The organism is Bhargavaea beijingensis, assembly GCF_900101985.1.
Taxonomy (GTDB): Bacteria; Bacillota; Bacilli; order Bacillales_A; family Planococcaceae; genus Bhargavaea; species Bhargavaea beijingensis.
In genome coordinates this window covers 1-172139 of record NZ_FNAR01000005.1, presented here as the reverse complement: position 1 = coordinate 172139, position 172139 = coordinate 1, and the positions used below count along the sequence as shown (strand labels likewise).

Sequence of the window (172139 nt, the reverse complement as noted above, 5' to 3'; positions counted from 1 at the left end):
CATCCGGTATTAGCCCCGGTTTCCCGGAGTTATCCCGATCTTACAGGCAGGTTGCCCACGTGTTACTCACCCGTCCGCCGCTGAATCAGGGGAGCAAGCTCCCCGTCATCCGCTCGACTTGCATGTATTAGGCACGCCGCCAGCGTTCGTCCTGAGCCAGGATCAAACTCTCCATAAGAGAGTATGAGTAAGCTCATACTTTAAAGCTGGCATATCAAGTGATATGTCCGATATCATTTGTTCCGTTCTCGCCCGACGGGGTCGGGGATCGGGAACTCATTTCATCAGCGTTTTGCTGTTCAGTTTTCAAGGTTCATTTCCGCCGCTCCGAAAGCGACTTCTCTATATTAGCACCGGTTCATTCTGAAGTCAACACTCTTTTTTCAAAAAGTTTGACGCCGTGATTTTGCCGGCCGCCGCTCTCAAGCGACGTTTACTATCATACTCAGTACCCGCCATTCCGTCAAGCTGTTTTCCAAATAAAAATACGGGGGCTCCCCATCACTGTTCCGTGATCGGGGCCACCCGGTAGTTTCGATGCTCAATCCTGCCGTCCTTGGCCTGCTTCCGGACGACTTCTATAAGCCCTCTCTCAATCAAGTATTCAACAAACACTTCCAGGTCCACGGAATAGTTCCGAAGTTCTTCGTGCTCGTGCAGCTCTTGGATGGTCCAGTCCTTTTTGTCTGACATGGCGGAAAGAATATGGCGTGCTCCGTCCGTCACTTTGGAGTTGATGAAAAATTCCCCGGCAAGGAACAAAAGCTCCAACCGCTTTTCAAGCGCCTCGTCGCTCAAAACCAATTCTTCATACAACTTATAGATGGCAGGGTCGATCTTCCTGACCTGCGACCAGACGGTCACTTCGGGAAACAGCCCGCTTTCAAGCACCGCCAGCCGGGCGAGACCATGGAGGGAACGGACAACATGATTATAGGCGTCCAGGTAGTTCTGCTGTTCATAAAACATGCGTCCCTCCATATAGTGACGGATCAGGCGGGCGAATTCGAGTCCGGCTTTGATCTGCCTTCCGTAGAACGGAAAATCTTTAAGTTCCGTTTTCAGGTTTTCAATATATTCGTTTCTATCGAAGAGGATGCGCCCGAAAAAGAGCCAATCCACGATTTTGCGATTCGACCCCAACAGGAGCCATTTTTTAAGTTGCCGCTCCGCGACAACATGCATGGCCGCCTTTTCCAGGCCATCCGTGTAATGTTTTGTGAAGACAGGCCGCTCCGCATCCTGCACGAGGATGAGAAGAATCGCATCGAACGTGTCGGTAACGGGATCCAACTTGCCCCGCTTCTCGACCAGAATGACACCGAGCGTGTTCGGGTCACCTGCACGTTCCTGATAAATCGGCCGCAGTAGATGCTCCATGGGGGATTCCTCCTTTTATCTCTGTGTGCAAATTCGACAAGCAATCCGGGATTCCTTCCCTGCCCCGAAAAAAGGAAAGCCAAATTCGCCCGCCCATCATAAAATCGTCAATCTTGAGTAGTCCTGACGGGAAACGGTACCGGAGAAATGTGGTATAGTAGACGGGAAATGAGGAGGAAAGTCGATACATGAAACCATATAAGAATAAAATCAACCGGATCCGGTCCTTTGCCCTGGCATTGATCTTCATCGGATTTGTTGTAATGTACTTCGGTATCTTCTTTAAGCAGCATCCGATCGTGATGATCATCTTCATGATTCTCGGGCTTCTCTGCATCATCGCGAGCACCGTCGTATACTTCTGGATCGGGATGCTGTCGACCAAAGCCGTACAGGTCGTCTGTCCGAGCTGCGGCAAAGAGACGAAAATGCTCGGCCGGGTCGATATGTGCGGCCACTGCCGGGAACCGCTCACGCTTGACCCGGAACTTGAAGGTAAAGAGTTCGACGAATCCTATAATCGCAAAAAACCTGCACAAACAGGCAAGTGATTGCCGGGCCGCCCTTTTGAAGGCGGCTTTTTTCGTGGAAAACAAAAACTCACGGGGCGTTGGCCACGTGAGTCCGGTCCCTTATTGGACCACTGGGTTGGTTTTGTTTTCTGCGCAGTCCGGGCATTTGCCGTAGACTTCCATCCTGTGGGAGTCGACCTGGAACCCGGTAATGTGGGAAGCCAGATGCTCAACTTCGTCCAATCCCGGATAGTGGAAATCGACGATCTTGCCGCAGTCACTGCAGATGATGTGGTAATGGTCATGAGTTACAAAATCGAACCGGCTCGAAGAATCTCCGTACGGAAGTTCCTTTACCAGGCCGGCCTCCCGAAAAACTCGGAGGTTGTTATAGACGGTAGCGACACTCATATTCGGGAACTTATCCTCCAGCGCACGATAAATTTCATCGGCAGTCGGATGGGACATGGAAGTTACGAGAAATTCAAGAATCGCATGCCGTTGTGGCGTGATTCTCACGCCGCTCGTCTTCAACGTATCCAGCGCTTCCTGAAGCACGGTTTCAGACATGGACATGCCACCTCTTTCCATAGAGATTCCTTTATAATAATTGTTATAAACAGTTTATAGGAAAGAAGGCATTCCTGTCAATGAAATCCCCTTGCTTCTTTACTCTGCGTGAAGAACATCCTCCGAGCGTCCGAGCTTCGCGTTGACATTGCGTGCTGCGACAAACAGGAAGTCCGATAAACGGTTCAGGTAAGCAAGAACATCCGGATTCACATGGTCGCCGGTAAGGAGGGCTGCCCGCTCCGCCCTGCGGACCACAGTTCTTGAGAAGTGAAGCCCCGCCGCTGCCGGGTGTCCGCCCGGCAGGATGAAATTCTTGAGCGGTGCCAGTTCTGCATCGTACCGGTCGATCCATTCCTCGAGCTGTTCGATCTCGGTCTTTTCCAGTTTCCACTTGACCTCTTTCCCCTCCGGCGTCGCCAGCTCCGCTCCGACATGGAACAGCACCGTCTGAATCCGGCGGAAAGCGGCCAGCAGCTCGTCTTTACCGTCAAAGAACTCTTGGTGGAGGTGTGAAAGCGCAAGACCGATTGCGCTGTTGGCCTCATCGCAAGTGCCGTACGCATCGACGAGCGGATCCGTCTTGGATACCCTCTTCCCATAGATGAGGGAAGTCTGTCCCTTATCGCCTGTTCGTGTATAGATCTTCATATTTAATAACCCCTTTCCGGATCGACCCGGTTTATCATTTCCCCGGTCCGGCCATCCAGATAGGCCCGGAGGTTCGGTATGAAGATTTCAAGCGACCGCTCGACGTACTTGCCGGACAACGCCGAGATATGCGGGGAAACCGTCACGTTCTTCATCTTCCAGAAAGGACTGTCTGCGGGAAGAGGCTCGGTTTCGAATACATCCAAAACTGCAGCGGACGGACGGCCTTTCTCCAGCGCTTCGATCAGCACCTGTTCTTCGTAAAGGTCTCCTCTTCCGAAATTGAGGAACAACGCCGTGTCCTTCATCGCCGCAAAATGCTCGCGGCCCAAAAGCCGTTTTGTTTCCTGGGTACTCGGAAGAACCGAGATGATGGTATCCATCTCGGGAAGCGCCTCCAGGAGCCCGTCAAAAGAAACCATCTCATCCATATACTCCGCCTGCCTGCCGGAACGGTTGCAGCCGTAGGTTCGGACACCGAATGCCTGAAGCAGCCTGCCCGTCTCGCCGCCGATTGCCCCTGGCCCCAAAATCAGTGCCTTTGAGCCGAGCAACTCTGTGCCGCGTATTTTCTTGTTCCACTCGCTTCTGGATTGCTGGGCATACACATCCTGCAACTTTTTCCTGTATGCCAGAATATGCGCCAGCATCGTTTCGGCCATCGGCGTCTTATGGATGCCCCGCACATTGGTGACCCTGATGTCCAACTCTGCGGTACGGCCGAGAGGCATGTGCTCCACACCGGCCGAAGCAACCATGATCCATTTCAGGTTTTTGGCGCGATCCAGAACGCTTTCATCGATATCCGTACCGTATGTGACGATGACTTCACTCGATCCGATTGCAGGATCGTCCGTTTTCCGGTCGAACAGGAAACGGATCTCCGGAAACTCACTCCTGAGCATCTCTTCCTGGTGCTCTTTGATTCTGAACAAAAACAAAACATCCATGCCCGACTCCCCCTTAATGATCCGTCAGTTGCCTGATTGTTTCGAGTGCTTCCCCGACATGCCCCTTCACACGCACTTTCCGCCATTCTTTCACGACCGTGCCGGTCGGATCGATCAGGAACGTCGACCGCTCGATCCCCATATACTCTTTTCCGAAGTTCTTTTTCAGCTTCCAGACACCATATTGTTCCGCCACCGTGTGGTCCTCATCCACCAGCAGCCTGAACGGCAGTCCGTGCTTGCCGATGAATTTTGCATGGGACGCTTCGCTGTCCGGGCTTACGCCAAGAATGACCGCATTCAGCTTTTCGAACTCGTCGTGGCTGTCGCGGAAGTCACATGCTTGAGTCGTGCAGCCCGGCGTGTTGTCTTTCGGATAAAAGTAAAGCACGACATACTGCTTTCCTTTGAACTCGGATAGCGAGACCGTATTCCCTTCGCTGTCTTTCAATGAAAAGTCCGGTGCGGACAAGCCTTCCAATGTTTCTGCCATTCCCAATCCCTCCGTGAAGTCGTTTTCTTCATCGTAACGGAGCGCGCATGGCATGACAATTTTTTTGGTGTTCCCGGCACTCTTTGTCTACAATAAGAATCGTAGATTATGAATGGAGGGGTTCCTTTGGAACGGAAACAGTCTGAACAGGTTTACAGCGAAGCGCTGAAACATATTGTAGGTGGGGTCAACAGCCCGTCGCGTGCATACAAGGCGGTCGGCGGCGGTGCACCGACTGTGATGGAGCGCGCGGAAGGTGCTTACTTCTGGGATGTCGACGGCAACAAATACATCGACTACCTCGCGGCGTACGGACCGATCATCACCGGCCATGCGCATCCGCACATTACGGAAGCGATCACGCATGCCGCGCAGACAGGTGTTCTCTATGGGACGCCGACCCGTCACGAAGTGAAGTTCGCGGAGATGCTGAAGGAAGCCATCCACTCGCTAGATAAGGTGCGCTTCACGAACTCCGGAACGGAATCCGTCATGTCCACGATCCGTGTGGCCCGAGCCTACACCGGACGGACGAAGGTGCTGAAGTTCGCCGGATGCTACCATGGACACTCAGACCTTGTCCTTGTTGCGGCGGGTTCCGGCCCTGCGACACTGGGCACGCCGGATTCCGCCGGGGTTCCGAAATCAATCGCGAAAGAAATGATCACCATTCCATTCAACGATGAAGAATCGTACCGGAAAGCGATGGAACAGTGGGGAGACGAACTGGCGTGCATCCTCATCGAGCCGATCGTCGGCAACTTCGGAATCGTCGAGCCGGAAAAGGGCTTCCTTGAACTGGTGCATGAGCTTGCGAAAAAGCATGGCGCACTCACCATCTATGATGAAGTGATTACGGCGTTCCGCTTCCACTACGGCGGCGCACAGGACTTGCTCGGCCTGACGCCGGACCTCACCGCAATGGGCAAGATCATCGGCGGCGGACTGCCGATCGGCGCTTACGGCGGCCGAAAAGAGATCATGGACCATGTCGCACCGCTCGGTCCTGCCTACCAGGCAGGCACGATGGCCGGCAACCCGGCATCGATGCTGTCCGGAATCGCCTGCCTGGAAGTGCTGAAAGAGCCGGGTGTCTACGAAGAATTGGATCGCCTCGGTGCCATCCTCGAAGAGGGCCTGCTCGAAGCTGCCCGGAAGCATGGCATCACGATTACGATCAACCGCCTCAAGGGGGCGCTTGCCGTGTTCTTCACGGACGAAACTGTCAAGAACTACAAGCAGGCCGAAGACAGCGACGGCGAACAGTTCGCGAAATTCTTCCGCCTCATGCTGCAACGCGGCATCAACCTTGCTCCTTCCAAGTACGAGGCTTGGTTCCTCACGACCGCCCATACAGAAGAGGATATCCGTGAAACCATCAAGGCAGCGGATGAATCCTTCGCCGAGATGGCGCGCGGATAAACAGGCTTCGGGGAACGTTTGATTTCTCTTCCGCCGTTGGGGTAAAGTATGGGAACAAACAAACAGCGCGGAAAGGACAATCACTGAATGAAACTCGGTGCACGAATCTTAAAAACCGGTGTCGCGATCGTCCTCGCCCTGTTTCTTGCCCAGACGATCGGACTGCCGACGCCGCTTTTCGCGGGGATTGCGGCGATTTTTGCGATTCAGCCTTCGATTTACCGCTCTTTCCGGACGATCATCCAACAAGTCCAGGGAAATGTCATCGGGGCATTTATCGCGATTATTTTCACCCTGATTTTCGGTGACCACCTGCTCGGCGTCGGGTTCGCGGCCGTCACAATCATTGCCATCATGCTGAAGCTGAAGCTGGGCGATGCGGTGACCCTCGCGCTCGTCATGATGATCGGGATCATGGAATTGCCGGATGAGCACTTCATCATGTATGCCGTTCTCCGGTTTTCCACGATGCTGATCGGGATTTTCTCGGCTTTTCTCGTGAATATGCTTTTCCTTCCGCCGAAGTATGAGCCGCGCCTCTTCCAGTCTTTATATGACGTACAGGATGAAATCATCCGCTGGACGCGGCTGACGGGACGCCAGGCCTCCGAGCATTCCGCAACGAAAAAGGCGATGGGCAAGATTAGCGAACGGTACGACAAAATCGATATGTATTTTTCGCTATTCAAGGAGGAACGAGGCTTCACGAAGGCATTCACTTTCCAGAAAGCGCGCAAGCTCGTCATCTACCGGCAGATGCTTGCCACGTCACGTGACGGCTTTGACATCCTGAAGCAGCTTCATCTTTACGAGAACGAACTGATCGACATGCCGCCGCATTTCAGGATGATGATCCAGGAGCTGCTGGATGAGCTGCTCACCTATCATGAGCAGATCCTCCTGAAATTTGCAGGCAAGCTGAAGGATGACCGGATGAGCCATACCGGGCTGGACGGCAGGATGGACCGCCATGAAGTGATGGACATCTTTGTCAAGGAGATCAACATCGCCAAGCAGGAAGAGGAACAGGACTTCTCCGCCTATCATCTCTTGCACGTGCTTTCCTCGCTTCTTCAATATGAAGAGCAGCTGGAAGACCTCGACCGGATGATCGTCCGGTACGTAAAACGGCATGGAGACGAAATGGATAAACAGCTTCAGGAAGATATTATTTAACGCAAAACCGCGGACAGTTCGACTCTGTCCGCGGTTTTGTGTTTATCGGGATTTGCTGATCCCGCTTATTCGGCTTCAGTCCCGGATTCGCCAAATAACGTTCTATATCGGCTTATTCAAAATAGCCATGGTCAGAAGAAGCTGCTGCTTCATCCCAAGTGAATAGTTGCCGACTTTTTTGTCAAGGCAGGAAATGGTTCCGATTCGCTCGGCCGCTGCCTTCATATCAGCGGTGCGCAGATTCTGGACATTCGCGATGAACTGCAGATGGTCATAGCCTGTCCACCATCCATTCGGTTTTCGCCTCTGCAATGTCAAGTTCCAACCCTTCCAGAGAATCAAAAGTGCCTCCATGATCCTGATAATTTCGTACTCCATGGATGAATGCCTGTTCAAAATTAGGATAATCCTTCCAATTATTATGATAAATCGTATTTCGCCATTCATAGAGAGTCCGGCTGACTTCTGATAAGGCCTCCTGCCTCACTTCCAAATCGGGATGAGTTCCTGATTCCATTTTTTCCTTTAATCTTTTCTCTTCCAGTTGAATGGATGATCGGTATTCATCAGCTTGAGCAAAGGCTTCTTCTTTCCAATTTTCCTGAGCCTCCAGATTTGATAGGTACAAAACGATCTTGGCAGTTAAAAGAAGAGTGATCAACACTACTATTTTTCTGCTTCGCCAAATTTTCTTCAATTCGAATGTCTGCCTCCTCCGCCTTACAGCCGTGCGGAGGCTCGGCCGGTCGGCTTTCTCGCAGGAGTCGCCCGGCGTCCTTGCTTTTTGCCCGTCTCACATTGTTGCTATTCTAACATTCCTAATATAGATCTCTTAAATTATTTTAGTTCTTATTAAATAAGACGGACCATTTTTCACGGTCCGTCTTGCAGGTTTTATTCAGCTCTTCATCTTCGGATCCAGTGCATCCCGCAGCCCGTCGCCCATCAGGTTGAACCCGAGAACGGTGAGCATGATGGCGAGTCCCGGGAAAATCATCGTCCACGGGGCGTCGCGCAGGTAGTTGCGGGCATCTGACAGCATTTTTCCCCATTCCGGAGCGGGTGCCTGGGCACCGAGCCCGAGGAATCCGAGCGCCGCCGCCTCAAGGATCGCCGTGGCGACCGCAAGCGTCCCCTGGACGATGACCGGCGCCATCGAATTCGGCAGGATATGCGAGAATAGGATTCTTGAATCCCTCATGCCGATTCCTTTTGCCGCCGTGATGTATTCATCCTGCTTGATGCTCAGCACCCGGGAGCGGATGAGCCGCCCGAAATTCGGGACGTTGATGACGGCGATCGCAATGAGCGCGTTCTGGAGCGATGGCCCGAGAACGGAGACGATCGCGATGGCGAGCAGGATCGACGGGAACGCAAGCATGATGTCGAACAGGCGGGAAATGATCGTATCCACCCAGCGCCCGTAATAGCCCGCGATGATTCCGAGAAGGCTGCCGACGATTACGGATCCGATTACCGAGAAGAATCCGACCCACAGCGAGATCCTTGCCCCGTGGATGACCCGGGAAAAAATGTCGCGTCCGAAATCATCGGTGCCGAACCAATGCTCGGCGCTTGGTGCCATCAGCCGTTTGGACATGTCCTGTTCGTTGATGCCTTCCGGCGCGATCAACGGGCCGGCAAACGCAAGCAACACAAACATCAGGACAATCGCCGCGCCAAAGAGGGCGGCCTTGCTTTTCCTGAAACCTGTCCAGGCCTCCCTCCAGGGGCCGGCCGCCTTATCCTCCGGCGTCTCGGGCAGCGGCTGTGTGACTGCTTCAGACATGGCGCATCCCCCTTTCCTCAGTCATATTTGATGCGCGGGTCGACCACGCTGTAGAGAATGTCGACGAGCAGGTTGATCATGACAAAGATGAATGCGACGACGAGGATTCCGGACTGGATCACCGGATAGTCCCGGAAGCCGATCGCATCATAGATATAACGGCCGATTCCCGGCCAGCCGAAGATCGTCTCGGTCAGGATCGCCCCGCCGAGCAGGATCCCCATCTGCAGACCGATGACCGTCAGCACCGGTATGATGGCGTTCTTGAGCGCGTGCTTGTACACGACAAGCGACATCCGCTGGCCCTTTGAGCGAGCCGTGCGGACAAAGTCGGAGCGCATGACTTCAAGCATGCTCGATCGCGTCATCCTGGCGATGATCGCCATCGGGATGGTCGCGAGCGCGATCCCCGGTAAAACCAGGTGCTTGAGCACTTCACCGAGCTGGTCAAAGCGCCCCTGAATGATCGTATCGACCACATACAGCCCGGTGATTGCAGCGACGGGGTTCCGCACTTCCTCGCGGCCGGTCGTCGGCAGCATATTCAGCTCGATGCCGAATATCCACTGTTCCATGAGTCCGAGCCAGAAGATCGGCATCGACACCCCGACCAGCGCAATCACCATCGCCGCGTAGTCGAACCACGAGTTCTGGAACCAGGCGGAGATGATGCCCGCATTGACCCCGACGATGACCGCGATGATCATCGCAAATACCGCAAGTTCGATCGTTGCCGCCAAATAGGGCCAGATTTCCTGGGCCACGGGCGCGCGGGTCCTGAGTGACTCGCCAAGGTCACCGGTCAGGATGCCGGCGAGGAATTCAAAATACTGGGTGTACCACGGCTGATCGAGGCCGAGCTTGGCTTCAAGCGAGGCGACCGCCTCGGGCGATGCTTGCTGGCCGAGGATGACCTGAGCCGGATTACCCGGGATTGCCCGGATGATCATAAAGACGATGAATGTCATGCCGAGAAGCACCGGGATCAGCTGCAAAAGCCGCTTTCCGATGTATTGGAGCATGGTTACCACTCCCTGAGTTCAGATTCGATGAATGGGAAAAGGGAAGAGGCATCACGCCCTTCCCCATCCTGCCATCAGTTGAAGTCGACGTTGCTCAAGATGTCCGAACCCGTCGGATGCGCCTTGAAGCCGGTGATATCAGCCGAGCCGGCAAGGAGCGGTGTGGAGTGCGCAAGCGGCACCCACGGCGCATCTTCATGGATGATTTCCTGCGCCTTGGCATACAGCTCGTTCCGCTTGTCTTCATCCACTTCGGTCTGCGCCTCGATCAGGATGTCATGAAGCTCATCGTTGTCGTAGTACGTATAGTTGTTGCTGCCGATGTTGTCCCCGTCGAGAAGAGCATAGATGAAGTTGTCCGCATCCCCGTTGTCCCCTGTCCAGCCGAGAAGGAATGCGTCCGCTTCCCCTTTGCTCGCCTTTTCAAGGTAGGTGGCCCACTCATAGGAGACGATTTCCGCCGTCACGCCGATGTCAGCCAGGTTTTTCTGGATGACTTCCGCCACTTTCGCGCCGTCCGGCATGTACGGGCGTGGAACCGGCATCGCCCACAGCTCCATCTCGAAGCCGTCCGGATAGCCTGCTTCCGCAAGAAGCTCTTTCGCTTTTTCAGGGTCGTACTCATAGCCTTCGATGCTGTCGTTAAACGCTGGGATCGAAGGTGGGATCGGGTTCTTCGCCATCTCGGCCGCTCCCTCGAAGAATGCATCGATGATGGCCTGCTTGTCGATCGCGTGGTTGAATGCCTGGCGGACGAGCTTGTCGCCGAACGGCTCGCGCGTCACGGTCATGCCGAGGTAGCCGATGTTGAGCGACGGGCGCTCGAACAGTTGCAGATTATCATCACCGCTGATGGTCGCCTGGTCGGACGGATTGATGCCGTCCGCGAGGTCGATGTCACCCGTGATGAGCGCATTCAGCCGGGCACCGTTGTCCGGAATGGAACGGAAAACGACGCGGTCCAGTTTCGGAAGACCTTCTTTCCAGTAGTCCTCATTTTTCTCGACCGTGATTGAGTCGTTGCGCTTCCACTCGACGAACTTGAACGGACCAGTGCCGACCGGTTTTTCACCGAAGGCTTCAGCGTCCGCCTCAAATGCTTCAGGGCTGCCGATGCCGAACATCGTCATCGCAAGGTTTTTCAGGAACGGAGCCTGCGGGCGCTTCAGTGTGAAGACGACCGTATGATCACCCTCTGCGGTCACCGACTCGATGACATGACCCTCATCCCCCTTGAATCCGCCGAACATCGACTGGTAATAAGGGAAGGTGTCCGCGTCCCCGTTCGCCCAGCGCTCGAAGTTCTTTACAACCGCTTCCGCGTTGAAGTCGGTGCCGTCATGGAACTTGACGCCTTCCTCCAGCTCGAGCGTATACGTCAGGCCGTCCTCGGATGCTTCCCACTCCTTGGCGAGACCGGGCTGGAGTGTCGTATCCTGCTCCCCGAAATTGATCAGTGTCTCGAAGATATTGGCTGCGACTTTCATCGATTCGCCGTCCGTCACGCGGGATGGATCAAGCGAAACAGAGTCACCGCCGCGTCCGAAGACGAGTGTCTTGCTTTCCCCACCGCTCTCGCCTGCCTTGTCGCCTTCCGTCCCGGCTTCTCCGCCATTGCCTGATTGGCAGGCCGCAAGGACCATGGAGACGATCAGCAGGACAGCAAGCGTCCATAATTTCCCCTTTTTCACAATGACCCCTCCGTCACTAGTGTTTTATTATCATTGCCGCTCGCTTCCTCTTGGTAGAGGTGGCACGCGACAGAATGACCGGTTTCCTGTTCCTTCAATGCCGGAACGACCGACTTGCAGATGTCCATCCTGAACGGGCAGCGGGAATGGAACGGGCAGCCCGGCGGCGGGTCCGCCGGGCTCGGAATATCCCCCTCGAGGACGATCTGGTCCCTGACGAACTCCGGATCCGGCACCGGCACTGCGGAAAGCAGCGCCTGGGTATACGGGTGGAGCGGCATCTCATAGAGCCTGCCGCTTTCCGCAATCTCGACGATGCGTCCGAGATACATGACCGCCACCCGGTCGCTGATGTGCCGGACGACACTGAGATCGTGGGAGATGAAGATGTACGTCAGCCCGAATTCCCGCTGCAAGTCCTGCATGAGGTTCAGGACCTGCGACTGGATGGAGACGTCAAGCGCCGATACCGGCTCGTCCGCGATGATCAGCTTCGGGTTTGTCATAAGCGCCCTCGCAATGCCGATCCGCTGTCGCTGTCCCCCGCTGAACTGATGCGGATACCGGGTGGCATGATAGCCGCTCAGCCCGACAATCCCGAGGAATTCCCGGACTTTCCGTTTCCGTTCATTCGGATCCTTCACCCCATGCACCAACAGCGGTTCTTCCAAGATCTTCCCGATTGTGTGCCGGGGGTTAAGTGACGCGTAAGGGTCCTGGAACACCATCTGGATATCCCTGCGCATCTTCCTCATCTCATCACTGCCGAGCGCGGTCAGATCCCTGCCGGCGAATGAGACTTTCCCTTCGGTCGACTCCAATAGCCTCATGAGCAGACGGCCTGTCGTCGACTTCCCGCACCCCGACTCGCCGACGACCCCGAGCGTTTCGCCGGGCCACACCTCAAAACTGACGCCGTCGACCGCTTTGACGTGTCCCTTCACCCGGCCGAGCGCACCTTTCTTCACGGGGAAATGCTTTTTCAGCCCCTCAACCTTCAGCAAGGGCTCCTTCATGGGCAGCCGCCTCCTTTCGTTCCCTCAGGAAGCAGCGGGCACGGTGGCCGTCTCCCGTATCGTAAAGTCCGGGATCTTCTCCGGTGCACCGTTCGAATGCATACGGACAGCGCGCCGCGAAGCGGCATCCCGTCCGGATCGAACCCGGGCGCGGGACATTGCCCGGGATCGGATCCAGCCGCTTTTGCTTGAACCGCATGTCCGGCACCGATTTCAGCAGCCCCTCCGTGTACGGGTGCTGCGGGTTCTTGAATATGTCCCCGACCGGGCCTTCCTCGACCACCTTTCCGGCATACATGACGATGACCCGGCTGCACGTTTCCGCAACAACACCCAAGTCGTGCGTGATCAGCAACACCGCTGTATCAAGCCGCTCGTTCAGGTCTTTTACGAGCTTCAGAATCTGTGCCTGGATCGTCACGTCGAGCGCCGTGGTCGGCTCATCCGCGATCAGCACGTTCGGCTCGCAGATCAGCGCCATGGCAATCATGACACGCTGGCGCATTCCGCCCGACAACTGGTGCGGGTATTCATCCATGATTTCCTCCGCGCGCGGCAGCCCGACGAGCCGCAGCATGTCGATTGCCTGTTTGCGGGCGGCTTTTTTGCTGATTCTCCGGTGGATGCGGAGCGGTTCAATCATCTGGTCTCCGATCGTGAACAGCGGGTTCAGTGAAGTCATCGGTTCCTGGAAAATCATCGCGATCTCATTTCCGCGGACTTTCCGCATTTTCCGTTCATTGAGCTTCAGGAGATCCGTCCCCCCATACAGAATCTCACCGCCGGTCACTTTGCCGGGCGGATTGGGGACAAGCCCCATGATGGAAAGAGATGTGACACTCTTGCCGCAGCCCGATTCCCCGACAATGCCGAGCACCTCGCCCCGGTACAGGTCAAAGTCCACCCCGTCCACCGCCGGCACGACGCCCCCGTCCGTGAAGAATGACGTTCGCAGCCCGCTCACCCCGAGCACTTTCTGTCGGCTGTCCATACCGTCTCCCCCTTTGTCTCTCTGCAGGTTGATTGCCATGCAAATTGCATACGCTCACACTTTTCTGACGATTCTGCATTCTCTTATTATACAAATCTTTCCGCGAGATTCAAGACTTTCTTTGGAAGTCATACCTCTGACACAGTGAAACAGCCCCGAAACGACAAACATCCCGCTTCTCTTGAGAGAAACGGGATGGCATCTATGAATACACTATCGGGTCGGGATTATTGTTCCGGCACACCAAGCTCCTGGACCTGGAATAGATCGTGGTAGATGCCGCCACGCTCCAGCAGTTCGGCATGGGTGCCGCTTTCCTTCAGTTCGCCGTGGTCGATGACGAAGATCTTGTCCGCATGGGTGATCGTGGACAGGCGGTGGGCCACGATGATCGTCGTCCGGTCATGGGCAAGCCGTTCCAGCGAGTCCTGGATGAGGGCTTCGCTTTCCAGGTCGAGGGCGGACGTGGCTTCATCGAGGATCAGGATCGGCGGGTTTTTCAGGAACACGCGGGCAATCGCAATGCGCTGTTTTTGGCCGCCTGAAAGCTTGACGCCGCGCTCCCCGACTTCCGTATCATAGCCTTCCGGGAGACCCATGATGAAGTCATGGGCGTTCGCGGCTTTTGCGGCTTCGATCACCTCTTCATCCGTGCCATCCGGCTTACCCATCAGGATGTTCGATTTGACTGACGCACTGAACAGCAGGTTGTCCTGCAGGACGATCCCGATGTTTTTCCGCAATGACTTGATCGTAACGTCGCGGATATCATAGCCGTCAATCCGGACGGCGCCGCCGGTCACATCATAGAACCGCGGAATCAGGCTGATGATCGTCGACTTTCCGCCCCCGCTCATGCCGACGAATGCGACTGTTTCACCCGGACGGACGGTGAGGTTGATGTCCTTCAGCACATCCCCGGCCTCTTCCTCATAGTGGAAACGGACATGGTCGAACTCCACTTTGCCCTTGGCTTCCGGCATAATTGATGCCCCGGGTTTGTCCGTGATGTCATAGCCTTCATCCATCAGTTCGAATACCCGGTCCATCGACGCGACTGACTGGGTAAGTGTCGTGGACGAGTTGACGAGCCGCCGCAGCGGGCTGTACAGACGATCGATATAGGCGATAAACGCGACCATCGTCCCAAGCGTGAGATCCCCGCCGATCACATGCCATCCCGCATAGGCGATGACGAGAAGCGGCGCGACATCGGTGATCGTGTTGACGACGGCGAACGCCTTGGCGTTCCACTTCGTATGGTCGATCGCGGCTTCAAGGAATTCGCCATTCGTCTCGTCGAACAGCCCCTTTTCCCTTTTTTCCAGCGCAAAGCTTTTGATGACGCTCATGCCGGACACCCGTTCATGAAGATAGCTCTGCACATTCGCCAGCGCCTGTGAACGAACCCGTGTCAGTTCGCGAAGGCGTCCGAAAAAGTGCTTGACGCTCCACGCGTAGAACGGGAATGCGAGAAGCGTCACGAGCGTCAGCTTCACATCCATTGTCAGCATGATGCCGACCGCGATCAGGATGGTGGCGAGATCGAGCCAGACGTTCATGAGGCCGATCATGACAAAGTTCTTGGTCTGCTCGACGTCGTTGATGACGCGGGAGATCACCTCACCCGCCCGTGTGTTGGAATAATACTTGAGGCTCAGTTTCTGCAGGTGTTCGTAGATCTGGCTCCGGATATCAAAGAGAATCTTATTGGACGTGTACTGGGCATAGTACTGCCGGAAATATTCGACAGGAGGGCGTACGAGGAAAAACAACAGCATGGTGCCGCCGAGCCACCAGAGAAGCTGCTCACGCTTTTCCGCTGCGCTCAGCGTATCCACGACGATAATGTTGTCGATGACGAGCTTGATGAGATATGGAATAAAAAGCGGGATTGCAAACTTCAGTATCCCGATGAGTAGCGTGAAGATAATCATCCACGTGTACGGTTTGACGAACGCCATATACCGTTTCATGCTGCCGATGCTGCATCATCCTTTCATCAAAGACAACGGAACAGCCCGCCCGGGTGCGGGCAGGCTGTCATTTCCGTGTCTGGAACTGTTTCTGGAATTCGTAACGGGACGTCCAGACGTCGATAAAGTCGGGTGCGAACGGTCCGCGCCGCTGTTTGATCCATCCGATCAGTTTATCCACGTTGCGCTTTAGGATCTTATCGATGACGTCGGGGTACTTCATCTTCGCCTTATGGTCTTCGTACTCATCCTCATCCAGAATGTTATACGACATGTCCGGGAATACCTTCACATCCAGGTCATAATCGATATACTTGACCGTATTGTTATCAAAGACGAATGGAGAACTCATGTTGCAGTAGTAATAGACGCCGTCGTCCCTCAGCATGCAGATGATATTGAACCAGTGCTGCGCGTGGAAATAGACGATCGACGGCTCCCTGGTCAGCCATGTGCGGCCGTCCGATTCGATGACCAGCGTCCGCTCGTTTGCCCCGATCACCACATTGCGCGTTCCTTTCAGCACCGTCGTTTCCTGCCAGACCCGATGGATCTTTCCATCATGTTTGTAGCTGTGTATCTGGATCGTTTCCCCTTCTTTCGGGTTTGCCATAATCAACCCACCTTTGTCTGACGGCTGTTCGGAATGATTTTGTATCTACCTATTATAACAATGAACCCATGAAAGCGAAATCAAAAAGAGCCGGCAGGGCATATTGCCCCGCCGGCCGGTGGTTTCCATCCATTCCGTTATTTGTTGAAGCGGTTGTTCGCGCGACCAGAGTTCTGTTGCTTTTTAACTTCAGACTGCTGGTTTTGGCGACGAACCTGCTGCACGTCCGTTTCAGAACCGAACTCTTCGTTGCGGATCTGTTTGCGGACTTGCTGGATGTCCGTCTCCGAGCCAAATTCTTCGCGCTGAGGCTGCTGCTGGTTGTTGCGCTGGTTGCGCTCTTCCTGCTGGTTACGCTGCCTGTTGTTGTTCTTCGTCATGGATTTCTCACCTCCGTGCTCATTAAGATGGCTCGAAGGCAAGCTGAATATTCACTGGATTATTTTTCATTTTTCAAGCGGGCAACAGGCATACACAATGGCCCCATCCAATTCCCAAGTCTTATATTCCGAGCGCCGACCGCACTTTCTTCGTCGGGTTGGGCAACGTAAGCGTATCCAGTTCCTCCGGGCGGAACCAGCCGCTCCGCCCTTCCGGTGTTCCCCCGTCAGGAACAGATGCGGTATAAGCGGTGACTTCCCAGATCCGGTGGGTGAACACGTGCCGGAAACGGACCGCTTCGTCAATAGGGCCGACCGTCAGGCCATGGCGTTCGGAGACAATGCGGACAGCCTCTTCCGGGTCAGCCGTTTCCGCTGTCGGGAACTGCCACATGCCTGCCAGAAGGCCATCTTCGGGCCGTTGCTCCATCAGCCACCGTCCTTCTCCGTCATGCACTGCAATGACGATATGCGGAAATGACTGCTGCTTTTTCTTTTTCGACTTGACCGGCAGCTCTTCTTCCCTGCCTTCGTGGTAAGCGCCGCAAAGCTCCCTTACCGGGCAGAGCAGGCACTTGGGGCGTCTAGGCGTGCAGACGACGGCACCGAGTTCCATCAGTCCCTGATTAAACGAAGACGGATCGTCCTTGTCGATCAGTTCCATGACGGCCTCTTCGAAGATACGTCGGGTTTTGGGCTTTGCAATGTCTTCATCAATCAGCAAAACACGCGACAACACACGCATGACGTTTCCGTCGACTGCAGGAGCCGGGATGCCGTAGGCGATGCTCATGACCGCGCCTTCCGTGTACGGCCCGACACCTTTAAGCTTGCCGAATTTTTCAGGATCTGCCGGTACTTCCCCGTAGGTCTCGTAGGCCTCCCGGACGGCCGACTGCAGGTTGCGGGCCCGTGAATAATAGCCGAGTCCTTCCCACATTTTCATCAGTTCTTCTTCCGGTGCGTAGGCAAGTTCCTTCATATCGGAAAAGCGCTCGGTGAACCGGGCATAGTAAGGAATGACCGTGTCGACCCGAGTCTGCTGGAGCATGACTTCCGAAATCCAGATATGGTACGGGTTCCGGGTACGCCGCCACGGCAGGTCCCGCTTCTCTGCGCGGTACCATCCGGTCAACGCACCCCGAAAATCTTCTTTCCAATTCAACGGCTTCACGTAAAGCCTCCTGTTCGTGGTATGCTACGATTACGGTGAACCATTCAAGGGTATATTATTGTGTAGATTCGGGATGCCGAAAAGGCACCCCGGACAGAAAGGGGGAAGCCGCAGTTGGACACAGGAACCCATATCGTCATGGGACTTGCGCTTTGCGGCCTGGCTCAGGCAGACCCTCTTGTGGCGGAACATGTTCCGACGGCGACTGCCGTCTATGCAGGACTCATGCTCGGCTCCCAAGCTCCGGATGTGGACACGGTCCTGAAGCTCAAAAACAACGCGGTCTACATCCGGAACCACCGTGGATTCACCCATTCGATCCCGATGGTTCTCGCCTGGCCGCTTATCATCTCGCTCCCCCTCGCGCTGATCGTGCCTCAGGCGGATCTGCTCCATCTCTGGCTCTGGACACAGCTTGCGGTCTTTCTGCATGTGTTTGTGGATATTTTCAACTCATACGGGACGCAGGCACTCCGGCCGTTTTCTAATCGGTGGGTGGCGCTTGGTGTCATCAACACCTTTGACCCGGTCATTTTCTTTGCACATATCGTGGCGCTGGCCGCCTGGTTTTTCGGGGCGGACCCCGTATTGACGATGCTGATGATGTATGCTTTGCTGGCGCTGTACTATGTCGTCAGGTTTTCCGTCCAGGCGGCCGTCCGCCGCGCCGTCCGGAGTACGATTCCGGATGCGGGCGATATCATCATCGCCCCGACGATGCGATTTTACCAGTGGCGCATCGCCGCCTGCTCAGATACCCACCACTACGTGGGCCGCGCGTACGGCCGCTCCATTACGATCCTCGACAAATTTCCGCGGCGGCCGATTCCTGACAACGAACTTGTCAGAACCGCTTTCAAAGACTCGAATTTCCGTGCGTTTGTTGCATTTTCCCCGATTTATCGCTGGGAAATCACCGACCTTGGAACGGTCTGCGAAGTGCGGCTGATTGATTTGCGCTACCGCAGCAAGGAGTTTTATCCGTTTGTCGCCGTTGCCCATATCGATGACCGGATGGAGATCCGCAATTCGTTCACAGGCTGGATCTTCAGCGAGGACAAACTAAGGAAAAAGCTGAGTTTCGCACACGAAGAGGGCTGAACATGCAAACCGCCGGGCCGCAATGGCCTGGCGGTTTTATCGTGTTCGGATTCAGTGCAGCGTCCCGTCTTCCCCAAGCAGTTCCCTGATCCTCGGGTTCGACGCGACGAATTCATCAAGCCGGTTCCCGTAGGCATCGATCCATCTCAGGACCAGCTGGGAGACCTGTTCCTCATCCATCATTCCGTAGCCTGCCTTGGCGTAGGAGGATTCGATGTCTGAAGCCATCAGCTCTACCCAGGTTTTCGCCCTGTTGGCGGACAGCTGATCGTTGCCTTCCATCAGGCGGATGGCCAGTTGTTCGGTCAGACCCGGTGACATCCGATCACTTCCCTTTCTTCAGGTTCTGGAGCATCGAGATCGGGAGTGCTTCCGTATGCAGCTCGCCGCCGAGGCGGTGGCCCCAGGCGAAGCGCCCCTTGAGATAGTCAACCCGGAAGAAGTTCCCTTCATCACCAAGTATCCGGTACACTTCCCCCGGCTCAATCTCTTTCGGGTCCATCATGTAAGCCTGCGCCATCAGCGCCTTCCGCTCATATACCGCAAATTCATTGACGATGCCGAGCTGCTCCGCTTTTCGTGCCTTTTCCTTCAGGCGGGCGATTTCCTGCCTGAGTTCGTGCTCGGTCATCTCGCTATAGTTTTTCTCATTCATCTTCCAACTTTTCCTCCTTCGCCTCGATGAACCGGCTGATCCGCTCCGGCGGGATCCCTTTCTGGTACATCGCCTGCTGCACCCGGCGCCGGAGTTCGTTGCCGCTGTGCTTTCTGCTGTATGTGCGCCAGGCCTTTTCGCCCGTCTTTTCCGTCAGCTCGTCCCATTCATCCTCTTCGGGCTCAAGTTCAGATTGGACCCGCTCGATGGCTGTGCTGATCACGTCGTAGGAATAGCCTTTGCGCATAAGCGAGTCCTGGATTTTCTGGCGGATCTGCTGCGGCGTCCTCCCGGAAGAACGTGCGGCGACTTTCCTTGCCAGTTCCTCCGCAAGCTCCAGCTGCTCATCTTCGGGAAAAGCCTCGAGGGCCTCTTCCTGGAGTTCCTTGCTGATCCCTTTTCTGGCCAGTTCCTGTTTGATCGCACCGGGTCCTTTTTTGGCTGTCCGCTTGCGTGTCTCGAGGAGCGCCTTGGAAAATGAGTCGTCATCCAGGAATTTCTGCTCCTTCAGTTTGCTGATCGCCTCAAGCGCGACGGCCTCGCCGAATCCTGCCGCCATCAGCTTCTCCTTGACCTCAAGTTCACTGCGCATGCGGAATCCAAGAAAATGGAGCGCCTTATTGTAAGCTTTTCGGATTTCATCGCCAAAGATAATCTCATCGATTTCCCAGTCGTCGAGCACTTTCCCTTTCATCAGTCCGAACTGGATCAGCACCTGTTCATCGGCGCTGAATGAGTATTTTCCATCAAGAAAAATATTATATCGTTCGGCATTGTTTTTCTGCGTTGATATCTTGGTGATTTCGGGCATTGCCGCACCCCCAATCTTCCTATCCATTATACCTGTTCGGACAGATTCCTTCATGCATGTTCCACTTTGCGGTCCCCGTCGGTCCGGAACACAAAAAACGCTGATCCCCTGAGGGGACCAGCACTCCTGTAAAAACTCCCGCCCGGGGAGCTGAATGTCCAGTCCCCCGCAGGATTAAACTCCTACCAATTCCGGTTCCTGCTGCCTGATTTCCGATGGCCGACTTGCCCCAAGCAGATCACATGGGCGCCCCATCGCATCTATCCGGCCGTCTTTCAACTTAATGATCCAGTCCGCCAAAGCAAAGGCATCATTCTCATCATGGGTAACGAAAATGGACGTGATATTGGCTTTTTTGAGAATATCCCGCAGCTCTTTCCGGATTTTCACTTGCAGCTCCGCGTCCAGATTGCTGAATGGCTCATCCAGCAGGATCAGATGGGGATTCGGGGCAATGGCCCTCGCGATTGCAACGCGTTGTTGTTGTCCCCCGCTGAGCTGATGAGGATAGCGATTTCCATAATCCTCGAGCTCCACCAGCTCCAGGACTTCTTGAATGCGTTTTTTCTTTTCTTCCTTCTTCAAGTGGGATAAGCCGAATTTTATATTATCCTGCACTGTCATATGGGGAAACAGTGCATAGTCTTGGAATACCATGCCGATCCCGCGTTTCTCGGGAGCCAAAAATACCTTGTCATCAAAAACCACGTTTTCCTGGATGCACAGAGAGCCTTTCGACGGTTTTTCAAGTCCGGCAAGCAGCCGCAGGATGGTGCTTTTTCCGCTGCCGCTTTTGCCCAAGATGGAGACGACTTCCCCTTTTCCTATCGTCAGTGAAAAATGATCGACAGCCGCCCGATTCGTATCTGGATAGGAGAAACAAAGATCTTGAATGGAGATATACATATCATTCCGGCTCCTTTTCGAGAAACTTATAAAAAACAACAATGGCAAGAGCGCTAATTCCTACTATGACTAAAGAAGCCTGTGAGGCTTCCATGATCTTCTCGTCACTTGCATATTGGAATGCTTTTGTCGAAAGCGTGTCGAAATTAAACGGCCGCAAAATAAGAGTCAGCGGAATCTCTTTTAAAACATCGATGAAAACTAAAATAAACCCGCTTACAATTGCACCCTTTAACATGGGGACATCAATTCTGAAGAAAGTCTTGGTAAGGCCGACACCCAGCAGTCTTGAAGCATCTCTGAAATCCGTTCCTATTTTGTCGTACCCGGACTCGATCGAATTATAGCCAATCGCAAAGAACCTGATAATGTAAGCTGATATCAGCATTGCCAAGCTTACGCTAAGCACAAGCGTATGGTCAACGCCCAACAACCGATACAGCGGAGCCAAAAAACCATCCAGTCCAATAAAGGCAGTCACGACAGCCACCGCAATTACGGCTCCCGGTATCGAATACCCGAGAATGGTGAGTTTGGGCAGCAATTTCGCGGCTTTGCCATGAACCAGGCGGCTGAAGTTGCCTACGATCAAAGCGAAGATGATGATCACTGTTGCACTGATTCCGGCTACAGTTACCGAATTCTTGACGTATATCAGAAATTCTTCAGTCGGAATCGTCCCGAAGGTCAGAATCGTCCAGTCGATCAACTGGACAACAGGAATCAGGAATCCAAGAGAAAGAATAAGCAGCCCGTAACCTGTAGCCATGAACGCTTTCCAACCCTTTAACCGGATGAGCGGCAAAGGCCGTACTTTGGTGGTCGAATAATTGTATTGCCGCCTGCCGCGCAATAATTTCTCGGCCATGAGGATGAAGATGACAAAGCCCATGAGTGAAGCGGCCAGCTTAATCGAGGTTTCAATATCCCCCAATCCGAACCAGGACTGAAAGATTCCGGTCGTGAATGTCTGGATGCCATAATACTTCACGACACCATAATCATTCAGCACTTCAAGCACAACCAGGCTTGAACCGCCGATGATTGCCACCCGGGAAATCGGGATGACGACTTGGAAAAAAATGTTCACCGGACCTTTGCCAAGCATGCGGGCACTCTCAATCAAAGAAGCGGATTGTTGGGATAAGAAAATCCGGGTGATCGAATACACATAAGGATACAGAAATAGTGTATAAATAAAAACCGCACCAGGAATGTTCATGATGTCGAAGTACGCGGGATTCAGGTCTTTGCCGAATCCATCCCTAAGGGTTGTCTGGATGACACCGGTGTAGTTGAAAATGCCATGATACGTATAGGCACCTATGAAGGGAGGGATGGATAAAGGAAGGACGAGAGCCCATTTCAAGAAATTCCTTAACGGAAATTGATATTGGGCAATCAGCCAGGCCAAGCTCAGACCGATTGCGATGGTCAGGAAACCGGTGGCACCGATGAGAATCAACGACGTTTTGATAAACGATCCCAAGACAAATTCTTTCATATGGGCCCAATTGTCATTGGATGGTGAAAAAATGCCGGACACAATCGTCAAGTTCGGCAAAAACAATAGAGCCATGATGATGACTGCAGATACTGTCCAGGCGTTTACATTAGACAGTTTTCTTTGCACGGTCCAACACCCCAGTTCCTCAACAAGAAATCCCTTGTTACGTTTTACTCGTAACAAGGGGCAATGATTACTTCCAGCCGACTTCGTTAAAAATCAGAATCGCTTTTGCATTATTGTCGCCCAAAACGGACAAAGGAATATCCTGCTCTTTGAACTCACCCCAGGATTTAAGTAATTCAGTTGGTTCAACAGAATCATTTACCGGATACTCATAGTTCGCTTCCGCGAATTGACCTTGAGCTTCAGGAGAAGACAAGAATTCCAGCAATTGAATAGCATTGTCCTTATTTTTCGCTGATTTTACGACACCTGCGCCGCTAACGTTGACATGTGTCCCGGTTGTCTCCTGGTTCGGGAAGAAGATGCCGAGGCTCTCCGCCACTTTAACTTCTTCCGGATCTTCAGAGTTCAGCATCTGGCCCAGATAGTAGGTGTTCATGATGGCAACATCGCCAATACCCGCTGCGATGGCCTTTGCCTGGTCCCGATCGCCGCCTTCCGGGTCCCGTGCAAAGTTGTCTACTAACCCGGCTGCCCAATCTTTGGCTTTTTCTTCACCATTGGTCTCAATGAAAGACGCCAGCAACGATTGATTATAAATGTTTTCCGAGCTTCGTATTAAAACCCGGCCTTTCCATTTGTCATCCGTCAATGCTTCATATGTGGACAACTCTTCGGGTTTGACTGTTTCTTTGTTGTAGACAATGACACGCGCACGCTTTGTTAAACCGTACCACATTTGATCATCATCTTGGAAGTTTTCCGGGACCTGCTCGTCCAACAGATCACTTGTTACAGATTGAAGTAATCCCTCATCTTTTGCGCGGAACAATCTGCCTGCATCTGCCGTCAGGAACACGTCAGCTTGGGAAGCATCGCCCTCACGTTTGATGCGCTCAAGCAACTCGTCAGCTTCGCCTTTGATCACGTTTACTTTAATGCCGGTGTTTTCTTCGAATTTCTTGTAAAGCTGGTCGTCCACATCATAATGACGGGCTGTGTATAGGTTTACTTCTTTACTTTCTTCGGCTTCCTTCGCCTGATTGTTTGGCTCGTCTTTAGTAGCGGTTTCATTCCCGCAGGCAGACAATACTGCCAAGGCGATTGTTAAAACCAATAACAGTGCTTTCTTCACGAAATTCTCTCCCTTGCATTTTTAATTGATAACGAATCTCATTTTCAATTATATGGACGGACCTGAGTGAAGTCAACAATTATTTAGAATCCATCCGGCCGGCTGGCCTGCAGCTTTTTTCAGCGCATCAATGCGGGTATACTGGTTGAAAATGGAGGGATGCTGACATGAGAGTGGCTATCGCCGGAGGAACGGGATTTCTCGGTTCCGTCCTCACAAGACTACTGGAAGAAAACGGACATGAGGCCATCATCCTGACGAGGCGGCCGATGACTTCCGGTGAGTTCCCGACGGTCGGTTACCTCACCGAAGGGGCCAGCCCCGAACAGGAACTCGGGAAAGTCGATGCATTCGTCAACCTGGCCGGCACTTCGATCAATGCCGGCAGATGGACAAAGCGCAGAAAACAGGACATCCTATCAAGCCGGATTGCGGCCACGGATGAAGTCGTCAGGATCATCAGCAAGATGGAAAAGAAACCGGAGGTACTCGTGAATGCAAGCGCCATCGGCCTTTATCCGACGTCCCCAACCGCCATCTACAATGAAGAGGGGCCATCCGGCAACGATTTTCTTGCCGATGTCGTGAAAACATGGGAGCACCATGCGGCAAAAGCCGGTAAAGACGGGATCCGGACCGTGTTCATGCGATTTGGTGTCATTCTCGGCAAAGAAGACGGCGCCCTTCCGCTCATCGCCTTGCCGTACCGGCTATACGCCGGCGGAACGGTCGGTTCCGGCCGCCAGTGGGTCAGCTGGATCCATGTGCTGGACGCCGCTCGCGCCATCCTATTTGCGATTGAAGACCAATCCCTCGCAGGACCCGTCAACGTTGTCGCACCGAATCCGCTCCGCATGAAAGAGTTCGGCAAGACGGTCGGCCGAGTGCTCGGCAGGCCGCATATTTTGCCGGTCCCCGCATTTGCGCTGAAAGCGATTCTCGGCGAGAAAAGCAAGCTAGTCCTGGAGGGCCAGCGGGTCGCTCCTTCAAAACTCGGCAGCCAAGGGTTCCGTTTTCTGTTTCCCGAGGCGGACGAGGCACTCGCGGATCTTTTAATAAGCGAATAATCCGCGGCCCGATGCGCAACCTAACGAAAAATGAAAGGTTGCGTTTTTATGTTCAGAAACCATCTTGCCGGACTCGGGCTGGCGGCGGTGCTGATCGCCGCGGGGCTGGTGATGAGCCCGTTCACGGCGGAGGCGGGCGAGTTTCACTGGGGCTTTAAAAAAGCGACAGACGGAGTCCCTCCTGATGCGGGTGCAGAGATGAATACCCTCCTTGAGAATAATGGTGCCCTCTACAAAGGTTCGCCCGACAAAAAGATCGTCTACCTGACGTTCGACAATGGTTACGAAGCCGGATACACCGAATCGATTCTCGATACATTAAAGAAAGAGGATATCTCCGCGACCTTCTTCTTGACAGGGCACTATCTGGAAAGTGCCGGTGATCTCGTCAATCGGATGGTCAAGGACGGACACACGATCGGTAACCACTCATACGGACATCCGAATATGGCTCAAATGTCCCCGGCTGAGATGGAAGCGGAGTGGAAAAAGTTTGATGACCGCCTGCGGGAAGTCGCCGGCGTCAAACGAACACATTATGCACGGCCTCCTGAAGGGATTTTCAACGAGCAGGTGCTCAAGACCGGCAACAAGCTCGGCTATCGCCACATCTTCTGGTCGGTGGCCTTTGTCGACTGGCACAGGGACCGGAAACTTGGCGGACAGTATGCTTATAATGAGCTGATCAAGCAACTTCATCCCGGCGCTGTCATCCTGATGCACACCGTCTCCCCTGACAACTCGGATGGGTTGCCGGACTTTATCCGCGATGCCAAAAAGCAGGGTTACACATTCGGCACGCTGGATGAACTGGTCGAAGAAGCCTTTCTGCCGGAACTGTAAGACGACGGAAAAACGGCAAGGACGTATGTGTCCTTGCCGTTTCTGATGGAGTTATTTTATGAAAGCCCTTCCCTCGGTTTCGTCTTCCCGAACAGGAAGATGGCGAAAAGCACGGCAACGAAAAGTGAAATGAATGTCAGGTAGTCCGTTCCGGATTCGACGATGACGCCGCCAAGTATCGGACCTGTCAGGCTCCCGATGCTGAAGAAGATTCCGCATAAGAGGTTGCCCATCGGAAGGAGCGGCTTCGGTGTGAGATCGGTCATGTACGCAATGCCGAGGGTGAACGTAGAGCCGATGAGCATGCCTGCCGTCATGACGGCAGCCAGCACGCCCCATTCACTGCTACCTGCAAGGCCGCCCCCGAAAAACGCGACCGTTCCGCCGATCAGCGCAAGAAGCAGCACATTGCGCCGGCCGATCCGGTCACTCAGCATGCCGAGCGGGATCTGGGACAGGATCGCCCCGACCGAGAAGGATGCGAGGATGATCGAGACCATACCGACAGCAGTATCCGTCCGAAGGGCATACACCGGGTAGATCGCGTTCAGCGATGACTCCAGGAAACCGTAGCCGAATGGGGGGATGAACGCGACCCACGCATACTTCATCGTCTCAAGCGCCCGTTTGTGGAACGCCATCACGGCTTCCTTTTCCTGAACCGTTTCCGGACGGTCATTGTCGAGGAAAAAGACGAGCGACCAGGCCGCCATGCAAAGCACACCGGACACGATGAATGGCAGGCCTTCGAAAATACCGATCAGCGGCACGAAAAGCGGGCCGACTGCAAACCCCGCGCTGAACATCAGCCCGTAGACGGCGATGTTGCGTCCGAGCCTTGCCTGGGGAGAAGTGCTCGTGATCCACGTCTGGGTGGCGAAATGGAGGGCATTGTCCCCCATGCCGATCACAAGCCGGAGGACAAACCAGAAGGTCACGCTTTTATAAAGGGGAAACAGGAAAAGCGCAAGGAACACGGCAAGCCCGCCCGCGATAATAACCGGCTTGTAGCCGAACCGCCGGAGCGGAGCTTCCATAAACGGGGAGATCAGCAATGTCCCGATGTAGAGGCCCGTTGCATTGAGGCCGTTGAGCGTGGAGGAAACGCCGTCCTGCTCGAAAATGACGGAAATCAGCGGCAGGAGCATGCCCTGCGAGAATCCGGATATGGATACGATGATGACGAGACTCCAGAATCTCGCCCTTTCCGATCTTTCTGCAGCCAATGGCAAACCTCCCGCGCCAGCATTCCATTCGAATCCGGCAGTTAAATCCTGTACAATTCTATCATAACGAGGAGGGATACCGATGAAGTTTTCCATGACTGAACACGGCTTTGAAACCGCTACCCAATACGGCACGCTGTCCATTTCATCCAATGACGAACACGGCTTCCGCCCCTACCAGCTGCTCGTCTCGGCGGTGGCGGTCTGCAGCGGCGGCGTCATGAAGAAAGTGCTCCAAAAAATGCGCATGCCTGCTGAAGACATCCAGATCGACGTGAAGGAAGTACATCGCAACCCCGACGTCGCAGACCGTGTCGAGCGCATCCATCTTCACTTCACGATCAAGGGAGCCGGGATCGATGAAGCCAAGATGCCCCGCATTATGGAGCTCACTGCAAAAAACTGCTCAATGGTCCAGTCCGTCAAAGACTCCATCGACATCCGGGAAACTTACGAAGTCATCCGCTGAAATCCCATGAATGCACACTAAGAAAGCCCAGTCCCTCCGGCGTTCCGGACGGCTGGGCTTCAGCTTCTATTGCACCTATTTAAATTGTCCATTTTTATCGTATCCAAGGGATGCGTGCTCCCGTGAAATGTCCGAATCCCCTCCTTCGCTTTCGTTCAGGATTTCAATTCCGACTTTTTCACCTTGGCCTCCCCTCTGCGTTTAAGTTAAGTTCATGTTATCACGTTATTAAACTTTTGTAAATATTCAATCTTGATTTTTTCCTTTTTTTTTGCGGGCATCCCCATTGAATCAGCGGGTAAAGGAAAGCGACACGCACATGTCCCCCGGGCATTGATTCCCGGAAGGATTCCATTTAAAATCAACAATAGGAATTGAGGTGTACTGATGAAACCGCATGAACACAAACAACAGGTGGACCTGCTCAAGGAGCGGCTCAATGATTTTCTTGAGACGCTTGATCATCTGGAGCCGGAAACGGCCGACTTGGAGGAAATCGACCGGCTGATCCTGATGATTGACGAGATTGATGCCAAAGTGGCACAGCTCAGGAACAGCGAAAACTGAACCCGGGCAAAAAACGTGCCGTCCCCATAATATGGTGGTAAAGTAAAGATATCAAATTCAGCATTGGCACGAGGCATAGAGTGAAAGCTGGTTTCCCGACCCGGGAAGCCGGCTTTTGTGCTATATGCGGAACTCTGATAACTACTCTCATTCTCAATACTAGGGGGGAATTGCATTGACCGTTGCCGATGGGCTTGCCGTCCAAGGAAAGCCGGAACGTTTTGCATGGCTGAATGGTGAGATGATTGCCGCCCTGGGGGCTGGTGCCCTGATTGTCACCGCTTATCTTGTTGGATCAGCCGGTTTTGGAAATGCGTCCGCCATCATTTACCTTCTCGCTTTTGTAATCGGCGGCTACGCCAAAGCGAAAGAAGGAATCACCGAAACGATCCGCAACAAAACGCTGAACGTGGAGATCCTGATGATCCTTGCCGCAATCGGGTCCGCCGCAATCGGCTATTGGACGGAGGGCGCCATTCTCATCTTCATCTTTGCTGTGAGCGGCGCACTTGAAACGTACTCGATGGAGAAGAGCCGGAAAGAGATTTCCGCCCTGCTCAACCTGAAGCCGGAGGAAGCCTGGCGGCTCAAAGAAGACGGATCGACCGAACGCGTCGCAGTCGCTGACATCCGGATCGGTGACTCAGTACTCGTCCGGCCCGGAGAACGCATTCCGGTCGATGGACAGATTTTGAGCGGCATCAGCTCCATAGACGAATCCGCCATCAGCGGGGAATCTTTGCCTCTTGAAAAAGGCCGGGACCAGGAAGTGTTTGCCGGAACCGTCAATCTTAGCGGTGCGCTGACTGTCCGGGTCAACAAACACAGCTCGGATACGCTTTTCCAGAAAATCATCGATCTGGTGGAAGAGGCACAAAGCCAGCGCTCCCCTTCCCAGCAGTTTATCGAGCGGTTCGAAAGCACCTACGTCTATGTGGTGCTTGGCATCGTCGTGCTGATGCTGTTCCTGCCCCATTACTTATTCGGCTGGGACTGGACGACGACAATCTACAGGGCGATGGTGCTTCTCGTTGTCGCGTCGCCCTGTGCATTGGTCGCTTCGATCATGCCCGCCACTTTGTCTGCGATTTCCAATGGGGCGCGCCATGGGGTTTTGTTTAAGGGCGGAAGTCATCTGGAAAGCTTGTCTTCCATCAAAGCCATTGCGTTTGATAAGACCGGCACCCTGACGGAAGGCCGTCCCGCTGTGACCGATCTGATCGTCAGAGACGGCCTGGACCGCAAGGAAACGCTCTCCTTGCTCGGCACGATTGAATCGCTCTCTTCCCATCCGCTCGCTGTGGCCATACAGGGGTTTGCGGAACAGGAAGGGGCCGGACTGCTGAAGGGGGTTGAAATCCGCGACGTGCCCGGTTCGGGTCTTGAAGCGGATTGGGAAGGGAACACCTACCGTGTCGGCAAGCCCGGATTCGTAGGCAAGGCCGAAGCCGCCGCATTTGCCGATGGTGCGCTGGAACGGCTCGGCAATGAAGGAAAAACAGTCGTCTTCCTGCGTGATGAAGACGGGATTCTGGCCCTGGCCGCACTAAAAGACACGCTGCGCCCGGAAGCTGCCGCAGCCCTGCGATCCCTGCATGCGCTCGGTATCCGCACGGTGATGCTGACAGGAGACAACGAACAGACTGCACAAGCGATTGCCAGAGAAGCAGGAATCGACGAATACACTGCGGAATGCCTGCCGGAAACGAAAGTTTCCAGGTTAAAAGAGCTCGAGAAGGAATACGGACCGGTCGCAATGATCGGCGACGGAATCAATGACGCCCCGGCCCTTGCCACCGCATCAGTCGGAATCGCGATGGGCGACGGCACGGGAGTGGCGCTGGAGACGGCGGACGTGGTCCTCATGAAAAACGATCTGAGGCGTCTGCCCTATGCACGCAGCCTATCCGCCAAGATGAACCGGATCGTCAAACAAAACGTGATTTTTTCGATTTCCGTAATCCTCATCCTCGTGCTGACCAATTTCCTTCAGGTGATTGACTTGCCTCTCGGTGTCCTGGGCCATGAAGGCAGCACCATCCTGGTGATCCTGAACGGTCTCCGGCTGCTGAAAAATGAAAACTGAACAAAAACAAGTCATTTGAAAAGCGGCGTTGCCGGGGTCATGCCCCGACAGCGCCGCTTTTGGCTTTCGCTTCCTTTTCTTCCCGTCTTTCCTGCATGACGGCGTTTACCTGCCCGCCGAGAATCAGAATGATGGCCGAGAAATACATCCAGATCATCAACACAATGATTCCTCCGATACTGCCATACGTGTTCGAGTAGTTCGCAAAGTTCCCGACATAGAACGAGAATGCCAAGGAGGCAAGAATCCACCCGACTGTCGCGAACACCGCCCCCGGAATCGCGTCTTTGATTTTCATCTTCACCGCCGGAATGAGCCAGTAGACCAGAGTGAATACGACAAAGATCAGAAGCGGCGGAATCGTCCAGCGGATGCTGTTCCAGACCGTCAGGAATTCTTCATCCAGACCCATATAAGAAAAGAGAGTCTTGCCGATCTGCTCGCCGAAAACCGGGAGCACAAGGGCCACCGCTACCACACCGATCAGCATGAGGGTAAACACAATCGACAAGACCCTTTTCATGATGAATGAGCGCTTCTCGTGTGAGAAATACGACTGGTTAAGCGCCCGGGTCAGGGCATTCATACCGTTGGAAGCCGACCAGACGGTACCGATGATACCGAGTGACAGCAGGCCGCCGCTCCGGTTGTTCAGCACCTCGCCAATTGTATTCTCAATGATGCTATACACATTCGTCGGGGCATACTCTTTTATAAAGTCGAACAATGCCGACTGGTCGATGTTCAGGTACGGCAATAGCGTCAGCAGGAAAATGAGGAGCGGAAACAGGGAAAGAAGAAAGAAGTAAGCAAGCTGTGAGCCCAAACCGACGACATCCACAAGCTTGATCCGCGTGATGAGTTCTTTGAAGAAGCCCTGGCGTGTCGTCACGTCGAAGCGCTCAAGATCGCCTTCTTTCACGTCCTCTACAAATCCCATCACTCTGTCTTTTAGGCTGTCGTCCCCGTTGCCCGGTTTTTCCGCATTCGTACTCAACTTCTTGCCATCCGTCATCTGTTGTCCGCCCCCTTCCCGTCCTTTAGTTTTTCATGTTATCCCGTGCTTCTCCGGCCACTTGGCCTTCGCGATAAGCCTCATCGGGTACGAATGCGCCTTTTGAATCGCCTCCGCCCATCGAGCCGCCATCGACCTGACCATCGGCATATGCCTCTTCCGGTACGAATGGCTGATCCGTGCCCGGATGGCCGCCTTTGATCGCTTCCGACGCCATCTGCTTGTAGTCGTCTTTCGCTTCCATGACCGCATCCTTCGAGTCGACGAATGCCGTCTTCGTTTCCTCCACCAGTGTCTTGACGGTTGGTGTGAGTTCCTTCAGTTCAGACGCCTTCGATTGAAGGTAGCGCTTGTCCGAATCAAACTGCTCGTAGAGAGCCTTCAGCTTGTCGGACTTGTCCTGGATCTTCCATCGCAGAACGTCCGGGTTCTTCATGTAATACTTTGCATCCTCGCTGAGGCCCTTGGCGCGCCGCGACATTTCCGAGCGGGTCGTTTTATCAAACATGCTGACGACCGCTCCGGTAAGCGCACCGATTAAGACCATTTTGCCAAACTTGCTTCCTGCCATCAAAAATCCCTCCATTACTTTGATTGGACTATTTGCATACTCCATTATACCCTCAGCCCTACAGGCACAAACAAGGAGTCCGGATGCTCATTTTTAAAATTGGGTCTTGACGGGAGGGTGAAACTTTCGGAATATTAGTTCTAAGGTGATATAGAACAGTAGGTGATATTGAGGACACAAAGACTGAGTGAACATCGGGGAAACACCATCTAAGGAAAAAGGGGGAATTAAAATTGGAAGCTGTAGAGAACTTTTTAGGCACCCTCAGTGGTCTTGTCTGGGGCCCATGGCTGCTCGTCCTGCTTGTAGGTACCGGTGTTTTCCTCACCTTCAGGCTCGCATTTATTCAAGTACGGTTACTGCCCTATTCTCTGAAACAGGTATTTTCCCGCAAGCATGATAAAAAAGCTGAAGGTGATATATCACAATTCCAGGCACTGATGACCGCCATGGCTGCGACCGTCGGGGTCGGCAACATCGTCGGTGTGGCAACCGCCGTTGTCCTCGGCGGACCGGGGGCGGTCTTCTGGATGTGGCTCGCCGGATTTTTCGGCATGGCCACCAAGTATGGTGAAGCCATCCTGGCCGTCAAATACCGGACCAAAGATGCCAACGGCCAGATGGCCGGCGGGCCGATGTATTATCTGGAACATGGCCTGAAGGCCCGCTGGCTTGGAGTCAGCTTTGCCTTGTTCGGCACTCTTGCCGCATTCGGCATCGGGAATGGAACCCAGTCCAAGGCAGTTGCCGACGCCATGAACATGAACTTCAATACACCTTATTGGGTTACGGGTCTCGTTCTGATGATTGTTGCGGCTCTCGTCATCATCGGAGGAATCAAGTCGATCGGCCGTGTCGCTGCTTTCTTCGTTCCGATCATGGCCCTCTTCTACTTTATCGCAGGTGCCATTGTCATGATCACGAATTTCGAACTTGTTCCTGCTGCCTTTGCAACCATCTTCTCGCATGCATTCGGCGCTTCGTCCATTGCGGGCGGTGCGGTCGGTGCGGCCATCCGTTTCGGGATTGCACGCGGTCTCTTCTCCAACGAAGCCGGCCTCGGCTCGGCACCTATCGCGGCTGCGGCAGCCCGTACTGACATGCCCGGCCGCCAGGCGCTCATTTCGATGACACAGGTGTTATTCGATACCCTGATCATCTGCTCGATTACAGGCGTCACCATTGTCATGTCCGGTGCGTGGCAAGAAGAAGGAGCCGAAGCGGGCACGCTCACCGCGATGGCGTTCGGCACCTTCTTCGGAGACGCAGGCCAATATATTGTCGGGCTCGGCATCGTGTTCTTCGCCGCCTCCACCATCTTCGGTTGGGCTTATTACGGAGAAAAGTGCTTCCAGTACCTTTTTCCGAACCCGAAACTTCTCAAGTTCTACCGTTTGGTATTCGTCGTTGTCGTCTACTTCGGTGCCACTGCCACGCTTGATGTGGTCTGGCTCTTCTCCGATGTCATGAACGGCCTCATGGCCATCCCGAACCTGATCGGCCTCCTCGGCCTGTCCGGTGTCATCGTGGCCGAGACGAAGCGCTTCCAGAACAAGATCAAGGAAGAAAAAGCTGCGGAATCGGCAGCCGTCCCTGCAGTCAACACTTCCAACGATTGATGTTAGTGCCCAAACAGCCCCGGATCCATCCTTCCGGCGGCTGTTTGACTTTGCATTCTATTAGTGTGAGAATGATGGCAATCCGATGAAAGGCAGGAACACCCACTATGGACCTTACCCATCCCTCCGCGGAAAACGTAGAGCATATGATCAGCGCCATCAAGGATAAACTCCGCATGGTCAATGTCGATGCAATGAAGTCCGAGCACTTCAACACATCCGATTACGAGGATCTGCGCGATATTTACGACATGGTCATGAAGCGCAGCAATTTTAGCCCGAGCGAAATGCAGGCAATCGCAGCCGAACTCGGCAGCCTTCGCAAATAAGCTGCTTTATCCCCCGTTCTGCTTTGGCAGCCGGGGGATTTTCCGTTGCCGGCCATGCCTCGCTATTGGTAGACTATTGTTAGAACAGAAAGGGGATTTGGACAATGGGGACTTTTGAAGAAAGTGTCTCAAAGTACGCGGAATTGGCAGTGAAAGTCGGCGTCAATATCCAGCCGGGACAGCCTCTTTATATCGGCGCTTCGACTGAGTCAGCGGAATTCGTACGGCTTGTGACGAAAAAGGCGTATGAGGCCGGTGCGCGGCATGTCTTCGTTGACTGGCAGGACGATGAAATTTCCCGTCTCCGCTACGAAATGGCACCGGAAGATTCCTTCAGTGACTTCCCGGGATGGATTCCGAAGATGCGTGAAGAACTGGTCGGTATGAATGCCGCATTTATGAATATCGTGTCGCAAAGCCCCGACTTGCTGAAAGGGATCGATCCGATGCGGATTGCAAACTTCCAGAAAGCGGCCGGCCGGGCTCTGGAATCTTACCGGCAGGCCATCCAGTCCGACAAGGTAAGCTGGACGGTCATCGCGGCACCGTCAAAGGCATGGGCCGCAAAGGTGTTTTCCGACCTTCCTGAAGAGGATCAGGTCCCTGCCCTATGGGATGCCATCTTCAAGGCTGTCCGTGCAGACGTTGAAGACCCGGTGGCCGCATGGAAAAAGCACGATGAGACACTCCACGAAAAAGCAGACCACCTGAACAAGAAAAAATACGCGAAGCTTCACTACACGGCTCCGGGAACCGATTTGACCATCGGCCTGCCGGCTGGCCATATCTGGGCCGGCGCCGGCAGCGTCAACGCCCAGGGGGCAACGTTCATGGCCAACATGCCGACGGAGGAAGTGTTCACCGTTCCCCATAAGGACCGGATTGACGGCTATGTCTCAAGCACGAAACCGCTCAGTTATGGCGGAAACATCATCGACCATTTCAAGATCACGTTCAAGGACGGACGAATCACGGAAGTTGAAGCGGAACAGGGCGAAGACGTCCTGAACCATCTCATCGAGACCGATGAAGGGGCCAGGTCCCTGGGCGAAGTGGCGCTCGTCCCCCACTCTTCCCCAATTTCGACGTCCGGCCTGCTTTTCTATAATACGCTGTTTGACGAAAACGCCTCGAACCACCTTGCGATCGGAAGCGCCTATGCGTTCTGTATCGAAGGCGGAAAGGAAATGGACAGCGAAGAGTTGCAGAGGCACGGACTTAACCAAAGCATCACTCATGTCGATTTCATGATCGGCTCCGACAAAATGGACATCGACGGCATCCTTGAAGACGGTACGGCAGAACCTATTCTCCGTGGCGGCGAGTGGGCGTTCTGACTCCGGTTTTCAACCTGCTGCTTTCGACACGCCGGACGCAGCAGGTTCATATTTGTCACATTTCCGCCTGATTCCAGCAATGACCTATTAAAAACAGGCTTATTCTGTAGTATAATGAGCTATAGAGATAGATAGGACTACGCTTTAGAGAGGAGCATTTTGCTATGTGGCTGATGTTTACAACCGTTTTCGGTTTTATGGTGCTCATGCTTTTCGGCATGATGATCATGATGCACTTCCTTAAGAAGACCATGATCGCGGAAGACTCGACGACCATCGACGAAAAACCAGAAACACACTACACCCTCGACTCATAAAAGAATTGCCGGTTAGCGGCAGTTCTTTTTTTATTTCAGATGAAATTTCCCTTACAATCTGATTTCAACGGATGATGATTTCTGTAACATTTTACTCTTATCGTTTTAGCAAAGTTCCACTTTCAGGATGGGAGTGGAACCAAAGACCTAAAAGTCTTTGTCACATTCCAATAACTACTAATTTGCGGACCATCTATTTTCCACTATACTTATCATCAGCAGACAGTACCGTCACCGGGAGGCAATTTAAATGTGGAATTCTACTGATATCGGCATCGATCTTGGCACAGCCAATTTACTCATCTATACAAACTCCAAAGAAATCGTTTTTGATGAACCATCTGTCGTCGCCGTTGATCCGGCAGGACGGCTGATTGCCATCGGCAACGAAGCTAAAGCGATGCTCGGGAAAACACCCGAGCAGATTACCGCTATCCGTCCGCTCCGTGATGGCGTCATTGCGGACTACGACATGACAGCGGAACTGCTTAAATCCGCGATGGCCAAGGCGTCCAAGAAACTTGGGCAAGCCCTCCGAAAGCCCCGCGTAGTCGTATCAATCCCGTGCGGCGCAACATCCGTAGAACAGCGTGCCATCGTGGACGCCGTCAAATCCGGCGGCGCAAAAGAAGTCCACCTGATTGAAGAACCGGTCGCTGCGGCTATCGGGGCGGAACTTCCGGTGAGCGAACCGATTGCAAACGTCATCGTCGATATCGGCGGCGGCACAACCGAAGTGGCCATCATCTCGTTCGGTGGGGTCGTTTCTTCTAACAGCGTGAAATTCGCAGGCGACAAGATGGACGAGGAAATCATCCATCACCTCCGGAAACGCCATAATCTCATCATCGGCGAGCAGACAGCGGAAGCCATCAAGAAAGAAATCGGCTTCGCCCCGATCGCCCACGAAGCGAAAACAATGGACATCCGGGGCCGCGACGTCGTCACCGGCCTGCCGAAGACGATCATGCTCCACTCCCGCGATATCCAGCAATGCCTGAAAGAAGGCATGGAAACGATTCTTGAAGCCATCCGCACGACGCTAGAACAATGTCCGGCTGAACTGTCGGGCGACATCGTCGACCAGGGCATTGTCCTCACAGGGGGCGGCGCCCTCATGAACGGCATGCAGGACTGGCTATCGCAAGTGATCTCCGTACCGGTCCATACCTCCCCTGAACCGATGAAGGCAGTGGTGTTTGGCACCGGAAAAGCACTTGGAACGATTAAAACGATGCGTAAAGTGGCTAACTGACCCGGTACCCTTGCCTGTAAGTCCGATTCGGGGGCGCTAAGTACGGATCGGCGACTGTAAGTACGAACCGCCAGCGCTAAGTCCAAATTCCGCCTGATGGCCCCCTGCCCGCACGAGTGGTTACCCCGTACATACGAGTTGTTACCTGGCGCATCCGGGAGATGCCCCAGCCCCAAGCTCCGGCTTTCCAACAATCGGACCTCCGCTGCAAAAGAACCCTTTCGCACGAAAACAGGACCTTGTTCCGGCTTATGGCCGGAACAAGGTCCTTAGTTTTGCAATGGGTTTCCGCAAAGCGGCCTTACCCTTTCAATGGCTGTCCTCAAGTATCGCGTAGAGGTAGTGATCTTCCCATACCCCGTTGATAAAGAGAAGCTGGCGCAGGAGGCCTTCCCGCTCCATGCCGGCTTTTTCGAGCACGCGGACCGATGCCTGGTTTCTCGGCGACACATAGGCCTCGATCCGGTGCATCCCGGCTCGTTCGAATCCGAACCTCAGCACAAGTTTCAGCGCCTCGGTTGCGATGCCGCGTCCCGCTTCCCCCTGGTCGACCGAGTAACCGACAAAAGCGCTCAGAAACGGCAGGCGCTTCAGCCCGTAAAGGGAAATGTGGCCGATCAGCCGTCCGTCTTCCGCCCGGAAAATGCCGAAGCTGTACTCCCTCTTTTCCCTGAGCTGCTGGAGCGACTCGCGGATTTTCTCCCGCTGGACACCTACTGTGTAATACGAACTGTCGTGCCGCGGCTCATACACCGACCAGTAGTGCTTGTTCCTGGATACAAGGTTTGTCATGGCAAGTGCATCGTCGTCGGTAAGGACGCGCAATACGATCTTCTCGCCTTTCAACGTAATCAAGGCCGATCACCCTTCATCGGATGTCAGGCTGAGAAATTCTTCCACGTCCCGGATGCAGAGCCGGACACCTTTTTCCCAGAATTCCTGCTTCGTGATGTCTTCACCGAGATGTTTCATCGCCAACTCCTCTGTCGTCATGACAGCGGTGTCGCGCAGGAGCGCCATGTACTTTTCTTCAAACGACTTCCCTTCCTCAAGCGCCTTTGCATAAATGCTGAGGGAGAACAGATAGCCGAACGTGTACGGGAAGTTGTAGAACGGAACGTCTGTAATGTAGAAGTGCAGCTTGGATGCCCAGAAGTGCGGGTGCGTCTCTCCGAGTGCACCTGCGTATGCCTCGCGCTGCGCTTCTGCCATCAGCTCGTTCAGGCGGTCAGACGAGACCACTCCCTTTTTCCGCTCTTCATAGAATCGCGTCTCAAACAGGAAGCGCGCATGGATGTTCATGAAGAAGGAAACACTTCGCTGAGCCTTGTCTTCAAGCAGAGCCATCTTTTCTTCCCTGGACTGCGCTTCCTTAACCGCCGCGTCCGCCACGATCATCTCTGCAAAAGTCGAAGCGGTCTCTGCCACATTCATCGCGTATTGCCTGTTCAGCTGGTGGACCGGCCGGAGCGCGTACGAATGGAAAGCGTGGCCGAGCTCATGTGCGAGCGTGGCCACGTTCGACATCGAGCCGCTGTACGTCATGAAAATGCGGGACTCCTCGGACAGCGGCATGCCTGTGCAGAACCCGCCCGGCCGCTTGTTCGGACGGTCTTCCGCCTCGACCCAGCCGTTTTCCAACGCCATGCGTGCAAACGATTCAAGTTCCGGGCCGAACTTTCCGAATTGGTTCAGGATGAATTCCGCGCCTTCCTGGTAATCCAGTTTCGAAGTCGATTCGGAAACCGGTGCGGAAAAGTCATACCAGTCAAGCTGCTCTTTGCCGAGCAGGGCGGCCTTGCGCTTCAGGTATTCGGCAAACGGCTGCTTATTTGAAGAAATGGCGCCCCACATCGCATCAAGCGTCTCCTGCTTCATCCGGTTGTACTCGAGCGGTTCCTGCAGGACTTCGTCCCAGCCCCTCTTCTCATACACCTGAAGCCGGAAGCCTGCCAGAGAGTTGAGTGCCTTCGCGAAAAACTCCTCTTTCTCTGCCCATGCCGCCTCGAGCTTTTCAAATGCTTCTTTTCGGACAGCGGGATCGGGATGTGTGCCAAGGTTGTTCGCCTGACCGACAGAGAGCACCTTTTCTTCTCCATCCACCTTGACTGTCACCTGCATGTCTCCGACAAGCAGGTCGTACAGCTCGCCCCAGCCGTGGTAGCCGTCGACGGACAGCGCCGTAATGATCGCTTCCTGCTCTTCCGGGAGCTTCGCTGCGGCTTTTTTGCGCCATTCATTCAGAATAAACGAAAACTCCTCTAATTCACCGGAGGCCAGCAGCTCTTCCCAGACCTTCTCATCGGTCTCCGACAACTTCTGCTGGAACATCATGAACGCGGTCTGGAACTTTGCGCCCAGTGCGGACGATTCCCCTTGCAGGAGATGCGCCTTTTTGTCTGTCGTGTCCTGGGCCAGGAAACAGCCGATGACGGCGCCCGATTCTCTCATATGGGCAGAGGTGTTTTTTGTTTGTTCAATCAGAGCTGCGACTTTCTCTGCGGCGCCCGCGGCTTCCGGCGTGCGGAAATCCCCGACCGCTTCCGTATAAGCCAGGACTTTTTTCTCGCCTTCCTCAAGATGGGCACGGAGTTCTTCAGATTCGCTGCCGCCCCTGAAAAAGATCTCCAGGTCCCAGGTGACCGGATACGTAGTGGTTGACATCCCAATTCCCCCTGACTATTTGCCAATTTTCCAACAACAATTCCCTTACAATTATAACACGGTTGTTCGGAAGGCGAAACTTGCCAACTGGCAAAAAAGCGTCACACTTTCCGCCGTTAACACCGGAAAACCCATGTATACTATTACGGGTAGGAGGTGAAGAAGATTGATCCGAAAACTGTTGATGGGGATCGCCCTGCTGGCGGCGGTCGGCTTCCATGCCTCGGCGACATTCACGCCGGCATTCGGGCGGCCCGCCGGGGAGATTGCTGCGCGGCTTCCGGTCGTCTTCATGCCGTCGGTTTACGCATCGCTGATTTTGCTTTTCCTCGTCCCGATTCTGGGACTGTATTCCATACGGGGCGGCGGGCCTGCAGAGCGCCCGGCAACCGCCAATCTGCGAACCGCTTTTTTCATCGCCGCCTCCATCTTCCATATCATCGAACTTATCGCTTGGCAGGAGGAACGCTTTTTCCTGTTCGTCGCGTCGGATGTCGCCATGCTGGCCGTACTGGCCGCCCTCTACTTCACTTATCCGAAAACGGAGAATCGCCTTTCCGGACGGATTCCCGTATCCGGGATTTTCTCCTATTTCTTCTTCAGCCTCCTGGTCGGGATTCACTATACGCTTGAAGAAAATGAATGGGGCGGGCTTGGCCTGAGCGATGCGCTCTGGGCAATTATCACATTGACATTCGCCGCAGCCGTTGCGCTTCATTTCCTTTATCATCATAAGGACGATGTGTTTGCGGGTGTCTTTGCCTGGATGTCTCTCATGGTCGCTGTCAGAAACGGGCTGGACGAACCTCTTGTTTCCGCAGCTTCCCTCTTCCTTGCGGGCGCTGTGATTGCCTGGATGATCATCAGCAAAAAACAAAGCAAACATTTACCGCGAACGGCGGAAGATTGATCATTCATTGTATGCAAAACGGACCCGGGATTTTTCCCGGGTCCGTTTTTCACTTTTCGCTGATGTCCGTGATCAGCAGCGGGCCGTCCGCCGTGACGATGACGGTGTGCTCGATCTGGGCAACAAGCGACTTGTCCGGCGTGATGAACGCCCAGCCGTCGCCGCCTTCGATGATGTGCTCCGCTTTTTGGGAGATGAACGGCTCGACTGCGAGGACCATGCCTTCTTTTAGAAGAGTGGTGTCCCAGCGGTCATAGTAGTTCAGCACGTGGCTCGGCTCTTCGTGCAGGGAACGGCCGACACCGTGGCCCGTCAGGTTTTTGATGACATGGAGGCCGTTGTCGCTCGCTTCCCGGCTGACCGCCTTGCCGAGCTGGTTCAGCCGGCCGCCAGGCCTCACTTTTTCCATCGCCTTGTCAAAAGCGGACTTCGCGACGTCGATCAGCTTCTGCTTGTCTTCATCCGGCTCACCGGCAACGATCGAGATGCCGGTATCGGCAAAGTAACCGTTGTACGACCCCGACACATCGATGTTGACCATGTCGCCGTCTTTGATCACATGATTGTCCGGAATGCCGTGAGCCACCACTTCATTGACGCTGATGCATGTGAAGCCGGGGAAATCATACTCGCCCTTGGGACCGGAGATGGCCCCCTTTTCCTCGAACATCCGGCCGGCCATGTCATCCAGCTGTTTGGTCGTGACGCCGGGTTTTGCGGCGTCTTTCAGCGCATCGCGGATTTCCGCACAGATGCGCCCGATTTTCTTGAGATTCTCGAAGTCTTCGGTCGTCTTCGCGATCATTCGATTCAGCACTTCCTTCTGTGGATTCAAGTTCAACTATACCACAGACCGGACCGGCGCCAAACAGTCACGTTCTCAGTGCACGGATCCCCGCCGCCGCGCACCAGACAAACGCCACCCCCTGGAACGCCGCATACAAAAGGGACAGCACGGCCACCGTTCCCGCATGCCCGAAGGACGGCGCCATGCCGGTGAAAGCCGCTTCCCTCACTTCGTTCGCAGCGATGAAAGTGGTGACTAGAAGGGCCGCGAGCGGCATGGCAGGAAGGAGCTGGATGACAAGCGCCCGCTTTGCGTGGCGACGGACAAGCCTGTCCCCCGATGCAAAAAGCAGGACAAGCGGGAACAGGACAGGAGCGAACAGAATGCTGAAATAGTTGAATGACGCAATGAGGCGCGGGTTGTCTATGAGGATGCCCTCCTTCCGGTTTGTGGCACAGCTGTTTCCATCGTATGCAGGGCTTGCTTGAAAACAGCGGGCGGGTAGTCTACACTGGAAGTGCCATTCTGAATAGTTGAACCACAAGGGGAGCCGCGATTGCGGCTGAGAGTGGGCGGTTGGCGCCCAGACCCTTTGAACCTGCAAGGTCATGCTTGCGCAGGGATGTGGATGGAAAACGATGCCCGAAGGCGTCCGGCTCTGTCCCGGATGCTTTTTTTATTGGCCATCCCCATCTTGCGACATTACTAAAATGGGGGAGAATCTTCCGATGCAACGCAACAAACGCCTGCAATTTCTGATTGAAGTCGCGATTTTTTCCGCGATCGGCTTTGTCCTTGACCAGATCTCCATCAAACTTTGGTTCCAGGGCGGTTCCATCAGCCTCACGATGGTGCCGATCGTCCTGATGGCCTTTCGCTGGGGGCTCGGCGGAGGCCTGCTCACCGGCCTGATCCTCGGCATTCTCCAAACATTTGCCGGCGCCTACATCATCCATCCGGTGCAGGGCTTCCTGGATTACATTGCGGCATTTGTCGTGATCGGCGCGGCCGCTTTGCTGCGGCCCATGGTGCTGCGCGGCGCCGACTCCGGCGATAAGGTCCGGATGGTGACCGGGATAGTGATCGGCACAGTGATCGGCGGCCTGCTCCGCTACATCATGCACGTCTTATCGGGCGTCGTATTCTTCGGCGCCGCGGCGCTTGATGCGGGCGACAACGTCTGGTGGTATTCGATTGTCTACAACGCCGGCTACATGATTCCGTCGATCATCCTGACAGCCGCCGCATGCGCCCTTTTGTTCAGCACCGCACCGCGTCTGCTGAAGCGCTAAGACCAGTTTGCCCGCCTGCCGGTTGGAATAAACCGGAATTCAATTGGACAGACGTACCCCCGCCGGGAACGGCGGGGGTTTAGTATTTATGGAGCGCGCTTTTTCTCGTATATCGCGACGTCCCTATATAAAAACCCCTCCGGCATTCGGAGGGGTTAAAGTAGATGGCATGGATGCCCTGAAATTGTTCATCAATGGCCATTCGGAACGGGAGTTCGTCGCCGGCATCTGCACTGCGCCCGTCCGCCTGCTTCATCCGCCGGTTCATTTCCCCGAAAGAGACCGGGTTCGCCGGCGGTACTTCCCATGGCTGGATGGACAGCCGGTACGGCGAGTGTTCAAAGAAGGCGTTCGCCATCCGGCGGTAGCCTTCCAGTGACGGATGAACGTCCGACGGGTTCGGCAGCAACCGGCTGTCTTCCGCGGCAAATGCTTTCTTGACCGGCACGAAGACGGCGCCCGCAGATTCAGCTTCCTGCTTCAGGATGGCATTGAGCCTGCCCAGTTCTTTGCGGAGACCCGGCTTCATCTGTTCACGTGCATGGGGGTACGGGAAATAATAGCCCATGATATAAATTTTTGCCCGGGGCGCCCGCTCCGCCAGCTCATCCAGGATGGCAGACACATTCTTCCTGACTCCGTCCAGCGCATAATCAGCCGGTATCCGGTCGTAGGCGAGCGTGCCGGACCCGGGATCGTAGCGCACGAGGCCGAGCAAGTCATTGGCACCCGCGGAAACGGTGATCAGTGTGGCCCTTTCCAGAACAGGCCGAGCTTCATCAGACCGGACCCGCTCCAGCACCTGGCCGCTCGTGAATCCCGGATAGCTGAGGTCCTTCGAGTAAAAGGCGAGCCCCGCATGGCGGCGCAATTTCATCGCGATCATGTCCGCGTAGCCGAGGTCGATTGCGCGGTCCGGTGTCTGCCCGGCGGCAAGCGAATCGCCGAGCGCGACATAAGCGGCCGGAGCGGCCGCCTGGGCGGGACCAGGCTGCGGGAATAGCAACAACAGCGTGCCGACAAGGAGAACCAGCTGCCTCATCGCCGTTTGCCGCCCTTGTTCCCTTCCTTTCTCTGTCCGCTGCGCCGGACTTTTTCGGCATTGGCAGCGGGCTTTCCGGCACCCGCTGCCTGTACGGTCTTGGATGAGCCTTCCAGTAGGCCCCCCTTATGCCAGACTTTCTGGACCGGTTTGCCCGGCAGCGCCCGTGTCAGCTTCCGGTATGTCTTTTCGTCCGGATAGGATACAAACGACAGTACTTCCCCGTCCGCGCCTGCTCGGCCAGTCCTGCCCGAGCGGTGCGTGTACTGCTCTTCCGTGCGTGGCACGTCAATATGGATCACATGCGTGAGACCGGTGATGTCAAGACCGCGAGCAGCAAGGTCAGTCGCGATGAGGATGCGCACCGTGCCGTCCCGGAATCCGTCAAGCGCCTGCTTGCGTTCCATTTTGTTCATGCCGGAGTGAAGGACCGCAACCGGCGCGTCCTGGAATTTCAGCTTCGACTCCTTCATGAGCAGCTGATCTGTGTTATTGATGAAAGCCAGCCCCCGCAAGCCTTTCACATGGGAAAGCCTGCGGATCAGGTCCGTTTTGTCGCGTTCGTCGACCTTGATAAACGAATGAGTGACTTTGCCCTGCTTCGGAAGCTCTTCGGCAGTCACTTTCAGCTGGAGCGGATCATCCATGAACCGCTCCGCAACAAGTCGGATTTCATCTGTGATCGTAGCCGAGACGACAGCGACCTGGCAGTCGGATGCCGCGGCCGCGACCAGAGATTTGACGTCGGTCCGATGGTCACGTCCGAGAAGCTGGTCACCTTCATCCAGGACGATGTGGCGGATATCGTGCATTTTCAGCTTGCGGTCATTGGCGAGTTCCCATACACGCCCCGGCGTTCCGACGACAATGGTCGGCTTCTTTTTCAGCTTCTCGATCTGGCGCTGTTTGTTGGCGCCACCGATCAGTTGCGTGACCGTGACATCGGTGCCTTCCGTCCATTCGCGGAACACGTCGACGATTTGCATGCAGAGTTCCTGGGAAGGCGCCATCACAAGCGCTTCGGTTTTCTTTGATGTTCCGTCAACGAGCGTCAGCAGCGGGATCACATAGGCAAGTGTCTTGCCCGATCCGGTCGGTGATTCCGCCACGATGTCCCGTCCGTCGATCATCGCAGGAACCATCTTGGACTGGATCGGCATCTCTTCTTCAAATGTCCATTTTTCCCGGAACTGCGGTTCCAGCCGTTCAATCCAACTCATCTTCCATTCCCCGTTTCAATCCTTGATGGCTTTATTTTAGCACAGCCGGTGTGCCCCGTCTTTTTAGGGCTGTTCACTTAAACAGGATGTATAAGGGAAGTGCCTCTGACCTTGGGCCGGACAGCGGAAGCCCGGATGGAATCCTGCAGTCTCTGATCCATACAAAAGGGACTTCACTCCGGAAGCCCCTTTTACAATGATTCTTCACTTTGTTCATTCATTCGGCGGTTTGATCCGTCCCTGTTCACGCTGTTCGAAGGCGTAGGCAAATCCGATCAGGAGCGGTTCTGCGAATGCACGGCCATAGAAGGCGATGCCGAACGGTTCGCCTTCCTCCGTCTTCCCGGCCGGGACCGCGACACCGGGGTAGCCGGCTGCGGCGTTGAAGCTGAGCCCGTGTGACTTCGGGAAGACGATGGCGCTGATGTCATGTTCACGGAATGCCCGTTCCAGTGCCACCTCTGATGACAGATGCCGGTTCCGCTCAAGGGCCTCCAGATAGGCCCGCTCCGTCAATGTCCCCGAAGTCCGGTCCGACTGTTCCAGCATGTTCTGGCCGTACTTCAGCGTTTCCTCAGGATGCCCGCTGTTGAACTCGATCACGTCGGACAGGGTTCGGATCGGGTTGCTTGCGGGTGTTTTGCCGAGGTAGGCGTTCACGGCAGCCTTGAATTCGTGCATGAGCACATCGTAACCCAGGTCATCTTCCATGACACCGAGGTCGATGTCCTCGATGATTTCCGCGCCGCATGCTTTCAATACCTCCAGCTTCTGGTCAAACAAGTCCTGGATCTCACTGTCGGCTTCGTTTTCAAAAATATTGCGGGCGACACCGATCCGTGTGCCCTTTAGCGCCTCGGGATCAAGACAGGCTTCCCAGTCACGTCCCTCCCACACGCTGCTCAGGGAAGTGACGGGGTCTGCCGGATCCTCACCGATCATTTCGCGGAATACAAGCAGCGCGTCTTCCACGGTCCGTGCAAGCGGTCCGGCAATGTCTTGCGTGATGGAAAGGGGAATGAGCCCGTTCCGGCTGACGGCCCCGACAGTCGGCTTGATGCCGACAAGGCTGTTTTGGACGGCCGGCTCGATGATGGACCCGGTCGTTTCGGTTCCGACCGATGCCGCCGCCAGATTTGCCGCGACCGCCACTGCCGAGCCTGAGCTTGAGCCCCCGCAGTCAAACTGGCCGTATGGGTTTTTGACCTGTCCGCCCCTTGAACTGTAGCCGTTCGTCATTTTGTCGGACATGAAGTTGGCCCATTCGGTCATGTTCGTTTTGCCGAGAATGACCGCCCCCGCTTCCCTCAGCTTCTTGACGAGGAAAGCATCTTCCGCGGCATAATGGCCTGCCAGGGCAAGCGACCCGCAGCTGGTGTGCATCTTGTCCCCGGTGTCCATGTTGTCCTTTAGCAGGACCGGGACGCCGTGCAGCGGCGAACGGGCGCCTTTCACATGGCGCTCGTAGTCCAGCTGCTTGGCGATCTGGAGTGCGTCGGGGTTCACTTCGAGGACGGCATTGACATTTTGGCCATATTCCGAGATCCGGGACAGATACATGATTGTCAGTTCCTCGGCCGTGACTTCCCCCTTCTCCATCTTTTCCTGCATCTCCCGGATACTTGCCTCATCCAGCCATTCGTCCCGGATGCGTTCCAGTCGTTCGTTGTGCATCCTCATCCCTCCATAACAAAAGCCGGCCGGCTGATGGCCGTCCGGCAACGATTACTGTTCCTGCAGTTCGGTATATTGTTTCAGCAATGTATAAATCGGCAGCTCATACAGTTGCTTGCCGTCAATCTTGAAAATCCCTTCATCCACCAGCTTATCGATGATGGACTGCTTTTTCTCATCCATCGGACTTTCTTGCAATTCTCTCATGGTGCATTCTTCTCCTTGCTCATGATGTTACCGACTTCATATTTCCCCGATTGGACGAAAATGAAACCGGTTTTGTTCCATCGGTTAAAGGAAGAAGAACCCGATGCCCATGATCAGATAGGCGGCAAGCAGGGTCAGCCCCTCGAACCAGTTTGACTCCCCGTCCAGCGTGATGACGATTGTAAGAAGTGCCGCCGTGATCATTGCGACCAATTCAGCAATCGTGAACACCAGCGGCATCTGCACCGGCATCATCAGGGAAACGAGGACAAGCGCAGGCGCGACAAACATCGCGACCTGAAGGGTCGATCCGATGGCGATTTCGACGGATACATCCATCTTATCCTTGACTGCCAGGATAAGGGCGGAGGCATGCTCCGCGGCGTTTCCGACGATGGCGACGATGATGACCCCGATAAAGAGCTCCGACCAGCCAAAGCGCTCCCCGATGTCCTCGAATGTATGTACAAGGTTTTCGGAGACGAATGCTACCGCAGCCGTTGCCAGCAGCAGAATAAGGATTGCTTTGCCCTTGGACCATTCCGGTTCTTCCTCTTCTTCCGGTTTGCCGTGGCTTCCTTTGTCGGAACCCGTGAAAAAACCGCGGTGGGTGACCAACTTAAAGAACAGACCCGCCAAGTAAAGAAGGATCATGATCACCGAAATCCCGACACTGAGACTGATTGTGCCCCGGTCATCCATCCCCTGCGAGAATATCTCCGGGATGACGAACGCGACAATGATCGCGAAAATCAGGAGCCCTGCATTATAGCGGGCATCCCGCAAACTGAAATTCTGGCGCTTATGCTTAAGCCCGCCAAGGAAAAATGACAGCCCGAGCACAAGAAGCAGGTTCCCGATCACCGAACCGGTGAGGGAAGCCAGCACAATGCCGATCAGCCCCGCCTTAAGCGAAAAGATGGAAATGATCAGCTCGACCGCATTTCCGAATGTTGCATTCAGCAGCCCGCCGATCCTGGGCCCCGATATGATGGCCAGCGATTCAGTCGCCCTCCCCATGATTGCGGACAGGCCGATGATGCTGACACAACAAAGAATGAACATCACCAGGCTTGTCCAGTGCATGAAGGATCCCGCGACAACGAGCGGGACGCCGATAAATGAAATGACCATAAAAATTTTGTTCAACCTGTGCCCCTCCGATCAGAAAAGACTTGTCTTTCAGAGACATACCCTTTTCTGGCGGGCGCTTAACCGGCCCGCAAAGGAAGCGAAGCTGACAGCGGCATTTTCTTAGACTTGCGGCGGATGCTTCCTGAACTTTCTGTAGTAGTTCATCGTGGACGCCCAGAGGACTGCCTTGCGCTTCACATTCGTCTCAAAGTCCGCCTCTAGCGGGTTAAATGCCCTGTCCTCCCGGTAAAGTATTTTCACCTTCGTCCGCAGTTGCACAGACTTGATCTGCTTCAGAAGAAGGCTTTTCGGCACCACATTAAAAAGCGCTTCCTCTTTGTTGACGACCGCACCGAGTTTCAGATTCCTGATCCGGTCGTCCACGTAATAGGTCGCCGGGTTGTGTCCGGCAGCCGTAACGTAATAATTGCTGACACCAAGCCTGCCGTTCAGCTCAAAAAAGACATATCTTCCCGTTCTTTCATCGTACTTCAGGTCAAAGTTCGAGAATCCGGTAAATCCGGTTTCGGCAATTAGTTTCCGGACATCTTCCGTGATGCTGTCTTCCGGCCTTGCAAGAATGGCGAGGTGATTGCCGATGCCGGAAGGGGTATGGTCTTCCAGCAAGATCTGGCCGAAAACGATCAGTTTGACTTCCCGGTCTTCAGGTGAAGTATAGGCGGTCACGACGGCAAGCGACCGGTCGTCCCCTGGGACAAATTCCTGAACCACAATCGGTTCTCGGTATCCTCCTCCCCGCATCAGCCGGAAGATCCGCCGGTATTCGTCCGGGGATTTTGCAAAAAAGACCTTTTCCTTTCCGGCGAAGTGGAGTGACTGATAGGCCGGCGAGTCAGCCGGCTTTACCACAATCGGAAATTCAAAGGGCAACTTCTCCTCGAACTCCGTGATCACCAACGTTTTCGGGTAGGGAACGCCTGCTTTTTCGCATACCGCGTAAAAACTCTCCTTGTTGGTCGCCCGCCCGAACACTTCCTCGGAGACATACGGAACGACCCACTGCTCCGGGAAATGGCGCTGGAGGCGGACGAGCATCTCGGCATAGCGATCATCCGCTCCGATGATGATTTTCTTGATCCCCGGGAAATCCTTCTCAATCATCCCGATCGTCTCGAAAAATCGGTCGGGCTGTTCAATTTCCGGCTGGACGTAGTTTTTCAGAATCCGGGAATTCTCGATCGGCCCGATGATGATCGGGCTGATCACATTCGTCTTTACCTGATAAGCTTCATAGAATGCTCGAGCCAGGCTGTATGCGCCCCGGTTGCCTCCGACGACAACCGGGACAAATTGAATGGTGGATGTGTGATTCATGGACTGCCCCCTCACTCCAGTGTTCCCTTTTATTCCCTTCCGGCACTTGAAATTCCACTCCATCATATGTAAACGATTTCATGCCGTCAATGCTTTCTACAACTTTAGACATGATTCGATAGTCCTGTTGACGAAGCGAAGTCTGAAAGCTAAATTAAATGAAGCGGAATGGAAGAAAAATACTCATCCGCCAATAATCAAAAGGGGAACCAATATGAATCTGAATACCACCACTTCACCGCGCGAGACGGTTTACTTTATCCTGTCGGTCGTCGTCAGCGTGCTGATTTATCTTGTTGCAGCGGTGTCCATCATCGGCATCGGCATCGCGCTGATCGTGTTTGCGTTTGTCCTGTTTACAAATGCCATCATGCTCGGATCGATCAGGGGCAATGGCATCCGCCTGTCAGAACGCCAGTTTCCCGATGTGTATGGCAGGGCGGCGGAATTAGCTGCCGGGATGGGACTCCGGACCGTTCCGGACATTTTCCTCGTACAGTCCGAAGGCGCGCTCAATGCGTTTGCCACACGCTTTTTCGGGAGGAATATGATCGTCCTGTATTCCGAAGTGTTCGAGCTGGCACTTGAGAAAGGCGAAAAAGAACTGGATTTCATCATCGCCCATGAACTGGCCCATATCCGGAGACGCCACATCTGGAAAAACCTTCTTATTATGCCGGCACGCTTTGTTCCTTTCCTTTCGCAGGCATACAGCCGATCCTGCGAATATTCCTGCGACAGGGAAGCCGCATCCATCACCGGCGACGGGGCAGCTGCAAAACGTGCGCTGACATTGCTTGGCGCAGGCAAGGTCGCCTACCGTGAAGTCGATGAAACCGAATGGCTTGAGCAGATCCGATCTGAATCAAACGGTGCCGTTTGGCTCAGTGAAATTCTTTCCTCGCATCCGAACTTGCCGAAGCGCGTACAGGCAGTGGGCCGGTTCATGCAGACGGAAGGAACACCGAACTATCAGCAGAACAACGGCCGGATTGCCCTTTGGGCCACGGGTTTCGGCGCAGTTGCGGCCGCGGTCTACATCGGTACCGTTATTTCATTGGCCGGAGGCGGCCTGGTCTACGGGAATCTGCTGCCGGCTGCATTCAGCGAGCCGGATGATTTCGCAGATATCGAACTGCCGCCCCTCTCTGAAGCTGTTTATCAATACGATGACGACCTGCTCAGAAGACTGATTACCGATGGCGAGGATCTTGAAGAAACCGACAAAGACGGGACGACTGCCCTTCACTTTGCCGCCTACGAGGGAAATGCAACAGCTGCCGCCATCCTTTTGGAAGCAGGAGCCAATCCTGATGCCAGTGATATGTATAGCACTGCTCTCACCACAGCAGTTGATTTCGGTTACTATGACATCGCTCTGCTTCTCTATGAGGCTGGCGCAGATCCCTATGCAAAAAGCGAAGGGGGCATGGATGCCCTTGATTCCCTGGATGTCACGACATTAGAAGAGTTTGAGAAAGAACTGAAAAGCCTTCAATAATTAAACAGACACCCCCGGCGGACACAGTAATTTCGTGTTTCCGGGGGTTTTAGAATGGCTTGACCGCACCGCAAAAATTAAACAGCGAAAACATAGTTAGACCTATTTAATTATTCCGGTATATCGATTCTGATTAAAATAACCCTTCGATTCTTTAATATTTACTGGAATAAATTATTTTTGACAATTGAAAATGCGAGGAGTAGTATAATAAGGTCTACAATTAAGGAGGTAGCACAATATGTCGCGTCTATCGCACCGTGAAATTGTGGAGAGTGTCCCTCAGAAAGGGTTCTTCGGCCATCCGAAAGGACTGTTCACTCTTTTCTTCACGGAATTCTGGGAACGCTTTTCCTACTATGGGATGAGGGCCATCCTCGTATTCTATATGTATTACGAAGTTTCGGAGGGCGGCCTTGGCCTGAGTGAGCCGCTGGCCCTTTCGATCATGTCGATCTACGGATCTCTCGTCTACATGTCCGGGATTATCGGCGGCTGGCTCGCCGACCGGGTCTTCGGTACATCAAAAGCCGTATTCTACGGCGGCGTCCTCATCATGTTCGGTCATATTGCCCTTGCCATTCCGGGAAATATCGCGCTATTCTTCATCTCGATGGTGCTGATCGTCATTGGTACGGGGCTCCTGAAACCGAACGTATCGAGTGTGGTAGGCGAGATTTATCCGAAGGATGATCACCGTCTGGACGCAGGCTTCTCCATCTTCTACATGGGGATCAACCTGGGCGGCTTCATCGCCCCGCTTATCGTCGGCGAGCTGATGAAGACAAGCTTCCACCTCGGATTTGCCGTAGCAGCTGTCGGGATGTTTGTCGGACTTGTCATGTTCGTCATCACAAAAAAGAAAAACCTCGGTCTTGCCGGCACACAGGTGCCGAACCCGCTTTCTCCTAAAGAAAAGAAAAATTGGATCAAATACACGATCATCGGCCTTTTGGTTATCGCGGCTGTCTTGGCAGTGATGATTCCGCAGGGCTGGGTCACCATTGATGGGGTCATCGCCCTTGTAGGGGTGCTTGGCATCCTGATACCGACCATTTACTTTGTCGTCATGTACCGCAGCCCGAAAACCACGCCAACGGAGCAGTCCCGCCTTATCGCCTATATCCCGCTGTTCATCGCTTCAGTGATGTTCTGGGCTATCCAGGAACAGGGCTCTACGATCCTCGCGCGGTATGCCGACAAGCGTACGGACCTCAACGCATTCGGTTTTGAAATTTCGCCGGCCTGGTTCCAGTCGCTGAACCCGCTGTTCATCATTGTTCTGGCACCGGTGTTTGCCTGGATGTGGACACGTCTTGGCGACCGGAACCCATCGATTCCGCGCAAGTTCTCGTTCGGCCTCCTGTTTGCAGGTTTGTCATTCCTCGTGATTCTGGTGCCGGGCATGCTCGGCGGCGGAGACGCGCTTGTCAACCCGATGTGGCTTGTCTTGAGCTACTTCCTTGTGGTCCTTGGTGAGCTTTGCCTGTCGCCTGTCGGCCTTGCCGCCACCACGCGTCTCGCGCCTGCGGCATTCTCCGCACAGACGATGAGCCTCTGGTTCCTGTCAAACGCGGCAGCGCAAGCGATCAACGCACAGATCGTCAAACTGAACACGCCGGAAACGGAAACCCTTTACTTCGGAATCATCGGGGGACTGTCGATCGTCCTCGGGATCATCCTTTTCCTCGTCGCTCCGAAAATTGTCCGATTCATCAAAGACTAATGAAAAGACGTCCGGCCACCGTAGCCGGACGTCTCAGACTGCAGACAAAGTGAGTAGATTACTCCTTTATCTGCAGTTTTTTCTTTTTCATAAAACCCTCCGGATTTCCGCTGCGGGCTTATCGCCGGGTGGAGTGAATTTGTTGCCTTCTTAAATTCTCGTTCTGCAGCCAGTCAGCTTTCAGACAAAAAAAGACCGTCCAATAACGATCTTCGTTCTTCAATAAACACGCCCGATTGCTTTTGTATTAATGACCCATATTCTCGTTGTGGCCGCTAAGTGGCTCTACTACTTCTCCATCTTTATCTATTACCATACTGTCGGTTTCCTTATTAGCCCCGGTCGAGGATCCGTAATAAGTAAAAACACCAAAAGTAATGATAGCTATCAGTGTTAACACTATCGAAATTCTTTTTTTCATCAACTAGTCATTCCCTACACATTAATTTATTTTGTACGAATTTATAATTTCATTCGATTATAAAACAGCGTTTATGTTTAATACAGCTCGAGACGTCCTCCCACCGTGGCCGGACGTCTTTTCATGCTATTTCAGAAGTACGCTGAAGGTGTCGCCGTGATCGAGGTCACCGTATTTAAAGCCACGGTTAAACCATTCCATCCGTTGTGCCGAGGACCCGTGGGTAAAGCTTTCCGGAACCACGTACCCGCGGGCACGGCGCTGTATGGTGTCGTCCCCGATGGCGCTGGCCGCGTTCATCGCTTCCTCGAAATCGCCTTCCTCCAGATATCCTTTTTCCTGGGCATGCTTTGCCCAGACGCCGGCCAGATAATCGGCCTGAAGTTCCATGGCCACCGAGTATCGGTTGTACTCTTCCTCACTCACCCGCTGACGGATCCGGTTCACTTCCTCATTGACGCCGAGAAGAGTCTGGACGTGATGACCGACCTCATGGGCTACCACATATGCCATGGCAAAATCACCCGGCGCATTAAAACGGTTTTTCAATTCGTTATAAAAACTCAAATCGATGTAGAGCTTGTGGTCTCCCGGACAGTAAAACGGGCCCACCGCAGCGCTGTTGAATCCGCAGGCCGACTGGACGCTTCCGGTATACAGGACGAGTGTCGGTTCCTGGTAAGTCATGCCGTTTTCCTCGAAGACCTTGCCCCAGATTTCCTCGGTATCTGCCAGGACGACGGCTACAAAATCGGCAAGCTCCTCTTCCTCTGCGGTTTCCACATAGGCGCTTCCGCCATCCTGAATGCCTGCTCCGGATTGATCGGAACCGCCCACTCCGAACAGGCTGTCCAGGTCGCCGCCGAACAGCAGGAACAAAATGATCCCGACAATCCCGAGGCCGCCGCCTCCGATTGCGACCGGACCACCGAAACCGCCCGCTCCCTCCTGTCCTCTGCGGTCCTCGATATTTGAACTGCGTCTTCTGCCTCTGGTCTTCATGCTGCTTCCTCCCCGTCCGGTCATGTTTCGGCTGTTGTTGATTGTCCTTTACCCAAAAACCTCCCGGGTCATACTTGGGGGAAGCATTTCAATGAATCGGACACATCCGGGGAATGACGGGCCACCGGTTTCCTTCGCTCTCTCTTTTTAAATAGGTGTGTTTTCCAGCGCCTGCTGGAGAGAGCCGTAGGTGGCAATTGAGTTGAAATCGAGCCCAAGATGGATCGACGTCTGTGCGATTTCGGGACGGATTCCTGTGACAGTGGACCGGATACCGAGCAAGCTGAGGATTTGTGTGAATTCGTACATTTGCTGCGCAACCATTGTATCGATGATCGAGACGCCCGACAGGTCGATGAACAGATGGATGATATCCAATTTTGCACAACGCTCCGGAACGGTCATCTTGAGAATCCGGGCCCGGTCAGAGTCAATGTCACCGATCAGCGGAAGAATGCCCCTCTCCCCGTCAATCTTGATGACAGGTGTGCCAAGCTCCCGAATCATCTTCTGCTGGGCAATCATTCGTTCTTCCGTCATTTCGTGATAGGTTCTGGAAAACTCATGGAACAGCTCATCAAAGGCCTGATTCATCTCGCTGCCCCACCTCAGGACATCCGTGCGCTGTACCTCATGGTTATTCGCACGAATAAACCGTTCGATGTATGACCAGTAGACCGTTCGGAACCGCATGACCGCATCGAACACTTCATGGATCGGCGTATTGCTCCGGATGCGGCTTTCCGCCACCAACTCCGCCCATTTCCTTTTCATCGTCTCAAACTGGCCTGTCTGGCCTGATAGACGGGTTGCGATGGAACGGATCGTCAGCCGATTTTGTTTGCGGAGCATCTGGACCGCATCGTCTCCGGCTGCCGACGAATAGACCGATCCCAGTTTGATGATCCTGTACGACAGCCACTCGTCGGTCATATTATCGGCATTCTCCAGCAGATTGTCATAAAGCTTTTCGTTAAGCGTCTTCATCAGAACATTTCCCCCTTCTCCGCTTCTCTCATGTCCCTTGTTTCTTCAGTCTACCATTATCTCCATTTCTTTTCAGATAGGTGGCAACTGCTGTCCTTTTCCTGATTAACGAAACTGGACAGGGGTAGAGACTGATAAACGCAGAAAGAAGGGATCTGATGGAACCGTTTCATGTGAACGGAAAGATGGACGGCAAGAAATTGGCTTCCGCCATCGCCGTGCCTGTTCTCGGCGGGGCGGCGGTGGGCTGGCTGGCCAACCGGGATGCACAAAAGAAATTCCAGCGCCTTGAGAAACCGGGATTCGCCCCACCCCCGGCTGCCTTTCCCATTGCCTGGAATATCCTTTACGCGACGATGGGCTTCGCAAGGTACCGTGCAGGAATGCGCAAGAGGGATAAAGGGATGGAAGATTCCTTTCCTTCGTACGACGTCCAGCTGGGCCTCAACTTCCTCTGGTCTTTCCTGTTCTTCAGGTGGCGGCTGCGCGGCACAGCATTGGTCGAGATGACGATTTTGCTTGGCGCCATCGCCCTGACTGCGGAACGCTTCTACAAGGAAGACAAGGCCGCCGGAATGCTGATGGCCCCTTACATGGGGTGGGTGTTGTATGCGCTCGCGCTGAATGCCTCCATCTGGAAAAAAAACGATTGGAAGTAAGCAAAATCCGGCACGCTGCCTGTATGGAGCGTGCCGGATGATTTATGGTTAACGCAGTGATTGCCGTTCAGCCATCAGGTTGGCAAAGTCGGATTTCAAGGACACTTTCAAATCCTGCACTTTTTTGTCGCGCAGGGCCGTCCGTTTTGCCGTCAGTTCGTCGCGGACGGTTTTTTCCAGCCGGTCCTGAAGATTTCGGGCGTGCTCAATCTCCTCCAGTACTTCCGCAGCGCCGAACCGCTCGGTGACCACTTCATAGCCCCCGAACAACTGATCAAGCGGCTTCTGCTCCAATTCCTGCACAACCGCAACGATGGCGATATGCTCGTCCTTCATCCGCAGCGTCATCGACCAGAAAAGGTTGGCGTCAGGCAGCATGTGAGAAGCATTTTCCTCTGTACCGACAGAACCTCCGACCCCTACGCTGAGCAACGTTCCGACCGGCCCTGCGATAACTCCTGCAATGCCCCCGATGATTCCGCCAATAAAGGATTCATCCGCTTCCGCCCCCGAATCGAAGGACCGGCGCAGGCTGATCATTCCATGGTCTTTCCTGAAGATGCCGACCTGCGCAATCTGCGTCTCCCCGCCCGCAGTCTGCATACTCTCCAGCTTTGCCAAAGCGTCAAGCGCGGCCTGCTCCTCGCTAAAGTAACCTACAATGACATTTTCCAACGTGATAATCTCCTTTCGCCTGTAAAATCCTCTTGTCTTTCTTGGTATTCCCCCTTCACGGCAATTCAAGCCAACGGATTCAGATCGACGGGAAAAATAAGACGGCAGAGAGCAAATGGACTGAATGCGCAATGCCGGCGGGCGCCAGTCAAGATCCCACTTTCTAAATCCGAACGTTTATCCGTTAATATCCGAAAAAGATATGTTTTTTGATTGGAAACCCTTACAAAAACGGTTCAATAAAAAAACTTTACTCCAAAACACGAATAATGGGTTGACATGTGTTTTCAGCGTGTTATGATAGTCACAACTTAAGAAATCGTTCAACAATTTTGAAGGAGACATGCGTTCGGGATCGGGAATCCCAAGAGAGCCGGTGGATGGTGCGAACCGGCGGTTCCCCCCCTGACGTTCCGCTCCTGATATTGGCGGGCTGAACCAAGTAAGCCCGTCCGGCCATGGCCGTTATCCATGTCAACGAAGGCCGCCGGATCCCGGTGGCGAATGAGGGTGGCACCGCGTGGCTAAAAGCCGTTCGCCCCTTGCAGAATGCAGGGGGACGAACGGCTTTTTTCATTGATTTCATCAGACCGAGGAGGAAACAGACATGCTGAAAGACCAACAGTATCTTCGTATTCCAGGACCGACTCCGGTACCGCCGAGCGTGCAGCGCTCGATGGCACAGCCGATGGTCGGACACCGCGCCAGCGAGACGGCCGAACTGATCCGCCGCATCCGTCCGGGACTCAAGAAAGTGTTCGGCACGGATCAGGACGTGATGATCTTCGCGGGAAGCGGGACGTCCGGACTTGAAGCGGCGGTCGTCAATACGGTCGGCGAAGGCGACGAAGTCATTGTTGCCGTAACCGGCGCCTTCGGCAGGCGCTTCGTCAAGATTCTCGATGCTTACGGTGTGACCGTCCACGAGATCGAAACGGAATGGGGACAATCCGTTTCGCCGGAACAGGTCCGGCAAAAGTTGCGGGAAAATCCGGATTCCAAAGCGGTCTTTGCCACATTCTGTGAGACATCGACCGGCGTTTTGAATCCGGTGGAAAAAATCGCGCAAGCTGTCCGGGACGAGTCGGAAGCGCTGTTTATCGTCGACGGCGTTTCGTGCATCGGCGGTGTTGAATCGAAAATGGATCAATGGGGCATCGACATACTCGTCACCGGTTCCCAGAAAGCGATGATGCTCCCGGGCGGCCTCATGTTCGCCGCCTGCAGTGATCGCGCCTGGAAGGTGATCGAGGAAAATCCGCGACGTGGTTTTTATCTCGACTTCACGAAATACCGGGACAACCTGAAAAAGGACTCGACGCCGTTCACTCCGGCCACTTCCCTCCTCTACGGCCTGGAGCAGGCGCTCCAACTGATCGAGGAAGAAGGGTTCGGAAATGTCATTGCCCGGCACGAACTGATGAAAGACATGATGCGCGCCGCGTTCAAGGCACACGGCATCCCGCTTCTGGCAAATGATGAAGACGCCTCCCCGACCGTCACGGCGGTCCGGCCGGATGCCTTTGACGCCGCCAAACTGCGCAACGTCCTCAAGAAAGAATTTAATCTCATTGTCGCAGGGGGCCAGGAACACCTGAAGGATGCCATCTTCCGGATCGGCCACATGGGCTATGCTTCCCCGGGCGATGTACTTCAGACGCTCGCAATGATTGAAATCGGCATCCAAAAAGCAGGCCAGGCTATCGAGCTTGGCAAAGGCGTTGCCGCCGCTCAGAAGATTTATCTAGGGAAAGGGGATCCTCAATGATGAATACAGCGACTGAAAAGGAAACCGCAGTGAAAAACGCCATCATCCTGATCAGCGACCCGCTCAGCGAAGAAGGGCTTCAGCCGCTCCGGGAAGCGGAAGGCGTGGAACTCAAGATCCAGACCGGCATGACACCTGAGGAACTCGTCAAGGCGGTTAAAGAAGCGGATGCTCTTCTTGTCCGCAGCCAGACCCAGGTGACCCGCGAAGTGATCGAAGCGGCCGGCAACCTGAAAGTCATCGGACGTGCCGGTGTCGGCGTCGATAACATCGATCTGGAAGCGGCGACTGAGCGCGGCATCATCGTCGTGAATGCGCCGGACGGCAACACCAATTCCGCAGCTGAGCATACAATCGCCATGATGACCGCCCTCGCCCGCAACATCCCCCAGGCCTTCCTCTCTCTGAAGGAAGGCAAATGGGACCGGAAGAAATTCGTCGGGGTCGAGCTCAAGGAAAAGACGCTCGGCATCGTCGGACTTGGCAGGATCGGCGCGGAAGTCGCCCGCCGCGCCAAGGGGCAGCGCATGTCGGTCATCGCCTATGACCCGTTCCTGACACAAGAGCGCGCCAAGGAAATGGGCATCGCAGTCGGCACGCTGGATGAAGTGGTGGCCGCAGCCGACTTCATCACCGTCCACACACCGCTCATGAAGGAAACCCGGCACCTGATCAATGCGGACCGTTTTGCCAAGATGAAAGACGGTGTGCGCATCATCAACTGTGCACGGGGCGGCATCATCGACGAGGATGCGCTTTATGATGCCATCGAATCGGGTAAAGTCGCAGGCGCGGCGCTCGACGTATTCGAGACTGAACCGTTCACCGGCCACCGGCTGCTCGATCTGCCGCAGGTCATCGCCACGCCTCACCTCGGTGCCAGCACAATCGAGGCCCAGGAAAGCGTCGCGATCGATGTAGGCCGGGACGTCGTCCGTTTCTTCGATGGCCAGCCGGTCCGCAACCCGGTCAATATGCCGTCCGTGTCACGGGAAGTGCTTGCAAAGATCGGACCGTTCTTCGACCTGGCCGAAGACCTTGGGGTGTTCATCTCCCACTTGGCCGACAAGCCGCTGACCGAAGTGAACATCCGCTATGCCGGCGACCTGGCCGAATTCGACGTCCGCCCGCTCACGCGCAATGCGCTGAAAGGAATTCTGAAGCGCAACCTCGGCACCCATGTAAATGATGTGAATGCCAAGTACCTCGCCGATTCGATCGGAATCGGGGTCACCGAGCACAAATCTGCACAGACAAAGGGCTTCCAGCATCTGATCACCGTAGAAGTGAAAACCGGCGATGAGACGCACAGCGTATCCGGCACCCTGCTGAACGGACTCGGCGAACGGATCGTCAAAGTGGATGACTATGTCGTCGATGTGGTCCCTGCAGGTCACCTGCTCCTCATCAAGCACAAGGACCAGCCGGGTGCGATCGGCCGTGTCGGCACCTTGCTTGCGGAAGAAAACATCAACATTGCCACCATGCAGGTGGGCCGTTCGGCTGAAGGCGGAGATGCAATCATGATGATCACCGTCGACAATGAAGTCAAACCCGAAGAAGTCAGCCGGCTCCTCAAAATCGAAGACATCCACGCAGTCCGGACAATCGATCTTTAATAGAGGAAAAAGAATAGGGTCCCGCCGCAAGCGGAAACCCAGACTGCAGACAAAGTGAGTGCATTGCTCTTTTGTCTGCAGTTTTTTCTTTTCCATCAAATCCCCCGGATTTCCGCTGCGGGCCCTTGCTTACCAAAACTGCATTTGGGCGCAGGCACGCTAAATATCTTTGGAAATGACCAAACGGACCCGGAAAGATTTCTTCCGGGTCCGTTTGGTCTGCAGCCTGAGCACTCAATATTATATGGGGGATATTTACATTCTCATTATTTTGTAGGAGCTATGATTTTATAATCGCTCGGTATATGCAAAACGGTTTCGTAATATTGGTCTTTTGTGTATTCATCTGAGATATCTTCCTCAATTATTTTATAAGTGAGATAAGCTTGGTCGATCTGTTCTTTTTGTACAATTACTTGGATAAGCATCTTTTTTTCGGCACTGCCTGGGTCCTTGGATATCTCGACTACGATCGGTTGTGCATCATTGTCCCTATACTTGGATTTAGTTATATTTTCATCATTGTGATTTATAACCTGAGAAAAATCCTGTATGTATTCTTTTTTTTCCGGTAACGCTTCGAGGTAAGGATGCAAATAATTTTCTTCCCATTTCTTTTCATTCATAGAAAATTGATAGTCTTTAATTGTAAAAGATAAATAACCTATTACAGAAAATAAGATCACTAAGGAAAAGAAGCTATAAATTAAACCTTTTAATGAAAGCTTATTTCTTTCTTTGAATAAAAAAACAATAAATGTGATGGCTATGAAAGTCCAGATGGCTCCTGCGATTATGGCAAGTGGTGCATTAGAAAGAGCGGATACTTTTTCATGCACTTTAATTACGTCTTCAATAGTAGGCACAACGAGGTCGCTCCTGAATTTTGTCTTTTAACCTTGAATACACTTTTCTTCGCTTTAATTCGGTAACCGGGCATTTCGATCATGCGGCTACCTCATGTTATGGGGGCCTTTTCTATAAATCTGAAGCGGGACCGGCAGCGGTCTCGCTTTCTTTATCGGCCTGCGTCACAGATCACGTTGTCGAGTTGGCCAAGGTGGTTGATTTCGTAGGCCGGTTTCACATCCGGGTGCGGTTCGTTGCTTTTGCGGTTCAGCCAGACGGAGCGGATGCCGGCTCGGTTTGCGCCGAGGATATCGGTCATCAGGTTGTCACCGACCATGAGCGCCTCATCCGCCCTCGTGTCCGTTTTCTCAAGGACATGATGGAAAATGGAAGCATCCGGTTTTCCGCGGCCGAAGTCGCCCGAGATGACGATCAGGTCGAAGTACTGTGAAATCTCCGGCGTGATGGTCAGTTTCTCGTTTTGCAGGCTCGGCGCGCCGTTTGTGAGAAGGACCAGCCTGTGGTCTTTTTTCAAGGATTCCAGTACCTCGAACGATTCGTCATAAACAAACGGCGCTTTCCGGCGCTCCGAGATAAACTTGGCGACCAGTTCGTTTGCCAGTTCGTAATCTTCCACGCCGACTTTTTTCAGCCCTTTTGTCCATGTGTCTTTTTGATAAGTGCGGATGATGTCGCGCATACGGCGGAAATCATCGCCCGGATCTTCGAATGATCCCCAAAGACCCTCGAACGGATTGATGCCGATCATTTGGGTGAATTCGTATGTATCATACGAGGCATAAAGCTCCCGTGCCGATTCACGCACTTTTTCCTCCAGATCTTTTGGATCCACCTTGGCTTTTTCCGCCGCGAATTCACAGGTGCGGTCGAAAGCCGTCTGGATGCTTTTCTCGTCCCACAGAATCGTATCGTCCAAGTCGAAAATAATCGTCCGGATCATCGGGATCGGCCCCCTCTCTACTGTTATCCATTATACCGGATTTCAGGTAAAGCTGGTGTAAATGTTGGAATGTTCCGCCCGTCTTCTGCCCGCTCATAGGAATGGCAGTAAAGTCACATGCCCCACCCTTTAGTCCATCTGTTTAAGGCAAGCGCCAATTTGCGTCTCCTCCCTCCAGGTCCATTAGCCCCATTTTTACCCTTCTCATCGTTTCCTCATGATTCTCTCAGTAGATTCTTCCCTTCGGCGGCTAAAGTGGCAATCATACGAAAAAGAAACGGGAGGAATCAAAATGGAGATGAACATTGTGATGGTCCCTTCAGGATTTAAAGAGTGCATGCAAGCAGAAGAAGTGGCAGAAGCGATGGCAAGAGGTGCCAAGCGGGCCGGTAGCAGGATCCATGTGGAAATGCTGCCGATGGTCGATGGCGGGGAAGGTTTCGCGAAGGCGATCACAAAGCTGAAAGGCGGAAAGCTGGTCTGCCGAACTGTCACCGGACCTGTGGGGGAACCCGTTCAAAGCCATTTCGGGCTCTTTACTGAACATGGAATCAAGACGGCAGTGATCGAAATGGCTGCGGTCGCCGGGCTTTCCCTCGTCCCGCCTAACAGGAGGAATCCGCTGCTGACCACGACCTATGGTGTCGGTGAGCTGATCCGCTCGGCACTGGACACGGGCGCAGAGCGCATTTTGATCGGATGCGGGGATTCCGGAACATCGGATGGCGGCGCCGGGATGGCCCAGGCACTCGGTGTCCGCTTTCTCGATCATCATGGCCTGCCTGTTTCCATCGGAGGGGGCGGCGATCTCTTCCGGGCAAAACGGATCGACATTTCCGGCATTGATCCCCGCCTGGAGCAGGTCAACATTGATGTGGCCTGCAACTACCGGAATATTTTGTGCGGAGAACGCGGTGTCGCCCATGTATTCGGCCCGCAAAAAGGCGCGACACCCGAGCAGGTCGGACAACTGGCTGCTGCACTTGAGCACTATGCCGCAATGATCATGGATGCACTCGGCAAAGATGTGCGTTTCCAGCCTGGAAGCGGCGCATCGGGCGGGCTTGGCGCGGGGCTCACCGCCTTCACAGGCGCCCGACTGCATTCCCGCTTTGACATCATCCGCGAATACATCAATATGGAGCGTGTCGTTGCGGATGCGGATCTCGTCATCACTGCTGAAGGAAGCCTCGACTTCCAGACGCCTGATGGCAAGATTCCGGCTGAAGTTGCCCGGATCGCCAAGCAGTACAATATCCCGGTTGTCGCCATCGCCGGGACAATCGGCAAAGGGGCAAATCTGAACTACGATGCCGGCATCGATGCGTACATGAGCATCATCCAGAAGCCGACAACACTGGAGAAATCGATCCTGAAAGCCCCGAAATGGATTGAAGACACGACGGAGTGCGTCATCCGGCAGATTGCCATCGGCCTATCAATCGCCGCGAAAAGCAGGGCGGTTTACGGAGGTGCTGCACAATGACCACCCGTGCGGAACTTCACCGCAAGCAGAGGTCATGGCCAAGAAAAACGTTCGAAAAAATACCGGGTCCGGCACTTGTGGTTTCCGGTCTTCACCTGCTGTATGCCGCACTGATCATTCCGGCCGGCAGCCTCGGATATGAGGCCAAAGTAGCCCTTTTTGCGTTTTTGTCTGCCATGACCCTATGGGCCGCCACCCGGATTCCCGCAGGGTATGTGGCCCTCTCCCTCGTCCTCTTCATCATCCTGATGAAAGCGAGTGAACCGGATCTGCTTTATCAGTCGTTGGCCGAGCCTGTTGTCTGGCTGATGATCGGGGCTTTCATCATCGGGGAAGCTTTTACGCGTTCGGGACTTGCGGACCGGCTGACCTATTCGGCACTTCGCCGCTTCGAAAAAAAAGGCAGCCTGCTGAATTCGCTGGCCGCACTGCTTTTCGCAACCTCGTTTTTCATCCCGTCCACGTCCGGGCGGGCAGCGCTTGCCAGACCCATTCTCAACCAGCTCGGCAGCCGCTTTTCTTCCAGGGAACGGCAGGTTCTTTCGGTCCTTGCCCCTTCGGTGATCCTGATGAGCACCTCCGCAACACTTCTGGGAGCGGGTTCACACTTGATCGGGATTGGACTGCTTGAAACGGCTTCCGGACAATCGATCTCTTTTGTCAACTGGCTTGTCTGGGGGGTTCCGTTTGCGGCGGCGGCAACAGCGGTCACTGTCCTGGCCATCAGGCTGACGATGTGGCCGAAAGAAGAAACGGAGGCCCGGGTTCCGGAGGACGGACTGCCCGCACCGGAAAAAATAACCGATCCGGAAAAGCGGACACTCGTTCTGATTACTGTCATGCTGATCGGCTGGATGACGGACGGCCTCCATGGCTACGGAATTGCATTTGTGACGGTGGCAGGAGCCGCTTTGGCGATGGCCCCCTGTTATGGGATTCTGTCATTCAAAGACGGGGTCCGGTCAGTTTCCTGGAATCTGATTCTCTTTGTAGCCGCTGCCACGGCGCTCGGCACCGCCATGATCGAGACAGGCGTCGTCAGTGAGGCCGAAGAAAAGCTTTCCGGACTGCTTCTGGCTGCCGGCCAGGCCCCCGAGTGGTTGCTTGTCCTCATCCTTGCCGCGGTAACGGTATCGAGCCACCTCTATATCACCTCGCACACCACCCGTGCCGTGGTGCTGGTGCCGACGCTGATCCTGACTGCCAGAAGCATCGGCGCCGATCCGGCCGCCGCCGTGTTCCTGGGGCTGATCGGCATGAACTATTGCCTGACGATGCCTATCAGTTCCAAGGCATTGCTCCTGTTTTACGAGGAAGGCGATGGCTCCTTCAGCGCCAGGGATCTGGCAAAGCTCAGCAGCCTTCTCGCGCCAGCCTATATCGCACTCATGGTGCTGTTTTACTTCACCTACTGGAAGTGGACGGGGCTGGGTTTATAATGAAAGGAAGCATGCGCCCGGAATCGGCTGCATGCTTGTTTTTCTTATCGGGCGGAACCCGGATTCCGTAAAACCATCCATAACTTTCATCTTTTCCTGAGTTCCATCCTGATTTGTGCTACGATTAGACACAATCAAAACGATAGATTCTGGAGGGATTCTTCATCAGACAAATGGACCCGGAAACGCAGATCACACTTCTTGAAGCCATGCTCGACGGCAGCCGGGCTGCCGCGCTTTTCACCGATCCTTCACAGGAAGATCACCCCGTCATCTATGCCAACAAAACGTTCGAGAAGCTGACCGGATACTCCCTTGATGAAACCATCGGCCACAACTGCCGGTTCCTTCAGGGCACGGATACCGACCCTGAAGCGGTGCAGAAAATACGTGAAGCGATCCGGCAAGAAACTTCTGTTACCGTCACCCTGAAGAATTATAAAAAAGACGGTACCTCCTTCTGGAACCGCGTCCATATCGAGCCTGTCCATGCCGGCGGCCGCCTTTACTTTATCGGGACACAGACGGATGTCACGGTCGAAATCCGACAGAAAAAGCGGCTGGAAGAAAAGGAACGGGAGATCGAACACCTCTCTCTGCCGGTCCTGGAGATCGATGACGGCATTGCGGCCGTTTCCCTGAACGGCGAGATGAGTGTCGAGCGCTACCGCCGGCTGACAGTCAAACTGAGCGAGTACGTCCAGGAACACCATTCCCATTCGGTGATCATCGATATTTCGGGACTCTATTGGGATGATGATACCCCCATATTTGACCTGCTCCATATCCAAGATGTCCTGAGACTCATGGGCTGCCGGCTGCTCGTGACCGGCATTTCGCCCAAGGCGGCACGGGATATAGCATCGGAGACGGGCCCTGAGCGTCCGCTTACCGCCTTTTCTGCGTTTAAGCAGGCGGTGGAGACCGCCAAGGTCGCCGGCGCCCTTTCCTGACCCCTTCACATGAAAAGCCCCTTCCTGCACACATGGTATGCGGAAAGGGGCTTTTTTGCCGTTGCATGCTTTACGAGGATGCCGCTTAAGCCATGCGCTTTTTGATGACTCCCTGAATCACATGCCCGGTTCCGGTATGTCTTTTGCCTTCGTGACGGACTGCTTCCCCATAGTAAAAATGAAGAATGTCGTGCGGGCCAAGCCATTTAAGGAGATCGGCAGGGTCATAAAGACTTTTGACCTCTTTCGGGCCGCCTGTCCCATATTCCAATTGCCTTTCTGAATAGACTTCAAAAAGAAGATAGCCGCCCGGACGCACCGACTGCATCAGGTTCTCAAATAAAAATGGCTGGCTTTTCTTTGGCACGTGTCCAAATACCATGATTGCCGCATCGGCTGATTCAGCAGGAACCCATTCCTTCGTCAGATCCATCGCCGCAGTTTCGATACGGACATTCAGCCGTTCGGCCAATTGGCATGCTTTCTGGAGGCCGACTTCCGATTGGTCATAAGCAGTGACTTTGTGGCCCAGCCCGGCAAGATAAACTGCATTCCGGCCTTCTCCCTCCGCAAATGCCGAGATTCGGGCGTGTTCCGGAAGGCGCTCCGCCTGTTCACGTATAAAGTCATTTGGCTCTTCCCCGTACACATAGTCCTCTTCCGAGAAACTGTTGTCCCAGTGGTCTTTTGACATTTAGCTCACCCTCCTTTCTGACTTCCACTATCTTCTCCCTTTTTTACGGCATTCACAAAACATCCGAACCGTTCACCCACATCAAATCGATCCGTAAAAACCGGTCGTGATTGCACCGATGAGCAGAACCACATCGAAAATCGTTTCCAAAAGCGTAGCGGTCATCGCTTTCCGATCGTCCACGAACCGGTATTCCATGTAAGCCCTCAGCAGATCAAACACGGCCACAGACACGAAGACCAGCCACCAAATTTCCAGATACCAGGGGGGATCCTCAACAGCACCTGTTGCAAAGAGGATGACAGCGTCAAGAATGAGGATGACCACAAACCCCATCCGGACTCTCCATTCCAACTTCCTATGCCGCTCGTTGATGTAATCATCCGAAAACCACTTCCGCTGTCTGACACCCATCATTCGGCGGATGACCAAGGAAAATAGCAGTATCGCCAATATGATCAGCACTGCCGTCAAAATCAGTCGCAGCATCTCTCTTCACCCCGCTTTTCTTTATATTACCAGATTTAAACAGGTTGGGATTGATGCCTCCAAAAAAAGCCCGCTCCGCAGATGATCGGCAGAGCGGGACTTCAATGTTAAATTATCGGGTGACTGCTTGTTTGTCGCGGACAGTTTTCAGAGCGCCTGCCCAAGCATTCACTTCGTCGAGCATCGCAGTAACGTTCGTGAGGTGCAGTTCAGCCGGCTTGAACTCGGAGAAGTTTTCAAAATCCGTGAAGAGCGAAAGGGTCGGGTGCGTGCGGACGTCTGCCACTTTCAGCTCGCCGAGGATGCCGCGGAGGTGTTCCGCCGCACGCGCGCCGCCGGTGGAACCGTAGCTGACGATTCCCGCCGCTTTGTCGAACCATGCTTCGCGGGCAAAGTCGATTGCATTCTTTAAAGCGCCGGAGATGCTGTGGTTGTATTCCTGGACGACGAAGACAAAGCCGTCGAGACTTGCCAGCTTTTCATTCCATTTCGCAATGCCCGGTTCCGAGCCGTCGGTTGTCCCGAGGAACGGAAGCTGGTAATCTGCGATATCAACGATTTCATAATTTGCATCGCCGCGTCCGTCCGCGATGCCTTTGATCCATTGTCCGACCTGCGGGCTTACGCGGCCTTCACGTGTCGAGCCGAGGATGATTCCGATGTTGAGTTTTTCTGCCATTTTGTTTGGCCTCCTTATTATTGGTTACTTTACGTTACTTACTATACATCGATATAATCTCGAAATCAAGACTTTTATCTTGAATTCATTATTTTCCCTGTTTTAGTTTTGAAGATTCCGCTTATTTTGATAGGATAGATGTATCTTAGTGGATGGAGGCCAAACGATGACAGACGAAGTGATTGCCCGCTTTGCAACCATTCCGACCACAGCGATTTCCGATGCGACGGGCGGAATGAACAATATGGATGCCGCTCTCAAGCCGCTCCGGCAGGATTACCGGATTGCCGGCCGGGCGGTCACGGTGAAGCTTCCCGGCGGCGACAATCCGGCAATGCTGCGCGCGATGCGGACAGCAAACCCGGGTGATGTGCTGGTCGTGGACGCAAAAGGGGATCTGACCAAGGCGGTGGCCGGCGATTTTGTCGTCGGCATGATGAAGACGCTCGGCCTGGCCGGGCTGGTCGTGGACGGAGCCGTCCGGGATGTGCACGATATCCGGGCACTCGGCTTCCCCGTTTTCGTGCGGGGAACGACTGTCGCGGCAAGCAGCAAGACAGGTGAAGGCGAAGTGAATGTCCCGATTTCATGCGGCGGCGCGGCCGTCCGCCCGGGTGACCTGGTCGTCGGTGACGCGGATGGGGTCACCATCATTCCGCGCGAGCAAGAACAGGCGGTTTTGCAGAAAGCACTCGCCAAACTGGAAAAAGACGAGGCACGAGAACGTGAAGTCGCGGGAGACATTGATGCCGTCCGCCGCTACCTGGACATGATGGCCTCCAAGTAAAAAGCTGCACGGCATCTTTGCCGCACAGCTTTTATTTTTCCTCGAACACTTCTCTCTATACACCGCCGCGTCCTCATCGCTACGCGTGCAGCCCGTTTTCGGGCAGCAGAAAACGCCCGTGGAAATCGAGCAGAAGGTGACCAGCCGGATGTACCGGTTCAGAAGATGATGCCGGACAGATAGACCACGATTGTAACAGTCACCGCGCTCAGCACCGTTGTCACGAGTACAATCTGCGCGGCAAGCTCGGGATGGTTGTCGTATTCAAGCGCCAGCTGGGCGCTGTTGCGGGAAGACGGGAAGGCACTTGCGATAAAGAGCGCCTGCGCCACCACACCGTCAAGCCCCATGAGCAGGATGATGCCGAGCGACACGGCCGGACCGATGAGCAGCCGGCCGATGCAGCTTGCGATGATCACCTTATTCAGTTCCCTCAATCTGATAAAGGCGACCTGCGCGCCGAGTGTGAGGAGCGCGACCGCAAGAAAGGCATCCGCCGACCTGCTGATCGGCTCCATGACGAAAAACGGCAAGTCGAGCTTCATGGCCTTCAATACATACCCGAGCACAAGCGCGTACAGTACCGGCATCTTCAGAAACTCGAAGACCGCTTTGGATCCGCTGTGGCGGACGGATATGGAATTGAACAGACCATATGTATAGGTGATGAAATTCTGGATGAGCATGACGAACACTTGGACGGTCACGCCGATCGGCTGGCCCTGGAACACCAGCTGGCTGACCGGGATCCCGAAGTTTCCCGAGTTGATCAGGACAATGCTGTTTTTCAGGTTTGCATCCCTTCCCCGATCCAGTCGCAATGCACGTGACATTCCTGCGGAAACCCCGATCATCACCGCCGCAAAAACAACTTGTGTAATCAGGATCTCGAAAAAAATTTCCCCTGTGATCTGGCTTTCGTACACATTGACAAACGCGACCACCGGGATAAAGAAGTAGGTCAGAAGCTTGGACAGCGTCGCGAGATGAAGGTTGAAAATCCTGTGCAGCACCACGCCCGCTCCCATGAGGACAAATACTGGAGCGATGACATCCAGGAGGATCAAGCCGAACAGGTCCATCCAATCCCTCCTGTTTTTTCAGAATGATCTGCATGAGTCCTATGCTACCCCATCCGGCCGGCCGAAGAAAGCTGTCGACGGTCAAAAACCGCCGGCTTCGCTAAAAGCGGTGCCGGCGGTTCGCAGATGTATTACGTGAAGTCCCGGGGAATTTCAGCTTCCCACGTTTTGTCGAACACTTCCTTGTCTCCTTCATAAGCGGTCAGGCGGTTGGTCAGGTAATAATTGTTCTCGTCCGCGGTCATGACACTTTTCGTGACCAGATGGGTCTGCCAGTCTCCGCGGCCGACATCCAGCGTCCAGTCGCATTCCACTTTGGCACTCAGCGGGTCTCCGCCCCTGATCGTATAGACGTTGCGGTTCGTGCTGCCGTATTCCACGCCGTTGACATGCAGGCGGCGGGCGCCTTCATCGGAGTAGTCGTCCAGCGTCCAGACATCCGTGACCACATCATGCTTGATCTCCCGTGTGCGTTTTGCTTCCCTAAGAATGTCTTTGGACAGGACAGGGGCCGTTTCAGGGTGCGGGAAGGGTTTTAGCTCGGCGTCGATGGCCTTTTCCCAGCGTATTGGAAGAAAGAGGCAAGTGTTCTCGGAAGGGTAGACTGTGAGTGTCGCCTCTTCCGCAGACGGCCATGCATGCGGCCAGTAGTTCGGAGAGATGGCCAGCTGCCACTGATGGCCTTTCGCCAGTGTGTAGCCGATGACATCCATCTTGACGTCGACCACATATTTTTTGCCCGGCTCAAGCTCTTCAGGGAATTCATCGCTGTCACGGTGGGACAGGTTCAGCATCCCCCAGGTCACCCGGGTGGATGATCCGTCCGGCGCAACATCGTTCAGGCGTACGGCAACCAGCGCATGCGGCTTGTCGGAAGACAATTCCACGCGGAACGTCGGGTGGCCGAGGATGGCCGTTTCCTCTTGGACAGGTTCCGATTCAAAGACGACGGCGTAGCCGTTTTCGTTCCGTTGGTCGGCCGGCAGATCCCCCGGTTGCCCGAACGGACAGAAAACGCCCGCATGCATGCCGTGCTGCTGGACACTTCCGACTTTGATGGAAGCACCCTCCGCCGGTTTTTCTGTGAGTTTGTTTTCATTCAGGTATAGCCTTTGGTCTTTGATTGCCGCAGGCGGCCACTGGTTTTCCGCGACCCAGTGGCCCGGCCGGTAGTCATAGCTGGTCTGAGGCGGCACGCTGTCCTGAAGGTAAGCCCGGAGCATCGGCTCTTCCATGATGCCTGTGTCTTCCCCCTTCAGCCACTGGTCCCACCAGCGCAGGCATTCCTGCAGGAAGCCGACCTGCGGGCCGGGCACCGCCATTTCCGGATATTCATGCGCCCACGGCCCGATGAGCCCTTTTCGGGGAACGTCCAGATTCTCCAGCAATCTCGGGATGGCATTCGGATAGCCGTCCGCCCATCCCCCGACCGCGAACACGGGAATTTCGATCGCGCGATAGTCCTGGCGGACGGAACCGTGTTTCCAGTAGGCATCACGGCGCTGATGGCGGACCCACTCTTCGACGTAAGGCGGCGTCTTTTCCATGCGGTCCAGCCACATTTCCCGCCAGGCGTCGCCGACCACTTCCGGATCCGCGGGACGTGCGTTGTAGACGAACATCGTCGAGGCCCACCAGAGCATATCCGATGCAAGCATCGCACCGCCCTTGTAGTGGACATCGTCCGCATACCGGTCGTCGGTCGAGCAGATCGTGATGATCGTCTTGAGCTGCTTGGGACGGCGCGCGGCCACCTGCAGCCCGTTAAAACCGCCCCACGACTTGCCGATCATGCCGACACTTCCGGTCGACCACGGCTGCTGTTCGATCCACTCCAGGATTTCAAGCGCGTCGTCCTGCTCCTGTTTCAGGTATTCATCATACAGGATGCCGTCCGAATCACCGGTTCCGCGGATGTCGACCCGGATGCTTGCATAGCCGTGCCCCGCAAAATACGGGTGACGGAGCGAGTCCCGGAGTGCCGTGAATTCATTTTTCCTGTAAGGCAGATATTCAAGGATCGCCGGAACCGGGTTGTTCTCCGCGTCTTCCGGCAGCCAGATTTTCGCGGACAGCTTCGTCCCGTCCGACATCGGAATCCATAGGTTGTTCAGTTCTTTTATTTTGCGGGGAAATTCATCCCTGATTGAGCGGTTTGTTTCTCGGACGTTAAATACCAACAGCAATTCCTCCTTGGAAGCTCAATGATCAGACCCGCGATTTTGCGGGGAAATCTTTTTTCAGCCACTTGAACAACGAAACGATCAGCAGAAGATAAAACACGTAGATCGGGATCGACACGACGACTGCGGATGTCTGGACCACCCTCAGCCCTCCGACGAGGAGAAGCGAAATTCCCATGACCGCGAGCACGCCGCCCCAGATCATCCGGTGCCAGCGGGCAGGCTCCTGTCCGGGCCGCATCTCTTTTGTCGCGATCGCCGCGAGGACATAGGTGGCCGAGTCCAGCGAAGTGGACAGGAAAATCACGGCCAGGACGATGAAGAACGGCAGGACGATGGCACTCAGCGGCAATGAGCTTAATATCTCGACAACCGCCGCATCGCCCCCCCTTTCCGCCAGAATCCCGGAAAGGTCCAGTTTGCCGGTCAGTTCGGCATTCATCGAGTACCCGCCAAAGACCATGAAGTAGATCCAGGCGCCGACCGACCCCCAAAGAAGCATGTGCATGATCAGCTGACGGATGGTCCGGCCTCTCGAGATCCGCGCAACAAACAGCCCCATGAACGGAGCCGTAGCAGCGAACCATGCCCAGTAAAAGACGGTCCACGCCTGCGGGAATCCGCCCTTCGCAATCGGATCCGTGTAAAAGCTCATCGCGGCGAAGTTCTGGATCATCATGCCGAAGCTGTTCGTGAAGTAAGTCAGGATGAACAGCGTAGGTCCCGCCAAGAGCACGAAAATCGCAAGCGTCAGTGCCAAATAGACGTTCAGGTCACTGAGGCGGCGGATCCCTTTGTGCAAGCCGAGATAGGCGCTTGCCGAGTAGACGACAGTAATGAGGACAACCAGAAAGGCATCCAGCATCAATGACGGCTCCAGGCCGAACACCCGGGCGACGACTTGCGAGACCATCGGCACTCCGAGACCGAGTGTCGTTCCAAGCCCGCCGATCAGGCTCCAGATGACAAGAATATCGATCACCTTGCCAAGCCAGCCGTCCGCGTATTTTCCAAGTGCGCCGCGAAGCGCCACGCTCATCTTCAGGGACGGCTGCTTCCTGATGAAATAAGAATAAGCGATCACGACAGTCGGGAATGCGTACAAGGACCATGCGGATATCCCCCAATGGAACAGCGCATAAGTCAGCGACCATTCTGCCGCCGCCTGGCTCCCGGGTTCAATCCCGAATGGAGGTCCGGAATAATAGTAAAGCGGCTCCACCATGGACCAGTACATGATACTTGTCCCCATTCCCGCAGTGAACAGCATGGTGCCCCAACTGAAGGTCGAGAACTCAGGCTTCCCGTCGCCCAACCGGATTTTCCCGTAACGGCTTAACGCCAGCCAGATCAATAAGACAAAAAGCCCGATCGTCAGAAACTGCCAGGCCCAGTCCATTTTAAATGTGATGCCCGTCCTCAGATTATCCAGCACCGGTTCTGCACTTTCCCGGAACATCACCAGAGACACCGTGGCAAGCAAGACAACGATAATCGCAAACCAAAAGATAAAAGAATCGATTCGTGTTTTCTGCACCCAATCACCTCTCAATTGTTTTTGGCCTATCCAATTGCTTTATAGAAGGTCACACTTGCAATCAGAGAACATTTTAATCATGATATAATTAATAATCATGATTATATTAATGCCATTGATTATCCTAACATACGAGAAAGCGGTTTGCAAAAGCGCTTTCACTTTTTGATGAAAACTGAAAAGACACGGAGGTGCCGATCCAAATTGAAAAATAAGCAGCTGCAGATGAGCCGGATGTGGAAATATTTCGTGGAAGCGACAGTGGAAATCATCCATGAAGAAGGGATCGACAAAGTGACGATCCGCAAAGTTGCGGACCGGGCAGGCTATAATAGCGCCACGCTTTATAACTATTTCAGCGAACTTTCCCATCTGAAATTTTTTGCGGCGATGCGACTGTTGGGCGGTTATATCGAAGAAGTGACGGCTCGGATGGAAGACGGGGAAACACCGCTGGACAAGTATGTGATCGCCTGGGAATGCTTTATCCGCCATTCGTTCAGGTCGCCCAAACTCTTTAATGCGGTGTTTATCATGGATCTTGGGGACCAGCCCGGGAAACTCATGCAGCGCTATTATGAGGTTTATCCTGCGGAACTGGTCAATGTCCCTGACGAACTCCAGCCCACCCTGTTTGAACGCAGTGTCATGAAGCGGGGAAAATCGATGCTGCAGATGGCAGCGGAGGAAGGGCAGATTCCGATGGAGCAGATGAATCCGGTCAATGAAAAAACGAATCTGATCTGGCAGGGCATGATGACGAACATCCTCAACCACCGCCTGGACTATGACCTCGGGCAGGCGGAACGGAATACCATGAATTATATCCGCGAAATCATCGAAGACGCCCGCATGTCATGATGCACCAGAACAAGCCCGACCCGGCTAAATGAACTGCCGGGTCGGGCTTTCACTATCATCTTGCATATCCGGCGGTGTGCCGCAGCAGGTAACAGGCAAGCTGCAGCTGCAAAACGTCGTCCGGATTTTTAAAGGAGACCCCGAGCGTGTCCTCGATTTTCCTTAATCGCTGGTACAGCGTATTGATGTGGATGTGCAAGGCTTCCGCCGCCTGTCCGCTTGCCCGGTTGCAGTCGAAATAAACGACGAGCGTCTGCTCCAGGGTGTTTCCCGAGCGGTCGGCTTCCCGCAGAGGACCGAAAATGTCAGCGAGAAACTTGCGGGATTCTTCCGTGTTCCGGCTTGTGAAAAGCCGGCGAAGGCCGATTTCCTCGTAGCGGACAAGCCGGACCCCCGACTGCTCCGCAATCGGGTTGTCGAGGGCTATTTCCGCTTCGCGGTAGGTTCTTTCGATTTCGTGAAGACCATTCACGGATGAGCCGATTCCGCCGCGCAGAGAAATGGGTCCCGTTCCGCCGCTATCCGTCAGCAGCCGCTCCATCCGGCGCGCGAACAGGCTCCGGTCGGAAGGCTCCTTGAGTGAAGCAAGCAGGATCACCCGGTTCTGCCAGCCGAAAATGGTCTGCAGCCGGTCGGCGGCCGTCTTTTTCAGCTGGGCGATCAGCCGGAAAACCACCGCTTCCATCTCCTGCGGGTCCGGGCAACCGCTGACCTGCAGGATGGCCGCCGTCAGGTTCCGGGTGTCGCCGATGCCGAGTGCATCGGCGTTTTCCTGCAGCACATCCGGGTTTTCGGAGCGGATCAGCGAGTCGAACAGGTCCCGCTGGTTTTTGTAGTAGAAAGCGAGCACATTCTGCTTTTGGACGAGCTCCAGCGCAAGAATCGATGTGCCCTGTTCAATCGCCATTTCCTCAAGACGCCCAAGTTGGCCGTTTTTTCTCGCGATCAGGCACCCGAGCACAACTGAACCTGAACGGACCGGATACAAAGTGGCGCCGCTTTCTGTGCCGATGCTCACCTTTTTCGTTTCCTCCCTGCCGATCCGTTCCAGGAGATTGCCGTACGCCAGGCTGTCAGGCAATCGTTTTCCCGGAGGGATCGTTTCATTGACGATCAGATCCGCGAACAGGAGCGGCTGGCCGGCCATCCTGCTGAGTTCCTCCACGATTTTTTCCGTTCCCATATTCCTCACAGCCAGATCGGTCAGCGATTGGTGGATGGCGTCCCTTCGGATCAATTTCTCGTTCAGCTGCCTGATGTCCGCGAACTGCTTGGCATTCCGGATGGCGATGCCGACTTGGGCGGTGAACACCCGCAACAGCCAGAGGTCGCGCTTGGTCAGGATCCGGTCGGACTGCATCTGCGCCAAGTACATGACACACTCCACTTTACCGTCGACCGTGATCGGATAAGCGATCACGGAGCGGACATTCGTGATATCTTCCACCATCCTGCCCCACCGCTGCTTGTTTTCTCTGGAGATTTTGCTAGCTTTTCGGTAATCGGCATCGGACGGGTCCGTGATCAGCACAGGCTGGTCATCCTGGAAAGCATGGCCGATCGGGCCCTCGCCGGGGCTAAATGCCATTTGCCGGATTTCTTCGAACCGATACCCCTCCGACGCCCTGCAGACGAGCTTTCCGCTTTTTTCATCAAACAGCCAGAGTGTGCCGTAATCCGCATTGCCGATCACTTCAAGCGTATTGGCCAGGATGTTTGAAAACACTTCCTCCAGGTCGAGCGATGAAGTCGTCTCCCCGATGCTCCCGATGATCCGGTCGAGCCGTTTCCGGCCCGCTTCCGTATCATGCTCCGAATAAACGCGGTACAACAGGTCGGACAGCAATTGCACGTCCTCACCGGTCAGTCCGGGATCCTCCCCGAACAACATGACCGCAGTGAAATCCGCCGAATAAGAAACATCCACCGCAATCCGGTCCCCGTCCTTCCTTATTCCGCACCTCCCTTTTCGATAAACGGGAGCGGAAGGCGGACTCATTCCCGCCGGATTCAGGATCGGATCGTAGTCTTCCGCCCCCCCTGAGGCGCTCCAGACTGAAACAGGCCCGCCGTACTGTTTGAGTTCAAGAAAATGCATGATTGATGAAGCCACGAATCTCCCGCCTTTCCTATGTAGAAACTTCCACCTATGCTTTGATAACTATAGGAGAACGGACATTGCGCTGTCAACCGAATCGTCATACTATTTAATAAAGTTAAATAATAATGGCTCACCGGAGGTGTCTTCATGGATATTGACCGAAGTATGATCGGGCTCAGTAGCAAGCCCTATACCGCCGTCGCAGAACAGGAAAAAGCCCGCCGATTCGCCGAAGCGATCGGCGACCCGAACCCCCTGTACGAGGATGAAAGCTATGCAGGCCAAACCGTCTATGGGGAAACGACCGTTCCGCCGACCTTCCTGATTGCACTCGGCAACAACGCAGAGCTGCCGATCCGTTTGGACGTCCGCCGGATGCTGCACGGCGAGCAGGCATTTATCTACCACCGCCCCGTACGCTTCGGGGAAAAACTGGTGTGCACAATGTCTGTCGCGGACATCTACGAAAAGGAAGGCAAAAGCGGCGCGATGCAGTTTCTCGTGCTGGATACGGAGATGACTGATGAAAACGGGCAGCTTGTAGCTGTCTCCAAAAACACGATCGTCTACCGCCCGGCCAAAAAACCGGAAAAGGGAGGCGAGCGCAATTGAAGACAGCCACTGTTCTTGAAGTCAAGCAACTCCGTGAAGGCGCGGAACTCCCCATTCTTGAAAAACCGCCGGTGACCCGGGAGCAGCTTGTCCGCTATGCAAACGCTTCCGGAGACTTGAATCCCCTTCATACGGATGATGAGTTCGCGAAAAGCATCGGCATGGACGGCGTCATCGCCCACGGCATGCTGATCATGGGGTTCCTCGGCCAGTATGTCCAGCAGTTGGCAGGCAAAGAGGCGTTTGTCGCTGACTTCAGTATGAGATTCGCAGCGGTCACCCGTCCCGGAGACGTCATCACTTGCCGGGGGACCGTCGCGCGGCTGTTTGAAGAAAACGGCAAGCAGGCAGCCGAACTGCAGCTGACCGCGGAAAAAGCCCCGGGCAAACCCGTCGGCTCCGGAACGGCAGTTCTTTTGTTCGGCAGGCAGGAAGACAGATAAGGAGGCAAAACCGATGACCACTTACGCCAATCAATGCGCCATCGTCGGAGTCGGAGAAAGTGAACGGTCCCGGAATTCCGGAACCACCCCGCTCCATCTGGCGCTTGACGCCGCCCGCAATGCACTCCGCGACGCAGGACTTGAAGCAAGGGATCTGGACGGCATCATGAACTATTCCACGGGCGGTGACTCGTGCACCTCCCATGAACTGGCCACCTACCTCGGCAGCCGGCCCAAATACGTAAAAGACATCAGCGGCGGCGGCAGCAGCACGGAATTGCTTATCGCCGACGCGGTTGCGCTCATCGAAGCCGGCGAACTCGAGACCGTCCTGATCTACAGGGCGATGAACGGCGCTTCCGGACACCAGGTCGGACGCGGGTACGACCCGGATCTGCTGCAGGGGATGCTGCCAGGCGGCAGTTTTGTCATGCCTTACGGCTCCGCGAGCCCTTCCCAGTGGTTCGGCATGTTCGCCATGCGGCACATGCATGAAACCGGAACGACCAAAGAGCACCTCGGCCATGTGTGCGTCAGCTTCTATGAACATGCCCAGCGGAATCCGAAAGCGTTTCTTCACGGCAAGCCGCTTGATATGGAGACTTACCTTGCCACACCGGACATCAGCACGCCGTTCAATATCCATGACTGTTGCGTGGAACTGGATGAGGCCAACGCGCTGATCGTGACATCGGCCGGCAACGCGAAAAACTGCAAATCCCGGCCGGTTTATATCATGGGGATGGCCCCCCGGCACACTCACTCCCATGCCCATTACTGGACGCAGGTCGATGAGGTCGCCTCCGACCATGCCGCCCCCGCCCTCTACCAATCGGCCGGCGTCAAGCCTGAGGATATTGACGTCGCCGCCATCTACGACTGCTTTAGCTGGGTCGTTCTCAGGCAGCTGGAGGCTTACGGATTCGCCAAGCGGGGCGAGGCCGGTGACTTCGTCAAGGACGGCAACCTGAAGATGGGCGGCCGGCTTCCTTCCAACACGGCCGGCGGCATGCTGTCGGAAGGATATACCCACGGCATGAACAATGTCCTTGAACTCGTCCGCCAGCTGAGGCACGACTACAAAGGCACCGACCGCCAGGTAAAAGATTGCGAGCTCGGCATCTGTACGGGCTGGAGCGGTCCCGACCTTGCCGGCGCCATGATTCTCAGAAACTAAAGGAGGAAGCGGAATGACACAGGCAACCAAATACGAGAAACCAGTCCCCCTCAAGACGCTGGACAATCATCCCTACTGGGACGCGGCGGACCGGCACGAACTGGCCCTCCAGAAATGTTCGGACTGCAAAGGCTACATCCATCCTCCGGGTCCTTCCTGCCCTTCCTGTGGCAGCCCGGCAACCGAATGGGAAAACCTCGGCTCCGATATTTCGGCGACGGTTTATTCCTACATCACTTCCTACCGCCCATTTCTTCCGGGCTTCCAGCATGACCTGCCGACGGTCATCACCGTGGCCGCGCTGGATGTTGCACCGGAAGTGAAAATCATGGCCAATATTATCGGCTGTCCGGCGGAAGAGGTGGAGATCGGCATGCCGCTGAAGATGACGTGGACCGACATCACACCCGATCGGGCCCTTCCCCAATGGACCCCCTCCCGCAGCCAGAACTGACCTTCTGAGAAAGGAAGAATGCAAATGGACTTTACACTGACCAAAAAAGAAGAAGCATTCCGTGACGAGCTGCGCAGCTGGCTCTCCGTCAACCTTCCGGAAGGATGGCTTGAAGGAAAGCGGACACTGCCGGAAAGCAAAGAGGCGTATTCGCGCTTTCTCCGCGACTGGCAGCGCAAGCTGTACGAAGGCGGATGGGCGGCCATCTCCTGGCCCGAGGCGTACGGCGGACGCAATGCGACACTCATGGAGGAAATCATTTATCACCAGGAAATGGTCCGTGTGAAATCCCCTCCTCTCGTCAACTACGTCGGCATCCATATGGTCGCCCCCACGCTGATGCAGATGGGGACCGACCAGCAGAAAGAAGCCTACATCGAAAACATCCTGACAGGCAACCATGTATGGAGCCAGGGATATTCGGAACCGAATGCGGGATCGGACCTGACCGCCATCGAAACGGCCGCCGTGAAAAAAGACGGGCGTTGGATCATCAACGGGCAGAAAGTCTGGACGAGTTTTGCCCATCTTGCGGACCGGTGCTTCCTGCTTGCAAGAACCGGCCAATCGGGGAAAAAGCATGAAGGCATCACCGTGTTTCTTCTGGACATGAACCAGGAAGGCGTCGAAACCCGCCCGATCACCCAGATGGACGGACGCGAAGAGTTCAATGAAGTCTACCTGACGGATGCCATCGCCCATGACGAAGACATTGTCGGCGAGGAAGGCAAGGGCTGGAGCGTACTGATCGCGCTTATGCTGCATGAGCGCTCGGGAATCGCCGCCGAGGTGTTCACGCTGGAACAGCAATTCGAGGAAGTCGCGGAAATGGCCAGGACACTGACCTCAGACGGCAAGCCGATCATCGAGGACCCCTTTATCGAAGATGGACTCGCCGACCTGTATGCCCGCATCAGCGGCGCCCGGCTGAATTACTACCGGAACATCACCCACACGCTGAAAAATGGCAAGCCCGGTCCCGAAAGCTCTCTCGACAAACTGCTTGTCAGCGAATTGGGGAAGGAACTGTTCGACTTCGCCATGACCATCCAGGGCCACGCAGGCGTGCTGGCAGGAGGGGATGCGCCGTTTGACGGGGCCATGCAGCACCAGTACTTGGCTTCATTCGGCGCGACCATCGGCGGCGGAACGAGCGAAGTGCAGCGAAACACGATCGGCGAGCGGATTCTCGGACTGCCGAAAGACCTTGGGAGATAACGGAAAGGAGTGGGAACACATGGATTTTTCCTTGAATGAAGAACAGGAGCTGTTCCGGTCGGCTGTCCGGAAGTACCTGAAAGACCTCGGAGGGACCGGAACGGCCCGCGCAACGATCAGAGGCGATGACGAGCCTGCACGCGCTGCGGCGTCGGGGCTTGCCGAGATGGGCATCAATGCCATTCCTGTACCCGAACAGCAGGACGGGCTTGGACTCGGCGCACTTGATCTTGTTCCCGTCTTTGAAGAAACCGGCCGGGTTCTGCTTCCCGGCCTGCAGCTGGAAACGCTCGCCCTTGCCGTACCGCTGATCACGAACTACGGGACGGAAGAACAAAAAAAACGGTGGCTCCCCCTCGCCGCTTCCGGAGAAAGCGCTTTCTCCGTCGCCTGGTATGAAACAGGCCGCAGCCTGTTTCCCGAAACGTTCGCATGCACGGCGACGCGTATAGACAACCGCTATGAGCTTTCGGGCGTGAAGACTCTCGTTCCGGTCACCGGCAGCCCGGATTTGTTTATCGTGGGCGCCGAGGCTCCCGGAGGGACTTCCCTCTTTCTCGTAGAGGCGTCTGAAGCGGCGTCCGTCCGTCCGCTTTCCTGCCTGGACGAAACCCAGCTTCCGGCCGAACTCTCTTTCCGGAACGCACATGCCGAACTGCTCGGCGAACCGGGCAAAGGACAGGACATGCTCCGGGAAGCACTGCTCCACTTTAACACCGCTCTAGTTTCCGGCATGGTCGGCGGGATGGATGAACTCGTGAAGATCACCGCGGAATATGCAAAGATCCGGGTCCAGTTCAACCAGCCGATCGGACGCTTCCAGGCGATCAAGCACCGGATCGTGGATATGAAGCTGGATCTGGAGACGGCGCGGTCCCTGTCCCACTATGCGGCTTGGGCGGTTGAAACGGGAGCCGATGACCGGATTGCCGCCGTCCACAGTGCGCGCTCCTTTGCTTCCCGCGCCTATATCAAGGCGGCCGGGGATTCGATCCAGATCCACGGCGGCATCGGTTTCACGGAGGAACTGGATTGCCACCTGTATCTGAAGCGGGCCCGCTACTGGGATCATTATTTCGGCTCGGTTCGGGATTCCCGCAAAGCCGCCGCCGGTTCGCTCGGATGGCACGCCCGGCAAACTGCGGACGCAGCCCCCGTATCTTGAGTCGGCCAGTCTGCATTCAAGGAGGAATGATCAAGTGGCGGTCACCACAGAAGTGAAGGATTATCAAAACCTGATTGGCGGTTGCCTGCAGCCGCACGCAAGCGATGAATTCCTGGACAGCATCGACCCTTCTACAGGGCTTGTCTGGGCACGGGTACCGAAAAGCACGGAGGAAGATGCAAACAAGGCGGTTGACGCCGCAAAGCGGGCGTTCGCCGGGTGGAAAACCGCCCTCCCTGCCGAACGGGCGGCCAGGCTGAGGCAGGCCGCGTCCATCATTTCGGCAAACGGTGCCGAACTGGCCGCTCTCGAAACGAAAGGAAACGGCTGGGTGATCCGGGAAACGACTTACGGCATGATTCCCGTGCTCGTAAAGCTTTGGGAAGACGCTGCGTCGGAAGCGACTGTTGGCGGACGGGGACAGACCGTCCCGACCGGCCCGTCAAGCTTCAGTTACACGCTCCGCGAACCTTATGGCGTCATCGCGGGGATCGCCCCGTGGAATGCCCCACTGTTCACCTTTTCCATCAAGGCCGCCTATGCATTGGCTGCCGGCAACACCGTCATCATCAAGCCGTCCGAGATGGCGGCGGCATCCTCGCTCAGACTCGCAGAACTGCTGGCGGATGCTTTCCCGCCGGGCGTGCTGAACGTGATCTGCGGGACGGGCCCGGATATCGGCACGGCACTTGTTTCTCATCCGGATGTCGCCAAAGTCAGCCTGACCGGCTCCGGCGGCACAGCTTCCGCCATTGCGCAGGCAACAGCCGGAAAACCGAAACCGCTGATCCTGGAGCTGGGAGGAAAATCGGCGAACATCGTGTTTGAGGATGCTGACCTTGACCGCGCAACGGAAAGCATGGCGACCGCCTCCATATTCACGGGGAACGCCGGCCAGATCTGTGTCGGCGGGTCCCGTATCCTCGTACAGCGAAAGGTGTTCGACGACGTCGCCGATCGCCTCAGGAAGCGGATGCAGGATCCCGCCCTGCACCGGCTCGGACACACACTCGACCCCCGGACGACAATGGGCCCGATCGCAACGAAAGCCCAGTTCGACAAAGTCCGGTCTTATATCGACCTGGCTCCGACAGAAGGGGCCACCCTGCTGTTCGGCGGCCGCTCGGGAGCGGAATTGTTCCCCGGGTCCCCCGATCTTTCCGGCGGATACTGGGTCGAGCCGACCTTATTCGCCGCAGATTCCAACCGGCTTCGCGTCTGCCAGGAGGAGATTTTCGGGCCGGTCGCCGTCATGATTCCGTTTGATACAGAGGAAGAGGCGGTCCGCCTCGCGAATGATACGGAATTTGGATTGGCTGCCGGCGTCTGGACGTCCTGCCTGAGCCGGGCTCACCGGATGACCGCCTTGCTCGAAGCCGGAAATGTATGGGTCAACACATACGCCCGCGTCGGATCGGACCTTCCGTTTGGCGGGGTGAAAAACAGCGGATTCGGAACCGACTCCATCGGGGAGTATTCCCGTGAGAAGTCCTGTGTGATTAAACTGTGATTTCCCCCTCCCCCTGCTTCCCGGTCATGGATCATCTGATACCACCCGGAAACCGGCAGTCCGGAAGGGGCGCCTCCCGTTGCAAGACACGGCCATCCTCCATTAAGGCGGTGCACAGATGAACGTCAAACTCCAGAACAGGCAAAATTATGACCAGGACCTACCCGAAGTGCTGGAAATCCCGATCGTCCCGGCGGGTTCCATCCTGAAAGGCAGCCTCAGACAGTATAGCGGCAACCAAGCGTATATCTACCGGGACACCCCCATCACCTATGATGAAATCCACGAACAGGCCTGGCGGTTCGCCAACGCGCTGCGTGAGCTCGGCATCGGCAGAGGCATGACCGTGTCCGTCCATATGCCGACCTGCCCCCAATACCTTGCCGCTTACTACGGTATCATCCTGAGCGGGGCCGCCTACTCCCCCGTCAACCCATATTTGCCGGCCGGGGACTTGAAGTTCCAGTTGAATGACTCCGATACGGTCGCGGTCGTCACCCATGAAACGTCCGCCGCGGCACTCGCCGACATCCTCGGCGACACCCGGGTCCGTCATGTGATCATGACCGGCGACTCCGAAATGTACGGCAATGGATCACCGGCCGAAGTACCGGACGGCTGGCACAGCTTTGCCGCTTTAAAGCGCCAAGCATCCGACCGGGAATTCGATGCGGGCATCGATCCGGAAAACGATCTCGTGCATATCGCGTACACCGGCGGCACGACCGGAAGCCCGAAAGGCGTCATGATCACCCACGCCAACCTCGTCAGCAACATCGCCCAGATTGCGGCCTGGACGGCGGGATGCCTGCCGGTGCTCGATGAAGACGGCGCCCTGCGGTTTGTCGCGGCCGAGCAGGATCCGGACAACTACCGGGAAAAGTACCTGATTCCCCTCGGGGAGGAAGTGCGGCTCAGCCCTTCCCCGCTTTTCCACATTACCGGCGGAATCGGCATGATCGTTTCCCCGATGGCACAGGGGGCCACCACCATCCTGCCAGACCGGTTCGTTCCGTCCCAGTTTCTCGGCCTGATTGAGAAGTACGGTGTTTCCTCAATCAACGGGGCACCCGCGATGTGGAACGCGCTTCTCAATACGCCGAATATCCATACTTACGATTTTTCAACCATCCGGAATGTCAGCTCGGGAGCCGCTCCGCTCTCCCAAAAAGAGATGGGTCAGCTGAAAAGCCTGTTCCCGAACGCCCGGGTCGGCGAAGGCTACGGCCTGACGGAAGCCACCGCCTCCGTGGCCGGAAGCGTCTGCCTCGCGGGTGGCATCCACAAGTTGGGCACTGTCGGCCTGCCCACGTTCAACACGGAACTTAAAATTGTCGCAATCGGCGATGAAGAAGGCACGCCCCTCCCGCAGGGAGAAAGCGGTGAAATCTGCATCCGGGGCCCTCAGGTGATGAAAGGCTATTACAAGAAGCCGGAAGAGACGGCCGCCACGCTGCGTGACGGCTGGCTGCACACGGGCGACATCGGCCAGATTGACGAAGACGGCTACCTGTCGATTGTCGGCCGCAAAAAAGAGATGCTGATCTACAACGGCTATAACGTGTATCCGGTGCGCATCGAGGAAGTGCTCGTTTCCCATCCGGCCGTCCAGAACGCGGTCGTCATCGGAAAACCCGATGAAAAGGCCGGAGAAATCCCGAAAGCGTTCGTCATCAAAAAAGAAGGGGCGGGGCTTTCCGAAAAAGAGCTGCTGGCCTATGTAAACGAACGGGTCGTCCACTACTCCAAAGTGAGGGAACTGGAATTCGTCGACCAGTTCCCGATGACCGCAGCCGGGAAGATTTCAAAGGTCCAGCTGAAGAAGATGGAGTTTGGGAACGCCTGAATACACACAGACATACGCCCGATCCGGCAACTATCCGGATCGGGCGTATGGGTCGTTCTTATCAGGTACGGTCCCAAAAACGCTTAACTGCAAGTGCTTTGATGTACTGGTCCGCAAATTTCGGGTTGTTTTCCGCCATGACGACACCGTCCAGGTTGTTGGCTTCCGTGCTGGCCGCATACTGGGCGGCACCTGCTCCGACGGCGATCGGCTTCATGAACATGTAGTGCATCTTGAAGAAATCCATGGCGCCCTGGTCGAACTTGAGCTGGTTCATCTTCGCCTTGCCGCCGACCAGGTACACCGAATCATACAGCGCAGGGTGGATGGTCAGGAACGTGTTGGTCGGCGTGAGTTCCATACCGCCTTTCCCCTTGACCGGCGAAAGCGTCTCGGAAATGAGATCGATCACCGCTCCGACTTCTTTAAGTGCCGCAAGCGCCTGGTCCACTTCTTCCTCGTCGAACCCGTCGCCGATCACCACCGCGACCCTGGACGTCATTGCGGAGTGCGGGGTGTTCATCTGGCTCAGGGACGGATAGCTTTTCTCGCAGTCGACATGCTGGGTCTCAGGCGGCCTGACACCGACGTTTTCCGCAATCATCGTGGCCAGTTCGGTGTCGACGTTCCCGAACATTTCAACCGTCTTCTGACGGATCTCCTTATTCTTCACCCCGCCGACGTGGAAGCTGAACGACTCGACGAGGTCCTGCTTCTCCGGCATCGACAGGCTGTTCCAGAACATGCGGGCCTGCGAGTAGTAATCCTCGAAGGAGTCGCTCGGATGCTCCCGTGTCACATGGCCTTCCACCTCGGCCGGATAGTTTTCATACCCTTCCGGTGCCGGAGTTTCATGAGGGGTGCCGTCTTCCTGCGTGTTGTTGTGGAAATGGACGTTGTCCTGTTCGATCGGGTATTTCAGGTAGCTGTCGCGCAAGTTGTGGTTCACATCGGACACCGGGCGGTTGATCGGCAGTTCCTCGTAGTTCGCCGAGTGGTGGCGGTGAAGCTCCGTATCGCGGTAGGCGAACGAGCGGCCCTGCAGCACCGGGTCATTCGTGAACTCAATTCCCGGTACGAGGTTTGCCGGGTTGAACGCGGATTGTTCCGTCTCCGAGAAGAAGTTGTCCTGAAGACGGTTCAGCACCATCTTCCCGATGACCTTCGGCGGCACTTCTTCCTGCGGCCACAGCTTGGTGTCATCCAGGATGTCAAAGTCGAACTTGAATTCATCTTCCTCGTCGATCAGCTGGACACAGAGGTCGTATTCCGGATACGCGCCGCTCTCGATCGCTTCGATGATGTCCCGGCGGTGGAAATCCGGGTCGGCGCCCCCGATGATGTTCCCTTCTTCCAACGTGATGGAGTGAACCCCAAGCTTCGGTTTCCAGATAAACCGGACAAACGTGGATTTGCCCTTTTCATTGATCAAGCGGAACGTATTGATCGGATAGCCTTCCATCATGCGCCAGCTTCGCGGCCGGCCACGCATCGACATGAGCCACATGACCATATGTGCGGACTCCGGGTTGCTCGTCACGTAATCCCAGAAGTTATCGTGCGCCACTGTTGCCTGCGGCATATGCTGCCTTGGCTCCGGCTTTGCGGCATGTGTGACATCCATAAACTTCATCGCATCAGCGAGGATGAACACAGGGAACTGGAGGGCAAGCATGTCATAGTTGCCTTCCTCCGTGTAGAATTTCGTGGCGAATCCGCGGATGTCGACCGCCGTGTCTTTAGAACCGCGGTTCCCCACAAAGTTGGAGAAGCGGACAAAGACCGGCGTTTTCTTGCCGGGCTCCAGGAACTTCGCCATCGTGTAGTCCTTCATCGACTCTGTCGCCACGAATTCTCCGTGCACGCCGTATCCCCGTGCGTGGACCACCTTTTCCGGAATCCGCTCACGGTTAAAGTGCGACTGCTTTTTGTAGAAGTGGAAATCCTGCATGAGGAGCGGGCCGCGCCTGCCTGCGCGCAAGGTCTTCTGGTCATTTGCGACTTTGTTGCCGCTGATGTCGGTCATCGGCTTGCCCGTGTTCTGCCTCCTGAACTGCTCCAGCTGCTTGTCTTTTTCGTTGCCACCGTTTTTCTGGTCCATGTTTTCACCCTTTTCCAGTAATCATTCCGTTCAGGATGCGGGGGAATCCCTGTGAACGGGATTCCCCCGCATCCGGTTCTCTCCCTTTCTTCCCATAGATTGCTAGTTTCAAACAACAAACGACAGATCAGGGATGCACATTAAAAGGCGGCCCGCGAAGATCAGTCTTCGGGCCGCCCTTTTCCTCATGCAAGATCACTGTTGGCTTTTGTCTTCCTGGTATTGGTTATAATATTGGACGCTGGTCATCGCCCCTTCTGACACCATTTCCGCATCGTCGATGTCGGCCGGCTTCCCGAGCTCCTTTTTGTAATCCGGATTGAACACACGGATGGCCTCGTCAATCCGATTTTTGACTTTCTTTCTGTTTTCTTCTTTTGTGAGATACGCCGCCCCTGCAACCAGTCCGGCTGCACCCGCCAACTTTGTCAGTTTCCCCATTCCTCTCAGCATCCTTTCCTGCTCTATTTCGCATTGTGTTCATGGATTGCAAGCCAATTAATCTATTCCCTTTTCCACGCCTTTCAAACAACTCATCCAGACGTATCATTGAGGGGACGGTAAAACAGCTTGTCATTGAGCGATTTTGCAGGAAAGTCCGATTATCGGCTCACGCTTTGCGTCATTGTCCGGGGAAGCAATTTTGTATCCGGCGAGATGCTGGCCCACCGGGGAGCTGATAAGTTTCAGGTTGCCCGATGATTCCGGAGTGGGGAAATTCTGCATGAGATTTCGTCATTCAGCCGTTCAGTTTCGTCATTGGACGAAAAAGTTTCGTCATTCGTTCTCCGGATGGCGGCGAATGACGAAACCGGGGGCGCGAATGACGAAACCCGGCCGACGAATGACGAAACCAGACCAATGAATGACGAAACCGGGTCAATGGCGACCTCCCAATCCTATCGGTCCGCATTCCTTCGGATCTCCGGATGACACACAGACAGCCCCCATCCGAATCCGGATAAGGGCTGTCCACTGCCTAGCCGATTTTTGTCAGGGTGCCGAAGAGGGTCGTCCGGTTGGCGCCGTTGTTTTCAAATCCGATCATTTCCTGTTCACCGCAGAAAAGCACGGCCCCTCTTGTCGCCATGACTTCCTCCCCGTCCACCGTGAACATACCGCTGCCTTCGATGACGACGAGATACAATTCCTTGCCCGGATGGCTGTGCGCCTTCATCGTCTGGCCCGGAAGGAAGTTCAGCGTGAATGCCGTGCTGTGCTCATTTTTCATGAAATCCACTTTCGTGAAGCGACTTTCGTCGAACTGCCGGAACGCCTTGAGCGCTTGGTGGTCCATATAAATGCCTCCTCTGATTGGTCGGTACTTGTACGATACCGTTGCCGGCCGGGCGGGAAACCCCCGGATCAGAAAATCCATGGCTTCCGTTTGAATGCTGCAAGCCCTATGACGGCATTTCTGAGCGCCTCCCCGTCCGGCGGCAGATCCACTGTGCCGCGAGAGCGCCGGACGGTCCCGTCATCATGGCGGATCGCGATCTCGTACGTCCGTCCTTCCAGGACCGGCGAACCGAAATCCATTGGCCACTCACCGATCCCGAAATCGGCGGTGAGGGAATCGAGGAACGCCGCCGCTGTGCCGGGGGCAATTTGGTATTCATCCCTTGTGTGGCGCATACCGCGCCCGGCCTCCTCATTCGTCAAGAGGATCTCATGGACAATCTGGCCGTCCCGTGTGATCCGGACGTCATGGACACGTTCCTCGTTTGGCCGGAGCGGCCCGCTCTCGGTCGTTTCAAAACGGATTTCAGTGATCACAGACTCCCTCCTCCACGAACGCAAGATCCTCTTTTAAAATCGAATACATATACAGGTCATCAAACCTGCCCCGGCCGTATTCATAATGGCGCAGCAGCCCTTCTTTCAGGAAGCCGTTTTTCTCGACAAGCCGGAGGGAAGCCGTGTTTCCGGGTTCAATAAGTGCTTCGATCCGCTCCAGTCCAAGATGGCTGAATCCGTAGCGGACCACCGCCTGCAGGGCCTCGCTTGCGATTCCCTTCCCCCAATATTCCCGGCTGAGCTCGTAGCCGATCTCGGCCCTGAAATGTTTGGGCTCCCGATTATGGAACCCGCAGCTTCCGATCATCTTGCCGGTTTCCTTGAGGGTGATGCCCCAGCGGATGCCGCTGTCTTCTTTTACGAGCGAATGGTACCACTTGATCTCATCCTGAACATCTTCCGTCGTTTCGAACGGTTCCATGCCGGTATGCTTCATCACCTCGGGATCGGACAGGTAACGGAGCATGTCTTCCGCATCTGAGGGATTGGCGGCTCTCAGGTACAGTCTTTTAGTTGTGAGTTCCAATAGTTTGGTATCCATATGAATCCCCTCTCAGCAGAATGTATGCCTGAAGATTGTTGATGGGTCAGGCTAAGCGAAAATGCAGCGATTCAAGCAGACGGTTCCCGATTACCGTTCTGACAGGCTCCCCGCGACGACCAGGCGCAGGTCTAATTCACTTTCGCGCGACATCTCCCCTCTAAGAAATCGTCCAGTTCCTGTATCGCGAGTTTTAGGGATGTCAGCCTTCGTTCAAGCAGTGTCCGCTGAGGGCTGCCGGCCGTGGAATTAGCATACGCCTTTTCGATGGACGGCATCATGCCCCGGAGCACATCACGGGCTTCCGCCAGAGCCTCATGCCCATATGGAGGTGCTTGCTGATTCCAAGCGCTTTCCAGCACGGCCAGCCCGGCTCTCACCGCACGAAGGCGTTTTTCGATCAGCGTCGTATTGGTACCTTTTCCCGCCATCTGTGCCAATCCCTTTTCCATCTTGCGGATGGTCGATTGTAAAGATTGGATGGACTCCGTTTTGACGGTTTCCGAAACGCTATCCAAAACCGGCACCCCCCTTCTATATTTTTAATTATCACACAGTCTGAGATTCACTTGAATCAAAAAGCGAACCCCAATGATGGGATCCGCTCAGATGACAATCTCCAAAAGTTCTTCCAGCCGGCTGATTTCGTATGTGGGCTCAATCGGTGTTTGGTTTTTCTTGCGGGAGGGATTAAACCAGCATGTGTCCACCCCGGCGTTCAGCCCGCCCTGGATGTCGGATGTGAGCGAGTCGCCCACCATGAGGACAGTCGAGGGATCCGTAACCTGCAGCTGTTGGAACGCATACTCGAAGATTTCTTTTTGCGGCTTCCGGTATCCCGTCGCTTCGGAGATGATGACCTGCTCGAATGCATCGCTGAACGGCGAATTCCGGATCCTGGACGTCTGCACTGCCTCGAAGCCGTTGGTGATGATCGCGAGGCGCTTGTGGGAAAGGGCTTCGATGACCTTATCGGCTCCTGGCATGAGATGCATCTGTTCTCCAAGGAACCCCAGATAGTCCTGATTAAAGACGACTGCATCGAGATTCAATTCATGTTCCAAAAACAATCTCCTGAACCGTTCCGAACCCAATTCATTGAGTCCCAGATTTCCGTTTTCCAGGTCACGCCATAGGCCCTCACTGATGGTCCGGTAGCTGGACCTGTATTGTTTAAGGCCATCAGGCATTTCGTATTTCCCGAACACACTGCCGAATGCCGCCTGCTCCGACTTGTCGAAATCCATCAGCGTGTCATCCACATCGAACACGATCACTTCGTATTGTTTCATCACATTCTCCCCCTTGCCGCCTATTCAAACTAAAAGAGCCTTCCCGTTCAGAAAAGGCTCTGTCCTGCTTATCCGATCAGGCTTCCACGCTGAACTGATCGAGCAATGCCCGCACGTCGTCAGTGGATTTCGTCTGCATCAGCTGGTTTCTCAGTTCGCCCGCTCCGCGGAATCCTTTGACGTAGATTTTAAAGAATCGGTGGAGCGCGGTGACGGAACGTGGTATTTCCTTGATATATTGATCGTGCAGATCCAGATGCAGCCTCAGGAGGTCCAGGTATTCCTTCGTGCTGTGCTCTGTCGGCTCTTTCTCGAAGGCAAACGGATTCTTGAAGATGCCGCGGCCGATCATGACGCCGTCCACGCCGTACTTCTCGGCGAGCTCAAGGCCCTTCTGGCGGTCAGGAATGTCCCCGTTGATTGTCAGCAAGGTGTCCGGCGCCACCCGGTCACGCAGTTCCTTGATTTCGGGGATCAGTTCCCAGTGCGCATCGACTTGGCTCATTTCCTTTCTCGTCCGCAGGTGGATCGAAAGGTTCGCGATGTCCTGCTCGAGAATATGCGCCAGCCATTCCTGCCACTCATCGACCTCATGAAAGCCGAGCCGGGTTTTCACACTGACGGGAAGCCCGCCCGCTTTGGCCGCCTGGATCAGTTCCCCAGCAGTATCCGGTCGCAGAATCAGCCCGCTGCCTTTCCCTCTTGTCGCCACGTTCGGTACCGGGCAGCCCATATTGATATCAAGACCGCTGAATCCCATTTCCGCCATGCCGATGCTCATCTGGCGGAAATAGTCGGGCTTGTCCCCCCAAATATGCGCCACCATCGGCTGCTCGTCCTCGGTGAACAGCAGGCGACCTCGGACACTGTTGATGCCTTCAGGATGGCAGTAGCTGTCCGAGTTCGTGAACTCTGTAAAAAACACATCCGGCCTGCCGGCTTCGGCGACGACATGGCGGAACACCACATCCGTCACATCTTCCATCGGGGCAAGTACAAAAAATGGTCTCGGTAAATCGCGCCAAAAATTCTCTTTCATGTCTGACTCCATTCCTCTCACTGCGAATAACCTGTTATCGAATCGTACCAATTAATGAACGACTTTTCCAGCCTGATTGCTTCTGCAAGTATGATAGATAAAGGGTTCGCCAAAGAACTTTCTGCTTAAAGAAACCCCGAACTATTTGTCCGGGGGAAAATTCCTTTATAATGGTTGGAGGCAGTAAACCGATCAACTCCAAAACAAAGAAAATCCACCTCAAAACATCATTCGAACAACCTAAACTGGGATTATTTTTCAACAAGTATTTATGGGGGGAAAACATGATTTCACTTCTATTAACGATGAAGCGGCTTTTGGGTGCGATCTTAAAAAACATGAAGGATCCGGTGTTTAAATCTCTTGTAACGACACTCACACTTATCCTCTTGTCAGGCACATTATTTTATAGAGGAATTGAAGGATGGTCTTGGCTGGATTCTTTTTACTTTGCGGTGATTAGCTTAATGCCGACGAGTGCCAGCACAGGACTTGTTCCTTCGATGACCATAAGTAAAGTGTTTACGATGATTTACTTAGTGGTTGGGATAGGTGTAATGGTTGGTGCTCTGGCCATGATCGGGAAGTCTGTATTGAAATTTGATGATAAAGAGATGAAACGCTCAAAGAAAAAACCGAATAACTAATGACTGTAGGCAAATCGGAGCCGGAGTGAACCTCTTTCTCCGATTTGCTAATTTTATGGATCTGGCCTGAGGTTGGTGCTGTCTCACTTATTTGCAAGCCATTACTGAATCCATAGACATTTTGACACATGCTCCCCGAACCATACTGCAGACCCTGCATTTTATTGTCAGCCGCGTTTTTCCTTCGTCCAATGGCTGTTCACTTCAACGCCGGCGTCCTTCAGCAGATTGTATAAAGGGCACCTCTTCTCGACCGTTTCTTTCAGCCGCTCCAAAGCTTCCTCGTTTTCCTCAGTCTCAACCACTACATTCAGGTCCACTGTCCGGAAATACGTCTGAACACCTTCTACTCCACGGAAACCGCGCGGATCCAGCGTTCCGGAAGCGTCGTACTGAAGACCCTCATATTTAAAATCCTGTTCCTTGGCAACATAGGCCGCCACGATCGATGTGCAAGCTGAAAGTGCACCCAGGAAATACTCAAGCGGGTTCGGCCCCGTATTCGTGCCGCCAAGCCTCTGCGGCTCATCTACAGAAAACGCAGGAAGATCCCCGACGTTGACCGTATTTTCCAAACCCTTGCCTGCTTTGCCGCTGACGCGCAGCACTGCCATCTGTTGTTGTGTCATACGAATTCTCCTTTTATATGAAAGTTATAGCGTGGCCCTTTGGAGGCATGCATTTTTGCTTGTACACAGTGTAGCATGTTCATGCACCGTCATAGACGGGTATCCTAGTATAGAACTTCTATTTCAAAGGAGAACTTTCATATGGCTTTTTTAGGAATCTTATTTGGTGTGCTTATAGTTGCTGTAATGATCGGTCAGTTTTTGCTTTATCGGAAAAGCGATCCCCCAACACCCGTCTTGATCTACAATGGATTATTGGGGGTTTTATTGTCTTGGTTGATCTTTACCTCTTTACCGACAAACTATGATGGGCAGCAACTGATCTCGCTCGTTTGGGGATTGATTGCCCTGATCGGCTTGGCCATTCGATTCGCCGGAGCGAAATATGTCATGATCGGCAAGGTGCTGCTGACCATAGCAGCAGTCGGTGGATTGATTCAGTTGATCATGGGGTGATTTCATCCCGAAGAACTTGATTCAATCTATCCACATGTCTAAATCAACGGGAGGTTCCCTATCCATCCTTCAGAAGGTTGGATAAGGAACCTCTTTTTTCGACCGTTTCTATTCAACCGTTTCACAAAAGTTTGCTCCGGGATATTTAGTGGAATCATGATACCACGATGCAGGAAACTAAGAGGAGGTTGTCCCCGTTGGCCCAAACAGAACGAACGGTTGCGGAATTGATGCTAGAACAGTTGTCCATGTATGGCGTGAAACGGATCTACGGGGTGGTGGGCGACGCCACGATCGGGTTCATCGACGCACTGGCCAAACAGGACAAGATCCAGTTCATCACATGCAAACACGAGTCGACGGCGGCCTTCATGGCTTCCGCGGAAGCGAAGCTGACTGGAGGGCTCGGTGTCTGCACGGCGACGATGGGACCCGGTGCCACGAACTTGCTGAACGGCCTGGGCGACGCCCACGCGGACCGCGCGCCTGTTCTTGCCCTCACCGGACAGGCACCCACTGACAAATACGGAACAGCAACTCCGCAGTTCATCAACCAACAGGATCTCGTGAAGCCTTTCGCCGCCTATTCTGCGAACCTCGCAAGCTCGGATGCCGCGGCCGACCTTCTGGAAAAAGCAGTGGGGACCGCGCTCAGACAGCGGGACGTCACCCATCTGTCCGTGCCGAAAGATCTGTTCATGGAAAAGACGTCTGCAAGCCCACGGCCAATGGCTGAAGTCATCCAAGGCACCGCCGTCTTTACGAAGGAAAGCCTGAAAAAGGCGGCGTCCATCATGAAATCTGCAAAACGGCCGATGATTTTTGCGGGTTCAGGTGCTGCAGGAGCTGCAGAAGAATTGCGGAAACTAGCGGAATTATGGGGAGCCGGCATCCTCGTCAGCCTGGGCGGGAAAGGACTGCTTGAGGAATCGACCCCTAACCTGCTGCAAGGAATCGGCGAAGGCGGCAACCCGCATGCCTCTGAATTATTCAAGCAGGCGGATGTGGTCCTGCTCGCGGGTACCACCTGGTGGCCCGAGGGACACGTCCCGACCGACGCACGCGTGATTCAGATCGATCTTCACTTCAACCAGATCGAAAAGAACATTCCTGTGGAACTCGCAATCGCCGGCAAGTCGGAAGAAGTGCTTCCTTTATTGAATGAGCATCTTGAAGGCTTCTCACGTTCTGACGACTGGGTGGCCCGGTGTCAGGAAGTCAAAGAAAAATGGGCCCGGAACAATGAAGATGAGGGTAATTCAGAAGGATACCCCTTCCGCCCTTCCCGGATCATCCGCGCGCTCGACCGCACCGTAGCACCCGACGCCATCCTTGCGCTGGATACAGGAGACAACACGGTGTGGACAAACCGCAACTTCCGGCAGACCAACCAGACGACCGTCTTCTCCGGCTACTGGCGGACGATGGGCTTCGGCCTGCCTGCAGCCATGACCGCCAAACTGATCCACCCGGACAAACAGGTCGTCGCGATTGTCGGAGACGGCGGACTCCAGATGGTGCTCGCGGATCTGATGACCGCCATCCGGTACGGACTAGATATCACAGTCGTTGTGATGAACAATGAATCGTTGCAGATGGAAAAAGATAAAATCGATGTCATGGGGACAAAAGACATTTGGACAGACCTTACCAATCCTGACTTCGTTAAGCTTGCGGAAGCGTGTGGTTGGAAAGCATTCCGGCCTGTATCGGATGATGAGGAGCTTGAATCGGTGTTGGAGGAAGCACTTAATACAGGTGGTCCCTCGCTCGTTGATATCAAAACGGTGCAGGTGTTTTTCCCGGAAACGGAATAATAAACGCGGTGACCAGGTTGAGTGGTCACCGCGCGTTTATTATTCCGTCTCTGGGTGAACTGCAAAAAGAGGCCTGTTCAGAACGAATTATGAAGGTCATACCATTCGTGAGCATTTGGGGTTACCGTTTGAAAAACTGCGACAAAACTACCGGGTACCCAAGTGATATCAGATTACCTGGATGCCCGGTAGTTTTTAAAGTCTCAATTTCATGCCCTTTAAGATTAGTGCAAATGGACATCAGGTACTTAGTTTGAATCCACAAACAACTCCAGTCAAGTCACCGCTCCCACGTGTTGTACTTAGGTTATTTTCTTACACTTTATCCTCACTATTCAACTTAGTCAAATCTTCATCTTCTGCTACATCGGTCCAACGTGAACTGATGTTTTTTTCAATACATAACTTCGCTTTTTTATCACCAAAAGCACTTTTTGTTTTCTCAAGATTTTCAGGCCTTACTTTTTTCCCAACAGGATTTGTATACCACCCACAGAAATATATCTTGTTTACTTCTTCGATATCTCTTCTTTTACCTGCATTCATTAAAACCTCCGTATATGTTGGTCTTTTAGAAAACGCAGTTGGGATTTTATTATTTAAAGCTTTGAAAAAGTCCTTCGGTTTAAATATGTGATTAGGGTCATACTTCAAATCAAGATAGGCAACCAATTTCTTATAATTCTCCAAATAACCTCTCGCTTTATATCCCTTCTCTATTTCTAATTCGAATACTTCTGGTTTTGATCCTAAAGTAGTTAGGTACAACCTATATGGAATTATATCTGACAAAAATATACAGCTGAATTCTTTTTCATTATATTTAAAAGAGAATACTACTCTATCTTCACCTTTTTTAATCATGTCTTGATGTAAAACTCTTAATCCAGTGAATTCAAACATTTTTTTATCACCTCTTCATCGAACTATACTACCCTATACTACTATGAAAATTGTCTGAGGAAGTGTTCGACGTGGCCTATTCTCGGCGGCTCGCCGACAAGGACGTCGATCAGTTTGCCTTCCTTGCACAGCTATGGAATGAAGGTCTTCAGCCGCTCAGGCTTCGAAATGGGTATTTGTAAGGCCGTTTAGCTCAGCATTGCGCTCGGCGTCTTTGATGACTTGATGGTTGATTTCCAAACCATACACTTCTTTCTCCTAATTGGTGAAAAAGAAGGAGATCATACCAAGACGTACGCATCGTTGTTGGTTTTCGTTCCACTGAGATTGGCATAGTCGAGTGCCTGTGAGTACAGGTCTTCCGTCTGGTCGGGGTTGATCTGGTAGAACGAGCGGGCGGAGATCTATCTTGTCGGTGATGACGGGCGGTCCGAAGAGCGGAAATCGTTTCGTCGCCCATATGACGTATGTTTTCCGGTCGTTGACGTTCTGGACGATCGATCTAACGTCGGGCTGCCATCCTTTTATCTTAAAATCATGTTCTCTGGTGTAGAGAACTAAAAGATAACCCGAAAACGCTCCAATGAGCACTTCATAAACTGGAACTTCCACCAACTTCTCCATATAAGTTTACCTGATGAACTTATTCTTTTAAAGTTCAAATTTCCTATTTGTCTTTCTGAATTTCATCATCCCATCATCCCTTCTGCTTGAATGCTTTTCCGCCGACTGGTAAACACCGTGAAAGTAAGACCTTTTAAGTAATTCAGAAAACGATTTGTAATAAAAGTTAGAGCATGGTACGCTTGTCGTGGAAATGGTAACCAACCACAATTTCATATCGATACACTAGGGGTGTTTTTTAACTGAGATGAGTGTGTACTCAAACCCTTCGAACCTGATCTAGGTAAAACTAGCGTAGGAAAGTGTGAACTTTAATGCATCCGTAAAGGGCTATGTGTCTTTTCATCATGTCGTTATCGTTTTACGCAATCTTCCTATGGAAGGTTGCGTTTTTTACTTTTCAATCGCTATTTACTTTTTTGTTTCTCACTATCAAAAGCATGGGGGTTGTTATGATGACAAGGGTTGTATTGGTGACGGGTGGCAGCCGGGGGCTGGGAGCTTCTATTGTGAAGACATTGGCTGGTCAAGGTTTTCGGGTAGTGATCAACTACTATCAAAGCAAGGATGCTGCGGAAAAGCTGGTTTCCGAAATCGGCAAAGGAAATGCGATTGCGATTCAGGCGGATGTAACCAATCGTGAGGAAGTCGATCACATGATCGAACAAGCGACAGCATACTTTGGCCAGGTTCATGTGGTGGTCAATAATGCATTGGTGGACTTTAAGTTCGACCCAGACAAGCAGAAATCTTTCACCGAGCTCACATGGGATGACTATCAAAAACAACTGGACGGTACGTTAAAGGCAGCATTCAATGTCGCTCAAAGCGTCATGCCGCAATTTATTGAACGGCAAAGTGGCAACATTATCAGCATCGGCACCAATCTCTTTCAAAACCCTGTTGTCCCTTATCACGAATACACCACGGCAAAAGCCGGATTGATCGGTTTTACCCGTAATCTTGCTTCCGAATTGGGGCAGTTCGGAATCAGGGCGAATGTTGTTTCAGGCGGATTACTGAAAACGACGAATGCCAGTGCTGTGACCACACCGGAGGTATTCGATTTGATTGCCCAGTCGACCCCATTGAAGAAAGTGACCACTCCCCAAGACGTAGCGAATATGGTCGCTTTTCTCTGTTCGGAAAATGCCGACGGGATCATGGGCCAGAACATCACGGTGGACGGCGGGCTGACCATGAACTAATGCATTTCAAATAAAGAACGATCGTTCTGATGACGAGGTGTAAGGCAATGAAATCGACTCAAGATCAACAGCTGAACATCGGGGTTTTGCTTTATGGCTGCGGACACCATCAGGCCGCTTGGTTAATGCCGGATTCAAGTATCGGGCGCATCGGAGACATTTCCTATTACCAGTCCCTGGCGCAACTGGCGGAAAGGGGTTACTTCGATGCGGTGTTTTTTGCCGACAGTCAGTCGTTTCCCGGCAAACATTCCACTGATATGCCGGCCTTCTGGTTTGATCCGGTCGTCAATCTGACGGCCATTTCTCAAGTGACGGAACATGTGGGATTGGTGTCGACGATTTCAAGTACGTTCTCCAATCCTTTTACCGCTTCCCGCCAGCTGTTAAGCCTGGACCACATTACGAATGGGCGTGTCGGCTGGAATCTGGTTACGTCCATGACCGATTTGGAAGCGCTGAATCATGGGATGGAGAGTCTGCCTCCACATGACAAACGGTATGAAAAAGCGGACGAGTTTGCCGATTTAATGAATAAGCTGTTTCTCTCATGGGACGGCAATGATTTCGTCCATCAGCGGGAAACAGGGGAACTGATCGATCCTTCCGGCATCCGGCCAATCAACCACGAGGGCACCTACTTTAAGGTGCATGGGCCGTCCACTACACCAAAAAGCCCACAGGGTAAACCGGTACTGATGCAAGCGGGGGCATCCAAACCAGGCATCGCATTGGCGGCCAAATACGCCGATGCCGTTTATTCAGTGTCCTGGAACCTCAAGCAAGCCAAAAGGTTCCGTGAAAAATTAGATGAACAAGTTCACCAGCATGATGCCAATCAAAGACACGTCAAAGTGTTTCCGGGGCTGGTTACCTATGTCGGACACACACGCGAAGAAGCATTGGCCAAAAAAGCAGCCTTGGATGAGCAACTGCCGCTTGAGACGGCTTTAAAGCAGTTGAGCTACTTTATCCGGCAAGACTGTTCGGACTGGGAGATCGATCAGCCCGTGCCTCCCCTTCCCCCGGTTGAGGAATTTACCGGTCCGGTCGGCCGTTACGAAACGATCCTGGAGATCGTAAACGATACACAACCTACAGTAAGGGAGCTATTGGGATACCTGAGCGCAGGAGGCGGACATCTCACCCTGATCGGGACACCCGCGGACATTGCAGATCAGATGGAGCTGTGGTTTAAAGCAGGCGTGGCTGATGGATTCAATCTGATGCCCCCAACCTTACCCGGAAGTCTGGATGACTTTGTTGAATTGGTTGTTCCTGAACTGCAAAAAAGAGGCCTGTTCAGAACGAATTATGAAGGTCATACCCTTCGTGAGCATTTTGGGCTGCCGCTTGAATAGCTCCCCTCATTGAGACATAAATACCGGGCATCCAAGTGACTTCAGATCACTCGGATGCCCGGTGCTAATTTTAGTTCTCGTTGTTCATGACGCAGATAAGCGAGTACATATGCGCAATTGATTTCCATCAGGATCCACAACTGTCATCATGCGAAGTCCTTCCAGATCTTCGTTTGGAGGTTCCGCTAGATTTTTTAATTCGTCGCACCATCTATCAACATCGGGAACAAAAAAGTGAATCAGCCCGCCAGCTTCACAGTCACCAGCATGTTCGGTCAAATAAATGGCCATCCCCTCCTTAGAAATCTGAACAAAGGCAGGGAAATCAGGTTCAAATCGATGCTCCCAATCGTCTTGAAATCCCATTCCTTCCACGTAAAACGCCTTACTTCTTTGATAGTCAGCAATGCGGAATGCAGGAATTACATTTTGCATCTGGACATCCTCTATCTAATTCCTTTATTTTTGCAGCCGATAAGATGATTTAGACTGAGAAACGGCTTCAGAGGTTTCATTGATTAGTTACCTATCAGATCTGGTAGAACGAGCGGGCAGAGATTTCGAATGTCACGCTGCCGATTTTGTCCGTGATGACGGGCGGTCCGTAGAGCGAAATCGTCTCGTCTCCCATGATGACGTTCGTTTTCCGATCGTTAACGTTCTGGACGATTGACGTCACGTCCGGCACAATGCTTCGAATCAGTGTAGGTATCCGGTCTAACCGGCAAAATCACCTGCTGAATTCTCTCTGCAAAGATTTAGTCAGAGAATTATTCAGTATCACCTTTATAAACATCTACATCGTTTTCATCTAATACAGCTTTTATTTCTTTACCTTCAAAAACAACCATGTAGTCATTGGGTAAAGCGAGAACTTGAATAATTTCTGGTTTAATTTTCAGAAGTTGATATGCATATAGAGCATACAACTCTTCAGTACGATCATCCTCTACAGAACCTATATACCATCCTGAATCTCCTTTTTCAACTTCTCCATTTCTTTGTAAGAATATTTCCTCGAGTTCTAGCACACCTTTAGAAAGTATGATTTTATCACTAAATTTTGTCGATAAACCATCTACATCAATCTTTCTCAAAAAATCACTTTGTTCGAGTTGTACCCACAATGCTAAAGTTAGGTCTTCTGTTATATCTTCAAATGGATTTTTAGAGTAATCAGGAGTAGTCAATATAAAATCACCAGATTCTCTCTCATATAAATAATAGACAGACCAACCAATTTGAAGGGAGAAACCATTAATTAATTCTTTATCTTCTATTTGTTCTAATATAGCAAACAAAATTTCCACTTGAGGTTCTAGCACTTCTTCGGCTGTTGCTATAATGGTTTTACCCACAATCATCTTTTCGAATTTCTTCATTACTTAAGCCTCTCTTCTATAGCTAATTTTAATGCTCTTCTAGCTAGATCCTCTTTTTCTAACATTTCCTTTCTAACATTCACAGGAACTTCTCCTATCTTAGAATGTCCTTTCCAATCAGCCCAACTATGTGCCCCCTTAGAAGCATTTGAAGATTTTCCAAGACCAACAAAATTATCTTTTAGATTTAGTATTTCTATTTGTTGTTCCCTACTTAATCTACTGAATCCATCCATCTTAGTTATTTCTTTCATTGAAACAATATGATCTGCTTCAAATTTATCAACTTCATACCCGTAAACTGGATCAACTTTAGGACCATCTGGATTAACCATTTTTCTTATTTCATTACTTGGTGTCTTTTTCCTCAAATTTTTATATTCGCTTTTAGTTATAGTATTACCCGAATTCTTAATCTCAGCATCCGCATTGTGTATAGATGTATTAACATTGCCGCTCTTAATGCTCTCTGGCATGTATGTTTTTTGAGGGGTATTTAGTGTATGCAAGTTGGGCGTTCCTATTTGGTAACGAGTACTAGATAATAGATTTAGGCGATTTTGTGTTATGCCAAGTTGACCGTTGATAACATCCTGATAAATTGGCGAATAGACGGATTTCATCGCCTCAGTATTAATCACGTTTCTTGCTTGGAATAAATCGTTTCCGTTTTTGATAAATTTCCCACCCGTACTCGCCCACCCAACGACGGGAATCATTGCTGAGAAAGAAAGCCCCGCATTTACCACATCTCCTCTGGCCGAATAAATCACACCATTTATTCCATCTGCCACTTCACCAACAACCGGTATAAGACCAACTACATCTAACCCGGTCTGTATAAAATCTAATGGCTTATTTTCTTTAGGCTTCTCAACTTCAATGTGCTCTTGCTTAAAATTATCTTTGGAAACAACTTTATAGAAAACTGTTTTGTTAACAATATACTCCTTAATGACTAATCCATTTTCATATACGTGATATATGACATCGTCTTCCTCGTCCTCTTTGACGGTGTTCACTTTTTTTCCCTTCAAGGGTTTGGAAAGTCGCTGAGGTAACCATCGTACCGATTAGCTGTTTCTGTTCTTCTACCCATAAACCATTAGGATTTGAGTATGCTTTTGGAAACAGCTCCGTTCTAATTTCGCTTCTTAACGTGAGAACATTCCACTGATTTTGCTCAAAGGTTACATCTTTTACCCCTGCTTTGAACAGTCCCTCCAAGTCCATAAGCCACGCGTTCATTGTCTGCAAATCTTGTTCAATGGACTGGAGTGCGGTTGTTTGGGTTATATCGAATTCATGAAGTGCAATGACTGTATCATCGCGTTTTCTCTTGCAATGGATGACTCCCTCCTGCACTTCACTATCATCTAGGTGAGGAAGGCTGACAATATCACTCACCTGATCCATGATACTATTTGTATCATCCGTCAAAGTTGTGACTAATTGGCCAATTAATGTAATACCATGTTCAAGTTCGCCTTCAAGGAATTGTTCCGCTATGTAGCCTGCCGATTCTGGTTCGAGCGAATGAAGGGCTGCCTCTGTCTGTTGCAGCACAAGTTTGTATTTCTCAGTAAACATTTGAAAGAATTGAAGAAATGGTAAATGACATTCCTTATAAAATGAGCGAATAGCATTTCCCCCTGAACCTTTCAATTGTTCTTCCATTTTAACGAGTTCTGACATTACCTGATAGATGGAATCTGCTTCTTCTCTCAATTTATCAAGCTTAGCAATTTGTCGATGCAACCCATCTTGAAATAAAACAACATCCAGCACTTTCATAGACAACGCCCCACCATACGTTTGGAGTTTTCCCGTCTACAAGATAGTAATTTTCTTCCTGTGAACATTCTTCTCCTCCTTCGGTAGCTATTGTTTGTAACTAATTCCTTTTTTTCTATTGAAGGTAAAGGAAGATGCTAATTTAAACTAACGTGCTACTTGTCTGTCCGATATTACTGTCCAAAAAACGGAAGATGATTGCCTGCCAACATGTTCTTGTATGAATTCACCTTTTCAAACACCACTGAAATTGATTATCAACTTGGCTTAGAGAATATTTCATGTCTATAGCTCTTTCACCGTATGTATTTATTGGTCTGAAAAATGCCTTGTCATTTTTCAGACCAATCCCAAAAACGAGACTTAATGCACACTGTAACCGTTCAGTATAGTTCCATCCAAGTCACAGCTTCCACATGGCTCGACTGCGGGAACATATCCACCGGCTGGACTTCCTTCGTTTTGTAGCCGCCGTCTTCCAGGATGCGGAGGTCGCGGGCGAGTGTGGCAGGGTTGCAGCTGACGTAGACGAGGCGCTTCGGGCGGTAGTCGAGGATCGTACGAAGCAGGTGCTCGTCACAGCCTTTCCTTGGCGGGTCGACGACGAGGACGTCGAATCGCTTGCCTTCCTTGTACCAGCGCGGGATGACGTCTTCGGCCGCTCCGGCTTCGAAATGGGTGTTCGTGAAGCCGTTCACCTCGGCATTGCGCTTGGCGTCTTCGATTGCCTGCGGGACGATTTCGACGCCGTATACTTCTTTCGCCTGTTTGGCGAGGAAGAGCGAGATCGTGCCGATGCCGCAGTAGGCGTCGATGACGGTTTCGTGGCCGCTGAGGTTGGCGTAGTCGAGTGCCTGTGAATAGAGGACTTCTGTTTGGTCGGGATTGATCTGGTAGAACGAGCGGGCAGAGATTTCGAATGTCACGCCGCCGATTTTGTCGGTGATGACGGGCGGTCCGTAGAGCGGAATCGTCTCATCACCCATGATGACGTTCGTTTTGCGGTCGTTGACGTTCTGGACGATCGATGTGACGTCCGGCAGCACGCCGCGGATCAGGTCGACGACTTCGTCCTTTTTCTTGAATTTACGGGTCCGGGTGACGAGGACGACCATCGTCTCGCCGGTCGCCTTCCCTTTCCGGATGACGACGTGGCGGAGGAAGCCCTTGTCCTTCTGTTCGTCATATGCCTTGATGCCGAGTTCATGCAGGCTGTGCTTGATTGTGCGCATGACGACGTCGGCTTCGGTTGACTGGATCAGGCACGTCTCGGTGTCCATGATCGTGTGGCTGCCGCGGCGGAAAAATCCGGCGACAACTTGGCCGCCGTCCCGCTCCGCGAACGGGATCTGGGACTTGTTCCGGTAGCGCCACGGATGTTCCATGCCTTTGACCGGATGGACCGGGACATCAGGAAGCTTTGCGATCCGGTCCATGACGTCGCGGACCATCTTGCGTTTGCGCTCCAGCTGGCCCTCATAGGACAGGTGCTGGATCTGGCAGCCTCCGCATTCCGGGAATACCGGGCACGGCGGCTCGACGCGGTCTTCGGACGGCTCGACGATGTTGAGGAGCTTTGCGAAGCCATATTTCTTGAGCGTTTTGGTGACCTTGAATTCAACGGTTTCGCCGGGGAGTGCCCCGGGGATGAAAAGCGGATAGCCGTCGATCTTCGCCACCCCTGAGCCGTCATGGGTCAGGTCGGTGATTTCGCCGATCAGCCGGTCGTTTTGTTGGACTGCGTAAGCCATAATTAATTTCCTCCGATTCAGTGCAGTTGGGTTTATTTTAGCAGAACGGAGCGGATTTTATCAGCGTCTGCTGTGTCATTAAGCAAGTTCAGTATGGATTGGATGCACTCGGCGAAGATTTGGATGCACTCAGGCAGAGTTTGGGTGCACTCGCCGCACATTTCGACGCACTCCCGCAGTTTTATTAACATGCCCAGAGAATCCGGCGACTCGTTGTATGGAAGCACTCGCGCAGCCTTTGGACGCACCCGCGGCACATTTCGAAGCACTCGCCCCCACATGCGAAGCACTACCCAATCCCACACCCCATAAGGAAAGCCGCCCCGCATCACGGGACGGCTTCTTTCCTTCATTCATTTCTTCTTTTCCTTCGGTGGCCTTGTCGCCGCTCCGTCCATCGGGGCGACGATGAAGGCGATGATGATTGCGCCGATCAGCACGATGAATGGCGCGTAGAACATGAGAAACTCATCCATGATTTGTGCCTCCTTCGCCCGTTAGGCGTGTTCGTCTTTTTTGCGCCCCTTCACGTAGTCCTTATTGAACAGGAACATGCGGAGCAGCAGATACAGGGATGGAACCAGCAGCGCGAGCCCCAAGATAAAGGCGATGATGAGCGCTGTGGCCATCGCCGGGTTCGTGAAGCTGTCGTAGATCGTCAAGTGCGGATACAGCAGGTATGGATAGTGCGAGATGCCGTACCCGTAGAAGGCAAAGGCGAATTGGCCGATCAGCAGCCACACCATCAGGCCGTAATTGCGCCGTTTCCAAAGCAGGTACACGGTGCCGATAAAGAGGGCGCCTGACAGCACGAACATCCACCAAAGTCCGAGCAGTTGGTTATAGTGCTCCGGATTGTGATTCCGGAGTTCCCAGACGATGCCGGTTGCCGTGATGATCGTCGGGAGTGCCCAGATGAGCGCATACTTCCGGAGAAGGTTTGTCGCATCCGGATCGCCCGCTTTCCATGCGTACCAAGTCAGGAATACGGCCGAGATATAGAGCGTTGCGGCGATCGACAGGAAGACGATCGCCCAGGTGAGCGGGCTGGTGAAGAGTGCCGCGTAGTCCAGCACCGGCTGACCGTCCACCATGTCGATGAACCCGCCTTCCGAAATCGTCAGGACAATGGATAACGATGCGGGAAGCAGCAAGCCTGCTGCCCCGTACATGAACGAGTAGCCTTTATGCCCGCGTGCTCCGTACGTCTCGAAAGCGTAATACGAGCCTCGTACGGCAAGAAGAATGAGCGCCAGGCTCAGCGGAACGAGCATCGTCGTACCGTAGTAGAACGCCGTTGAAGGGAAGAACCCGATCATCCCGACAAAGAAGAAGACGAGGAAGACGTTCGTCACTTCCCATACCGGCGACAAGTAGCGCTGAATGACATTCGTCAGAATGCGCTCCTTCCCTGTGAGAAGGCTGTATGCGTTGAAGAATCCCGCACCGAAGTCAATCGCGCCGACGATGATATAACCGAACAGGAACGTCATGAGAACCGAGATACCCAATACTTCCAGACTCATGACAGATCACCGCCTTTCACGCGTTCTTCTTCGATCCGTGCCTGTTCACGGTCGGCGATTTCGCGCTCAACCGGATTTCTCCTGAACATCCTGCGCAGGACGATCACGCTGCCGACGCCAAGGACCAGATACAGCAGAGCGAACAGGTAGAGCATCGTATCGACCTGCCCACTTGTAGTCGCAGCCTCCGGCACTTTCATGATGCCGCGGAGGATCCACGGCTGCCGGCCGACTTCTGCATACCACCAGCCCATTTCGATCGCAATGATCGAAAGCGGTCCTCCGGCGACCAAGAGCCAGCAGAACCAGCGTGATTGGATAAACCGCCATCCGAGATGCCTGCCGAGCCAAAATACCCCGGAAATCAAAATCATCAGGACCCCGATCGTCACCATCGTATCAAACAGGTAGTGGACATATAGAGGCGGAATCTCATCTTCCGGGAAATCGTTCAGGCCGATGACTTCCGCAGTCGGATTGGAGTGTGCCAGGATGCTGAGAGCGTATGGAATCTTAATGGCGTATTTGACTTCTTGGCCATCCAGGACCCCGTACATCATGAGCGGTGCCTTGCCCTCTGTTTCAAAATGCCACTCGGCGGCAGCCAGTTTTTCCGGCTGATACTCAGCGAGATATTTACCGGAGAAGTCGCCGATGACGGCGGCCCCGATCGAGAAGATCAGCCCGAGTTTCATCGTCAGGTAAAGGGCTTTTTTGTGATACACATGATCGGAACCTTTGAGAAGCCGGAAAGCCGCGATGGCCGCCAAGACAAATGCTGCCGTCATATAAGCTGTCACGACAACGTGCGCCACTTTGGTCGGCATCGCAGGGTTAAACATTGCAGCAAGCGGCTGAATGTTCACGAGATTTCCGTCCACAAGATCGAAGCCTTTCGGAGCATTCATGAACGCGTTGACCATCGTAATGAATACTGCGGAGAAAGAGGCTCCGATTGCGACCGGCACAAGCAGCAGCATGTGCTTTTTCTGATTGTCGAACCGGTCCCATGTGTAGAGGTAGATCCCAAGGAAAATCGCTTCAAAGAAGAACGCAAAGGTCTCCATGAATAGCGGAAGCGCGATGACCTGCCCCGCCAGTTCCATGAAATTCGGCCATAGCAGCGACAACTGCATCCCGATGGCCGTACCGGTCACGACTCCGACCGCGACCGTGATGACAAACCCTCTTGCCCAACGGCGCGCGAGGAGAATGTAATGTTCGTCATTTTTCTTGATGCCCACCCATTGGGCTATCATGATCATGAGCGGTACACCGACACCGATTGTGGCATAGATGATGTGGAAGCTCAGGGTCAGCTCCGTGAGCAGCCTTGAAAAGAATACCGCTTCTTCATTTCCCATGCAGATTAACCTCCTGTTTAATTTGTATATATTCAGGGTATGTACAACTAGTCATCCCCCGAAAATCCTGCCGGCTATCGATAACAGCATGATGGCCGCCACGATGAAAGCGAGCCACATTAACCACCGTTCCTGATTTTTGTACATGAGGCATCCCTCTCTTCCTTAGATAAGTATACCCTCGGAGGCATGCATTTTAACGCTTAGAATAAGGCGGATTTCTGATAACGAAATGACAAATTGGTTATGGGCAAGTGACAGAGTTATGGCAAGAATTGTTGCGAAAGTTCCAAGAATTAGGTATAATGAATAAATCACTTTACAGGGAGGTGCCGGCCGTTATGATGGTTGAACTCAGGAAGAAAGTATTGGCTTATATTACTCGCGGAGACGGGCCGGACCAGCAGTTGCTCGTTTACACGATGAAGGATCATCCCGAATCGGGTGTGCAGGTGCCGGGCGGAACGATCGACCGCGGCGAACTCTTGATGGATGCACTTTATCGTGAAATAGAAGAAGAGACAGGCATTCAGAAAGATGACCTGGTCCTGATCGGCAAGCTCGCGAAGAATACGTATTTCCCCCGTCACCGTGACCGGAGGTACGAACGCACAATCTTCCATTTGGAATACCGCGGAGACGGTCCTGAACAATGGGAACACACCGTCACCGGAGACGGCAAAGACCAGGGACTCACGCTGCAAATCCGCTGGATGCCGGTCTGCGATATCCATGGACTCGCGAAAAAACAGGACATGGCGTTGGATGCGCTATAATGAAACGAAAAGATCCGGCCATGTGCCGGATCTTTTTTGCGTATGGGCGAGGTCGCATCGTCACTCTCGGGAGCTGAATCGTCACTCTCGTGGCCGAATTCGTCATTCTCGTCCTACCAATCATCACTTTCACTTTTTTATCCGCTTCAACCGCCCGTTGTAATCCCATATGTACCGTGTCGCCTATCCTTGGCCGACCTTCTGTAACGGATATTTGCTGAGCAGATTAGCGGCAGCTGTTTGCGAAATCCCAAACAATTCTCTTACTTGCTCATTGGTGACCGAAGGACTCCTCAGCAGGAACCATCTTTCCAAAGTTCGCGTGTATGGATCGACTGTTTCCCACTGGCATTGACATTTCCATCGCCGCTCCGTGATCCTCTTCAACTTCCTCCAGCACTTTTCGCATACGGGCTTCCAATGAATATCCGTGACTGCGATTCCTATAATCTCGAGCAAAGGAAATGGTAAATAAGGTTTATTGCGAATCCGTATATAATCTGCCAGCGACTCAATCTCCTGTCGTGTTCTGCCCCCATCCGCATAATAATCCCCTGAAATATGATTCCTGATTTGCCGGATTGCGGAAAGTGTTCCATATTTCAATTCTGCCCCTTACAACAGCGGCAAAATACAAAGATGGTTTTTTATAAATTTTATTTTGATTCGTCACTTTCAGAGGCTGAATCGTCATTCTTGGGAGCCGAATCGTCACACTCAGCGCACCATTCATCACTCTCGCATGAGCAAAAAGCCCCCGCCGAAGCGGAGGCTGATCCATCACACTCGATCCTGCTCCTTGATCTGATCGATCGGAACAAACATTTCAATGTGACGGTGGAGGTTTTCGAATTTGGCCGGCAGCAGGCCGCCGAATTCGCCGTCGAGGTTCAACTGCACCTTTTCATCGGAGGTGACTTGGATTTTCGACGGTTTTGCATGGATGACAAGCGGGTCGCTGAGATGCTCGCCGCGGAGCGCCAGGCTGACGACGCGGATGAATTCATACAGATTGCACTTTTTCAGGATGAACATGCTGAACTTCCCGTCGTTGATACTGGCTTCGGGGGCTAATTTTTCGAAGCCGCCGACCGAGTTGGTCAGGCCGACGAGGAACAGCATCGCCTCATCATCAAACACCTCTCCGTCATACTCGATTCGGACGCGCGACGCCCGGATGGAAGGGAGCATCTCGATTCCCTTCAGATAATAGGCGAGCTGTCCGAGGACGGTCTTCAGCTTGCTCGGCACCTCGTAGGTGAGCTCGGTGATTTTGCCGCCGCCGGCAATGTTGATGAAGTGGCGATCATTCACGATCCCGACATCGACCGGGATCGTGTCACCTGCGAGGATGATGTCCACTGCTGCGTCGATATCGCGCGGGATGTGTACGGCGCGGGCAAAGTCGTTGGTCGTGCCCATCGGGATCAGCCCGATCTTCGGCCGGTTTTCATAGCCGCTTACCCCTGCGACGACTTCGTTCAGGGTTCCGTCGCCTCCGACGGCGATGATGATATCAAATCCGCGCTCGACAGCGGTCTTGGCGGCCTCTGTCGCGTCACCTTCGCAAGTCGTTGCGTGGCAGGACGTCTCATAGCCGGCCTCTTCCATCCTGACAAGCACTTCAGGAAGATGCTTCCGGAAGATTTCGCGGCCGGATGTCGGATTATAAATAATGCGTGCACGTTTCGTCATGGTTGTCCTCTCGCTTCTTGAGTACTTGTATAAGATATGACGGCGGGTGCCGCCGGATGTTGCGGTATCCACCAAAAAGAAGCCGGCTGCAGCCGACTCCCCTTTTCTTCATCATATGCCTGGCGTTGCAAACAATCAAGCTTGGCGTTTAATTCTGTTTTTGGAGAGCGGCCATAAACGTCTTTCGGATATCCTCATACGTCCAGAGCCAGTAGTCCAAGTTGGATGTATACTCCCCGTAAAGTTTCTTGAACAGCGCCTTTTGCTTTTCTTCAAAGTCAGGCGCCTCCTTCGGCGGGAGTGCTTCTTTCTGTTCCATCACATACTCCTGCAATTCCGGAGAGCGCGGTCCCCACTTTTCAAGGACATCCCCGGACTGGTTCAGGAGAAGATAAACCGGAATCGATCGCCCGCCGTTCGTCAGCCAGCGGTCGATCAGTTCGGTATCCGCATCCCGGTAGGCGACGCGCGCCCCGACACCGGCCGCCTCGACGATGTGCAGGAGAATCGGATTGTTCATCATCGCATCCCCGCACCAGTCCTCGGTGATGACAAGGATATGCGGTTGCTTTTCCCTGAGAAGCGCAATAAACTCATCATCCTGGGGCAGTTTAAAGCCATCGTACACTTTCCGGCTGTTCTCTTTATGGGTCGCCATGCCTTCCATGTAGTCGGCGAGCGCAATCCCCTCTTGGTAATACTGCTCTTCTGTTTTGATCGGTATCCCCTCCTATCCAAATTGTACGAAAATGAAAACCGTTAGGCAAATGGAAGAAGAGCGGTGCTCCTCCCCACAGTCCTTTGCCGAAAACCGAAAAACTGCAGCCCGGATAAGCTGCAGTTCACCAGTTGCCTTATTTCTCAATGGTACCGCACGCAATGCGCGGACCCGCGTCTCCCGCAGGCTGTGACTCGTAGTCGTCTTCGCCGCCATGGATCACAAGCGACGTGCCTTCGGCGGTAAACAGGGTGTTGTCCGCATTTTCATCAAGCGATACCTGGTCCGTATCAAACTCGGCATGGGCGGTGCCGTCCTTACCGACTTCAATGTTTTCGAAGTCGCCGGCATGCGGCCCATTCTCGCTTTTCGTGCCGTGGTCCTTGTCTCCCGGATTATAATGCCCGCCGGCCGACTCAAAGTCCGGTGCTTCACAGGCGGCTTTTTCATGGATATGGAATGCATGGGTGCCTTCCGGCAGATTGCTCACCTTCATATCCACATGGACGCCGCCGTCTTCATTTGCAGTGAGGACTGCGGTTCCGACCTCGGCGCCTTCCACATCTTTAAGCTGTACGGTGACTTCCTGGCCGTCCTGGACCGTGCCTTCTTCGGTGTCGGCCTCCTCATCGGTGCCGGCACCTCCGGCATCCTCACCCGTGTCTGTGGCTTCTTCGTCCGCCTGGTCTTGCGTTTCACCGTTTTCCGCTTCCTGATCCGCATTCTGGTTTCCGCAACCCGCAAGAAGAGCCATCAGAAAGCCGATTGCCGCGAGCCATTTCCATTTGCTCATCTTCACATCTCTCCCCTCCAATGAATCTAACTCTACTATTCACGTCCAGAGCAAAAGTAAACTGAGCATTCCCTCTCCTTTTCATCTTGCGGATTCAGGATATTGGGTGGATTGACGGCCAAGATTTCACTTCTTTTGGCCAAGAGCCCCTATGAGGAAGGGCCGTTCCGGATAGGAAGGCTCCACTGTGCTCAATGTTCAGTCGCGAGTTAGCGCATTCTCGCTACAGAAAAAGACCGCCCCGGAGGACGGTCTGCGGAATCAGCGTTTGCGGATTTCCTGGTTGATGAGTTTGTTGACGAGCGGCGGGTTGGCCTGCCCTTTTGTCGCTTTCATGACCTGGCCGACAAGGAAGCCGATGGCGCGGTCTTTCCCTTCCTTGAAGTCGTCGATCGACTGCTGGTTGTTGTCCAGCACTTCGGTGACGACTTTCAGAAGTTCACCTTCGTCGGAAATCTGGACGAGCCCCTTCTCCTTGACGATCTTTTCCGGATCGCCGCCGTTGTCGGCGAGTTCCTTGAACACTTTTTTCGCGATCTTCGAGGAGATCGTGCCTTCCTCGATCAGCTTGATCATGCCGGCGAGATTATTCGGCGTGAGGCCGGTGTCGGAAAGCTCTTTCTGGTTCGTGTTCATGTAGGCGGACACTTCGCCCATGAGCCAGTTCGACGCAAGCTTCGCATCCGCTCCGGCCTGGACCGTCGCATCGAAGAAGTCCGACATGTCTTTTGTGAGCGTCAGGACCATGGCGTCGTACGACGGGAGGCCGAGCTCGTTCACATAGCGCTCTTTCCGGGCATCCGGGAGTTCCGGGATTTCCGCACGGACACGCTCCATCCATTCGTCATCGATGGACAGGTCGGTGAGATCCGGTTCCGGGAAGTACCGGTAGTCATCGGAGCCTTCCTTGACACGCATCAGGATCGTCTTGCCGGTCGACTCGTCGAAGCGGCGGGTCTCCTGCTCGATGATGCCTCCCGCAAGCAGCACTTCCGCCTGGCGCTTTTGTTCGTGCTCGAGTCCCCTTCGAACAAAGTTGAAGGAGTTCAGGTTCTTCAGCTCGGCTTTCGTGCCGAACTCTTCCTGGCCATACGGGCGCAGCGAGATGTTGGCGTCGCAGCGGAGCGAGCCTTCTTCCATCTTCACGTCGGAAACGCCCGTGTACTGGATGATCGACTTGAGCTTTTCAAGATACGCGTACGCCTCTTCCGGCGTGCGGATGTCCGGCTCGGACACGATCTCGATCAGCGGCGTTCCCTGACGGTTGTAGTCGACGAGGGAATAGCCTTTATCGGTGTGATTCAGCTTGCCTGCATCTTCTTCGAGGTGAAGGCGGGTGATGCCGATGCGCTTTTTCTTGCCTTCGACTTCGATCTCGATCCAGCCGTGCTCGCCGATCGGCTTGTCGAACTGGGAGATCTGGTAGGCTTTCGGGTTGTCCGGATAAAAGTAGTTTTTCCGGTCGAACTTCGTCTCCTGGTTGATCTGGCAGTTCAGTGCCATCGCGGCCTTCATGCCAAACTCAACGGCGCGCTTGTTGATCACCGGAAGAACGCCCGGGTAGCCGAGGTCGATCACATGTGTATTCATATTCGGTCCCGCGCCGAAATGGTTCGGGGCAGGAGAGAAGATTTTCGAGTCAGTTTTCAGTTCAACGTGGACTTCAAGTCCGATGACGGTTTCAAAGTTCATTGTTCCAGTCCCTCCCGAATTTCCGGCATCTTCTTGTGGAAATCGGTCGCCTGCTCGAACGCGTGGGCGACACGGTAGACGGTCGATTCGTCAAAGTGGCGGCCGATGATCTGGAGGCCGAGCGGCAGGCCGTTATCAAATCCGCAAGGGACCGAGATTGCAGGCACGCCGGCAAGGTTGACCGGAATCGTCAGGATGTCGTTTGCGTACATCGTGAGCGGGTCGTCAATCTGTTCGCCGATCTTGAACGCAGCTGTCGGCGAAGTCGGGCCGATGACGACATCGTACTTCTCGAATGCGTTCGTGAAGTCGTCGCGCACGAGCGTGCGGACCTTCTGCGCCTTTTTGTAATAGGCGTCATAGAAACCGGAGCTGAGGGCGAATGTGCCGAGCATGATCCGGGTCTTGACTTCGTCCCCGAAGCCTTCGGAGCGTGTCTTTTTGTAGAGGTCTTCCAGGTTCCCGATGCCTTCCGCGCGGTAGCCGTATCGGATGCCGTCAAAGCGGGCCAGGTTCGAGGACGCTTCGGAAGAACTGAGCAGGTAGTAGGCAGGAAGCGCGTACTTCGTGTGCGGAAGCGATACTTCCTCCACTTCCGCCCCGAGCGACTCGAGTACTTTGATGGCGTCTTTGACCGCATTGCGGGATGCTTCCCCGACGCCTTCGCCGAGGTATTCGGACGCGATGCCGATCTTGAGTCCCTTGATGTCGCCTGTCAGTGCCGATGCAAAGTCCGGCACGTCAATGTCAAACGACGTTGCGTCGTACGGGTCATGGCCGGAAATCGCGGACATGAGGAACGCGTTATCCTCGACCGTGCGCGTGATCGGGCCGATCTGGTCAAGTGACGAAGCAAATGCCACGAGGCCGTAGCGCGAGACGCGGCCGTAAGTCGGCTTCATGCCGACGACGCCGCAGTATGCCGCCGGCTGGCGGATCGAGCCGCCCGTGTCGGAGCCAAGCGTGAACGGCACTTCGCCTGCCGCGACCGCAGCTGCGGAACCGCCGGACGAGCCGCCCGGGACATAGTCAAGGTTCCACGGGTTCGCCGTTTTTTTGTAGTATGAGTTCTCGGTCGAGCCGCCCATTGCGAACTCGTCCATGTTCACTTTCCCGACTGTGATGAGGCCGGCGTCGTCCAGTTTTTTCGCGGCCGTCGCGTGGTAGATCGGGTCAAAGCCGCCGAGCATGCGGCTCGCGCATGTTGTCTCGAGGCCTTCGGTCACGATGTTGTCTTTTACGCCGACCGGCAGTCCGTGGAGCGGGCCGCGCTGGTCCGCCGGCGTGTTGTCGAGCTCAGCCGCGCGCGCCTTCGCCTGCTCTTCGTTAAGCGCCAGGAAAGCCTTGACGTCGCCGTCGACCTTGCCGATGCGGCGGAACGCCTCGTCCGTCAGTTCGGCGACGGACACTTCCTTGCTATGTAGAAGCTGCTGGAGCTCTTTCGCGGAATGATTGAATAGCGTCATCTTTCTGGTTTCCTCCTCTGTCCGTCAGCCCAGGATGGACGGCACTTTGACCATGCCATCTTCATGCTCGGGTACATTTTTCAGCATCAGGTCGCGGTCAAGCCCTTTGACCGGCTTGTCTTCCCGGAACACATTCACGAGCGGTACCGGGTGTGTCGTCGGTTCGACACCCGCCGTGTCCACTTCGTTCAGCTGCTCGGCAAACTCGATGATCGTCGCGAGTTTGCCGGTGTAGTATTCCGCTTCTTCTTCGGTGATGGCGAGCCGTGCAAGATTCGCGACGTGCTTCACCTGATCCTTTGTGATCGCTGCCACTTGTGTCTCCTCCAATCGTGCAAATGTCCTGTATGTCTGCCTCCGCTATCATATCACGAAAGCCTGAATCAGTTGTGATAAATGTGGGTGTACGGTTCGGCTTCCCCGCGCTTTTTCACGATGAGCGCTTCCGGCCCTTTCGTGGAAGTGATGCTCACCTCGATCTGGATGTCCGGGAAATGGTCCACAAGCAGCCCGGTCAGGTATTGGGAGAATCCGATAATCTCCGCATTGCCGTAGAATTCGATCGGGACATCGATATCCAGCGAGTAAATCTCCCCGTCCTTGTAATAACCGGTGCCGATCACGTTCACGAAGGATGAAAAGTACTTCTCGACATCCTGCTTGAAGTTCCGGAAGCTGGTGTCGACGTCCCGGTAACGGTCCTTGCTGGAGCTGGTCGGGAACAGGACATACTCCTCATTGATGGGATCCCAGCCGGACAGCACATCCTTGCCTTTTTCCGCGACTCCGACGGCAAAGTAGTTCCCCGGAACGATTTCGGTTTTCGGGCTTTGCCTGAACAGGCCGACGACGATCGGCACTTCCTTCAGGCCTTCCATGCCCCGCATCCGCTTGACAATTGCCGCGGCCGCTTTTTTGCCGTTTTCCTCGACCTGCGCAGCCGGCAGCTTGTCTCCGGTGATGGTGTTCACCGTATTCAGCGCGACCCCGACCGAGACGCCTTCCAGGCGGATCTTGTCCTCCGATGTGCGCTTCAGGTAGTTCTGTTCAAGAATATGAGCGATGTAGCGGGGCGCATCCTGTCCCGCCGGGTTCAGCCCCTCGGGGTTGTTTTCTTTGTCTTTGCCTCCGAGCCAGGAAAGGATCGTTTCCTGGTCGAGATGCTGGCCTTCCTGGTAATAGTACTCATCCGTCGGGAAGTGCTGCTGCGAGAGGCGCATGAGACCGCCCTCGACTTCTGCGATGTTGTACTGCGAGTTCAGCATGCTGACGACTAGGCCGTATGAGGCGCTTTTCTTATAGGGCAGGAGCATCCGGTAGTATTCTTCTTCAAGCTGATGGGTCGGAATGATGACCCGCGTCTCCTGTTCCTCTTTTGCTTTGTCCTTGGCCTCCTCCGGCTCTTCGCTTTTCGGCAAACAGCCCGAAAGCAGCAGCGCGGCGAGGGCGGCCGCGGTGATTGTCTTGATCTTCAATGGTGCAAATCCCCTTTGGTCACTGGATAGCTTCGTTAAGTGCGGCTTCGTCCCAAACTTCGATGCCGAGCTCTTCCGCCTTCTGGAGCTTCGAGCCGGCATCTTCTCCCGCCACGACAAGGTCGGTCTTTTTGCTGACGCTTCCGGTCACTTTCGCCCCGAGGGACTCAAGCGCCGCCTTCGCCTCGCTCCGGGAAAACTGTTCGAGCTTTCCGGTGAGGACAACGGTCTTGCCCGCGAGCAGCCCGTCTCCCGGGATATCCTGCTTGCGCGGTCCGTTGTAGACGGTGTTGACTCCGGCTGCGGTGAGCTTGCCGAGCACTTTCTGGACGTCTTCATTGTCGAAATACGTCACGACGGAGTCCGCCACTTTCTCACCGATCTCATGGATCGCGGTCAGCTGTTCTTCCGTCGCTTCTTTTAGCGCATCGAGCGTGCCGAATTCCTGGGCAAGAATCTGTGCGGCCTTCTGTCCGACATGCCGGATGCCGAGGCCGAACAGCAGTTTCTCGAGCGAGTTTTCCTTTGAGCGGGTAATGGCATTCACAAGATTCGATGCAGACTTCTCGCCCATCCGCTCAAGTTCCATCAGCCGGGCTTCGGTCAGGCTGTACAGGTCCGCTGCATCTTTGATCAGGCCTTCATTGAACAACTGGGCGACGACTTTTTCGCCGAGGCCTTCGATGTTCATGGCGTTGCGCGAGACAAAATGAATCACCGACTCCTGGAGCTGCGCCGGGCACTGCGGGTTCACACAGCGGAGCGCGACTTCGTCTTCGAGATGGACAAGTTCGCTTCCGCAAGCCGGGCATTCCGTCGGCATCTTGTATTCTTCCTCATCGCCTTTGCGCTGGTCGGCAAGCGACATGACGATTTCCGGAATGATGTCCCCGGCTTTCCGGACGACGACCCGGTCGCCGATCCGGATGTCCTTTTCGCGGATCAGGTCCCCGTTGTGGAGAGATGCCCGCGCAACGGTCGTCCCCGCGACACGCACCGGCTCCAGGATCGCCGTCGGCGTGACGGCACCCGTCCGGCCGACGGTCAGCTCGATATCGAGCAGTTCGGTCACGACTTCTTCCGCGGGGAACTTGTAGGCGGTCGCCCACCGCGGGCTCTTGGCCGTGAAGCCGAGGTCATCCTGGCGGGAAAAACTGTCCACCTTGATGACGATGCCGTCAATCTCATAGGAAAGGTCCTGCCGGCGGTCCTGCCACGATTCGATATAGGCGATGACTTCATCGATGTCCTTGCAGCGCCGGCGTTCCGGGTTTGTCCGGAAGCCGAGCCGGTCCAGATAATCAAGCGCGTCGGAATGGGCATCGAGCCCGTAGGCCGCCCCTTCCCCCCCGATGCCGTACATAAAGACGGACAAATTGCGCTGGGCGGCGATTTTGGGATCAAGCTGGCGGAGAGAACCGGCTGCCGCGTTGCGGGGGTTCGCGAAAACATCCAGTCCTTCTTCTTCACGGTGTTCATTCAGCTTCATGAAGCTTTTTTTCGGCATATACGCTTCCCCGCGCGCTTCGATCGTGACGTCTTCCGTCAGCTTCAGCGGGATGGCACGGATTGTCCGGAGATTGGAAGAGATGTCCTCCCCGACCGTTCCGTCGCCGCGGGTCGCGCCCTGCTTAAACCGGCCGTTCTCGTATTTCAGCGAGATGGCCAGGCCGTCGATTTTCAGCTCACAGACATAGGTGACCTCTCCCGCGTCCGACCGTACTCGCCGGTCGAATTCGCGGATGTCTTCTTCATTGAAGACGTTGGAGAGACTCAGCATCGGCGTGTCATGAACAACTTTGCTGAAGCCGGGGAGCACCTCCCCGCCGACCCGCTGCGTCGGGGAATCCGGCATAATCAGGTCCGGGTGGCGTTCCTCCAGATCCGTAAGCTCTTTCATCAGGGCATCGTACTCCGAGTCGGGCACGAGCGGCTTATCGAGGACGTAATAGGCATGGCCGTATTCATTCAGGAGCTTGTGCAGCTCCTTCACACGCTGTTCAAGTTGAAGTTGATCTTCCATAACGGATCCCTCCGGAACGACGATATAAGAAACCAATATGATATTGAAAGTTAGAGGGCAAGGGCGGGTGGCCATGGTGCAACCCTGGCTGGAACATGGAAAATCGGAATGCCATGCGGCAATTCCGGGTCCCATATTGCAAATTCGGGCGACATGCGGCAAATCGGGGCGCCATGTTGCGATTCCGGGCGACATGCGGCAAATCGGGGCGCCATGTTGCAAATCCGGACGCCATGTGGCAATTCCGGGCGTCATGCGGCAAATCGGGATGCCATGTTGCAATTCCGGGCGACATATTGCAAATCCGGACGCCATGCGGCAAATCCGGACGCCATGCGGCAATTCCGGACGCCATGCGGCAATTCCGGACCCCATACGGCAAATCCGGACCCCATACGGCAAATCGGGACGCCACGTTGCGAATCCGCGTCACATATTGCAAATCCGGACGCCATGTTGCAAATTCGCGCCCCATGTAGCAATTCCGGACGCCATGCGGCAATTCCACACCCCTCCCTGTATGAGAAGCCAGGCCCCGCTTATGCCTTCTCGATCGGGGCGAATTTGGCGAGGAGGCGCTTGATGCCGACCGGTTCCGGGAACGCGATGTCGAGTTCCTGGTTTTCGCCTTCGCCGCGGACGCTGACGACCATGCCTTCGCCCCACTTTTTGTGCTTGGCTTTATCGCCGGCTTTCCAGCCGACGGATGCGCCGTTTTTGCGGGCGGCCGGACGCCGGACGGCAGGGCGTGCCGCGGGGCGGCCGCCAAAGCCGCCGGAAATCGGCGTGCGGCTGTAGTCCGGCTGAGAGCCGCCGGCACCGACGGTTTCGATGATGTCCTGGGAGATTTCGCTGATGAAACGGGACGGGCTGTTATAGCTTGTCCGTCCGTAGAGCGTGCGATACTGCGCGGCCGTGAGGAAAAGCTTCTCCTCCGCCCGGGTGATCCCGACATAAGCCAGCCGCCGCTCTTCTTCCATTTCCTCATCGTCACCGATCGAGCGGGAGTGCGGGAAGACGTTTTCTTCCATCCCGATGATGAAGACGACCGGGAACTCGAGGCCCTTCGCCGAGTGCATTGTCATGAGGACGATCTGTTCGTTCGATGCGTTTTCTTCTTTATCGAGCGAATCGATGTCCGCGATCAGCGCGAGGTCGGTCAGGAACGCGACGAGCGACTTGTCGCCTTCGTCCTCGTCCGCCCGCTTCTCGAACGACTCCGTGACGGACAGGAATTCGTTGATGTTTTCGAGGCGGCTTTCCGACTCGATCGTCTTTTCATTGTGCAGCATCGCCCGGTAGCCGGACTTCTCGAGCACTTCCTCGACGAGTTCGGTGACGGACAGGTACTCCTGCATCTGAGTGAATCCGATGATCAGGTCGCGGAACTCGGCCGCCTGGTTGATGGCCCGCGGCTGGAGGCCCGGGATAAAGTCGACTTCCTTGAGCGCGTCAAAGATCGACAGGTCGTTCTGGATTGCGTACGTCGCAATTCTATCGAACGTCGTCGCCCCGATGCTGCGCTTTGGTTCGTTGATGATCCGTGCGAGCGACAGGTCGTCGTCGTTGTTCGCGATCAGCCGGAGATAGGCAAGCAGGTCCTTGATCTCCTTGCGGTCGTAGAACTTCGTGCCGCCAACGATTGTGTATTCCAGGTTCGACTTCACAAGGTATTCCTCGATCATCCGGGACTGGGCGTTTGTCCGGTAAAGGACGGCGAAGTCGGAGAGTTTGCGGTTCTCCTTTTCCTGCAGCTCGAGAATCTTCGAGACGACGAACTGGGACTCGTCCTTTTCATCGGACGCCTTATAGACGTAGATGTGCTCCCCTTCGGCGTTTTCGGTCCGGAGATTCTTCTCGTAGCGGCTTGCGTTGTTCTTGATGACGTCGTTGGCCGCCTTCAGGATCCGCTGGGTCGAGCGGTAGTTCTGCTCGAGCAGGATCACCCTGGCGTCCGGATAGTCCTTTTCGAACGACAGGATGTTGCCGATGTCGGCCCCCCGCCATTTGTAGATCGACTGGTCGGAGTCGCCGACGACACACAGGTTCTTGAACTTGTCGGCAAGCATACGGACCAGTTTGTACTGCGCGTGGTTCGTATCCTGGTACTCGTCCACGTGGATGTACTGGAACTTATTCTGATAGAACTCGAGCACTTCCGGCAGCTGCTCGAACAGCTTGATCGTCACCATGATCAGGTCATCAAAGTCGAGCGACTGGTTTTTCCTGAGGCGCTTTTCGTAGGCGGCATACACTTCACCCGCCGTTTTCTCGAACGGGTTGAACGGGTTCGCCTGCTCCTGGAATGTTTTTGCGTCGATCAGTTCGTTTTTCGCGTTCGAAATCGTGCCGAGCAGCGAACGGGGCTCGTATTGTTTCGGGTCGAGGTTCTGCTCTTTCAGGATGTTCTTGATGACAGTCAGCTGGTCGGATCCGTCGAGAATGGAGAAATTCTTTGAGTAGCCGATCCGGTCGATTTCGCGGCGCAGGATGCGGACGCACATCGAGTGGAATGTCGACACCCACATGCGCTCGCCTGTCCCCGGCCCAAGGAGGCCGTCGATCCGCTCGCGCATTTCGCGCGCGGCCTTATTCGTGAATGTGATCGCGAGAATTTTCGAAGGATACACCTGTTTCTCGACGATGAGGTAGGCGATCCGGTGGGTCAGGACCCGCGTCTTGCCGGACCCCGCCCCGGCCATGATGAGAAGCGGTCCTTCTGTCGTGCGGACCGCCTTCGCCTGTTCGGGGTTCATACCATTGAGGAGGTTGTTTGAAATTGTTTCCATGGTGGCTCCTTTCTGATGAAGCGTGCGAGCAGACGGAGTTCGGCTCCAGTCTGCTCTGGTTTTATAGAAATTAACTAATCTTTTCCGTTTCTTTCACTGCACGGACGGTTTTCAGAGCCGCTTTCAGGTCTTCATAGATGATATTGCCGACGACGACCGTGTCGGCGTATCTGGCCATCTCGGCAGCCTGCTCCGCCCCGCGGATGCCTCCGCCATAGACGAGGCGGGTGTTTTCCAGCACGCGGGCTGTGCGGCTCACCGTCTCCGGGTCGCCGTAGGTGCCGCTGTACTCCAGGTATAGGACGGGCAGGCGGAAGAAATGCTCCGCGAGCCGGGCATAGGCGATGACATCCTCCGTCCCGAGGGTCGCGTTTGCACCAGTGAGCCGCGCCGCCTTGCAGTCAGGATTCAGGATGACATAGCCTTCCGCCAGGATCTCACCGAAATCCATCAGTTCGCCGTACTCGCGGATCGCGGCGAACTGATGCCCATTGATCCAGGAAGCGTCTTCCGTGTTCAGCACAGTCGGGATCAGGAAGCCGTCGAAGCCCGGCGTGATCGCCTCGGCGTCCGACACCTCGAAGACGACCGGCACCGAATACCTGCGGATCCTCATGAGAAGCGCCAGCACATTATCGAGCGTGACGCCGTCCGTTCCGCCGACGATCAGCCCGTCCGTCCCCGACTCACACACCCGCTCCAGCGCCTCATCACTGATCTCTTTGGCCGGGTCCAGTTTAAACACATGCCGCCATTCTAGAAATTCCATGATGCAGTCCCACCTGTCTATAGTTTGCGTCCCCCCATTATAACAAAAAAGACTCCACCCGGCGGCTGTTTTGAGGTGCCGTCGAAAGGAGTGTTTCAGTGGAGGTATTCTTGTGGAGTGAGACGGGAGAGAGACCTTTCCTCCGAAGGCAAAGCGTACATCAGGCGACATAGCGCCTGATGTCGGGATGGCGGGGGTTCGATGCCCACGCCCAGCCCGCCTTCCTCCATGAGAGAGGCCCGGTGATTTGGTGAACTTCGAGATCACGAATACAGCCAAAAATCATATGCGAAGAACAAGTAACAACCTCACCAAGCTTTTTTTAGTAACTATAAACACTTTCGCATGTATTAGCCTGTGGCTCGTAATAACAGTGTTGTTTAAATTGTCCTGAAAATGGTTGGCCATACCATGTAGGCGGGCACGGAGCATACGGATTAAAATACCAAAGAGCATACTTAGAAGGATGTTGCCCCCAATAATTTACTACTTGTCGTGCCAATCTTCTCTCTACCTCTCTTGCTGGACTATAAAACAAATTACCTTTTTGTACTGCTTCAAAGGAATAATTTCCACCTTGAACCTGAAAAATCACATCCTCTATGGTTCTTACATCCCTGAAATCTAAACAATCAGCTACTACTCGATTTATAATGACATTCCCAACCATAAGCATCCCAAGTTGCCCTTCACCCTCAGCCTCTGCCCGCATCATTCGTGCAATTAAATCAATGTCCTTATCCCTATATTTCACTCTCGGCACTTTACATCACCTCTATCAAGAAATGTATTCAAAACTGCCTACAAAGATGCCAAGCGGTTACCTCTTATTTAAGAATGCGTGACCGCGCATAGGTTTCTATGCGCGGTTTGAACGGTTCTATGCGCGGTTAAAGCAGTTCTATGCGCGCTCAACCGGTTTCTATGCGCGCTTCCTCCAAGACGGACATAAAAACGCCGGCAGCCGGCCGGCGTTCCATCCTCTTATTCTCTTCCACGCTCAATATACGACTCCATCACATCGTCCGGCACCATTCCCCCGCCGGTCGCCCAGGCGATATGGACTGCGTGCATCCCGGGCCGGAACGCTGCCTCGAATCCTGACTCGGCAACATGCACCGCACCCGGAACCCCAGCCAATGCGGACGGCTCAAGCCGGATGCCTTCAAGTTCGCTCATCTTCGCCAGAAGGCGGTACAACCTTTCGTCCCCCACGGTAAACGAACCGGCGAGCAGCCGTTCCATCACGTTGCCGACGAAGCCTGACGGCCGGCCGACCGCGAGGCCGTCCGCATCCGTTTTGTTGTCCAGGCCGAAATCCTGTACGGACACTTTGTCATGCTTGCCGGTGACGAGGCCGAGCAGCATGCACGGGGCATGGGTCGGTTCCGCGAAAAAGCAGTGGACATGATCGCCGAACACCTGCTTGAGCCCGAACGCAATGCCTCCTGGCCCGCCCCCGACCCCGCACGGCAAATAAACGAACAACGGCTGATCCTCACCAATTTCAATCCCCTGCTCCTCAAGCTGCTTTTTCAGGCGCATCGCCGCAACGGAATAGCCGAAGAACAAGGTCTTTGAGTTTTCATCATCAACGAAGTGGTCGTCCGGGTCCGCTTCCGACTGGCGCCGCCCCTCTTCGACCGCCTTGCTGTAGTCGTCCGGATGCTCGACGACGTTCACGCCCTTTTCACGGAGCATATTCTTTTTCCATTCCTTCGCATCACTCGACATATGGACCGTCACCCGGAAGCCCATCTTGGCGCTCATGATGCCGATGCTGAGCCCCAGGTTCCCGGTCGAGCCGACCGTGATTGAATACCTGGAGAAAAATTCGAGGAAACGCGGTTCGGCAAGCACCGAATAATCATCCGACTCGTTTAGAAGGCCATGCCCCAATGCCAGGTCCTCCGCATGCTTCAGCACCTCATAAATGCCGCCGCGCGCCTTTACAGATCCGGAAATCGGCAGATGACTGTCACACTTGAGCATCAGCTGTCCCGGAATCCGGACGCCCGCTTCCCGTTCCAGCCATTTCTCCATTTCAGGGATTAGCCTTAAAGGCGATTCGATGATCCCGCCCGCCGGCTCCGTCTCGGGAAACACCTTCGCGATATACGGCGCGAACCGCCGCAGGCGCGCTTCGGCGTCCTTCATATCATCAATCGACAATCCGGTCTCCGCCTCCCCGACTGGCCCATATGCCGGGTTAACCCAAAACACTTCTTCCGCCTTCATCATCTCGCCGATAACCGGATGGGCACCGGTCCATTCATCAATGGTCTTTCCTGCAATGTTTTTCATTGTGCTTTTCCCCCAGACTAAATTGTCATTTCCACGAAACGCCGAAAAGCCTCTTCTTCTTCATCATAAGGATGATGATTGCTATGGTTAAAAAGTGTAAAAGAAGCGTTCGGCAACAGATTTGCAACTTCTTTTCCAAACTTCGGCGGGCATTGGGCGTCGTAATTACCGCAATAAATAAAAGCCGGAGTCTGAACACTCCTTAATTCCTTACGAACATCAAAGCGAGCGCAGTCATGCTGTCTGAAATAATCCAAACGCTGGCCAACTGTCTTGCCACTATTTATTTTCTTCATGGCCTGCAGAAGTTTTTCCTCAGAATGATAAGACATCAGCGCCCACTCGAAGCTTAGTGCTCTTCGCTTTTCTGTGTTGGTGGCTGGATCATTAAGCAAGTCCATTATTTCTACTATCCGGCTGAAGTGCAGATTCTCTTTGCAATAAATGCTATCCGGGTCCATACAGTATTCATAACTTGCCGCCGTTCCTCCGGCGATGATTTTTTCCAAAGAATCGGGAGCGGCAATGGCGTATTTCAGTGCAAGCATTCCTCCTGTAGAGTGACCGGCAAATGACCAGCTCCTGCATCCCAGCGCTTTGCGGATTGCCTCAAGATCCAGAACAGATGCATCCATGCTATATTCCTCCGGATCTTCGGCGTGGCAAGAATTTCCGGCACCGCGCAGGTTAATCAGGTAAACATGATAATGTTCAGAAAAAGGAGCGGCAAAAGTATGGCCTCTTTCATCAAATTCACTGTAGAGATGGGTGACGGCTAACGGCGGCCCCTCCCCAAATTCAAAAAACTCGAAGGTTCCTCTGGCGGTATCGACAAAACGCCTGATCCAAGACCTTGCTTTCAAGAGTGTCCCCCTCACAATCTACTCTCTCTATTAAAGCAGGATTCCCGCAATCTTTCTCGAATAATGTAAAATGAATGACTATTCACCAAAAAGGAAGTGAAGGTTTTGCTCCGTTCGTATGAACACGATGGCGTGACCTGTCTTGAATTGACGCACCCCGTCATGGGAAAGGTTTTTGCTTTTCTCACGGATGGCATGCTGATCGATACCGGGCCGCAATCACTTGAAGCTGATCTCATGCCGTATCTTGAACAGGCATCCTTCGATCAGATCGTCCTGACCCACAGCCATGAGGATCACTCCGGGAATGTTCCGGCCATCCTAGAGCACAGGGACGTGCCTGTCTATATCCATCACAAAGGGATCGGCATCTGCGCCGAGGACACGCCTTATCCGGCGTACCGGCAGGCGGTCTGGGGCAAGCGCAAGCCCTTTCAGGCTGCGCCGATTCCCGAGCCCCTCCGTTCCCGCACGCGCGAATGGCAAGTGATGGACACGCCGGGGCATGCCGCGGATCACGTCAGCTTGTTTTACCCGCAGACGGGCACGCTGTTTTCCGGTGACCTGTTCGTCGCCACGAAGACGAAGGTCATCATGGCGGATGAATCGATTCCGGAGCGGATGGAGTCCATCCGGAAACTTCTCGCGCTCGAGTTCGGGCCGCTGTTCTGCTGCCATGCCGGCTATGTGGCGGACGGACAAACCAAACTGCGGCAAAAGCTGGACCATCTGGAGTATATCTATAGCGAAGTGGAAACGCTCCACAAAAAAGGGCTACCGCCTGAAGAAATCCGAAAATCGCTGGACCCGAAAGACTACCCGATCATCAGCGTTTCAGGCGGAGAATGGGACTCGCTGCATATCGTGGATTCAGTCATCAACGACATCGAGAAAAAGACGCCCGGACTGATTTAGTCTGGACGTTCTTTTATGTGAGTAAGCAGCTTTAATCGTGGTATTGTTCTTGACCGTACTTCTCAATATCCAAGGACAAGGCATTTTCCAATGTTGCATAGGTGGGGATGTTTTCAAACGAAAGCCCCAGATGAACAGCCGTTTGGGCGATCTCAGGCCGTATACCGCACAGGATGGTCTGAACCCCCAATAACGTCAATGCCTCGGACAATTGGAAGATTTGCTGGGCGACCATCGTATCGACCGTAACGACACCCGACAAGTCGATATACAGACGTTCAAGCCGTCTTTCATTGCTTTGTGCCAGCGCGTGTTCAAGAATATATTTGGCACGCTCGCTGTCAATATCTCCGATCAGCGGCAACAATCCTGTCTTTTTGGTAATCGTGATAACAGGTGAACTTAACTTGTTGATCAGGTCCCGATGAGCGTTCAACTTCTTGGCAGCGTGACGGTCATACTCTTCGAAAAACCATACCGTCACTTTGTCCATCGTTTCGATCATCAGGTTTTCCCACGTCTCTTTATCCGCAGGCGAATACCGGTCTTCATGCAAAGCCCAAAATTGATTGATTAACTCGAGATACTGATTTCGCGTCCGGTAAAATTCACGTAAGATCAACGTCGAAGGCGTCTCCAGGTGTTTTTGGTCAGAAGCGACCATCACAATCCAGTTTTCCAACTCATTCAAAAAAACTTCTTCGGTGATGAACACCTTGAAAAAACCGCGATGGAACTTGTTGTTCTGACTTTTCAGGACGGCAAGCTCTTGGGGATCCTGCGTGGTATAGACGCCTCCTGAAGAGGCTTTATCCAACCCTTCATACCATTCCTCTGTTAATTCCATAGCATGACTCATGAGAAAGTTATAGAGCTCTTGGTACTTCTTCACTTCCGCTTCCTCCATCCAAGTGGTTAATCGGTATCGTCGATATCTTTGGAGATTCAGTTATGGTGAACCGGTTGTCCAGGAAATCATACCACAAAAGGGGACTTCAACGGCAAACCATCAGAAAGGGTTTCCCACATAGCGTTCCACAAAAATTCAAGCTCAGAGCATCCGCTCTGAGCTTGTTGGTGTCCGGTAGTTATTTGACGTCTTCTTCCTTCTTCTCCATGCGGGCCAGGATCTCGCCGTAGCCGCCGGAGCCGTAGTCGAAGCAGCGCCGGACGCGGGAAATGGTGGCGGTGGAGGCGCCGGTTTCATTTTTGATGTTTTCGTAGGTGTAGCCCATTTTCAGCATCCGCGCGACGTTCAGCCGCTGCGAGAGCGACTGGACCTCGCTGATGGTCGCGAGGTCATCGAAGAAGCGGTAGCAGTCGTCCAGGTCGCGCAGTTCGAGAATCGCCTCGAACAGGGCGTCGGTCTGTGGGCCGCGCAGTTTTTCGAGTGCCATATCGGCACCTCCTTTGTCTCTATTCAAACATTTACGGTTTGTGGGTCGCATGCTGTGACGGTGTTTCCGGCACGAAGTGGATCCATGTCTTGCCCGGAGCGAGCGGGAACGGTTCGGTTCCGTCCATGGCAGTCGGGATGCCGCCGCGGCTTTCCCATGTCGTCTCATAGACGTTTCCGTCCCGGAAGACGAGCGCGCTGCCGCCCGCCTCCAGATCAAGCGCCCGTCTTCCCTTTCCGTCAACGGTGCGGTGAGGAACTTGCAGGACGAGAATATTCGACAGGCGGACCGCCTCGCCGTCATCCAGGTCCGCCGTTTCCGCCCCGCCTGATTCCCGTGAATAAACACTTTCCGCCGGATCAAATGCGTAGCGGCTCACGAAATTGGAATCGGCACCATAGGTCACTTCTGCCTCACCGGCCGGTTCACCGCCGGCAGGAGGCGAAGCATCAAACGTCCAGTCCGGCGAATCCGGCTTGTCCATCCGGAAACCGCTGTCCAGGGCGCCCTCCATCACCGCGTCGCCGGTAATATACGAATTGTGCGGCGCGACCCGGTCAGGCGAGCGCTTGAACAGCGTCCCGTCATAGCGCATGCCGTTCAAGTTGTCGACTGCGCCTTTTTCGAGCAGCGTCTCCGCATCGGGGCTGTAGCCGTGTGCCAGATAAAGTGCATTGTGGGCCGCGGCCAGTTCCACGAAATAATCGCGGGCGCTCCGCACCGGTCCGATCGATTCCGGAAGTTCCGACTGATAAAGCGCCAGGAGCCGGGTAATGTCTCCTTCAGCCAGCATTTCATAGACGACATCCGCTTCCGAAAGGCCCGACTGCGGCCGCGCTTTCGGATGGTTGTTGATGGTCGCGATCACCGGGCGCATATCCGGAACTTCTTCAGCCTCCAACCCCGTAAACGGCTCTGTATAAGTGGTGTCTACCATGGCTTCATCCGGTTTGCCGGAGCCGGGCGCATCATCTGTGTTTTCCGAACAGCCGGCAAGCAGGGCCCCAACGGCAGCCGCCGCGATCCAGTTCCTTTTCTTCAAATCAGTTCCCCCTATGCGTGAACTCAGTCATCCATGTATATGCCGGCCTTGTCCTACCGCATGAGTGCGGGAAACATCACTTTGCCGTTCATGACATCATAAATGCCTTTTTGCGTGATGCGGACATACGGCAGATGGGTCGCCTGAAGGAACAGGAGCGTGTAGACCGCATCCCCGTGCTTGTATCCGCGCTCCTTCAGTTCGTCTTTCAGCTTCTTTTCCTGGGTGATCAGTTGCTCCATCGGAAGATCTGACATCAGGCCGCCGAGCTTAAGCGGAAGCTCCGCAATGATTTTACCGTTCCCGGCAAGCGCCATTCCTCCGCCGATTTCTTTCAGGCGGTCGAATGCGAGCTTCATGTCGGCCATGTTCTTGCCGATCATGATGATGTCCCCCGTGTTGGAGTAGGACGTCGCAAAGCCGAGAACATCGTCCGCGAATCCCTTGATGAGTGTGTTCACCCGCCAATTGCCCTCACGGTCGATCAGGAGAAGGAAACTCTGGTCCTGGCCGGACGGCAACTTCTGATCGGAAGGGTCGACATTGACGCTATACGGTTTCGTGATGACGTCGTTCAGCATCTCGATTCCGAACGGGAACGAGAACTGGAAGTCGTTTTCATCCAGCTCGTACGGCGGATGATAAGGCTCCAGCCACGACCAGTCGATTTCCGGGAATTCATAGGCATCTTCTCCGTCCCGCTTCATCCAGACACCTTTGGACAAGACATCTGTCGGCACCGGATTTTCCGCATTCTCCAGGAAGTTCAGGTCCGCATACCGCCCGGTCGCGATCAGGCCGTGCAGGTTTTCCATATCGTAATAGCGCGCAATATTGTAGGTCGCCATCGCATACGCATCTTCCGGCTTGACGCCGACGTCCAGCGCGGCCTGGATGCACTTGTCCATGACGCCATCTTCATGGAACGAAGGCGTCGAGCCATCGGTTGTCATCATGAGGTGGTCGAGGATGTTGAGATCCTTTTCCAAGATGCCTTTCAGCATCTCCGGAAGATCCGGCCGGATGGATGAATAGCGGAGTGTCACGGCGTAGCCCTGCAGGATGCGCCGTTCCACTTCTTCCGCCGTCATCGCCTCGTGATCGCCGTCCGCCCCCAGAAGGCGGAGCCGGGCGAGCGTCCGCTCGGAAGCGCCCGGAAGATGGGCTTCCATTTTCATGCCGGCCTGCTTGGCGTTCTGCATCCAGTACAGCATCTGGTCATCGCCCGCGAGAAGCCGCGGCCAGGCGGTGAGTTCCCCTCCCATGAGGACGTCTGGGCGCGCCATCCATTCGCCGACCGACTGCGTCGTGTACAGTTCCTCTTCTTTATCCATCTCAGTCTGCGAATCAAACCGGGACCACCAGTAGAAGGAAAACGGCAATTCCTTGAGCTGGTCAAGGATTGCAAACGCTTTCCAATTCTCCATCGTCAAAAAAAGAACGCTATTGTCCGAGATAAAGGTCGTTGTTCCCCGTCGGGATGCATATTCCGCAAAAGATAGGGGATTATATAATTGGTATGGATGCACATGCGGCTCGATATAACCCGGCACGATCATCTTGCCGGAAGCATCGACCACTTCCGTGCCATCCGTTTTTTTCGGCATATCTGCGCCTGCGTAAACGATCCGGTCGCCCGAGATCCAGATGTTTCCGGAAATCCATTTCTTCAGGATTCCGTGCAGGTATGTAGCATTTGTAATCAGGAGATCCGGCGCCCGCCTGCCGTCGATGATCGCAGTGTGGTTACGGAGCTCCCTGATTTTCCATGGTGCTTGAGCCATCGTTGCTGCCCCCTGACTGTCTATCTGTTACTTTATCTTATCACAGCGTGAAAGTTAAAAAAAGACACGCGGCCGAAACCGTGTGTTCGGGAGGAGAAGTTTTCTATGAAACCAACTGACCAGACAATCAACGTCGGTACAAAAAGCGCCTACCTCCGCATCAGCTCCGGACTCGCGATGCTTGCCTGGGGCACGTCGCGCATGATCCGGGATCCCCGCAGCATGGCCGGCCCGATCCTTGTCCTGTCCGGCGCCTGCAAGACTGCCGAAGGGATCACCCGATATTGCCCGATGAAGGAAATGATGAGCGGCGGCATGGACGCCCTGATGAAGCCGGAAGTCAGCGGCGGCACACTGCCGGCCGTGTCCGGGGGCGGTACAGAGTCCGGTGAATCCGGCGAGAAGATCCAGGCGTTCTCGTACGGCGGTTTCGACGGCGCCGGGTCGGAACAGAATGTGCCATCCGGACAGGATGAATCCGCTTACAAAAACACCGGCAGCTCCGGGCAAGGCCAGAAAAAAGACCCCATGCAATCCATCTGAAAACCGGCGGACGGCATTGCCCGTCCGTTTTTGGTTCTCCCCTTCTCTCTATTCTATCGTATTTTTCTGAATATTGTAAGGGTTGACCAGCATCATTCAACCAAAAGCCGCCCCAAACGGGACGGCTTTTTTCTTATTTCATCGCGCGTTTCCCGATGTCGGAGCGGTAGAAGAATCCGTTCCATTCCATCGAGTCAAGTGCGGCGTATGCTTTTTTGCTTGCTTCCCCGAGGCTCTCGCCTTCCGCGGAGACGAGGATGACGCGGCCGCCGTTTCCGGCATAGCGTTCACCATCCGCTTTTGTTCCGGCATGGAACACATCGAGCCCGGCTTTTTCCAAAGGTTTCAGGTCTGGAAGCAGTGCTCCTTTCTGAACATCGCCCGGATAGCCGTCCGCGGCGATGACCACGCCGAGGCGGGCGCCTTCTTCCCATTCGGGTTCAATCGGTTTGCCGTCCAGGAGGGCCACCAGGAATGCCGCAAGGTCGGATTTTAGCTGCGGCAGGACGACCTGGGTTTCCGGATCCCCGAAGCGTGCGTTGAATTCGATCGTTTTCGGGCCGTCTTCGGTTAAGATCAGGCCGGCATACAGGATGCCGGTGAACGGCGTGCCTTCCGCATCCATCGCACGGACGGTCGCTTCGACAATCTGTTCGTGAGCCGTGCGGACGGCGTCTTCCGGCAAATGAGGCACCGGGGAATAGGCGCCCATGCCGCCCGTGTTCGGGCCTTCGTCATGATCGAACGCACGTTTATGGTCCTGTGACATCGGCATCGGGAAAATCTTGCCGCCGTGGACGAAAGACATGTAGCTGAACTCTTCCCCTTCAAGGAATTCCTCGATGACCACACGGGAGGAGGAGTCGCCGAACTTGCGGCCGCCGATCATGTCGTCGACTGCCTCCAGCGCTTCATCCGGTGTCATCGCGACGACGACGCCCTTTCCTGCCGCAAGCCCGTCCGCCTTGATGACGATCGGCGCGCCCTGTTCGCGGATGTATTCTTTTGCCTGCTCCTCATCGGTGAACGTCTCGTACTTCGCCGTCGGGATGTTGTATGTCTTCATGAGCTCTTTAGCAAATGCCTTGGAGCCTTCCAGCCGGGCGGCTGCTTTGTCGGGTCCGAAGATGCGGAGGCCCGCCTCACGGAAATGATCGACGATGCCGCCGGCAAGCGGCTGCTCCGGACCGACAAATGTCAGGCCGATGTTGTTTTCTTTCGCGAAATCGGCGAGCTTGCCGAACTCCATGACGCCGATCGGGACCATTTGGGCGTCTTCACGCATGCCATCATTGCCCGGTGCGACGTAGACCTTGCCGACCGATGGGGATTTCTTGAACTGGCGGACGAGCGCGTGCTCGCGGCCGCCGCTTCCGATGACCAGTACATCCATTTGCGTTCACTCCTTATGAAAACAACCTGCACATCCGGCAGGTTGTTTTTCTTTGTTTGCTTAACACTCGGCCCGCCGGGAATCAGTGCTTGAAATGGCGGATGCCGGTGAACACCATCGCGATGCCGTATTCGTCGGCTTTCCTGATGGAGTCTTCGTCTTTTTTCGAGCCGCCCGGCTGGATGATCGCCGTGATGCCGGCTTTGGCAGCCGCTTCGACGGTGTCGTCCATCGGGAAGAAGGCGTCGGACGCGAGGCCTGCGCCTTTCGCCCGGTCGCCGGCCTGCTCGAGTGCGATCTTGGCCGCGCCGACACGGTTCATCTGTCCGGCACCGACGCCGAGCGTGCGGTTGGCGTCGGAGACGACAATGGCGTTCGACTTCACATGTTTGACGACTTTCCAGCCAAGCTTCAGCGCTTCCCATTCTTCTTCGGTCGGCTCACGCTTCGTGGCGACTTTGATGTCTGCATCATCAAGAGAGGCGATGTCCGGATTCTGCATGAGGAGGCCGCCCTCGACGGAGACGGTCGTCCACTCGTCGCGCTCGCCTTCCGCCCCGTCCAGCTTCAGGAGGCGGATGTTTTTCTTTTGTGTCAGAATCTCAAACGCTTCGTCGGTGTAGCCCGGCGCGATGATGATCTCGAGGAAGATGCCCGCCAGTTGCTCGGCCGTCGCCGCATCGACTTCACGGTTCAGCGCGATGATTCCGCCGAAAATCGAGACAGGATCCGCTTCGTAGGCTGCCTTGAACGCATCGGAAAGGGTGGAGGCCGTTCCCACGCCGCAAGGGTTCATGTGCTTGACCGCGACAGCAGCAGGCTCGCTGAATTCGCGGACGATGCCGATCGCGGCATTGGCGTCCTGGATGTTGTTGTAGGAGAGCTCCTTCCCGTGAAGCTGTTCCGCACGGGCGATCGAGAACTTCCCGCCGAGCGGGCGGCTGTAGAAGGCCGCTTTCTGGTGCGGGTTCTCACCGTAGCGGAGCGGCTGCGTGAGTTCGTAGGTCATCGTGACGCTTTCCGGGAATTCTTCGCCGACCAGATCAGTCAGGTAGCCGGAGATGAGCGCGTCGTATGCCGCTGTGTGGCGGAACACTTTTGCCGCAAGGCGACGGCGGGTTTCAAGCGCGGTCGCCCCGTCTTTCTTCAGCTCTTCCAGAACCGCCGGGTAATCTGCGGAGTCGACGAGAACCGTCAGATAGGCATGGTTTTTCGCGGATGCGCGCAACATCGTCGGGCCGCCGATGTCGATGTTCTCGATGGCATCTTCGACCGTCACGTCCGGCTTTGAAATCGTCGACTTGAACGGATACAGGTTCACACAGACGATGTCAATCGGAAGGATGCCGTGCTCCTCCAGTTCGGCCTGGTGTTCCGGGTCGTCATGCTTGGCGAGCAGGCCGCCATGGATATATGGATGGAGCGTCTTGACGCGTCCCCCGAGGATTTCCGGGAAGCCGGTCACATCCCCGACTGCGGTGACGGCGACGCCGTTTTCCTTCAGATGGTTCATCGTCCCGCCGGTCGACAGGATCTCATAGCCGAGTCCTTCAAGTTCTTTCGCGAACTCGAGGACGCCGGATTTATCCGATACGCTGAGCAATGCTCGTTTTTTCACGGTTGGGGCCTCCTTATGTAAATCAGAACGCCGGCTTTTTAAGTGCCGGCGCCTATTGTATAGTCTTCAGATCCGGAAGCGGAGCGGTCCGTCACTTTCAGAGGGACAATCGTCACTCTCGCACTAGACACACCCCTACTCCGTTACCGCACTCTCTGCCAGCACTTTCCGCAAAGCTTCCTTATAAAGACCGTGCTCGACCGCGTGGATGGCGGCTTCGGTCTTTTCGCGGTCACCCGCCACAACGGGGACTTCGCGCTGGAGAATCGCCGGGCCGGTGTCCATGCCTTCATCGACATAATGGACGGTGACACCGGTCACATCCACTCCGGCGTCCATCGCCTGGCCGATCGCGTCCTTTCCCGGGAACGCCGGGAGGAGCGACGGGTGGATGTTGATGATGCGGTTCGGATAGGCTTCGAGCAATGTCGGGCCGACGAGACGCATGTAGCCGGCCAGGGCGATCCAGTCCACTTCCTCTTCCCGGAGCCGCCCGAGGACGGTTTGCTCATAGGCGGCCTTGTCCGGGTAGGCTTTCGGATTAAAGGCGACGGACGGGATGCGGAACCGCTCCGCCCGCTCCATCACTTTCGCGAGCGGCTTGTCGGTGACGAGAAGCACGACTTCCGCTTCCAGTTCGCCGTCTGCCGCCGCCCGGGCGATGGCTTCGAAGTTCGAGCCGCTTCCCGATGCGAAAACGGCGATGCGGGGTTTCCGGCTCATGCTTCCGGACCTCCGGTAAGCGTACCGTCATGTTCCCCGTTGAACCGGACGCCTTCGCCCGCGACGACGCGGCCGATGACCGATGCCTTCTCGCCATGGGCTTCCGCGATGCGGATCGCTTCCGCCGCTTCCGATTCCGGGAGGGCGACGATGAATCCGATACCCATGTTGAAGACGGAGTACAGATCGCGGTCGGCAAGACCGCCTTTTTCCTTCAGCATGCGGAACACCGGGAGCACGTCCCACGAGCCGAGGTCGATCTCGGCGGCCAGGCCTTCCGGCAGCATGCGCGGGACGTTTTCATAGAAACCGCCGCCCGTCACGTGCGCCATGCCGTGGACGTCCAGGCTCCGGGCCATCTCCAGAACCGGCTTCGCATAGATTTTCGTCGGCGTCAGCAGCGCTTCCGCCGAATTCCCCAGCTCCCCGTATCCCGGAACCGGCTCGTCCGCCTTGACACCCAACTGCTCAAAGACGATTTTCCGGACAAGCGAGTAGCCATTCGAATGGATGCCGCTGGACGCGATTCCGACGAGAACATCGCCTTCCGCGACTTTTTTGCCGGTGATGATGTCCTTTTTCTCGACAGCGCCCACCGCGAATCCGGCGAGGTCGTATTCGTCCTCGTCATACAGTCCGGGCATCTCCGCGGTCTCGCCGCCGATCAGCGCCGCTCCGGCCTGGACGCAGCCGTCCGCGACGCCTTTGACGATCGCTTCGACCCGTGCCGGGACGGCCTTGCCGAGGGCGACATAGTCGAGGAAATAAAGCGGCTCAGCGCCCTGTGCGACGATATCGTTCACGCACATCGCGACGCAGTCGACGCCGATTGTGTCGTGCTTGTCCGCCATAAAGGCGACTTTCAGCTTCGTGCCGACGCCGTCTGTCCCCGAAACGAGGACCGGCTGGCTGTAACCGAGCCCGGACAGGTCGAACATCCCGCCGAATCCGCCGAACGCACCCATGACACCCTTCCGCTCCGTGCGGGCGACGTGGGATTTCATCCGCTCGACCGACTCATATCCGGCTTCGATGTTTACGCCGGCCTGTTCATATGCTTTTGACATGCCAGTGGCCTCCTCTTAAACGCGTTCCTTTTCATGCGGCAGTTTCGTGTCCGCGAAAATGTCCGTCGGGTAGTTGCCTGTGAAACATCCGAGGCAGTGGCCCCGGTTCGGATCGCCATCGTTCCGTCCGACCGCTTCGATCAGCCCTTCCGCCGACAGGAACTGGAGCGAGTCCGCCCCAATCAGTTCACAGATTTCCTCAGGCGTGCGGCCTGTCGCGATCAGTTCGGAGTCGGTGCTGATGTCGACGCCGTAGAAGCACGGTGCGATCAGCGGCGGTGCGCTGATGGCGACGTGGACTTCCTTCGCCCCCGCATCGCGCAGCATTTTGACGATCCGCTTCGACGTGGTGCCCCGGACGATCGAGTCGTCGACCATGACGACCCGCTTGCCCTCGACCACCTGGCGGACCGGCGACAGTTTCATCTTGACGCCGCGCTCCCGCAGTTCCTGGGACGGCTGGATGAAGGTCCGGCCGACATACCGGTTCTTGATCAGTCCCATCTCGTACGGGATGCCGCTTTCCTCCGCAAACCCGATGGCCGCGGAAATGCTGGAATCCGGCACGCCCGTGACGACATCCGCGTCAATGGTGACTTCCTGGGCCAGCCGCTTGCCGAGGCGCTTCCTGGCCATGTGGATGTTGATGCCGTCGATGTCTGAGTCGGGACGGGAAAAGTAAATGTATTCCATCGAGCAGATCGCACGGCTCGTCTTAGGGGCGAACCGGTCGCTCCGGATGCCGTCATCGTCGATGATGACGAGTTCACCCGGCTCGACCGAGCGCACGGTCTCCGCGCCGATCAGGTCGAATGCAGACGTCTCGGATGCGACCACCCACGTTTCCCCGCCGATGCAGCCGAGAGACAGCGGGCGCATGCCGTTCGGGTCTTGGGCGACATAAAGGGCATCCTCGGTCAGGAGGACGAAGGCGAAAGCGCCCTGCAGTTGGGCAAGCGCCTTTTTAAACCGTTCATTTTGCGGATAGCTGATGTTTTTCTTGATCAGATGGGCAAGGACTTCCGTGTCGGAAGTCGACTGGAAGATGCTGCCCTGGCGTTCAAGATGGCGTTTAAGCTCCCCCGCATTCGTGACGTTGCCGTTGTGCGCGATCGCCAGGCTTCCTGTTGTCGAGCGGAACACGAGAGGTTGGACGTTCTCGATGCCGCGCCCGCCATCCGTCGTGTAGCGGACATGACCGATCGCCGCATGGCCCGGCAGCTTGTCGAGCCGGTCGCCATGGAACACGTCGTTGACGAGACCTTCCCCTTTTTCGACGAGCAGATGGCCGTCATGCACCGTGCAGATCCCGGCCGCTTCCTGCCCCCTGTGCTGGAGGGCATGGAGACCGTAGTACGCCATCTGGGCCGCATTGTCATGGCCCCAGATGCCGAACACGCCGCATTCTTCATTTAGCCCTCTGAGTTCACTAAGCACGGGATCGCCCCTTTCCAGGCGGATTCGAGCAGGGTGACGTCCTGGTCGACCAGAAGATTGCCGTCTGCGTCGCGGATGGCCAGGCGATCCGCTTGTGTGATTTCACCGATTTTCCGTGCATCTGCAGCCAGTTCTTCGAAGCGGGCCGCGTGCTCCGGCTTGACGGTCACGATAAAGCGGGACTGCGTTTCACTGAAGAGCGCACTGACTGCGGGGCCGTCGAGCTTCACTTCTGCGCCGAGACCGGTGCCGAACACCTTTTCCGCAAGCGCAACCGCGACGCCGCCTTCCGCGACATCATGCGCGGAGCGGACGATGCCTTCACGGATTGCCGCGAGGAGGGCTTCCTGGCGGGCCGCTTCCACATCGAGGTCGATCGCCGGCGCCTTGCCCGAGATGCTGCCGCCGTTCAGCATTTTCTGCAGTTCCGAACCGCCGAATTCGGTTTTTGTCTCGCCGATCAGGTATACGAAGTCCCCTGCCGCTTTCGCAGTTTGAGTGGTCGCATGTTCCAGGTTCTCGACAAGGCCGACCATGCCGATCGTCGGTGTCGGGTAGACCGGCTTGCCGCCGCGTTCGTTGTAAAGGGAGACGTTCCCGCTGATCACAGGCGCGTCGAGCGCCAGGCAGGCCGCACTGATGCCCTCGGCCGACTTTTCAAGCTGCCAGAAGATTTCCGGGTTGTCCGGGCTGCCGTAGTTCAGGCAGTCGGTGATGGCGAGCGGTTTGCCGCCCGAGCAAATGATGTTGCGGGCCGCTTCCGCGACCGCGATTTTCCCGCCTGTTTCAGGATCGAGATAAATATAGCGCGAGTTGCAGTCGGCGGTGATCGCCAGACCCTTTTCCGTGCCCCGGACACGCACGACCGCTGCATCCGAACCGGGGGCTACGACCGTGTTGGTGCGCGCCTGGTGGTCAAACTGGCTGTACACCCATTCCTTCGATGCAATGGTCGGCTGTTTCAGGAGGGAGACCAGCGTTTGCGTGTAGTCGGCCACTTCCGGCTCCTGCTGCTCCATCCCTTGGAACTCGCGGAAGTATTCCGGCTCGCGGGACGGCTTGTGGTAGACCGGTGCATCCTCTGCAAGCGCATCGGCCGGGACTTCCGCGACGACTTCGCCTTGGTGGAGAAGGCGGAGCATCTTGTCTTCCGTGACTTGGCCGATCGATACCGCTTCAAGATCGTACTTGGCGAACAGGTCGATGATTTCCTGCTCACGGCCTTTCTGAACGACGATCAGCATCCGCTCCTGGGATTCGGACAGCATCATTTCATAGGCAGTCATGCCTTCCTCGCGCTGAGGAACGAGGTCAAGGTTCATCTCGATGCCGAAGCCTGCCTTTGACGCCATTTCCGCGGAGGAAGAGGTCAGGCCGGCCGCACCCATGTCCTGGATGCCGATGAGCGCGTCGGATTTGACGAGTTCAAGGCATGCATCCATGAGGAGTTTTTCAGTAAACGGATCGCCCGCCTGGACCGGCGCGCGTTCCTTGCCCGGGTCATCCGAAATTTCTTCCGACGAGGAAGTTGCGCCGTGGATTCCGTCGCGGCCAGTTTTCGCGCCGACATACATGACGGTGTTGCCGACGCCGGCAGCCAAGCCGCGCTGGATGTCTTCGTGGTTAAGAAGGCCGATTGCCATCGCGTTGACGAGCGGCTTTCCTGCATAGGAAGGGTCGAACTGGATTTCACCGGCGACTGTCGGAATGCCGATACGGTTGCCGTAGCCGGCGATTCCCGCGACGGCTTCCTCGAACAGCCAGCGGTCACGGTCGTTGTCGAGTTCACCAAACCGGAGCGAGTTCACTGCCGCAATCGGCTGGGCGCCCATCGAGAAGACGTCACGGAGAACCCCGCCCACGCCGGTTGCTGCCCCTTCGTACGGCTCGATCGCCGATGGGCTGTTGTGCGACTCCATCTTGAAGACGACTGCCTGGTTATCGCCGATGTCGACGATGCCCGCGCCTTCGCCGGGTCCCATGAGAACCTGTGGGCCTTCGGTCGGGAACTTGCGGAGAACGGGCTTGGAGCTCTTATACGAGCAGTGCTCCGACCACATGCTGGAGAACAGGCCGGTTTCCGTATAGTTCGGCAGGCGTCCGAGAAGCTTGACCGCCATTTCGAATTCTTCCGTGGTCATGCCCATCTGTGCGTAGATCTGTTCATCGCGGATTTGTTCCGCCGTCGGCTCAAGCTTGGTTGGCATGGGATTCCCTCCACTCATTCACAATCGATTTGAATACGTTCAGTCCGTCTTCGGAGCCCAGGATGGACTCGGCAGCCCGCTCAGGGTGGGGCATCATGCCGAGGACATTACCCTTTTCGTTCACGAGGCCCGCTATGTCACCGACGGATCCGTTCGGATTGCCGTCCGAGTAAACAAAGACAATCTGGTTGTTTTCTTTGAGTCGGCCGTAGGTCTCTTCATCGCAGTAGAAATTGCCTTCGCCGTGGGCGATCGGGATGTTGAGCTCCTCGCCCTCGGTGTACTCGCTTGTGAACAGGGTGCGGTTGTTCACGACCTGGACTTTGACGTTGCGGCAGATGAATTTCTGGTCACGGTTCTTGAGGAATGCGCCCGGCAGCAGGCCCGCTTCCGTCAGGATCTGGAAGCCGTTGCCCACCCCGAGGACAGGCTTGCCTTCTTTCACTGCAGCGATGACGGCATCCATGATGCTCGCTGTGCGCGCGAGGGCTCCCGCACGCACGGCGTCGCCGTAGGAAGCGCCGCCCGGCAGGAGGATGGCGTCGTACGCGGACAGGTCCGTTTCATGGTGAGGGACGTATTCCGCCTTTTCTCCAAGAACGTCGGTTACGGCATGGTAGAGGTCGAGGTCGCAGCTGGATCCGGGAAATTGAATGACGGCGAATTTCATGCCTCTTCAACCTCCAGCACTTCGTACCGGTAGTCTTCGACGTTGGTGTTCACGAAGAGCTTTTCACACATTTCCCTGACGGCCGTGTCGAGATCTTGCCCCGTGTCTTCGATGGTCAGTTCGATGTATTTGCCGATGCGGACGTCTTTTACGTTGTCATGGCCTTTGGCGTGGAGGACGTTGATGGCTGCTGTCCCCTGAGGATCGATTACACTTTCACGGAGCGTCACGTACACATTTGCTTTTTTCATTTTGGTTGGCCTCCCAATTGGTGAGTGTGTGGTGGTTTAGATGAAGTGCGGAGATACTCCGCTCCGGGCTCTTCGCTTTCCGCGGGCGGGCGCCAAGCCTCCTCGGCGTCCCGCCCGCGGGGTCTCGGCTGTCCCGCTTTTCCCGCAGGAGTCTTCGAGCCCTGCGCTGCGTTTAATCAATTTCAAGAAAATGTATTGCCGTCCATCGGGTTACTCTCTGTCAGTCATTCAGCCCGCAGCGTTCGAAGATGTCGTCGATGCGCTGGAGGTGGTGGTTGTAGTCGAAGGCGTCGTCGAGTTCTTCTTTGGTCAGTTTTTCGGAGATGACCGGGTCGGATTCGACGAGGTCCCGGAATGGAACCTGTTCTTCCCAGGCTTGCATCGCGAGCGGCTGGACGGTGTCGTAGGCTGCTTCTCGTGCCATGCCTTTGTCGATGAGCGACAGAAGGACGCGCTGGGAGTAGATGAGCCCGAGCGTGCGGTCCATGTTGCGCTTCATGTTTTCCGGGAAGACGGTGAGGTTCTTCACGATGGTGCCGAAGCGGTTCAGCATGTAGTTCAGCGTGATCGTGGCGTCCGGGATGATGACACGCTCCGCGCTCGAGTGCGAAATGTCGCGTTCATGCCAGAGGGCGACGTTTTCGAAGGCGGTGACCATGTAGCCGCGCATCAGGCGGGACAGGCCGGTCATGTTCTCGGAGCCGATCGGGTTGCGCTTGTGCGGCATTGCGGACGAGCCTTTCTGGCCCTTCGCGAAGAATTCCTCGACTTCGCGCGTCTCCGATTTCTGAAGTCCGCGGATCTCAACTGCGAACTTCTCGATCGATGTCGCGATCAGTGCAAGTGTCGAGATGTACTGGGCGTGGCGGTCACGCTGGAGGGTCTGTGTGGACACTGGCGCCGGCGCGAGGCCGAGCCGCTCGCACACATACTCTTCGACGAACGGCGGAATGTTGGCGAATGTGCCGACCGCGCCGGACATCTTGCCCGTTTCAATCACGGCAGCCGCCGCTTCGAACCGCTCAAGGTTCCGCTTCATTTCTTCGTACCAGAGGGCCATCTTCAGTCCGAACGTCGTCGGCTCCGCGTGCACGCCGTGCGTGCGGCCCATCATGACGGTGTACTTATGCTCTTTCGCCTTCGCAGCGAGGATGTCGTTGAAGTTGTGCAGGTCTTTCCGGATGATTTCGTTTGCCTGCTTGATGAGATACGAGAGCGCCGTGTCGACGACGTCCGTTGACGTGAGGCCGTAATGGACCCATTTGCGCTCTTCCCCAAGCGTTTCGGATACCGCGCGTGTAAAGGCGACGACATCGTGGCGGGTTTCATTCTCGATTTCTTCGATTCGCGCTACGTCGAACGAGGCGTTTTCCCGGAGTTTTTTCACGTCTTCCTTCGGGATATCGCCAAGCTCCGCCCATGCTTCGCATGCGAGGATTTCGACTTCCAGCCACGCATTGTATTTGTTTTGTTCTGTCCAGACATTGCCCATTTCGGGGCGTGTATAGCGTTCAATCATTCGGTTTTTTCCTCCATTAGCGCCAGATTCCGCTTTCGTCGATCCGGCGAAGCGTTTCTTCATTATCATCTGCAAGGATGGTCACATGGCCCATCTTGCGGTTGTGCTTGGCCCCGGCCTTGCCGTACAGGTGAACCGACCAGTCCGGCTGGTCCGGGATGGCATCGAGGACAGGCGCGACGTGCTGGCCGAGCAGGTTCACCATGACTGCCGGGCGGTGGAGCTCCGGCGTGCGGAGCGGCCATCCGCAGATGGCGCGGATGTGCTGGCCAAACTGGGAAATCGTGCATGCCTCGATCGAATAGTGGCCCGAGTTGTGCGGGCGCGGCGCAAGCTCATTGATGAGGATGCTGCCGTCTTCGAGGACGAACATCTCGACTGCCAGCGTCCCGATCAGATCCAGGTGGTCGGCGATCTGCCCGGCCGCTGTGATGGCGGCCTCAGCCGTAGCATCCGCGATCCGTGCCGGGACGATCGTCTCGTGCAGGATATGGTTTTTGTGGATGTTCTCCTGAACCGGCAGGCAGCGGGATTCGCCGTTCGTGCCGCGCTGGATGATGACCGAGATTTCCATCTTGAATGGGATGAACTTCTCAGCCACACATGCTGAATGGGTGAACAGTTCTTCCGCTCCGGCAAGTTCGGATTCCTCTTTCAGGATGACCTGCCCCTTGCCGTCGTAACCGCCACGTGCGGTCTTTACGACGCACGGGAAGCCGATCTCTCCGATGCGTTCCTTCAGCTCTTCAAATGTCCGGGCTTCCACATAGGGCGCGACCGGTGCGCCCGCATCGTGGATCGCCGCTTTTTCCGCGATCCGGTCCTGGGTGATGCGGATGATTTCCGCGCCCTGCGGGACGTATGCTTTCCCGGTGAGCCGCTTTAGGCCTTCGTAGTCGATATTCTCAAATTCAAAGGTGATGACGTCGCTCACTTCCGCCAGGCGGTCGAGCGCTTCTTCGTCGTCGTATGGGGCGACGATTTTCACATCGGCCACCTGGCCTGTCGGAGAGTCTTCCGCCGGGTCAAGCACTGCGATGCGGAAGCCGGCTTCCTTGGCGGAAAGGGCCATCATCCGGCCCAGTTGTCCCCCGCCGATGATGCCGATTGTCTGTCCCGGAAGAATGGTCGTCATACAAGATCACCTGTGCTTTCAATGGATTGGTGCGCCAGCCGGCTGCGCCGCTCTTGGATGCGTCCCAAGAGCGCTTCGTCATGCACTGCGAGCATCTGAGCCGCAAATAGGCCGGCGTTTGTAGCGCCGGAGTCGCCGATCGCCATTGTCGCGACCGGGACGCCGCCCGGCATCTGGACAATGGACAGGAGCGAGTCCATGCCGCTCAGCGCGCGCGACTTGACCGGAACGCCGATGACCGGCACGAGCGTTTTTGCGGCGACCATTCCCGGCAGGTGGGCTGCGCCCCCCGCCCCCGCGATGATTACTTCGATTCCCCGCTCATGTGCCCGTTCCGCATAGGTGAACATTTCATCCGGCGTTCGGTGCGCGGAGACGACCTTCTTCTCGTATCCGACTCCCAGTTCGTCCAGGATATCGCATGCTTTCTTCATCGTTTCCCAGTCGCTTTTGCTTCCCATGATGACGCCCACTTTCACGTCCATTGCAATCGCTCCTTCCGGCAGTTTGCCGCCAATAAATAAAAGCCCCGAATAGACTGCTTCCTATTCAATAGGAGGAAAGCAGTCGATCCGGGACCTGAACATGTTCAGATAAGTCGGTAGCGTCATGATCATTTCCATGCGTCGCACACCTTCCATTCCGAGTCCTGAAATCCGCTTTCCCGCATAGTCCCGGCATTCCGGTGCCGGGGTAGAGACTCCGAGGCCGATTCCTCGGGATATATGGGGAATGTTCTTAACGTGTTTTATTTTAACAGTGGTTTTTATTGAAGTCAACGCAATAACCGAACAATAAATTTTAGAACGTCATAGATCGTTCGTATTTATTCGGCATTCTGCATGAAAGCGCTGTCCCCTTACTTCATATGACGGCAAAGGGAATTCTCGAATTTCAATCAAAAAATCCCGGCGCTTCACCGGGATAAGCTTAGGATTCTTCTATACGCACACCTTTGAATCGGATCCGCTGGCGGATGGGGACGGGTTTTCCGTTCCGCTCTTCGAAAACCGGTTCTTCTTTGCGGCCGGCGGCCATGTAGCCTTCTTTTTGCATCCGTTCCAGGCACTGTTCGATCGTCTCGCCTTCCTGCACTTCGAACCATACGGTTTTTTTGCTCATCTGAATAATTTTCCTCTCCGGACCTGCTTGACCCAGAAGCCGCCATGGATGTTCCGGGCTTCGTATGTAATGATGAATGCCTTCGGATCAAGTTCCTTGATCAGCATGTAAAGCTTGAGTTCATAGCGTTTCGGGGTCAGGATCTGCATCGCGTGACGCGCTCCGTCGCGCCCGTTCGCTTCCCAGTCGGTGATGCCATAACCGTTCTCGCGGATCACCCGGACCATCTTGCGCTCGATGTCTTCGGTGATGACATTGACCATCACGTAGCCCAGGGCCAGCTTTTCTTCAATCATCGAGCCGATAATGACGCCTGTCCCATAGCCGACCGCGTAGGCGATCACGTTCTGGATTTCATTCAGGTTGTCCAGAACAAGCCCGAGCCCGACGACATAAATCACGATCTCCACCATGCTGAGCCCGGCGGCCGCATAACGGTAGCCTTTCAGTGTCAAGATCATCCGTACCGTGAAGAACGTCACGTACACGACGTTGATCGCGAAGATGATCAGCACCATCGTCATATCGAATCCCCCTTTCCCGCTCTGTGCCGTTGCCCCCAATGTTATCGGAACTGCCCTTTCCGGACAAGGGAATCAATCAAAAAAACCGCTCCCCTCCGTTTGACGGAAGGAGCGGTATGGATCATCTGCCCTGAACAAAGACGAAATACGCAACAAAGATCAGGAACAGGCCGTACATGATCGGATGGATCTCCTTGCGCCGGCCCGCCAGGATCATCGTGATCGGGTAGAAGATGAAGCCGATTGCGATCCCCGTGGCGATCGAGTAGCCGAGCGGCATCATGATGACCGTGAGAAATGCCGGAACGGCAACCTCAAACCGGTTCCATTCGATATGGCCGAGCGCCGACACCATCAATACGCCGACGATGATGAGGGCCGGTGCAGTGACAGCTGATGTAATGACCGACAAGAGCGGATAAAACAGCAGCGAGACAAGGAACATGACACCGGTGACGACGGCTGCAAACCCGGTCCGGGCACCGGCCGCCACCCCGGCGGTCGATTCGACGTAGGACGTTGTCGTCGAGGTGCCGAAAATGGCGCCGGTTACCGTTGCAAGGGAATCCGCCAGAAGCGCCTTTCCGGCACGCGGCAACTTGTCGCCCTTCATGAGGCCCGCTTTCTGGGCGACGGCAATCAGGGTTCCCGCCGTATCGAAAAAGTCGACGAACAGGAAGGTGAGGACGACTACGAGAAACTGGATCGTCATCAGGGATGCCGGATCATTCATAAGCGGCTGTAACGCAGCGCCGAATGTCGGGCTCACATCCGGAACGGCTCCGACAACGCCATCAGGAAGCGGGACGACTTTGAAGATCATGCCGACGACCGCAGTGATCAGCATGCCGAAGAAAATGGCGCCCTTCACATTCAGCACCATGAGGCTGATGGTCAGGATCAGACCGAAGATGGCAAGGAGCGTCGCCGGCTGCGACAGGTCACCAAGACCAGTAAGCGTCGCATCATGGTTCGCAATGATGCCCGCGTTCTGGAAACCGAGATAGGCGATAAAGAGCCCGATCCCCGCCCCGACCGCAAACTTCAGCTGAGACGGGATGGCATTGATGATTTTTTCACGCAGGCCCGACAGTGACAGGAGGATAAAGATGATTCCCGAAAACAGGACGCCGGTGAGCGCCGTCTGCCACGGAATGCCGTACGTGAGGATGACGGTATAGGCGAAGAACGCATTCAGGCCCATCCCCGGCGCCAGGCCGATCGGATATTTGGCGATGAGCCCCATGAACAGGGAACCGACGGCAGCCGCGAGCGCAGTGGCAACAAAGACCGCTCCCGCATCCATGCGCATGTCCGCCGGAAGGTCCGGTACGGACTCAAGCGACAACGTGAGCGGGTTGACGACGAGGATGTACGCCATCGACAGGAACGTCGTCAGGCCGCCGATGATCTCGCGGCGGTAATTCGTGCCGAGTTCATCGAAGTTGAAATAGTTTTTCATGAGTGCCTCCTATTTTGTCCGCCTTGCCGAAAACAGGAAAAGGGCATGCAACAATCTGTCGCATGCCCTACCGGAAAGGAGGCGCGCCAAATGCAGAAAATGCAAATAAGCACGCCCCCGATCGTAGTCGAGCCATTTACGGCGGCTCGGTAGAAACTTCCGGACCCTATCTCCGGTATTATACGACGGGTAAAATTATGTTTGATGATAAAGAGAGTATAGCGGAATAACGATAGAAGCGCAATAGAAAACGAACATTACCCAATATTTACAGGGTAATGTTCGTTTTTGGATAAATTCAAATCATCAGGCTGGATTTGTCGACCGCTTTTGTTTCATCCAGCTGCGGGCGCCAGAGGCTCGAGGTCATAAGTCGTGCCGCGCCGCGAAGCTGGCTTCGCTCTGCGTCCCGCCTTATGCTTGTCGCCTCTGATCAGGCGCCCTCCGCTTTTGTTATTCCCATTCAATCGTTGCAGGCGGCTTGCTCGTGACGTCGTAGAGGACGCGGTTGATGTGGTCCACTTCGTTGACGAGTCGCGTGCTGATCTTTTCAAGCACATCCCAAGGGATTCGCGCCCAGTCGGATGTCATGCCGTCGATTGAGGTGACGGCGCGGATGCCGATCGCGTAGTCGTACGTGCGCTCGTCGCCCATGACACCGACGCTGCGGATGTCGGGGAGCACGGTGAAGTACTGCCAGATATCGCGGTCTAGGCCAGCTTTTGCGATTTCTTCGCGCAGGATAAAGTCGGATTCACGGACGATCTCCAGCTTTTCTTCGGTGATTTCGCCGAGGACGCGGATGCCGAGGCCCGGTCCCGGGAACGGCTGGCGCCAGACGATTTCATCCGGAAGGCCGAGTTCCGAGCCGAGTGCCCGCACTTCGTCCTTGAAAAGCGTGTTCAGCGGTTCGATGAGCTTGAATGTCATGTCTTCCGGAAGGCCGCCGACGTTGTGGTGCGACTTGATCGTCTGGGCGGTCGCCGTACCGGATTCGATGATGTCCGTGTAAAGCGTGCCCTGCGCAAGGAAGTCCATGTCCTTGAGCTTGGCCGCTTCCTCGTCGAACACATAGATGAACTCGTTGCCGATGATCTTGCGCTTTTTCTCGGGATCCGACACGCCCGCCAGCTTCGAAAGGAAGCGTTCCTGCGCGTCGATCTTGATGACTTTCATATCGAACTTGCCGACGAACGTCTCCATGACGCTGTCCGCCTCGCCTTTGCGCAGCAGGCCGTGGTCCACGAACATGCACGTCAGCTGGTCGCCGATCGCACGGTGGATGAGGGCTGCGACAACGGAGGAGTCCACGCCGCCGCTCAGCGCGCAGAGCACCTGCTTGTCGCCGACTTCCTGGCGGATCTTTTCGATTTCGAGGTCGATGAAGTTGCCGATCGTCCAGCCGCCTTCCGCCTTGCAGATCCCGAAAACGAAGTGGCGGAGCAGGTCGTTGCCGTTGACGGAATGGCGGACTTCCGGGTGGTACTGGACCGCGTACATGCCGCGGGACGGGTCTTCCATCGCCGCAATGGCACAGCTCGGGCTGGTCGCGACCGTCACAAACCCTTCCGGTACCGAAGTGACATGGTCGCCGTGGCTCATCCAGACGACTTGGTCGGATGGCTGGCCTTCGAACAGGCTTGCGCCTTCCTCGACGTTCATCTCGGACTTGCCATACTCGCGGCGGGACGACCGTTCCACCTTGCCGCCGAAGTGATGGGCCATGAGCTGCATGCCGTAGCAGATGCCGAGCACCGGGATGCCGAGGTCGAAGATGGCCGGATCGACGGTGAAGGCCGTTTCGCCATAGACCGAGTTCGGGCCGCCGGAGAAGATGATGCCGGCCGCGTTCATCCCTTTGATGTCTTCTGCGGTGACGGTATGCGGGTGAAGCTCGGAGTAAACGCCGAACTCACGGATGCGGCGGGTGATGAGCTGGTTGTACTGGCTGCCGAAATCGAGGACGACGATTTTTTCCTGTTCCAGCAAGAGGGATTCTGCAGACACGTGTATTCCACCTTTTCCTGTCAGACCGGGTCAATATAAAAACGCGCAGAAAAAAGCTTCCGCGCGTTCTCATCTCCATCCAAAAAGCGGATGCCCCGTGCACGCACGTATGGCATCCGCCTTCATAGACAGGCCATTTACGGCGGCCTGGTAGAGACATCCGGACCATATTTCCGGACTTATATGAGGGCGACCCGGTCTATCCGATTTTTAGTCAGTTTACCTCTTGCCGCCCCGAAAATCAACCGGTGGTCCTGTTGATTAAATTTTCCCAACTTTCCCGTACCGCCTGTTCATGGAGGACGGTGTCCCGGCCGCCATAAACGACCGACTCGTATGCTTCGGTCAGTCGCCTCATGTCGCTCCCGCCAAAGTGCGCGTCCACTTCGCGCGCATAGGCGGACAGCGTCTTTCCGTCCTCCTTCGGAAGGCCGTAGCGCCGGAGCCTTCCGAGCAGCCGGCCATACGACCGCTCGAATCCTTCGCGGTCGAGCTCCCGTTTCCGGAACCGGGCGACCATCACTCTCGGCAGCCATTTGTCCCGCAGAAGGAAAGCGGCAAGCGCCGCCGCCGCGAGCACGGCAAGCCCGATGTAGATGGCGCGGCTGTTTTCCGCGATCCGGCCGCCGAGGGATTTCCAGAAGCCTTCCCCTTTGGAGGCGGCCGGTGTTTTTTCCTTTTCTGCCTGTTCCGGCTTGGCCGCTTCGTCCATCTCCTGTGTTTCTTCTTCCGTCATTTCTTCAAGATCCAGGTCGTAGTCGATGCCGCCCGCTCCGTCAAAACCGATCGTCGGCTCGAACGGCATCCAGCCGACACCCGGCATGTACGCTTCCACCCAGGAGTGGGCGTTGTTGTTCGTGACCTCGAACTGGCGGCCGGCATCATTGCGGCCGATTTCCTCGCCTTCGTTGAAGCCCTTTACCCAGCGGGCCGGAACGCCTGCCGAGCGGAGAAGGACGACCATCGACGTCGAGAAGTGATCGCAGTATCCGCGCTTTGTCTCGAACAGGAAATGGTCGGCGAAATCTTCTCCGGCTCCCGGAGAAGCGACGTTGGCCTGGTCATAGACGAAACCGTTTTGCCTGAAGTACTGCTCGACCGCGCGGGCTTTCCCGTATAGCGTCTCTTCCCTGCCCGTGATTTCAAGGGACAGGTCATGGACGCGCTGCGGCAGGCCGTCCGGCAGCTGCAGGTACTGGGCAAACTCCCCTTCCGGAAGCGTATCCGGCGCCGTGTTCCGGAGGGCGGTCAGGCTGTAGGCCGGCTCCTCATAGGCCACGCTGTACGCGTCCAGCACGGCAGGCGCATTGTTCACGAACGGAATGACCTTTCCCGTGCCGGCTTCCTGCAGGAAATCGGTGCCTTCGGGGCCTTCCGGAATCGTCGAACCATACGGCCTCACGATGAACTCAAAGTCCAGTTGCATCGAAAGCGTCGCCGTGTCCTCCCCCCGGGTCGTACCCGCAAGCAGCGGCTCATCGATCGGCCTCTCTTCACCGACCGGGAGCAGTTCCTGCTCTTCCGAGGAATGGATCCAGCCGCGCGACGTGTAGGTGTCTTTCGTCTCGACTTTCCAGTATTGGCCCCGCTCCGCCGTCGCTTCGAAGACGACCGTGTCGTCGCCGACAAACGGCCCTCCGAGCATCGTGTCGTCCTCGCCGTAGCCGATCTTCCCGGCACCGCGCCCGAGTCCGTCACCCGCCCCTTCGGCGAACGACTTGATGAACGGGACAGGGTCCGGCCAGGCGGGATCGGACTTCGGCAGGAACTGGCTCACCGCGCCCGCCGCCGTGACCAGCACGAGCAGCGGAATCGTCATGAGCAGAAATGCCGGCAGGCCCGGCCGCTTTCTTTGGTTATCCGCCAGCTTCGCGAGGAACGTGAGCCCGAGCAGCAGAAACCCGATCACCAGGATGCGGAGAATCGCCGCATCCGCACTGTATGGGCTGAATGTGTCCAGCACCGTGATAAAGATGACCGTCATTCCGTAGAAAATGAGGACGGACATCTTGAGGTTGATCCAATACTGGATCAGGTAGGACGCCATCCAGAGAAGTGCGAGGAACAGCACCGTCCGGAATGGGTCGGTGATCCTTCCGAGCTCGCCCGTGACAAGAAGCCCGGCATTCCGGACAAGGTCGCTGAGGAAAAACGACACAGATGCGACAGGCGTCGCCGGACCGTCCATGTGGGCATGGGCGACAAACCAGACAGCATAAATCAGCTTGGCCGGGCCTGATACCCACCAGGGCGCACCGAAAAGCGGGAAGGCAAAGCAAAGCGCGACAAAGATGACAAACAGCGTGATATGGCCTGTCCCGGTCAATTCGGTGATCGGCAGCAGCCACTCCCTGACGAGGAGGACGACCAGCATATATATGAGACCCAAAAACAACCGGTCAACCGTTTTCTGGCTCATCTGCCCATCTCCCCCCTTTCCGGTTCCCCGAATTCCCGTTCCGTGATGAACCGGACGTCAAATCCGGCGGCAATGGCTGCCCGCGCGGCTTCCAGGGCACCGCGTCCCGGATGCTCCCCTTTCCCGAGTACGGAAAAGAGGATGCCGCCGGAAACCTGCCGGGCTTCCCGGAGAAATGCGGCCACCCAAGCCTCCGTGAGCGGTCCCGTGATGACGGTCATCGTACGGGCCGCGGCAAGCGAACGGCTGCCCGCCGGCGGCAGATGCCCTCCGGCAGGCGTTGGGCTGAACCGCGCCAGGTGAAGCATCGCCGACCGGAGGCTGTCCGGCCCTTCCACACGGGGGATAGCCATTCCCGACTCCCCGAGGCTCAGGAAGCCTGCGGCAGAGTGCGTTTCAACCGACTTTTTCAGGATGGACGCCGCGAAGCCGACCTGTTCCTCAAACTGCGGGGACGGCGAGCCGTCCAGGACGAGCAGAAGGTCCTGTGCCCGCCTGTCTTCAAGCTCTTTCGAGTGGAGCTCCCCCGTCCTGGCGAACGCCGGCCAGTGGATGCGCGACAGCCGGTCCCCCGGCTGATAGTCGCGGATTCCTGTCGCGACTGATGATTCCTTTACGGATGCAAATGAGGCTGCCGCGCTGCCCCGTTCTTCGGATGCCGCGGACGGGACCTCCCGCATGTCGGTCACCTTCGGCAGGACGGTGACGGTCTGGCGGAGGGGGATGAAGCGGCGTTTCCGCATCCACCCGAAAAAGTCCGCCGCCTCGATTTCGATTCCTTCCAGCACATGCTCCCCGCGCTTTAGCGGCGCGGTCTCATACGTCCATTCCTTCCGTCTGCGGAATCCCCAGACAAACAGCGTCGAAGGCATCGGAATCTGTGTGGCGCTTTGTGCGACCTCTTTCACGGAGATGTAGAGAAGCGGGAACATGAATCGCCGCTGGAGCCGGACTGTCGACCTGAGCGGACTGCCGTATGGGATTTCCCGCCGGCCCACTTCCCGCTCCGCGGTGACCGCCCGCAGCGGATAGATGTACAGAAAAATTCCATATAGGCCGAACGGCAGCACCATGTAAAACACCGTCCAGCTGACGGCACCGCCCTGGAACCGGGCGTAGGCAAAGGCCCCGGCCAGAACGACGATGATCCCGATGAGGCGGAACAGCGGATCCGCCTTGCGGAGAAACGGCTTCATCGCGTGCCGGCTCTCCGGACCGGGACTTTCGTTCTCATGACGATGCGTTCCACCAATTCCTCCGCGTCAATTCCCTCGTAGCGGACTTCCGGCTGCAGAATCATCCTGTGGCTGAATACATAGGGCGCAAGATGCTGGACATCATCCGGCAATACATAATCACGGCCTTTCAGGAACGCGAGTGCACGCGCCGAGCGCATGAGTGCAATCGAACCGCGCGGGCTCACGCCGAGCCGGATATCCGGGCTTTTCCGGGTGCTTTCGGCCAGATCGACAATGTAACCCTTTACGGTGTCATCTACAGACACCTCCGCAGCGCGGGTTCGGATGTCCCTCAGTTCATCAAGCGTGATGACCGGCTCGATCCGCTCGATCGGCGGCTGCTTTTCCGCGCGCCGCAGCACTTCCACTTCATCCTCGCGGCCCGGATAGCCCATCTTCACTTTCAGAAGGAACCGGTCCAGCTGCGCTTCCGGAAGCGGATATGTGCCTTCATGCTCAATCGGGTTCTGCGTCGCCATGACGAAAAACGGGTCCGGAAGCGCCAGTGTCCGGCCATCGACCGTAACGGAAGCTTCTTCCATCCCTTCCAGAAGAGCTGATTGCGTTTTCGGCGATGTCCGGTTGATTTCATCGGCAAGCACGATATTCCCCATGATCGGGCCCGGACGGAACCGGAACTCCATCTCTTTCGGATGATAAATCGAGACGCCGATCACATCGGACGGCAACAGGTCCGGGGTAAACTGGATCCGCTTGAAATCGGCCCCGACGGACCGCGCCAGCGCCCGCACCATCATCGTCTTCCCGACACCAGGAACGTCTTCAAGCAGCACATGCCCTCCAGCGAGAAGGGCGACCACGCTCAGTTCCGCCACCTCGCGTTTCCCGATCATCACCTGTTCGATATTTTCAATGACTTTAAGCAGTTTTCCGTGTTCCTCCACTATCGGGTTCCCCCTGTCTTTATCCGGTTTCCCGGCCGGTCTGCTGGAAATTATATAGTCTGTTTTCAGTTTAGTGGAAGGCACGTCATGGGTCAATCTGAGGAGGTTCCAAAGGAGGATGAAATGGTTTCGGGCAGGAGGCTGGGCGCGCGAGTGACGCGGCTGGCGGAGTGAATGATGAAACCGGGCGGGCGAATGATGAAACTGGAAGCCTGAATGACGAAACTGGGCGCAGGAATGATGAGACTTCAAGCGAAGTGGCGGAGGTTGGGGGCTCGGTGGGGGGACGATGCCCTGGGTGCCGGAATCGGAGACAAAGGTGGCGGGTTGGATGGGTCGGGTGGCGACATTGGAACAAGCGAAGGGACTGGTCGGATGAATGGTGAAGCCGGGAGCGGGAATGACGAAACTGCGCGGGCGAATGACGAAACTGGGAGCCCAAATGACGAAACCGGAAGCCTGAATGGCGAAACCTAACCGGCACAGGGCACAAGCCAGGCCGTCTTCTTCCTCCACGGCAATCAATAAAACCCGCCGGCAGGCAGCCAGGCGGGTTGGGGCTCGTTCATCAGTTTCTCCAGAAATCATCATAGACGTTAATCGGAAGGTGGCGCTTGTGGCGGGATTTGAGGTAGTAGTCTTCCAGTTTCTCCCGCGCTTCCGGAGAGATTGTCTTGCCTTCCAGGTAATCGTCGATGTCATCATAGGTCAGGCCGAGGGCGACTTCGTCCGGGATGGCCGGGCGGTCTTCCTCGAGATCGGCGGTCGGGACCTTGTTATAAAGGTGCTCTGGGCATCCGAGCTCCTTCAGCAACGCCCGGCCTTGCCGCTTGTTCAGGCGGAAAAGCGGCATGATGTCGGCTGCGCCGTCGCCGAACTTTGTATAGAAGCCGGTGATCGCTTCCGCGGCGTGGTCGGTGCCGATCACAACGGCCTTTTTCATTGCGGCGATGGCAAACTGTGCCTTCATCCGCTCGCGCGCTTTCTCATTCCCCTTCACGAAATCGACGAGGGGGACGCCCGCTTTTGCCAATGCTGCGGCACTCGCATCGACCGCCGGCCTGATGTCGACCCGGTACGATTCGGATGGCGAAATGAACGCCATGGCGTCATCGACGTCTTGTTCGTCAAATTGCTCGCCGTATGGGAGACGGACTGCATGGAACTGATACCGTTCGGTGTTTTCCTCTTCGTTCAGCTCGTCCACGGCCATCTGGGCAAGCTTGCCGGCGAGCGTCGAGTCCTGGCCTCCGGAGATGCCGAGCACGAACCCTTCCAGAAACGGATGGGCACGCGCGTAGTCTTTCATGAACTCAACCGACACGCGGATCTCTTCCTGCGGATCGATCTCGGGCTTTACTTTCAGCTCTCGGATAATCTCTTCCTGCAATGTCATGGTGCTTCTTCCTCCTTTAAACTCAGCCGGGGGTCAGCCTTCCGTTCCGTTTGCCTGGAATTCACGGATGCGATCCTGGACCTCGTGGATGTTCCGCATCTTGTTGTCCCAGCACTTCTGGCTAAGGTCGACCGGATATTCCTCCGGATTGAGCGAGCGCTTGTACTCGTCCCAAAGAAGGCCAAGCTGTCCGTGGGCAAACTCCACGATTTCCGTAAGCTCCGGAAGCTCGTAGACGATCTCCCCTTCGCGGACAACGTGCTGGTGAAGATTCACCGCTTCGAAGTTGGTCACGAACTTCGAGATGAATATGTGGACGGGGTGGAACATCTTGATGCGTTCTTCCTCTTCCGGCTTCTCGTCCCACATGGTGATGTAGTCGCCTTCCGCCCGTCCGTTTTCCCGGTCGATGATCCGGTACACTTTCTTGACGCCCGGTGTGGTCACTTTTTCGGCGGTCGAAGAGATTTTGATCCGGTCCTCCATCACGCCTGCGTCATTCTCAATCGCGACGAGTTTGTACACCGCGCCGAGCGCCGGCTGGTCGTAGGCGGTGATCAGCTTTGTTCCGATCCCCCACTGATCCACCTTCGCCCCCTGCATCTGCAGGTTCATGATCGTGTACTCATCCAAGTCGTTCGAGACGATGATCTTGGCATCCGGAAAACCGGCCTCATCCAGCATTCGCCGGGATTCCTTCGACAGGTAGGCGATGTCCCCGCTGTCGAGCCGGATGCCGATAAAGTTGATCTTGTCACCGAGTTCCTTCGCCACCCGGATGGCGGTCGGCACGCCGATCTTGATCGTGTCGTACGTATCGACCAGGAACACACAATCCTTGTGCCTGCGCGCGTACGCGTGGAACGCTTCATACTCGCTCTCATACGCCTGCACCATCGAGTGGGCGTGCGTTCCGGCGACCGGAATGTCGAACAGCTTACCCGCCCGGACGTTGCTCGTCGCCTCGACACCGCCGATCACGGCAGCGCGGGCGCCCCAGATCGCTGCGTCCATCTCTTGTGCGCGGCGCGATCCGAACTCCATGACGACATCGTCTTTCACGACCTGCTTGATCCGGCTTGCCTTTGTTGCGATGAGTGTCTGGTAATTGACGATATTCAGAAGCGCGGTTTCGACGAGCTGTGCCTGGATCAGCGGCGCCTCGATCCGGATGATCGGCTCATTGCTGAAAACCAGCTCCCCCTCGACCATGGAGTAGACATCTCCGGTAAAACGGAGGTCTGCCAGATACGACAGGAAATCATCCCGGTAGCCCACTTCATCCCGAAGATAGGCCAGGTCACTTTCCGTGAAGCGGAACCCCTTCAAGTATTCCAATACCCGTTCCAGCCCGGCAAACACGGCATAACCGTTCCCGAACGGCAACTTGCGGAAATACAGATCGAAAACCGCGCGCCGCTCATGGACGCCGTCCGCCCAGTACGTCTCGGCCATATTGATCTGATACAAGTCTGTATGGAGCATCAGACTGTCGTCTGCGTATTTCATCGACATCAGAATCCCTTCTTCCACGTTCAGAATTTACACTAACTATATATTAACATGACTATACCCTTCCACCACCCGGCCCAACCAGAGGCAGATGATGCCGCGGAAGGACCGGCTTTGCATCATTTTGACGAATGATTGCGCCAATCTGGAAAAGGAGCCCCCCTTTTCGGGCAGGCTCCTCTGTTTTACCGGATGGTGCGTCACAGGGCTCCGTTGGCTGCAGCGGATTCGCATCGCGGCAGAAGGAAGATGATCAGGTACGTGACGATTTGTTTGTTGTCGACCAAGGCTTGGGCAAGCGGGCAATCTTTGCAGCGGATTGCGATGGAGCGGACTTTGCAAAGATCTTCTTCGGGACACCTTGCCAGATCCTCCACATTCCTGCAAAGGACGTTGTCCACACAGGTGGTGCCGGTTGCAGTGAATGGCAGCCTGTTCGTACTGCCGCAAGTCTCGTTTCTTCTGATCAGTGTCGTGTTCAGGAAGAACCTCAGGTACCAGTTAATGAACCCGCAGGCTTTGAGGTCGAATGGATCTGCCGGGACCGGACCCGGGCCACAGCCGCATGGATCGTAGTACCCTCCGTTTTCCCGGGCTGCTCCGCTTGCCGTGTCTGCTTCTGCAAGGCAGCATTCCAATTGGGCATCCGTTCTCGGCCGGATGATGAACGGCGGACGGTTATTGGGCTGATCTACAATCGATGCTTCGGGCAGAGTGAATGTCGCCAAGTCGAATACCAGGCGGTCGAAAATACCGGTCGTATCGACCTGGGCAAGTTCTGACCGGAGTGCGTGAAGTTCCCGGACTTCTTCCATCTCCCCTGCAGCTCTTGCAGCCACCATTTGTTCGTCAATGCCGCGCAAAATGTGGGGCATCTCATCCCGGATCATCGCCATCAGTTGTTGTTTTTTTTGCATGCTTCTCACCTCCTCCGCTCTTTTCTCGCAAGGCCTTTCCACCTTGCTCTATCACTGTATTCAGGGAGCCAGCAGCAGCTCGGGCGAATCTATCGGTGCCCTGCGATGATTTCGCCCGTTTTGTGCATATGAAAAGCCGCACGGTGTCAATCGCCGTGCGGCCCATGGGAGTTTATCCCCTATTTCGGAAACCGGAATGGGTTATTCCCCGCCCTTGTCCCGCTTGAGGCTTTGTTCTGCCTGTTCGACCTGTCCTTCCGGGTCCTGGTCAGGCTCAAGGTCCGGCATCTGCTTGTCCGGCATGCCGGTGAAGTCGTTGTTGTCGTCCGGTCCGAGCGCCTGGTCTTCCGCCTTGCCGGCACGGTCTTTTTTTCCGTTCATGAAAATCGCTCCTTCCGTAGATCTCTCAAATGGAGTTTACCCCCATGTGTCCGGAAGCAATCAGCCATGGACGGCTTATAAAAAAGCCCATCCGGCAAAGCCGGATAGGCGGTACGGTCAGTCAGCAGCAGAAGCCGCTTTTTCCTTCTCGTAAAACTTGATGAAGTTGTCGACGACAATGTCAAGGAACGCGACGGTCCCTTTGTCTGTCAGATTGCCCGCTTCGTCCAGTTTTTCATGGACGGCCCCGATATAAACTTCGTTCTGCGGCAGAATCGCGGGAGCGAGGTTCGGGTTCGACAGGATTTCGCGCAGGTGCTGCTGGGCACGGACGGATCCGAGCACGCCCATCGACGCCCCGATGATGAACGCCGGCTTATTGTTCAGTACGAGTTCGCCCCGGCTCATCCAGTCGATCGCATTTTTCAGCTGGCCCGGGATGGAGAAGTTGTATTCCGGCACGGCGAAAAGCACCGCGTCCGAATCAGCCACGTCTTTCTTGAATTCAACGACGTTTTCGGGCGGATTGTTTTCGTTATCGATCGAAAACGGCTCGAGCGCATTGATGAAGACCGGCATGATCTCCAGGCGGTCCGCATATCGTTGACGCATGAACTCGACGACTTTCAGGTTATAGGAAGCGGAGCTGGTGCTCCCGATGATGGCTTTTACTTTTATCGGCATGGTTCAAAAACTCCTTTTGGTCATTCTGTTTTACAGTCCTCAGTTATCATATACGAAAAGGTGCAATCTATCCGAAAAACTGCTCACCGGGAAATTATTCGCCATTTTCAAAAAAGGCTTGCCGGCCGCCTGAAAGGATGCTAAAGTGAGAGCAATCATTTTTTTCAAACAATTGAATCCAGCAATTCTTATCCAGAGAGACGGAGGGACTGGCCCTATGATGTCTCAGCAACCAGCCGGAAGGCAAAGGTGCTACTTCCAGCGGATCCCGCAAGGTTCCGGAAGATAAGAAGACCATCTGTGAATCCGCAGGGCCCTCTTCTTATTCGGAGGGCTCTTTTTATATTCCCTTCCCACTCCACTCATGAAAGGATGATCTCCCCATGACCAACAAGAAGACCGCCACCCTCCTGGCACAGCTGGGAAACCGGACCGACCCGCGAACGGGCGCAGTGAACCCGCCGATCCACCTGTCCACCGCCTACGAGCATCCCGGACTCGGGCAATCCACCGGCTTCGACTACACCCGTACGAAAAACCCGACCCGTGCCCTCCTTGAAGAAGGGTTTGCGGAACTGGAAGAAGGCGATGCGGCATTTGCCTGCAGTTCCGGCATGGCGGCAATCGGCCTTGTGCTGTCTCTTTTCCGCCCCGGCGATGGCATCCTTGCGCCGGAGGACTTGTACGGAGGGACTTACCGGCTTCTGGAGCATTACCGGAAGCAATACGGCATCCCGGTCGACTACCTGACGTTCGGCAATCCTGATGAAGTCGAACGGGCCGTCACGGGCACGACAAAAGCGCTTTTCATCGAATCCCCCACAAACCCGCTGATGCAGGAAATCGATATCAAAGCCTATGCAGAAATGGCGAAAAAGCACAGCCTCCTGCTGATCGTCGATAATACGTTCTACACACCGATTCTGCAAAAGCCGATCGCACTGGGCGCGGACATCGTCATCCACAGCGCGACAAAATACATCGGCGGCCACAATGATGTGCTGGCCGGGCTCGTCGTCGCAAAAGGGGAAACGCTCTGTGAACGGCTTGCCGCACAGCACAATGCGGAAGGTGCGGTTCTCTCGCCGTTCGACTCCTGGCTCGTCATCCGCGGTCTGAAAACACTTCCGCTCCGCATGAAGCAGCACGAGGCAAACGCCAAGGAGATCGCCGCCTACCTGGAAAGGGAGCCTGCGGTGTCAAAGGTGCTTTATCCCGGACAGGGCGGCATGCTGTCATTCAGGACGGCGGATCCCGCCATTGTCTCCCCCCTGCTTGAAGAACTCCGGCTGATCGCGTTCGCGGAAAGCCTCGGAGGCGTCGAAAGCTTCATCACCTATCCGTCCACCCAGACCCACGCGGACATCCCGCTGGAAGAACGGACGCGGCGCGGCATCGACAGCACGCTTCTGCGGCTGTCCGTCGGCATCGAGGACGCGGAAGACCTGATCGATGATCTGAAGCACGCATTCCGGCTGGCCGCGGCAAAAGCCGGGCAGCCATCAGCATGAACCGAACCACAACCAACTAAAACGAAAAGAGGAATCCATATGACCGCCAATCTTCCAGAAACCCAAATTGTCCGCACGCCGTTCAGGGCCGACCATGTCGGCAGCTTTCTCCGCCCTGCTGCCCTGAAGGAAGCCCGTGCCAAGTTCCATGAAGGGACCATCTCCCGCGATGAACTGACGAAAATCGAAGACGGGGAAATCCGCCGGCTCGTCGAGGCCCAGAAAGAAAACGGCCTCCAAGGCGTCACGGACGGCGAATTCCGCAGAAGCTGGTGGCACCTCGACTTCCTCGCGGGGCTCGACGGCATCGAATTCTACAAAACGCCGAACGGCACCCGGAAGTTCAGCGGTGCCGAAGTGCGACCGGCCGGCGTCAAAGTGACGGGTAAAATCGGCTACAGCGGCGATCACCCGTTTATCGCCCACTTCAAAAAGCTAAAGGAGATCGCAGGAGACGAGACGGTCGTGAAGTTCACGATTCCGAGCCCGAACCTCGTCTTTGGCCGCGCAGCACTTGCTACAGACGTTTACGAAAAGAAAGAAGACGTTTACCGGGACGTGATCCCCGCCTACCATGCACTGATCCGCGACCTGTACGATGCCGGGTGCAGGTATCTGCAGATCGATGACACCGCCTGGACGTCGTTCTTCACGGAAACAGAGCGGAACCGTATCCGCGAGGAAGGCTCCGACCCGGACCGGCTGATCCTTCAGTTTGCGGATGCGATTAACGGCACGATTGCGGACCGCCCGGAGGACTTGCTGGTCACGATGCATATTTGCCGCGGCAACTACCGCTCGACCTTCTTCACCAGCGGGGGCTACGAAGACGCGGGCAAGATCATTTTCGGAGGCCTGGATGTCGACGGACTGTTCCTCGAGTTCGACGATGACCGGTCAGGCGGATTTGAACCGCTCCGGCATGTGAATCGGCCGGACCTGACCGTCGTGCTCGGCCTTGTGACGTCGAAGCGCCCGGAACTGGAAGATGAGGAGGCGATCAAGGCGCGCATCCGGGAGGCGTCCGAGTACTTGCCGCTCGGACAGCTTGCGCTCAGCCCGCAGTGCGGATTCGCCTCGACGGAAGAAGGAAACAACCTGACCGAAGAGGAGCAATGGGCGAAAATCCGACACGTCGTGAAAATCGCGGAAGACGTCTGGGGCGGCAACAACTGAACGTCCGCTGAACGCTAGTGTGATCATTGAAACATGCAACTCTCTTATGAAGAGCGGCTGAGGGACCGGCCCGATGAAGCCCGGCAACCGCCCGGAAAACCACTCCGGGCAAGGTGCCAATTCCGGAGGCGGACACCCGCCTGAACATGAGAGCGAAGGGAACCGAAGCCCTGCTCCAGGCAGGGCTTTTCCATTCGCTCCACCCACTAAAGGATGGAGTGATTGAGTTGAGGAAAAAAGGAAACTGGAAACCTTACCACACGATCTGGTCGATGCTGTTTCTCGGCTGGTTCGTATCCTATATCGACCGGACGGCCACCGGGCCATTGATCACTTATATGATTGAACATGAAGTTGCGTTCTTTGCCGGCGTGGACAATCCGCATGCGATCGGCGGACTGGTCGGCAGCCTGTTTTTCGCGGGATTCATGCTGATGCAGTTTCCGGGCGGGGCGCTCGGAGACCGTTTCGGCTACCGGACGATCATTGTTCTCAGCATTTTCTGGGCCGGCATCGCGACGATCCTCACTGGCATCGCCGGAGGGCTCATCACCTTCATCATCCTGAGGGTGCTGCTCGGGCTCGGGGAAGGGGTCTTCTACTCCAACGACCGTTCCTACATCTCCTTCCACTCCCCTCCCGACAAGGTCGGACTCGGGATGGGGATTGCGCTCACCGGCGTCTCGGTCGGACTGACCGTTGCGACACTCGGCGTCCCGCTCCTGCTCAGCTGGGCGGAGCCGCGTTTCGGCGAGCATGCCTGGCGGGTGCCATTTTTCGTCCTCGGAGCGATCACCCTTTTCTCGGCGGTACTGATCACCATTCATCTCAAACCCAAGCAGCTGCCCGCCGGCCTGGACCCGCAGTCCCCAGCCGCCAAAGCGGAATACCGCAAGGCACTCCCGCCCCTTTTCGGGTACAGCGCGGTGTTTCTGGCAGTTGTCATGGGCATATACCTGCTGGCTGCCCGATTCGGGGTATCGGACGTCGGAATCGCCGTTCTCCTGACCGCTCTTTGTCCGGTGCTGATCGTATTTGTCTATCGCCGCCGGAAAGAGGAAATCGGCCCGCTCCTGAAAAACCGGAATCTGCTCCTGATGTATCTGTTCTTCATCCCGGTCATGTGGCATCTCTGGTTCTACGGATTCTGGGCCGTGTCGATTGTCCGGGACTTTGGCGGGAACGCCCTTGTCACTGCGGCGCTGATCGCTTCTTTTAATGGGCTTGCCGGGATCATCGGCTTCCCGCTCGGTGGGATGATTTCCGACCGGGCAGCGTCGCGCCCGAACGGACGCCGGAATGTGCTCGCGGTCCAGACCGGCATCGTCGCGGTGCTGACGTTTGTCTTTGCGGGATACGTGATGGCCGGCTACAGCAATCCCGTTGTCCTTTCCTTGCTGCTGTTCGTGTCCGGGCTGTTCTTTTTCGCCCTGCAGCCGGTGGCCCATGCGCTTGCTTCGGATCACGCTCCGGAAAAACAGCGCGGTTCCATGTTCGGGATGCTGAATCTGATCGCAGAAGTTGGCGCCATTCTTTCCCCCGTTGTCTCAGGCGCCATCCGTGACGCTTCCGGAAACTGGGGAGTCCCGCTCCTGCTGGACGGAGCCCTTCTGGCGGCCGCCTTTTTGTGCGCCCTTGCGGTGACTTCAACTAGCCGGAAGGCCGCCCCGTCCATTGCCTGACCAAGCCGATCAACAGATAAAAGCAATAATCCTTATTGACTTTGTAGGTTTTATTGGATAAAGTATTTTCCGACTACTGAAACCTTCATTTCCGGTTGCCTCCCTATGACGGAGGTAACTTTTTCACATAAATCCCGACTAAACCTCTAAACTTTGAATAGTTTAGGTTATCGGCAACCAACAGGAGGGTGAACGATGGAGTTATTTATCAGGACAGAGCTTCAGAGAAAATGGGTCGGCCAGTTAAATGCGCTGGGCCGGAAGTTTGCGGAAAGCGTGCAGGAACGGGACGAAGCCGGGACTTATCCGGCAGAACAGATCCGGGAGCTGGCCGATTCCGGGTATACGGCGCTTACCGTGCCGGAGGAATTCGGCGGAGCCGGCGCGGGTGTCCATGACATGGTCCTCTTTCAGGAGACCCTTGCCAAATACGATGAAAACGTTGCGCTCTCGATCGGCTGGAACCTCGGTGTTCCCGGCGGCATTTTTGAAGAGCACAGCTGGCAGGAAGAAAGGCTCCACTTTTTCGCGGGCGAGCTTCTCGGGGGTGCGCTCGTCAACCGGACCGTGAGCGAAGCGGCCACGGGAAGCCCGTCACGCGGCGGACGGCCTGGCACCGTCGCCATCCGGAAAGGCGATTCCTACGTCATCAGCGGGCGGAAGTCGTTCTCGACCGGATCGCCCGCCCTGACCTATTTCCTCACATCCGCATGGGTCGAAGAAAAAGAACGCATCGGATTCTTCCTCCTGCATAAAGACCTTGAGGGGCTCTCGATTGACGACACTTGGGATGTTGTCTCCATGCGCGGCACCGGAAGCCATGATCTCGTTTTAGACGGCGTACGGGTCGACGAGGGCGCGCTGGTCGAACTTCCGGAGAAGAATTCCGGCGGACCGAAATTTGATAGCTGGCTGCTCCACCTTCCCGCCACCTATCTCGGGATCGCGCAGGCGGCCAGGGATTACGCGGTGGAATTTGCCGGAAGGCATGCACCCAACAGCGTAAAGGGCCCGATCAGCCAGCTTCCGAACGTGCGCCAGCTGATCGGAGAAATCGACCTGGAACTCTCGCGGGCACGCCATGTGCTGTATAGCGTGGCGGATGCGCATGATGATCCGGCACGCCGCCCGCATCTGGGCAATGCGGTACCGGTTGCAAAAACATCCGTCACAAATGCCGCCATCTCGATCGTCGACAAAGCGATGCGCGTGGTCGGCGCGAAAAGCCTGCAGCGGACCAACCCGCTCCAGCGCCAATACAGGAACGTCCGGGCAGGCCTCCACAACCCGCCCTCTGACGACCTGACCATCAGGGTGCTCGCGGATGAGGCACTCGGACACGGGAGTCATCAACCTCTATCGGCAAATAACCGCTCATCGACAAGCTTGCTGAATAACTCATGTTCACTGAGCAGCAAACCAAAACCAAAGGGGAAATGAAAATGAACATCGGAAAAGGCTTAAAGCTTGCAGCACTGGGGACTGCCGCGGCATGGATGCTGGCGGCGTGCGGTCCGGGAAATGCGGCGGACGGCGATCATGAAGTCCGCAAAGTGAAGATCGCATACGACCAGCAGTCAAAGCCGATGTCCTGGCTGGATGAAAACGGCGAGGCGACGGGATATGACGTGGAAGTGATGAAACTTGTCGACGAGCTGCTGCCGGACTATGAATTCGAATTTGTCGGAACCACAAGTGACGATCTTCTGATCGGCGTTGAGCAGGGCAAGTTCCAGGCCGGCGTAAAAAACGCCTTCTGGACGGAAGAACGCACGAAAGAGTTCATCTACCCGAACGAGTTTCTCGGCCTGAGCAGCGCCGGCCTCGTCCTCCGGAAAGAAGATGAGAACATCAAGTCACTCGAAGACTTTGCATCAGCCGGCTACTCACTTGCCCCGATTGCGGCCAACAATGCGCAGTATACAGTCATCGAAGAATACAATACGGCGAACCCGGAAAACCCGGTGAAGCTCGAAGCCGGCGACTCCTTCACGGTGGACGTGGTCCAGTGGGTCAATGAAGGCCGTGTGGACGGAGGCGTCATGATCGAAGGCCCGTTTGAAAAGCAGGTCACGGCAAAAGACGGCCCGTACCACCACCTGAAAGACGAAGTCGTCTATAACGAATTCGCCGTCATCAAGACTTGGCCGCTCTTCAACAAAAATGAGCAGGAACTGGCGGATGCATACGACGAAGCCATCACGAAGCTCGCAGAAGAGAAAAAGCGTGAAGAACTCAGTGAGAAGTTCTACGGCCGCAATCTGTTCGATGCGCTCGAAGAGGTCGGGCGCTGACCGTACACGGCACCTTTGAATAAGGAGTGGAAGAATGGAAAAGTATTTTGACGCCTCTTATATCTGGAGCTCGATTCCTGCGCTCCTGCCCTTTTTCAAGGTGACCTTTCTGGTCGCCGGGCTGTCGGTTTTGTTCGGCACACTCACAGGGCTGCTGCTTTCGTCGATGAAGCTCGGGAGGAACCGGGCGGCAAAAGCTTTCGCGGAAGGATATACGACGATCATGCGCTGCACGCCCTCGATCGTCCTCCTGTTTCTTGTCTATTACGGCGTTCCGTTTCTAGCCGGACAGTTCGGCCTGTACTTGCATGATCTTCACACCGCCGTATTTGTCGTCATCACGTTCACCTTGCAGTTTGCGGCGATCATGTCGGAAGTGATCCGCTCGGCGTACCTTTCTGTAGGGCGGGGTCAGTTCGAGGCGGCAGTCAGCGTCGGCCTCACGCCCGGGCAGGCCTACCGGCGGATCATCTTCCCGCAGGCCGTTGTCGTCGCCCTTCCGAACTTCGCGAACGGTCTGCTCGCCCTTCTCCAGGAAGGCGCGCTCGCCTATACGATCGGCCTGATCGATATCGTCGGCAAGGCGAACCTGATCGTTGCAGCCAACTACAATGCCCATGCACTCGAGGTTTTCATCGCCCTCGCTCTCATCTATTGGGTGCTGTCCATCATGATCGAGCAGTTCTTCGGCCTGCTTGAGCGATTGTTCAACAAAGGCAAACGTTCCATCAAAACTGTGTAAGGAGGAGCCCGCGTGCAGCAGGGACTGAATATCCACTTTATGATTGACACGTTCTTTGTCGCTTTGTCCGGTGTGCCGGTCACGCTTTTTGTAACGGCCGTGGCGCTCCTCATCGCCATACCGGCGGGCTTTCTGCTCGCCCTGTCACGGGTTAACGAAATCCCTGTCATCCGCCAGATCACCATGGTCTACGTGTCCTTTGTCAGAGGCACGCCGATCATCGTCCAGATCTTCATCACGTATGCGAGCGTGCCGCTGATCCTGACAGCCCTGTTCGAGAAGTATGGGATACAGGCGAACATTTATGACATCCACCCGATCTGGTATGCGTTTATCGTCTTTTCCTTCAGCACGACGGCGATTCTGTCGGAAGTGTTCCGTTCCTCGCTCGGTACGGTCGACCGCGGACAACTGGAGGCCGCCCAGTCGGTCGGACTTACCTCCTTCCAGGCATTCCGCCGGATCCTCATCCCCCAGGCCCTTGTTTCGGCGCTGCCGAACCTCGCCACAGCAACGGTCAACTTGATCAAGGCGACTTCACTCGGGTATGCGATGAGCCTGCAGGAAATCACGCTAAAGGCTAAAGTCGCTGCAAACGCCGGTTATCACTATATCGAGGCTTACATCGATATTTTCCTTGTCTATCTGATTTTGTGCAGTCTTGTTGAATTTGCATTTAAGTGGTATGAACGGCGGGCTTCCCGCTATAAAGTCCATCATGCCTGACGAAAGGAGTTCCGCCCATGCTTGAAATCACCGGCCTCCGAAAATCATTCGGTCCTCTGGAAATCCTGAAAGGGGTCGATCTTGAAATCGGGAAGGGAGACGTCGTCGTCATTTTGGGCCCCAGCGGATCCGGAAAGACGACACTGCTCCGGTGCATCAACTTCCTCGAGCGGGCAGATGAGGGCAACGCCCAAATCGGCGGCCTGCAGGTGGACCTCCGCTCCGCTTCGAAAAAGGAAGTCCATTCGGTCCGGCAGAAAACGGCGTTCGTGTTCCAGAACTATAATCTGTTCAACAATAAAACGGCGATCGAAAATGTGGCGGAGGGCCTCATCACCGGACGCAAAATCCCGAAAAAGAAAGCCCGGGAAACGGCCAGGAAGGCACTGGATAAGGTCGGGCTGTCCGACAAACACGACGCCTTCCCGTCCCAGCTTTCCGGCGGCCAGCAGCAGCGCGTAGGAATTGCCCGCGCGGTCGCGCTCAATCCGGAAATCATCCTGTTCGATGAGCCGACCTCCGCGCTCGACCCGGAACTGGTCGGTGAAGTGCTCGGCGTCATGCGCCAGATCGCCGCCGAAGGAACGACGATGCTCGTCGTCACCCATGAGATGCAGTTCGCGAGGGATGTGGCGAACAAAGTGATCTTTATGGACGGCGGAGTTGTCGTGGAATCCGGCACTCCCGATGAAATCTTTGGCCGCCCAAAAGAGGAACGGACCAAACAGTTCCTCCGCCGAGTCCTGCCCGAGGAATACAACTACTCGATCTGACCCCATTCCATGCGCCCTCTCCCCAAAACAGCGGAGAGGGTGTTTTGGCGCTCAAAGACCAAAGGTTCATCCCTATGAAATCATCCTAAATTCTCAATAATCCCTAAGGGTGATGCATATCGTTTAAATGATGAGGAGGGATGATCGTATGGATGAGCACAATCATGAGAAAAACAGTAAAGATGAGCAATTAGAATCTTTCCGGGTTGACGATCAGGGCAAGGCACTGACGACCAATCAGGGATTAAAGATGTCGGAAGATGAATTTTCCCTGAAAGCGGGTGTCCGGGGCCCGACGCTCATGGAGGATTTCCATTTCCGCGAAAAACTCACTCACTTTGACCACGAACGGATTCCGGAGCGGGTCGTCCATGCCCGAGGCTTTGCGGCACACGGAGAATTTCAGCTCTACAAAAACATCGGGAATTACACAAGTGCAAAGTTTCTGCAGGACACATCGAAGAAGACACCCGTATTTGTCCGGTTTTCAACCGTAAACGGAGCACGCGGTTCTGCGGACACGGTACGGGATGCCCGGGGGTTTGCAACCAAGTTTTATACCGAAGAAGGCAACTATGACCTCGTCGCCAACAATATCCCTGTATTTTTCATTCAGGATGCCATCAAATTTCCGGATGTCGTCCATGCATTTAAGCCCGAACCCGATAACGATATCCCGCAAGCCTCCACAGCGCATGACACATTCTGGGACTTCGTCGCCAATAACCAGGAATCCGCCCATATGATCATGTGGATCATGTCGGACCGGGCCATTCCGCGGAGCTTCCGGATGATGGAAGGTTTCGGGGTCCATACCTTCCGCCTTGTCAATGACGAGGGGAAAGCCCATTTTGTGAAGTTCCATTGGAAGCCTGCACTCGGAACCCACTCCCTCGTCTGGGATGAGGCCCACAAGCTGGCGGGAATCGATCCCGACTACCACCGCAACGACCTATGGAATGCGATCGAACAAGGCTTTTACCCGGAATACGAACTGGGCGTCCAGATTCTTTCCGAAGAAGACGAATTCAGCCTTGGGTTCGATATCCTGGATCCGACCAAGCTCTGGCCGGAAGAAGACATTCCCGTCACCCTCATCGGCAAAATGACCCTGAATCGGAATGTGGACAATTTCTTTGCCGAAACGGAACAGGTGGCGTTCCATGTGGGCAATGTCGTGCCCGGAATTGACTTCACGAACGATCCATTGCTGCAGGGACGCCTGTTTTCATACACAGACACCCAATTAATCCGCCTGGGCGGACCAAACTTCCATGAGATTCCGATCAACCGGCCGGTTGTGCCGTTCCATAACAACCAGCGGGAAGGCTATCACCGCCAAACGATCAATCTCGGGAAAGTAAGTTATCACCGGAATTCCCTGGCCGGCAACACCCCTTCGCCTGTTCCCCCTGAACAAGGCGGCTATGCAACCTATCAGGAAAAGGTGGAAGGCCGTAAAGTCCGGGCGCGCAGCGAAAGTTTCGGAGATCACTTTTCACAGGCCACGCTTTTCTGGAACAGCATGACCAATCATGAAAAAGCGCATATCATCGAAGCATTCAGCTTCGAGCTCGGGAAAGTCAATAGCCAGTCGGTCAAACAGCAAGTGGTGGATATGTTCGCAAATGTCAGTGTGGAATTGGCAACCGCATTTGCTGTGAACATCGGTGCAAAACCTCCCGAAGGGGGCGGCTCGGGCGTCACCAAATCTTCCCCTGCCCTCAGCCAGGACAATACACCGAAAACCGCAGAAACACGGAAAGTCGCGGTGATCCTGACTGAAGGATTCAACGGTCCGGAAGTTAACTATGTATTGGAGAAACTGAGTGCCGAAGGCCTCATGCCCGAAATCATCAGCGAAACGATCGGTACCGTACGGGGGACAAACGGGGTTAAGTTAAAAGCCCGGCACACCTTCCTTACCGCGAAGTCGGTGTTGTTTGATGCGGTTTATATGATCAGGGGAAGCCGCAAAAACAAGAAATTCAACAAAGATGCCGCCTACTTTATCGATGAGGCGTTTTCACACTATAAGCCGATCGGTGCAACCGGCGAAGGAATCGATTGGCTGACAGTCAACCACCTGGACGGCAAGCCCGGCGTCATTTCCGGCACGGATATCGAGGAATTTACCGAAGAATTTTTGGAAGCGATCGCTGCCCACCGATTTTGGGAGAGAGTGACCGTTTAAATGCCTGAATGATCAAGGCCCCCGACTTCCGGCTTCAGCGGACTGGGGGGCTTCTGTGTTTCGCCGGACAATCCGGACATCCGGAACAATCTCGTTGTTCCCTGCCTGGTCGCATCTCGCATCTCCTCTCCCTAAACAGACTTCAATCTCACACAATCCATTGCCAATATGCGCCTCTCCCCCTCAATCGCCCCGGTGCCGGCAAAAAACCGGAATAGACTGTGGTTGATGAGGAGGTGACATCCATGACAACCTGGCCGAAAACATGTTCACACTGCGCGAATATCTGGTGCCTGCTGGCGGGCGTCTTGGCAGGGGCCGTCCTGCTCGCGCTTTTCTGGGCTGTGCCTGCCCTGTTGAGATTGCCGGCAATAGCGGGCATCTGGGAGATCCTGCTGATTATTGTGGTGATTCTGGTGGTTCTGCTTGCGCTTGGCATCCTCTTAAAAGCGCTGTTCTGTCTGTTCAGGACACTTAGAGGGCTGACCTGATCATCCAGGCGGCTGCCTTGTGCAGCCGCCTTTTTTATTCGGCACGGTCTTGGACACTCCGCAAACACCCCCATTCTCCTGTATAATGGGGCTAACAGAAATTTGAGGGTGTGGATGGAGTGGACCGATTGGACGGACGGCATGGTGAACAGGAGCCGGAAGGAAAGAAAGACGCCCGTCTCCCGGAACATGACGATTCCCGGGACAGGGCCTTTGTTGGGGAACTGGAAGATCGAGACGATCCATATGAGGAAGACATCTGGGAGCCCGATGATTGGGCCGTTTGGGATGCCATCGCGGAAGGCGATGTCCTCGAGGAAGAGGAATCCGGAGAAGACGGCTTTTATGGTGATGATGAACCTGATGAGCAGCAATTGTCTCCCGGAGACCCGGAAAACCCGGCAGACCCGGAGGACGAGGAGATCCGCCGGCTCGTACTCGAGGCCCAGCGCGAGGCTTTGCTTAAGGAACGGACGGAGGCAGCCCCGCGCCGCGGTCCGTCGTTCGGCACGAAGGCGATGATCTGGATCATCTCGCTCACGATGGTCGTCAGCACATTCGCCTTCGTCCTGGAACTGTTCCCGCTGTCCGCTGTCGATTTCCTGCGCACCTCTGCGCAGCTATCCCAACAGGAAACCGTGCAGGCGCAAAAGGAATCGGTTGTCTCTGTTGTCACACCGGACGGTTCAGGGACAGGCTTTATCATTTCCGAAGACGGGACCATCCTGACGAACCATCATGTGATCGACGGCTACGACCGGGTATCGGTCGTCCTCCCGGATGACCGGCGCTTCATGGCCGACGTGACGGAATCTTACCCGGAGTCAGATATGGCCGTGCTGGAAGCCGAAGATGAATCCGGGCTCCCTTCCCTTGAGCTCGCAGACGCCTACCGTCTCCAGGAAGGGGAACCGGTCACCTTTATCGGCAACCCGCTCAGCTTCCGGGGAGTGGCGAATAAAGGCAAGGTCATCGGACCGGTGCGGGTCAGTGGCATGGAGGAGCCGGTCATCATGATGGAAGCGCCTGTCTATCGCGGAAACAGCGGCAGTCCTGTCCTTGACGCCGAGGGCCTGGTTGCCGGCATCGTCTTTGCGACACTCAACCATGAAGTAGAAGGCACCGTCGGCTTGTTCGTACCCGTGGACGAATTGTACCGGCAGCGCCGGGATAACGAATGAAAAACCGCAGTGGCCTGATGAAGCAGGCTACTGCGGTTTTTGCATGTTCATGATCAGGCTGTTTCAGTTTCGGCCGGAACCGCTTCAGCGTCCGGCTCTCCGAGCACGCCTTCCGACTGGGCGACAACAACCGCTGCGGCTGCGTCTCCCGTGATGTTGACGGCCGTGCGCACCATATCGAGCAGACGGTCGACACCGAGCACAAGCGCGATCCCCTCTACCGGAAGGCCGACAGACGTCAGGACCATCGCCAGCATGATGAGTCCTGCCCCCGGTACTGCCGCCGTCCCGATGCTCGCAAGCACCGCAGTCAGGACGACGGTCAGCAGTGCCCCCACCGACAGGTCAGTGCCGTAAGCCTGGGCGATAAAGACCACCGCAGCCCCTTGCATGATCGCCGTGCCATCCATGTTGATCGTGGCGCCGAGCGACTGGGTAAAGGAACTGATCGACTCAGGCACTTTCAGCCGCTCCTGCGCCATCTTCATGGATACAGGAAGCGTGGCGGCGGAGCTTGCCGTACTGAACGCCACCACCTGCGCCGGGAAGAAATTCTTGAAGAACCAAATCGGGCTCCTCTTGCCCATCAGGGAAACTGCGCCTCCGTACACAACCAAAGTGTGGATCAGCAATGCACCGAGGACCACACCCATATACATCCCCATCGCCTGGAGGGCATCGAAGCCCTGGCTTCCGACAGCGGATGCAATCAGGCCAAATGCCCCGTAAGGCGCAAACTTCATGACAAACGTGATGAGGTACATGATCAGCTCATTGGCCTGTTCAAGCACTTCCGTGACCCGTTCCACCTTTTTGCCGAGCATCGCAATACCGAAGCCGACCAATGCGGAGAAGAAGATGAGCTGGAGCATATTCCCTTCAGCCATCGCTGCAATCGGGTTGGTCGGAATGATTCCGAGAAGCGTATCCATGACTGGCGGTGCTTCCTGGGCCTCGTAACTGATGCCCGCCGTATCGAAGTCACCCGTCATTCCAGGTTTCAGGACAAGTGCCAGTGCCAGGGCGATCGTGATTGCCAGGGCAGTTGTGATCAAAAAGAATCCGATTGTCTTTCCGCCGATCCGGCCCAGTTTTTTCGGGTCTCCGATTCCCGCGGTCCCGAGCGCGATTGCGACAAACACGACAGGAACGACAAGCATCTTCATCAAGTTCAGGAAGATGGTACCAAGCGGACCGAACAAGTACGTGTCTACCGGACCAAACGCATTCGGAGCGAACAAGTTAAGTGCAAGACCGACGATGACACCGGCAATCAGGGCGATGATGATATTCCGAGCCAGTTTCATATTGATCCCTCCTTGATCCAGTTTATTCGAATTTAAGAACGTTAATGAAAACGCTTTCTACAATATTATCTGTAAAGTCCTAAAATGTCAAACTATGTTTATACATAAAAACAGACCCGTTCAAGACGGGCCTGCTGCATGCAATTTCGGTTTTTTCCAGACATAAGACAAGATCACGCCCACAGCGAGCGTGGCGGTCGCAAAGTAAAACGGATAGTCCAGCTGAATATCAAACAGGATCCCTCCGATCACCGGGCCGAACACATTGCCAAGGCTGGTGAACATCGAGTTCATGCCGCCGGCAAATCCCTGCTCATTTCCTGCCACTTTCGACAGATAGGTTGTGACAGCCGGCCGCACGAGGTCGAAGCCGACAAATACGGTCATCGTCACGAGCAGAATCATGAAGTACGAGCTGACCAGCGTCACACAGTAAACAAGAACAGCCGAGACGATGAGGCACCACCGGATCAGGCGGATTTCGCCAAGCCATTTGTTCAGCCGGTCGAACAGGAATATCTGCGCAACCGCTCCGATAATGCCCCCGCCCGTGACCATGATTGCAATGTCTTTGGGTGTGAAGCCGTATTTATGGTCGGTATAAAGCGCAAACAGCGATTCGAACGACGCCAGCCCGAACGACAGGATGAAAATGATGATAAACGCGATGAAAAAAACAGGTGCGAAGATTTTGCGGATGCCGGTTGCCCCGGGCACCATCTCTTCAGCTCCCGTTTCCTGCCGGTGCGGCTCACGGAGAGCGAACAAGGAAAACATCGCTGCGACAAACGCCAGGCCGAATGCGGCAAAGAAAGGGATGCGTGTTCCGATTTCGGCCAGGAATCCGCCGAATCCGGGACCGACGATAAATCCGGTCGAGATGGCGGCAGACATGTAGCCAAGCGCTTTCGGCCGTTCTTCGATCGTCGTGATATCGGCGATAAACGCCGTGACGGCAGGCATGATGAATGCCGCGCTGACCCCTCCGAGCAGACGGGAAGCAAACAAGAGCGAGATGGACTGCGCCAGCCCGAACAGGAGCTCGGACAAGCTGAACAACATCAGCCCGATTACGATCATTCGCTTGCGGCCGTACTTGTCGGTCCATTTCCCGGCCACCGGTGACACGAGCAGTTGAGTGAGCGCAAACGCTGCGACGAGATTGGCTGCGGCAGACCCGCTCAGTCCCAGTTCGTTGATCAGGGCGGGCAGTACCGGGATGACTAGTCCGATGCCCATGAAGGCGATGAACAGGTTGATGAGAACCGTGGTGAGCATGATGTTTTTCTTCATTGAAGATTTCCCCTTTGAATCCGGTTCTCCCTATCATAGCCGGACACCACAGGGCTATGCCACTTTAACGGCGCAGCTCGGAAAAAGACTGACAGCTCGGATGTATTCTCCTCTGATTCAAGAAAGCCCCCAATGGTTCCACGGCTCGACTTCCGGCGGCAGGCTCGTGAAAAATAGCGGCTCCTTTTTTACAGGATGGGTAAAGGCAAGTGCCTTTGACCAAAGCGCAATCTGCTGGCCCGGGCGGTTGACGGAAGCCCCGTATTTCTGGTCGCCGTAGAGCGGGCAGCCGACCGTCGACAGCTGAACCCGGATCTGGTGGGGACGCCCGGTCTCCAAACGTACGGAGACCAGTGTCAGGTCCCCCTTCCTTCCGAGAACTTCGTAGTCCAGCACCGCTTTTTTCGCATCTTTCACACCCGGCTTCACGACGGACACCTTGTTCTCTTTTTTATCCTTGAGCAGCTGATGCTCAAGGCGGCCCTTGTCTTTCGGAAGCCTTCCGCGGACGACCGCAATGTATTCCCGGTCCATGTCGCGGCGGCGGAGTGCATCAGACAGCCGCGAAGCGGCCTTGGATGTTTTTGCAAACACGATCGCTCCCCCGACTGGCCTGTCCAACCGGTGGACGAGTCCGAGATACACATTGCCGGGCTTGTTGTCGCGTTCCTTGATCATTTCCTTTAAGGCCGTCAGCAGGTCCTTGTCGCCCGTCCGGTCTTCCTGGACAGGCATGTTCACCGGCTTTTCCACGACCAGCAGGTGATTGTCTTCATAGAGTATCGGAATCGTCATTGTCAGTGAGCTCCTTTTTTATTGATGCGAGGGGACCTATCCTCGTCAGTATTCGTGATTGCCCTAAATAGCAGCGTATATCCCGTGGACATACACGAGTAGCCTGCCTCTTTCGTACGCAAACACGCGACGCACCCCATTTTTCGTACGCGAACTTTTGGGATTCGTACGCAAACACGGGAGGCGCCCCTTTTTTCGTACACAAACTTCCGGG

At 55.1% G+C, this 172139-nt stretch carries 162 protein-coding genes, 1 rRNA gene, 1 pseudogene and 7 riboswitches; of the genes and pseudogenes, 53 read left to right on the top strand and 111 right to left on the bottom strand.

All coding sequences use genetic code 11. The features are described from left to right. Both BLT01_RS06130 and BLT01_RS06125 read right to left on the bottom strand, forming a co-directional pair. A 16S ribosomal RNA gene (locus BLT01_RS06130) occupies nucleotides 1–178 on the bottom strand; the annotation flags it as partial. Between the two features lie 323 nt (nucleotides 179–501). Then, nucleotides 502–1380 carry a nucleotidyltransferase-like protein gene (locus BLT01_RS06125; protein ID WP_092095811.1) on the bottom strand — a complete coding sequence of 293 codons (879 nt, stop codon included), beginning with the start codon at nucleotides 1378–1380 and terminating at the stop codon, nucleotides 502–504. Between the two features lie 188 nt (nucleotides 1381–1568). Here BLT01_RS06125 and BLT01_RS06120 point away from each other — a divergent pair, with 188 nt between their 5' ends. Then, nucleotides 1569–1931 (top strand): YgzB family protein, encoded by a 363-nt coding sequence (locus tag BLT01_RS06120; RefSeq protein ID WP_092095808.1) that lies wholly within the window; start codon nucleotides 1569–1571, stop codon nucleotides 1929–1931. Between the two features lie 81 nt (nucleotides 1932–2012). On the opposite strand, the gene perR is transcribed toward BLT01_RS06120, so the two are convergent. The 4 genes from perR to bcp all read right to left on the bottom strand — a co-directional run bounded on the left by perR (nucleotide 2013) and on the right by bcp (nucleotide 4556). After that, nucleotides 2013–2462, bottom strand: a complete 450-nt coding sequence (perR, locus tag BLT01_RS06115; RefSeq protein ID WP_176765064.1) for a peroxide-responsive transcriptional repressor PerR — start codon at nucleotides 2460–2462, stop codon at nucleotides 2013–2015. Between the two features lie 99 nt (nucleotides 2463–2561). After that, entirely contained in the window at nucleotides 2562–3113 is a 552-nt protein-coding gene (locus BLT01_RS06110) for a cob(I)yrinic acid a,c-diamide adenosyltransferase (protein ID WP_092095806.1), read from the bottom strand. Between the two features lie 2 nt (nucleotides 3114–3115). After that, nucleotides 3116–4063: a D-2-hydroxyacid dehydrogenase gene (locus tag BLT01_RS06105; RefSeq protein WP_092095803.1), complete on the bottom strand. Its 948-nt coding sequence runs from the start codon at nucleotides 4061–4063 to the stop codon at nucleotides 3116–3118. 13 nt (nucleotides 4064–4076) lie between these two features. Next, nucleotides 4077–4556, bottom strand: a complete 480-nt coding sequence (bcp, locus tag BLT01_RS06100) for a thioredoxin-dependent thiol peroxidase (protein ID WP_092095800.1) — start codon at nucleotides 4554–4556, stop codon at nucleotides 4077–4079. 126 nt (nucleotides 4557–4682) lie between these two features. On the opposite strand from bcp, the gene BLT01_RS06095 reads away from it, so the two are divergent. Together BLT01_RS06095 and BLT01_RS06090 are read left to right on the top strand one after the other, a co-directional pair. Beyond that, nucleotides 4683–5978 (top strand): glutamate-1-semialdehyde 2,1-aminomutase, encoded by a 1296-nt coding sequence (locus BLT01_RS06095; protein WP_092095797.1) that lies wholly within the window; start codon nucleotides 4683–4685, stop codon nucleotides 5976–5978. A gap of 87 nt (nucleotides 5979–6065) precedes the next feature. Then, the gene (locus BLT01_RS06090) at nucleotides 6066–7154 is read left to right on the top strand and encodes an FUSC family protein (RefSeq protein ID WP_092095794.1); all 1089 of its coding nucleotides are present in this window, start codon (nucleotides 6066–6068) and stop codon (nucleotides 7152–7154) included. 102 nt (nucleotides 7155–7256) lie between these two features. Here the strand turns inward: BLT01_RS06090 and BLT01_RS15050 are convergent, their stop codons facing one another. The 11 genes from BLT01_RS15050 to mutY form a co-directional block, all read right to left on the bottom strand. Further along, the gene (locus tag BLT01_RS15050) at nucleotides 7257–7472 is read right to left on the bottom strand and encodes a P-loop NTPase family protein (RefSeq protein ID WP_143020584.1); all 216 of its coding nucleotides are present in this window, start codon (nucleotides 7470–7472) and stop codon (nucleotides 7257–7259) included. Next, nucleotides 7426–7851, bottom strand: a complete 426-nt coding sequence (locus BLT01_RS15045) for a hypothetical protein (RefSeq protein ID WP_143020583.1) — start codon at nucleotides 7849–7851, stop codon at nucleotides 7426–7428. Before BLT01_RS15045 ends, BLT01_RS15050 begins: the two co-directional genes overlap by 47 nt. Before the next feature lie 201 nt (nucleotides 7852–8052). Further along, nucleotides 8053–8943: a nickel transporter permease gene (gene nikC, locus BLT01_RS06080; protein WP_092095788.1), complete on the bottom strand. Its 891-nt coding sequence runs from the start codon at nucleotides 8941–8943 to the stop codon at nucleotides 8053–8055. Between the two features lie 17 nt (nucleotides 8944–8960). Continuing rightward, nucleotides 8961–9965 (bottom strand): ABC transporter permease, encoded by a 1005-nt coding sequence (locus BLT01_RS06075; RefSeq protein WP_092095785.1) that lies wholly within the window; start codon nucleotides 9963–9965, stop codon nucleotides 8961–8963. Nucleotides 9966–10039: 74 nt separating this feature from the next. Beyond that, a complete protein-coding gene (locus BLT01_RS06070) occupies nucleotides 10040–11656 on the bottom strand; it encodes an ABC transporter substrate-binding protein (RefSeq protein ID WP_176765062.1) in 1617 nt (538 codons plus the stop codon). Beyond that, complete coding sequence (locus BLT01_RS06065; RefSeq protein WP_092095782.1) at nucleotides 11653–12672, bottom strand: ABC transporter ATP-binding protein; 1020 nt, start codon at nucleotides 12670–12672, stop codon at nucleotides 11653–11655. Before BLT01_RS06065 ends, BLT01_RS06070 begins: the two co-directional genes overlap by 4 nt. Further along, entirely contained in the window at nucleotides 12647–13663 is a 1017-nt protein-coding gene (locus BLT01_RS06060) for an ABC transporter ATP-binding protein (protein WP_092095779.1), read from the bottom strand. The genes BLT01_RS06065 and BLT01_RS06060 overlap by 26 nt, the downstream gene beginning before the upstream one ends. Nucleotides 13664–13890: 227 nt before the next feature. Then, nucleotides 13891–15627 carry an ABC transporter ATP-binding protein gene (locus BLT01_RS06055; RefSeq protein ID WP_281241488.1) on the bottom strand — a complete coding sequence of 579 codons (1737 nt, stop codon included), beginning with the start codon at nucleotides 15625–15627 and terminating at the stop codon, nucleotides 13891–13893. A gap of 79 nt (nucleotides 15628–15706) precedes the next feature. Then, entirely contained in the window at nucleotides 15707–16252 is a 546-nt protein-coding gene (gene ntdP, locus BLT01_RS06050) for a nucleoside tri-diphosphate phosphatase (protein WP_092095774.1), read from the bottom strand. A 137-nt stretch (nucleotides 16253–16389) separates the two neighbouring features. Further along, nucleotides 16390–16632: a gamma-type small acid-soluble spore protein gene (locus BLT01_RS06045; RefSeq protein WP_092095771.1), complete on the bottom strand. Its 243-nt coding sequence runs from the start codon at nucleotides 16630–16632 to the stop codon at nucleotides 16390–16392. 121 nt (nucleotides 16633–16753) lie between these two features. Next, nucleotides 16754–17806: an A/G-specific adenine glycosylase gene (gene mutY / locus BLT01_RS06040; protein WP_092095768.1), complete on the bottom strand. Its 1053-nt coding sequence runs from the start codon at nucleotides 17804–17806 to the stop codon at nucleotides 16754–16756. Between the two features lie 114 nt (nucleotides 17807–17920). Here mutY and BLT01_RS06035 point away from each other — a divergent pair, with 114 nt between their 5' ends. Further along, nucleotides 17921–18907 (top strand): metal-dependent hydrolase, encoded by a 987-nt coding sequence (locus BLT01_RS06035; protein WP_092095766.1) that lies wholly within the window; start codon nucleotides 17921–17923, stop codon nucleotides 18905–18907. A gap of 51 nt (nucleotides 18908–18958) precedes the next feature. On the opposite strand, the gene BLT01_RS06030 is transcribed toward BLT01_RS06035, so the two are convergent. The 6 genes from BLT01_RS06030 to BLT01_RS06005 form a co-directional block, all read right to left on the bottom strand. Beyond that, nucleotides 18959–19228 (bottom strand): YfhJ family protein, encoded by a 270-nt coding sequence (locus BLT01_RS06030; RefSeq protein WP_092095763.1) that lies wholly within the window; start codon nucleotides 19226–19228, stop codon nucleotides 18959–18961. A 4-nt stretch (nucleotides 19229–19232) separates the two neighbouring features. Beyond that, the gene (locus BLT01_RS06025) at nucleotides 19233–19562 is read right to left on the bottom strand and encodes a YfhH family protein (RefSeq protein ID WP_092095761.1); all 330 of its coding nucleotides are present in this window, start codon (nucleotides 19560–19562) and stop codon (nucleotides 19233–19235) included. Next, nucleotides 19555–20373: a recombination regulator RecX gene (recX, locus tag BLT01_RS06020; RefSeq protein WP_092095758.1), complete on the bottom strand. Its 819-nt coding sequence runs from the start codon at nucleotides 20371–20373 to the stop codon at nucleotides 19555–19557. The genes BLT01_RS06025 and recX overlap by 8 nt, the downstream gene beginning before the upstream one ends. A 174-nt stretch (nucleotides 20374–20547) precedes the next feature. After that, on the bottom strand, nucleotides 20548–21279 hold the full coding sequence (locus tag BLT01_RS06015) for an ABC transporter ATP-binding protein (RefSeq protein ID WP_092095755.1): 732 nt from the start codon (nucleotides 21277–21279) through the stop codon (nucleotides 20548–20550). A gap of 1 nt (nucleotide 21280) precedes the next feature. Beyond that, entirely contained in the window at nucleotides 21281–22912 is a 1632-nt protein-coding gene (locus BLT01_RS06010; RefSeq protein WP_092095752.1) for an ABC transporter permease, read from the bottom strand. Between the two features lie 67 nt (nucleotides 22913–22979). Continuing rightward, the gene (locus tag BLT01_RS06005) at nucleotides 22980–24047 is read right to left on the bottom strand and encodes an extracellular solute-binding protein (RefSeq protein ID WP_092095749.1); all 1068 of its coding nucleotides are present in this window, start codon (nucleotides 24045–24047) and stop codon (nucleotides 22980–22982) included. 167 nt (nucleotides 24048–24214) lie between these two features. Here BLT01_RS06005 and BLT01_RS06000 point away from each other — a divergent pair, with 167 nt between their 5' ends. Continuing rightward, nucleotides 24215–25114: a TIGR01777 family oxidoreductase gene (locus BLT01_RS06000; protein WP_092095746.1), complete on the top strand. Its 900-nt coding sequence runs from the start codon at nucleotides 24215–24217 to the stop codon at nucleotides 25112–25114. A 48-nt stretch (nucleotides 25115–25162) separates the two neighbouring features. Then, nucleotides 25163–25957 carry a polysaccharide deacetylase family protein gene (locus BLT01_RS05995; protein WP_092095743.1) on the top strand — a complete coding sequence of 265 codons (795 nt, stop codon included), beginning with the start codon at nucleotides 25163–25165 and terminating at the stop codon, nucleotides 25955–25957. A gap of 56 nt (nucleotides 25958–26013) precedes the next feature. Here the strand turns inward: BLT01_RS05995 and BLT01_RS05990 are convergent, their stop codons facing one another. Further along, complete coding sequence (locus tag BLT01_RS05990) at nucleotides 26014–27183, bottom strand: MFS transporter (RefSeq protein ID WP_092095740.1); 1170 nt, start codon at nucleotides 27181–27183, stop codon at nucleotides 26014–26016. An 82-nt stretch (nucleotides 27184–27265) separates the two neighbouring features. On the opposite strand from BLT01_RS05990, the gene BLT01_RS05985 reads away from it, so the two are divergent. The 3 genes from BLT01_RS05985 to BLT01_RS05975 all read left to right on the top strand — a co-directional run bounded on the left by BLT01_RS05985 (nucleotide 27266) and on the right by BLT01_RS05975 (nucleotide 30305). Then, nucleotides 27266–27652 carry an OsmC family protein gene (locus BLT01_RS05985; protein WP_092095738.1) on the top strand — a complete coding sequence of 129 codons (387 nt, stop codon included), beginning with the start codon at nucleotides 27266–27268 and terminating at the stop codon, nucleotides 27650–27652. 387 nt (nucleotides 27653–28039) lie between these two features. Continuing rightward, nucleotides 28040–28219, top strand: a complete 180-nt coding sequence (locus tag BLT01_RS05980) for an SE1561 family protein (RefSeq protein WP_092095735.1) — start codon at nucleotides 28040–28042, stop codon at nucleotides 28217–28219. A 241-nt stretch (nucleotides 28220–28460) separates the two neighbouring features. Next, a complete protein-coding gene (locus tag BLT01_RS05975) occupies nucleotides 28461–30305 on the top strand; it encodes a heavy metal translocating P-type ATPase (RefSeq protein WP_092095845.1) in 1845 nt (614 codons plus the stop codon). 37 nt (nucleotides 30306–30342) lie between these two features. Here BLT01_RS05975 and BLT01_RS05970 read toward each other — a convergent pair whose 3' ends face one another. Then, nucleotides 30343–31320 carry a YihY/virulence factor BrkB family protein gene (locus BLT01_RS05970; RefSeq protein ID WP_092095733.1) on the bottom strand — a complete coding sequence of 326 codons (978 nt, stop codon included), beginning with the start codon at nucleotides 31318–31320 and terminating at the stop codon, nucleotides 30343–30345. 25 nt (nucleotides 31321–31345) lie between these two features. Further along, nucleotides 31346–31891 carry a hypothetical protein gene (locus tag BLT01_RS05965; RefSeq protein ID WP_092095730.1) on the bottom strand — a complete coding sequence of 182 codons (546 nt, stop codon included), beginning with the start codon at nucleotides 31889–31891 and terminating at the stop codon, nucleotides 31346–31348. 233 nt (nucleotides 31892–32124) lie between these two features. Between BLT01_RS05965 and BLT01_RS05960 the strand changes: the two genes are divergently transcribed. The 5 genes from BLT01_RS05960 to mreBH all read left to right on the top strand — a co-directional run bounded on the left by BLT01_RS05960 (nucleotide 32125) and on the right by mreBH (nucleotide 36748). After that, a complete protein-coding gene (locus BLT01_RS05960; protein WP_092095728.1) occupies nucleotides 32125–33510 on the top strand; it encodes an alanine/glycine:cation symporter family protein in 1386 nt (461 codons plus the stop codon). Nucleotides 33511–33617: 107 nt separating this feature from the next. Continuing rightward, entirely contained in the window at nucleotides 33618–33839 is a 222-nt protein-coding gene (locus BLT01_RS05955; protein WP_092095726.1) for a DUF1128 domain-containing protein, read from the top strand. A 104-nt stretch (nucleotides 33840–33943) separates the two neighbouring features. Then, nucleotides 33944–35176, top strand: coding sequence for an aminopeptidase (locus BLT01_RS05950; RefSeq protein WP_092095723.1), 1233 nt, complete (start codon nucleotides 33944–33946; stop codon nucleotides 35174–35176). A 164-nt stretch (nucleotides 35177–35340) separates the two neighbouring features. Beyond that, entirely contained in the window at nucleotides 35341–35493 is a 153-nt protein-coding gene (locus BLT01_RS15195) for a hypothetical protein (RefSeq protein WP_176765060.1), read from the top strand. A 250-nt stretch (nucleotides 35494–35743) separates the two neighbouring features. Continuing rightward, nucleotides 35744–36748: a rod-share determining protein MreBH gene (gene mreBH, locus BLT01_RS05945; protein WP_092095721.1), complete on the top strand. Its 1005-nt coding sequence runs from the start codon at nucleotides 35744–35746 to the stop codon at nucleotides 36746–36748. 309 nt (nucleotides 36749–37057) lie between these two features. On the opposite strand, the gene BLT01_RS05940 is transcribed toward mreBH, so the two are convergent. Together BLT01_RS05940 and BLT01_RS05935 are read right to left on the bottom strand one after the other, a co-directional pair. Continuing rightward, a complete protein-coding gene (locus BLT01_RS05940; protein ID WP_092095719.1) occupies nucleotides 37058–37603 on the bottom strand; it encodes a GNAT family N-acetyltransferase in 546 nt (181 codons plus the stop codon). A 6-nt stretch (nucleotides 37604–37609) separates the two neighbouring features. After that, complete coding sequence (locus BLT01_RS05935; RefSeq protein WP_092095717.1) at nucleotides 37610–39412, bottom strand: M3 family oligoendopeptidase; 1803 nt, start codon at nucleotides 39410–39412, stop codon at nucleotides 37610–37612. Between the two features lie 166 nt (nucleotides 39413–39578). On the opposite strand from BLT01_RS05935, the gene BLT01_RS05930 reads away from it, so the two are divergent. Next, entirely contained in the window at nucleotides 39579–40322 is a 744-nt protein-coding gene (locus BLT01_RS05930) for a hypothetical protein (protein WP_092095715.1), read from the top strand. 49 nt (nucleotides 40323–40371) lie between these two features. Here BLT01_RS05930 and map read toward each other — a convergent pair whose 3' ends face one another. Both map and BLT01_RS05920 read right to left on the bottom strand, forming a co-directional pair. Further along, nucleotides 40372–41127: a type I methionyl aminopeptidase gene (map, locus tag BLT01_RS05925; RefSeq protein WP_092095713.1), complete on the bottom strand. Its 756-nt coding sequence runs from the start codon at nucleotides 41125–41127 to the stop codon at nucleotides 40372–40374. A 67-nt stretch (nucleotides 41128–41194) separates the two neighbouring features. Next, nucleotides 41195–41653: a DUF4870 domain-containing protein gene (locus tag BLT01_RS05920; RefSeq protein WP_092095711.1), complete on the bottom strand. Its 459-nt coding sequence runs from the start codon at nucleotides 41651–41653 to the stop codon at nucleotides 41195–41197. Further along, nucleotides 41643–41749, top strand: a riboswitch (TPP riboswitch). Its footprint overlaps the gene before it by 11 nt. Before the next feature lie 88 nt (nucleotides 41750–41837). On the opposite strand from BLT01_RS05920, the gene thiT reads away from it, so the two are divergent. Continuing rightward, nucleotides 41838–42401, top strand: a complete 564-nt coding sequence (gene thiT, locus BLT01_RS05915; protein ID WP_092095709.1) for an energy-coupled thiamine transporter ThiT — start codon at nucleotides 41838–41840, stop codon at nucleotides 42399–42401. Between the two features lie 79 nt (nucleotides 42402–42480). On the opposite strand, the gene BLT01_RS05910 is transcribed toward thiT, so the two are convergent. The 6 genes from BLT01_RS05910 to BLT01_RS05885 form a co-directional block, all read right to left on the bottom strand. After that, on the bottom strand, nucleotides 42481–43443 hold the full coding sequence (locus tag BLT01_RS05910; protein ID WP_092095707.1) for an SGNH/GDSL hydrolase family protein: 963 nt from the start codon (nucleotides 43441–43443) through the stop codon (nucleotides 42481–42483). Further along, nucleotides 43440–44663 (bottom strand): DEAD/DEAH box helicase, encoded by a 1224-nt coding sequence (locus BLT01_RS05905; protein WP_092095705.1) that lies wholly within the window; start codon nucleotides 44661–44663, stop codon nucleotides 43440–43442. Before BLT01_RS05905 ends, BLT01_RS05910 begins: the two co-directional genes overlap by 4 nt. A 213-nt stretch (nucleotides 44664–44876) precedes the next feature. Further along, a complete protein-coding gene (locus BLT01_RS05900; RefSeq protein WP_092095703.1) occupies nucleotides 44877–46337 on the bottom strand; it encodes an amidase family protein in 1461 nt (486 codons plus the stop codon). A 51-nt stretch (nucleotides 46338–46388) separates the two neighbouring features. Further along, nucleotides 46389–46544: a Fur-regulated basic protein FbpA gene (locus tag BLT01_RS05895; protein ID WP_092095701.1), complete on the bottom strand. Its 156-nt coding sequence runs from the start codon at nucleotides 46542–46544 to the stop codon at nucleotides 46389–46391. 84 nt (nucleotides 46545–46628) lie between these two features. Continuing rightward, complete coding sequence (gene cax, locus BLT01_RS05890) at nucleotides 46629–47693, bottom strand: calcium/proton exchanger (protein ID WP_245696883.1); 1065 nt, start codon at nucleotides 47691–47693, stop codon at nucleotides 46629–46631. Nucleotides 47694–47798: 105 nt separating this feature from the next. Further along, nucleotides 47799–49013 (bottom strand): carboxylate--amine ligase, encoded by a 1215-nt coding sequence (locus tag BLT01_RS05885; RefSeq protein WP_092095699.1) that lies wholly within the window; start codon nucleotides 49011–49013, stop codon nucleotides 47799–47801. Between the two features lie 214 nt (nucleotides 49014–49227). Here BLT01_RS05885 and BLT01_RS05880 point away from each other — a divergent pair, with 214 nt between their 5' ends. Continuing rightward, nucleotides 49228–50514 (top strand): M48 family metallopeptidase, encoded by a 1287-nt coding sequence (locus BLT01_RS05880; RefSeq protein WP_092095697.1) that lies wholly within the window; start codon nucleotides 49228–49230, stop codon nucleotides 50512–50514. Between the two features lie 241 nt (nucleotides 50515–50755). Beyond that, the gene (locus tag BLT01_RS05875) at nucleotides 50756–52240 is read left to right on the top strand and encodes a peptide MFS transporter (RefSeq protein ID WP_092095695.1); all 1485 of its coding nucleotides are present in this window, start codon (nucleotides 50756–50758) and stop codon (nucleotides 52238–52240) included. A gap of 547 nt (nucleotides 52241–52787) precedes the next feature. Here the strand turns inward: BLT01_RS05875 and ypfJ are convergent. Together ypfJ and BLT01_RS05865 are read right to left on the bottom strand one after the other, a co-directional pair. Next, the gene (ypfJ, locus tag BLT01_RS05870; RefSeq protein WP_092095693.1) at nucleotides 52788–53663 is read right to left on the bottom strand and encodes a KPN_02809 family neutral zinc metallopeptidase; all 876 of its coding nucleotides are present in this window, start codon (nucleotides 53661–53663) and stop codon (nucleotides 52788–52790) included. 147 nt (nucleotides 53664–53810) lie between these two features. Further along, a complete protein-coding gene (locus BLT01_RS05865) occupies nucleotides 53811–54650 on the bottom strand; it encodes an STAS domain-containing protein (RefSeq protein ID WP_092095691.1) in 840 nt (279 codons plus the stop codon). Between the two features lie 158 nt (nucleotides 54651–54808). On the opposite strand from BLT01_RS05865, the gene BLT01_RS05860 reads away from it, so the two are divergent. Continuing rightward, entirely contained in the window at nucleotides 54809–55309 is a 501-nt protein-coding gene (locus BLT01_RS05860) for a TspO/MBR family protein (protein ID WP_092095689.1), read from the top strand. A gap of 48 nt (nucleotides 55310–55357) precedes the next feature. On the opposite strand, the gene BLT01_RS05855 is transcribed toward BLT01_RS05860, so the two are convergent. Further along, the gene (locus tag BLT01_RS05855) at nucleotides 55358–55984 is read right to left on the bottom strand and encodes a hypothetical protein (RefSeq protein WP_092095686.1); all 627 of its coding nucleotides are present in this window, start codon (nucleotides 55982–55984) and stop codon (nucleotides 55358–55360) included. Nucleotides 55985–56591: 607 nt separating this feature from the next. Here BLT01_RS05855 and BLT01_RS05850 point away from each other — a divergent pair. Together BLT01_RS05850 and serA are read left to right on the top strand one after the other, a co-directional pair. Further along, the gene (locus BLT01_RS05850) at nucleotides 56592–57752 is read left to right on the top strand and encodes a pyridoxal-phosphate-dependent aminotransferase family protein (protein ID WP_092095683.1); all 1161 of its coding nucleotides are present in this window, start codon (nucleotides 56592–56594) and stop codon (nucleotides 57750–57752) included. Further along, nucleotides 57752–59371, top strand: a complete 1620-nt coding sequence (gene serA / locus BLT01_RS05845; RefSeq protein WP_092095840.1) for a phosphoglycerate dehydrogenase — start codon at nucleotides 57752–57754, stop codon at nucleotides 59369–59371. Before BLT01_RS05850 ends, serA begins: the two co-directional genes overlap by 1 nt. A 266-nt stretch (nucleotides 59372–59637) precedes the next feature. On the opposite strand, the gene BLT01_RS05840 is transcribed toward serA, so the two are convergent. Then, nucleotides 59638–60237, bottom strand: a complete 600-nt coding sequence (locus BLT01_RS05840; protein WP_092095679.1) for a hypothetical protein — start codon at nucleotides 60235–60237, stop codon at nucleotides 59638–59640. A gap of 152 nt (nucleotides 60238–60389) precedes the next feature. Further along, the gene (locus tag BLT01_RS05835) at nucleotides 60390–61181 is read right to left on the bottom strand and encodes an HAD family hydrolase (RefSeq protein ID WP_092095676.1); all 792 of its coding nucleotides are present in this window, start codon (nucleotides 61179–61181) and stop codon (nucleotides 60390–60392) included. 298 nt (nucleotides 61182–61479) lie between these two features. Between BLT01_RS05835 and BLT01_RS05830 the strand changes: the two genes are divergently transcribed. The 3 genes from BLT01_RS05830 (at nucleotide 61480) to BLT01_RS05820 (ending at nucleotide 65059) form a co-directional block, all read left to right on the top strand. Further along, the gene (locus BLT01_RS05830; protein ID WP_092095837.1) at nucleotides 61480–62667 is read left to right on the top strand and encodes a glycerate kinase family protein; all 1188 of its coding nucleotides are present in this window, start codon (nucleotides 61480–61482) and stop codon (nucleotides 62665–62667) included. After that, nucleotides 62664–64106, top strand: a complete 1443-nt coding sequence (locus tag BLT01_RS05825; RefSeq protein ID WP_092095674.1) for an SLC13 family permease — start codon at nucleotides 62664–62666, stop codon at nucleotides 64104–64106. The genes BLT01_RS05830 and BLT01_RS05825 overlap by 4 nt, the downstream gene beginning before the upstream one ends. Nucleotides 64107–64279: 173 nt before the next feature. Next, nucleotides 64280–65059: a PAS domain-containing protein gene (locus BLT01_RS05820; protein ID WP_092095671.1), complete on the top strand. Its 780-nt coding sequence runs from the start codon at nucleotides 64280–64282 to the stop codon at nucleotides 65057–65059. 85 nt (nucleotides 65060–65144) lie between these two features. Here the strand turns inward: BLT01_RS05820 and BLT01_RS05815 are convergent, their stop codons facing one another. The 3 genes from BLT01_RS05815 to BLT01_RS05805 form a co-directional block, all read right to left on the bottom strand. Next, on the bottom strand, nucleotides 65145–65753 hold the full coding sequence (locus BLT01_RS05815) for a class I SAM-dependent methyltransferase (RefSeq protein ID WP_092095669.1): 609 nt from the start codon (nucleotides 65751–65753) through the stop codon (nucleotides 65145–65147). Nucleotides 65754–65834: 81 nt separating this feature from the next. Next, entirely contained in the window at nucleotides 65835–66242 is a 408-nt protein-coding gene (locus BLT01_RS05810; RefSeq protein WP_092095667.1) for a DUF4181 domain-containing protein, read from the bottom strand. Nucleotides 66243–66354: 112 nt separating this feature from the next. Then, the gene (locus BLT01_RS05805; RefSeq protein WP_092095664.1) at nucleotides 66355–66921 is read right to left on the bottom strand and encodes an NADPH-dependent FMN reductase; all 567 of its coding nucleotides are present in this window, start codon (nucleotides 66919–66921) and stop codon (nucleotides 66355–66357) included. A gap of 166 nt (nucleotides 66922–67087) precedes the next feature. Between BLT01_RS05805 and BLT01_RS05800 the strand changes: the two genes are divergently transcribed. Then, complete coding sequence (locus BLT01_RS05800; RefSeq protein ID WP_092095662.1) at nucleotides 67088–67708, top strand: RraA family protein; 621 nt, start codon at nucleotides 67088–67090, stop codon at nucleotides 67706–67708. 158 nt (nucleotides 67709–67866) lie between these two features. Here the strand turns inward: BLT01_RS05800 and BLT01_RS05795 are convergent, their stop codons facing one another. The 3 genes from BLT01_RS05795 to BLT01_RS05785 all read right to left on the bottom strand — a co-directional run bounded on the left by BLT01_RS05795 (nucleotide 67867) and on the right by BLT01_RS05785 (nucleotide 72510). Further along, the gene (locus tag BLT01_RS05795) at nucleotides 67867–68790 is read right to left on the bottom strand and encodes an AEC family transporter (RefSeq protein ID WP_092095661.1); all 924 of its coding nucleotides are present in this window, start codon (nucleotides 68788–68790) and stop codon (nucleotides 67867–67869) included. A 131-nt stretch (nucleotides 68791–68921) separates the two neighbouring features. Next, nucleotides 68922–70970 (bottom strand): CocE/NonD family hydrolase, encoded by a 2049-nt coding sequence (locus BLT01_RS05790; RefSeq protein ID WP_092095658.1) that lies wholly within the window; start codon nucleotides 70968–70970, stop codon nucleotides 68922–68924. A gap of 28 nt (nucleotides 70971–70998) precedes the next feature. Continuing rightward, nucleotides 70999–72510 carry a BCCT family transporter gene (locus tag BLT01_RS05785; RefSeq protein WP_092095656.1) on the bottom strand — a complete coding sequence of 504 codons (1512 nt, stop codon included), beginning with the start codon at nucleotides 72508–72510 and terminating at the stop codon, nucleotides 70999–71001. Nucleotides 72511–72714: 204 nt separating this feature from the next. On the opposite strand from BLT01_RS05785, the gene BLT01_RS05780 reads away from it, so the two are divergent. After that, entirely contained in the window at nucleotides 72715–73371 is a 657-nt protein-coding gene (locus tag BLT01_RS05780) for a TetR/AcrR family transcriptional regulator (RefSeq protein WP_092095654.1), read from the top strand. A 55-nt stretch (nucleotides 73372–73426) separates the two neighbouring features. On the opposite strand, the gene BLT01_RS05775 is transcribed toward BLT01_RS05780, so the two are convergent. Further along, nucleotides 73427–75484 carry a helix-turn-helix domain-containing protein gene (locus BLT01_RS05775; protein WP_092095651.1) on the bottom strand — a complete coding sequence of 686 codons (2058 nt, stop codon included), beginning with the start codon at nucleotides 75482–75484 and terminating at the stop codon, nucleotides 73427–73429. Between the two features lie 135 nt (nucleotides 75485–75619). Here BLT01_RS05775 and BLT01_RS05770 point away from each other — a divergent pair, with 135 nt between their 5' ends. The 8 genes from BLT01_RS05770 (at nucleotide 75620) to BLT01_RS05735 (ending at nucleotide 83897) form a co-directional block, all read left to right on the top strand. Next, complete coding sequence (locus BLT01_RS05770) at nucleotides 75620–76084, top strand: MaoC family dehydratase N-terminal domain-containing protein (RefSeq protein ID WP_092095649.1); 465 nt, start codon at nucleotides 75620–75622, stop codon at nucleotides 76082–76084. Next, nucleotides 76081–76527: a MaoC/PaaZ C-terminal domain-containing protein gene (locus tag BLT01_RS05765; protein WP_092095646.1), complete on the top strand. Its 447-nt coding sequence runs from the start codon at nucleotides 76081–76083 to the stop codon at nucleotides 76525–76527. Before BLT01_RS05770 ends, BLT01_RS05765 begins: the two co-directional genes overlap by 4 nt. Before the next feature lie 13 nt (nucleotides 76528–76540). After that, a complete protein-coding gene (locus tag BLT01_RS05760; RefSeq protein ID WP_092095643.1) occupies nucleotides 76541–77704 on the top strand; it encodes a thiolase C-terminal domain-containing protein in 1164 nt (387 codons plus the stop codon). Nucleotides 77705–77717: 13 nt separating this feature from the next. Then, complete coding sequence (locus BLT01_RS05755) at nucleotides 77718–78158, top strand: Zn-ribbon domain-containing OB-fold protein (RefSeq protein WP_092095640.1); 441 nt, start codon at nucleotides 77718–77720, stop codon at nucleotides 78156–78158. A 24-nt stretch (nucleotides 78159–78182) separates the two neighbouring features. Continuing rightward, entirely contained in the window at nucleotides 78183–79376 is a 1194-nt protein-coding gene (locus BLT01_RS05750; protein ID WP_092095638.1) for an acyl-CoA dehydrogenase family protein, read from the top strand. A 19-nt stretch (nucleotides 79377–79395) separates the two neighbouring features. Next, a complete protein-coding gene (locus tag BLT01_RS05745) occupies nucleotides 79396–80541 on the top strand; it encodes an acyl-CoA dehydrogenase family protein (protein WP_092095635.1) in 1146 nt (381 codons plus the stop codon). Between the two features lie 34 nt (nucleotides 80542–80575). Then, entirely contained in the window at nucleotides 80576–82051 is a 1476-nt protein-coding gene (locus BLT01_RS05740) for an aldehyde dehydrogenase family protein (RefSeq protein ID WP_218123191.1), read from the top strand. Between the two features lie 118 nt (nucleotides 82052–82169). Continuing rightward, the gene (locus tag BLT01_RS05735; protein WP_092095633.1) at nucleotides 82170–83897 is read left to right on the top strand and encodes a class I adenylate-forming enzyme family protein; all 1728 of its coding nucleotides are present in this window, start codon (nucleotides 82170–82172) and stop codon (nucleotides 83895–83897) included. A gap of 61 nt (nucleotides 83898–83958) precedes the next feature. Here the strand turns inward: BLT01_RS05735 and BLT01_RS05730 are convergent, their stop codons facing one another. From BLT01_RS05730 to BLT01_RS05695, 8 genes are all read right to left on the bottom strand, one after another. After that, nucleotides 83959–85998, bottom strand: coding sequence for a catalase (locus BLT01_RS05730; RefSeq protein WP_092095630.1), 2040 nt, complete (start codon nucleotides 85996–85998; stop codon nucleotides 83959–83961). A 195-nt stretch (nucleotides 85999–86193) separates the two neighbouring features. Beyond that, on the bottom strand, nucleotides 86194–86439 hold the full coding sequence (locus BLT01_RS05725) for a hypothetical protein (protein WP_092095627.1): 246 nt from the start codon (nucleotides 86437–86439) through the stop codon (nucleotides 86194–86196). A 538-nt stretch (nucleotides 86440–86977) separates the two neighbouring features. Further along, complete coding sequence (locus tag BLT01_RS05720) at nucleotides 86978–87295, bottom strand: cupin domain-containing protein (RefSeq protein ID WP_092095625.1); 318 nt, start codon at nucleotides 87293–87295, stop codon at nucleotides 86978–86980. 68 nt (nucleotides 87296–87363) lie between these two features. Further along, a complete protein-coding gene (locus BLT01_RS05715) occupies nucleotides 87364–87774 on the bottom strand; it encodes a hypothetical protein (RefSeq protein ID WP_092095622.1) in 411 nt (136 codons plus the stop codon). Further along, entirely contained in the window at nucleotides 87764–88336 is a 573-nt protein-coding gene (locus BLT01_RS05710) for a GNAT family N-acetyltransferase (protein ID WP_092095619.1), read from the bottom strand. The genes BLT01_RS05715 and BLT01_RS05710 overlap by 11 nt, the downstream gene beginning before the upstream one ends. Before the next feature lie 131 nt (nucleotides 88337–88467). Further along, a complete protein-coding gene (locus BLT01_RS05705) occupies nucleotides 88468–88854 on the bottom strand; it encodes a hypothetical protein (RefSeq protein ID WP_092095616.1) in 387 nt (128 codons plus the stop codon). 87 nt (nucleotides 88855–88941) lie between these two features. After that, entirely contained in the window at nucleotides 88942–89628 is a 687-nt protein-coding gene (locus BLT01_RS05700) for a YjjG family noncanonical pyrimidine nucleotidase (RefSeq protein ID WP_092095613.1), read from the bottom strand. Between the two features lie 76 nt (nucleotides 89629–89704). Next, nucleotides 89705–90667, bottom strand: a complete 963-nt coding sequence (locus BLT01_RS05695; protein ID WP_176765059.1) for a tRNA dihydrouridine synthase — start codon at nucleotides 90665–90667, stop codon at nucleotides 89705–89707. A gap of 284 nt (nucleotides 90668–90951) precedes the next feature. On the opposite strand from BLT01_RS05695, the gene BLT01_RS05690 reads away from it, so the two are divergent. After that, on the top strand, nucleotides 90952–91314 hold the full coding sequence (locus BLT01_RS05690) for a potassium channel family protein (RefSeq protein ID WP_092095832.1): 363 nt from the start codon (nucleotides 90952–90954) through the stop codon (nucleotides 91312–91314). Nucleotides 91315–91481: 167 nt separating this feature from the next. Here BLT01_RS05690 and BLT01_RS05685 read toward each other — a convergent pair whose 3' ends face one another. Then, nucleotides 91482–91943 (bottom strand): OsmC family protein, encoded by a 462-nt coding sequence (locus BLT01_RS05685; protein ID WP_092095608.1) that lies wholly within the window; start codon nucleotides 91941–91943, stop codon nucleotides 91482–91484. Between the two features lie 141 nt (nucleotides 91944–92084). On the opposite strand from BLT01_RS05685, the gene BLT01_RS05680 reads away from it, so the two are divergent. Both BLT01_RS05680 and BLT01_RS05675 read left to right on the top strand, forming a co-directional pair. Beyond that, entirely contained in the window at nucleotides 92085–92399 is a 315-nt protein-coding gene (locus BLT01_RS05680; RefSeq protein WP_092095606.1) for a hypothetical protein, read from the top strand. 197 nt (nucleotides 92400–92596) lie between these two features. Further along, the gene (locus BLT01_RS05675) at nucleotides 92597–94216 is read left to right on the top strand and encodes a thiamine pyrophosphate-binding protein (RefSeq protein WP_092095604.1); all 1620 of its coding nucleotides are present in this window, start codon (nucleotides 92597–92599) and stop codon (nucleotides 94214–94216) included. 315 nt (nucleotides 94217–94531) lie between these two features. Here BLT01_RS05675 and BLT01_RS05670 read toward each other — a convergent pair whose 3' ends face one another. Then, complete coding sequence (locus BLT01_RS05670) at nucleotides 94532–95119, bottom strand: DUF6037 family protein (RefSeq protein WP_092095598.1); 588 nt, start codon at nucleotides 95117–95119, stop codon at nucleotides 94532–94534. An 841-nt stretch (nucleotides 95120–95960) separates the two neighbouring features. Then, nucleotides 95961–96061: riboswitch (TPP riboswitch) on the top strand. 137 nt (nucleotides 96062–96198) lie between these two features. On the opposite strand from BLT01_RS05670, the gene BLT01_RS05665 reads away from it, so the two are divergent. Beyond that, nucleotides 96199–96951, top strand: coding sequence for a 3-oxoacyl-ACP reductase (locus tag BLT01_RS05665; protein ID WP_092095595.1), 753 nt, complete (start codon nucleotides 96199–96201; stop codon nucleotides 96949–96951). Nucleotides 96952–96998: 47 nt separating this feature from the next. Next, entirely contained in the window at nucleotides 96999–98312 is a 1314-nt protein-coding gene (locus BLT01_RS05660; protein ID WP_092095592.1) for an LLM class flavin-dependent oxidoreductase, read from the top strand. A gap of 84 nt (nucleotides 98313–98396) precedes the next feature. On the opposite strand, the gene BLT01_RS05655 is transcribed toward BLT01_RS05660, so the two are convergent. From BLT01_RS05655 to BLT01_RS05620, 9 genes and pseudogenes are all read right to left on the bottom strand, one after another. Beyond that, entirely contained in the window at nucleotides 98397–98747 is a 351-nt protein-coding gene (locus BLT01_RS05655) for a glyoxalase superfamily protein (RefSeq protein ID WP_092095590.1), read from the bottom strand. A 97-nt stretch (nucleotides 98748–98844) separates the two neighbouring features. After that, a pseudogene (locus tag BLT01_RS15040) lies at nucleotides 98845–99018 on the bottom strand (23S rRNA (uracil(1939)-C(5))-methyltransferase RlmD); the annotation flags it as partial. Between the two features lie 64 nt (nucleotides 99019–99082). Continuing rightward, the gene (locus BLT01_RS05650; protein WP_092095587.1) at nucleotides 99083–99694 is read right to left on the bottom strand and encodes an immunity protein Imm33 domain-containing protein; all 612 of its coding nucleotides are present in this window, start codon (nucleotides 99692–99694) and stop codon (nucleotides 99083–99085) included. Then, entirely contained in the window at nucleotides 99694–100716 is a 1023-nt protein-coding gene (locus BLT01_RS15295; RefSeq protein WP_218123190.1) for a hypothetical protein, read from the bottom strand. The genes BLT01_RS05650 and BLT01_RS15295 overlap by 1 nt, the downstream gene beginning before the upstream one ends. Beyond that, entirely contained in the window at nucleotides 100664–101488 is an 825-nt protein-coding gene (locus BLT01_RS05640; RefSeq protein WP_092095584.1) for a ribonuclease YeeF family protein, read from the bottom strand. Before BLT01_RS05640 ends, BLT01_RS15295 begins: the two co-directional genes overlap by 53 nt. 383 nt (nucleotides 101489–101871) lie before the next feature. Beyond that, nucleotides 101872–103239, bottom strand: coding sequence for a 23S rRNA (uracil(1939)-C(5))-methyltransferase RlmD (gene rlmD, locus BLT01_RS05635; RefSeq protein ID WP_092095581.1), 1368 nt, complete (start codon nucleotides 103237–103239; stop codon nucleotides 101872–101874). A gap of 353 nt (nucleotides 103240–103592) precedes the next feature. Continuing rightward, nucleotides 103593–103715 carry a cytochrome bd oxidase small subunit CydS gene (gene cydS / locus BLT01_RS15485; RefSeq protein ID WP_260470051.1) on the bottom strand — a complete coding sequence of 41 codons (123 nt, stop codon included), beginning with the start codon at nucleotides 103713–103715 and terminating at the stop codon, nucleotides 103593–103595. 21 nt (nucleotides 103716–103736) lie between these two features. Continuing rightward, nucleotides 103737–104765, bottom strand: coding sequence for a cytochrome d ubiquinol oxidase subunit II (locus tag BLT01_RS05625; RefSeq protein WP_092095575.1), 1029 nt, complete (start codon nucleotides 104763–104765; stop codon nucleotides 103737–103739). Further along, nucleotides 104762–106129, bottom strand: a complete 1368-nt coding sequence (locus BLT01_RS05620; protein ID WP_092095572.1) for a cytochrome ubiquinol oxidase subunit I — start codon at nucleotides 106127–106129, stop codon at nucleotides 104762–104764. The genes BLT01_RS05625 and BLT01_RS05620 overlap by 4 nt, the downstream gene beginning before the upstream one ends. 341 nt (nucleotides 106130–106470) lie before the next feature. On the opposite strand from BLT01_RS05620, the gene BLT01_RS05615 reads away from it, so the two are divergent. Then, on the top strand, nucleotides 106471–106905 hold the full coding sequence (locus tag BLT01_RS05615; protein ID WP_092095569.1) for an NUDIX hydrolase: 435 nt from the start codon (nucleotides 106471–106473) through the stop codon (nucleotides 106903–106905). A 511-nt stretch (nucleotides 106906–107416) separates the two neighbouring features. Here the strand turns inward: BLT01_RS05615 and BLT01_RS15035 are convergent. The 14 genes from BLT01_RS15035 to BLT01_RS05550 form a co-directional block, all read right to left on the bottom strand. Further along, complete coding sequence (locus BLT01_RS15035) at nucleotides 107417–107689, bottom strand: hypothetical protein (protein WP_143020582.1); 273 nt, start codon at nucleotides 107687–107689, stop codon at nucleotides 107417–107419. Beyond that, on the bottom strand, nucleotides 107686–108600 hold the full coding sequence (locus BLT01_RS05610) for a diacylglycerol kinase (protein ID WP_092095566.1): 915 nt from the start codon (nucleotides 108598–108600) through the stop codon (nucleotides 107686–107688). The genes BLT01_RS15035 and BLT01_RS05610 overlap by 4 nt, the downstream gene beginning before the upstream one ends. Nucleotides 108601–108748: 148 nt before the next feature. Continuing rightward, nucleotides 108749–109318 (bottom strand): thioredoxin family protein, encoded by a 570-nt coding sequence (locus BLT01_RS05605; protein WP_092095564.1) that lies wholly within the window; start codon nucleotides 109316–109318, stop codon nucleotides 108749–108751. 136 nt (nucleotides 109319–109454) lie between these two features. Next, nucleotides 109455–110111 (bottom strand): superoxide dismutase family protein, encoded by a 657-nt coding sequence (locus BLT01_RS05600; RefSeq protein WP_092095826.1) that lies wholly within the window; start codon nucleotides 110109–110111, stop codon nucleotides 109455–109457. Between the two features lie 261 nt (nucleotides 110112–110372). After that, on the bottom strand, nucleotides 110373–111803 hold the full coding sequence (gene gatB / locus BLT01_RS05595) for an Asp-tRNA(Asn)/Glu-tRNA(Gln) amidotransferase subunit GatB (protein WP_092095561.1): 1431 nt from the start codon (nucleotides 111801–111803) through the stop codon (nucleotides 110373–110375). Beyond that, nucleotides 111800–113269, bottom strand: coding sequence for an Asp-tRNA(Asn)/Glu-tRNA(Gln) amidotransferase subunit GatA (gene gatA / locus BLT01_RS05590; protein ID WP_092095558.1), 1470 nt, complete (start codon nucleotides 113267–113269; stop codon nucleotides 111800–111802). Before gatA ends, gatB begins: the two co-directional genes overlap by 4 nt. Nucleotides 113270–113293: 24 nt before the next feature. Then, nucleotides 113294–113584, bottom strand: a complete 291-nt coding sequence (gene gatC, locus BLT01_RS05585) for an Asp-tRNA(Asn)/Glu-tRNA(Gln) amidotransferase subunit GatC (protein WP_092095555.1) — start codon at nucleotides 113582–113584, stop codon at nucleotides 113294–113296. Between the two features lie 68 nt (nucleotides 113585–113652). After that, complete coding sequence (locus tag BLT01_RS05580; protein ID WP_092095552.1) at nucleotides 113653–114744, bottom strand: CamS family sex pheromone protein; 1092 nt, start codon at nucleotides 114742–114744, stop codon at nucleotides 113653–113655. 19 nt (nucleotides 114745–114763) lie between these two features. Continuing rightward, nucleotides 114764–116767 (bottom strand): NAD-dependent DNA ligase LigA, encoded by a 2004-nt coding sequence (gene ligA / locus BLT01_RS05575; RefSeq protein ID WP_092095550.1) that lies wholly within the window; start codon nucleotides 116765–116767, stop codon nucleotides 114764–114766. 539 nt (nucleotides 116768–117306) lie between these two features. Continuing rightward, nucleotides 117307–119556, bottom strand: a complete 2250-nt coding sequence (pcrA, locus tag BLT01_RS05570; RefSeq protein WP_092095547.1) for a DNA helicase PcrA — start codon at nucleotides 119554–119556, stop codon at nucleotides 117307–117309. Between the two features lie 70 nt (nucleotides 119557–119626). Further along, nucleotides 119627–120328, bottom strand: a complete 702-nt coding sequence (gene pcrB / locus BLT01_RS05565; RefSeq protein ID WP_406566744.1) for a heptaprenylglyceryl phosphate synthase — start codon at nucleotides 120326–120328, stop codon at nucleotides 119627–119629. Between the two features lie 319 nt (nucleotides 120329–120647). Continuing rightward, nucleotides 120648–121088, bottom strand: coding sequence for a cell wall hydrolase (locus BLT01_RS05560; RefSeq protein ID WP_092095541.1), 441 nt, complete (start codon nucleotides 121086–121088; stop codon nucleotides 120648–120650). Nucleotides 121089–121309: 221 nt separating this feature from the next. Then, nucleotides 121310–122629: a D-serine ammonia-lyase gene (locus tag BLT01_RS05555; protein ID WP_092095538.1), complete on the bottom strand. Its 1320-nt coding sequence runs from the start codon at nucleotides 122627–122629 to the stop codon at nucleotides 121310–121312. Between the two features lie 17 nt (nucleotides 122630–122646). Next, a complete protein-coding gene (locus tag BLT01_RS05550) occupies nucleotides 122647–123492 on the bottom strand; it encodes an alpha/beta fold hydrolase (protein ID WP_092095536.1) in 846 nt (281 codons plus the stop codon). Nucleotides 123493–123597: 105 nt separating this feature from the next. Between BLT01_RS05550 and BLT01_RS05545 the strand changes: the two genes are divergently transcribed. Further along, nucleotides 123598–124407, top strand: a complete 810-nt coding sequence (locus BLT01_RS05545; protein WP_092095534.1) for an MBL fold metallo-hydrolase — start codon at nucleotides 123598–123600, stop codon at nucleotides 124405–124407. A gap of 31 nt (nucleotides 124408–124438) precedes the next feature. Here BLT01_RS05545 and BLT01_RS05540 read toward each other — a convergent pair whose 3' ends face one another. The 4 genes from BLT01_RS05540 to BLT01_RS05525 all read right to left on the bottom strand — a co-directional run bounded on the left by BLT01_RS05540 (nucleotide 124439) and on the right by BLT01_RS05525 (nucleotide 128630). Beyond that, the gene (locus BLT01_RS05540) at nucleotides 124439–125299 is read right to left on the bottom strand and encodes an STAS domain-containing protein (RefSeq protein WP_092095531.1); all 861 of its coding nucleotides are present in this window, start codon (nucleotides 125297–125299) and stop codon (nucleotides 124439–124441) included. A gap of 196 nt (nucleotides 125300–125495) precedes the next feature. Then, nucleotides 125496–125804 (bottom strand): YerC/YecD family TrpR-related protein, encoded by a 309-nt coding sequence (locus BLT01_RS05535; protein ID WP_092095529.1) that lies wholly within the window; start codon nucleotides 125802–125804, stop codon nucleotides 125496–125498. Nucleotides 125805–125835: 31 nt separating this feature from the next. Continuing rightward, nucleotides 125836–126846 (bottom strand): DUF3048 domain-containing protein, encoded by a 1011-nt coding sequence (locus BLT01_RS05530; protein WP_245696882.1) that lies wholly within the window; start codon nucleotides 126844–126846, stop codon nucleotides 125836–125838. A 53-nt stretch (nucleotides 126847–126899) separates the two neighbouring features. Next, entirely contained in the window at nucleotides 126900–128630 is a 1731-nt protein-coding gene (locus BLT01_RS05525) for an adenine deaminase C-terminal domain-containing protein (protein WP_092095526.1), read from the bottom strand. Nucleotides 128631–128735: 105 nt separating this feature from the next. Here BLT01_RS05525 and BLT01_RS05520 point away from each other — a divergent pair, with 105 nt between their 5' ends. Beyond that, complete coding sequence (locus BLT01_RS05520; protein ID WP_092095524.1) at nucleotides 128736–129173, top strand: YgaP family membrane protein; 438 nt, start codon at nucleotides 128736–128738, stop codon at nucleotides 129171–129173. 133 nt (nucleotides 129174–129306) lie between these two features. On the opposite strand, the gene purD is transcribed toward BLT01_RS05520, so the two are convergent. The 23 genes from purD to BLT01_RS05400 form a co-directional block, all read right to left on the bottom strand. Continuing rightward, on the bottom strand, nucleotides 129307–130566 hold the full coding sequence (gene purD, locus BLT01_RS05515) for a phosphoribosylamine--glycine ligase (protein WP_092095521.1): 1260 nt from the start codon (nucleotides 130564–130566) through the stop codon (nucleotides 129307–129309). A gap of 82 nt (nucleotides 130567–130648) precedes the next feature. Then, nucleotides 130649–132184: a bifunctional phosphoribosylaminoimidazolecarboxamide formyltransferase/IMP cyclohydrolase gene (purH, locus tag BLT01_RS05510; protein ID WP_092095519.1), complete on the bottom strand. Its 1536-nt coding sequence runs from the start codon at nucleotides 132182–132184 to the stop codon at nucleotides 130649–130651. Between the two features lie 135 nt (nucleotides 132185–132319). After that, on the bottom strand, nucleotides 132320–132907 hold the full coding sequence (gene purN / locus BLT01_RS05505) for a phosphoribosylglycinamide formyltransferase (RefSeq protein WP_092095517.1): 588 nt from the start codon (nucleotides 132905–132907) through the stop codon (nucleotides 132320–132322). Continuing rightward, the gene (purM, locus tag BLT01_RS05500; protein WP_092095514.1) at nucleotides 132904–133974 is read right to left on the bottom strand and encodes a phosphoribosylformylglycinamidine cyclo-ligase; all 1071 of its coding nucleotides are present in this window, start codon (nucleotides 133972–133974) and stop codon (nucleotides 132904–132906) included. The genes purN and purM overlap by 4 nt, the downstream gene beginning before the upstream one ends. Before the next feature lie 15 nt (nucleotides 133975–133989). Next, nucleotides 133990–135411: an amidophosphoribosyltransferase gene (gene purF / locus BLT01_RS05495; RefSeq protein WP_092095821.1), complete on the bottom strand. Its 1422-nt coding sequence runs from the start codon at nucleotides 135409–135411 to the stop codon at nucleotides 133990–133992. Further along, nucleotides 135387–137618, bottom strand: coding sequence for a phosphoribosylformylglycinamidine synthase subunit PurL (gene purL, locus BLT01_RS05490; RefSeq protein WP_092095511.1), 2232 nt, complete (start codon nucleotides 137616–137618; stop codon nucleotides 135387–135389). The genes purF and purL overlap by 25 nt, the downstream gene beginning before the upstream one ends. Continuing rightward, a complete protein-coding gene (purQ, locus tag BLT01_RS05485) occupies nucleotides 137602–138288 on the bottom strand; it encodes a phosphoribosylformylglycinamidine synthase subunit PurQ (RefSeq protein WP_092095509.1) in 687 nt (228 codons plus the stop codon). Before purQ ends, purL begins: the two co-directional genes overlap by 17 nt. Further along, entirely contained in the window at nucleotides 138285–138539 is a 255-nt protein-coding gene (purS, locus tag BLT01_RS05480) for a phosphoribosylformylglycinamidine synthase subunit PurS (protein WP_063181450.1), read from the bottom strand. Before purS ends, purQ begins: the two co-directional genes overlap by 4 nt. Before the next feature lie 220 nt (nucleotides 138540–138759). Then, entirely contained in the window at nucleotides 138760–140058 is a 1299-nt protein-coding gene (gene purB / locus BLT01_RS05475; protein WP_092095506.1) for an adenylosuccinate lyase, read from the bottom strand. Nucleotides 140059–140074: 16 nt separating this feature from the next. After that, nucleotides 140075–141193 carry a 5-(carboxyamino)imidazole ribonucleotide synthase gene (gene purK, locus BLT01_RS05470; protein WP_092095504.1) on the bottom strand — a complete coding sequence of 373 codons (1119 nt, stop codon included), beginning with the start codon at nucleotides 141191–141193 and terminating at the stop codon, nucleotides 140075–140077. After that, nucleotides 141190–141678: a 5-(carboxyamino)imidazole ribonucleotide mutase gene (gene purE / locus BLT01_RS05465; RefSeq protein WP_092095502.1), complete on the bottom strand. Its 489-nt coding sequence runs from the start codon at nucleotides 141676–141678 to the stop codon at nucleotides 141190–141192. Before purE ends, purK begins: the two co-directional genes overlap by 4 nt. A gap of 164 nt (nucleotides 141679–141842) precedes the next feature. Further along, nucleotides 141843–141942, bottom strand: a riboswitch (purine riboswitch). Between the two features lie 181 nt (nucleotides 141943–142123). Beyond that, entirely contained in the window at nucleotides 142124–142315 is a 192-nt protein-coding gene (locus BLT01_RS05460) for an NETI motif-containing protein (protein ID WP_092095499.1), read from the bottom strand. After that, a complete protein-coding gene (locus BLT01_RS05455) occupies nucleotides 142312–142839 on the bottom strand; it encodes a DUF2179 domain-containing protein (RefSeq protein WP_092095497.1) in 528 nt (175 codons plus the stop codon). Before BLT01_RS05455 ends, BLT01_RS05460 begins: the two co-directional genes overlap by 4 nt. A 121-nt stretch (nucleotides 142840–142960) precedes the next feature. Next, complete coding sequence (locus BLT01_RS05450) at nucleotides 142961–144301, bottom strand: NCS2 family permease (protein ID WP_092095494.1); 1341 nt, start codon at nucleotides 144299–144301, stop codon at nucleotides 142961–142963. Nucleotides 144302–144405: 104 nt separating this feature from the next. Then, nucleotides 144406–144507, bottom strand: a riboswitch (purine riboswitch). A 247-nt stretch (nucleotides 144508–144754) separates the two neighbouring features. Beyond that, on the bottom strand, nucleotides 144755–146308 hold the full coding sequence (gene guaA / locus BLT01_RS05445) for a glutamine-hydrolyzing GMP synthase (RefSeq protein ID WP_092095491.1): 1554 nt from the start codon (nucleotides 146306–146308) through the stop codon (nucleotides 144755–144757). 105 nt (nucleotides 146309–146413) lie between these two features. Continuing rightward, a riboswitch (purine riboswitch) is annotated at nucleotides 146414–146515 on the bottom strand. A 34-nt stretch (nucleotides 146516–146549) separates the two neighbouring features. Next, entirely contained in the window at nucleotides 146550–148727 is a 2178-nt protein-coding gene (locus BLT01_RS05440; protein ID WP_092095488.1) for a DUF4129 domain-containing transglutaminase family protein, read from the bottom strand. Continuing rightward, the gene (locus BLT01_RS05435) at nucleotides 148724–149923 is read right to left on the bottom strand and encodes a DUF58 domain-containing protein (protein WP_092095485.1); all 1200 of its coding nucleotides are present in this window, start codon (nucleotides 149921–149923) and stop codon (nucleotides 148724–148726) included. Before BLT01_RS05435 ends, BLT01_RS05440 begins: the two co-directional genes overlap by 4 nt. Continuing rightward, nucleotides 149920–150819 carry an AAA family ATPase gene (locus BLT01_RS05430; protein WP_092095819.1) on the bottom strand — a complete coding sequence of 300 codons (900 nt, stop codon included), beginning with the start codon at nucleotides 150817–150819 and terminating at the stop codon, nucleotides 149920–149922. The genes BLT01_RS05435 and BLT01_RS05430 overlap by 4 nt, the downstream gene beginning before the upstream one ends. Nucleotides 150820–151438: 619 nt before the next feature. Continuing rightward, entirely contained in the window at nucleotides 151439–152266 is an 828-nt protein-coding gene (gene nadE, locus BLT01_RS05420) for an ammonia-dependent NAD(+) synthetase (protein WP_092095479.1), read from the bottom strand. Between the two features lie 33 nt (nucleotides 152267–152299). Next, on the bottom strand, nucleotides 152300–153781 hold the full coding sequence (locus BLT01_RS05415) for a nicotinate phosphoribosyltransferase (protein ID WP_092095476.1): 1482 nt from the start codon (nucleotides 153779–153781) through the stop codon (nucleotides 152300–152302). A gap of 197 nt (nucleotides 153782–153978) precedes the next feature. Continuing rightward, nucleotides 153979–154695 (bottom strand): hypothetical protein, encoded by a 717-nt coding sequence (locus BLT01_RS05410; protein WP_092095473.1) that lies wholly within the window; start codon nucleotides 154693–154695, stop codon nucleotides 153979–153981. Nucleotides 154696–154896: 201 nt separating this feature from the next. Further along, nucleotides 154897–155076, bottom strand: coding sequence for a hypothetical protein (locus BLT01_RS05405; RefSeq protein WP_092095470.1), 180 nt, complete (start codon nucleotides 155074–155076; stop codon nucleotides 154897–154899). A gap of 117 nt (nucleotides 155077–155193) precedes the next feature. Then, nucleotides 155194–155760, bottom strand: coding sequence for an NADPH-dependent FMN reductase (locus BLT01_RS05400; RefSeq protein ID WP_092095468.1), 567 nt, complete (start codon nucleotides 155758–155760; stop codon nucleotides 155194–155196). A gap of 185 nt (nucleotides 155761–155945) precedes the next feature. Continuing rightward, nucleotides 155946–156052, top strand: a riboswitch (SAM riboswitch). A gap of 91 nt (nucleotides 156053–156143) precedes the next feature. Here BLT01_RS05400 and BLT01_RS05395 point away from each other — a divergent pair. The 11 genes from BLT01_RS05395 (at nucleotide 156144) to BLT01_RS05345 (ending at nucleotide 168530) form a co-directional block, all read left to right on the top strand. Continuing rightward, nucleotides 156144–157271 (top strand): methionine biosynthesis PLP-dependent protein, encoded by a 1128-nt coding sequence (locus BLT01_RS05395; protein ID WP_092095465.1) that lies wholly within the window; start codon nucleotides 156144–156146, stop codon nucleotides 157269–157271. Nucleotides 157272–157310: 39 nt separating this feature from the next. Continuing rightward, nucleotides 157311–158447: a 5-methyltetrahydropteroyltriglutamate--homocysteine S-methyltransferase gene (locus tag BLT01_RS05390; RefSeq protein WP_092095463.1), complete on the top strand. Its 1137-nt coding sequence runs from the start codon at nucleotides 157311–157313 to the stop codon at nucleotides 158445–158447. A 41-nt stretch (nucleotides 158448–158488) separates the two neighbouring features. Next, nucleotides 158489–158600, top strand: a riboswitch (SAM riboswitch). Then, complete coding sequence (locus BLT01_RS05385; protein ID WP_218123189.1) at nucleotides 158594–160129, top strand: MFS transporter; 1536 nt, start codon at nucleotides 158594–158596, stop codon at nucleotides 160127–160129. It overlaps the preceding riboswitch by 7 nt. 195 nt (nucleotides 160130–160324) lie before the next feature. After that, entirely contained in the window at nucleotides 160325–161569 is a 1245-nt protein-coding gene (locus BLT01_RS05380) for an acyl-CoA dehydrogenase family protein (protein ID WP_092095461.1), read from the top strand. 2 nt (nucleotides 161570–161571) lie between these two features. Next, nucleotides 161572–162423 (top strand): transporter substrate-binding domain-containing protein, encoded by an 852-nt coding sequence (locus tag BLT01_RS05375; RefSeq protein WP_245696881.1) that lies wholly within the window; start codon nucleotides 161572–161574, stop codon nucleotides 162421–162423. Nucleotides 162424–162457: 34 nt separating this feature from the next. Next, the gene (locus tag BLT01_RS05370; RefSeq protein ID WP_092095455.1) at nucleotides 162458–163165 is read left to right on the top strand and encodes an amino acid ABC transporter permease; all 708 of its coding nucleotides are present in this window, start codon (nucleotides 162458–162460) and stop codon (nucleotides 163163–163165) included. 12 nt (nucleotides 163166–163177) lie between these two features. Continuing rightward, nucleotides 163178–163891, top strand: a complete 714-nt coding sequence (locus BLT01_RS05365; protein ID WP_245696880.1) for an amino acid ABC transporter permease — start codon at nucleotides 163178–163180, stop codon at nucleotides 163889–163891. Nucleotides 163892–163908: 17 nt separating this feature from the next. After that, the gene (locus BLT01_RS05360) at nucleotides 163909–164664 is read left to right on the top strand and encodes an amino acid ABC transporter ATP-binding protein (protein ID WP_092095453.1); all 756 of its coding nucleotides are present in this window, start codon (nucleotides 163909–163911) and stop codon (nucleotides 164662–164664) included. A 148-nt stretch (nucleotides 164665–164812) separates the two neighbouring features. Next, nucleotides 164813–166858, top strand: coding sequence for a catalase (locus BLT01_RS05355; RefSeq protein WP_092095451.1), 2046 nt, complete (start codon nucleotides 164813–164815; stop codon nucleotides 166856–166858). Nucleotides 166859–167103: 245 nt separating this feature from the next. Then, nucleotides 167104–167349 carry a hypothetical protein gene (locus BLT01_RS05350; RefSeq protein WP_092095449.1) on the top strand — a complete coding sequence of 82 codons (246 nt, stop codon included), beginning with the start codon at nucleotides 167104–167106 and terminating at the stop codon, nucleotides 167347–167349. Between the two features lie 119 nt (nucleotides 167350–167468). Further along, nucleotides 167469–168530 carry a S1C family serine protease gene (locus BLT01_RS05345; protein WP_245696879.1) on the top strand — a complete coding sequence of 354 codons (1062 nt, stop codon included), beginning with the start codon at nucleotides 167469–167471 and terminating at the stop codon, nucleotides 168528–168530. Nucleotides 168531–168583: 53 nt separating this feature from the next. Here the strand turns inward: BLT01_RS05345 and BLT01_RS05340 are convergent, their stop codons facing one another. The 3 genes from BLT01_RS05340 to BLT01_RS05330 form a co-directional block, all read right to left on the bottom strand. After that, complete coding sequence (locus tag BLT01_RS05340) at nucleotides 168584–169837, bottom strand: dicarboxylate/amino acid:cation symporter (RefSeq protein ID WP_092095446.1); 1254 nt, start codon at nucleotides 169835–169837, stop codon at nucleotides 168584–168586. Between the two features lie 120 nt (nucleotides 169838–169957). Further along, on the bottom strand, nucleotides 169958–171130 hold the full coding sequence (locus BLT01_RS05335) for an MFS transporter (protein ID WP_092095444.1): 1173 nt from the start codon (nucleotides 171128–171130) through the stop codon (nucleotides 169958–169960). A 117-nt stretch (nucleotides 171131–171247) separates the two neighbouring features. Beyond that, complete coding sequence (locus tag BLT01_RS05330; RefSeq protein ID WP_092095442.1) at nucleotides 171248–171925, bottom strand: RluA family pseudouridine synthase; 678 nt, start codon at nucleotides 171923–171925, stop codon at nucleotides 171248–171250. Nucleotides 171926–172139: the final 214 nt, after the last annotated feature.

What these genes read in the sequence shown, in the direction of transcription:
- BLT01_RS06125 (WP_092095811.1), bottom strand. Translation starts at nt 1,380, where the DNA reads ATGGAGCATCTACTGCGGCCGATTTATCAGGAACGTGCAGGTGACCCG.
- BLT01_RS06120 (WP_092095808.1), top strand. Translation starts at nt 1,569, where the DNA reads ATGAAACCATATAAGAATAAAATCAACCGGATCCGGTCCTTTGCCCTG.
- perR (WP_176765064.1), bottom strand. Translation starts at nt 2,462, where the DNA reads ATGTCTGAAACCGTGCTTCAGGAAGCGCTGGATACGTTGAAGACGAGC.
- BLT01_RS06110 (WP_092095806.1), bottom strand. Translation starts at nt 3,113, where the DNA reads ATGAAGATCTATACACGAACAGGCGATAAGGGACAGACTTCCCTCATC.
- BLT01_RS06105 (WP_092095803.1), bottom strand. Translation starts at nt 4,063, where the DNA reads ATGGATGTTTTGTTTTTGTTCAGAATCAAAGAGCACCAGGAAGAGATG.
- bcp (WP_092095800.1), bottom strand. Translation starts at nt 4,556, where the DNA reads ATGGCAGAAACATTGGAAGGCTTGTCCGCACCGGACTTTTCATTGAAA.
- BLT01_RS06090 (WP_092095794.1), top strand. Translation starts at nt 6,066, where the DNA reads ATGAAACTCGGTGCACGAATCTTAAAAACCGGTGTCGCGATCGTCCTC.
- nikC (WP_092095788.1), bottom strand. Translation starts at nt 8,943, where the DNA reads ATGTCTGAAGCAGTCACACAGCCGCTGCCCGAGACGCCGGAGGATAAG.
- BLT01_RS06075 (WP_092095785.1), bottom strand. Translation starts at nt 9,965, where the DNA reads ATGCTCCAATACATCGGAAAGCGGCTTTTGCAGCTGATCCCGGTGCTT.
- BLT01_RS06065 (WP_092095782.1), bottom strand. Translation starts at nt 12,672, where the DNA reads ATGAAGGAGCCCTTGCTGAAGGTTGAGGGGCTGAAAAAGCATTTCCCC.
- BLT01_RS06060 (WP_092095779.1), bottom strand. Translation starts at nt 13,663, where the DNA reads ATGGACAGCCGACAGAAAGTGCTCGGGGTGAGCGGGCTGCGAACGTCA.
- BLT01_RS06055 (WP_281241488.1), bottom strand. Translation starts at nt 15,627, where the DNA reads ATGGCGTTCGTCAAACCGTACACGTGGATGATTATCTTCACGCTACTC.
- ntdP (WP_092095774.1), bottom strand. Translation starts at nt 16,252, where the DNA reads ATGGCAAACCCGAAAGAAGGGGAAACGATCCAGATACACAGCTACAAA.
- BLT01_RS06045 (WP_092095771.1), bottom strand. Translation starts at nt 16,632, where the DNA reads ATGACGAAGAACAACAACAGGCAGCGTAACCAGCAGGAAGAGCGCAAC.
- BLT01_RS06030 (WP_092095763.1), bottom strand. Translation starts at nt 19,228, where the DNA reads ATGTCACCGGGTCTGACCGAACAACTGGCCATCCGCCTGATGGAAGGC.
- BLT01_RS06025 (WP_092095761.1), bottom strand. Translation starts at nt 19,562, where the DNA reads ATGAATGAGAAAAACTATAGCGAGATGACCGAGCACGAACTCAGGCAG.
- recX (WP_092095758.1), bottom strand. Translation starts at nt 20,373, where the DNA reads ATGCCCGAAATCACCAAGATATCAACGCAGAAAAACAATGCCGAACGA.
- BLT01_RS06015 (WP_092095755.1), bottom strand. Translation starts at nt 21,279, where the DNA reads ATGTATATCTCCATTCAAGATCTTTGTTTCTCCTATCCAGATACGAAT.
- BLT01_RS06000 (WP_092095746.1), top strand. Translation starts at nt 24,215, where the DNA reads ATGAGAGTGGCTATCGCCGGAGGAACGGGATTTCTCGGTTCCGTCCTC.
- BLT01_RS05995 (WP_092095743.1), top strand. Translation starts at nt 25,163, where the DNA reads ATGTTCAGAAACCATCTTGCCGGACTCGGGCTGGCGGCGGTGCTGATC.
- BLT01_RS05985 (WP_092095738.1), top strand. Translation starts at nt 27,266, where the DNA reads ATGAAGTTTTCCATGACTGAACACGGCTTTGAAACCGCTACCCAATAC.
- BLT01_RS05980 (WP_092095735.1), top strand. Translation starts at nt 28,040, where the DNA reads ATGAAACCGCATGAACACAAACAACAGGTGGACCTGCTCAAGGAGCGG.
- BLT01_RS05975 (WP_092095845.1), top strand. Translation starts at nt 28,461, where the DNA reads ATGATTGCCGCCCTGGGGGCTGGTGCCCTGATTGTCACCGCTTATCTT.
- BLT01_RS05970 (WP_092095733.1), bottom strand. Translation starts at nt 31,320, where the DNA reads ATGACGGATGGCAAGAAGTTGAGTACGAATGCGGAAAAACCGGGCAAC.
- BLT01_RS05965 (WP_092095730.1), bottom strand. Translation starts at nt 31,891, where the DNA reads ATGGCAGGAAGCAAGTTTGGCAAAATGGTCTTAATCGGTGCGCTTACC.
- BLT01_RS05955 (WP_092095726.1), top strand. Translation starts at nt 33,618, where the DNA reads ATGGACCTTACCCATCCCTCCGCGGAAAACGTAGAGCATATGATCAGC.
- BLT01_RS05950 (WP_092095723.1), top strand. Translation starts at nt 33,944, where the DNA reads ATGGGGACTTTTGAAGAAAGTGTCTCAAAGTACGCGGAATTGGCAGTG.
- BLT01_RS15195 (WP_176765060.1), top strand. Translation starts at nt 35,341, where the DNA reads ATGTGGCTGATGTTTACAACCGTTTTCGGTTTTATGGTGCTCATGCTT.
- mreBH (WP_092095721.1), top strand. Translation starts at nt 35,744, where the DNA reads ATGTGGAATTCTACTGATATCGGCATCGATCTTGGCACAGCCAATTTA.
- BLT01_RS05935 (WP_092095717.1), bottom strand. Translation starts at nt 39,412, where the DNA reads ATGTCAACCACTACGTATCCGGTCACCTGGGACCTGGAGATCTTTTTC.
- map (WP_092095713.1), bottom strand. Translation starts at nt 41,127, where the DNA reads ATGATCGCGAAGACGACCGAAGACTTCGAGAATCTCAAGAAAATCGGG.
- thiT (WP_092095709.1), top strand. Translation starts at nt 41,838, where the DNA reads ATGCAACGCAACAAACGCCTGCAATTTCTGATTGAAGTCGCGATTTTT.
- BLT01_RS05910 (WP_092095707.1), bottom strand. Translation starts at nt 43,443, where the DNA reads ATGAGGCAGCTGGTTCTCCTTGTCGGCACGCTGTTGTTGCTATTCCCG.
- BLT01_RS05905 (WP_092095705.1), bottom strand. Translation starts at nt 44,663, where the DNA reads ATGAGTTGGATTGAACGGCTGGAACCGCAGTTCCGGGAAAAATGGACA.
- BLT01_RS05900 (WP_092095703.1), bottom strand. Translation starts at nt 46,337, where the DNA reads ATGCACAACGAACGACTGGAACGCATCCGGGACGAATGGCTGGATGAG.
- BLT01_RS05895 (WP_092095701.1), bottom strand. Translation starts at nt 46,544, where the DNA reads ATGAGAGAATTGCAAGAAAGTCCGATGGATGAGAAAAAGCAGTCCATC.
- BLT01_RS05885 (WP_092095699.1), bottom strand. Translation starts at nt 49,013, where the DNA reads ATGAATCACACATCCACCATTCAATTTGTCCCGGTTGTCGTCGGAGGC.
- BLT01_RS05880 (WP_092095697.1), top strand. Translation starts at nt 49,228, where the DNA reads ATGAATCTGAATACCACCACTTCACCGCGCGAGACGGTTTACTTTATC.
- BLT01_RS05875 (WP_092095695.1), top strand. Translation starts at nt 50,756, where the DNA reads ATGTCGCGTCTATCGCACCGTGAAATTGTGGAGAGTGTCCCTCAGAAA.
- ypfJ (WP_092095693.1), bottom strand. Translation starts at nt 53,663, where the DNA reads ATGAAGACCAGAGGCAGAAGACGCAGTTCAAATATCGAGGACCGCAGA.
- BLT01_RS05865 (WP_092095691.1), bottom strand. Translation starts at nt 54,650, where the DNA reads ATGAAGACGCTTAACGAAAAGCTTTATGACAATCTGCTGGAGAATGCC.
- BLT01_RS05860 (WP_092095689.1), top strand. Translation starts at nt 54,809, where the DNA reads ATGGAACCGTTTCATGTGAACGGAAAGATGGACGGCAAGAAATTGGCT.
- BLT01_RS05850 (WP_092095683.1), top strand. Translation starts at nt 56,592, where the DNA reads ATGCTGAAAGACCAACAGTATCTTCGTATTCCAGGACCGACTCCGGTA.
- serA (WP_092095840.1), top strand. Translation starts at nt 57,752, where the DNA reads ATGAATACAGCGACTGAAAAGGAAACCGCAGTGAAAAACGCCATCATC.
- BLT01_RS05835 (WP_092095676.1), bottom strand. Translation starts at nt 61,181, where the DNA reads ATGATCCGGACGATTATTTTCGACTTGGACGATACGATTCTGTGGGAC.
- BLT01_RS05830 (WP_092095837.1), top strand. Translation starts at nt 61,480, where the DNA reads ATGAACATTGTGATGGTCCCTTCAGGATTTAAAGAGTGCATGCAAGCA.
- BLT01_RS05825 (WP_092095674.1), top strand. Translation starts at nt 62,664, where the DNA reads ATGACCACCCGTGCGGAACTTCACCGCAAGCAGAGGTCATGGCCAAGA.
- BLT01_RS05820 (WP_092095671.1), top strand. Translation starts at nt 64,280, where the DNA reads ATGGACCCGGAAACGCAGATCACACTTCTTGAAGCCATGCTCGACGGC.
- BLT01_RS05815 (WP_092095669.1), bottom strand. Translation starts at nt 65,753, where the DNA reads ATGTCAAAAGACCACTGGGACAACAGTTTCTCGGAAGAGGACTATGTG.
- BLT01_RS05810 (WP_092095667.1), bottom strand. Translation starts at nt 66,242, where the DNA reads ATGCTGCGACTGATTTTGACGGCAGTGCTGATCATATTGGCGATACTG.
- BLT01_RS05805 (WP_092095664.1), bottom strand. Translation starts at nt 66,921, where the DNA reads ATGGCAGAAAAACTCAACATCGGAATCATCCTCGGCTCGACACGTGAA.
- BLT01_RS05800 (WP_092095662.1), top strand. Translation starts at nt 67,088, where the DNA reads ATGACAGACGAAGTGATTGCCCGCTTTGCAACCATTCCGACCACAGCG.
- BLT01_RS05795 (WP_092095661.1), bottom strand. Translation starts at nt 68,790, where the DNA reads ATGGACCTGTTCGGCTTGATCCTCCTGGATGTCATCGCTCCAGTATTT.
- BLT01_RS05770 (WP_092095649.1), top strand. Translation starts at nt 75,620, where the DNA reads ATGGATATTGACCGAAGTATGATCGGGCTCAGTAGCAAGCCCTATACC.
- BLT01_RS05760 (WP_092095643.1), top strand. Translation starts at nt 76,541, where the DNA reads ATGACCACTTACGCCAATCAATGCGCCATCGTCGGAGTCGGAGAAAGT.
- BLT01_RS05755 (WP_092095640.1), top strand. Translation starts at nt 77,718, where the DNA reads ATGACACAGGCAACCAAATACGAGAAACCAGTCCCCCTCAAGACGCTG.
- BLT01_RS05750 (WP_092095638.1), top strand. Translation starts at nt 78,183, where the DNA reads ATGGACTTTACACTGACCAAAAAAGAAGAAGCATTCCGTGACGAGCTG.
- BLT01_RS05745 (WP_092095635.1), top strand. Translation starts at nt 79,396, where the DNA reads ATGGATTTTTCCTTGAATGAAGAACAGGAGCTGTTCCGGTCGGCTGTC.
- BLT01_RS05735 (WP_092095633.1), top strand. Translation starts at nt 82,170, where the DNA reads ATGAACGTCAAACTCCAGAACAGGCAAAATTATGACCAGGACCTACCC.
- BLT01_RS05730 (WP_092095630.1), bottom strand. Translation starts at nt 85,998, where the DNA reads ATGGACCAGAAAAACGGTGGCAACGAAAAAGACAAGCAGCTGGAGCAG.
- BLT01_RS05725 (WP_092095627.1), bottom strand. Translation starts at nt 86,439, where the DNA reads ATGGGGAAACTGACAAAGTTGGCGGGTGCAGCCGGACTGGTTGCAGGG.
- BLT01_RS05720 (WP_092095625.1), bottom strand. Translation starts at nt 87,295, where the DNA reads ATGGACCACCAAGCGCTCAAGGCGTTCCGGCAGTTCGACGAAAGTCGC.
- BLT01_RS05710 (WP_092095619.1), bottom strand. Translation starts at nt 88,336, where the DNA reads ATGGATACCAAACTATTGGAACTCACAACTAAAAGACTGTACCTGAGA.
- BLT01_RS05700 (WP_092095613.1), bottom strand. Translation starts at nt 89,628, where the DNA reads ATGAAACAATACGAAGTGATCGTGTTCGATGTGGATGACACGCTGATG.
- BLT01_RS05695 (WP_176765059.1), bottom strand. Translation starts at nt 90,667, where the DNA reads ATGAAAGAGAATTTTTGGCGCGATTTACCGAGACCATTTTTTGTACTT.
- BLT01_RS05690 (WP_092095832.1), top strand. Translation starts at nt 90,952, where the DNA reads ATGATTTCACTTCTATTAACGATGAAGCGGCTTTTGGGTGCGATCTTA.
- BLT01_RS05685 (WP_092095608.1), bottom strand. Translation starts at nt 91,943, where the DNA reads ATGACACAACAACAGATGGCAGTGCTGCGCGTCAGCGGCAAAGCAGGC.
- BLT01_RS05680 (WP_092095606.1), top strand. Translation starts at nt 92,085, where the DNA reads ATGGCTTTTTTAGGAATCTTATTTGGTGTGCTTATAGTTGCTGTAATG.
- BLT01_RS05670 (WP_092095598.1), bottom strand. Translation starts at nt 95,119, where the DNA reads ATGTTTGAATTCACTGGATTAAGAGTTTTACATCAAGACATGATTAAA.
- BLT01_RS05665 (WP_092095595.1), top strand. Translation starts at nt 96,199, where the DNA reads ATGACAAGGGTTGTATTGGTGACGGGTGGCAGCCGGGGGCTGGGAGCT.
- BLT01_RS05660 (WP_092095592.1), top strand. Translation starts at nt 96,999, where the DNA reads ATGAAATCGACTCAAGATCAACAGCTGAACATCGGGGTTTTGCTTTAT.
- BLT01_RS05655 (WP_092095590.1), bottom strand. Translation starts at nt 98,747, where the DNA reads ATGCAAAATGTAATTCCTGCATTCCGCATTGCTGACTATCAAAGAAGT.
- BLT01_RS05650 (WP_092095587.1), bottom strand. Translation starts at nt 99,694, where the DNA reads ATGAAGAAATTCGAAAAGATGATTGTGGGTAAAACCATTATAGCAACA.
- BLT01_RS05640 (WP_092095584.1), bottom strand. Translation starts at nt 101,488, where the DNA reads ATGAAAGTGCTGGATGTTGTTTTATTTCAAGATGGGTTGCATCGACAA.
- rlmD (WP_092095581.1), bottom strand. Translation starts at nt 103,239, where the DNA reads ATGGCTTACGCAGTCCAACAAAACGACCGGCTGATCGGCGAAATCACC.
- cydS (WP_260470051.1), bottom strand. Translation starts at nt 103,715, where the DNA reads ATGGATGAGTTTCTCATGTTCTACGCGCCATTCATCGTGCTGATCGGC.
- BLT01_RS05625 (WP_092095575.1), bottom strand. Translation starts at nt 104,765, where the DNA reads ATGAGTCTGGAAGTATTGGGTATCTCGGTTCTCATGACGTTCCTGTTC.
- BLT01_RS05620 (WP_092095572.1), bottom strand. Translation starts at nt 106,129, where the DNA reads ATGGGAAATGAAGAAGCGGTATTCTTTTCAAGGCTGCTCACGGAGCTG.
- BLT01_RS05615 (WP_092095569.1), top strand. Translation starts at nt 106,471, where the DNA reads ATGATGGTTGAACTCAGGAAGAAAGTATTGGCTTATATTACTCGCGGA.
- BLT01_RS05610 (WP_092095566.1), bottom strand. Translation starts at nt 108,600, where the DNA reads ATGACGAAACGTGCACGCATTATTTATAATCCGACATCCGGCCGCGAA.
- BLT01_RS05600 (WP_092095826.1), bottom strand. Translation starts at nt 110,111, where the DNA reads ATGAGCAAATGGAAATGGCTCGCGGCAATCGGCTTTCTGATGGCTCTT.
- gatB (WP_092095561.1), bottom strand. Translation starts at nt 111,803, where the DNA reads ATGAACTTTGAAACCGTCATCGGACTTGAAGTCCACGTTGAACTGAAA.
- gatA (WP_092095558.1), bottom strand. Translation starts at nt 113,269, where the DNA reads ATGACGCTATTCAATCATTCCGCGAAAGAGCTCCAGCAGCTTCTACAT.
- ligA (WP_092095550.1), bottom strand. Translation starts at nt 116,767, where the DNA reads ATGGAAGATCAACTTCAACTTGAACAGCGTGTGAAGGAGCTGCACAAG.
- pcrA (WP_092095547.1), bottom strand. Translation starts at nt 119,556, where the DNA reads ATGGAAACAATTTCAAACAACCTCCTCAATGGTATGAACCCCGAACAG.
- BLT01_RS05555 (WP_092095538.1), bottom strand. Translation starts at nt 122,629, where the DNA reads ATGAAAAACATTGCAGGAAAGACCATTGATGAATGGACCGGTGCCCAT.
- BLT01_RS05535 (WP_092095529.1), bottom strand. Translation starts at nt 125,804, where the DNA reads ATGGCACTCGAAAAACTGCGCGGCCCACAGACCGACGCCCTGTTCGAG.
- BLT01_RS05525 (WP_092095526.1), bottom strand. Translation starts at nt 128,630, where the DNA reads ATGGCTCAAGCACCATGGAAAATCAGGGAGCTCCGTAACCACACTGCG.
- BLT01_RS05520 (WP_092095524.1), top strand. Translation starts at nt 128,736, where the DNA reads ATGAAACCAACTGACCAGACAATCAACGTCGGTACAAAAAGCGCCTAC.
- purD (WP_092095521.1), bottom strand. Translation starts at nt 130,566, where the DNA reads ATGGATGTACTGGTCATCGGAAGCGGCGGCCGCGAGCACGCGCTCGTC.
- purN (WP_092095517.1), bottom strand. Translation starts at nt 132,907, where the DNA reads ATGAGCCGGAAACCCCGCATCGCCGTTTTCGCATCGGGAAGCGGCTCG.
- purM (WP_092095514.1), bottom strand. Translation starts at nt 133,974, where the DNA reads ATGTCAAAAGCATATGAACAGGCCGGCGTAAACATCGAAGCCGGATAT.
- purL (WP_092095511.1), bottom strand. Translation starts at nt 137,618, where the DNA reads ATGCCAACCAAGCTTGAGCCGACGGCGGAACAAATCCGCGATGAACAG.
- purQ (WP_092095509.1), bottom strand. Translation starts at nt 138,288, where the DNA reads ATGAAATTCGCCGTCATTCAATTTCCCGGATCCAGCTGCGACCTCGAC.
- purS (WP_063181450.1), bottom strand. Translation starts at nt 138,539, where the DNA reads ATGAAAAAAGCAAATGTGTACGTGACGCTCCGTGAAAGTGTAATCGAT.
- purB (WP_092095506.1), bottom strand. Translation starts at nt 140,058, where the DNA reads ATGATTGAACGCTATACACGCCCCGAAATGGGCAATGTCTGGACAGAA.
- purK (WP_092095504.1), bottom strand. Translation starts at nt 141,193, where the DNA reads ATGACGACCATTCTTCCGGGACAGACAATCGGCATCATCGGCGGGGGA.
- purE (WP_092095502.1), bottom strand. Translation starts at nt 141,678, where the DNA reads ATGGACGTGAAAGTGGGCGTCATCATGGGAAGCAAAAGCGACTGGGAA.
- BLT01_RS05460 (WP_092095499.1), bottom strand. Translation starts at nt 142,315, where the DNA reads ATGAGCAAAAAAACCGTATGGTTCGAAGTGCAGGAAGGCGAGACGATC.
- BLT01_RS05455 (WP_092095497.1), bottom strand. Translation starts at nt 142,839, where the DNA reads ATGACGATGGTGCTGATCATCTTCGCGATCAACGTCGTGTACGTGACG.
- BLT01_RS05450 (WP_092095494.1), bottom strand. Translation starts at nt 144,301, where the DNA reads ATGAAAAACTATTTCAACTTCGATGAACTCGGCACGAATTACCGCCGC.
- BLT01_RS05440 (WP_092095488.1), bottom strand. Translation starts at nt 148,727, where the DNA reads ATGAGCCAGAAAACGGTTGACCGGTTGTTTTTGGGTCTCATATATATG.
- BLT01_RS05435 (WP_092095485.1), bottom strand. Translation starts at nt 149,923, where the DNA reads ATGAAGCCGTTTCTCCGCAAGGCGGATCCGCTGTTCCGCCTCATCGGG.
- BLT01_RS05430 (WP_092095819.1), bottom strand. Translation starts at nt 150,819, where the DNA reads ATGATCGGGAAACGCGAGGTGGCGGAACTGAGCGTGGTCGCCCTTCTC.
- nadE (WP_092095479.1), bottom strand. Translation starts at nt 152,266, where the DNA reads ATGACATTGCAGGAAGAGATTATCCGAGAGCTGAAAGTAAAGCCCGAG.
- BLT01_RS05415 (WP_092095476.1), bottom strand. Translation starts at nt 153,781, where the DNA reads ATGTCGATGAAATACGCAGACGACAGTCTGATGCTCCATACAGACTTG.
- BLT01_RS05410 (WP_092095473.1), bottom strand. Translation starts at nt 154,695, where the DNA reads ATGCAAAAAAAACAACAACTGATGGCGATGATCCGGGATGAGATGCCC.
- BLT01_RS05405 (WP_092095470.1), bottom strand. Translation starts at nt 155,076, where the DNA reads ATGAACGGAAAAAAAGACCGTGCCGGCAAGGCGGAAGACCAGGCGCTC.
- BLT01_RS05400 (WP_092095468.1), bottom strand. Translation starts at nt 155,760, where the DNA reads ATGCCGATAAAAGTAAAAGCCATCATCGGGAGCACCAGCTCCGCTTCC.
- BLT01_RS05395 (WP_092095465.1), top strand. Translation starts at nt 156,144, where the DNA reads ATGACCAACAAGAAGACCGCCACCCTCCTGGCACAGCTGGGAAACCGG.
- BLT01_RS05390 (WP_092095463.1), top strand. Translation starts at nt 157,311, where the DNA reads ATGACCGCCAATCTTCCAGAAACCCAAATTGTCCGCACGCCGTTCAGG.
- BLT01_RS05385 (WP_218123189.1), top strand. Translation starts at nt 158,594, where the DNA reads ATGAGAGCGAAGGGAACCGAAGCCCTGCTCCAGGCAGGGCTTTTCCAT.
- BLT01_RS05380 (WP_092095461.1), top strand. Translation starts at nt 160,325, where the DNA reads ATGGAGTTATTTATCAGGACAGAGCTTCAGAGAAAATGGGTCGGCCAG.
- BLT01_RS05375 (WP_245696881.1), top strand. Translation starts at nt 161,572, where the DNA reads ATGAACATCGGAAAAGGCTTAAAGCTTGCAGCACTGGGGACTGCCGCG.
- BLT01_RS05370 (WP_092095455.1), top strand. Translation starts at nt 162,458, where the DNA reads ATGGAAAAGTATTTTGACGCCTCTTATATCTGGAGCTCGATTCCTGCG.
- BLT01_RS05360 (WP_092095453.1), top strand. Translation starts at nt 163,909, where the DNA reads ATGCTTGAAATCACCGGCCTCCGAAAATCATTCGGTCCTCTGGAAATC.
- BLT01_RS05355 (WP_092095451.1), top strand. Translation starts at nt 164,813, where the DNA reads ATGGATGAGCACAATCATGAGAAAAACAGTAAAGATGAGCAATTAGAA.
- BLT01_RS05350 (WP_092095449.1), top strand. Translation starts at nt 167,104, where the DNA reads ATGACAACCTGGCCGAAAACATGTTCACACTGCGCGAATATCTGGTGC.
- BLT01_RS05340 (WP_092095446.1), bottom strand. Translation starts at nt 169,837, where the DNA reads ATGAAACTGGCTCGGAATATCATCATCGCCCTGATTGCCGGTGTCATC.
- BLT01_RS05335 (WP_092095444.1), bottom strand. Translation starts at nt 171,130, where the DNA reads ATGAAGAAAAACATCATGCTCACCACGGTTCTCATCAACCTGTTCATC.
- BLT01_RS05330 (WP_092095442.1), bottom strand. Translation starts at nt 171,925, where the DNA reads ATGACGATTCCGATACTCTATGAAGACAATCACCTGCTGGTCGTGGAA.